Origin of the sequence: Amycolatopsis sp. NPDC004169 (assembly GCF_040610315.1) — a bacterium.
In the GTDB taxonomy this organism is placed as follows: domain Bacteria; phylum Actinomycetota; class Actinomycetes; order Mycobacteriales; family Pseudonocardiaceae; genus Amycolatopsis.
Genome location: NZ_JBEXMD010000012.1, coordinates 1 through 230,686 on the forward strand (window position 1 = coordinate 1; position 230,686 = coordinate 230,686).

Consider the following 230,686-nt stretch of genomic DNA (forward strand, 5'->3'; position numbering starts at 1 on the left):
GGGGTTGTGTTTGCCGGTGGGCTCGTTCAGCTTGTGGGGGTGTTGTGTCGCCCAGCGGGTGTGTGGGGGGGGGTCGGTCCCGGAGACCCCCAACACACCACGTCACCGTAGAACACGTGTTCGACTTACGGCAAGTCGGGTGGGTCGGGCGGCGGCTCGCCGGGCGAGGGGTCCGTCGCCGGCGGCGTGCTGGCCGAGCTTCCGCTCGCCGTGACCGCGGTGACCGTGGCCTCGAACGTGCCGCCGCTCGACGTCACGGTCACCTGGTCTCCGACCGCGAGTACCGGTTCGGCCGGCGGCGGCTCGACGGGCGGCGCGACGTTGGGCGGGCGCCCGGACAGGGGCGACCCGACCAGCGGGCTACTCACCGGCGGCCTCGGCGTCCGGCTCGACGTAGCACCCGGACACGTCGATCGTGGGGTCGTGGTGCGGCTTCGCGGCGCCGAGCACGTTCCCCGCGGCGTCGACGAGCTCGACGCGGGTCTCGGTGTCGGTGGCAACCGGGCGCACGAAGACCTGGACGTCCTCGCCCGTGATCGCGGTCGCGGTGAAGCCGTGGGCCTCGCCGCTCCAGCGGACCACGCCGGCAACAGTCTGGTTCCGGTGGTCGAGCACGGGCTCGGGCACGGTCATAGCGGGCGAACAGGCCGCCCCCGGGCACCAGGGCGGCGACTTCGGGCAGCAGCGCACCGGCGCCCAGGGTGTCGGCGGGCGCCGCGGCGGATGGCGGCTCGGGGTCGAGCCGGGTCGCGGGCTGGGAATCTTCGGGCATGGGGCTCTCCTGTTCAGGCGGCGAGGTCGAGGTCGATCAGGCGGGCTTCCGCGGCGTGGTGCGGTGGGAGGCCAGGCAGGAGCAGCAGCAGCTGCCCGGGGCCGAGGGTCCGCCGGCCGCTTCGGACCGGGCGGTCGAGGGCGAGCGGCGACACCCGCAGGCCGCGGGCTTTCGCCTTGCGGCGTGCGGTAATCCGGCGCTCGGACTCGTAGAGGGTGTGCGCGGCGCGGCAATCCGCGCACTTGCACCCCCACTTCGCGTACCGGCCGCTCGTGCCGTGCACGGGCATCACCGCGGGCGCGGTGTAGCCGAGCTCGGCGGTGACGACCTTGCGGTCCTTCCGGTCGAGGCCACCCCAGATCGCCCACGGCTCCCCGCGCTCAAGCGCATCGGTGGCGCACTGAGCCGGACGGGGCAGGCACGGCAGATGACGCGGCAGGCGTCGGCGGCCGGGCCCTTAGCGTCGATGAAGTCGAGCTCGGGGGAACAGGTCGCAGGCACCAGACTCGTGCCACTCCGGCACGACGCGCGGGAGCCGGGGCAGCTCGTCGCCGACGCCCCCGGGCGAACCTCGATTTCCAGCCAAAGGCGCCGTTCCCCCGCGCCCAGGTGGATCACCGGCATGTGCTTCGTCATGTAGCGCAGGGTGTCGTCCGGGACGAGCTCGAGCCCGACCCAGTCCCGGCGGGGGCGTCGCACGCGGCCTTGAGCGTCGGGTACAGGTTGTCGGCGTCCCGGCGCCGATTGTCGCCCGGCCGGTAGTGCAGGGAGACGACGAGGCACGAGCCGGCCGGGATCTCGGCACGGCGGGCGTCGTCACGGACGCCGAGGCGGAACGCCTGCGTGCGCTGGTTCTCCTGCGTCCAGTGCCAGCGGTCGTTGGCGGAGAGCGGCGGTTCGAGCTGGCCGCCGGTGCGGCGCCGCATCATCGGGACGTCCACCTCGAACGTCTGGACACGCGGGACGCCGGTACTGCAGTTGATCACGCGTCCTCCGTTGATCTTGTTGCAACCGGGCTACGGTCCGCGACTTCTCGGTCATGAGTTGGTGGGACGTGCTGAAAATCGGATTTCCGGCCGTTTTGACGTTCTTCGCCGGACGCGCATCGACGCGCCTCGACCGTCGACACGAGCAGCGGGACGCTGAGGCCGCGAAGGCGCCGGAGTTCACCGTCTGGCCTGACGGCGGCAGCCTCCGCCTCCAGAACACCGGCGACGGGCCTGCGACTGGCATCATGCTCGACTTCGGGGAATACCCGCGGGAACGCGTCCAACGGCTCCCCGACGGGCCGTTCGACCTGGCAGAGGGAGCCTCAATCATCTTCTACATGTCCAGCGGGCTCAACCTGCAGAAGCCGCCGGACGTCGTTGTCCGCTGCGCCGAGCTGGCCTCGCCGCGGCACGTCGCGATTCCGCGTTGAGCAGGGGGCCGAGAAGGCCCTGACCCACGATGGTGACCCGCGGCTCAAGCGACACGTGCTCAACGCCCGCCGCCAGCCGAGCCGCTACGGTGTGCTGATCCGCAAGGAGGCGCGGGACTCGCCGCACAAGATCGATCTCGCGGTGTGTCTGATCGACGCCCGTCACGTTCGCCGCCTCGTGCTCGCCTATCCGGAGTGGACCAAACGCGGACGCAAGCGGACCGGCAGGCTCCGCGCTTTTACATGAATCGTCGCTTCAATACGAATTTGCGAATCGATCTATATCTTTCTTTCTGTCGTTCGAGAAACCAATATTCTTGATCGGAGCCCGTTCTGGGTATCAGCTTCCAGGTAGTACCACTGTTGTCGCGAACGCTAATTCGCTTGATGATCACCTCAAGGTTTGCCACCCTGTCGCCATCCGAATTAACTTTGATGGAGTCGTAATGGCCTTCGATCACCTTGCTCACGCCCTCGATCCTTACCATTTCGCCCGGGGGGATGACAGAGTGACCCAAGCGGCCGTCTACCGAGAGCGGGAAGGGCTCCATCACTGGATTTGTAGGCCCATACTCACTAGCTGATCCCTTGCGGCGCAGCTGTCCGGACAATTCATACTCTCCAGCTACTAGATACACCGGCAGCTTGCTTGCGTTCTTCACGTGCAGCGTAGGGATTATGCGAGTAGAGGGCGTATCTGACGGCGCCGACTTCTCGAATTCAATCTCTCCCCAGAGTCCTACACTATCTATTTGACTACGTTTTTTGTGCGCCCTGTCCCTGATGATTACATATGCGGCCGCCGAGAAGGAAGCCGCCGAGAACCAAGACGGCACATTGCCCCAATCGAGCCCGAGATAGCCCACGTCGCTCCTTCGATTCTCTGCTGCAAGCCGAGTTAGAACGAGTCATCTTACCGGCTCCGCAGGAAGGAGACTGCGCCTTGTCGTTAACGCGCTCTCAAGCTGCTGATATTGCTCACTGGATCGAATCCGTCTGGCCGGACCAAGCTCGCAACAACCGAATTCTCCGCTACGTCCAGGGGATCACGACCTGCCGTTCGCTCCTCGCTCGGCCCGGCGGGCGTACCGCTGGTTGCTGGACCGGTCGCGGACGAACTGGTGTCGCCTGCTTATGCAGCTCTTGGCGCAGAACCTGTTCGTGGACGGCTTCCGCGCGCTCGGCGATGACCAGGCGGACGAGCCGCTGGGCTGGTCGCACTGGAACCTGAACGGCCTGGCGCGTCGCCAGGCGGCGGTGCACCGGGCCACGCCGAAGTACGGCTGGTCCTACACCACCGTCCTGCCCGGCGACACGGTCCGGCCATCCGAGGCGTGTCCCCGCGGAACGTGACCGCCGTCTATGCCGACGACGCCGACCCCTGACCGATCTACGTACTTCAGCGGAAAACGTCCTGACCCCGGACGGGCCGCGCCAGATCTACCGGCTGTTCGACGACCAGGCCGTCTACACCCTCGCCGAGAACGACCCCGGCGAGGGCCCGGCCTACCTCGACCACGCCGAACACAGCCTGGGCGTCTGCCCGATTGTCCGGTTCCTCGACGAAGACGACCTCGACGCCGACAGTCCCGAAGTGGTCGCGCCGGTCCTCGACATTCAAGACCGGCTCAACTACCAGACGTTCCTGCTCATGACGACCGGCGAGCACGGTGCGCACCGGCAGCGCTGGGCCGCCGGGCTGGAGCTAGACGACGAAGAAGAACCGCCGATCGGCCCGGACCGTCTGCCGCACTCCGACTCGCCGGAGACGCGGTTCGGGACGTTCGACTCCACAGACATGTCCGGCTACGTCGCCGTCCTGGAGCAGATCCTGCGGCACCTGGCCGCGATCACCCAGACCCCGCGGCGTGGGCACTGCACGGGTCGCTGTCCAACCTGGCCGCCGACACGATCGACGCCGCCGACGCCGGACTGCAGCGCCGGGTCGGCGAGCGGAAGACGTCCTACAGCGAGTCCTGGCAGCAGACCCTGCGGCTGTCCTGCCTCGCCGCCGGAGATGAGGCCGGCTGGCTAGACACCACGGCGGTCGTGCGCTGGCGCGGCACCTCGACCCGGTCCCACGCGGCCGTGGTCGATGCCTGGGGCAAGGCCGTGCAGATGCTCGACGTTCCTGCGCGAGCGACCTGGGAGCGGCTGCCGGGTGTCACCGATCAGGACGTGCCCCGCTGGGAGCAGATGCCCGCCAACCTCGACGGGCGCGCGCTCCTGGCCGACACCCTGGCCCGCGCCACCACCGACCCGACCGGGCGGTGACCGGTGGCCAGTACCCCGGCCGGGCGTGCGGTCACCGGCGCGTACCGCCTGGCCCAGGGCCGCGTCTCGGCGCGGGTCGTCGCTGACGTCCTCGGAATCTGGCGGCTGCTGGACCCCTTGCGGCTGTCCGATCCCGGCCGGACCGAACAAGTCCTGGCCGCGCTGGCCCGGCACCGCGACGACTCCGCCGAGCTGGCCGCGGACTACTACCGTGACTTCCGCCGCGCCGAGGTTCCCCGCGGCTGCGGCGTTCGCGCCGCGCCCCGCTGCGGCCGGCACCTCCGCGCCGTGGCGACGCCGAGCGCTGACCTCTCTGCGGGTGACCGGCACGCGCACCGTTGCCCGGCTCATCCTTGGCGGCTGGGACCCCGCGCGGGCCCTGGACAAGGCCGGTCCCGGCGTCGCGGCGACCAGCTCACGGCACGCACTCGCGGCCGGGCGTGACGTCGTCGACAACGCGTTGCGCGCCGACCCGGCCGCACGCGGATGGCTGCGCGTCACCGACTCAGACCCGTGCTGGTTCTGCGCGATGCTCGCCAGCCGGGGAGCAGGCGCCGGTACTCGGCCCCGACGTGAACGTAGTCGAGGGTGGCCGCCTGGCACGGCGGGCAGGTGGTCACGGTGGCCCTGCCGACCTCGGTGCCATCGAGGCGCAACTCGATCCGGCCGGCCATCGTCCCGGCGGGCGGCGGATGCGCGACGAGGACGAGCCCGTCACCCGGCGCCGCATCCGCGGCGTGCTGACTCATGACGTCGAGGTGCGCCCACTCCGCGAGGCGCCGGGCCCCGGGTTCGCAGGCTTCGTGGGTGCGGCAAACCTCGCACAGCGTGCTGTGCAGCCGGTAGCGGTGGCTGAAGGGCTTGAGCTGGCCGTAGAGCTCGAGCCGATGACCGCGCAGGCAGACCACGAGCGTGCCGGTCGTCGGCCGGACCGGGATTAGCCCGCCGAACTCACCGCGCGCCCCCGACCGGACGGCACCACCGACCTGGCCGTCGGCCACGGGCTGACTCACGATGGTCTGGGCCGGTTCTGGCGCCACCGTGGCGTCGTGCGGCTCATCCAGCGACCTCCGACAGCCGACCGCCGACAGTTGCCTCCACGGCTCCGATGGCGCCGTCGGAGCCGGGCAGCTGCAGCGCGACATGGCGTGGGCGAGCCGCCGCCCCGCGGCCTCGGCTGGTCGCGACGACCTCACGGGCATCCAGGTGGCCGAAACCATCGTCCGAGAGGCCGCGCCATCGACGCTTCGAGACGCCTAGCTCGAGATCGGCGCCCTGCCACGCGCCCGCGGAGATCAGGACCGCGCCCCGGTTGCGCACGCGTCCGGCCAGCCGACGCGCAAGTTGTGGCTGGATACCGCGGGCAGCGGCCGGGCCGAGCACGACCAGGTCGAAGCCGTCGATCAACGCCGACACGACTGCAACCAGTTCGACCCCGGGGTCCGGCACGAGTGCGAGCCGGTCCAGGTCCACGCCCAGCTCGGCGGCCGCCACCACTCCGAGGGCCGGCATGCCGGTGATCGCCGCCCAGGCTCCTTCCCGCGTCGCTTTGGCCAGCAGTGCCAAGATCAGCGCGGTCGAGCCCCGGACGGCGACGGTGCTGCCGCGCCGCAACCCACCGGGCACCAGCCCGGCGAGGGCCGGCGCTATCGGCAAGGACCCGGCGGACGCTGCCGTATCCAGGCTGGGCTCGCCGAGGTCCGCGGCCGTGCGGACGCCTGGGATCGCCATGAGCCCGGCCACCGCTTCCGGCACCACCACCACGCACCTCCAGCACCACGAACACGCACCGGAGACGCCCACGAGGGGAAGCCGCGAGCGAACCCGAACTCATCGAACACTTGTTCGAATACTGCGAGACGGTGCAACATCTGTCAAGCCGAGCTGGTCAAGGTCACCCTGCGAGGACCGCACCTGCAGCACTGAGCGGTCGTCCTCGTACTGGCTGTCACCGATCAGGGGTTTGACCAGCGCAAACACAGCGAGTGGGCGAAGCCCTGAGGGGCATGTGCGGGCCCGACCGGCTGCCGCAGGCGCGCCGCCCGCCGAGCGCGCTCATGCAGCGCGGCCGGGCCACGGCCACTGACGAGCTGAAGCTGCTCGCCAGCCGGTTCGATACCACAACGCGGCGGTGGAGTTGATCGACTACCGCGAACCGCACGACAACATCCACAGCGACCACCTGGCCGCGTTGGCAGAGGCGCCGAAGCTGTAGACGGTGGTGTCGAACAGCCTCCACTACACGCGCTCATGAAGCGGACACGCCGACGCCTCGATCGACGCGCACCGATCAGTGGAGGAACTGCAGGGCCGGCTGCCCGCCGCGACGACGGTGTGAGGCGGGTCCGTTCGTTCGGGTTGTGGTTGCGCCGGCTTCGACGGGCAGTAAGGTCCTGGTGGGGCACGTTCCGTCACATTGGTGGAACCTGGAGTAGGGGGATGGATGGCTGAGTTCGTGACGCCGTCATGACTGGACCGCGGCGGGATACGCGGCTGATGCAGCAGCAGGCCGGCGAGCTGGACACGAAGCTGGCCGCGGCCCGGTATACCGCACGCTCGGGCGACCAGCTGGTGACGGCCGTCGTCACAGGTCAGGGGAAGCTGCTCGACCTGCGGATCGAAGACCGGGCTCTGCATGGCGCCCATGCGCAGAGGCTCGGGCTGAGCATCGTCGAAGCCGTCCGCGGCGCCCGCGCCGCGGCCAGCGCCTCAGCGCTGCCGCAGCTGAACGCCCTGTTCGGCAAGCCACCGCCACCACCGCCGGTCCCCCTCGCCACGTCCCAGCACCGACCAGCCGAACCGCCGCCCGCCGCTGCCGCGGGTGCGCCGGCCCGGCGTGAGGCTGCGCCGCCGGACGAGGAGAGCTTCGAGGAGCTGGACTTCCTGACCGACGAGCCGGAGCCAGGAGGCGGACGCTGGTGAACACTGAAGAGTCGGTGTACAACCTCGCGAAAGAAATCGACGCACGAGTCGCCGCGGTGGAGCAGGCAGCCAAAACCGGTGAGGCCTTGCCCTTGATGCGCGACATTGCGGCCGGTCTCGGCACAGTGACCGTCGACGGCCTCGGCGGCCTGGTATCGGTAGACCTCGACCGCGGCGCGGTCGCCGGGCAGACCGGCGCCAGCCTCGCCGGGCACGTCCTGTGCGCCATCGCCGGCGCCGAATCGGCCGCCGCTGACCGGCGCAAGGCCATGATCGACGACGCTGCGCGGGAGAACCGATGAACAACGGCAACTTCACCAACCCCTTCGGCAACGCCGCGGCCGGCTCCGGCTTCGAGGTCTACCCCCAAGCCCTACGCGCAGCCACCGACGACGTGTTCGCCGCCCGCGACAAGGTGCTCAAGTTCGGCCAGCAGGACCTGGCGCAGGTGGTCCTGCGCGACGACGACGTGGGCATGCTGGGTGCCCGGGCTGGTGTCGTGGAGATGTTCAACAACGCCATCGCCCACATCCGCGACAAGACCGACAAAGGCGCGATGCAGCTGGGGCAGTTCGGCGAAGCGCTGGATAAGGCCGCCGACTACTACGACACCCAGGACGAGGCGGACTTCAAGCGCCTGCGCGACCTGGAGAAGGGCATGGGCTGACCCGTGAGCGCACCGACTGCCCCTCCGACACCCGCGGCGCCGCAGCCCTATCCCGAAGAATCCGACGGGAAGATCCGCAGGATCGCCGAGCTGCTCGACCGCGGCGACATCATCCAGCTGCTCAACGACGTCCGCAACAAGCTGCTGGGCAACGCGTTCCAGGTGCAGGACATGGCCATGGAGTTCGCGAAGAACCACACCCTCGCCGACGCCGGCGACGACATCGACAACGCCGTCCAAGCGGTGGCCGGCACCTGGAACGGGCGTGCCGCCGCCCAGTTCAACACCTACGCCGACCACGTCGGGAAAGCCCTCGGCGATCAGCAGGACGTCGTCGGCAGCATGTCCGGCATCCTCTCCGGGATCGCCGGCTGCGTGATCGCGACCTACAGCAAAGCCATCGAGTTCATCGGCACCTGCGCCGTCGAGCTCGGCAAGCTCGGCTACAAGACGATCGTCGCGATCGCGACCGCCGCGATTCCCATCGTCGACGTGTTCACCTCCAAGGACGTCATCGACGCGGTCGTGGACGCGTTCGCCAACCTCGTCACCGCCATCAACGGGCTGTTCGCCCAGGCTGTCACCACCCTGGGTGACTTCCGCGCGCAAGCCACCGCCATCGTGCAGGGCGACACCGACTTCCCCGACCTGCCCCCGATGCCCGCCAACTCCGGAATGGACAACGAGAAGCAATGGCGCATCGACCCCTCCGCAGCTCCCGCATGAGGACGCGAGTGCTCGGCTGCGCCGCTCTCGTATCGGTGAGCGTGCTCAGCGGATGCGGCCCGTCGACTCCCGAGCGCGTGCTGACCCAGCCACCCGCCCCCGCGCAGACCGGCGCGCCGCTGCCCCTGGACCAGGTCGACAAGCCCCTCGACCTGGCCAAGTTCGACACCGACCCGTGCAGCCTGCTCACCAAAGACCAGGTAGCCGCCGTCGTCGCCGACCCACCCGGCGACGTGAGCGCGTTCCGGAAGACCACCACGCCCATCTACGGCTGCTCCTGGGCCACACCCCTGGGCACGAACGCCACCGCCTCGAAACCAGCCAAAAACCCGCGCACCCTCACCGAACTGGCGGAGTCACCGGCACGGAAAGCCGACCTGTTCGAGCCGTGGACCGAAACCTCGATCGACGGCCTGCCCGCCATCGTCTACCACCAACGCGGCAGCACCGACGACTGCTCGGTCGCCGTCCAGGTCACCGACCAGCAGATGCTCACCTTCCAGATCACCGGGAAGGACCTGCCCCGCAACTACTGGGCCAACGACCGCTGCGGCGGGGTCGCGAAAATGGCTGAAGCCGTCATCGGCAACCTCCGCCAAAACTAGACAACACCTAGCCACGCGGTGTCGGCGAAAGCCGCGCCGAATCGTGGTCGGGGCTCGTGGACATCTCGCGGGCCGCCGCGATGAGGGGCTCGACGTCGCAGATGCCCTAACGCACTCGCAGACAACGACGCGCTAGCCGCGTCCTCGACTCTACAGGGCGTCCAGCCCGGTCTCGGGGTTCGGGTCCTCAGCGTTGTCCACGCCGGACATCATGTCGCTCATCAGGTGCACTTCCATGATCGGGAGTTACACCGCTCGTTTTACAGTCCCGATGATCGTCAGGACCTGGCAAGTCAGCGAAAGGTGATCCACTATAGGTCGCCGGGGGTTGGCGGCCGGGGTCTAGGTTTCGCTGCCGTCCGGATGACCACAACCCGGTACCGCCGGTACGGGCGTGCCGGTGAGGGTTGCGTGCGGCGTAGCGCGTCGGTAGCGGTCTCGATGACCAGCACAACGTGTGTAGCAGGACACTACCGAGCTGCCCCTGTGACGACGACTGGGGTACGCCTGCACGGCGCCGGGTACTGGTTCCGGACTGCAACGAGGTACGGCTAACTGAAGATCAAGTACGTGATGCCGGGTTGTCTAGGCCCGCGTGAGTCGGTGTCTCGTGCAGGAACTCTCTTGAGAATCCCGACGGTGTCGCGCTGGCAGTGTCCGGATTAAGGAGCGATGTTCCGGATCCGGTGAGGGTGTGGAGGGCGAGATTGTGGTGGCGGATTGTGGTGGTCAGGCCGGCTTCGCGCAGGATGGTGGCGTGTTCGCTGGCACTGGCGGGGGCGATACCGGCGCGTCTGGCGAGTTCGGTTGTGGTGCATCCGGGATGCTCGGCGATGGTGCACAGGACGGTCGCACGGGTCCGTCCGAGTAGGGCGGCCAAGCGGGCGAAAGTGAGGCCTGCCGCTATCGGCGAGTCGCCCTGGATGAGCAGAGGGTACGCGTCGCCATCTCCGGATTGGGCGGGATACGTGAGCAGGGGCTGTGATTCCGGGGAGGCGATGGCGAGCGGATGCGTCTCGGCGCCGAACAGCGAAGGAACGAGCAGCAAGCCGCGGCCGTCCAGGTGGATATCAGTGTAGAGCGGGATCGGTGTCTTCACCTCGAGAACGGGTGGGTTCCAGCGGATGTAGCGCGGGTTGAGCCCGGACAGCACCCGCTCGGCCCCGCCGTCGAGCAAGTCGCGGCCCTTGAGGACCCGGTCGGTGGCAACCGTGGTGCGCACGTGCGGCCAGTAGGGGGCCAGGGCCTGCTCGTACACAAGGGCGAAGGTGTCAAAGAGCTGGCGCCTTAGCTGCCGATCGTCGGCAAGCCGGTGCACCCAGCCAGGAATGGAACGGGACTCCGCGACACACAGAAGCGCGGTGCGGATCTCTCGTGACGAGATTGCCCGCGCCTCGTCCAGCAGCTGGTGCGCTTCGCCGGCCGAGGGTGGGAACAGGAACCCGGGTATCGATCCTGAAGGAGGTGCGAGATCGACGATCATCCGGGCTTGGGCCGGCAGCCGAGCCGTTACCTCCCTGCGCCAAGCCCCGAACCGCACGGGCTGAGCACGAGATTGCAGCTGCCGAAGGGCGGCCAGCAACTCCATCATCGCATACGGCCGGTCGTCCACGCGTGTGCGTGCCAGGTCCTCGACCGTGAAATGAAACCGGAATCCCACCGAAGTCCCCCTGGTTCAAGTCCAACATGACTCGCCCCTATTCTTGACCGATTCGCCCTCTTTCGGCAGAGGCCGAATGGGGGTGACTCCGTCTGAGTCCGCGGGCAGTCTTGGTGCAGGCGCTAACAGAACACCGGCGCCAAATCAACGGATCCAGCCGTTGAGGGGGCGGCTGGATTCGGGAGCGAAGCCCGACTCCTGTCGGATAAGTGAACACCATCAAGAACAGAACCGTCATAGAGAGATGAACCTCAACACAAAACTAACCGTCATGGGAAAGGATCGAAATGATCGGAAAGAAGTTCGCCATCAAGGCCGGGCTCACCACAGCCCTGGCCGCCGTGGCCGCCGTGGCGTCCACCGGGTCCGCCCACGCCGCTGTGGGCGCCGGCTGGGTGGGCTGGGGAGAGACGAACAACTCCCACGCCGTCTGGTGCGTCCAGAAGCTGATCGACGACTCGCCCTCGCCCGGGTACGCCACCACTGACGGCGCGTTCGGCCAGCAGACCTACACCGCCATCCAGAAATTCCAGCGCTGGGCAGGCCTGCCGGCAGACGGCGTCGTCGGCCCCTCGACCGGCGACGCGCTCCTGCTCGACTTCAGCGACTACTACGACAACTACTGCTACCACTACCTGCCCACCACGTACTAGCAGCGTGCCACGCAGCCCTGGCACACGCGACTGGCGTTCCGTGACCTCTACCGGAAGGAACCGGCTCGGCCGGCTTTGATCACGGTCACCCAGATCCGCTACGTCGTAAGCATGCTCCTCTTGGCTCCGCTCGGCGGCCGGCTGAAAAGGGCAAGCCGACCGTCGCCCTGCCGACCATCACCGGATGCCACGGCAGCAGCGGGCACAGCCACCGCGTACCCAATGCTGACCCCGTCGTCGACTATGAAGCCGGCGGAGCCGTCAGCCCGGCGCCGTTCTCCACGCGTTGCCCCTGTCAAGCGGCGGCCAAGATGGCCGACGGCAAGTCGTTGACCAGCGACAGGACAGATAGCCTGACGCGCCCGGCAGACTAACGCGTCAATCTATCTGGCCCTGTTCGGCTAACCCGCCACGCGTTCATGCGGTTGGGCGCCGGAGCCGTCGCCCCTGGGCGGCGGCCGTCTTGCCGCTGCCTCACGCTCGATAGCGAAGCCGACCGGTGATACAGGTTCGACCTGCGTCACAAGAGTCCGGCTTGACGAATGCGTACCCCCTGCCAGGCAGCAGTAGCGGCCCGGGCCCCTCACACGACTGTCTGTGAGTGAGACCGAAAACGCGGCGGGTAGCTGTGATCGTGTTGGGCGTCAGCACCGTCCTTCTTCTGTTGGATGCCGCGCTGAGGCAACTGCCGGACCAGCAATGGTGGCCGGGCTGGGCGGCGATCGGAGCCTGGCTGGGCCGGTGGTGGCCGCTGTTGCTCGCGCTGGTGCTGGCTGCTGCCACCGCCACGCTCATCAGGCACGGTTCCCCACGACCCACCGTCATCCCACCCATGTCGATCCGCTGGGAATCGGAACCGGGCCAGCCAGGTCTGCTGCCACGTGCAACGGTGACACCGGACGTGACGCCGCCGCCGCGGCGATGGAACTGGACAGCGATTACCTCGGTCGTGACCGCAGCCACCGCCCTGGCCGCTCTGGGATTCACTGCGCAGTCGCTGTCCGCGACCCGCACGCAGATCAACTTGTCCGAACAAGGCCAGATCACCGACCGCTACACGAAGGCTGTCGACCAGCTCGGCACCCAGGGGGCAGACCACCTCCAAACCCGCCTCGGCGGCATCTACGCCCTGGAACGCCTGGCCAGAGACTCACCCCGCGATCAAGCCACTATCATCGAGATCCTCAGTGCCTTCATCCGCAGCACGCTCCCGACCGCCACCGGAAAACCCGACGGCACCACCACCTGCGCCAGCAGCACGAACGTCCAGATCGATGTCAGAGCTGCCCTGTCGGTCCTCGGCCGACGCAACCACGACAACGACGCAGACACAATCGCCGACCTCCGCGGGGTCTGCCTCACCGGCGCCGACCTTGCCTACGTGAACTTCGGCGGCGCGAATCTATTTGAAGCCGACTTCACCAACGCCAACCTCATCGGAGCGCAGCTCGAACGCGCGAACCTCTACCGCACGCACTTCGCCGGCGCGCAACTCGACGGCGCGCACCTCGATCACGCGTACCTTGCCAGCGCGAACCTTGCCGGCATGAGGCTCATCGTGACCCAACTTAACGGCGCGAACCTCACCAACGCCAATCTCTCCCACTCAGACCTCGACGGCGCGGGCCTCGCCCACGCCGACCTTTCCTACGCGAACCTCACCGACGCGAGACTGTTCGAGGCGAACCTTTCGGGCGCCTACCTCGCTTACGCCCAGCTCGGCGGCACGACCCTCACCGAGGCCCACCTCAGCCACGCGGACCTCGCCCACGCGATCCTGAACGGGACGCAGGCCACTCGCGCTGACCTCGCCGACGCGAACCTCACGGACGCGAACCTCAGGCACGCGAACCTCACCGACGCGCACCTCACTCACGCGAATCTCTCCCAGGCAGACCTCGACTTGGCTGACCTCACGCGCGCTGACCTGACTGGCGCGCTGCATGACGACCGCACGTTCACACTCGGCGCTACGACGACTGGCACCGTAGGGGCCTGGTTTTGAACCGAAGAACGGGTCGCCATCGCCAAGTGATCGACTCGAACATGTTCGGACGTCGTTCCGGCCCGTGCAGGTGCAGATCCGGGCGTGTGATGGACCTGGGGGTCGCCAGGGACGCCATGTATCCAATTGCGGCCGCCAGCGCTGCCGAACCTGACAGCCCTGCGGGCCCACCTGCGGCGCCGACTGCGCCACGCTCTCCCCTCTGGCCGGCTGTCGCACCGCGGTTGCTCAACCGTGGGGATCGGCCAAGCTACCCACCCCGACGGCTGCTGTGCATGATCACGCTCGGCGCGAGGCCCGCCGAATCTCAAGTCCAATGTCACACGGCCACGGGAGTGACCAGAATGCCTGTCGGATGATCAGCTAGCTTGTCGCTCGACAACTCTCGCCTGCCGGCATGTCTTCCGTCACCACGCGTCCCAAGTCATTCTTTCGGCCTAATGCAGCCACACGTAGTCAGTCATGTTCCAGCGACGTGTGGTGGCGTACGCACAAGGCATTGGCAGCTCGCCAGTCCTACGGCGGGTCATGTCGACCAGGCTCCAGCCGCGCCACTTCCGACTGCGATCGCACCGCCAGAGTTGTGGAGACTCACGCAACCGAGCGCTGTGCCCCGAACACCACTGACGCCGGCGAGCCGCGGTCACTGCCTGCTGCTGAGCCGAACGGGTATCGGGGGCATTTCTCCCCGCCGGCTCGTTACAGCTCCGGGTTCCAGCGCGATACTGTCCCGATCACGGCCGGAAGGGATTGCTGCGTGAGTGTGCTCGGAGTGATCGCGGTCAAGCTCGGCGAGGTCGTCGTCAAGAGCGCTTGCGAGGCCGTGACCAAGAACGAACTCACCGGCGACATGGCTGTCACGGTCACCGCGGTCCTGGGCGGGCAAGCGGTATAAGGCCGCGCTCACCGGAAGCCCCGCCGGCACCTGGAGGAACGTGTGGACCGGGTCGCCGAAAAGGTACTGGAACTCTACGGGCACGAGTTCCGCGGCCTGATCGAAGACCCAGCGTGCCGTCGTAGTCCAGGCCGGCAAGGAGACGTTCGAGCAGGCACCGCCCGGTTCGGGACTGGTGCTCGGCGCCGACTTCGCCTCGCCCGCCGTCGAGCGCGCGATCGGGACAGCCACCGCCGGGTTCCGCCGGAGCTGCGCTTTACGACCTGCTTCTCCGCGAGGCGTGCCACGACCAACAGAATTAGACGCACGGCGCACCCGCTCGCACGCTCGACATCGTGGAGGCAGGTCCACGCGCCAGCGGACATCCAGCCGAAGCGATCTTCACCTCAGTTGATGCCGTTGTGCGAGGCCTCAGCCAGGTTGTCGCAAATCGCCCGAGGAGCCGTCACCGTACTTGACATAGATCCACGCCGGCGCAACAGTCTCCTTGACGCGGACCGTGACCTGCACGTACCGACGTGGCTGGCTGAGTGCACTGTGTCGGATGACCTCTTCGTAGAACCACGCCGACGCTATCAATGCCAGCGGGCCGGGCGATTGCGCAAGCTCCTGTTTGATAGCCGGAGAGTCGAGTAGCCGGAACGCATGAACGATCGCCTGCCCTGTCGCTCCGTATGCGTCATAACTGACCTCACCAGCATGCAGGACCAGCCTTAGACGGATCTGCTCGGTCAGCGAATGATCTTCGTTGTAACCAGCCAATGCCTGGGCCAGAATCGGAACAACCTGCTCGATGAAGATCGCTTTCGGATACGAAGACGGAGCCAGCACGAGGACACCGTCGCCGAGATCAACGTGCTGGCAATCGTCCCAAACAACACCAGAAGCCAGCAGTGCATGGTGGACGACCTCATACAGCCCGGCACGGACGGTAAGACGGTCGGCGTTGGTGCGATGAGGAGACGAGAACTCCTCGACATCGACAGCCACGATCGTCCGATGTACGGCATTCGAGCCGCGCTTCTGCAGCGCACACGTGACAGCTGATGCATCACGCGTCTGCGGCGCGGAATGTGCGTCGTCCATCCACAGCCGTCGCAGCCAGCGCCGCAACGAGCGCTGAGCGGCAGACGTGACTGGCGGCGTGTCCGCCGGCGACCGTGGCGTGTCGTTCGCGGCGCGTTTGGGCTGCTCTCGACGGTAGATGTTGTCTGGCGTGGGCATCTGGGCCACCTCCGCTGGGCCTGTTGTACGAGGCCGATCGTCCAGCTCGGAGGTTGACACTTCGGTTGCCATGAACAGGACAGATCCTTGACAGCCCCGGTAACCAGGGGCAACTACCTTGTTCGCGGGGCTAATGTGCACGTCATCGCGTCCCTGGCCGGCACTCCGCGGGGTGGCACAAGGAGCCCGATGGAGTTGAACATCCTGGGCAGCGTGGAGCTGCGGCTTGACGACCAGACAGTCGACTTCAAGCGTGCGAAGGAACGCTTCCTGCTCGGTGTGCTGGCGATGCGGCACGGCAAGCTCGTGAATGTTCAGACAGTCATCGACGCGCTCTGGGATGACCCACCCCTGCATGCCAGAAAAACTCTCCACGCCTACGTCAGCCGGCTGCGGGCCACTCTTCGCGGAACCGGGGCCGACAGCGAGATCCTCACTCAAGACGGGGGCTACAAGTTCGTCCGAGGGCAGGACTCCCTTGACTACCTCCGGTTTAAGGATCTCGTCCGCGCCGGCCGAGCAGCTCGCGAGACGAACGAGCTCGACACAGCCGCTGAGGCGCTCGACCAGGCAGTCACGCTGTGGCGTGGAGACGTCGTCGCAGGCCTGAATACAAGCTGGATGGAACGCCAGCGTGAAGACCTGGAAGACCGGGAGCTGCTACCCGCCTACCAGGCCTTGTGCACCATCGAGTTGCAGCGGGGCAACCTCCACGAAGTGCTGAAACGGCTTGATGCTGTGCCGGAACGGCACGAGCAGGATGTCACCTTCGCGGCGTTGCGGCTCAGCGCCCTGGATGGACTCGGACGGTTCGAGGATTTCGACGCCTGCTGGAGACAGATCTGGGACAGGTGCGCCGAGTCGTACGGCACCAGCCCACCTCGAGAGTTGCAGGAACACTACAGGAAGCTTCTCCAGGAACGCGAGCTGGTCGAACCTGCTGATCACCGCCGCACCCAAGCTGCGCTACGCGCCATTCCGCCCGCCCAGCTCCCACTCACCGTCAGTGAATTCATCGATCGGCCCGCTCATCTTGCCGAGCTGGAGAAGTTGCTGGTCAAGGCACAGATGAACGGGCCGACGTCAACCCTGGTCATCGTGATCACCGGGCCGGTCGGCGTCGGAAAGACTCAACTCGGGCTGCACTGGGCCCACACGATCCAGGAGCAGTTCCCCTATGGGCAGCTCTACGCCGACCTCTCCGGCTACTCCCCCACCCCCGCGCGCAGCCCGGACGACGTACTGGTTGAGCTGCTCGAATCGCTAGGAGTCGCTGCGCCGGACATTCCGATTTCACCGAGGTTGCGGGGCCACCAGCTGCGGACGAAGCTGGCGGGACGTCGGATTCTGCTGTTCCTGGACAACGCGCTCAACTCCGAACAGGTGATACCGCTCCTGCCGGGCAGCGCCGCCTCCGTGGTGATCGTGACCAGTCGCCACCGCCTGACCGATCTCGTCAACGATCACGGCGCCTACCGGCTGACCGTCGCAAGATTCACACCCGCCGAGACCGCGCAACTGCTGACGGCGCTCGTCCCCGAGCTGCACGCGCCGGCCGGCAACTTCACGGCCGAGGCCGCCAATCACTTGACAGGTGGCCTTCCCCGAGCCATCCGGATTCTCGCCGACGCCCTTACCACCACAACGGCGCCAGCCGACCCGCCTGCCCCTGGCGATCTGCTCCTGGCCGGCGAAACAGACAGCCGGACGCTGCTGGCATCGATCGCGTGGTCCTATGACAGCCTCCCGGCCGGCGCGGCCAGCACGTTCCGGACCCTGAGCATGCACATCGAGCCCACCCTCAGCGTTGCCGCGGCAACGGCGCTGGATGGCACCAGCCCGGATACGACCCGCTCTCACCTCAACGCTCTGTGTGCTCTGCATTTGATCGGCTCACACGGCCACGGCTACACGATGGACACGTTGACCCGGGCGGCCGGCGAGCGGATCGCCATGAAGGTGGACCCCGCCGACAGCCGAGCTCGCGCGCAGGTCCGCCTGCTCGACTGGATCAACGATTTCGCCACCGACATCGCCGAGACACTGGCACCCACGCGCCCCCGGCCGGAGACCGAAAGGCCCGGGTCGGAGGACGAATCCCGCGATTCCCACGCTGACGCGACGACATCGCTCGAGCGCGAACGCGCCAGCATCGCCGCGAACGTACGACGGGGAGCACGAACGCACCTTCCCCAGGTTGTCGCCATCCTCCGCACGCTCCGCCCGCATCTGCTGATCGGCGACAGCCTGCGCGACTGGCTCCACACACATGAGGAAGTTCGCGCTGCGGCGATCGCCGCACAGGACCACGGCAGCGAAGCCGAGGTGCTCGCCGGACTCGCTCAGCTGCACCACCATCTCGGCAACCCCGACGAATCACTGAAGTCGGCCCACGTCGCCGTCACCCTTTTCCGCACAACAGACAACCAACGCGGCGTCGCCGAGGCCCTCCTCTTCGTCGCCTCCCACTACAGCACGATCGGCGCGTACGAACTGGCCATCGCCAGAGCCCGCGAAGCACTGGAGATCCACGCGGACATCGACCAACCCGCTCTGGCAGCCCGCACACACCTTCAACTCGGAACCGACCTGCAACAAGCCAACGACCTCACAGCGGCACTCGGACACCTCACCGCCGCAGCAGACACCTTCCAGCGCCTACCCGACCACCGACAGCACGCAGCAACCCTGCTTCAGCTAGGCAAACTCGCCCGTCTGCAAAACCACCCCGACGAGGCGGCGGTCCACCTGCAGAAAGCCGCGACCCTGCACACTCACCACCCGGTCAACCACAGCCAGACCGTAGCGGTGCTTCTCGAGCTCAGCGAGACCAGCTTCGAACAAGGAGACTTCACCGAGGCGGTGCTACGCGCACGTGAGACCGTGGGTCTCTGTCGTTCTCCCGAAGACCACGTGAGTTCGGTGCGCGCGCACGTCACACTCGTGCGAGCACACGCCGCAACCGGACGGCAGGCTGACGCCTCGACCGAGTCCCGCCGAACGCTGGAGCTGATCGACGAAGTTCAAGACGAGGTGAATGAATATGTCCGAGAAGAATTCACCAAGCTCGGACTATGGCCCTAGTCGTGAGGGCTCTGAATACGTCTGGCGCGTGTTCCGATGTGCGGGAGCCTTCGCCAGTCCGCAACAGGTGCCATTCGCCCGAGGGAGATCGCTGCGGTCCGGCGGCACCGGTGAAGCGCGCTAACGACTCGTCAGGAATCCCGCAGCCAGCAGGCGGCAAGGCCCGTGGGATCGGACGGTGCGCAGTGCGGCTCCACTGCTCGACTGCCGCAGCTGAGGTCAGCGGCGCGAGCCCAACGCAGGCCCTTAGTGAGGTTGACCCCCATGTTGGACATGAATAGTTGCCGCCTCGGAGCGGGACTCAGGGCCGCGCCCGCCGGGCCCTCTCTTGATCACGCCGTCCGCCAAGTCAAAGGATCACCCCGGCAGACGAACGAGTGTTGACAACCACCTAGTCGTCGAGACGCGTATCATTTGCGCAGCAAAATACGACTATCAGAGCATCGACGCACTCCGTCGAAGATCAATAATCCTACAACCCGCGCTTCGGTGGTGGATATGTCTCTAGCGACCGATTTCTTACAAGAATGGATCAACAAGGCGGCTCAGCGCGAGCCCAGCATCACCCGCACGACCGCTCAGCGGTGGCCCCAGATCGGCCCACCGCCACACTTCAAGCCAGGTATCACGAGCTACGGCTGGGGCATCAACGGCACGCTGGTGAAGGATTCCAGCGGGCACGCGATCGGGTTGAAGTTCAGCAGGATCGAGGTGTGGTTCAGTGATCGTGGTCTGAATCTTGACAGCCCTCCACCGGACTCGGGTCAACAATTCTTGGGCACGAATGCCGACCGCGAGGAAATGACTTTCACCATCTCCGGGGACGCAGTAAAGCTGGACGTGAAGTTGACCACTTGGAGCAATAAACCTTTTTCCCGAAGTACCACCGTGTTTGACGAATTCAGCAACCAGCTCGTCTTCTTCAATTACCCTGCAGCTGGACCGGATCCGGTGACCGCGCTGTTAGTTGTCAGTTTCGCCGACACAGGCGCATTCGGTTGGGTGTAGAACAAGGTCGGCAAGCAGGTCGCCGACCGGACGGGTGAGGGCAACGACGAAGCCCGCGGACTACCCGCGTACCGGTGGTCGTCGAAACACATGATGCCTCGGCTTAGCGATGGAAAGTCCGCATCCGTGCGAGCTAACAGAGACGCCGTGGTCGAGGCCAGGCTGTCTGGGCTGATCGGCTCGGCGATGCGCTAGGCATGCTGCTCGGCTACGCCGACACAACCGCGCCCGGGACGCGGTGTACGCAGTCGGCCGTGCCGCCCGGACCATCCGCCGGCCGAACTGGGCGCCGCGCTCCGGCCGGTGCTGGCCGGCAAGAAGGTGACCTCGCGCAAGGAAGCGATCCGGCTGCTCGCCGAGCACCGCGTGCCCGGCGCAGCCGACGAGCTCGCCGCACTGTGGGCGGACCTGCAGCTGCACCGCGACCTCCGCCGCGCCATCGTGTCGGCCGCGCACCGGCTGCTCGACGACGAACGAGCGTGGCAATGGCTCACCGAAGCGACCGGCATGACCGCGGTGGCCACAGCGGTGACCGAAGCCGCCCCGCCGACCATCGCCGAGCACCACCACCGCGCCTGCTACGGCGCGCTGGGGTGCCGCAGGTGGCGCGGTTAGCGAGCTGTTCAGCCCGGCCCGCATGGTGAGAGCGGCCGGTTCGGCACGATCGGCGGCGCTGTCGTCCTCGGCGACCACGGTGCCGTGTTGATGACGATCTCTGAAAGTCCCCACTCTCACTCTTTGAATTTCCCCAGCTGAGGCAATCCTACCCGGCATGTCGTTTGCGCTGGTCAGCGCGCCTGCAGAGACAGTTCGCGGTGTTGGTCATTGTGGACCGTTGCTGGAGGCCGGACGCTTTCGCTGGAGGACGTGGAGGCCCAGGCCCGGTGTGAGCAGGGGTGGTCGATCGGCGCAATCGCGCGCCACCTCGGCCGTGATCGCAAGACCATCCGCCGATATCTGTCTGGTGAGCGGGCGCCTGACCAGGTCCTTCTCACTCCACACTCGCTCAGCCATGGGCCTCCCTTGATCAGGAGCCCAGACTGTCAACAACCTCTGTCAGTTTTAGAAGTTCGATCAACCGCTCGACGGTCGGCGACTCCACAACTGACTTCTTAGTGAACTGCAGCAGCGTTCGCCTCCAGCCGGCTGCGCACCGAAACGATTACGGCACCAGAGCCGGCGTCAGCATGCAGGTCCGTGGACCCGGCACCTGGGCGCCGTCACGCTGAAGTGGCCTTCGTGGCAGACCCAGCAAATCGGGACGCGGTCCGCCCGGAGTAGGTCCGCCACCGCTGCGTCCGGGACGTCGGCCGCACAGATGCCTCGGGTCAGAGCGATGATCCGGCGCGTCGACATACTCCCGGCGTCAGCCGCCACCGCTGCGGGTGGCGTGCCCACGGCGGTCATGCCGGGACCGGGCTTTCCAGCGGGGTGCGGACCAGACGGTCGACCGCCAGCAGGCCCGCGACCGCCGCGCCCGCCGTCGCGCCCAGGACCCAGCGGACGCCCACCAGGTCGGCCAATGCCCCTGCGGCCAGCATCGTGACCAGCAGGATCGCCGCATACAGCGCTCCCGACGTGCCGACGATGCGGCCGCGGCTGGTCTCCGGGACCGTCAGCAGCAGCCACGTCTGCGTGCCCACCCAGGACAGCGTGAACGGCAGGCCAGACAGACCGAACACCACCAACGCCATGGCCGTCGAAGGCCACACCGCCAGCACCACGATCAGCGCGTTCGCGATGGCTGCCCCGGCCACCACCGGGAGCCGGTAGCCGAGGCGGCGGACCGTCACGCCGACGATCGGGCCCGCGATCACCGCCGTGACGGCGAAGGCGCTGTTGGCCGTGCCCATCTCACCCGACGTCGCGCCGATCACCCCCAGCATCAAAACCGGGAACAGCGCCGACAGCGGCCCCTCCTTGAGGGCGTCCAGCAGCTGCAGCAGGACCAGCCCGCGGACGCGGGCGTTGGTGCGCAGCAGCTCGCGCACTCCCCCGCCGGACCCGGTTTCCGCGCGGGCCGTCCGCCTCGCGCGGTCGCCCGGGAGTGCCAGGCTCAGCAGGAACGACACCGCCATCAGCACCGACATGCCCACGACCGTCCAGCGGAACCCGGCCCAGGCGATGACGAAGCCGCCGAGGGCCGGAGCGATCAGCCGGGTCGCGTTGGAGGCGAACGAATTGAGCCCGTTGGCTTCCGACAGTTCCTCGCCGCAGACGTAGGACGCGATGAGCACCTGCTCCGCCGGACCGTAGAACTGCTGGACCGTCGCCTGCAGGAAGACCACGGCCACCAGGCCCGGCCCCGACTCCGCGACGCCGAACAGCGCCACCAGCAACAGCACCCGGATCAGCAGGCCGGAACGGACGATGCGCAGGCGGTCGTGCCGGTCGGCCGTCGATCCCGCCAGTGCGCCGAAGGCGATGCCGGCCACTGTCGAGGTCGCCGCCAGGACGCTGGTCAGCAGCGCCGACTGCGTCAGCAGGTAGACGTGGACCGACAGCGCGATGCCCAGTGACCAGCCGACCATCGACGACACGAGGTTGATCACCCACAGCACCCGGAACCGGGGGTTGACGCGCAGCAGCCTCACAGCCGGCATCCGGCCATCGTCTGCGCGACCTCGCGCATGCTCTCTGCGTTGACGAAGTCGTCCATCCGCAGCTCGTAGCCCAGCCCGCGCAGCCTGCTGATCAGCTCCAGCACGGCCATCGAGGCCAGGCCGAGATCGAAGATGTCCAGGTCCGGCTCATCGAGCGGCCGGCCGGTGACGGCGGTGTACTCCCGTTCCAGGTCAGTGAACGCGCTGTCCACGGTGACTCCCTTCTCCTACGTCGTGGGCCAGGGCCCGGTAGTCGGTCTTGCCGGAGGCGGTCAGCGGCAGGCGGTCCACGGGGACCAGCCGGAACGCGACGTCCTCCATCGCCGAGGTGGCCCGGACGAATTCCCGGATCACGCGGGTGCCGGGCACCGCGCCGGGGTCGCGCGGCCGGCACGCGAGCACCACCCGGGGCGGACCGCCCGGGTCGCCGGTGTCCAGGAACGCGGCGCAGTCCTGGATTCCGGGGTGGGCCCGCACCGCCGCCTCCAGCCCGTCCAGCTCCACGCGCACCCCGTTGAGCTTCACCTGCCGGTCGCTCCGGCCGAGCACGGCGTAGACGCCCGGCTCGACCTCGACCGCGGTGTCCCCGGTCGCGTAGGCCGTGCCGTCCGGGTTGAACCCGCCGGTGCCCGCGGCTGCGCCCAGGTAGCCGCCGGCGACCTGCACGCCGGAGATCACCAGCTCGCCGGAGGGGCGCAGGGTCAGCGCGCAGCCTGCGGCGCCGCGCCCGATCGGAACGGGGTCCCACCGCTCGCGCTCGTCGAACGTCCAGTGGCTGACGTCGATCGCGCACTCGGTCGGCCCGTACATGTTGACGATCCGCGCGGCCGGCGCGAGCCGCTGCAGCGCCGACGCCGTGTCGCGGTCGAGCACCTCGCCGCTGAGGGCGACCATGCGCAGGCTCGGCACCGGGCCGGCCGCCGGGTCGCGCAGCGCGGCCCGCGCGACCGACGGGACGAAGTGGCACACGGTGACGCCCTCCTCGCGCAGCACCCGCCACAGGCCGGACCAACCGCCGTCCGCGCGGATGTCGAGGACGGCGGTGCACGCGCCATGCAGCCGAGGCCACAGGTACTCCCAAACGGACACGTCGAACCCACAGGAGGTCTTGGACAGCACCACGTCAGCGGGCCTGAGCGGGTATACGTCCTGCATCCAGGCGAGCCGGTTGCGCAGCGCCGGCCAGGTCGTCTCAACGCCCTTCGGCGCGCCCGTGGTCCCGCTGGTGTACATCACGTAGACCGGCGGCACCGGCGTCGTGTCGAGGCGTGCGACCGCGGCGCCGAGGTCCGGGACCGTCGCGTCCGGTACGGCCAGCCGGTGCGCCCCCAGCTCGGCGAAGGGCAGCGAGCGGGTGCCCGCCGGCCCGTCGCCCAGGACCAGGGCGACTTCGGCGTCCCCGCAAACGTAGGCGGTCCTTTCCACCGACCACGACACATCGAGCGGAACGTACACACAGGACGCCACGAGGGTGGCGAGGATCGCGACGTGCTGGTCGGTCCCGGGTGCCAGGCGTACTCCGACCCGGGAGCCCGGCGGCACGACCTGCCGCAGCCGCAGGGCGGCGGTGCCCACCACGGTCACGAGTTCGCGGGCGGTCAGGACGCGGGCGCCGTCCCGGATCACGGTCCGGCCGGGCTCGGCCGCCGCAGCGGCGCAGAGGGCCCGCCACAGTGTGGCCCCGCAGCTGGGCTCAGTCATCGCCGAGTCCCCCCACCGCGCGAACGGCGCCCCGGTAGGCGCGCACGGCGTCCGGCTCGCCGGCGAACCGGCCGTCGGAGTAGAGCTGCAGGTCGATCCGCCCGTCGGCCTCTTCGCTGCGGTTGAAGCTCGCCTCGAACGGGAAGTCGGTGCGCGACCAGTCGGCCACCTCCTCGAACGTGTCCACGCCCAGCCGCTGCGCGGCCCCGGCGATGCTGTGGAAGCTGTTGAACACGAACAACGACCGGGGCGCGGCCGCCGGCCCGAGCGTGCGGACCAGGTGGGCCAGCGGCACTCGGCCCCGCGTGGTCGCCGCCAGCAGGCCGGCGCGCACCGCGGCGGGCTCGGGGACGGCCCCGGTCCACGGCAGCGGGACGACGTTGAGGAACATGCCGCGCGCGTCGACGCCGTCCTCGACGGCGAGCCGGGTGTTGACCGTGACGCCGGTCAGCGTTCCCACCGCGCCCGGGAGCTCCCGCAACGCCGTCAGGTGCACGGTCAGCAGGACGGCCTTGAGGCCGGTGCCGGACGTCCGCGCCAGCTCTTCCAGCGCCGCGAACTCGGCACCGGTGATCGACAGTGTGGCGTGCCAGGCCGGTCCGGCGCCCGCCGGGCCCGGCGGCGCGGCGGCCTCGGTCCACGGGCGCAGCCGGTCCCGCCACCACTGGTTGTCCACCGTGGACTCGAGCATGGCGTCCTGCTGCGCGTTGTGGTGTCGCAGCCGGGCGGACGGCGGCGGGGTCGCCGCAGCCTGCCCGGTGCCGAGCGCGGCGACGTAGGTGTCGAAGAACTCGACCAGGTTGAGGTGCGTGCTCCAGCCGTCGGCGATCGCGTGCGGCTCGGTGATGGTGAACGCGATGTCCCGATCGCTCAGAACGTGCAGGGTGAACCGGGTCAGTGGCGCCGCGGTGAGCGACAGCGTCTTGGCGTTCTCGGCCGCGGCGAACCGTTCCAGCTCCGCATCCCGGGCGGCCGCGGGCAAGCCCCGCAGGTCGTGCACGGTCAGCACCGGCTCGGGCGCGTGGGCCAGCACGATCTGCATCGGCCGGGAGAACGTGTCGAGGTCCAGCACCGAACGGAACATCTCGTGCCGGTCCACGAGTGCCTCGGCGCATCCGGCGAACACCGCCGGGTCGACCTTCGGCACGGACATCCGTGACATGGCCACGTTGTGGTACGGCGGCACGTCCGCCGCGCCTTTGCGGCGCCGGGCCGAACCGAGCACCAGCTGAGCGGCCATCGCGGTCTGTTGCGCGGTCATCGGGAACGCGTCGACCGCCCCGGCGGGCACCCGGGCCCGGTCGGCGTCCTCGAGCAGCCCGAACGGGGGCACCCCGGTCCAGTGGTCGTCCGGCAGGTCGGCGGGGTCGGTGGCGACCTCGTGCGCGGTGGCGGTCACGACGCCGCTCGCAGACGGGCGTGCCCGGCAAGCACGTCCAGCCGGTCGTCGGCAAGCATGTCCCGCAGGCTGAGCTGCAGCCCCTCGCCGCGGGCGAGTGCGACGAACCGCACCGACGTGATCGAGTCGCCGCCGACCGCGAAGAACCGGCTGTCCGGGCCCGGCGGGTCGATCCCGAGAATTTCCTGCCAGAGCCGGCCGATGATCTGCTCGACGTCGTCGGCCTTCCGCACGACGAGGTGGTCGCCCAGCACCAAAGCGTCGACGTCGCTGCTCAGGAAGGTGCGCACCGCGTCCGCGGGCGAGCACACGACCGGCTCGCCACGCACGTTGAACGAGGTGTTGAGGACCACCGGGGTACCGGTCAGTTCGCGGAACCCGTCGATGATCCGCCAGTAGAGCTCGTTGTCGGCCCGCCGGACGACCTGGATGCGGGCCGAGCCGTCGACGTGCGTCACGCCGCCGAGCCGCTCCGTCCACTCAGGACGGACGTCGACGGTCTCCACCATCCAGAGGAACTCCGCCGGGTCATCGACGACGAAGCAGTCCTGGGTGTACTCCTCCAGCACGGCCGGAGCCAGCGGTCGGAAGTCTTCGCGGTGCTTGACCATCGCGTTGATGCGGTCGCGCATCTCCGCCGTGGACGGGTCGGCGAGGATGCTGCGGTTGCCCAGCGCCCGCGGCCCGTACTCCATGCGGCCTTGGAAGAGCGCGACCACCCGGCCGTCGGCGAGCAGCCGCGCCACCTCGGCGGCCAGTGCGGCGGGACCGGGCCGGGTCACCGTGGCGTCGATGCCGTTCAGCGCGGCCGTGACCTCGCCCGGGCCGTAGGCCGGCCCGAGGTAGGGCGGGCCCAGCCGCGGCGTTCGGCGGGCCGGGGCGGGCAGCTCGGGCAGCCGGGGGTCGGCGCGGTGCAGCACGGCCAGCGCCGCGCCGAGCGCGGTGCCGTCGTCTCCGGCGGCGGGCTGCACGAACTGGCGGCGGTACCACCCGGTCTCCCGGATCGCCTTGTTGACCACGCAGTTGAGCGCGACCCCGCCGGCAAGGCACAGCGAGTCCGCGCGCGGCCGCTCGACGGCCAGGAACCGCAGGACCGCCTGCTCCGTCGCCTCCTGGATAGCGGCGGCGAGGTCGAGGTGCCGCTGCTGCATCGGCTCCTCGGGCCGCCGGGCCGGGCCCAGCAGCCCGGCCAGGTACTCCAGTGACCGCGCGTAGGTGGCACGCTCCTGCGGCGTCCGGTTCAGGTACGTGAACGGTGTGCTGTAGGTGCCGTCCTCGCGCAGCCGGACGATCTCGGCCACCGCCTCGCGCATCGGCGCCGGGTTGCCGTACGGGGCGAGGCCCATCACCTTGTACTCGTCCATGTTCATCCAGAAGCCCAGGTGCATGGTGACCAGGCCGTAGGCCAGGCCGATCGAGTGCAGCCCGCGGATCTGCGCGGTGGTGCGGATCCCGTCGGCGTCGGCGCGGTAGAGCGACGTGCTCTCGAACTCGCCGATGCCGTCGGCCACGAGGACGTCGGCTTCGGGGTAACCCGAGCAGTAGAACGCGCTGGCGGCGTGCGCGAGGTGGTGGGCGACGGGGACGATCCGCATCGCGGGGTCCCAGGTGTGCTCGGCGTGCAGGTCGCGCGCCACCGCGTCGGCCGAGTACACCTCGTCGTACTCCTCGAGCGTGCCTTCGGTCTCGAAGAACGGCCGGTAGGGGGCGAAGTCGAAGTTGTGCGCGACGAACGCGACGTCCCGCGGCTTGATGCCGGCCTCGGCGAGGACGTAGTCCACGGCTTGGCGGGGGAAGCGGCCGGTGCCCTTGTCGCGGGCGAACCGCTCCTCGGCGGCCGCGGCGACGATGCCGTCCGGGGTCACCAGGGCTGCGGCCGAGTCCGCGCCCTGCGCCAGCCGGTACTGCCGGCGCTCCAAGCCGGGGAATTCCCGGCGCATGCGGGGTTCGCTGCGGTTCAGCCCGCTGATTCCCAACACGTACACGACAGATCTCCTTGCGGTCAGGGGGTGTCCGGGCCGACGAGCGCCCGCAGCACGGCGGCGTGGCGGTCGGTGACGCCGGCGAATTCGCCGGCGAGCCGGTCGAGGGAGGAGTGGTCGCCCGCCGTCGCGGCGGCCAGGACGGCGTAGCAGAGGCTGCGGCAGAAGCGGACCACCGGGCGGTAGGCACGGGTGGCCTCTTCGGCGGCGGTCGGGTCGCCCGCGAGCAGCAGCCGGATCCGGTCCAGCATCAGGCTCGAATGCTCGAATAGCACCCGGGCCGAGCGGTTGTCGTACTCGCGCTCGCCCGCGCGGGCGGCGGCGATCTCGTCCGCGAAGCAGTCCCACACGGCCAGCCCGTACACGCGGTCCCACGGTTCGCGCAACGCCCGCAGCGCGGCGGTCGGGTTTTCCGACCGCAGGTAGGTGCGGATCTCCGCGGCGACGAAGTCCCGGTCGAAGGCGAACGCGCTCTCCGGCAGGTACCGGTACATGACGAACTGACGGCACCCGCTGCCGAGCCCGCGGTGCTCCGCGAACGCCCGGTCCAGCGCGGCGGCCGGGATGGTGACCGAGCGGAAGACGGGGTTCTCGTCGTAGCCCAGGATGTCGACCGTGCCGGCTTCGGCGTCGAACCCGTGCACGAGCAGGTCGTGAGACATCCGCCGGCGCCCGAAGGCGTACCGGCGCGGGATGTGGTGCTCGTCGACGTTGAGGTAGAGGTACCAGCCCTGCGCCAGCTGCCGCGCGGCGAACCCGGACAGCCGCGAGCCGAGCAAATCGTGCATCAGCTCCGCGTCGGTCCGCATCGTTTCCAGGTGCGGGTTCGCCGCGTAGTCGAAGATGTAGAAGCACAGCGGCACCGGCGTGCCCGGCCGCCGGTCGTAGGCCAGGTGGATGAAGTTCGTCAGCGTCCACTCGACCTTCGCCGGGTCGCAGGCCTCGATGATCGACACCGGGAACGCGTAGAACTGGTAGGCGCGGGTGATGACGTCCTCGTTGACCGGCAGCCGGACGCGGGCGGCCGTCCCGGGCGCGGCGACGGCGGTCACGCGGTCCCCCGCACCAGGTCGGTCATGGCGACCGCGACGCTCCGGTCGCCGTCGTAGGGCTCCCGGCCGTGCGCGGCGAGCATGTTGTCCACGAACAGGACGTCGCCCCGCTCGTAGTCGAACCGCGAGGACGCGCGCCGGTAGCAGTCGCGGATGTGCGCGCACACGCTGTCGGGGATGCGCTCGCCGTCGCCGTAGCAGGTGTCGTTGGGCAGGCTGTCGTGCCCGAGCATGTCGGTGAGCACGGCGAGCGCGGCCGGCGGCAGCGTGCTCGGGTGGAAGAACGCGATGTGGTTGAACCACAACGATTCCCCGGTGTCAGGGTGCCGGTGGAAGGCCGCCCGCCGGGCCCGGGTCTGGAGCACGCCGTCGGGACGCCAGGTCGTGGTGATCCCGGCCGCGGCACAGTAGCGGTCGACCTCGGCGCGGTCCTCGGTGCCGAACACCTCCGGCCACGGCAGGCCGAACCCGGGCTGGTAGGTGCGCACGTGCAGCCAGCCGCGTTCGGCGAACTCAGCCCGTACGTCCGCGTCGAGCAGCCGGGTCACCTCGCGGATGTCGGCCAGCGGGGTGGCCCCGCCCCCGGCGGCCGGGACGCTGCAGTGGAAGAACAGCCAGCGCGGCCACGAAGCCTGGTAGGAGTTCTCGTTGTGGAAGAAGATCTCCTTGTCCTTGGCGTACTCGGTGGAGGTGTAGACGCGGCCGCCGAGCGATTTGCGCGGCGTCGAGCGCTCGGTGTACTCCAGCCGCTCGCCGCCAAGGGCGGCCACGACGGCGGCGAAGTCGTCGGTACCGTCGACGCCGAACCCGCGCAACAGCACCGCGCCCGCGTCGGCCAGTTCGGCCCGCACGCGCGCTGCGGCGGCTGCGGGCGGGGTGGTGCGCAGGTCGTGGCCGAGATCGCCGGGCGTCAGCGTGGCCGGGGTGGTGCGCAGGGGCAGGGTGGTCATGACCGGTCCTCGGAGTGGGGGGACGACAGGGCCGTGGCGAGCTTCCCGCGCTCGGTCACGGCGATTTCGGGGCCGACGGCGATCTCCGCGGGCACCGCGTAGACGGGGAAGAACTTGAGTAGGTACCGCCGCACCGACCGGGCGGTGACCGCCGGGCCGCTCGCGGCGACGTGCGCGGTGAGCCCGTCGGGCCCGGCGGCGACCGCGGCGGCGAGCACGCCGGGACAGTCCGCCAGCCGCGACTCGATCGCGGCCAGGTTGACCCGGAAGCCGTTCACCTTGACCTCGCGGCCGATCCGGCCGTGGTAGGTGAACAGGCCGCCCGGCCCGCAGGAGACGTGGTCCCCGCTGGGGTACCGGCGCTGCCCGGCCCGCACGGCGAACGGGGTCAGCACCCCGCGCCCCAGCGCGTCGGGGACCAGGTAACCGGCGGCGACCTGAGCGCCGGTGATGACGAGTTCGCCGTGCTCGCCGCCGGGATCGCGAGGGTACGCGTAGTCCGCGGGCAGCGGCGCCAGCTCCAGTCCGACGCCGGGCGGCGGTGTGCCGATGGGGACGTCGGCGCCGGTGAAGCCGTCAGGGACGGTGTAGCGGCAGCAGCCGACGGCTGCCTCCGACGGGCCGTACTCGTTGACGATCGCCGCCGCGGGGAACCGGTCGCGCCACCGGGCGAGGGCCGGCCCGCGCATCGCTTCGCCGCCCACCACCAGCACCGGGACGCTGGAGCGGGTGCCCGTCTCGGTCATCAGGCGGCAGGCGATGTCGAGCTGGCTGGGCGTGAGCTTGACGAACCCGGCCTCGTCGAAGGGCCGCGGGTCGGTCACGACGGCCAGCGGCCACCGCACCGGGTCGAGCACCGCGACGGTCCGGCCGGACACCAGCGGTCCCAGCAGGCTGGTCACGGTCAGGTCGAAGCCGAGCGAGGTGAACAGCGGCGCGCCGTACCCGCCGCCGTACTCGGCCATCGCCCACCCGAGGTAGGCCAGCACCGCCGACTCGGGCACGACGACTCCCTTCGGAGCGCCGCTCGTGCCGGAGGTGGCGATGACGTACGCGGTCGAGCCGGGCACGGTTCTTCTCGTCCACGGCTCGCGACTGGCATCCGCGACGATTTCGGCGGAGTCCGTCCAGCGCAGGCCGTGCGCGGTGTCCCGCCGGGCGCCGAGCACGACCGAAGCGCCGCAGAGCCGGGCGAAGGCGGCCACGGTCCGGTCCGGGGTGCGCGAGTCGACCGGGGCGTAGGCGGCGCCGGTCAGCAGCACCGCGACGATCTGGGTGATCGTCTCCGTCGTACCGGTGCCCTGCACGGGGACGACGGTCCCGGGCCCGGCGCCGTGCCGGCGCAGCGACGCGGCCAGCGCACCGGCATCGTCGAGCAGCTGCGGGTAGGACGTGCGCCGCCCGCCTTCGATCACCGCGTCCCCGCGCCCGGCGCGGATCGCGGCGACGAGTTCACGCGACACGGCCGGCCTCCGTGTGGCTTGCCGCGCGACCCATGGCGACGAGCAGGCGGCGTTCGCCGGTGAAAGAGTTGCGGGCGTGCGCCCGGCGCAGGTTGTCCAGCAGGACCACCCGGTCCTCGGCCCACGGCACGGTCTCCTCCAGCCGCGCGCACAGGGCGATCAGGGCGTCGACGGCGGTGTCCGGGATCGGCTCGCCGTCCCCGAAGGTGCAGTCCTTCGGGAACTCCTCCGGCGGCATCAGTGCGACCATCGATTCACGTACGTCGGCGTCCATGGCCCGGTGGTGCCAGTGCAGCACCTGCGCCACGAACGAGCGGCGGCCGCCGGGCACCCCGGCAACGGCGGCCCGGCACTGCTGGGTGACCAGTACATCCCCGTCCCAGCGCCACTGCGCGCCTTCGCGGGTGCAGGCGGCTTCGGCCTCGGCGCGGTCTTCGGTGCCGTACAGGGTCCGCCAGTCCAGTCCCAGGTCGCCGCCGAGCCGGCGGGTGTAGGTGACGCCGGCGTCCTCGAACCGCGTGCGCAGCCCGGGATCCATCAGGTCGTACACCGCAGCCATGTCCACGGTGGGGGTGTCCCCGCCGGTGGCGGCGCGGCGGGCGCAGGCGAACGCGATCCGCCGGGGCCACTGCGCGGCGAAGGTGTTTTCGTTGTGCCACAGCAGCTTCCGCGAGCTGGAGAACTCGACCGGCGTGTTGACGGTGCCGGTCGGGTCGTCGGTCACGTGGCGGTGTTCGGGATTGTCGCGTGAGAGCGGGCCGCACGCCCGCCCGGCCAGGTCCTGGAAGACGGCGGTGCCGGCCAGGCCGGGGCCGTCGAGGACGGCCCCGCCGTCGTGGTCCACGGCCGCGTCGACGTCGGGACCGTGGACCGGCCACCAGGCGCCGACCGGGCGGTCGACGGTGAACTGTTTCATGCTTTCTCATCTCCTTGCGGGCCGTCGTGCGCGGCGCGGTCGAGCGCGGCCAGCAGGGCCCGGCCCAGTGCCGCGGGCGCCGGGCCGGGCGCCCCGCGCCGGGCGGTGACGGTCAGGTGAGCCCGCCCGCCCGCCGCGGTCAGGCCGGCGGCCAAGTCGTTGCGGGCGACGGGCAGGGCGGTGTCGATCGGCGTCAGGGCCGCGCCGGGCACGGACCGCTGGTCGCGAACGTAGAACTTGCAGCTGGGACCGGTCGTCTCCGGCTCGGGCGGCAGGCCGGTGGTCAGGGCGAGCGTGGCCAGGGCGCCGATGTCGGCCAGCACCGCGCGGGCGGCGTCGGGCCCGGAGGTGCCGGGGTGGACCACGCTCAGCGCGCGCTGGGTCTGGAAGTAGCCGACGCGCTCGCGGGACGCCGGGTCGAGCACCCGCAGGTCGACGTCGATGTACGGCGTGAGGGCCCCCTCGCCCGCGTCCGCGGCGGCGGCCGCGCAATGCCCGACGAGCCAGCTGAACGGGGTGACGCCGTGGGCCCGTGCCCGCCGCTCGGCCGCGGCTCGGACGCCCGGGGGCACCTCGGCCCGCCACTGCGGGTCCGCCGTCTCCTCCGGCGCCGGCGCCGACGCCGGCGGTGGCGGCCGCAGCGGGCCGTCGGGCCCGGGTTCCGCGAGCTCGCGGGCCAGCGCCGCCCAGAACAGCTCCTCCGACCGGCCGTCCCACACGACGTGGTGCGCAACGCCGATCACCTGCCGCGCCTGGCCTGCGGGGCCGGTCAGGACGCCGAGCCGCAGCACCGGCCCGGTCTCGGCCGACAACGGCTCGGCGCCCAGCGCGGCGGCCGCACCGGCCACGGACCACTCCGGTCCGAAGCGGACGGTGGGCGTGGGGCCCGGCCCCGGGAGCCGGACGAGCGTGCCGTCGGTGTCGGGGCCGAACACCGTCCGGCACTCCGGGTACCGGTCCAGCACCCGGCCGAGCGCCCCGGCGACTCGACCGGGTGGCGCCGGAGTGGCGAGCGCGGCGGCGAAGGCGCACAGCAGCCGCCGGACCGGCGTGCCTGCCTGTTCCTCGTACCAAAGCCCGAACTCCTCGCGGGTCGCCCGGGTGACTACGTCGGACACGACTACTCCTTCGCCCGCTCGACGTGGCCGGCCACCGTGCGGAAGGTCGGGCTACGGAAGATCTCGACCAGCGGCAGCTCGACCCCGAACCGGATCCCCAGCTCGCGCACGAACTGGATGAACACGAACGAGTCGACGTCCAGCTCGAACAGGTTGTCGTCCGCGGCGGGTAGCCGGCCCGCCTCCGGCGCGACCCCGCGCCAGCACTCCTCGACCTCGGCGAGCACCGTGGTTCCCGGCATCAGCCGACCCCCTGTCCGACCAGCGTGCGCTCGACGCTCGGGCGGAGCTCGACGCCGCGCAGGAACTCCGCGGTGCGCTCGATGTCGTCGCTGAGCACGCGGTCTTCGTCCAAGCGCCCGACCAGGCCGCGGTAGGTCGCGTGCAGCGACCGGCAGTGCGCGGAGAGGACGAGGTCCGGTCGCAGGTCGACCGCCTGGCACGCGGTGAGCCACTCGACCGACAGAACCGTCTCGAAGTCGCTGACGACCTGGCGTAGCTTGAGCACCGCCGTGCCGCCCATGCTGACGTGGTCCTCCTGCAGCTGGCAGGTCGGGATGGTGTCCACGCTGGCCGGGTGGCACAGCGTCTTCATCTCGTTGACCAGCGCCGCCGAGGTGTACTGCACGATCATCAGCCCGGAGTTGACGCCCGGGTCGGTGGTGAGGAAGTCCGGCAGGCCGCGCCGCCCGGACAGCAGTTGGTAGGTGCGGCGCTCGGAGATCGAGCCCAGCTCGGTTACCGCGATGGCGAGCAGGTCGGCCGACATGGCCACCGACTCGCCGTGCAGGTTACCGCCGAACAGCGCGATCTCGTCGTCGGGGAAGAACAGCGGGTTGTCCGCGACCGTGTCGACCTCGTTGAGGATGGACGTTTCCGCGTTGTCGATGTGCTCGCGCGCGGCGCCGTGCACCTGCGGGATGCACCGGAACGAGTACGGGTCCTGCATCGACGGGACCGCGCTCGGCAACTTGGCATGGTTGCTGCCACGGGTGTGCTGGCGCAGTGCGCCGGCCACCGCGCCGCGCCAGCGGTTGCCCGACCGGCGGTGGTAACGCTCGTCGAAGAACCGCTCGGCGCAGCTGAACGCCTGCAGGCTCATCGCCGCCACCAGGTCTGCGGTCTCGGCCAGTGCGACGATCCGGCCCAGCTCCACCAGCGCCACCGAGGTGATGTACTGGGTGCCGTTGGTCAGCGCCAGGCCGTCCTTCGCGGTCAGCCGCAGCGGCGGCCAGCCCAGGCGGCGCAGCACGTCCGCCGCGTCGTGAACGCGGCCCTCGTACTCGACCTTGCCGCGGCCCAGCAGCGGCAGGGCCAGGTGCGAAAGCGGGGCGAGGTCGCCACTGGCGCCGACGGTGCCGCGTTCCGGAACGACCGGGTGCACGCCGTGGTTGAGCATGTCGACCAGCCGTTCGGCCACCGCGAGCGACACCCCGGTCTGGCCCGAGCGGAACGTCAGCAGCTTGACCAGCATCATCATCCGCACGACGGCCCGCGGGGACGGGCCGCCGACGCCGCACGCGTGCGAAAGGACGTGCCGCAGCTGCAGCTCGTGCTCGTCGCCGGCACGCACCCGCACGTCGGCCAACGCACCAAAACCGGTGTTGACCCCGTACACCAGGTCGGGGCCCGCCGAAAGCCGCTCCACCCAGTCCGAGGTCCGGGTGATCGCCCGCCGGGTGTCCTCGGAGAGCCGGATCTCGGTGCCCGGTGCGGACGCGGCCAGCAGGCTCGCGAGGGTCCACCGGTCGTCCGGCTGGATCACGAAAGTGGTCACTGGTGCTCCTGTCTCACCGGCGGGCCCGCGGGGCCGGCCGTCACTGTGCGGAGGTGGGTGGCGAAATTCCGGGCGAGGGCCGGATCGACCCGGCCGAGCACCCGGAATTCGAGGTCGTCCCCGGCCGCCGTCACGTAGACGGCGACAGGGTTGCGTGGCGGCGAGCCGGGAACCGCGACCCGATCCGGGACCGTGGTGGCGGGCGGGTGTTCGAGGACGACCACGGCGTCCCCGGGCGGGGCGAGGCCCTGGCCGGGCCGCAGCGCGCCGAAGCCGGGTGCGACCGCCGCGGCGTCGACGGCGTCGAGCAGGTCGGCGGCGATCCGCTTGCGCCGCTCGGCGCGGCCGTCCGGGGCGCCCCGGTCGACGACGACTGGCACGTCGACCACGAAGTTGCCGACCGCACGAGCCTGCTCGGGCGTTCGCAAGGACACCGGAACCTCCACGACGACCGCGTCCGCAGCTGTCGTCCGCAGCAGTGCTTCGGCGACGTGTTCGACGAGGACCACCGAGAGCCGCAGGTTTTCGCCGGCCAGCAACGCGTCCGCAGTGGACTTCGGGACGGCGAAGGGCTCCGGCTCGGCGAGGGCACCCGGCCCCGGGGCGAGGGTGCATGGGATCGTCCGCAGGCGGTCCTTGACCGACTGCCAGTACTGCTCGGCCGCCGGTGCGGGCGGCCCGGTGAGCACCGCGGGCGCCAGCGACGCCGAGCCCGCGTCCCCGCCGGCCAGCAGCCGGTGCAGGTCCGCGAGCAGCGTCGCGAGACCGATGCCGTCGCAGATGATGTGGTGCACCACGAGGAACACGGCCACCTCGGTTGCCGACCGCACGAGCACGACCCGCACGAGCTGGTCGCGGGCGATGTCGAACGGCCGGTACAGCTCCCGGCGCACCTCGGGCCGCGTGCTGTCGCCGGGGTCGCCGGCGACCGTCACCGTGCGGACGTCGACCGGGCGCGGCGGGTGCACCACCCGCTCCGGGCGCCCGGCGGCGGGGTAGCGCAGCCGGAGCTGCGCGGTGGTGCGCACCAGCCGCCCGGCAGCTTCGGTGACCGCGGTTTCCCCGATGGGGAGCTTTGCGCGGAAACCGGCGACCACGTTGGCCGAGCCGTCGGCCGGGAAGAGCTGGCTCCACGACCAGAGCGGCCGTTCCGCCGCCGTCAAGCCGGCGGAATGGTCGTCCGCGCCGGTGACCGGCCGCCCGGCGCGCTTTCTGTCGATCAGGGCCCCGAGGGCACGCGCTTTGGGGTGGCGCAGCACGTCGGCCAGCGTGACGGTGACACCGAACCGGCGGGCGAGGCCCTGGTTCAGGTCCAGGGCCAGCAGGGAATGCCCGCCCAGGGCGAAGAAGTCGGCGTCCGGCGACGCCTCCGGCAGCCCGAGCACGCGGGCGAACTCGGCGGCCACGTCCGCCTCGGTCTCGGTCGCCGAGGCTGCGCCCTCGGTCGTTGCCGCGACAGGACGGGGCAAACCGGCGTAGTCGACTTTCCCGGAATGCAACCGGGGCAGGGCGTCGACCAGGACGATCCGCTCGGGCGCGCTCGCCGCCGCCAGTAACGGCATGACGTCGGCCCGCAGGGCCTCGGCGGTACGGCCGGCCGCCACGGCCCACACCCACACCGCGGCTCCGCCGTTCTCCGCGCGGACGGCGGCGTCGGTGACGTACGGGACGGCACGGAAGGCGCGCTCGACGTCGTCGAGGTCGATCTTGACCCCGCGCCGCTTGATCGTGCGGTCGCGGCGGCCGGTGAGGCGCAGCAGGCCGCGGTCGTCGACGTAGCCGAAGTCGCCGGTCCGGTAGGTCCGCACGCCATCTTCGCCGGCTGGGAAGGCTTCGGCCAGTGCACCCCCGAGGCCGTAGCCGGCGCATAGGTGCGGCGACCGGATGATGATCTCGCCGGGGTCGGCCGCGGACGCGGTGGTCGCGCCGGGCGGCGGGCACACCGTCACCTCGCGGCCGGCGATCGCCCTGCCCACCGGCAGGTCGGGCAGGTCGAGGTCGGCCGGGGTGACTTCGTGCCACGTCGCCAGGACGCATTCGGTGGGGCCGTACTCGTTGGACAGCCGAAGCTTGCCACCCAGCGCGACGACCGCCCGGGCGAGCCCGGGATCGAAACGCTCGCCGCTGCACATGAGGTGGACCAGGTCCGGCGGCAGGCCGCGGGTGGCCGCCGCCGCGACGAGAAGGCGCAGGATCGACGGGGTCGTCTCGAAGTGCGTAATCCGGTGGGCGGTCAGCCAGTCCAGCACGCTGTCACCGCCGCGACGCACCTCGGGCTCGGCGACGACCCCGACCGCACCGGCCGCCAATGCCGAGAAGAGCTGGCTGTGGTGGGCGTCGTAGGTCGGTGCGGCCCAGACGGCGATCCGGGAATCGGGGCCCACGGCGTAGTGCGCGGTGAACTCGGCGACGTACTGGCCGAGGGCCGACCGCGCGAGCTGCACGAGTTTCGGTCGTGCGGTGGTGCCGGACGTCCGCACGGTGTAGGCGTACCGCGCCACCGGCTGTCCGTCCTCAACGGAGGATTTCGGGGCGCAGAACAGGTCCTCCGCGCGGACAACCGGCTCGCGGCGGGCGAAATCCAGGTCGGACACGGCGACGATGGCGTCCGGGTGCAGCGCGTCGAGGTGCGCGCCGAGCACGGCCGGATCCTCGCCCGCGTCGACGACGGCGAACTCGCGGCCTGCCAGGTGGCAGGCGACGAGGACGGCGGCCAGGCGCAGCGACTGCGTGCCGACGACGACGATCCGGGTGGCGGCACGCAGCCGGGGGTGTCCGCGCACGCCGTCGCCGAGCTCCGCCAGCCGGGCGCGGGTCAGCGAGCTGCGGCCGTCGGTGAGCGCCACGGCCTCCCTCGCTTGGCGCAGGTGATGGCGGAAACCGGCACTGACCTGCTCGTCTTCGGCAGCGCACACGGCGACGCCGGTGGGCGTGAATGCAGTAGGCATTGATCCTCAAGATTTCGCGGAGAACAAACCGAAAGGAGACGGGATGCGCGGTCGGACCCCAGATCCGGTGCCGATCCCGGCGTGCTCATCGATTCTTACTGCCGAGCGGCGGCGAAGACCACCACCAGCGCGGTAACCCACTCGAACGGCAGGCACGCTCATCACAACCGGAAGTCACTTCGCACTGCAGCACCCCCGAAAGGTCCAATCAGGCTACTCGTCTCCAGCTGGAAGAACACGCAAAGTTTCCGCGAACCGACAGGACGTCGAACGTCGGTAAATACTGCAACAATCGCAGATCCGGAAGGGGCCAAATGGCGGCTCGCCGTTCGGCCGGGCAGCGCGACACAAAGCCGAAAACGGACACGGTGACACCCCGCTCACCACGTCCAGCCGATGAACTTCACCGGCATTTCACCTGCAAACCAACTTCACGCACACTCGGTGGCAAAGTCACCGATACTGTTGCTAAGCTGCCGAGACGGGGGCTTCAGAGACGATCTTTTTGATCTTTCCACGTCAGATGGAGGACCGAAAATGGCGGCCAAATTACCGTCACGCGCCACCGTCTACCGGGCCACACCACCGCAGCGCCGGTTGATCACAATGCGGCACGCACCCGGCGGCGTGCCGACCCAAATCGTAGCCGTACACCTGCTACTACGAGGTCCGTTGGACATCGATCGCCTTCGTAGCGCACTCACGGAACTCGTCCGCAGGCATCCCATCCTGCGAACCAACTACGCGATGCTCGACGACGAGGAAGTGCTGGCCATCGTGCACGAAAACGAAGGCCCCGACGTGTTCCGAGTAGCGCCACCCAGCGGGCTTTCCGATGAATCAGCCATCCACGAGCACGCGGCTCAGGCATTCGAAGATCTTTCCCGGAATTTTCTCGCCCCGAACCGGCACTCGATTCTTCAAGCGGCCCTGCTCCCCCACCGCGAAAACCTGCACAGTCTGCTCTTCGCGGTCGACCACGTCGCGATCGACGAGCGCTCACGGCTCATCCTCCAGCGCGAACTGGCCGTCTTGTACGCGCAGCGGCCCGAGGAACTCGGCGAGGTGCACCCCTTCGACCCGGATTCCGTGCGCACCTCGTTCCCGAGCATCGACGAGACGCCAGCTCTGCGCCGGCTCCTCACCCCCCTGCCGCCCCGGCTCCTCGCCAATCCGGCGCCGGAAAGCGACCCGGACGCCTTCCGGCCACTGACTGCCGCACAGCCGCTTGCCCGGACGACTTCGAGCCGGCTGGACGACACGGCACGGCGCCTGCGCTGCTCCCGGTTCGTCCTGCACCTGGCTGCAGTGATGTGGGCCCTCAAGCAGTTCACCCGGACCGACGACGTCAGCGTCGTGACGCCGATCGACACCCGGCAGCGAGCCGAAGACTTCCGCACGGTCGGCTACTACCAGAACCTGGCACTCCTGCGCTCCCGAGCACCAAGCGCGGCGGGCCTCGCTCACATGGTCCGCGAGTGCCGCTCGATCATGCGCGACACCTTCCGCCTGCGGGATTACCCCATCGCGTCCCTGGTCACCCACGCCGCAATCCAGCGTGCCGGAAAGCATTATCGAAACCCGCTCTACCAGGTGGTCCTGATCCACTCGACGGAGGACGCTGGGCAAAGCTGGACCCTCGAGGGGCTGGAGGTGAAATCGATGGAGATCGAGCGCACACAAGCCGCCAACGAGCTGCGCATCCACGTCACGGACCATCCGGACGGCGCCGAGTTGCTGCTGGTCGGCGCGGCAGGTGCATTCGAGCAAAGAGGGCTCGACCGGCTGCTCGAACTCTGGCAGGAGGCGGAAAGCGCCCTCACCAGTTAGCTGTATGAGGCCGTGACGTTGGTGACGCCGGCGTGGAGCCGGGACGCTGGCGGCTGGTTTCCGGCGGCTGTAACGCGCGGGCCGATCACACCGACCTATGCGCAAGGTATCCGCCGATGCGAGCAGGTGGAACATGTTCGACGTTCAGTTCATGGTCGGTGAAACGGTTGCCGACACACCGACACCGCTGACGATTATCGGCACACACGGACGCGAAAGAGAATTTCGGCCCGGCACCGCCATCAAGCGCGGCGAGCTGGATACACTGCCGGATGTCGCGAACCGGCTGTGGCCTAACGCCGACATTCCAGCGGGGCTGCTGCAGCACGTCCTCATCGAGGCCCTGCAGTCGGACCTCATCCTCGGCGACAGTCCCGAGAAATACAGCCCGCTGGGTGACGTACGTCCGGACAGCGCGGGCCGGTGGATGGCGGACGGAGACTTGGCGGACGCCGCTGGTCCGCTTTCGGTGCGAGTGCAGACCAGTCAGTTCACCACCGCCGGGTCGCCGGTGCTCGAGTTCGTCGTCGACGATGAGGTCGTGTCCGCGCTCGCCTTCGGGGCCGACGCGGTGGTCATCCCGGTGCGGCCAGGCGTCGATACAGTCGAGCTCATCGAAAGTCTGCCGGGCTTCCTCGACGACGCAGGGGAGGTGCTCCGTGCGACAGTGCCCGGCGCCGACCTCGACGAGCTGATGGTGTGGCGGCTCTACACCGGCGACAACTCGCTTATCCGGGACGCCGTCAGCCGTGCTGCCCGCGGCATCCACCGGCTGACGCTACGCGGGCTCGACCGCGTCGGAATCCTGGTCGGCCGGACCGTCAAAGTAGCCGCCAAGTTGCTCACGAAGGAGCAAGGCGATCCTTTCGCCGCTCGACGACTCCGGAAGGACGAGGCGCAACTGCCCGACGTCACGGAAACTTGCCCACGTCTCGATGAGCTGGCGAAGCAAACGGAAGCCGTCGTAGCCGTGCACGGCACGATGTCGACCGGACTTGTGCTGGCCGCGGCGATCCAGGCATCCAACAAGCCCCTGCCCGTGATCACGCGGTTCGAGCACGACACTTGGCTGCCCATCGGGCGCAACGCGGAGACACTCGCCAATCTCGTTCAAGCTCGTATTTCAAATTCCGTGCTGTTTGTCGCCCATTCGCGGGGCGGGCTGGTCGCGCGGCACGCGGCGGACCTCCTCCGCGGCCGAGCCCCGCGCACGGGCGAAAGCCAGCGCACGATCGAGCTCATCGCGCTGGGGACGCCGTTCCTGGGCACGCCGACCGCCGACGTCGCCACCGTCGGCTTCCGCGGGGTGCAGGCTCTGATGGGCGGGCTGCGCTGGGCGGGCCTGCCCGTGGTAAACCCGCTGACCCGGCTCGCAGGGCTGGCGATCAAGAGCGCTCCGCCGCAGGGCATCACCGACATGGCACCCCGACCAGGGTACCTGTCGGGATTCACGCTGTATCCCCCGACGGCGACACGGACCTTCGCCGGCCGGGTGACCGAGAGGGGCGGGGACCACCACGGCTTCCTGCACGGCTTTTCCCGCGGGCTCATGGGCGAAGTCCCGAACGACCTCGTGGTGCCGGAGGAATCGGCCGCGGGTGGTGTCGAGGACACCACAACCCTTGAATGTGACCATTTTTCATATCTGGAGCAGCGGCAGGTCCAGAACGCCATCTACCAGAGCCTGGGCCGACTGCCCCATATCCACGCCGCGCGTCATCATGAAAGGTTGCAGCAAACGGCGGAGCGGCTTCCGAAGCTCACCCGGAAGCCCCGTCGCGTCACTGACCGCGGCGACTACGAGTGCCAGGACCAGAGCCCTGGGTGATCCGAAAGCGGACTCGGTTGCTATTCATTTCCGCGTTGGCCTGGCTGCAGGCGTTGGCCCGCTGAAGATCTGGCAGGCTCCTTGACGTCGTCGGGCAGCGCGGCCGATCCCGTGGCAACTGAACCGGCTATAGGAGCACCCACCCGGGGACCTTCGCCCAGATCACGCAGCGGACAGTGCGGCCGGGGTGTCAGTCAGCGAGGTTCGCGGGAAGTTCGGCGGGCACGGTTTCCACGATCGCACCTTCAACGGTCAAGCCGTTGGTCCATGCCAGGTGCACGGGATCTTGAGGCGGGCGTCGGTCGCGCAGGTGCGACCAGATCCACGTGTCGCCGTTGTTCACTGCATGGATCGCCGCTTTCTCAGCGTCGTGGTGGCGTCCCATTTCTTCGCGGACCTCGGCCAGATGCGCCCATGCCCAATGGCCTCCGCATTCGACCGCCTGCCGCCATGCGGCTTCAGCGGCAACGAGCTCTCCGGCTGTCCGGCGCAGTTCGGCCAGGCGCGACCAGCCTTCCGGGCTGCCCGCCTCAGCGGCGTGCTGCGCGGCTTCCTCGGCTTCGCGAGGTCGGCCAGTCGCCTCTCTGAGTTCGGCGAGTTTGACCCATCCCCTCGTGCTGCCGGCCTCGGCGGCGTGCGCGGCTGCGTGGTCGGCGGCGTCGTGCCGGCCGGCGCGTTCCCTGACGACGGTGAGCAGGATCCAGCCCTCAACGTCGCCGGCTGATGCGGCGTGTCGTGCCGCCTGCTCGGCGTCGTCCGTCCGGCCCGCTTTCTCCCGCAGCACAACCATTCTGGCCCACGCGTAGGCATCACCTCGAGCTGCCGCCTGCCCGGCGGCGTCCTCAGCGGCATCAAGGCGACCGGCGGCCTCCCGCACCAGTGCGACCCGGACCCACGCGGCTGCACTACCCGCCTCGGCAGCGCGAGTCCAGACCGTCTCCTCGTCGGCGGCAGGTCCGAACCGGTCATTGAGCTTGGCAAGCTCGATCCACGCTGAACCGTCACCGGCTTCCGCCGCGCGCGTCCAAGCGATCTTGGCCTCCTGTTGCCGGCGTGCGTCGCTTCTCGCCCTGGCAAGGGTCCGCCACGCCTGCAGGTACCCACAGGCAGCACCGCGGCGAGCTGCGTCCTCTGCTTCGGCGTGCCGGCCCGTCTTCTCGAACAACCGCGCGAGTTGTTCCCACACCGCGGTGCTGCCTGCCGCCTCAGCGCGTCTCCACGCCTGCTCCGCGGCGCTGTACATGCCCTCGGATTCACGCAGCTTCGCGATGCGGATCCATCCCCCAGCGTCACCCGCTTCCGCGGCTCGGTGAGCGGCGCGATCGGCATCGGCGTGCCGTCCGGCCTTCTCACGCAGTTCCGCAAGCCGGACCCAACCCGCGGAGCTGCCCGCGTCGGCGGCGTGCCGGGCCGCGCGGTCGGCGTCGGCGTGCCGGCCAGCGTCCTCCCGCAGTTCCGCAAGCACGGTCCACACCGAGCGGAATTGCTCAGCGGCCGCGACGGCGGCGACATCTTCGGCGTCGCTGGGCCGGCCCTCCCGCTCCAGCAGCGCGGCCAGCCGGGGCCGGGCTTCGTCGCTGCCTGCTTCGATCGCGGCCGTCCAGGCGCGTTCGGCGGCAGCGTGGTCGCCGGCCAGCTCGCGATGCTCCGCGAGCCGGAACCACGCCGAAACGCTGCCGAGTTCGGCAGCTCGCCGGGCTGCCTTCTCGGCTTCGGTGTGGCGCCCCACTCCGTCCCAGTACGTCGCGAGGTGACTCCAGCCGTCGGGGTCGCCTGTTTCGGCGGCCCGGGTCCACGCGGCCTCGGCGTCCTCGAGCCGTCCCGCGTGCCGCCACAGCTCGGCGAGGTGCAGCCACCCTGACGGGTGACCGGCTTCAGCGGCCCTCCGCCAGGCCACCTCCACATCCGTGGGTCGTCCTCGCCGTTCCCGTGCCGCAGCGAGCTCGACCCAGGCACCGACATATCCGGCCTCCGCCGCTTGGCCCGCAGCACGGTCGGCATCTGCTGATCTGCCCATGTCCTCGCGAAGGTGCAGCAGTCGCCGCCACGCCCTCCGGTCCCCCATCGAGCCCGCCCGGAACCACAGTGCGTCGGCGAGGACGTACCGGAGACGGCGGTGCGCGTACTCGCCGAGCTCGGAGCAGTCCTGCGCCGAGACCGCGTGCTTCAGTGCGGCCACCCAGAACCCCGCCGGAGGCATGAGATGCCCACGGGTCCGCCGTCCGTGCTGATCGAGGTAGTCCTCCAACCGGACGACGTCGCGCTCCGGCGCGCCGGGCAGAACGGGCGGCCGATGCACAGCGCGGGCGGAGGTCGTGGTCGCCGGCGTGGTCAGGACCGTCATCGCAGTGGCGAACCAGCCCGGTGCCGAAAGATGTTCCCGCTGCTCCTCATCGGTGAGGTAGGCCGGTGCAGCGTGGTGCAGGAGCGCGGTGGACAGCCACTCGCCGTGCTGGAGGCGACGGGCATCCATGGCGGCGCTCAGCACCGCCCGCACGGGAGTCGACGCGTTGTCCATCAGATCGAGCAGCGCGGGCACCCCCGCGATGAGCTGGGTGAGGGACACGTCGGTGGCACGCCTGGCACCGGGCCGCGAGTCAGCGGTGCGCAGTGCCTCACGGATAACGCGATCGGTGCTGGCCCGAGCCTGCGCGAGATCCGCGCCGCGGAACGAGTTCGGGACGGGAATGGTGACACCGTCGAGCAGCGCACGCGCATCCGCGAGCCGGTCGGCGGTATCGGCGGCGGGCCGCTGCATGATCCGGTCGCGGTACTGGGGCCACAGCGTGCCCAGAACCAGGATCGGCGCTCGATCCGGATCGGCCAGCAGCTCCCGCAGGCCACCGGCGATTGCCGACGCCGTCTCCTCCTCGGGTTCGATGAGGTAGCGCTGCGCCTCGTTGAGCCAGACCACGGTGTGCGGCGGTAACTCGCCGAGTTCGCGGAGAAACCGGGCCGCGCCGACCGGACAGGCCGGCCAGATCCGCCAGCCCAAATCGGCGAGGCTGCCTCGCGCCGAGGTCGACCGCCACAGAGCCTCGTACAGCGCCCGGGTCTTTCCCGACGTCGAATCGCTGACCAGCACCGCTACCCCAGACATCCCGCTGCCGACCGCTGCGGTGACGACGTCGTCCAGCGCCCGATCGTGCGCCCGAGGGAGATATGCGGGCAGCGCTCCGGCTCGGTCACCACGACCCGCCGTCGCCCGATGCACCTCCAGATCCATCGGGCTCACGTCGCGGACCGGCCGTCCGGGCAGCCGACGCGGATCGACCGCGGGCCGGCGGCCCTGCCACCCGGCGCGCACGTCGGCCTCCAGCCGGTCGTGCCGCATACGCCAGTGATTCAGCTCGCCGAGCTTCCGTATCCGCGGGTCGTCACCAGCGAGCCGGACGCACGCCAGCACGATCGCACGGACCTTCTCCCACTGGGGCGCCCGGACGAAGCTGCCGCGGAGGATCTCATCGACGGTACTGCGAGGCAGCCCGCACTCCTTGGCCAACACAGCGCGCGACGACACGCCCACTGCCACCCGCAGCCGCTCGAGCTCGGCAGCGAACGACACTTGCAGCTCACCCACCGGCACCTCCCGCCGTCACCTCTGTCATACACGTGGCCGGCGCCGTCCGGACTCCGGACACCGGCCACGCGCGTCACCGGCGACTTCCCGCCCACCGTCCGGCTCGGTCCGGGAACGCCAGCTCTCGCAGCCGACCTGCTCCAGCATGGGTTACGGCAGGCCAGCCAAAGCCCAGCCGACCGAACCGAGGGAGAACCAGATGCCCCGCACACAGCACCACCGGCCACACCCGCTCGTCCATACCGTCGTCCATGGCGTCCTGTCCGGACTACTCCGCGGCGTCCTCGCGTGGCTGATCGAACGCCTGCCACTCTGACCGACGCGGTGGTGTCGCACCAGCCAGTGCGACACCACCGCCCGAGCGTCGACCCCGCGTGCACCGACGACGCTGACCTCCACGAGAAGAAACCCTGATCGAAGCCGTCACCGCGCTCGTCGCCCGCTGATGTGACCGCGCCACACGAACCGGTTTACTATGCGGCTGCCGAGATCGCCGCTACCAGTTCCGCACCGTCGGCGGCCTCAACCACACCAAACGGGGTAACTGCGGTACGGCGTTCGAGTGATGACTGTAACTCCGGACGCAGCAACGGCGAGTCTGTCAGTGCGGGATTTTGGAGCGAGCCGGATGCGGTGGTCGAGCCGCTCGCGGTCGAGGGGAAACACCATGATCAGTATCGGGACCTGGAACCTGGAGAATCTGTTCCGACCTGGCGGCGACGGGCCGAAAACATCTGCCGACTACACAGCGAAGATCGAAGCCCTGCGCGCCACCATCGCCGGCATCAACCCCGACGTCCTCGCCGTCCAAGAGGTCGGCGACCCCGAGGCCCTCAACGACCTCGCCGACGCCCTTGGCGAGCCCTGGAAAGCAACTGTCTCCGCGCACCACGACCAACGCGGAATCCGGGTCGGATTCCTCAGCCGACACGCCCTGACCCCCGTCGGCGACGACATCACACTGCCCGACGCCCTGGCCCCCATCCAGGTCGCCGACCCGCCGGCCGACCTCAGCCACGAACTCGGCCGCGGTGCCCTCACCGTCACCGTCGAACCGGCAGCCGGTGTCGTACTCACCCTGATCACCTGCCACTTCAAATCCAAGCTCCTCACCTTCCCCGGCGGCCAATTCGGCACCCACGACGAAGGTCAACGCGCCCGCTACGGCGCCTACGCTCTCTACCGCCGAACCGCCGAGGCCGTCGCCGTCCGCGAGCTCGCCACCGCCGCCCTCGCCGCCGGCCACGACCAGCGAGTCATCGTGCTCGGCGACCTCAACGACGAACCCACCGCCGCCACCACCCAAATCCTGCAAGGCCCCACCGGCTCAGAAATCGGCACCGCAGGATTCGACCACCCCGACCACGGTGACCAGCAGCGACTCTGGAACCTCGCCCCCTGCATCCCCGCCGACCAACGTTACTCCCGCATCTACCGAGGACGACGCGAACTGATCGATCACATCTTCGCCAGTCACGCCCTCCTCTCACCGCTCCCCCAGGTCTGCACCGTCCACAGCGACGTTCTGCCCTCCATCACCGATACCCCCACGACGCACGGCGCCACGTCCGGCTCGGACCACAGCCCCGTCGTCGCCACCTTCAACATCGGATGAGGCCACTGCCTTCACCGGCGTAGTGAATATGAGGTCAGCGCAGTCGCCTCAAGCTCGAGCCGGACCCGAACATCAAGCACACGCGTCGCCACAACGCTACGAAACACGGACAGCCCATCGTCTGCGACAACGCCGATTAGCAACTGCAGGAAGTTGATTCGCGCTGAGCTAGGATCGGCCCAGTTTCAAGATCCCGTTTCGCGATCCGTGGGGTAATACTGTGTCCGAGACTTGAACCCCCGCGCCGCTGTGGACGTCTTCCACGAAGTGTGCGAGCCCGCGCAAGTCTGGTGGCAGATTACCGGCGATCAGCCCGATCGCCTGCGTGACACGTCCGGCCAATTCGTCCAGTTGCCGTTCGAAGTAAAGGTGCCAAGCCAGGAGATTCTCCGCCGACGAACCATACAACGGGCCGTCGCGGACCACGAATGTCGCGCTAGACGGGGTGGCTCGCACCTGCGCCACACCCTTACTGCATTTGCTACCGGGACGCCGCGCGCACGGGAAAGTCCGGACAGCTCGACCGGCAGCACCGGCTTCCGGCTTTCCGGCTTTCCGGCTTTCCGGCTTCTGCAGCGTCGCCGACCGTTGAGTCACCCCGCGATCAGCGGTCGGGCAGGTCAGGCAGTTCATGGGGCTCAGCAGGCCGACCCGGGCCATCGACGCTGAGGAAATGGCCCATTCCTGATAATGATCTTGATGACATCGTCGCGAGACAACTGAGACACCGCAGGTGGCGTAGGTTCTCAGTTTTGGTAATCTTTTCTCAATGATCTTGGTCCTGGGTCGTCCAAACTGAGATTGATCACTCTCCTTACGAATGGCCCGTTTGAGTGGGAGTCGGCGACGCGCCGCCCTGCGGACCGCATCGTCATCAAGCGCCGCCGACACGAATCGGTGGAAACAGAGTTCTGCCACGACGGCGGGATGGTCAACGTCGCCGACGACGGCGATCAATAGCGATGACTGTGGACATGTGGGAGCGGAAGTCTTTCACCGCAACGACGACCAAGTAGCTTGATGACACGAGCGTCGCCTCGGATGGCACGGAGATTGAGTAGCTGCCGCCGCCCCGCCGACCGCACGTTCCACCAGACGCTGCGGAACCTCATCCTGCGCAACTCCGACATGTTTCCACTGTTCGCCAACTCTTCCGCCAGTGCGCGTGCGCCAGTGCCGCGGATCCCAGGATTCAATGACTTCACTAGCTCGCGCAGGCCCGCTTGGCCCGCGCGACGGTGTACCACGTAGTGGAAAGTTAGTTCGTCGCTTGAACTGACGAGCTCACGGCTCCAACTCAACGGAAAACGCCAATCAGCGACCACGTGGCGCGCTCTGATAATACGACGAATCTCGGGTGTTATCCGGCCAGCGCTCGCCTGTAGTAGAACGTCGATCATGGCGGTTAGATAGTCCCAGTATCCGTTAGCTTTGAGGCTTCGCAGCCCTTCCAAGTCACGCCGACGCCTGAATAGACGCATCAGTGCCCAAGTCGCGTCTAGATCGCCGCCACGATGAAGTGTCATCAGCTGATCGACATGCCCGTCCATGGCCAGGCGCTCCATGTCCCTACATCTGCCAACGATGCCGAATTGACCGATCTCAACCAATCCGTCCGATGGACGATAGGTGCTATTCGCTACTCGCTGCTCGGTCACCTCGTGTCCTAATAGCAACGCGGATAGATCAAATTCCGCGCCAGCCCTGCACACCGACGTGTGCCCGCGTTTAGAAAACTCGGTCACAAACCCTCGCAGGAGGCCTTCTTCTCCGAGCTCGTAGGCGAGATGTGAGCGGTACTGGCACTCCAGGAACACCGACCGTCGCATGTACTCATGCACCATGTGCGTGATGCCCGCGCGCTTGGCCGCCATGGCCAGCGAGGTGAGCAACGAGGGCGTTGCGTGGTCGCCGAGGCGCTGCCACAGGTCGGCATGCACGGACTGAAGCGACGGCTGCCCCGCTCGGTCCAGAAGGTAGTCGAACGCTCTAACACGCCCGTCGTCGTGCTCTACCAAGAGCGCGGCGACGCCCGCGACAGGAGCGCACGCTCGCTCAAAAGCTGCCTTGAACGACTCGGACTCGGCTGACGACGCGGAAGGCAGGTAGAGCCGGTGCAAGTCGGCGAGCATCTCTGACGAGAGGCCGTTCGTGTATCCGGCTCGGTAGCAGTCGACTGCAGCATCTACGATCGCGGCGCTCACCGGATAGGTCTCGCGTAGTCGGTCCCACTCCCTGATTAGCCGGGGGCCGGCAGCGATCACCTCGGCGATGCCATAACGGTCTGCGGCGGCATTGACCGCATAGGCCACGACGGGATCGCCGACGCACGCTTTAGCGCTTTCGGTCTCCTGTGGGCTGAACATCCGAGCGACCGGCAGTCGCTCGGCGTGCCGATCGAGCAATCTCCGGCCATGGGAGCCGGTCATCATGCTCTCAGCGTCAAGACGCAGCGTCGCAATCAGCACGAGGCAACGCGCACGCCGGGTCGTGAGCAGTTCGTTTAACAGCTCTCCACTCTCGGGCTGTGCCAGCACGTCCTGGATTTCGTCTAGCCAGACCACGGACCGATCGAGGTCCAGTTCGTGGTCCGTTAAACGCGCCAGCCCGTGAGGGCCCGTCGGCGCGTAGAAGCGCCAATCTGGGAGCTCCGCCCGAATGGCTTCCATCGCTGCTCGTGTCTTTCCAGCTGACGATGGGCCGGTCAGTAAGACGAACCGCTTCGAGTGTGGCGGGGTCTCCCCCTGCATCTCCGCTAGCAGTGGACGCAGTGCGGCGTCGACATCGCGCGGGATGTACGTCGGAAGATCGGTCAAGGCGCCGACCACCTGAATCGGACGATGAACGCCCAACTGGATCCAGTCGGTGTGATCACTGACCAGCGCCGCGTCCTCCAGCCTTCGCCCGACCCCTTTCTCGGGGTGGACGTGGACATCCCCGCGGATTGTGTGGGCTTGGACGACCTGGCCCACCACGTCTCTAGCCTCGTTGCGCGGCATCCCGCTCCGTCGTCGTTGCTGTCCGTCTTGCTGCCAACGAGGAAATGCTACAAGCTGTGAGACTGACCTTGGTGACATCGTCGTAAGACAGCCGCGAAACCCACAGGTTATCCAAGATGGAGATGCCGCCCGCGATGAGACCCCGCAAGCAGATCGCGACGATCGGCACGACCATGGCGGTAATCAGCACCGCGAGGTTCGTCCCACCGTCCGCGAAGGCGGCCACGCCGGCCTCGAACCCGAGCGGGACTCGACCGACGGGGTGGCGGTCCGCGATCGTCGGCGAGCGGGACCGCAGCGGCCCGTATGGCAGCATCGGCGAGCTCACCGAACGCGTCCAGCTCCAACAGCCCGTGGCCGAGGCCCTGGCCACCTCCGGCGCGTTCGCCAGCCTCGGCCCGGACCGCCGCCAAGCCCTGTGAGCCGCCGGGGCGGCCGCGCGGACGGGATGGCCACCTGACCGGGATGGCCACCGGCGTCGACGCGCCCGCGCTGCCGGGCATGACCGCCCTCGATGTCGCGGCCGCGGACGTGTGGGCCACCAGTATCGCCCCCGACCGCCATCCAGTGCAGTTCGTGCGCAAGCACCTCGACGAGCTCGGCGTCGTCCCAGCCGCCCAGGTCCTGGACGTCGCCGACCGCAGCCGGAACCGCGTCGGCGGCGCGGTCACCCACAAGCAGCGCTCGGCGACCGCCGGCGGGCTGGTGGTCGCGGTGGCGCAGCGGCGGGGAGAACACGCGCCGCGGGCACGGGCGTCGGCAATGAGCTGGTGGGTCGTGGTGTCCGCCGCGATCGTAGTCGCCGCGGTGGGGTGGGCGGCGACCTGCTGGCTACTCGGCAAGGCCAACCACGCCGGCGACCCGGACCTCCCGCTGGCTAAGGACCAGGCTCCCGGGAACCGGCGGAACCCGTAGCAGCGTGGGCGGTCAGGTCATGCACCACCCGGAGTCACATGCCCCGTCGCCGTCGTCGAACGGCAGCAGCTGCACGCCGGCGGCGACGACTTGCCGCAGGGGCCGGCCGTAGCGGGTCAGGTAGAACAGATCTTTGCCGAGAGCCGTGCGTCGTTCGATAAGCAGGTCTTCCAGCTGGCACGACTTGTCAGACAGCGCCGGTTCTTCGGCGCGCATCGCTTCCCAGGTGGTCAGGCGATGGAACCGGCCCGGCCTCCATGCCTGATTTGGTGGTCGTCGGGGGCGAAGTTGATGGCGCACCGCTCGCCCTGCCAGCAGCGGTCCGGTCGTGCCGGCCAGGAGGTCTGACAGTCCGGCCCGTCTCAGGATCGCGCGCCAGCGTCGGCGGTGACGGAACCAGCCAGCCCCCAGGCCCCGCCCAGCCGACCGTCGCCATCGCGTGGCAGCGGCGCAGTCAAGACGAGCGAGGCCCAGCGCGAGCCGTCACTGGCAGTGGCCCACCGAACTCTGGTTGCTCACCAGGTTCGCGTTGACGAAGCCGGAAATCGAACCGGCGTAGATGGCGAACCACCGGTTAGTGCCGTTGGACCACGCACCGTCTGCCCAGCACAGCATCACGACGCCGCCAGACACCCAGCCGCGGTAGCCGTTCATCCACTGGTCGGAGTAGACCGAGGCGTAGTTCGTCGAGGCAGCCTCCGCGGGGACCGCGGTCGCCACCATCGACCCCACGGCCAAGATGCCGGCCGCGGCAGCCGCGGCGGCGCGGCGCCCGCCACGGTGCGCGACCCCAGTCTGCGTACCGGAACGAGAGGAGAGTCGTTTGAGCATGCTTTCTTCCTCCATCAGGTAGGTCGTCGAGCAAGCCGCCACTCGCACCGAGACACGCGTCCAGAACAACGAACGTCGCACTTCGCCAACGTCAACTCAATCGCTGTCCTGCTGTTGACCGGAAACTGTCCGTTCATCCGGTCCCCTGGTGGGCTACGACATCGGCGCGCTACGGGCGCCGTGCTCCAGGCCGGCGACCTGGGCCGGTACGCCGCGATCCTGGCCGAGCATGGAACCGCCAACCACTGGAACAGTCGTTCCGCCAGCGGAGGAAGCGTGAGATGAAGCGGCAGCTCAACGAATTCGTCCTATGGGTCAACACCTACTGCGCCCGCGCCGGACGCGCTGACGCCATCATCAACACCGATGGCAGTGTCTTCCGCCTGCGCAGCAGCCAGTTCCGCCGTACCCTTGCGTGGTTCATAGCGCATCGCCCCGGCAGCGTCCGATGTGGACGATCGGGTAGCCGGCGGTGAGCTGCGGCTCGATCGCCGGTGCCATCCAGTACAAGCACCACGGTATTCAGATGTTCGAGGGCTACGCTGGCACCTCGCGCTCGGGCTTCCGCGCCGAGGTCGAAAGCGAACAGGCCCTGCTACGCGGCGAGCACCTAACCGACATCGCAACGACCTACCACCACGATCTGGCCGGCCCGGCCGCCGAGGAAGCACGACGACGCCTCGACATTCTCACCGCGAACCCGGACTTCCCCGAGCTGGTCCTGGCTGACCCGGTCCGAACCCGCCGGTTCCTCGCCCGCCACGAACCCGACGTCTACCCCGGCACCTACGCGACCTGTGTGTTCACAGCAGCCACAGCGCGATGCCTGCCACCGTCCCGAGTCGCCGCGTCCACAGTGCCCGCGCTGGAGCGCTGCCACCCGCTCCAATGCGCCAACGTGACGCTCACACCCGCCAACGCCGCGGCGCTGCAGCGCGAGCACGAACGGCTCGAGAACGCCTTGACGGATCCGGCGTCGCTTCCTCCGCTGCTGGCGCACCGCCTGCGGCGCCGCCAGCACGACATCGCCCGGCTCCTCGCCGACAGATCTACGGAGACCTCATGACCCGCCACACCGGCCTGCCAACCCCTAACGACGTCCAGGCCACCCTCGCCGCCATGATCCGCGACGGCAACCAGGTCAGCGTGCTCGCCCTCGCCCGACGCCTCGGCTTGGCCAACACCACCTTCCGCCGCAACTTCCCCAACGTGGTCGCACAGCTTGCAGAGCAGGCACCTGCGGTATCCGGACCGTCCGCTCAAGCCAGACTTGAAGGAGCCCACGACCTCGCGCACGCTAATGCCGTGCTGCGAAAGCAGAACCACGACCTGTGCCGCCAACTGAACCTAGCGTGTGCTCAGATCCAACGCCTAGCACTCGAAAACGATCAGCTCCGCGAGCTGGCCCACGCCGCGGCACGCGTCACCACCTTGAACACGGGCAGTTCATGAACTGACTACAACTGGAACGACACCGCCAGGCGAGGCCTACTCGTCTTGAGATTCGGGTAGCTGCAGTGACCGCCTGCGCGCAACAGATATAGGCGTAAATGACAACTTGGATCGACCGTCAGAACTCGTTGCAAAACTGAGATTTGCCCGGATCGACTCGGTTAGATCGTCGTCAATTCCAAATACTTTTTCAGCGTCGGCTAGCGCTAGCTTGTACAATCGGATCGCACGATCTGCATCGCCTGTGGCTCCACAGGCGCCAGCTAGGTTACTTCGTGCAATAATCGCATTCTTTTGGTCGCGCCCAAAAACTTGCTCATACCCTGCCAGCGCCGCCTCATACAGCGGGATTGCGCGATGCAAGTCACCGCTTACCCGGTAAGCAAAGGCCAAATTATGCCGCGAGTCCAATGTCTGCGGATGGACTGGTCCCAGCACGCGTTCCCGACTTGTAAGCGTGTTCTCGTATAGTGATATCGCACGCTTAAAATTATCCGCAAGCAGGTAAATGCATGCAAGATCAGCCTGCAGATCAAGAGAGTCCGGATGATCGCCTCCAACAGCCCGACATCGATCCTCTAGCATCGCTCTGTATAGCCGCGCTGCAGGCATTAAGTTTCGCGCTTCTCGATAAGCGTAAGCGAGCTTTTTTCTCGCAATTAAGGTGTCAGGATGACCGGGGCCAAGAATGCGCTCATGTCCTGACATACTTGCCTCAAGCAGCGGGACCGCCCGCTCGAACTCGCCCGCGGACCTATATGCGTCAGCGAGGTTACACCGCGCGATTAACGTTCCTCGATGGTCCGGTCCTAGCGTTTTTTCGCAGCCTTCGAGAGCATCCTTGTAGATTGATATTGCTCGATCTGTTTCGCCTCTCGATCGGTAAGCGCTAGCCAGCCCGTCGCGAGCGATTAGCGAATGTATATGATCTAACCCTATCACCCGCCGTTGAACGCGGTTTGTTTTTTCTAGCAGCGCAACCGCGCGGTCGAGATCCTCAATTGATGCGTACGCCTTGGCCAACTCGGTCTGCACTGTGAGAATGGTCGGATGCTCCGAGCCGAGCGCAGTTGCAAGTCCAATGTGCACCGCTTCCAGGATTGAGATGGCAGCGCTTGCGTCACCAGTATCCGCAAGAGTTGCACCTAGATCAGCTCGCGCAACAAGTGTTCTCTGGTCATCAAACCCCAGCACGCGCTCACAATCGGCTACCACAGCCTGATGCAAAGAGACTGCAAGGTGCAGCTCCCCCGCTGAGCGGTAACCATTGGCCAGATTACCCCGCGCAATGATGGTACTCTCATGGTCGGGCCCTAGTACGCGCTCGTGATCCGACAAACTCGCTTTGAGAAGCGGGATCGCTCGGTCAACGTTGCCAGCAACCCCGCACGCTTCTCCTAGTCCACTCCGTGCCTCCAGCGCGTATAGATCATCGCGACCACAAAGACGTTCAAGACTATCCGAGACGCGGGTGAACAACTGGACCGCAGTTACAGCGTCACCCTGATCGAACACAAATCTTGCGACGATTAGGCCAAGAACACAAGATTCCCTCGTATCGTCATCCGAACTGGTGTGGTCGAGCAATGCCAGTGCATGAGGGATCACCGCTTGAAAAGCAGGCCAATCTGCAGGCCTCTGGTAATCGAGACCTCGGAGAGCTTGGCCCAGGCATTCGACGACGGTCGCGCGGGCTTGAACGATGCCCTCAGGCTGGTGATGCAGGTCAGCCGTGTCTGGATCGCGCGCGATGGCCTGCACCAGCCGGTGAATGCAGATCGTATTCGCGTCGAGGGTGATCATGCTGTAGGCGGCCAGCCGGCCCAGGGCGTCGACCTCGTCCAGGTCTGGAGATGTTCCGATAACCAACGCGCGATAAATGTTGTCTGGGGCGTACCAAGCCAACCTCCGCAGCACCCGTCCCGCAGCTGGAGTGTCAGCTAGTCGGTCGAGTGTGACGTGCCAGACCCGCGCCAACGCCGGCTGCGCGCTCCCACCCTCGGCGGTCTTTGTGAAAGTTCGCGCTGGATAGTCTGCGAGTAGTTCGCGGTAGTGGGCTGGGGTGATGCGGGTCTGGGCGATGTATGCGCCAGCCTGCTCTATCGCCAGCGGCAGGCCGTCAAGTTCGGCACACAAGGCTTCAATGCCGGTGAGGTCAGCGTCGGACCAGTCGGTGCGCACGGTGCGGACGAAAAGCTGCGTGGCATCCTCGGGTGGTAGGATGGTCACCGGCAGTGTGGTGACGCCGCGCCAGCCGGTGCTGCGTCGGCTGGTGACCAGCACCGTGCCAACGTCTCCCAGCCTCTGCAGACGAGGCGGCAGGCCTTCGGGACCGGGAAGGTTGTCGAGCACGAGTAGCCAGCCTTGATGCTCGGCCAGCCATCCGACGGCGGCGGTAGCCCTTTCTTCTTGCGTGCTCGGTACGGTGTCAAGGTCGAGGGCGACCGCCAGCTTGGCGAGGCTGGCATCGAGCGTGGCCGGCGTGTCTGCGGTGATCCACCACACCAGCGTGAACCGCTCGGCATGCGTTTGGACGTAGCGGGCCGCAAGCGTGGTCTTGCCGACTCCACCCAATCCGTACATGGCGGCGACCGGCACCTGGTCCGACCCCGACAACATCTCGTCCAAGCGCGTGAGTTCATCTCTGCGGCCTTCGAACAATGGCGACACCGTCGGCACGCTGGCCAAACCAGCCAAAACGACTCGACGATCCAGGCCGCCAGCGTCGACCCGTGCTCGCGTGGCCAGCCCGCGATCGCGCTGTGATCGGTCGTGCAGGGTGCGCCACTCGTGCTCGTGCTCGTTGTCCAACGTGCGACCCGCCCACTCACTGAGCAGCCGCACGAGAGCGATGACCTCCTCACTGCTGCCTGGACTCGGCAGCACCGGCGTCTTCGGCTGACCTGTCTGGGACTTCACGCTGGTCCAGTCGCTGATGCGCTGGTAGGTCAGGCTCGTGCCGGGTGAATGCTTCAGCGCCTTTTCGATCTCCCGGAGACTGCACTGCTGGCCGTTGCGACGACGGGCGCGCTTCGCGTCTTTTAACAACGCGAGCAGTTCCTCATGGAAGGGCGTCAGTCCCGTCGGCATGTTCTTATTATCGTCGCGATGTCCGGTGTCCGTTTCACCTGCCCCGGACACCTGCTGTGACCAGCACGAACAGCGACTGAGGTTGTCCGCCGTGTCCGCTGTGTCCGTTACCAGCATTTCGAACCGCCTCGCCGGCCAACACTGACTGTCGTCAGCATGATTCGAGGAGGATGACATGGCGAAACCCGCCAACAAGTGGCGCAGACTCAGGCAGATCGCAATCGTGTCTGTGGTGAGAGGCGTATGCACTGCAGCGGGTACAGGGATCGTGACCGCAGCGGTGTTGTGGATGCAGTCGCGATGACACCCAGCGAGAAATAGGGCACCGTCGGTCCGAGCAAACTCCGACTGCCGTTCCTCTTGCGACGCCGAACGGTGGACCGGCAGTTCACGGTCTCGACTCGCTGGATCGCGTCGACCGCGGCATTGGCATCACCCAGTCAGCTGGGCTCCGCCATCAGCTGACTGGGTGATGCCGTCGAAGTCGGCGTTGGTCGTGCTCGGCGGCGTCAGCGGCCGCGCTCCGCCGCCTACCGCGTTCGGACTGCCGACACTTCGCGGCAGCGGCCGCCGATTTGCCGACGCGAGGCACGGCCGTGGGCAACCCCGCGTTGGCTGGGCTGTAGTCCTGGCCCAGCTGGTACCCGGCAGCGATCTCAACGTCTTCATCCACCTCTGCGCTGCCGCCACACCCCGCCTTCGCCGCAACCGAGTCGACGGCGTACGCGCCCCGATCAGTCGCTGACCATCCAGTGTCGCGACGAACAAGTGCTCAAGATCATCTGTTGGCGCATGTGACAGCCGGCACCTTGACCGCCCGCGCCGCCAACATAGTATCGAACACACGTTCCCACGATGGCATCCGGGAACGGAGCGCTGTCTTCCCCGCGGCGACTTAACGCGAGGGACAGGAGAGTGCGGAATGAGCTACGAACGGTCAACGGTCAAGCGCGGACCGTCTCTTCAATTCAACAACCCCGAGCGTGCCCTGGTCGGAAGTCGAGCGCATCGCCTCCGGCCAGGCACCGGTGCTCGGCGACGGTAGCGACTCGCCCGCGTGGTCACGCAAGCGCGAGGGCTACCCGGGCGGACCTGCGCGACCGGCGCGGCCGTGACGACGGCGGCGACCGCCTCCGTGCCCCGTACGCCGAGCTGCACGTCCACTCCAACTCCAGCTTCCTCGACGGCGCCTCCCACCCCGAAGCCCTCGTCGAAGAAGCCGCCCGCTTGGAGCTGGACGCGCTGGTGCTCACCGACCACGACGGCATGTACGGGGCAGTCCGGTTCAACGACGCCGCCCGCGAACTCGGCGTCCGGGTCGGGTTCGGCGCCGAACTGTCCCTCGACCTGCCCGCCCCGCAGGCCGGCGAGCCCGACCCGGCCGGGTCGCACCTGCTGGTGCTGGCCCGGCAGCAGGAGGGGTATCACCGGCTTTGCCGCGTCATCTCCCACGCCCAGATCGCCGGCGGCGAGAAAGGCCGCCCCCTCTACGACCTCGAGGAGGTCGTCGACGAGCTGGCCGGGCACGTCGTCGTCCTCACCGGCTGCCGCAAAGGCCCGGTCCGCGGCGCGCTCGCCGAGCACGGCCCGGCCGCCGCGCGGGCCGAGCTGGATCGGCTGGTCGACTGGTTCGGGCACTCCCACGTCGCCGTCGAGCTGATCAACCACCGCCAGCCCCTCGACGACGCAGCCAACGACCTGCTCGACGAGCTCGCCCGCGACCTGCGGTTGCCGACGGTCGTGTCGAACAACGTCCACTACGCCACCCCCGGCGACGCGCCGGTCGCCGACGCCGTCGCCGCGGTCCGCGCGCGGACGTCGGCGGAGGAGCCCGCAGGGGCGCACATGGATCCGCTGGGCCGGGAAGCTGCTGACCGACCCGCGCAACGCCGCGCATCTCCCGGTGCTCGGCCGCTTCGCCGCGCTGCTGCAGAGCACCGAGCAGCGGATGCGGTTGCGCCGCGGGGAGCTGTTGATCGTCGACCAGCGCCGGGTCGCGCACGGACGTACCGCGTTGGGCCCCCAGGACGGTGTGGCGGTGTCGGCGCGGCGACTGCTATGCCAGGCCAAGGCCCGCTTCGATGTGGACGCTCCGGTGCATCAGGTGCTGCGGAGCGCGGCGTGAGCGGCCGGGACACGGCCGACGTCGCCGTGGTCGGCACCGGAGTGGTCGGGCTGGCGACCGCGCATGAACTGCTCACCCGCGGACTCTCCGTCGCCGTGCTTGGCCCGCCTCCTGCTGCGGCTTGCGGGCAGGCCAGCGCGGCAGCCGGAGCGATGCTGTCGCTGTTCGCCGAGGTCGACGCCACCCAGCCTGCAGAACGGGTCGACCTGGAGGTCGGCCAGCGGCTCAAGGCCTTCGCGCGATACCCGGCGTGGGTGAGCGGGCTCGCCGCCGTATCCGGGCGCCCGCCGGTTCCGCTGATCGCGGGGACCTGGGTCGTCGCCGACGACGACGCACGCAAGGACGTGGCCGCGATCGCGGGGGCGGCGCGAGCCGCGTCGCACCCCGCCGAACTACACCACGGCGCTGACGTCGACGGTCTGCAACCCGACGTCGCGGCGGCCGTCGTGCTGTGGCTGCCGACCGAGCCGAGCCTCGACATCACCCGCCTCCTGACAACCCTCGACGCGGCCGTATTCGCGCACCGCAACGCCCGCTGGTACGACTCGCCGGTCACTGACGTGACACCGGACCAGGCAACAGTCCGGCTGCGTCGCGGGGACGAGGCGGTCGTGACCTGCGGCCAGGTCGTGCTCGCGGCGGGCGCGGGCATCCCAGTGCTGCTGGGCGAGCGCGGCCGCGACCTGGGCGTCCCGCCGGTGCTGGCCGGACGCGGGGTGAGCATGCTGGTCGGGACCCCGCTCGCCGCGCCGCACACCATCCGCACCCCGAACGCGGCGTTCGCGTGTGGCACCCATCTCGTGCCTCGCGCCGGCGGGGTGGCCTACCTCGGCGCGACCAACCGGCTCACCCTCGCCCCGAAGCTCGACGGCGCGGCGACGCTAGACGAGGTCGCCGTGCTGATCGGTGATGCTGCCTGCATCATCGATCACCGGCTCGCCGGCGCCGAGCTGCTGCGCACGCAGGTCGGGTACCGGCCTTACACCCTCGACCACCTGCCGCTGATAGGCCCGACCGCCGACCCGCGAATCCTGCTGGCGACCGCGACCTACCGGTGCGGCGTGCTGCTCGCACCCTTGCTGGCCGAGCTCCTCGCCGACGAGATCACCGATCCCGGCTCCCTGGCCTGCCACCCCTATCGCGCCAACCGCCCGATGCCTGTGCCACAGCTGGGCGACCTACTGAACCCGGCGACGTTGCGCGGCCTCGCCGACCACCTCGCCGGCACGAGCCGGCACCGCGGCCGTAACAGACAACGGCAGCTGGCGGCTGTGCTCGCCGCCTCATTGCCCGCGCTCCTGGCCCGTCATGACCCGATCAGGAAGGCGGCGGCCCGGCTGCTGGCACGCGCCCCGGTCGCCGAAGTCCTGCCGTCCCTGCTCGCCCTCGCCGAACGCCTGGAGGCCCGCCCATGCCCGACCACCTCGCCGATCCCATCGCCACGGTCCTCGACGCCGCTGCGTCCCTCCGACCTCACCGTGCCGGCGACCTGAGTGCAGACCACCGGCTCGACGCCCTCGGCTTCGACTCGCTCGACCGGTTCACCCTTGCCGTCACCATCCAACAGGCTAGCGGGTGGGCCGTTCCGGGTCTGGTGCTCGCTGGCGCCGCCACACTCGGGGACCTCATCGACTACCTGACCGCCGCTGTGAAAGGAATGCCATGACCGCCGACAGCGGCCACCTGCTCGTCGAGCCGAGTGCCCACGTGGCGTCCGGGGCGCGGATCGGCGCCGAGACCCGGGTGTGGCACCACGCGCAGGTCGCCAACGACGTCGAGATCGGCGAGGGCTGCACGCTCGGCATGAGCTGCTACATCGGCGCCGGCTCGCGGATCGGCAACCGCGTCAAAATCGGCAACCACGCCGACGTGTTCGGCGCGCAAATCGAAGACGACGTCATGATCAGCCCGCATGCCGTGCTCACCGAAGACCGCACCCCTCGCGCGACCCGTCCCGACGGGCAGCGCCAAGGCCCAGGTAATTGGGCCTCGACGCCGATCGTCGTGCGCTTCGGGGCGACCGTCGGCGCCAACGCGAGCGTCGCCGGCGGCGTCGAGATCGGGCACTACGCCCTGATCTGCGTCGGCGCCACTGTTCTGCGTGACGTTCCCCCGCACACGAAGGTCCTGGGCAACCCCGCTCGCGCTGTCGGCTTAGTCTGCGCTTGCGCCGAGACCCTCGACAGCGACCTGCGATGCCTGCGCTGCGCCCGGGCCTACGAAATGAAGGCTGACCTGCTAATCGAGCTGCAGCGCAACGCCTAAAGCGACGCCGGTCACGAGCAAGCTCGGCGGTATGGGTAGCGTCGCGGCGCATGACCCAGCGATGGCTGCCGCCCGCCGAGTACTACGCCACGCTGCCCAAGCAGCTCAGCAGCGGCGGAGTCCTCTTCCGCGACACCGGAGGCCGCGTCCTACTCGTCGAGCCGAACTACGGCTCCGAGACATGGGAGATCCCCGGCGGCGGCCTCGAGGAAGGCGAGTCTCCGTGGAGAGCGGCGCGCCGCGAGATCAAGGAAGAACTCGGATTGGACCTGGTCCCCGGCCAGCTGCTGGTCGTGGACTGGGTCCCGCCGCAACCGGACGGACGCCCCGCTCTGGAGAACCACGTGTTCGACGGCGGTGTACTCGACGAGGACCTGATCGCCTCGCTGCGCGTGGACAACCACGAGCTGAAGCGGTTGAAGTTCGCCACCCGCGACGAGACCGCGAGGATGCTCCGGGATCACCTCGCGCGCCGGGTCGCGGCCTGCCTCGACATCGTCGACACCAGCCAGTCCCTGTACCTCGAGAACGGGTTCGATCCGCTCTCGCTCGGTGCCTCCTGACGAAACGACCTGCATCACCCCGTTCGCGCCAGGCTCGGGCGAGAAGCCGCGCCCTGATCGCCCACCTTGCGGGCATGCAAGTAGGACGTGGCGAACCAGGTCAAGTATTGCGCCTTGCCCCGAGCGTGTGTCGTCGAACTCGGACAGAACGCGCTCCAGCACCGGCACCGGCCTCACGCCGCCCCTCACAGTAGCTACCGCGGGCAGTGCCGTCTTTGTCTCAGCGGTCCCGCCAGGCCAGCGGAGACAGCGTCACGGCCGCTTCGGCGACGCGTCGGGCCGTTTCGGTCGCGAGTCCCTTCCGCGCGGAGTCGATCCACCCGGCGACGCGCTCAACACCAGTCTCCCGGTACTCGACGGCTTGAAGCAGCATTTCGAGCTTGTCCGCGTCCTTCGCGCATCGTGCCTCGGGGCTCTGCCGAGTTTCATACTCGTCCACGGCGGTCCTGATCAGCTCGCGGGAGGCGTCCGGCAGGGCGGCAGTCTGGTCGGCGGTGATCTCGCGGGGTTCGGGCTTGCTCATGTATTTGGCCGCGGTGTGCGGGATATCCCCCGTTCGGGACTCCTGTGTGTCGTGCCAAAGCGCGAGAAATGCGGCCCGCTCCGGATTAGCGCCTTCCTCCGCGGCGAGCAGAGCCGCGATCTGAGCGGTCCGCAAGCTGTGTTCGGCGACCGACTCGGGGTCACGGACGCCGACATGCCACCATCCCGCCCGGCGGATGCGCTTGAGCAAGCCGAGTTCGTACCCGAACGCGGCGAGGGCGGTGGGCTCGTCTGGCATGAGGTGTTCTCCCTATCGGTCGGCGAGACGGAGTGCGTAGTGAAGGCCGGCGACCTGGTCGCGCCCGTCGCGAGTCAGGACATCACCGGAGGTGAGTACGTCGAGTGCCCCAGCGAGTGCGTCGCGGTCGGCGGACCGTTTGAGCAGGGTGGGGCGGCTGGCCACGAGCGTGTACATGGTGTGCAAGTTCAGCGGCAGATGCGGCGAGGACGGGGCGAGACGGCTCACCAAGTGGTGGAAGAGGCGGACGCCGGACCAGGCTTTGGTGTCGTCGGCGACCATGAACGCGTCGTCAGTCTGGTCGTCGCTGAGCTCGCCGATCCAGTGTGCCCAGTAGTTGATGTTGGCCAGTTCGGCGCGGGTGTCGATCGTCTGGGCGACGAAGTCGTGTAGGCGGGTCCCGTCGCCAGTGGAGGCGAGTGCGACCGATGCGGAGCGGGCTCCGAGCAAGCTCGTCATGTCGCCGTCGGCAATCGGTCGCCGTCCGGCGCTTTCCCACTCACGGCGCAGCCAATCGGCGATCTGGGCGCGTTGGTCGAATCCGAGCAGGTACACCGCTTGCCGCCGTAGTAGTGCCTCGTCGGGGTGCACGCCGCGTTCAGCGACGGTCAGCAGGTGGTCAAAGAACCGGGTGCGCTCCTCGGCGCTGAGCGTGGGGCCGGACGCGACCGGTCCGCGGCGGGGCACCTTCGACGTGAATGCGGCCAGCTCGGGGGGTAGATCTCCGGTGAACGGCCACGTGATCAGGTTCGTAAGGGTCTTGCGGTGCACGCTCGCGGCGAGCGGGTGTAGGTCGGGGTCGACCCAGTCGCTACCGGCGGTGATCCCGGTCGAGAGGACTAGATCAGCTTCGATGGCTGCGCGAAGGTGCCGACCGGTGGACGGGGGTGCGCCGAGTCGGGGCAGGCGGGCACACAGCCGGACGAAGTCACCCGCGTTCATCGCGGAGAGGGCACGACGTCCCGACTCCCACCCTTGAACGGTGCTCACGTCCACCACAAGTCGTTCCGCGAACCGCTCTTGTGTCAACCCCGCAGCTTGACGGGCCAGCTTGAGTACGTAACCGGAAACGATGCCGGCAGCGCGGGAACCCTGACCACCGGTCAGGGTTGCCGATCTTCTGCCCATGGACACTCCTGGTCAGATCGATTCCGGTCGAACGGCACCCGTACTCGCGGTCCGTTCTGGTTGCTCTCTACTGATCGTAGCGTCATATCTCGGGGCCGCAGAACTGCCCCTGAACAGGAAAAACGGGACGGGAGTGGTCGCGCATGGCGGCGTTGAGAGGGCTGCGAGACGTCGCCTATGCAATTTACGGTGGTGTTTGTATGTCATCTGCCTTTGCCACACTCAGTGACCCTCTTATCGAACCGGTTGCGGCGAAGTTCACCTCTCAACCTCGCCGCAGTGAGCATGCCACCGATGTGAGGAGCACACGATGACAGTGGACTTCGAATCGCTGGCAACGCTGCTGCCGATCACCTTCACCGCCCTGTTCGCCATCGCTTTCACCATCGGCCTGACCCAACAGTGGGCAACCGGTCGAAAGCAGGCAGCACTGAAGGGCAGGCGGAACGCTGCTGCCCGCGGTGCGCAGCTTGACCGCTCGGGACGTGATCAGCGATGACCACGCTCGCTAGGAGTCCGTTCGCGTTCCTCTGGGACGAGCCGGCCATCGAGCTGTTCACCATCCTGCTGAATCGCCGCTGGAAGCTCCTCCCCAAGTTTGACGCCGCCGGCGTTCTCGAGCGGATCACCACCTCGTTCACGTGGCAGGAGGAGGGCTTCGTCGACGCGCTCCGCATCAAAAGCAAAACCGACGCCGCCGCCCTCCGCGTCGACCACGCCGGCGGGAAAGGCTGGGAATCCGACGGCGACGCCCTCGACATCCTCTACCAGCTCGTCGACCTGCCCGTACCCAGTTCCCCGCTCGCGCCCTGCGTCGTGATCGGCTCGGCTCCGCGGATGTGGACGCCGTGAAGTCCCCGTGGGCTCAGCGACGCGCACGACGGCAGCTCGCCATCGTCCGCGCACGGCAAGCGCTGGCCGACCTGCCCGACATCGACTGGCACAACCCGGCCTCCGAGGAGAAGGCTCGCCAGAAGCTCCACGACGTCGCAGCAGCCATCGGCGACGCGCTGAGAGCCGTCCGCGCAAGCTCGGAAGAGGCGCATGCGTTGAAGTACGCGCAAGCCTGGATGACCGCATGGCTGCACGGCTGGGAAGACCCGCACCTCATCCCGTCGACCCACGCAGCCTCGATGTACCAGCGCCTCGTGGACGCCATGCACACCGCCTCTCTCCAGCTGGAACCAGGCGGGCACCCCGATCCGCCGCCTGACCGTGACGAACCGCCAACCCGACGGCTGGACCACACCGATGACTGACGCCCCACAGCGATTACCCGTGCCCGACAAGCCAGGCGCACCGCCGATCACGCTGCTCGCCCTGGTCACCGCCGCCTACACCGACGCGCTGATGCGACTGGCCTACGCCGAGCGGGACCGGCACGACTGGACCGCCTACCGCAAGCTCGGCCACGACCTGGTCGGGGTCGGAGCACGGGTCATCATGCACGCCTACGCCCGTCGCGAACCGTCCACCGACGACCCGCGCGCCTTCGCGGAGGAAGCGGTCCGTGAGTTGCGGACCACGCTGCGCCTCGCCGAGCAGGTGGCGGCCGACCCGGTGAGCGGGGACACGGTGGCCCGGGAAGTCGAAGCGTTCGCCGAAGGCTGCGCACAGACCGCCGCGCAGCTATACCGCATCTCCGCCGGGCTGTCCCCGGCAGCGATCGCCGAGATCACCCCGCTCGGCCACCGCCACGACACCGTCACCGACGCCGCGGACGGCGCTAGGCATCCAGGCGGTGAACCCCGGTGAGCAACGCAGGCAGCGAGCAAGCCCAGCAGCAGCACGCACGTGCCCGACACTCGGCGCCCCTATCCAGCCGGCCGACCGCGACCGTCCTGCGCTCCCCCTCCACCAACCACCCCCGCATCCACGCCCTCCACACCGCCACGTTCGACACCACCGGCGTCTGCGCCCCCGCCTGCGGATCCGCCGACACCCACCGCGACATCGTCGCCGCCGCACAGTCACGCACCCCGCGGTACCGCGCCACCTCCGCCGACGTGACCTGCGGAAGACCCCAATGCAGCCGCCGGGACGCCGGCACCGACACAGGCACCGACGACCCCGAAGGCCGGGAGACGGCATGCCAGTGACCGACGGCGCGAGACCCGAAACCTACTGGTGGACCACCGTCCGCAAGCGGCCACTGCACGACTACCTCGACTCCCACACCCCGACCACCCGGATACGGCACTGGCCGACCCGCGACCCCGACGCACCCCACACCATCCATCCCCTCCAGCACGCCTTGGACGATCTTGATGAGCACGACCGACACCGGCGAACTAGCCCGCGCCGTGGGCGCAGAACTGCAACAACAGCGAGAGAACCGCAGCTGGTCCCGCCCAGCGATCGCCGCCTGGTCCCAAGGCCGGGTCACACCCCGTGCCCTCGCCACCTGGGAGAAAGCCACCCGCTCCATGTCTCTGCGCCAGCTCAGCGACGCCGCCCTGCTCTACCAGCTGCGCCCCTCCGAACTGCTGGCCCACGCTGAACGACGCATCGCCTTCAACCCTGACCTGACCGTGGACATCGCCGCCCTGGCCGCCACCCACCACGACGCGCTCGGTCCCGCAGCCCGCTGGGCCCAGCACCTACTCAACGTCGGCGAACCACCATTTCGCAGCCTCAACCTCAACGACCTCGCAGTCCTGGCCGACCGCTGCCACCTGCCCATCGCGCGCCTGACCATCCTGCTGACCGCCGAAGCACCGGTACACCCATGACACCAACGGACACCACACCACACGCCTCCACCACGTACACACCTGATCAGGCATCGTGGTGGTGGCGGGCGTGCGGCACCGACCGGGACCGGATCAATCTCGCCTACCTCTACGACGCCTTCCGCGAAGCCAGAAACAGCGACAACTATCCCGTCCCGTGCATCAAATTCGCGCACCACAACGAATACGCCGCCGCACGCCGGCTCACCGCCCGGATCCCGAATGCCGGATTCGTGTTCCGGTCCGAGCGGGCGTTCCTCGACCGAGCAGCCACCTACCTCGTTGCCCGGCAAAACGTCAGTGCCATCGTGGTCGCCGGTGCGGGCCTGCCCCACATCGACGACCAGGACGACCTACACTCCATCATCCGCCGCAGTGAAGTCAGCACCCACAACCGCCGACAGAACAGCGCACGCGCGGCCGTGATCTACGTCGAACGCGACCCGCTGACGCTGGCCCACCTGCGCACGGTCGCCGATGTCGACAACGGCGTTCACGCAGTCCAGGGCGAGCCCTGGGATCCCACCGCGATGTGGAACAAGCTCTACAACACGGCCAGCGAAAACCCGGGCCTTGTCTCTGCCAAACACGACCGGGTGGCGCTCCTGCTCGGCCCGATGTTGTCCTACCACGGCGGAAGCCGCACCGATGTCGCCCAGCTGGTGCAAGCCCACCTCGCTCGGCTCCCCGCCGGTGCCTTCCTAGCCCTGACGCACCTGTTCCTGCCCGACCACCCCGACCTCGCCGCCCAAGCCCTCGAGTTCGAAGACGCCCTGCAGTTTCACGGCCCCGGCACCGGGAGTCTCGCCACCCACGAACAAATCGAAGCGATGATCGCCGGCACCGCGCTGCTGCCACCCGGGATCGGCCCGGCGTTCGCCTGGTATCCCGACGGGCCGCCCACAGACCCGCCCGTGTGCGGCAACTTCGCCGCCGCAGTCCTGGCCCAGAAACCCGGTTCGGACAGCAGCCTGCCGGAACCTCCCTGGCGCCCGGACAGAACCTGACTTCCCGACCGTCCGTACCCCCGACTGCGGACGGTCGGGAATCCGGAACCGGTGCCGTCACGAAACACGCCCCCCGCTCGACGGCACCGGGACCGGACGACCGGTCACCCCGGGGGTGGCCAGTCATCTCGTGCAAACGGGAGTCAAGAAACCGGCTCCCAGGTGCGCGGGAGATCCGTGGCGCCTGGCGGCGCACACCCGCACCTCGTGCGCCGCGAGGTATCCACCGTGCACGCGACGTGGGCGCACATCCGCGACCACGTCGAAACCTCAACCGTGAAAGGAACTTCCTGCTCGTGCGTTTCAGAAAAGCCGCCGCCGTAGCGCTGGCGTTGCTGCCGATGCTGGCCGGTGTTTCCGCCGCGACTGCCGCGGCACCGCCGCCGACGGACATCGCCTCGCCGCAGATCGTCGGCGGCGAACTGGCACCAGTCGCCTACGCCGGCGCCGGGTCACTGCAGCTGCTCGCCCACGGCGACCCGGACTGGCACTCCTGCGGCCTCACCCTCCTCGCTGAGGGCTACACCGAGACCGGCGTCCCCGCCTCGGTGGCCCTGACCCAGGCGCACTGCGTCACCAACCAGCCGCCGCCCTCCGTGCAGGCGCGCATGCCTGCCCAGGTCAAGGCCCGGTTCGAGTCCTTCCGTGCCGCCGCGGGCGAGCCGGACATCGACCGCGGCGACCCGGCGATCTACCACGCCCGGTTCGGCTCGACCAACCGCCTCCACGGCGGCCTCGTCCGCCGCGCGGACAAGATCGATGTCCCGCAAGAGTGGAAGTGGGGCTATCCCGACGCCCAGGGCTGGATCTGGGACAAGGCCCTGATCCGCCTCATCGGCCACCTCGACGGCATCCGCCCCGCCCGCATCGCCCCCGCCCAGCTTCACCAGTCCGCACGGTCGATCGGCTGGGGCACCCGCAACGTCGACCCCGCCACCTGGAGCGGCCCGGCCCCGGCCGACCTGGCCCAGCTCGACATCCCGCTGCTGCCCAGCAAGAACTGCGCCGCAGGCGGAATCGGCGCCGACGAGCTCTGCGGCGGTGTCCCGCCCACCGGCGGCGGCGCCTGCTCCGGTGACTCCGGCTCCGGACTGCTGCAGAAGCACGGACCGACCTGGTACCTGATCGGGACCGTCTCCCGCGGCGCCACCCCCTACTGCGGCGCCTCACCCACCATCTACAACGACATCGCCGCCTACGCGCCGTGGATCGGCCGCCACGTCCGCCAGCTGCTGCCCGGCACACCCCAGGCCACCACACACACGGCACCGGCCGCCGCCCCCATCAGCTGACCCCCGGCCCCCGGGGCGGTGTGGCCGCGGCGCACCCCGACGCCGCGGCCACACGGCCCCATCCCGCCGTCCGGGCCACCGCCGACGCGCGGCTAGCCAAAGCGACTGGCTCGACAGTGCCACCACCCACATCGACCAGCCCGAGCCCCGCCCGCCCGCGCCGGCTCCCCCCGACCATCGCGCGGGCCGCGCCAAGAACGCGGTACCGGTGTTGACCCCACCGACGGGCCGGACCACAGCGTCCTCACCCGCCTAATGCCGGCCATGGCTGTCCCCGCCCCATCAGCCACGCTCTCGAAACGACGCCGTCCATGGACTTCCTGCTGACCTTGCTGATCTGCTCGCCCTACCCGGCGGTGGGGCTCCACGTCGCCCGCAGCGAGCTGCGCGCCGCCCGCACCAGACCGGCGTCCGCGCCACTGGCCTACCGCCAACTGCGAACCCGGACGTGGCTCTACGCCGCGGCGATGGTCCCACTGTGGCCGGTCGTCGAACTCCTTCCCACCCCGCGCTCAGCAGGCCACAGCTCACCCAGCTCACGCCCGACACCCCGCTCCGGCGCTCGCTGCGCGCACCCACCACACCGGAGCCTTACCGCATCGCGCCGCGCGTCGACCTGCGGGGACGTCCGGCGGTGGCGCCGGTGAGCATCACCTACGCACACCTGCCCGCACCGATCCAGCAGGTCTACGAACTGATCGCCGACCACCCCGGGCCCGACACCACCGCACTCCCGATCGCCGCCACCCTCGGCATCAGCGAACCCGACGCCACCGCGGCCATGCAGCGCCTGCACGCCGCTCGCCTGCTCGACCATCACTCCCCCGGCGACCGCTACACGCTCGTGCCCTGGGCCCGCCAGCACGCCGCCCACCGGCGCGCCCACGTACCCGGCCCGGCCCGGTCCGCGCAGAACACCCGCCTCATCGACTGGTACTCCGCCACCGCCAGCGCCGCGGCCACGCACGAGACCGTGCCACACGATCACGGCGACGGGCGCCGCGCGCTGCACTGGTACACCTGGGAACACCGCGTTCTGCGCAACACCCTCACCGCCGCTGTGGACCAGGGGCGCCTCGACATCGCCGTCGAGCTCGCCGAAGCCATCTGGCATCTGGCCCGCAGCACCTACCACCACGACGACGTGGCCCACGTCCAGCACGCCGGCCACACCCTCACGCAGCACACCCGGCAGCCGATCGCCGCGGTGTTCCGCGCCCGCGAAGCCTCGGCCCTGGCCGACCTCCGCCACCTTGACGAGGCCGCTGACGCCGCGGCTGCCGCGATCACCCTCACCCAGGACATCGCCGAGCCGAGCATTCGTGCCGTGGTCCACGCCCACAGCGGCCGTGTGCACCTCGCCGCCGGGCACCCTGAGCAGGCACTGCACGAGCTCACCACCGCCCTGCGCCACTACCGCAGCGTCGTCGACGACCACGGCCACGCCCTCACCCAGCGCCGCATCGGCCAAACCCACCTGGCCCTCGGCCATCCCGCCGACGCCATCCGCTTCCTCGACACCGCCGCCGGCGCGCTCACCCGATCGGGGCACCGGGTCAGCGCGGCGCGAGCATTGACCTACCTGGCCGACGCCCTCACCGCCGACCGACAGCCGAGGGCAGCGTTGGCAGCCGTGGGCCGCGCTCATGCCCTGCTGGGCACCACCGCCGCCCCGCGCTACCGGGCCGGCATCGACCTGGCGGCCGCCCGCGCCCGCCTCGCACTCGCCGACACCAGCGTGGCCCGCCGGATCACCGAAGACCTCATCCAGCGGCTCAGCCACGCCGGCCCCGGCGCTGCCGGGGACCTCGCTGCTGCCAACAAACTGCACGACCAACTCTGACCCACCACATCATCTGGAGTCCATTGTGGAATTTACCTGTCAAGCCGATCGCACATCGCGAAGGCAGTCACTGCCAACGACAATTAACGATCAGCCTCGCCGTCGGAACAGACGTCCGACCGGCGCACCGGGTCACATCATGACCACCGAGGTCACCGTGGTCCCGGAAACGCTGTCGGCTGCGCAGCGCGACATGAACACCCGCAACCCCGGACCAGACGCCGAACTAGGGCAGATGATCGAGTTTCACCGGTACAACGCGGAAATGTTCCGGCTGGCCGGTGAACGCCTGCGAGAGCAGGGCCAGACCGAAGAGGACGACTGGACCGGCTGGTGCTTCACACTCCAGACCAACGCGGTGCAGAAGTACACCCGTCTCCTTCGCTCAGGCACCGCCCGAGCAGAGCAGCACTGATGCGTGTGAACGACACCGACCAGCGGCACGCTCCCGGCAGACGGACACTCCGACGCCCTGAGGGTGTGCCGGCCGACGAGGCGGCCGAGCTGAAACGCCGGTACCTCGCCGGCGCCACGCTCAACGCTCTGCTGGCCGACTTCGACGGCAGCTACCGGACACTGCGTACCGTCCTGCAACGACAGGGCGTCATCTTCCGGGCACCGCAACCGATGACACCGTCCGCGCCGCCGGGAATGGTCGAGACCTACCACAGCGGCAAATCGATCCAGGACACCGGGAAAGCCTTCGGACTTGGCCGGGACATCACGAAACGCATGCTGCTCGAAGCCGGCGTCGAGCTGCGTGGTCGGGGCCGGCCTCCAAGGCAACCGCAGTAACGACGTCCACCTCAGTCCCCCTGACCACCTCTTCACACACCGAAAGAAGCTGCCATGCAACCACCGTCGCATTCCCCCGACCCCACGCCCAGCTCTGACCTTGCCCCAGGCGACATCTCCGCAACGATCGCCTCAGCGGCGGACCGAGTACGCGCAGCCGCCCGAGCCGGCACCGTCCCACCAGCCTCCGCAGCTCGACTCGCTCAACTGCTCGACGCAGCCGCGGCCACGCTCAACACGGAGCCCGCTGTGCCTCCAGAGAGCCCATCCGACGAGGCCAGTCGGATGGGGGAACCGCCCAGCTGAGTGCTTCTACTCAACCTGATCTAGGTAGAGGCCCCTGACCTGCCTTCATCGACCTCCCGGGTGACCCCGCGGCGTTGAAGCCGTCCACAAATATCCCGTAGGGTGATTTCGCGACTACGGGGAGGGAACACAGTGGGATTCCGGACGGTGCCTGACGCGCTCCGAGCCGCCGGACGAGCCATTGCCGACGCGCTCAGCCAGCTGCGCAGCGCCGACTGCGCCCAACCCGTCACCGGACTCACCGACGCCCTCCCCGGCGGCCAAGCAGCGCCGGCCGCAGCCTCGTTCGGGGCGAGCTGGAGCATGACGTTCCGCGGCTGGTGCAGCGACGCCGAACGCCATGACAGCGACCTGGGCCTCGCCGCGGACCGCTACGAAGCCGGCGACCAGGGTGCCGCCACCGCGACCACCGACGCCGGCCGACTGCACGGGCCACGCTGATGGTCGCGCTCTCCGACGTCAAACGGTGGAACGCCGCGCAACTCGACGAGATCTTCCAGACCGTGCAGCAACGACTCCACATCCTCACCCATTCAGGTGACGATTTCGGCAAAATCATGCCCGTTGACGGCTGGTCCGGCCCGGCCGCCGACACCGCCGGCTCGGCCCACCACAGCCTCTTTACCCGGATCGACAAGATGGCTGCCGGCGCCAGCGTCGTCGCCAAAGCGATCGGCCAGGCCGCCGACGCCATCACCGGCGTGCAGCACGCCATCACCAACGCCGAAGCCCTCGCCGCCAAGTACGGCTACCGCATCGCCGAGGACGGCACCCTCATCGACACCTTCCCCGCGGGCCACGCGCCACCGGACATCCATCCCGAGGACCGCGCCCGAATCCGCACCCAGGTCGCCGACGCGGTCACCCAGGCGCTGCGCACCGCCGACGACATCGACGCCGACCTCGCCTCCGTCCTGAAGCGGGCCCAGGAAGGCGACTTCGGCACCGGCGACGAAACCACCGTCACCGCCGCGGCCGCCGACGGCGCCCGCGACCCCGGCCTCACCCTGCCCGAACCGCCACCCAACGCCACACCGTCCCAGGCGGCCGCCTGGTGGAACTCGCTGTCACCCGCCGGCCAGGCGATGCTGCTGCACGACCGGCCCGCCGCCCTCGGCGCCATGGACGGCATCCCCGCCGACATCCGCGACAAAGCCAACCGCGTCGTGTTCACCCAGCAGTACGACGACCTCACACGCCAACGCGACGAACTGCAGCACCGGATGGACAGCCTGAACCAAAGCGACCCCACCCAGCAGAACGAGTACTTCGACCTCGAGCGGCAACGCGACCGCCTCAACAGCACACTGACCGGGATGGACCAGATCAACGACCGCCTCACCAACCCCCTGCCCGGCCAACCCCACGCCTACCTGCTCGGCATCAACCCCCAGAACTCCGGCCAGGCCATCATCGCCATCGGCAACCCCGACACCGCCGTCAACGTCGCCACCTACGTCCCCGGCACCACCGCCGGCATCAACGACGGCATGGCCACCGACATCAACCGCTCCGACGCCATGGTCCAAGCCGCCCAACGCGCCGGATCACCCTCGACCTCGGTCATCACCTGGGCCGGCTACGACGCCCCGCAAACCCTCGTCGACGCCGCCAGCACCAGCTACGCCGACCACGCCGAAACCTCACTCCGCCGCTTCCAGGACGGCCTCGGCGCCACCCACCAGCCCGGCGAGGTCAACACGACGATCATCGGGCACAGCTACGGCACCACCGTCGTCGGACAAACCGCCCGAGACCTCGGACTCCCCGCCGACAACCTCGTCATGGTCGCCAGCCCCGGCGTCGGCGTCCAACACGCAGGCGACCTGCGCCTCGACGGCATCCCACCCGACCAAGTCGGCCAGCACCTCTACTCCACCAAAGCACCCACCGACCCGATCCCCGCCCTGACCAACTTCGACAACCCCGCCGCCGACACGATCGATCCCCTCGGCCCCGACCCGACAACAGCCTGGTTCGGCGGACAAACCTTCCAGTCCGAATCGACCAACCCGCTGACCTCACACGGCGACTACTGGCTCCCCCGCTCCGACTCGCTCAGGTCAATGGGCAACGTCATCGCCGGAGGCCGACCATGAACACCAGGATCCGGACAACCATCACGCGCGCCCTCGCAGCCGCAGCAGCAACGGCGCTGCTGTTCACGGTGTCGGCGTGCGGAGAACAAGGGGACATGGAAAAGACCGCCTCACTTGCCGAGGTCCAAGCCAACGCAGACAAGATGGTCAAGGACGCAGCAGGCGCCGTCTTCCCCGGCGGATTCCACCTCACCGACCAGGGACCCCAGCCCCTGCAGTGCAACGACCCCACGGACAGGCCCACCGGCAAAGTCCTGACAAGCGTCAATTACTGGGTCGACGGGATCGACAAAACAGCCAACACCACGTACTTCGACAAGCTGAAGACCTGGTTTGCGGCCAACGGCTGGCACGTGGAAGCCGACAAACGCCCTCACGATCTCTTCCTCAACGCCTCACGAGACGACTACCTCATGAGCCTGGAAGCATCCTCCGCCGGCCGCCTCAACATCGGCGCCAGCACACCATGCGTCTGGCGAGACGGCACGCCCCCCGCCAACCGCTAGCGCCGAAATCGACCTTGGGGGAAAGCTGGCTTCTGCCGTATCGACCCACCACAACAATTCCGCGGCAGCTCCCAGTCTCCAGTGGACGACTTCGTGGGAGCCTGCCCGCGCTGCGTCGAGGCGCGTCGGCCAACGACGCTTCGGACGCCCGCTTCACCACGGAGACCTGTCAGGTGCCATCGACGCCGACGATCCCCGCCGAAGGCCATTATGGGAGACTGCTGGACGATAACCGGAAGTGCAGGCGACCGTTGATGCGCCCACGATACGGAGGCTGAGCGTGAACGACAACGAGATCGGACCTCCTGCGCCGAGACCATGCGTCTCCTGCCCTTACCGGCGTGACGTCCCCTCGGGAGTCTGGCACGTGAGCGAGTACGCAAAGCTCCCTCGCTACGATACGGAAACAGGAACGCAGCCGGGTGGCCTGTTCCAATGTCACCAGAACGACACTGACGACACCCGCCGACGCATCTGCGCCGGCTGGGCCGGCTGCCACGACGGCGACGAACTTCTCGCCCTGCGGCTCGCGGTCATCTCCGGCCGCATCACCCCGGAAACCGCGCAAGCTACGGTGAATTACCAGTCGCCAGTACCCCTTTTCGACAGCGGCGCGGAAGCCGCCGCACACGGCGTACGCAACATGTCCGATCCCGATGCGGAAGCCTTGCGTACGATTGAGAAGATTCGACGAGTCCGCGCCGACCTCGTCGAAGACGACAAACGAAGCCACGCCTGGACAGCGGAAAACACCGCCGCGCAAACACCACACAGCTGAACCGGCTCCCCTGACAATCCTTATCTGCCTGCCGGTCCCTTCCCCTCCCAACCATCACCATCTCGCGGGCCCGGTGCGCCTGGCGGCCAGCGGCGAGTCACATGCGTGCGTGCATGGCGAACACGCCAACCGCGCCGCCTCCCATCATGCTTAGCTCACAACCGCCGTCGGCAATCCGCCGGGACGCGCGGTCGAGGATGTCGGGCGAGCTCTGGAGCGCAAGTACAACGTCGGCCGCCGCACCGTGGTGAAGGCGATCGCCTCCAACGAGTCTTTCGCCGGCTGGACGAAGACCTTCACCGACCCGCGGCTCTGCGCCGCCATCGTCGACCGGCTCACCCTCGGCGGCAACATCATCGAGACCGGCACCGGATCCTACCGCCTAACCCACACCCGACGACCTCAAAGCAGATCTTGACTCAGCTTAGGGCATATCCGCCCGATCTCGGCGAGCGTTACTGTGACCCCCAGGCATCGAATCGAGGTAGACCAGCGCGTCGGTGCGGGCCAGCTTCATGGCGACGTCGAACTCCACCGACGCTCGTTCGCCTGCCGCAATCGCCACTCGGGCGCGGCCAGCCCGGCCGCCAGCACGGAGTGTTCAGAGAGGAAGTTCGCGTTCAAAGCGGTAGCGCCAGAGCGGGCCGTGGTCGTCTGGGCTCGGTTCGGCGCGGCGGTAAAGGAGGCGCCGGCCGGGCGGCAGCGGCGTTGCGGGATCGAGAGCCCGGGCGCTGGGCTCCTGCTGCATCTCGACGGTTTCGCGCGGGTTGAATGGATCGCTGTCGATGACGATGCGGCGTTGGCCCGCGGGACCGTCGACCAACTCGATCTCGACACTCATGATGCCGATTGTCCCCGCCCCGCGTCCTGCCTTGCACGCGACCCCGGCCACGCACGATTCGCGACGGGCGGGGACTAGACACAAGGATCCAGACCGTGGTCACTTCTCACCGACATTGATCAAGCTCCGCGCTGCCGACTGCGGTCACAACCCAGGAACAACCGCGGTCGGTTCCCACCGTCACAACCAGCAATGCGTAGTTCACCGATCCGCCCGCTGCGCGGGCACCGCATGTCCGGGTCGCGAGGTAGGGGCGGAGAAGTTGCCTGGTTCACAACGCTCCGGCGGAAAATCAGGTAGTTCGATCCACGCTCGTTCGGCCAGTTCGACCGCGGTGATGGGAACGCGTGGCGGGATGTGTAGGCCGTTGAGCAGATAGCGGCGGGCCACAGGCAGCGCGGTGTCGTCAGCAAGCACGCGGACCTTGAGCTGGTCGGCGACGTCGACGAGCGCCCGGATGACGACGCGTTCGGCGTCGACGCCGTCGGGATGGCGGTCTTCGAGTTTGGCCAGCACCGCGCGAGGAATGATCGCGAGGTGCCAGCGTCGCCGGGCCAGGACTGCAAGCGGGGTGTGGGTGTCGCCGTAGCCGTTGATGGCCAGCTGGACTCCGATGTCGCTGAGCTGGTGCAGGTGCTCGTCGATCCCCTGAACGGTGGCCAGGGCCGCAGCCGGAATGCCGAGAATCAGCAGCGACGGTGGCACCGGTCCCGCCTGTAAGACCGCAGCCAGCCGGTCCTGCAGGTAGCGCTCCCGCAGCAGCAGCTCTGGAATGTCAAGCAGCACGTGCGGGGTGCTGCGGCGCCGGGCGGCCCGCCACAGCAGCAGGTCGCGGCACAGCGCAGGCAGCGTGTGGTCGAAGACTTCCCGGATGAGCCCGGTGGCATCGGCGATGTCACCGAGTTCGGTGAAGGGATGCTCGGTGCCGTCGGTGTCGATCCACATCGGGATCGCGCGACCGCCGGCGACGCCAGGCTCGCTGACGCTGTGGATGTCGCGGTAGAGGAGCACAAACCGCCCTGCTGCGACGGCCGCGCGGGCCCGCAGCAGCAACCCGGCCCGCTCAGTGAGGTCATCAGGACTCACGTCCACGGCCTTCGTGGGCGCTGTCCAGGTCAGGGGCTCGAGCACAGGCAGCCTAGCCCGGGCGCCCCTCAAGGCCACAGCGGCAGAAAGGTCCGCGTCGGCTGTGAGCGGCACGAGCGCCAGGTGAGCACGGACCGGCGCGTAGCGCCCGCCGACCAGCACCGGCGTGACCAGAGCCTCAGCTAGCTGGGATAGCCGACGCTGAAAGTTCCGATCGATGTGCCGGCCGGGCACCAGGGCAAGCAGATCTGAGCCGTCACCGCTGAGCTGGACCTGGCGCGGATCCCCCAGCGTTGCGGTCACCCGCTTGGCGACCGCCCCGTGCAGCTGCTCGACCTCGGTATCGGTCAGGGGGCCGCCGGCGGTGCAATCCGGAAGCCGGACCACGACGATCAGCGCGCCGCCGGGCTCGGCGCGCGCCGCGTCAGCCAGCGCGAGGAATTCTTCGTCGACGTGGCGTGACTCGCTCGCACCGCCGCAGACGTTGGCGACGCCGGCGGGGTGCAAGGACAGCGGAAGCGCGGCGGGGTCAAAGTGGGAGAGCTGCCCGCCGGCAAGCTCCCGCTGGGCGAGCAGGTGCACGATGTCTCCCTCAGCTAGCGATCTGGTCACCGTCGCTTTCCCGAATGACCCATTCGGCATCGCGGGGGGCTCTCCACCGGGAAGGGCGCGCAGACGGTTTCTCAGCTGCCGCAGTTCTTCCTGGCGTTGGTGCTGGGATGGGTTCATCAGGATGCTCCTCCCCGGCCCGGGTCGAGGCCCGGACCAGTACGTGGCTGCGGGCGGCCGCAACTGCGCCAATCCTCCAGTTTCTTGCGCCCGTCGCTGCGGTAGCGGCGGACCGAGTCCGGCCGAGCCCCGATCTGCTCGGTCACTTCGATCGTGGTGTAGCCCAAAACTTGCAACAGGATCGCCGCGAACTCCCTCGGCGGGAGATTCTCCGCCGCATACTGCAGCGTCTCGCGCAGCTCGAAATGCTGTTCAGCGTCCACTGGAGTCGTCCACAGCGGGACGGTGTCCTCAAGGACCTCGTCGGCGAACTCCCGGGTGCGGCGCCGGAGATCGCGAGCAAGGTTGTTCGCGATCGACAACGCCCACGCCAGTCGCGGCCCCTCTGGTTGCCGCCAAGTCGCCCAGACCCGCACCAGCGCCTCGTCAGCGACCAGCACATGGTCGTGGCCGGGGATCATCCGCCTGACGTGCCAGAGGAGATAGCCGCGGTTGTCGCGGAAGAAATCCCGGTACTCGGCCAGTTCCTCCGGCGTTCGCGCGCAGTCCTGCGGGAGCGGATGGTCATCGGCGTTCACGTCGCCGTCGGCGGCCCACTCGGGGCCGCCGGGCGGCTGCTGACTCGCACGTCGAGCCCGCGACCGCGCACGCGCCACTCGACATCGCCACCGGCGGCGAGCACACGCATGGCGAGCAGAACGATGTGGCGCTGCGCGGCCAGCCGGTACAGCCCGCGGACCACGTCCGCGAGCGTCCACCACAGCCAGCGGCCGGTCAGCGACGTGACCGATGCAGCAAACGCGGTCACCAGGTACGTCACCAGGTGACCCTCCTTCCCAACGGGACCGGGACGCGCGCCGTTTCGCGCGCCCTCCACCTCCACCACGCCGCCCAGGCCATGATCGTGAAGGGGGTTCACCCGAAGGTGTCACGTCAGCAGATCGTCGCCCACTCGAAGCTGGCAACGGCCAGGGCATCTGCTGCACTCCTGACAGACACGACCGACGAAACCACCACTCCACGCCGCCGCTGACGACAACGTCTCCGACACTGACGACGATGGCGATAACGGCACCCCCGGGAACCTCGCGGCGCGTGCCGCGCTCCACGAGTCCGCCGGTCTCACGAAAGCGACAACCGCGAAGTCGGAGTCCCCACGATGTCAGCCACGCTCTCGCGGACCCGCGAATCGCCCTCGTGAGCCCGCGAGTCCAGCGGGGCATCCAGCTCTGCCAGCAACCCCTCGATCCGCAGCGCCTGCCCGATCCATTCCCGGCCGCGGAACAGCTGCGCCGCTCGCAACCACAACGCGCGAGCGTCCTCCACGTTGCCCCGGTCTCGCAGGATCGTCGCCAGTGTGTCCAGCGCCCGCCCACGGCTCGTCGCGTGCCTCGATCGGTCCGCAAGCTCCATAGCCTGGTGAGCGTGACGTAGGGCAGCGCGGTCCTGGCCTTCCGCGTGACGAAGTCGCGCCAACACGGTGTTCAGCTTCGCCGCCGACGGCAGGTAGTGCTTTCTCGCAACTAGCGCGGACGCCTTGCGGCATTGCTCGTCTGCTTCCGTGTGCCGTTCCATCCTGGTCAGCAGATCCCCCAGCGCGATACGGGTCCGGATGCACCCCGGTCCGTCGTCGTTGCGTTCGCGCAGCGCCAGCGCTTCCTGATACAGCTCGAGCGCCTCACCATGGTGCTCGCGCTGTCCCAGCAGCGCGTCCGCGAGGCGGTGCAGCGCCGCCGCGTACCGTTCCGGGTCACCCAGCTCGCGCGCGGCCACCAGCGCCTCCCGTGACATCTCCACCGCTTCTGTGATCCGGCCAGCGTGCAGGTGCCGCCGAGCCATGTTGAGCATCGCTGTCACCCGGCCGATCCCGATACCGTGAGCGTCGGCCAGGCGCAACGCCGCCTCCAGATAGGGCTCAGCTCGCGATTCCTGCCCCATCAGCAGCAGGGTGTGGCCGAGGTCGTTCAGGCTCGACGCCTCCGCGTACACGTCGCCGACCGCCGCGGCCGAGGATGCCGCGACCGTGAACCCCCTGATGATGTCATTGAAATAGCCGTACTGGTCGAACACGTCCGCCGTGAGCGACGGCAGCGTCAATGCGATGTCGTGGAACCCCGCACGCTCGGCGAGCTCGACCGACGAGGTGAGGGCCCTGCGCTCCCGCAGGAACCACTGCCGTGCCCCCGCCGGCGTGGCGAACCGGACGGCGACGACGCCGTCGCTGATCTGTGACATCTCCGGGCGACGACGACGTGGGCGGACGAGCTGGTGCGCCTCGAACGCGGTCAGCAGGTAGAACTCCAGCAGCCGGCGCCGCGCCAGCTCGAAGTCGGGCAGCGTCCTGGCCAGTGACGCCGCGTACAGCTGCAGCAGCGTGTGCACCCGGTAACGGTCCAGGTCGGAAACTCGCTCGATCAGATGCGCGGCGACCAGCACGTCCAGCGACCGGCGCACGTTGGACACCGGACGCCCGTCCGCCGCCGCGATCGCCTCCGGCGTCACCTCCACGCCGGGATGGAGCCCGATCATCGAGAAGGTCCGCTGTTCGGCAGCGCCCAGCCCCTGAACCGACACAGTGAAGGCCGACCGCAGGGTCGAGTCGAGCCCGTCGCCGTGGCTGCCCAGGTCCAGCAGCGTGTCAGCGGCGCGTAGCGTTTCCGCGAGAGTCGTCAACCGTATCCCGGTCCGCGTTACTGCTCGGACGGCCACCAAAGTCAGCGCAAGCGCGTTGCCTCGGCATAGCCGGATCAGTCTGCTCGTGCCGGCCGGATCCTGCCGGGCCGGCGCCCCGATCCGCTGTTCCAGCAGCTCCCGCGCTGCCGCTTCGGATAGCGGGCCCACCGTCACCACGGGGCTTGTCCCAGCAGCCAGCGCCGGCAACCGGTGGCGGGTAACCACGACGACCGTGCATCCCGCGAGGACGCCCAGCAGGGGCTTAACCTGCTCTGTGCGGGCCACGTTGTCCAAGATCACCAGCATCCGTCGTTGCACCAGCAGCTGGCTCAGACGAGCGACCCGGACGGCTGGCGAGACGATCTGATGGACCTGGACATCCAATAGTTCTAAGAGCAGCTCGACGACGTCCGCGGCAGTGCGCCCAGCAGCCTGGCCGTCACCGCGCAGGTCGAGCATGACCACGCCGTCCGGATAGCGCCCCGCGGCACGGTGGGCACACCGCAGCGCGACCGTCGTCTTGCCCACGCCCGGTCCGCCGGTGAGCACCACCATCTCGGCACGCGGCAGGCCAGCCGAATCCGTAGTGAACGCGTCGAGCTCATCAAGCACACCGTCGCGCCCGACAACTTCACCGACGTCAGGCGGCACGTGCCACACCGCCGGCGTCGCCTGCGGGTCCGCATGTGGTGGCTTCATCGCCCGTGGAACTGGCTTCATTGAGCTCGGTTTCATCTGCGGCTCGGTGGTCCGCGACGCCGGCGCGGGGACGTCCGACGACACGGCTGAATCACCGGTCGACCTGTCCGAGGGATCCTCGACAGCCGCGGGGAGGTCGTGGTCGGCCGTCTGCGGGCCGCGAACGGCCAGTTCGAACGGTTCGGCCAGCTCATCGCGCCGTCGCAACCACTGCCGGACGTCGCCGGGCTCGGTCACCCCGCAGGTCTGCAGCAACTTCGCGAGCGCCTCACGCGGCGGGATCACCCGCCCGTAGAGGTAGTCGCCGATGGTCGACTTCGGCACTCCGCTGCGCTCGGCCAGCACTCGCACGGAGACGCCCGCCTGCTGTCGCAGGCGCCGCAGATCGTCGGCGAGAATCGCAAGCGCCCGTCGGTGCGGTGCCGTAGGCGCCCCCAGACTGTGTTCGCTGCGGCTCACCACAACCGCGGCCTCCAGCGAAGTAGTCCGCTGCCGCAAGCCGCGAGCCTCAAGGGTGCCGAGGGTGGTCGTCTCTAACTGCGCCTGGAACTCCAGCAACCTCCGCCGTGCAGCCTCTACCTGGGCGAGGTCCGTCGTCCCAGAGCCGCCGTCGGCGGGGAGCGCGCCCAGCTCCCGCATCGCAGCGTCCCGCGCGGGGGTGGGCGCGAGCATCTGCAGGTGTGCGAGGTATTCGAGGATGGCACTGCGCTCGGCCACGAAGGATTCGTTCTCAGAGGGTTCGTTCTCGGAGCTGGTGCTCATGACGTCCTCCGGTTGGCCTGCCGGCGCTGGAGTTCGATGCGGTAACGATAGAGCCGCTGCTTCACGGCTTCCGCGCTGAGGCCGACCTCACTACCGACTTCGGCATAGCTCTTGCCCTGCAGCACCACCGCCGCGACCACATACACAGTCGCGGCAGGCTGCTCCCGCAGCAGATGCAGGTGGTTCAGCACCAAGGCTCGGCCGCACGCGACGTCGGCCGGGTCTTCGTCGAACCCGCGATCCAGGGATTGTCTGCGGTCCTTGAGCTGCTCACCAGCCGAATCCGGCAGCCCGTAGCGCTGAACGGGCTGCCAGCGCTTGTACTCACGGACCCAACTGCGAAAAACGTTTGGGAAGGCCAGCAGGCAGGCACCGATGAAGTAGGTTCCCAGCGCTGCGCCCTTCTCCGGAGACCACTGCCCGCCCAGCAGCGCACGTTCCCGGAACATCTTCAACGCTATCGCCACCGTCTCCAGCGCCAATTCCACTCGGTCGTCCTGTCCGGCACGGCCGGCCAGGTACTCGCGGACCTCGTCCGGCGCGAGAGCCTTCATCCCTCGGCCGTGGGCGGCACACAGATCGTAGATCAGCCGCCGGGTGATCCAGGAACGGATCACCGGGATCCCGTAGCTGACCAGCATCCTCTGGAACAAGTCGAACCGCGGGCCTGTGAAGCCGTCGGCGCGCAGCTGCTCGACGAGATCCCGGTCGGCTTCGAGGCGCTGCAGATTCTCCGCCGCATGCTGCTCCTCCTCATGGTGTGACCCGGGCAAAGCGGCGCTGTCGATGATCGCCTGCTCGATCGGCGCCAGAGATAGCTCGAGCTCGTCGTCATCACCACCGGCGGGCCGCGGGTGCTGCTCTGCCGGTTGTAGGTGCGCAGCCGAAGGTGACGGCTGCGCTGCGGCCTGCTCGCTCACATCCGTCTCCTCCGCCCGAGCCGCATTGTCGGAAGCCCCACTTCCCGGGGCTCATCCACGTGGTCACCTTCCTCTGTCCCGGCGCTGCGCTCCGGCGTCACTTACGTACACGCCCTCGTATGTCGGGCTCGGCCGCGTCGGTAACGGAAATTCCCACCATCCTGACCGTGACCTGCGTCACATCAAGAGGGTGTTACCTGAATTGCAGTTTGCGCTCTATAGACCGGCAAGAGACCCGGCCTGGACACCAACACGACGACACGACGGAGCCCAATGATGACAGGTCGCGACAACCCAAAACACGCACTGCCACCCGACGACGACACTTCCTGTTTCCGGTCGGCACACCCTCGCCGGCGTCAGCGGGTTCACCAGGTGCCGCGCAGTCACGGCGTTTCGTCCGCCGGAACCCCAGCGTCGGCCAGGAGACTGGCAGTTTCCCGTCGGATGGTCACGCCACGGTGAGCGACCGCAACAACCGAGCCCGCAAGACCAACGTCGCCGGCAGACGGGCGGTCACAGCCCGGCCCCAGCATCCCCATCGGAGGCGGCGCCCACGAGCGGTTCCGGCGAAGCCGTGGAGCAACGTCGTTGACGACTGCATTCGCAACGACAAGGTCCGCCGCGACATGCTGATCGCGCTAGCGATGGTGCTGATCGTCGTCGTGGTCGTGGCCTGCTTAGTCTCCGGCGCTGTGAGCCCGCTGATCCGCGAGGCCGCCAGCAACGGCGTCGCCCGCACTGTGGCTGGATCCTTGTTCGGCGGCGGACTCGCCTATAGCGGCCTGCGCCTGTACCGGCGCCGCACTCCCCGTGCCGCGCCCGCCACCAGAAAAATTGAATATTCAGCTTCTCCGCAACAAGTACGCCGTCGATGAACAACAGCTAGAGTCAATGCATTCCGCCTTTCGGGTCCTGACTGCCGTCCGCCCCTGCTCGAAGCCAGCGACGCCTCGAACTTCGCCATCTCGTCACACCTGACCGGTTCCGCTGGCATTGCGCCGGTCCCCGCAATTCCGGCATCGACCAGAACGACGCTTCATCGGGCGCGAGCACCGGTGCGTCCGCGTTCTGCTCGCCGATGTCCTTCTGGGCGGATACCACGTCGGCGGCCGGTGAGCGTTCGGCTGCCTGCACCGGCGCCGCGGCGACCACCATTGCAACTCGCGAGCGCTCCGAACGTCAGCAGCGACGCCGCAATCCACTTCGCGTACGAGGACTTGCCATCATATCGACACTTCCTTCATCGATGGCGCGCTTAACGGCCGCCTGATCGGAGTGCTCGTTCGAACGCGAGGGCAACTATACGTCGAAGCGCGCAAGGAAAGTGGACCTTCGTGTCGTGCCTTCTGATCACATCAGCCTGAGGCATGACCGCTGCTGGAGCCAGCCAGGCGACGTCGGCCATGAAGATTTTGGCTCGGGAGGAGCGCCCTCCCCAGTGCCTCCTCCCGAGCCGGGAATCCCTCTACCACCGGGGGTTTGGCAGCGGACCGGATCCCCAGAAGGGTCCACTGTGGTCGCTCCCTGTGGACCACCGTTGATCACCTTCTGAAACCAGAGTGCCCCACAAACCAGTAATTCGCCACAAGTGTGGCGGATTTTCTGGTAATAACTTTGGGTGTCAGGTCATGCGCGATGCGCAGCACCCGACGCAACCTCCCCGGTCGACCCCGACTGGCCGTGGCTGCAGCGCAGTGCAGCAGACCCGCGGTCCGGGGCAAGCCCACCGTCCACGGCGGACACCGCCTCTCGCCTGCCGCCGCCTTGCCCCGGATCCGCGGGGCCCGCTGGCGAAGGCCGCGTCCACCGCCCACCCGGGCGGAGCCACCGAGGAGGAACCCGTGCTCAAGTACTTCGTCTCCACCGACCGCACCCAAGGCGAGCGGGACAACGATTCCAACAGCGTTCCCGGCGTCGAACTCGTCGACCTCGCCAGCACATGCCACGACAATCCCGACAGCGCCATCTGCGGATGCGCACGCAGCTTCGTCGGTTTCGACACCCGCCAGGCCACCACGACGGCCGAGATCGTCGAATCCGACATGACCCCGACGGAGTACGTCGACCGCTTCTACGCCATGCTCCTCGCCCTCCGCTTCCAGGACACCCCGAAACTGCGCACTGACGCCACCAACGACGCGATGGAGATGCTCCGGATCGCGGCGCAGTGGCCCGTCGGCACCGTCGTCGAGCGTCGCAGCGACGAAATCCGCGTCCGCCGCTTCCCCGACGACACCTGAGCGCCCTCACCCTCTCCCCCTCCAGCACACTGCCTGAAGGAGTCTCATGTCCGAATCCGCCGACGCGCGGCACGCCCGCGCGTTCCTCCAGCACGCCGCCGAACCCACCACCCCGGTCATCGCCCACTACATCGCCGACATCGGGCCCGTCGACGCCGCCCACCACATAGCCGAACGCACCGCCCCCACCGAGATCCTGCACAAGTGCCGTCCCCACGTGAGCTGGCGTTCCGTCGACACCAGTCTCCAGACCGCCGCCGATCTCGGTGGCCGGTTCGTGATCCCCGAGGATGACGGGTGGCCGGCCGACGTCTTCGCCGGACTCAGCACTCTGGACGCCGACGGCGGCGCCCTGGGCGGGCCACCACTGGGCCTGTGGGTTCAGGGCGACGTACGGCTGGACGAGCTGGCGGCCGCGCCCTCGATCGCGATCGTGGGATCCCGGGCCGCCACCGCCTACGGCGAACACCACGCTGCCGACCTCGCCTACGGGCTGGCCGCACGAGGCGTGCCGGTGGTCTCCGGCGCCGCTTACGGCATCGACGGCGCCGCGCACCGCGGCGCCCTCTCCGCCGACGGCGTGACCGTCGCTGTGCTGGGCTGCGCGATCGACGTCGGCTACCCGGCCGGACACATCAGCCTGCTGAACCGGATCGTCAGCAACCGCGGCGCCCTCGTCAGCGAATACCCGCCCGGCACCCCGCCGGCGCGCCACCGCTTCCTCGCCCGCAACCGGCTCACCGCCGCCCTCACCACGGCCACCCTGATCGTCGAGGCCGGCCGGCGCAGCGGCGCCCACCACACCGCCCGCCTCGCCGGCACGCTCGGCCGGCCCGTCCTCGCCTTCCCGGGCCCGGTGTCCTCATCGACATCGGCAGGGTGCCATCAGCTGATCCAGGACGGCACCGCGCGCCTGGTCACCTCCGCCGTTGACGTCATCGCCGTCGTCAAGGAGGACAGCGGCGCCGGCACGGAACCGGAGACGGCCCACCCTGCGGATGAGGCCGGGCGACGCTAGCGCACGCTCCGGCGACGGCCCCCGGCTGACGAGGCCCTGGTGACGCCAGGGAGTGTCACGGGCCGCCGCCGGGACGCGCGCTCAGGCGGTGGCGGCTCACACCTGCGTGGGCCGCCACCGCCTCCCCGGCCTGCTCGCCGGAGAGGCCGATCTCCAGGAGCGCCGACCGTGACCTTGTACCTGACCCCCGGTGAACTGATCGGTTCCCTGCCGGACACCTGCGTCGACACCCTGCACGTCATCGCCCTGCCACCCCACACCCGCACCCGCCTCACCAGTCGAGGGCGCCTCACCACACCGACCGGCGCGGCGTTCCCCGTCACCCAGGTGCGCGGCATGACCACCCACGAGATCGCCGGGCACGTGCAGGCCGTAATCCCGGCCGAAGGCGACACCGACCTGGTCGTCGTCGTGATCACCGAGGAGCACGCCAGGGGCCGGCTTCCGCTGCGCGCCGCGATCGCCGCACTCGAGGCCGACCTGCACCCCGCCGGGCACACCATCCTCGGCCGCTACTGCGCCCCGAACACCCGCCCCGGCGCCCCGTGGCGCGACTACCGCCGCCCCACCCACCTCGGCACCGTCATCGCCCCGCGCACCGCCCTCGACTACGCCGCGCCCCTCCACCTCCTCGGAGACGCCCCAACCCCGACCTGGGGCCTGCCCTTCGCCCAACCCGGCGAGACCCTGCCCGCCCGCGTCAACCGCTTCACCCGCCGGGTCATGCCGCTGATGGTGCGCCGCGCAGACGAAGCCCACTGGCTCGTCGCCCACGCCACCACCCAGGCCGGCCGCGGCGAATTCATCGACACCATCGCAGCGTTCGCCGTCACCACCGCGCTGGCCGACAACACCGTCTACGGGCCCCTATTCCAGCCGCCGGCCGATCGGGACCCCCAGCGGGTCGAGCAGCTGTGGATGGCCCTCCACCGCGGCAGCACCGATCCCAGCGCTCGTGCCCGGCTGGCCACCCTGATCGCCGCCAGCGCCCTCCGCCGCGGCGACCGCCACCTCACCGCCCGGGCCCTGGTCCACGCCCACGGCGCACCAGGCGCAGCCACTATCGGACTGCTGTTCCAGCAACACGCCCGCGCCGACGTCGTCGAACACGAGCTGGACCTGGTCGCCGGCCGGATCGCCGCGACCCGCTGGTAGGACTAACGATCCCCACGCTGCTCGCCGCTCAGTGATGAACGTCCTTCCGCGCGTGATCTCATTCCAGCGCCGCAGGGCCGTCATCACCCTCAATATCTGTCCGCTTCAGCGCTTCAAGAATCCGGTGGGGTGCACACGCAAGCTCAGGATGATGGTTAAGTAGGAATTGCTGCGCCGGCGTCAGCTGCGAGACCGAGACAGCATCTTCCGTCTTGACAATTAGCACATTCCCGAGACGAATAACGGCGCTCTCGATCGACCCTAGGGACGCGATGACCGGTCCAATGCTCTGCAGCAGTTTTGAGGTGACGTCTGCATCAGGGGCAAGGACGAGACGCGTTTCGGCGGCGTGGGCTGCGACCAACATCGCCTCACGACCTGAGGGAGTGCGCAAATTATCTGCTACACCTGCCCACATCCGACGAAACCACGATCCCAAGATCGGGTCGTCACGGTCCTCAACATGCAGCCCCGCAGCCGCTAGAGCACGTTCGACGGCATCCTCGACCCGCTCATGGTCTCCCTCGTCCGACAGATAGATCGTGATCTCGAGCTTTGAGGCGGCCGCTCGATCAGGCACAGAATTCCTCGCGCGACCGGGCGAACCCAGCACCGTCCGACCTGCCCCTGTTGGATCAGAGGCGAATTGCCACCGGTTAGACGTCCTTGTTTCAAGAGAGGGATATTGACGATCCAGAACGCTCGCACCACCCCCATCCGGAGCGCGCATAGCTTCAACAAGAGACTCTTTATCGAAAGTGCCCGACCGACCATTTAGATAGATAGTCCGACTACCAGCGGTGATTCGAAGATTAGTGTCGTCGCGCACACGCATGAAGTCAAGAATGGCGGCGGCAAGGACCCTGAGCCTTCCAGCACCAAGCATCACGACAAGCGTAACCGCCGTCTGCTCTCCCCTATGCCCAATACCCGAGGGCCCCTGATCGACACTCACCCACAGTTCGGAATAAGAGCTTAGCCACTCCAACAACTGACGCCCCTTTCGATCAGCGTCATCGTCGTCAGCAATATCGATTCGCACACTCGTCGCTATACCCATCGTTCCACCCTCTGCCGTTGCCGACCCATTCGCCGCCTCGAGACTATGGTCGCGCTTACCGGGCGGGGCGTTACACCGGCTCAACCTATGCGCAACGCTACTATTCGTACGGAACAACAATCGACACGGATGGACTTGCCGAAAACCGGATGCCTGCCTAACGAGGAATGTCCCCTAGTTTCGCAACGAAGGAGAACCAATCTCCCCATGATCATCCAGACCGATTCAATCCGCACGATGCATACCCAAGGAACCGAAATGGCGCGCTCTAACGCGCTTTCCGACCATCCGTCGGCGGTTACGTGTTTGTCGTTCGGGCATCGCGGCGCGACCGGGCCGAGGGAACCAGGCCGACGCCGGCGGTGCACGGCCGCCGCTTCACGCCGCGGGCTCGTTCTGCAGTTCCGGGCCTGTGCACCGCCGGCGCTTGGCCTGGTGAGCCGTGGCCGTCCACCCGCGAGCCCGCCGCCCCGGCAGCGGTCCAGCGCCACAGTGAGAGGGCGATTCGTCGTGTCGAAGGAAACCAGTAAGTGGCTCAACAGCAACGTCCTCATCGGATTCACCGACAAACGCGGCCACGCCTGGCACTACCGCGCCGAAGACCAAGGCATCGAACCAAACCACTATCCCGGGCCGGTCCCCATCGCCGACGTCAAACGGCGCCTGTTCGACTGGACCGCCGAGCCGGCCCGGGTCCTCGTCGAAGACCGATTCGGGCTCCGCCTCGCCGAGCACCACCTGGGCGTCACCGCCTCCGACACCGGCGACATCCTCGCCATCCACACCGACGAATACGAGATCCACCAGTACAGCACCTGGCTGCTGGACAACGTCGCCGCCCTGCTCGACGACGGCCTCACCATCGGCTCCGCCGGCCTGCTACGCGCACGCCGGCAAGCCTGGGTCAGCGTCGAAATCCCGGACAACATCGTCACCCCCGAAGGAGTGGAGTTCCGGCCCAACCTGCTCGCCTGCTCCAGCCACGACGCCAGCCTCAAAACCCGCTACAAGCGCGTCGTCACCAACGTCGTCTGCGACAACACCATGGCCGCCGGGCTGCGCGAAGACGGCCAGGAACACGCCATCATCCACAAACGCAACAGCACCCTGCAGCTCCTCACCGCCCGCGAGGCACTGCAGATCATACACACCATCAGCGACGACTTCGCCGCCGAAGTCAAAAAACTCTGCCAGACCACCGTCACCGACCGAGCCTGGAAAGCATTCCTCGACGCCCACACCCCGATCCCCGCCGAACCGGGCCGGGGACGCACCAACGCCACCAACAAGCGCTCCGCACTGACCCGGCTGTGGACCAGCGACAGCCGGGTCAGCCCGTGGAGGAACACCGGCTGGGGCGTCGTGCAGGCAGTCAACACCCACCTGCACCACGAAGCCGTCATCCGCGGAGCCACCCGCGCCGAACGCAACATGACCCGGGTCATGCGCGGCGAGCTGGCCAAACACGACCGAAGCATCACTGCCACCCTGCGCAAGGTTCTCGCCGCGGTCTGAGCGCTCTCCCGGTCCCCGCCTTCGCTCGCCATTGCGCCACACAAGAGAACGGCTACGACTCCGTCCACGCCGCAGCCGACGCCCTCATCGGACCAACAGCCGATCACCCACTCTCGACCGACGCCGCGGTTCCCGACCACACGTGGCCTCGCGGGGTGGCGCGCGGCCTCGCCCACGCGACCAGGCCCCGCGACACCGGTCAAGGCCCACCCCACGATCACACCGTGCGCCGCCGAGACCGGGCCTTGACCGGTGCCACCGCAGGCCTGGGTGTCCCGAAGTCGTCCACGCACCACCCACGTAAGGCCACCTGAATGAACCGGGATCCCTGAGTTCGGCACGCCCTGCGCCGGGCACGCCGAACCCCGGTTCGGGTTGGCCGGGTCAGCGCACGCGCCGCGCTGACCCGGCCGGCCCCCTTTCGCCGCCCACCTTGTCCTCGGAGGTCCGACCATGCCGCGCACAACCGAACTGACGCCCACCGAACGGGAAGTCCTCCTCGACCTCGCGCGGGGTCTGAGCAACATCCAGATCGGACTGAAGCAGTTCCGGTCACCCGAGACCATCCGCACCCACGTGAAGAACATCCTCGCGAAATTGAAAGCCCGCAACCGCGCGCACGCCGTCGCCATCGCCTACGAGACCGGCATCCTCCGATGCCCGGTACCCCATCTGCCGCTGACGCAGGCGACACCACGCCGGTCCTGCGCGCCGCTGCCCGCACCACATCGGCACATCAACCCCGCAACCCGAGCGATCAGCCGGCCCGAAAGGCGCGCGCAGCCATCGGAGGGACGCCGATGACCGAGGACCGTCGCCCCACCGCCGCACCGACCTACCTCGACGACCCCGATCTGCAGCTCGTCGTCGACGACGCGGATGCCGACGCCGATGCCGATGCCATAATCGGCGAACTTCTCGAGCGGGATCCCGCCGACGCGCACGCCGTCGTGCGGGGCGCGGCGATGTTATTCGCGGCCAAAGCGGGCACGGCCGCCGAGTGCTTGGCCACATCGTTGACCTGGCTCTACGGCTAATCCGCTCGCCGTGCCCCACGCCGAGCTGACCATGGGCGGCGCGCCTACGTGCTGACCGACCACGCCCGACTCAGGTAGTACGTAGGTCACCGAGAGTGACCGCCTGCGTCGGGGCGGGGTGTGGAGGAGGCACGGCGGACGGATGAGTGAGCTGGGCAGCCGGATGCGGGCGGCGCAGGACGCCGCCGGTGTCAGCCTGTCATCCATGGCGGCCCGCACCCCCTACAGCAAGACCTACCTGTAGCAGCTGGAAGCCGGTGAACGCGTCGTCAAACCCGAGCACGTGACCGCCTACGCCACCGCTCTGGGCATTGCAGTCGACGCACTCTACGGCTCACCGCTGGAGCCGCTGTAGACCCTCTGGACCGCCCGTGACGACCTCCCGGGCGAGGCCGAGCGGCACCGGGTCACCGCGCTGTTGAACCGTCCTCGGTCTGACGACCGGGTCGCGCTCGGCACCCTGGCCGACGTTCTCGCCGTAGTACGCCTGATCGAAGACGACGCCGGCGCCGAGCACGTCATCCCGCTGGTCAATGCTCAAGTGCAGCTGGTCGAGCGGTTCACGACGAAGCACGCTCCGGCGTCCGGTCGGTAGCCGTCGGGCTCCGGATCCGGGCGCGCTGCGGCCCGCGGTGGAGCAGGCCGACCTGGCCGGGGTCGATGCGGTGATGGCGCCGCTGGACCGGGCGGCCATGGCGTTGCCGGACCCTCATCCCGACCACTGGTGGACACCGTCCACCCGCAACTGAGCGCTTACGCCGACCGGATCCTGCACCAGGAGCCCGGGGACGACTGGCTGCGCAACGTCACGGTGCTCGCCCGCCGGCACCGGGCCGCCAAGCTCGCGGCCCGGTGGCAGCACGCAGGTCGAGCGGCGCAACTGGGACGGCTACCTGGAACGGGAGACCGTCCTGTGGCACCTCATGCAGCCCGCGCTGCACGCGGTGCTGATCGAGCACGCCGGCGGCCACGCCTCCGGCGCGCTGGTCGAGCTCAACGGGCAGCCGATGCGCGTAGCCACCGGGATCTGGGGCCCCTCCGGACCGCCGACCGGCTACCACTTGGTCCCGCCGGCCTCCTCCGGCGGGATCCTCAACCGGGTCCGGGTCGACGCCGACCAAATCGCCCCGGCGCCGACCTGGCCGTCGAGCCGGACTTGCCGCCCGAGGAGCGAACCCCGGAGCTGTGGGTCATCTTCCGAGACGATCACCACGACCTTGAAGGCAAGAACCACCAGCTTGCAGCGATGATCGGGCGCCTCCTGGCGACACGAAGATCGACGGGTACGGCGTGAACTCGTTGGCCTGGGCGCTGACCGGTGTGCCGCCGGAGGGGAGCACGCTGACCCAGGAGCTCGACAGGCTCGGCGTCACGCTGCACGAACAGTGGCCGGCCACCTGGCGGTAGCCGGTTGACCTGATGCCGCGGCGAAGGGCGCTTCTCACTACCAGGGTGTCCAGTCGAGCCAGGTGAGTACGCCTACGACCGTGCCGCCAATGGTGGCCATCCCGACGATGAGTGCGCCGGGCTTGCGCCAGCGTCGCCAGAGGCCACGTGTCTTCCCGTCGTCATCCGTAGCAGGCGCCCCGATGGTCACCGAGTTCGAGCCCCCGCCGCTGGCACGCTGCGGCGTGTAGTTGATCGTCGCGCGGTCTCCGGTGACCACGAACTGCACGGCCTGGTCTGCAGCGGCCTTGTCCGGTACCGCCTGTCCGTCGGGGGTCATGGACTCCAGTTCTGCGACGAGTTCCGCGAGCGCAGTGCGGACTCGGACGAGCAGCCCCTGAAGCGACGCCCGCGGCACTTCCCAGAAGATCGCGGCCACGCGGGAGTTACGGCCCGCATTGATGTGGTTGAGGAGGGAGACGAGATTTCCCGACCAGCCGGGGCTGAAGTGGAGCATCTCGTCATCGCGGGCGACGTAGGCCTCCAGCTCACCGATGCCGCTGTTCATCGTCGCGATTTCCCACTCGGTCGTGTCCCGGATGGGGTCGGGAATGTCACTGGCGTACAGGCGCTGGCGCATCGGGTTGTAGCCGGCGTCGTTGGTGATCTGCGCGAGCAGCGGCGCCGGAAGCTTGCGATAGTCCGGCAGATCGTCTTCGCCGGCGTAGCCGTTGAGCTCGCGTCGGGCCCAGTCCCGCATCTTCTCGGAGCCGGCTTGTCCGCCGAGGACGATACTTGTGCAGCAGCGAGGCCAGTGAGACCGTCTCGTCGACCACGCCCGCCTGGATGTCGGCGAGCAGCCTGTCACGCTTGTTTGGCATGGCCCATTCTCGCACCCGGGTGTCCGGTTCCCCCGGCATGGGCGACGTCCGCGTCGACCAGCCCGTGTCGGCGTTGCGGCCAGTCAGTCAGGTCGTCCGCGACACCGGGCAGCTCGTGATCCAGTCCTGCGCGGCTACTGCTCGGCGTGGGTGGCGCGACACCCACCTCGTGACACTTCGACTGCTGTGACACGTGCCGGACACGCGCGACATCGACAACGTCGGAAACCTCACCCAAGATGGTTTCCAGGAGTGCTGGCCGCTGTTTCACCTGATTCGGGGCGTCACACGCTCCCTACGGCCTCATATCAGCGACAGCTGTTCGGCGTCGGGGAAGTCGAAGGAGACCACTTGTTCGGCGGAGACCTGACCTGTGCCGACGAGCAGAGCGGCTTCGCGGGCGTTCAGCGCGAATACGACGACGCCGCGAGGCAGCCGGTGCAGCGACGGTGGGCTGGGCCGAAGCACCCCGAAGAGCCGGTTGCGCACGTAGACCGCCGTGCCGAACGCGTACTCGGCTTCCGGGCCGGCCGCGACGAAGAAGATCGTTCGGGTCCGTTCCCGCAGCCACACGTATTCGGTGACCTTGTCGCGTAGTTCGTGCTGCCGGGTCTCGGAGATCTCGGCGTGCCACCCGAGGCTGGCGTCCGCTTCGATCCGCTCCTGGCGTAGGCGCTCTCGCTCGGCAACCTGCTCTGCGGCCTGCCGCCGGCGTTCTTCCTCCTCTCTGCGCCGCCGTTCGCGCTCGGCTTGAATCGCCCACTGCCGCTGCTGCTCGGCGCGCTGCTCCTGCAGCCGGGCCCGTTCAGCCTCGCGTTCGATCTCACGCTGCTGTTCCTCGGCCTTCCGGCGCGCCTCGGCTTTCTCCTGCTGCTGTTGCTTCCATGCCTCCTGGCGCCGCCGCATCCCCTCGTGGCGCGCTTCGGCGTCGATACTCGCGTGGCTGGCCCAGATCGCCCGCCGCCGTGAGGAGCTGGTGGCGCTGACCCGGATCCGCCGGTACCGGGGCAGGACCTCGTGGAACACCACCGTCTCGTCCTGGACCCGGCGGATGAATTCGACCAAGGCCAGGCGCCGGGTCATGCCCCATGAGCCGATCTTGAAGTAGAAGTCCGCCGTGCTGTCGATGACAGCGACCTCGCCGGCGTCCTCGGTCACCCGGATCGACGGCACGATCCCGATCCATGGCGGCCAGGACGGGCTGACCCAGCACACCTCGACGTCGTCGGCCTCGTAGCGGCGGGTGCGGTAGCGGATGTCGTCGTCCGTGATCGGCGAGACCTGCGCTTCCCAGGCGATCCGGCGGCTGCCGTCCGGCGAGGTGGCCAGCACATCGGCGCGCCAGGCGCCGTCGGGGCCCGTGACCTCGAGCTCGGCTTTCCAGCCGGTCTCACGCACCGCGGTGGCCAGCGCGAGTTTCAGCTGATGGTGCTCCAGAGACTCGCTCAGCCAGGCGCAGTCGGCCGGGCGGCCGGGGTCGTGAGCGAAGTAGCGCAGGCCCCGGGGCGAGACCTTGGCGTGCACGCCGTGCCCGCACTCCCGGCAGCGCAGCGCGATCCGTGGCCGCACCTTGTGCACCAGGTCCCAGGCCAGCCCGCAGCCGAGATCGGACAGCGTCGCATCGACGCGGCCGGCATCGGGGTGGAGGGCGGAGAACGCCATCAGCGGTCCCGGGGCGGGCTGCCGTCGGGATGCTGGTTGGCCCAGGACAGCGCGCCGAGGTCGAGCTGGTGCTGGGCGCGGGTGACCGCGACGTAGGCCAGGCGGGACTCCATCTTCTCGGCCTCGGCCGCGATGGCCTTGTTGAACGCGATGTAGCGGCCCTGCCAGCAGGTGGCCTTGCCCAGCATCGTCAACGTAGTCGTCTTCCCGGTCCCGGCGCCGGCCTGCAGCACCAGGTGATCACCATCGCGGAACGCCGCAACCGCGGCGTCCTGCTCCGGTGTAGGACGTCGAGCCGACATCGCACTCCCTCCCCTGAAACGATGGGCGAGCACACGATCACACACGGGTACGACATTTTTCGACGCCGGCGACTTGGACCGGATCCGCTCCGGTGTCTACCAGTGATCCGGCGGTGGCCGTCCATTCGCGCTCGATCGCATCCGTGACGCCCGCAGCGTGCTGACGGTCGTGTGGTTCAGCGGGGTGTTCGTGGTCCGGGGGTGTCGGGGAGGCGGAAGGCGGAGGGGACGAGGTCGGGGGCGGTGCCGCCCATGGCGGCGATGGTGTTGGTGAGGCGGGCGACGTCGTCGAGGATGGCCGGTGGGAGGGCGTTGAGTGATTGGGGATGCCGGTGCAGTAGCTCGAGCAGGCGGGTGAGGGCGGAGAATTGCCGGTTGACGTCTTCGCTGCGGGCGGCGGCCCGCACGGCGCGCAGGTGCGGCTCGAAGAGGCCGGTGAGCAGGTCGGCGGCGATTCCGCGGTCGGGGTCGGGAAGCTGGTCCCAGGAGGCGGGCACGTGCGCGGGGGGAGGCTCGAGCGCGTCGGCGTAGACGATGTCTTCCAGCGCCTCCGGCAGTGCGTGGGCGAGGCGGCTGATCAGCGGCGTGGCATCGGCAAGCTGGGCGGCGAAGCGGTGGTGCCGGCGCCGGTGCTGGCGTGCTGCTTGAGGGTCCCGTTCGCTGCTGCCGGAGGCGTGCACGGCTTGCAGCCGCAGGAAGCGTTGCTCGGCGGCCTGGCGGCTGCCGAGGGACAGCTGCCCGGCGATGTCGCTCCAGCTCAGCCCGGCGCGCCGGGCGCCGGTGAGCAGGCCGAGTTCGATTTCGTCGAGCTGATGGCGGGCCAGCGGGATGAGGCTGAGCGCGGCGCTGAGTTCTGGTGCGTGCACCGCATCGGCGATGCTGGAGTGCGGTTCGGCGACCTGGTGCAGCAGCTGGGTGAGCTTGCCGGGCCGGTTCGCGAACCGGCGGCCGCCGATCGCGCGCGCGAGGTCCGCCGCCCGGCGTAGCAGGGCGTCAAGGTCCAGACCAGTGTTTCCCATGTCCGCCACCTCAGTTCGATCAACGATCCGTTGACGTTTGGCGTCAACATTATGTTGACATACTACACGTTTGGCCTAAGTACCTTCGCGGTATCGTTGATGCCACATACTGAGCGCCCGCATACCGCGTAAGCCGTTACTCAGCGCCGACACGCGGCCCGTTCGCGTCGGACGGCGCGTAACGGTTACAGAACCTTCAGCATGCAACTGTGATGTGACCTAAGACACGTCGCGAGGTTGTAGTACAACTGTCACCCTTGCCGGGTAACAGCTATGCCCCCATTCGGGTGATTACCCCGGATGGCAGATCGACCGAAGAACAAAGAGAAACGCCCGCCGGCCTCACACTGGCTTGCGTGAACCCGACGGGCGCTTCGTCCGTGAAGCAGGTAGTACCTAGCGGCGGCGCCTCGAACGCCATAGTGCCGCTAGACCCAGCAGTGCACGCGAGACCCTGGCGATCCACGTCAGGGTCTCGCTATGCGAGGCCTCTGCGCACAGTTCCACCGCAGTCGCGGCAGCCTGAGCAACGCGGATCGCGCTGAGCACGCGGTCCTGTTTCCGATCTTCCTGTCCCTCGCCACTACTGGCTGGAGCGGGGGACGGGTCCGGCGGCTCACCCATCGAGCGAACGCCCTCCTTTCCGGGTGGAAACGTGAACAGATGTTCACGCCGCGGCGGAGAACATCCCCACCCGGAAATCGAGGCGGCGCACGCGTAGTGTTCCGCTGTCCGAGAACAGTACCTGGCCGTGGTGACACACGGCACGCAGCGGCGCCCCGTTCGTGCTCACGAAGCGATATCCGGTGGCCATCCTGCGCCGAGTGGGAGGTGGGTCCGACTACCGCATCGCGACAACACGCGTTCTCGTCGAAACTCACCCTGGCCAGCAGAAAGAACACGACCAGCGCGGCCGGTGACATCGGTGTCATCCAGCTCAGCTGTGGTCAATCGGGAGATCCTTCACGGGAGTCACAACTACTCTTCGTAGCGGATTACGTGGTTGTCAAGCACCCCGACAGCCCCATCCGGCGTATTTGCGGTAGCAATTCGTAGCGATCAAGAGATCACCACAACCGTCGGTTATGCACGTGCATTCGCTCATGCACGACCATTCTGTGTCGATTTCCGACCGAACGTCACCGTGGGAAATAAGTTCCGTCCGCGGGATACGGCGCGGTCAATGCACGTCCTGCCGCGGTCAACGGTCGGATCGCGGCCTTGGCGAGGTTGTACCGGAGCCCGGGCCAGCGTAGTTCGCTGCTGCACCCGGCCTGCGCAGTAACGTCGGCGACTCGCCTCCCGGGCCTTCGAGTACACGACCAGCCGCGACCGCAGCAGCCACGTAGAACGGCCTGGGCTGCAGCAATAGCGGGCTGGCCTGCGTGGCGGCTGGTGACCGTCCGCACCCCCGGCCGTGGTGCCGGCTCATCGGCCAGATCGAGCGGAACTTCAAGAACGAGCCGATCAAGCCGTACGTGGCGCTCCTTCACGGCGGGCAGAGCCGGCACCACCTCGGCCAGGAGATCATGCCGACGCCACTGTGGCTGTTCTGACCACCGGGTATAGAACCTCGGCTTGGTGCAGAGCAGTCGTCGGCGAGGCCTTCGCGGGCTCGTCGCACCCCGATGAGTGCGACCCGGGGCACTCGCTGATCAGCTCACGCGGCGGCACCAGGCTCGCGCCGCGCAGCACCGAACAGGCGCCACATGACCTTGACCGGGTGGCTTACCCGGAACCCGGGATTCCAGGTTCCGGGGTTGACCAGGAAAAAGCTACGGTTCGATGCCCGCGATCAGGCCCTCCACCAGTCGGCGAGCAGGTCGCGCTCGGGTGCAGGTGTGCGCCTGCGGGCGAATCTGTGAGCGAAGACCGCCGCGGTCGCGATGCCGAGCACGAACAGCATCACCGACACCGTCGCGATCACCGAGCCGGGCGTGTCGTAGCGGAACGCGTCGAGCAGCCAGAAGATGCTGGCAGAGTTGATGATCGCCGCGATGATGGCGACCACCTGGATCCAGGCGAACGCGGCCTGCAACCCGCGACGCCTACCGAACCGACGTCGGCCTCGACACCCGGGCTCGACGGCCGCCGGAGGCTCATCGGCTGGTGGGGGTTCGGTGGGCGTGGAGGGCTGATCCTTGAGGTCGTCGTGGAAGGCGGGGGTGAGCGGCAGCTCGGGGCCGACGTCGGGGCGCATCGTGACTGCCTCGGCGCGGTCCCGGTCGAGCTGGTCCCACTGGCGCAGGACGAACTCGGTCTGCGGCTCGCTGAGCGCGCACGTCCGCAGCAGCACGTAGAGCTGGTCGCGGTTGCGTGGGAGTGCGTGCCGCTCGGCGTCGATGAGGTTGTAAAGCTGTGACCGGCTGATGCCGGCCTGGCACGCCAGGCGCAGCTTCGGGATGCCGGACTTCTCCACCAGGTAGCGCAGCACGTTGGCCAGCTCGACGCAGGTGGTGATCCGCAGCTCGAAGTCGGAGACGTCCAGCTCCTCGGGCCGCCACACCGGTAAGCCCAAGACGTCGTCGCTGTCCTCGGCGACCGCCATCATCGCGACCATCTTGTCGACGATCGCCTCCGGCACCCCGCACGCACGCAGCAGCCGCCCGAGCGCGAAAGACTCGATCATCACCCGCGTGCCGGCGAACCTCTGCAGGACCTCGACCGGAAACCCGGCGCGGCGGGCGGCCGAGGCCGGAGTGAACCCGGCCTCGGCCAATGCCTTGATCGTCTCGTGATGCGTCTGCAGCCAGATCTCGCGCACACGCGCCGGCTGGGCCCTGACCGCCCGGAACTTGACGGTGCCCTCGGCGGGCTGAGTCAGCTTCGAGGCGGCGATCAACGACCTCGCCTGCTGCGCCCGCACGGCCATCTCCCGCTGCCGCTGGTGCAGCTTCTCCAGCCGCTGGTGTTGCTGCACCACCACCAGCTCGTGCTCCTGCATGAACTGCCTGAATGACGCCACGTCGGTGAGCCGGGTCGGCAGCTCTCGCACGTTCCGAAGCGAGGCCCTCACCGCGGTGGTCACTGCTGCCCCAGCAGGCGGATGAGCTTGCCGAGCCCGTTGGGCAGGTAGATGACTCCGCCGAGCACCGCGGTGCTGCACGCCGCGAAGATCAGGGCGTCGCGCGGCGGGAAGCCGGTCTGCATCAGGTACGCGAGGTAGCCGAAGACGACCAGCGTCATGAAGACCAGCGGGTAGGTGACGGGCGCCTTGCCGGGCCGCGGGTCCCCGCCGGCCCCGAGGGGGGACGTGTTCGTCCAAAACATGCGGTACTCCTTCGAACTGCTGTAAGGCCCTGGACCGGCGGGTGCGCGACAGCCCAGGGCGTTGTACTTCTGCCTGGCCGGAGGCTTGAAGGTCTCCGTCCCCCAGACGCCGGCTTGCCGGCCGGTGCCCGGGTCCGGCAGCCTCGCACCAGGTGCTGCCGGTCGAAAATCATCCTCCCACGTCACCCCGACAACGTGGCAAACCGCGTGGGCGGCAATTGCCGCCGGAAGTGTCCAAGTCACATCGTGAACTGACCAACTTCAGGGATGTCTCGTCGAGGTAACTCGGCTAGTAAACCCCTGTTCGAGGGGTGTAATAGATGCATTCCCGCAGGTAGGCAGCGGGGGGCGACTGTCCAACTCGACTTGAGCTAGGTGTGCGCGCTATGCGACGCTAGGCGAGGCGTCGGCCGGAAAATACGTTCGGCCGACACTCCCTGAATTGCTGTGACTATGCCTGGCCGGAGCATCAGGGCACCCGGTGCCTCGCCGTTGCCGCGGCGACCACCACACGCGAACCCCGGCGAGCACACGCTCGCCGGGGTTTCGCATGATGATCCACCAGCCTTACCCCCCGGCAGCCCATTGCCGATCGCCGACCTCGATCATCTCCCGCAGCTTCGCCAGCGCCCGGTACTCCTGCCCCCGCACCCGCCCTGGCGAGATGCCCAAGGCCTCCGCGGTCTCGGCGAGAGAAAGGCCGACGACCACGCGCAGGCTCACGATCTCCTGCTGGTTCCGCGGCAGCCGGCTCATCAGCCGCTCCAGGCGCGCCCCGAGGTCGAGGGCCACGGCGTTTCCCTCGGGTCCGACGCCCGCAGCCGCTTCCTCCGGCAGGTCGGGGACGGGCTTGGACTTGTCCTTGGAGACCGCGTTGAACGCGTCGGCGACCTTGTTGGCCGCGATCGCCCGGACCAGGTAGAGAAACGAGCCGCCGCGGTCCTCATAGCTGGGCAAGATCTTGAGCACGGCCAGACAGACCTCCTGGGCGACGTCGTCGGCCGACAGGTAGGACAGGTCGCGGCCGCCCATGCGCGCGCGGCAGTAGCGCACGACGACCGGCGCGATCACTCCCAGCAGCTCATGCACTGCGACCGGGTCCCCCGAGTGCGCTCGGTGGACCAGCGGGTCGAGGCTTTCCTTAGTGAGCCGGCCACCGGTCGTGGGCCGGCGTCCGCCCGGTCCGCGGCTGCCGCCGTCGGCCGCGGGCCGGAAGCCCGCGGCAGGTCGCTCAGCGTCCACAAGCACTCGCAACTCCCCTCGCGGAACCGCCCGCTCCACCAGCCGACGACGGCACCGCGGAGTCGTCCCCGGTGGCCATCAGGCCACGACCCCGGCCGTGGCTACCCGCCCGGCCCGCAGGTTCGCCGACCGCACCAGCGCCATCGCCGTGCCCAGGACGTCATAGCGGCTGGTCAGCCGCTCGATCTCGCCGTCGCGCAGGTTGATGACGCGCAGGAACACGTCCATCTGCTCCGACCTCGGCAGCGTGGTGCCGGCCAGCAGCCGGCTCAGCGTGGCCCGCGACATCGCCTTCGCAGTGTCGCCTTCAGCGGCACACAAACGGGCCATCCGGCGCAGCACGTCCGTCGGCCCGAGATCGTTTTTGAGCATGGCCTTGCGCAAGTCCAGCGCGAACTCGCCGAGCGGGTCACCCGACCGGGACGGGTTGTTCTTCGTGAACTCCTCAAGCGCGGCCGCCCACCACAGCTCGTGGGCGTGACCTTGCGGAGCCCCGATACCGCTGGCGATGCTGCGGACCAGCCGCAACCGGGGCAGCTCGGTCCCGCCGAGCGCGCTCGACACCGCGCTGACGGAATACATCGACGCAGCGGCAACCCGCTCGAGCGGGATGTCACCGACGTGCTGGCGCAGCCATTTCTTCAACGCGGTGATCGCCGGCCCGGCATCTGCCGGCAAGGCCGATTTCCTGCGACCCGCACGCACACGGGACGCAGACATGGATCTGCCAGAGTGGATAGGCAACAGACCTCCAATGGTCAAACGTTCAGGCGAGGAAGTCCCATGCCGAGAGATCTCTGGGTTGCCGCCCAGGGTGCAGACCCACTCGACAGGGGCCAAGTTGCCGAAGATCCTCGCCTATATGCGTGATCACCAGCAACCGTCTGTCACAATCTCCGGAATAGCCTTTACCGAAACGCAATTTCCACGGCACGTCTCACGCGCGTGTCGATCTGGCGGTTATGTTCCACTTGGTTGTGGTGATCGTGTGCGCCTAGGTTCATTTTCCTGCCAATGTCTCACAGGCGAGGCGCAGGACAGCCGTTTAGCCTGGTCAGCGCTCCATTTTCCCCGTTTGCCTCAGAAGAAGCAGAAAGCCAAACAGTACGGGGATTACCGCTTCGTATGGCTAAGAACCTCCGTCACCCGTTCAGGCGAGGCTCAACGCCCGAGAGGCACTGTTGCCGCAGTCCTCTCACCACTTCCACGGGTCGCCCGGGTCATACCCGACCCGGGCGACCGGAAGCTGCCCGGCACGGTGGCGCCTCGCGTGTGGCGCCGGGGCTTTCGAACGTCCTCACGGTAGAATCGGTTTTCGATTTACCGCGCGGCGCTCATCTCGGTCACTGGCGTCACCGGCTGGTGAAAACGGAGGTTCGTTCGGTGCCGTTGTGCACCTGGAACACCCCGTCGCGGATTTCCCTGGACCGGGCCAGGATCCGGCTTCTCAGGCCGGGCGGCCAGATCGTGTCCTCCGTCCACACCACGCCCGCCACCGCGTTGAGATCGTGGATCTTCAGATGGGACAGGTCCGCTCCAGAGGCATCGATCTCACCGCCAGGCGAGCAGAGTTGGCGAGCGCGGGAACGTGCATGGGAGAGTTCGGAAGCGACCCAGCTGCAGATATAGCTGATGTCCTCCAGGGCATAAGGGTGCACCGCGGCAAGAGACAGGTCGTTGGCGCGGTCCTGGGCGCGGGTAAGCACCGCGATGAGGGCTTCCTCGACGTCGACGTCGAGGACACGGCGGAAAGCCCGGTCCAGGTTCGGGCCGTGGCCGTGGACGAGGTCGCGTGCGAACACGAAGGCAGCCTCGACCTGGCGGACGAGCTCCCTGATCTCGACGTCGAGGGCATGGAGGAAGCCAGGATTGTCCTTGAATTCGCATTCGGATTTGATTTCGGCAGCGAGGTTGTGCGCGAAGTCGATGTCGCGGAGGAGACGATGCGCCCCGACACGCCAGGCAATCATCTCGGCCGGCCGGTCGAGCGGATTGCTCGCGCCGCGCTTGTGCTGTTCGGGGGGCGGCATGAGGCCTTCGGCCGCCGTGCCGGTCATGACCGCAAGCAGGGTGGTGGTGGAATCGACTTTTCCCTGGATGTGCTGCAGGAGTTCGCTGTCCGCGGCGGCCAGCAGCGCGTTGAGCTGGTCGTCGGTGAGGTCGTGCTGGTGGTCAGCGTCGCCGAGGTTCATCGTGTGCTCCTCCCTCCACGGTGGCGGCTGCGGCGAGATGGCGTTTGAGCTTCGCTCGCGCGGAGCGGGCGACGTCCCGTATTTTCTGCTCGGTCAGGTCGACGAGACCGGGGATGTCGACCGGCCGGAACCCATCGGTCAGGTAGGCCATCACCTCCCGCTCGAGCGGATTCAGGCAGCCGAAGGCGTCGAGCACGGTGTGGACCTGGACAGTGAGCTCGCCCGGCTCCACACCGGCAGCGGGCCGGTCCGGCATCGCGACGCCCGGCTCGACGAGGGGACGGCAGCGCGGCCCGGGCGGCCGGCGGAACCGGCGCAGCGCCACGGTGCGGATCCACCCGCGCTGGTTGACCCGTGCCCACTCCTCGGGCCGCGTGACCATCTCCCGCCACGACTCGACGAACGCCTCCTGCGCCGCGTCGCGGGCGTCCTCCAGACCGGCCGGTCCGGCCTTCATGACGAACCGGATCACCAGCGCCCACTCGGCGTCGTAGAGGTCGATCCACTGGGTGCGCATCGCCTCCATCCTGGCGGCCCCGCCTTGCCTGGGGTAACCCGGTCGCACCGGAGCGCCGGTCGGGTCCGGCTGGTGCTCATCGCCGGCCATCGGCAGTCAGGCTTTCCGCGGGCGTGCTGCCGCCGACCTCGATGGCCAGCCCGCGGGCACCAAGATCAATCAGCCGGCTCCCCGGCGGGAGGTGACGTACGTGGTCGGCACGGGCGCGCTCCCGAGCTTGCTGCCAGCTGACCCGGCTGCGTGCCCAGGCCGTGACGACCGTCCCGATCAAGCTCGTGGCCGCGGCCACCGCCGTCGCGAGAAAGACGGGTTCCACCAGCTACCTCCTCTACTCCCGCCTGGTGCGGGTGCTCGATGGGTAGGTGGCGGAAAACCATCAAGATCGGGGAACCACGGGCCAAGATCTTTTCGGCAGTTCCCCGGCCCGCAGGTATCGAGGAGACGCCGTCCGAGAAATCGGATGCTGGTATTCCGGTCGGGCCGACGCACTCTAGCGGGGCCTGGCGTCGGCAGAAGCCCGCCCGATCACGATCACTGCGCCCGGTCGTGCGGTCGGGGCGGGCTTGCCGCCGACACGGGCGGCCCCGCTGGGGCGAGTGCGTCCCGACCGGGACACCCGCACTCCGATTCTTCTCACACCGCAACGCGGTGATGGAGAAGCGAGCGGTGCGGGGTTCGTGGCCGGTCACCGGATCCGTTTCCGGTGACCGGCCGGTCCGTGTGAAGGAGCACCTTCGTGACCAGCACGATGAATCTGCCGACCCAGCGCGACACCGGCCACCCGACGGGAACACCGGACGCCGACTTGATTACGACCGACCTTCCCGCCTCCGATCTGGACGGCGCCCCCGCCGACACGGTCCCCGACGGCGACACGTCCTCGTCCGACGTCGAGGAGACCCCGCTCGACGAGCTGTCCGACGAGGACCGCGCGGCGCTGCACGCGCTGTGGGACGCCGAGATTGACACCATCGTCCGGGCCGACCCGCACACCGTGCTGCTCGCGGAGAACGTGCGGACCACCGACGCTGAGGCCGACGAGGACACCACGGCGAACTTCAAGACCCACGGCGTCAAGACCGCGGTCAACGGCTACCGCGACTACGACACCGGCGCCATCGTTGTCACCGAAGGGCAGCGCCGCGTCCTCAACGCCCGCGAAGCCGGCTGCACGGTGCCGGTTTGGATGAAGACCCCGCCGCCGGCCGACGAGCGCAAGGCCACCATCGAGCGGATCGTCAACCAGTTCATCGAGAACGACCCCGCTCTGCGCCGGTCCCTGACTCTGGCCGACACCGCCCGCGCGCTGCAGCAGCTCGCCGCGTTCAACCTCAAGCCCGCCGGGATCGCCCGCAAGCTCGCGCTGGGCAGGCAGGGCAAAACCTACGTCGAGAACGTCCTGCGGGCCGGGCAGAGCGAGCTGGCGCTCAAGGCCAGCGAACGCTACGACCTCGATCTGCTGCAGGCCGCGGTCATCGCCGAATTCGACGAAGCCGGCGACACCGACACGGCCAAGGAACTCATCCTCACCGCGCGTACGGCGCCGAACAACTTCGCCCAGCTCGCCGAGCGCAAGCGCACCGAACGCGCGGACAAGCAGCGGCTCGCGGCCCTGACCGAGGACCTCACCGAGGAACTGACCGCCGCGGGCGTCACGATCTTCGACCAGACCCTGCCCGACGACGGGGACGCGCGCTCGCTGGACCGGCTGCGCCCCACCCCCGAGGACGAACCCCGCACCGAGCTGAGCGCCGAGGACCACGCGTCCTGCCCGGGACACGGCGCCTGGATCGAGACCGACCACCACGACGAGCAGGGCAACCAGATCCCGGTGGCCGTCTACGGCTGCGCCGACTTCCTCGCCCACGGTCACGCCCTCAGCTACGCCCCGGCCGGCCGCGCAGACTTCACCCCCGTCCCCACCAGTACCGGCACGTCCGTCGACGACGAATCGTCCGAGGACGAGCAGGCCGATGAGGTCGCGGTCGCGCGCGCCGCCCACGCCGCCGCCGAGCTGGAGCGTCAGAAGGCGCGGATCATCCGCAAGTGGGTGATCCAGAACAACAAGGACTGGGACGCCTCCGCAGCGCCGCGCCGGAAATGGCTCGTCGGGCTGCTGCAGCGCAAGACCGCGCCGCAGGGCGCACAGCTGTTCCTCGCCCTGCAGAAGGCCCACGGCGGCTACGCGCTGCGGCGCGCGTTCGAGCGCAACCACCCACTGGCCATGACGCTGCTCTACCTGCCGGACGGGGCCACGCTCGCCGACCTGACCAGCAAGGTCGCCAAGGCCCCCACGGCGGGGAAGGCCACCCTCTATGACCTGTTCCTCACCCTCTGCGCGATCGAGGCGGATCTCTCCCGCAACAGCTGGCGCAGCCCGTGGGACTCCGCGCAGGCGTACATGGCCGCGATCATCGGCTGGGGATACCCCGCCTCCGACGTCGAGCGGAAGGTGATCGACCCGGAAACCGAGCAAGAGGTCATCGCCGCGCAGCTCGGCGACCTCGCCGCCGACCCGACGATCGACGGCGGCACGACCGCCGAGGGTGATGAGTCCGGCGGGGCCGAGATCGATAACCCCACCGCCGTGGTCGACGACGTCGACGACGCGGGCGCGGACGAACAGACCGGCGCGCAGACCGACCACGCCGATGGCGACGCCGCCGACGGCACCGATCCGGAGGCGGTCGAGCAGGACACCGCGGCCGAGGCGGAACTGATCGGCGCCGCGATCTAGCCCGGACCGTCGGCCGCACTCGGTTCCTCGCCCTGGGCGGGCCCGCGCACCGCGCTGCCGGGCCCGCCCGGGGCCTCCTGCCCGTCCCGTCGTCCTCGCCTCCCGCCGGGCTCGCGGCGAGCCCCGCGCGTGAACGGAGTCCCTTCGATGCATCCGCACCTTCCGCCGGTCTTCGACACCATCCACCGCACCAGCACCTACGCCGCCGGGCACCACCCCGTCTGGCCGTATGCCCCGCTGACGCCCGGCCCAGCCTGGACCCACGCCACCTGCCGCTGCGGTTGGGCGGAGACCGCCGAATCCCACCGCGACGCCCGTGTCCTGGCCCGCCACCACCGCCGCTACGCCGCCGAGCACCCCAGCTACCTGCCCGGCACGGCGCGACGCATCGGCGAGCGCGTCCACCAGGCCGACGCCACCGGCACCCACATGTCCATCACCGGAACCCGCCACGGCTGGGCCTTGGCCGACGGCATCGGCGACACCCCCGCAGCCGCCTACGCCGCCGGCAGCACAGCGGCGCTCGCCAGCTGCGTCGCCTCCGACCGCGGCGCGATCGCCGGCCTGCTCGCCGCTACCGGCCTCCTCGCCGGCGACCTCACCGCCGACACCGTCATGGTCGTCGCCACCCCACTCCCGCCCGCGCACGGCGATGGCTGGGACATCGCGTGGGTCGGGGACTGCCGGGCCTACGAATACGATCCCGACACCGACGTCCTCACCCAGCTGACGGTCGACCACACCTACGGCCAGCAGCTGCGCGACACCCTCGCCGAGCGCTACCGCGACCGGCCACAGGTCCTCGAGGACATGGCCGCCGCGCAGGACCACGTCGTCACCAGCTCCGTCGCCACCGCCACCCCCGCCGACATCGGCCACGTCACCACCACCGGCCCGCGCCGCCGGTTGCTGCTGACCAGCGACGGCGTCCACCAGTACGTGCCCCACGCCTCCCTTGTCCGCGCGTGCCGCACGTTCAGTCACCCGGGCGCGTGCGCGAACCGGCTGACACTCGCCGCGCGGTACTTCGGCGGCACCGACAATGCCGCCGCCATGGTCATCGATCCCGTCCCGGCCCCGGTCGCGGCCGAGCTGGTGCCATGATCACCACGACAGCGCCGACGTCGGCCGTTATCCCCGCCACCGGCAGCCTGCTGGCCGCCGCGTTAAGCGCCGCCAGGCGCGGGTGGCCGGTGTTCCCGCTCGCCCCGCGCAGCAAGCGCCCCGCCATTCCCGACTGGCAGCAGCGCGCCACCTGCGATCCCGACCGCATCCGCCGCTGGTGGCGCCGCCACCCGAGCCACAACATCGGCGTCGCCTGCGGCCCAGCGGGGCTGCTCGTGCTCGACCTCGACGCCGCCCACGGACCCATCCCCCTCCCCTGGGCCCGCCTTGGCGTCACCCACGGCCGCGACGTCCTCACCCTGCTCGCCCACCAGGTCGGCGAACCCGACCCGGTGGACACGTTCACCGTCGCGACCCCGCGCGGCGGCGAACACCGGTTCTTCTCCCGGCCGGCCGGGTCGCGGCTGCGCAGCACCGTCGGCGCCCGCGGGCGCGGGCTCGGCTGGCACGTCGACACCCGCGGCCCCGGCTCGCTCATCGCCGCACCAGGCTCCCTCGCCGTCGTCCACGGCGTGCCGGTGCCCTACGCCGTCACCTGGGACCTCCCGGTCGCGGTCCTGCCCGGCTGGCTCGTCTGCGCCCTCACCCCGCCACCGGCGCCGCCGCCGGCTGCGTATCCGCCGCCACCGCTGCCGGCGACCAGCCGCCGGGTGAGCGCCTACGTCCAGGCCGCCGTCGCCGCGGAGTGCCGCAACGTCGCCACCGCCATCGAAGGCCATCGCCATATCACCGTCTACGCCGCCGCAGCGGCCCTCGGCGAACTGCACGGCAACGGCTGGATCAGCGCCGCTGCGATCACCCACCACCTCACCGACGCCGCCCGCCGGCACCTCGGCGTCGCCGATTTCGACGCCCGCGAACTGGCCACCACGATCCGCGACGGCATCGCCGCCGGCCGCGAACACCCCCGCATCCTCACCGACCGCCCGGCACCGCGACCGCGACTCGCCATCCGCTGAGAAGGAGCTTTGCCATGCCCGAAACCACGTCATCGGATCCCGCCGCCACGCCCGGCACACAGGAGCTGGTATGGCTCTGGCAGCGGCAACCGGACAGCACCGACCTGGAAAAGGCTCTCATCCCCGCCCACCTGATCCCGGCGGGATGGCTGCCGATGCTTCAGCACCGCTACACCGAAGGCGACCGCGTCACATTCACCTGGGACGGCGAGCAGCAGCCGGGCACGGTCGTGCAAGACCAGGGCATGTGCGTGGCCATCGCCGGACAGCGTCCCGGCTCCGGGTTCACCATCCACAAAACCGACGTCCGCCCGCGCGACGGCGAACCCGCCGCGCCAGCCGACCCGGTCATCGTCTCGGCCATCGCACCGCATCCCCACCCTGTCATCCGCCGGGAAGGCCACACCGCCACCGCGTACTGGAACCTCGGCCGCCCAGCCTCCCACGGCTGGCTACCCTGGGCGCGCCTGCACATCGCCTTCCAGGCCGACATCGGCTTCACCGCAACGCTGTCCAGCGTCGAAGAACGCGACCAGCCCGGCGAGCACCACGAGCGCCAGCGGCCTCTCGACCCGGTCGTCGTCCATCACCACCCGGCGCGCCGTCCCAGCCACCACGCCGTCCGCACCTGCCTGCGCGACGCCATCGGCATCGTGATTTCCCAGGCGCGGCAACGGCAACCGGTGGTCTGCGCCCACTTCGTGCCGATCCTGGACGCCCCGCACGAGAAGTAGCCAGGCGCCGACCTCGCCGGGACGCCGCGCGGCGTCCCGGTCACCAGAAAAGCACGGCGCGGCCCGGACCTCGCCACGGAGCCCGACCTCCCCTCTGGCGGTCCTCGGCCCGGGCCGCGCCGTGCACGCGAGGCCCGTTCACCACCGGCGGCCCCGCCCGCCGGTAACCGACCGTTCACGGAGGTGCAGATGACGGAGCCGACGATCCACGTTCCTGAGGGATACCGCCAAACCCACCTGCGCGGCCTGTGGGCTCTCGCCAGCTGCCGCGACTGCGGCGGCACCGGCGAATTCCTGGTCAGCGATCGCGACGACCCCATCGAGCCGTCGGATGGCGACGAGCCCGAACCGTGGTACCCGCAGCGCTGCGACTGTCTCTGGGCACCGCCGCCGCACGAGCTACGCGCCTTCGACGCTGCGCAGACCCGTCTGTGGCGTCACCGCGAGCGAATGCGCGAAGTCTTCGACGCGATCGGCCCGCGCCACGTCGGCGGCACCTATTGGGACGGGTACTGGCATGGCCGGTACCTCGTCGAAACCGTCACCATCCGCTTCCGCGACGGCGACCTGACCGAACCGGACTGGTCGACCACCATCCGCTGGGACAACGCCCAGCGCAACACCCACCGCACACCGTGGAACCCACGCTACGACAGCACAACCCCACCAACGCGGTCGCCCGGTGCAGCTCCCGTACCGCCAGAACTGCGCTACCTCGCCGCGGCCTCCTGCCGGCGGTGCCGTTCCCGGTTCGCGCTCGTCCGCGCCATCCACCACACCTTCTGCGCCCACTGAGAGGAAGTCCCGATGTCCGCGACCTCTCTGCCCGGCGTTCTCGGCCGCGCCGCCGGGCCCGCTTCTTCTTGCCGGCCCGCGGACGCTACAGCCGACGGCGGACTTGGTGTCCTGCGCCGCCGCGGCGAACCGGTCCGCTGGCACGGACGCGACGAGACGGCCCGCGAGTACATCCACCCGGGCCGCACCGTCATCGACGTGCCGAACCGGCCCTGGCCGATCGGGCGCCCGGAGGACTGCGACGACCAGCACTCCACCGGGCTCTGGTTCGACGCCACCGGCACCCCCCAGCTCGACCCTGACGACCGCGCCGCGCCTAAGGGTGTCGCGCTGCTGTGCCGCCGATGCGGTCTGGACTGCACCTGACGCCCGCGACACCGATCCCCGACCGTCCAGTTCAGACTCAGGCAGGTGACCCGATGCCCGACAACACCCCGCCGCACGGCCTCCCCGCCGACGTACTCCGCGTCGACGAAGGACTGGTATGCGGCGACGACCAGCCCTACTTCCCCGCTCAGCTGGGCGAGCCGACGTTCGCGGCCGACGATGAAGACGGCCGCCGCTACTACACCGTGACACCGCGGTTTCGTCGTGTCGTCACCGAGTGGATCGCCATCACCGTCGAAGCCACCTCAGACCATCTGCGCTTCCGCTGGGACGGCGACGACCTGATCGTCACCGACGACGACGCACTCCACGACAACACCGATCCGACAAGCGGACCCGCCCTCGAGCGCCTCCGGCCCGACGCTGACAACCGGTACGCCTTCCCGACCTGGCTGTGGCACGAACACGACGCCACCACCGAACACCTCGACGACACCGCGCACGCCGCGCTGGTCGTCTTGGCGACCGACGATCCGGCCGACAACGACACCGTGATCCGTTACCTGACCGAAAACACCTATCCCACGCCCGATCCGCAGACGCTCCGGAACATCCGCGCCCAGCACCGGACGCTCACGGCTACGCCCACAACACCCGCCGACACCACAGAGCCCGAGGAGACCCGCGATGAGTAGCGACTACGCCGGTATGCCCGCAGGATGCGACGTCACGCTGGCACGCCCGGGCGACGAGGCCGGCCTCCAACTGCTCGCCGACGGCGACTTCGCCCTCGTCCTGACCGATCACCGCAACGACACGGTGATCACCGTCGAGGGCACCCGGGCCGAACTGCTCGACTTCGTCCGCCGAACCCAGCAGGCGCTGAAAGACGAGGGGGACCTCACCTCCCCGCCGTCCGACGGCTGACCGTAGCCCGCGATCAGGCACTCCGGCCGGTGCAGACGACCGCCGCCAGCACAGCACACCCGAGCCCTCGGGCGCCAGCTTCTCCCTCAACATAGCGCAAGTAGGTAGGCGCCCGAGGACCACGGGCGTGCTCCGAAAGGCCGGGTTCACCCGCACCCGACCCGAAGGCACGCCATGACCGCAACCACTGTCCACAGCGCACCGCACGACGACACCGAATCCGCCTACGCCCGGGCGTGCCGGCTGATCGAGACCGAACTCGGCGGCCGCCGGCTCCCTCCGGAACCCCGAACCTCGCTCGACGACCTCGCCCGCACCCGGCGGCACAAGACCGCTTTCATCACCGCAGTCTGGAACACCTGCTTCCCCGCCGGCGTCGTGGAAGCCTGCCGGGTCGTCGAAGCCGTCTACCCCTACCTCGATCCCGACGGGCTCTGCACCGACGCCGCGCTCACCGCCGCCTGGAACATTCTCGAACCCGAGGCACACACCTGGCCCGAACAACTGCAGGACCAGAGGCGCCGCTTCACCGACAAGTGCCTGACCCGCGCGCTCGCCGAGGCGAACACCGCGGTGGCCGACCATGCCTGAAAACCGGTTGTGGCTCACCGCCCACGACTGGAGCCGCTCCTACCTTCTGCCCGAGTCAGTCACCTGCAACATCCCCCACCGCGGCAGCCTCGACGGCTACGGCGCCTGGAACCTCGCGCGCGGCGTCCTCGTCGAGCTGTGCCGCGCACTGCCCGCGACGCCGGTCTCGCTGCTCTACGACGAGCCCGTACAGCGCCGCAACCACATGCGCGTCGCGATCCGGATCACCGCGCACGCCCGCCGCGCCGACGGGCACGACGTGCGCGTCATCTACCGCAGCGAACGCACCGACACCGAACCCTGGCCGGACTTCTGGAGCATCGCGGTCAACGGATTCATCCCCGCCTCCGGCCACGACGTCCGACGGCCCTCACCGCCGTGGATCGCCCACACCGCCGCGCACACCCTGCGCGCCGAACTCGGCCTGTGATCACCAAACCGGTCCCGCCGACGGTCCCACTTCGCTCGTCATCGAAAGGACGTAGACCGATGTCCCTCACCCGCGCCAGCATCACCTCCGTCGTCGCCAGCATCCCGGCGCTGCTTGGGTTCGTGCCTCACGACTCCCTCGTGCTGCTCTCCGCGCTCACCCACGAGCAGGGAAAGGTTTCCACCGGCCCGATCGCGCGAATCGACCTCGCCCACATCACCCACGACCCCGGCGACGCCGTCAAGCAGTTCAACCGGCTGTGCGGCGACTTGCCCGTCCTCTGCGTCACGGGCATCCTCGTCCGCACCGTCGACGACAACGCCGCGACCGACGACTCGCTGCCGCTGCGCGCCGAGGTCGACACCGTCGTCGCTCGGCTGGCCGAGCATGGATTCATCGACGTCGACGTCGTCCACGTGCCAGCTATCGCGGAAGGCGCGCGGTGGCGCTCCTACCTCGACGCCGACCGCACCGGTGTCCTGCCCGACTCCGCGACCACCCCAGCCGCGGTCGCCGCTGTCGCCGCGGGACGGACTATCGCCGCCTCCCGCGACGAACTCGCGGCGCGTTTCACCCCAGCGCCCGAACACGTTCGCGAACGTCTCCAGCCCCGCGTCACCGACGCCGTCGAACTCGCCGTCATCGACCAGCACCGGCTCGTCGCCGCACGCGTCCGTCTGGCCCGGGCCGACGCCGCGATCCGCGCCGCCGGCCACGGCGAGCTGCCCGCCGATGAAGCAGCCATCGTCGATCTCGCCGCGACCTTCGCCACGCCGCCGTTCCGGGACGCCCTGCTCGCCGTCCCCGACGACACCGCGCGCCTGGCGGCCGAGAACCTGGTCCTGCACCTGTGGCGTCACACCTGTGACCCCACCGCCGGCCAGCTGGCCACCGTCGCCGCGGTGCACGCCTACGTGCGTGGCGACGGAACCGGCGCGCGGATCGCGCTCGAGAACGCCGACCCCGAACAGCCCCTGACGGGTCTGCTGTCACGACTGCTCGGCCACGCTGTCCCGCCCTCAAAGCTCGACGACCTCATCCAGAACATCAGCGTCGATGCCCGCCGCACGCTGCTCAGCGAGCCCGCAGTCGACCAGGCGTAACGGTCGCACCGCCAGACCGTTCGCACCGGTCGCCGAGCTGCTCGGCGAGAAGGCACAAGCCCGCATACCGAACGCTCGGCGCGCGTCTTGGGATCGTCCTGAGAGGTGCCCGCGGCGAGAGGGTGTCACCGGCGGTGGCCTCGCCCGGCTCGCCGGGTCGTGGATCGCCCGAAGGTAAGCACACCCCGGCCGGGGGGCGGTGCGTCCCCGAAGCCCGGCCCGATCCGCCCGGGTGAACCAGCCCCCTCACCCTGCCGAGCTCCGACGCCGGTCGGGCGGGGGCTGGTTCACGCGCGGGCGGATGAGCCGGGCCGGGGACGTCGCCTGCCGGCGACCCCCGGCCGCCGCGTGCTGAGGCTGCGCCGCGTTCCACACCCCAACGAACACCAGGGAGACACACCATGGCCGGCGACACCACCATCACCATCATCGGCAACCTCACCGCCGACCCCGAACTCCGCTTCACCGAGGCCGGGACCCCGGTCGCGAACTTCACCGTCGCCTCCACCCCACGCGCCTTCAACCGCGCGACCAGCGAATGGGAGGACGGCGAGGCACTGTTCCTGCGCTGCACCATCTGGCAGCAGGCCGCCGAAAACGTCGCCGAGTCCCTGACCCGCGGCGCCCGCGTCGTCGTCCAGGGCCGCCTCAAGCAGCGCTCGTTCGAGACCCAGGAAGGCGAGAAGCGCACCGTGCTGGAGCTGACCGTCGACGAGATCGGCCCGTCGCTGCGCTACGCCACCACCACGGTGACCAAGAACGCGAAGAACTCTACCGCGAACGCCAACTCGGACCGCGGCTCCAGCACCCGCGCCGGCGCGGCCCCGGCCGACGACCCGTGGAGCGCCGACGCCGGGCGCGACCTGGTCGGCGCGACCCCGGGCGGCGGGTTCAGCGACGAGCCGCCCTTCTGATGAGACCCGGTGTCCGGCCGGACCTTCCCCTCCGGCCGGGCACCACCCCAAGGGCCGGGGCCAGTCTGACGGCTGGCCCCGGCCTTCTCTCATGCCACACCACCGCACCCCGGAGGCCACCATGCCCGCCGCCCCCAACACCACGCCGTCCACCCGATCCGATGCGCCGACGAACAGCCATGTCGCGCCCGAGCGGCTACTCCGCGCCCTGGCCCGGAAATCACCCTTTGGGGTAGGAGAATCGCTTTACGCTCGGAACATGAGCATTCGTTACGGCGTCACGATCCCCGGGCTCGTCCTCGCCGGAGGCACCGGCCTCTACCTCGGCATCCAGCCCTTCGGCTACATCGGACTCCTCGTCACACCCTTCACCGACCCCGCCGGCCTGCTCGCCCTCCCCGGCGCCCTGCTCTTCGGCGCGCTCCTCGGCTGCGTCGTCGCCTACCTCAGCCGCAACCGCATCACGCCGAAACTCGCCCACCGCTACCGCCACGGCGCTATCCTCGGCGCCCTCACCCTTCCCGGCTACCTCTTCATCGGGCACTTCCCCGGCGCAACCGAAAGCGGCACCGCCAGCCAGTGGGCCTTCGGAATCGCATTCTGCTGCGGCATCGCCGCGATGATCGTCCACTACCAGCGCCGCAAGCGCGCCACCTTAGCCCGCCGAGCCCGGCGTCTCGCCCAGCAGCAGGCCGACCAGCCGACCGCGACGCGCTGACCTACCGGCACCACACGAAGGGCGCTGGCATCTGACGGTGCGGGTGCCTCTCTTCTCGTGCCCAGCGGCTCCGACCGAATCAGTCAGCCGGAACATCCACCCCTGAATCTCGTTCGGACGGCGCGACCTGCTCATCCACAGGTGCCTCCATAGCCCGCTCATCACCCGAGGTCGCCGCGTCCACAGTTTCCGCGCGCACGGAGTCCGCGTCACTCCGCTGGCCGCCGACCTCCGACACTGCCGCCGCACTACGCGATAACGCGGTCACCGCCTTCGCCGAGATCCCCAGCAACACCGCCGTCTCCGCCGCGCCGACATCCGCCGCACGAATCTCGGCCACCGCGGTCGCCATCACCGAACGCCACTCGCCGATCTCCATCTCCGCATCCGCGCGGACCTGCTCAGCCGACCGCTCGAACTCGGCGACCTTCGCGGCGCGCTGCCGATCCAGCTCGGCCAGCTTCCGATCGAGCTGCGCGCCCAGCGCACCGATCCGGTCCTCAAGCCGGCGCTCCACCGCCTCGATCGCCGTCACTGCCTCCGCGAACGGTCCCAGCGCCGCATCAACGCGCCGTTCGTTCTCCCGCTCACGCTCCAGCTGTTCGACGCGGCGGCGCCGCGACGCCTCCAGCCGCGCCAGTGTCGCCGACGACCGACGTTTCCGCCTCGTCGTCTTACTTTGACGTTCAACCATGAAGCACCTTCCGCACAGGGGAGGGCGTCACCCGAGGCTACCCGTCGCGCGACTCGCACATCGCCGTCGCGCCGAGCCGGGCCCGCTATCGTCAATCCCGGTCACGCCCCACCCGGTGCGGCGTGACCGCCGTCGCAACAGACAGGACGCCGCCGTGACCGCCGAACCACACCGGACGCAGCCGTGCCGCCAATGCCCTGGCGCCGCGACGCCGACCTCACGGCCTTCAGCGAGGCCGACATGGCCAAACTCGCCAACGCCAACGCCAACGGCTCGACCGGCGCCGAAGCCTGCACCAGCGCTCCCGCCATGTCCTGTCACCTCGACCAGCCCGACACCGCGCACCCGATGCGACTGTGCGCCGGCTGGCTGGCCGTCGTCGGCCGCCATCACCTCGCAATCCGGATGGCGATGCTCGCCGGCAAACTCCCGCCTGAGGCTGTCACCCGTCACCCGTCACTCGTCAGCCGACTGGCCGCCCCTGCACCCCAGCCTCGAGGAACTGCTCGACGAACGAGCCCGCCGGCACGCCGGGCAAACGCCTCCGCGCGTCACGCGGTGACAGCACCACCGGCCGCTGTATCGACTCCATTACCCTGTAGCTCGCACACCAGCAAGGGAGCGCCGACCGTGCCTGACCCGACCGACGACGCCACGCCGACCGGCGCCGAAGTCCTCGCCGTCCACGACGGAGCCGACGGCTGGGGCGTCATCACCGCCGCCGCACCCGCCGGCGCCTACCAAGCCAGCCCATGCGCCCGCTGCCCCTGGTTGCGCGACTCCCCCGTCGGCGCGTTCCCGCCCGAGGTGTTCCGCCACTCCGCACGCACCACCTACGACCTGGCCACCCACAAGTTCGGCTGCCACGCCAGCACCCCCGAGCAGCCCAAGACCTACGCCGGGTTCCTCCTGCGCGGCGCCGCCCACAACCTGTCGGTCCGCGTCCACGGGCCCGACGTCACCACCGCCGTCTCCTGCGACCGGGCCCTCTACGACAACTACCGCGAGATGGCCATCGCCAACGGCGTGCACCCAGACGACCCCAGCATCGCATCTTGTCGTGACAGCCGCACTTACCTCGACAACGCCACGGCGTCCAGCGACGTCACGCCCGATCCACCGGTGGAGCTCGCGATGGCGCGGGCCAGCCGCATCATCCGTGATTTCATCGTCGCCAGCGTCGGCGCCGACCACGGCGACGAGATGACCAGCCAAGCGCAGCTGCTCGCCGGGCGGCTCGCCGCCCACGGCCTCCTCGCCGCCACGGCAGGCCCCAGGGTTTCCGCCGTAGCCACGACGCCCACAGCCGTCGTACGAGCATTCATCGTCGAGTCGGTCGGCGAAGACACCGGCGAGGACATGACCGAGCACGCAGAGAAGCTGTGCCAGCAGCTCGCCTCGGCCGGGCTACTCGCCGACGGCGCCTATGAACCGGTCCCGTTCACTCCGTAGGGCCGCCTCCACGACCACCCCACCGGATGCGGGTCCAGGCGCCGCGCAGCTGTGAACACCGGTCTGTCCGTCGCAGAAGATGGGCGCGGTACCGCCGCAGCAGCCCCGAAGGGCCACGCCACCGCAGTGGCGAGCGGCAAAACTCGCGGCGGCCCGCTGACGCTCCGACTCAGGGACACGTAGGCCCGCGGAACGCTACGACGAGCATACCCGCAGGCCGTCGCACCCGTGGCTGGCCACAGGGGAAGCCGTTTCCGCTGGTCAGCCGCCTAGGTCCAGAGCACCGCCAGGGACGGACCCGTGAGATGGATCGGTTGCGTCCGCGGGTGGTGGGTGGCCCCAAAATTGTATCGGTCGTCCCCCCAAATGCAAGGGCACCCCAAAATATTTTTGACCGAAAAGCGTGGCCAAAAATATTTCGAGGCCCCACCCTTGCATTCGGGGCCCCTACTCCCTAGGTCAGGCATTAAGGGCAGGCCGGGGGCCTGCCCTGGTTGCTTCGGGGCCACCCACCACCCACTCAGCACGTGGTCAACCTTACTGCGCCGACCAGCAGCGCCACAGCGCCATTCAAGCGCCGTCAGCACGCGCGTGACCACCCGAAGGCGACCCGGATAGGAAATCAAACAAGGCACATCAACTAGTCGCCTCGAATCTCCCGAAATAGTCACATTAGAACCCTATTTTGAGTGGAATAGACCGCAGTCAGACGGTAATATTGACATCGCAAGGTAATCGGGACGGCAAACCCGAGAGCCGAACTCATTCAACACGTAAGGACCAACTCTCATGGTTGCGACCATTCACCGTAAGCATCTCCCCAGCATCACCCGCGCCGTGCAGGCGTTGCAGGCGCAGCCGCCGCGCGTCCGGACCGCCCTCACCGAGCTACGGGCCGTCTTCACCGACAGCGGGGAAAACCCGCCCGCGGTCCTCGCCGCGTGCGCCACCCTGCTCAACACCGACGCCGCGCTCAGTGGCGACGTCCTCGCCGCCGTGCGCACCGCCCACGCCGAGTGGGACAGCTACGGTGAGACCGAGCGCGAGTTGATCAACCTGTGCGTTTACAGCAGCGAGAGCCGCCGGGCCGTCGCCGTGACCGAGGTCAACGACGTGACGGTGATGCTGCGCGAGACTCCGCCGCGTATCGCCGACGCGCTCAACGGGTTGCGGTGGCTCAACGCCGCCACCGGCGGCAGCCAGCAGCACGCATTCACCACGTGCGCCACGCTGCTCAAGAACCCCAGCGCCACCCACCCCGCCATCGTCGAAGCCATCCAGACCGCACACCAGTTGTGGCCCGGCCTCGCCGATGACCTGCGCACGCTCGTCCTGGCGTGCGTATACGCCAGCAAGGCCCGCGCCGCCCACGCGCGCGCCCGCGCCGCCGCCCGGCAGCAGACCACCGAAGCCGAGTCCGCCGACGTGCACCGGTGCGGCAACTGTGACGGCAACCTCGCCGGGCTCCCCGAGATGCGGTACTGCTCCGATGCCTGCCGCCGGGAAGCCGAGTCCGCGCAGCGCCCCGTGCCCGGGGAGCACACCGCCACCGGAGAACCGGCCGAGCCAGCCGCAGCGGCTGAGGGCACCGCGCCGGTGACCACGCCCGCCGCCGAGGAGAAGCCGAAGACCAAGGCCACGAGCACGGCGAAGGCCGGACGCGAGCCGATCGAGAAGCAGGCGGAGAGCCGTTACGTCGTCGGGGAGGTGGAAGCCCAGTATGACGAGCAGTGGCGGCAGATTCAGCAGGCGATCCCGACCGCCGGTTTCGTCCGCAAGGACGAGCGCGCGGTGGACCTCTACGAGCAAGAGCGGCAGCGTCACGCCGACCTCGACGACAGCAGCGACGCCACCACCGACCTGACCGGCTACGCCCTCTCCGACGAGGATTACGACCGGCTTGCCTTGCTCCCGGTCGCGCCGGGCGGACTGTGCACGGCGTGCAACCTCGAACGCACCCCCACCGAGCAGCGCACCCACGGCACGGACAGCCGGTGCGAGATGTGCCGGGACCGCGACATGCCGCCGCTGCGCACGTTCGCGCCGTCGCGCGAACTCGCCGCCGTCGCCTGACCACCCGCCACACGCGGGGGCACCCGACCGGGTGCCCCCGCCCCACCTCGAACCAGGAGCCGCCACCGTGCGCACCTTTCACGACATCCTCGCCGACATCGACCGCGAGCTAGCCGCCGCCGACCTGATACCGACCCATGAACCCGCCGCCGTCGCCGCGTTCCTGCGCGCACTACTCGCCCGCGACGCCCGGCCCCTCACGACCGCGAAGGGCGACACGGCCGACGTCGTGCCTGCCGCCGCCATCCGCCGCGAACTAGACCACCTCACGCAGCACGGCCAGCCCTGACGACCATCCGCACACGACAGCGGCCGCCGATCCCCGGATCGGCGGCCGCCGTGCTGTGTCGGCACAGCGCGGAGACCGCGCCGGCGCCGGCAGACGGCGCCAGGGGCGCCTTAATGCAGGCGCCGGCGCTCGACCCGAAAATCGGTCACCACCCCCACGCCCTACCAACCCCACCCCGCCTACCGCACCCCGCCCACCACCACACCCCAGCCCCACACCACCCCGCCACCCACTCACCCCGCCGACCACGCCACCGCCACCACCTCACCCCTGCCTGCCCCAACCCGCACACAGCACGTCTTGCAGAGGGTCTATCCCGTGATCGGTGTTTCCGGCGTTGTTGATCAGTAGGTTTCGGCTCCCGGCCAGCGGTCACCGAACGTGATGGCGAACGCGTTGATCACGGGCTTCCAACGCATCGTCCATCGGGCGCGACCTGTCCCGGTCGGATCCAGGCTGCGGGTCACAAGATACAGGCACTTCATCGCAGCCTGCTCGGTCGGGAAATGCCCCCGCGCGCGAATCGCCCGCCGGTAACGGGCGTTCAGCGACTCGATCGCGTTCGTGGAGCAGATCATCGTCCGGATCTCGACGTCGTAGGCGAGGAACGGCGTAAACTCATTCCAGGCGTTGCGCCACAAACGAATCACCGCCGCGTGCTTCGCGCCCCATTTCTCCTCAAATTCGTCGAGAGCGGCCACGGCGGCGTCCAGGTTCGGTGCAGTGTAGATGGGTTTGATATCGCGTTTCACCGCCTCCCAGTCCCGGCGGGACACCAGCCGGAAGGTGTTGCGAATCAAGTGAACAATACAAGTCTGAACAATAGTTCGCGGCCACACGTTCGCCACGACCTCAGGCAGGCCCTTGAGTCCGTCGCAGACGAGGAAGAACACGTCCCGGACCCCGCGGTTCTTCAGGTCGATCAGCACACTCATCCAGAACTTCGCGCCCTCACCACCGGTGCCCATCCACAGGCCCAGGACGTCCTTGTGACCGTCCACGGTCACGCCGATGGCGGCGTAGACGGGCCGGTTGGCGACCTGCCCGTCACGGACCTTAACGTGGATAGCGTCGATGAACACCGCCACGTACACCGCATCGAGAGGACGGTTGGTCCAGTCGTTCATTTCCGCGACGACCTTGTCGGTGATCCGCGAGATCGTTTCCTTGCTGACCGAGGACCCGTAGATCTCGGCGAAATGCGCCGAGATATCCCCGGTCGTCATTCCCTTCGCATACAACGACAGCACGATCTCATCCACTTCGGCGAGCCGGCGCTGCCGCTTCTTCACGATCTGCGGCTCGAACGTGCTCTCCCGATCCCGTGGCACGTTGATTCCGACTTCGCCTGCGGCGTCCGAGACCACGGTTTTCGGGCGGGTGCCGTTGCGCACATTCGTCGACTCGCGGTCCGGATCAGCCTGGTTCTTCTCGTGGCCGAGGTGCTCGGTCATTTCCTCGTTCAGGGCGGTTTCCAGCACGTTCTTGGTGAACAGCTTCAGCAACCCGTCTGGGCCGGTCAGCGCCAGCCCGCGGGCCTTCGCCTCGGCCACCATCGCCGCCGCGGCGGCCTGCTCCGGCGACAGTTCCCGCGCCGGCTTGGACTCACTCTTGCGTGGACTCACAAGGTCCGATGTCATCACTCACAGTGCCCATCCCGCCGGACCTCAGCCCGGCGTGTCGGGCCGGAAACACCGATCTTGGAACAGTCCCCTTGCAGACGTTCTGAACCAGGTGGGCGCCGCCGGGTTTTCGGCGTAGTCTGATGTGGACATGATGGGCTTGCGGAAGCTGAGCCCTGGTGGTCATGAGTATCTCACGAACACGGTAGCGTGCGCCGATCGCAGCCGTGAGCTCGCACCCGGCGAGCTGTTAAGTGACTACTACCTCTCCCGTGGTTACCCGGCAGGCCAATGGTTCGGCGCCGGAGCAGAGCACTTCGGACTCTCCGGCGCAGTCACCGCTGCCCAGATGAACGCCCTCTTCGGCGAAGGCCGCAACCCGCACGCCGACGCCATCGAAGCCGAGATGATCGCCGGCGGCGCCACCGCCGAGGAAGCGCTGAAAGCGACCCGGTTGGGGCGGCGGTTCCCGCAGTACTCGGCGCTGGATCACCTGCGCTCCCAGGTATCGCAGGCGTACAAGGACCACAACCGGCTGCACGGCCGTCCGATCGGCGCGCCGATCTCCGCGGCCAAGCGCGCCGAGCTGCGCCGCGGCGTGCAGTTAGAGGCCTACCGCAAAGCCCACAAGAGCAGCGGTCCCGTCAGCGACACGGAACTGAACAAGTGGCTCGCGGAACAGAAACGCAATCTCAAGTCGGCGGTGTCCGGCTTCGAGGCCGTGTTTGCTCCGGACAAGACCGTCTCCATCGCGTGGGCGATGGCATCACCGGCCGGACGGAAGGGCATTGTCGGCATGACCCGCCAAGCGGCCCTGGACACTGTGTCCTACATGGAGCGCAACGTCGCGTTCGCCCGCCGCGGGAACATGGGCGAGGCCCAGGTCGATGTCAACGGGATCACCGCCGCGTTGTTCGAGCACTGGGATTCCCGCGCTTCTGACCCGCACCTGCACTTCCACGTGCTGATCTCGTCGAAGGTGCAGCGCAGCGACGACGGCGAGTGGACCGCGCTCGACGGGCGCACCGTGCTGGCCGCGACGGTCACTGCGTCGGAGTACTTCGACAACCGCCTGCGCGACCTGTTCCGCGAACACGGTGCGTCCTGGGTGCAGCGGGGCGCCGAAGGCGTGGACATGAAACGCCCGGTGTGGCAGCTCCAAGGTGTCCAGGTCGAGCTGGTGAAGCTATTCTCCCTACGCCACCGCCAGTTCGAAGCCGCCCGCGCGAAACGCATCGTCGAGTTCCGGGCCAAGCACGGGAAGGAGCCGACACCGAAGGACATCTTCGCCATCGACCGCGCCGCCCAGTACGACAACCGCCCCGGCAAACAACCTCCAAAAACACTGCCGGAACACCTCAGGGCGTGGCGTGAACACGCGTTGACCCTCGTGCCGGCCAAGGTCCTGGACACCCTCGCCGACCGCGTATTCCTCAGCGCACGCGCCGAACCCGACGCCTTCGACATTGCCAATCTCGCCCTGGCTACCCGGGATGTGGTGTCGGACAACTACAGCCACTTCTCCTGGTGGAACCTCGCCGCCGAAGCACACCGCCAGACCGCGCACCTGAAGGTGCCCGTCGACAAGCGCGAACAGCTCGTCGACGACGTCGTCGACACCATCCTCGCCCAGTCCGACACCCTCGCCCTCGTCGGCCCGACCGCAGTCAACGAGCCGGCCTCGTTGCGTCGCCGCGACGGCGAGTCGGTCTTCGTCGAGCACCGCTCGACCCGCTACACCACCACCACGACCCTCGCGGCCGAGGGCGATCTGGTCGCGTGGGCCCGCCGCGGCGGCGGGCACCGGCTACGCATCGACACTGTCGAGAAGGCGCTTGCCGGTCAAGGGTTGAACGCCGGCCAGACGGAGATGGTGCGCCAGTTCGCCCGGTCCGGACGGCGTCTGCAGCTTGCGTTGGCGCCGGCCGGGGCGGGGAAGACCTCGGCGATGAAAGTGCTGGCGACTGCGTGGCGGCGCTCGAGACACCGCGTCTACGCCTTCGGCCCCTCCGCCCGGGCGGCCCAGGAGCTCGGCGCGTCGATCGGCGCGAAGCCGCTCACGCTGCACCAGCTGACCACCGCGCTACAGTTCCGGTTCGCTCACCGCGCGTTCCCGATGGAGGCCGGTGACCTGGTAATCGTCGACGAGGCGGCGATGGCCGGCACCCACACCTTGCACAAGGTCGTCACATACGCGCTCAACAACGGCGCCGAAGTCCGGTTGATCGGGGACGACGCGCAGCTGGCCGCGGTCGAAGCCGGTGGCGCGATCCGCCTGATCGCCCACGACGTCGGCGCGGTCCGGTTCCGGGAGATCGTGCGGTTCCGCGGCGACGACCGGGAAGAGCAGGCCGCGGCGTCGTTGCAGATTCGGGCGGCGAATCCGAACGGGCTCGAGTACTACGTCGAGTCCGGCCGGGTGTCCGACGGGTCGCTGGAGACGATGCGCGACGCCGCCCGCTCGCGCTGGCAGGCCGATCTCGACGCCGGCGTGCAGTCGCTGCTGATCGTGCCGACCAACGAAGACACCGTCGCCCTGAACATCGACGCTCGCGAACGGCGCCTCAACCGAGGCCTAGTCGACCGCGGCAGGGAGGTGGAATTACACGACGCGACTACCGCGGCGGTCGGGGACTGGGTTGTTACCCGGCACAACCAGCGCCTGCTGTCGCTGTTCGGGGGAAAAGACTTCGTCAAGAACGGCGACGTCTGGACCGTCACCGCTGTCCACGCCAGCGGCAAGATCACCGTCCAGCACCGCGTCCACAAAGCCTCCATCACGCTGCCGGCCGGGTACGTCCAAGCCCACGTCGAGCTCGCCTACGCCACCACCATCAACCGAGTCCAGGGCATGACCAGCACCGGCAACGCCCACCTGCTGGTCCCGCCGACGATGACCCGCGAGCAGTTCTACCCCGGCATCACCCGCGCCATGCTCGGCAACTACCTCTACGTCGTCACCCACCACCACGTCATCGACCAGCACCGCGAAACCCCAGAACCGGTGTCCCCGGAGTCGGTACTCACCGGAGTGCTCAATCACTCCGGCGCCGAGGTCTCTGCAACCGAGACGACGCGGGAGGCGCAGGACGCGGCGGTGTCGATGTGCACGCTGGTGCTGCGCTACAACTACACCGCGACCTACCGCGACGAGGAGCGCTACCGCGCCATCCTCGCCCGCCATGCCCCCTCCACGCAGGACCTGGACAGCGAGCCGGCGCTGATCCAGACGCTGCGCAACGCTCACGACCTCGGTTGGGAGCCCGACCCGCTCGTCGCCGCCGTGATGCGCTGGAGCCAGTCCCTGGACGAGGCCGACAACCCCGGGGCGGCGCTGCTGGCCCGGATTACCACCCACCTCGGGCGCCGCCAGTCACCCTCGGCGACCGGGCCGCCCCGGCCGGCCGACGTGACGCGCTGGCGCAGCGTCGTCGATGCGATCGCCCCGCACGTCGCCGTCGAAGACCCCGATTGGGAGAAGATCTGGGTCCGCGCGGCCGGTGCGCTGGCGCTCGGGTTCGACGCCGACGCCGCGCTGACCGTCGTCGCCCATCAGCTCGCCGCCCGCCCAACGGTGCCCGACCCGATGCCGGACGACCGCTACGCCGACGCTGCTCTGGCCGCCGAGCTGGAGCGCCGACGTGACCGCGGTGAGGCCCACGTGCGCGCTGTTCCGTGGCTGGCCCGCCCTGACTTCGCCCACGTGCATCACCATCCCGGGCATGCCCAGTACCTGCACGAGATGAACCTCGCGATCGCCGACCGTGTCAAGCACCTGCGCGCCGCAGTGATTCGCGACCAGCCGGAATGGGTCTCGGGCCTTGGGCCGCGGCCGGGCAATCCGATCGCGGCCGAGGAGTGGGATGACCTGGTCGGCTTGGTCGCTGCGTACCGCGAGACGTTCCGCATCGACGGTGAGGCGCCGCTGGGCGACAAGCCTGACAGCCGCGGGGCGCGGGCACACGCTTGGCGCACCCTCACCGAGCGCTGGGAGTCCTTCGGCCAGGAGCGCGAGCCAGCCTCAGCCGTACCCGCGCAGCCTCGCCCTGCGGCTCGACGGACCGAGTTGGACGAGGTGTTCGCCGAGTTCGATCACGTCGAGGAACGTGTCGTCCTCGAGCCCCTGAACGTGCTCCTTCGCCGCTACGAGCTGCTGGCCCGTGACGGTGACGAGGACCGCTACCTCGATGCGCTGGCACGCTACGTCCCCGACGCGGTCAACGCCGGTGCCGAACCTGCCGCGCTGGCGGCGCTGGCCCGCGCGCAGGACCGCGGGTGGCAGGCCGAACGCATCGTCCGCGACCTGGTCGACGACCACGGGTTCAGCTGGGCCCAGGACCCGGCCGCAGTCCTCGCCAAACGGATCAACGCCCACGTCCGGACCCACGATGCGCCCGCCAGGATCGCCCCCGCCACCGACGAGCAGATCGCCCGCTGGCAGCAGATCGTCGCCGCGCACCTGCCCGGCGCCACGGTAACCGAGGAAAAATGGAGCATCGTGTGGCGCCACGCCGCCGGCGGCGCCACCCGCGGACTCGACACAGACACCGCGCTCACCGACGCCGCCCGCCAGGTCGCCGCGACATCAACCGGCGCCGGACACGCAGATCCCCGCAAGTCCGGCGTAGCGCTCGTCAGCGCGCTCGTACGCCAGCATGACGCCGGTGCCGGGCACCACTCCGCCCTGTCATGGCAGGCCCAACCCGATCTCGCGCACGCGCCTAACCATCACGGTTCCCTGGAGCGGCTGGCAACCATGAACGCGGAGATCACCGCGCGGATCGACCAGCTGCGAGACCAGGCGGTACGGGAGCAACCGACGTGGCTCGCACGCCTCGGGGCCCGCCCCGACGACGCTGCCCTCGCGCGGCAGTGGGATCACCTCGTCGGGCTCGCTGCAGCGTACCGTGAAACCTACGGCATCACGACCACCGATGCTGCCTCCCCGATCGGCAACCAACCGCCCGGCAACGACCTTCACGCCGACGCCTGGCGGGACATCACCCGGCAATGGAGGCGCCTGATGACCACACCTGACCGCGAGGACATCGCATCGGACGACATGCTGACCCGGGAGTCACTGCACGACGCCGCCGACGACTACGCCGCGAGTTTCTTCGCCGGACTCGCCGCCGAAAAGGCTCAGGAAGAAGAAGCCGAGGCGGACACTGCCGCGACCGCACGGCGCACCGAACTGGAAGAAGAACTGGTCGATGGCCACGAGCACGGCTACGACGAAAGCTCTCACCGCGGTCTCAGCTACTGAAGCGGTGGAGGACGACGTCCGGCGAAGGCAGCCATGAATCATGCACGTGGCCGTCGTCGCTGGACGTCGTCCGACCCTCTTCTCCAGGCGCGCCAGGCCACGTAGTGCGCCGCCGGTCGGCGGGACGTTCTGGGCTATGTCCAGCGCCGCCACAAGAAGGTGAGGTTCCGCTTTCCTGGTGTTCGGAGAGCAGGGTGCGGGCGACCGCGCATCGGATCGGCGAATTGAAGATCTCGTGCTTCAACGCACTTCCTCACGCTGTCCGAGCGCAGCACGCCTTCACCGAGCCGCCGATCTCGAGCCCGCCGAGTGCGCTGGTCACGTTCATCTCGAGAAGCTGGAAGGCTTTGCCGTCGTGGTAGAGATCCGCGCGGCCGATCGGGCGGCGCCGTCCGGCTGCCGCGCTCGCCGAAATCAGCTCGGCACGGGCGTCACCGAATCCGACAGCGCGCGCCATCGCGGCGACGTCGCCGTCGTACCGGCGGTGCGGAAGCGAGCTGGCCACGTCGTAATAGGTGCGAAGGTCACCAGTAAGCTTCTGGAGTTCGGCAGCACCCAGGCAAGCCGGTGCCCCGAGCAGCTCGCCTTGGGGAAGGCGTCTCGGAGGACGGGGTCACGCACGAGGTCGCCGGGCCTCACGAAGGATTCATCGAGGAACCGGTCGCTCATCGCAAGAACTCCTAAGGGCGTGCATCGACATCGGAAAGCGGCGGCGTGGGCGGAGCTCATGGTTCGCTGGCCTGCTCGGGGCTGTGCGCCGGAATGGTGGTGATCACCGAATTCACGGTTCTCCGCAGCCGTCGAGTGCGCACCAGAACCGCGTAGCCGATGGCTGCCACCGTGCCGAGCCCCCCGCAACCCAGCCAGATCGCGTCGGCCCCGACGTGATCGAACAGCCAGCCACCCGTAGCAGGACCGAGCAGTGCCGGCACGGAGGAGGACAGCGAATACACGCCGAGGTAGCGGCCGCGAGCCCCCACGGGCGCCAGAGTGGTCGCGACGTCCATGGCAGCCGGCGCGAGGATGCTCTCGCCGACAGTCCACACCGCGACGGTGAACGCGTAGAACCAGATGGTGCTGGCGAAGACCAGCAAGCCGAAACCCCACCCCGACAACAACGCCGCGACGACCAGCAGAGGCCCACGGCGGTGGATGCCGACCATCCGGGTCACCGGAATCTGGAGGACGACGATCAGGAGCCCGTTGACGCCGATGACGAGACCGAATGCCGCCGGGCTCAGACCTTCACGAGCCATGCTCACGGGCAGCGTCGTGCTGGCCTGCTGGTAGGTCAGGCACACCAGCGCGGTGAGCCCGGTCAGCGCCAAGAACGGCCGGTCGAGCCACACCACGTTGCCACGTGGCGACTGTCCCGCCGTCTCCTGCTGCGCGTCTGCTGCCGGGCGCGTCTCCGGAATCCGCAGGTACACGACGAAGGCGCACACGAGCGTGGCCGCTGCTTCTCCGATGAACAAGGGGAGGAAGCCTTCTTCGGCGACGAGGCCGGCGACCGCGGCGGCGGCACCGAACCCGATGTTGACCGCCCAGAAGTTCAGCGAGAACGCTCTTGTGCGGTCGCGTTCGGGCACGACGTCGGCCATGATCGCCATGACGGCGGGCCGTGAGGCGTTGCTGGTGAAGCCGACGAGCACCGCGACGACCGCGATGGCGGCTCTGCCATCGGTAAGGCCGAGCAGCAACGTGGACACGGCCGTCGCCAGTTGCGCCGCCATCAGCACGGGACGCCGCCCGATCCGGTCGGCCAGCAAACCGCCGACCACGTTGGCCGCCGTGCCGCCGACCGCGTACAGCGTGACCACGAGGCCCGCATAGGCGGCGGAATACCCTCGCCCGACCGTCAGGTAGAGCGCCAAGAAGGTGGCGACGAAACCGCCAAGGCGGTTGACGAGTGTGGTCGTCCACAACCACCAGAACGCGGACGGCAGGCCTCCCACTGTCTGAGCCAGCGCCCGTCGCATTCCAGCAGGTTTTGCGCGCATGGCACGATTTCTCCAAAGTCCGGGGTTCGGTGTGGTCCGAAGTGCCGCTATCCGGCTACCACGGTTCGACACCCAAGAGCTTCCGGCCCAGCGGGCTCATCGCGGCGAGCTGCAGATCATTGAAGCTGCGGTCAGCCGGCCCATCCCCAGGGCGCTCACCGACACGGTACGGCTGGTCGACACGACCATAACGGAAGAACTGCGCCAATCGTGTGCGCGACCGCCGGTTATGCGACGCCGCGTGCGGCATCAGGTGATGCATCAACACGAAATCACCCGCCGCGGCGGTCACTTCGACGGTCTCAGGAAACAGGTGCGCGAACTTCCGCCAGCGGTCGTAGCGTTGCCTGCCGCGGGGAACCGCACGCGACTGCTCCTCCACCACGCGGTGGCCGCCCGGCACCACATGGATGCCTCCGCCTCCGGGCTCGACGTCCGTGAAGTAGTAACAACCGCCGATTTCCAACTCCTCGGGTGTGAAGAGGAACTCATCGACGTAGCCGGGCACGGCCGGGTCGAGGTGCAGAGCTTGGCTGAGCTCGCTTTCGTGCACAGCGTCGTTGCGCAGCGTGATCGCCACCGAGCCGTCCCGGACAAGGAGGTTCGGCGAACCGAGCAGCTGGGACATGATCTGGTAGAGCCGCTCGTTCTGGTAGAGCGGTATGAAGTCGGGACCGTCGAACGTCTGGTTGCCCGGAGTGTAGAACGGCTTGATCCTGCCGTCGTGGGCCTGCCAGTGGTCGGGGATGTCGAGTCCGCGCGGTAGCAGGTCGCGGATCAGCCCGCCGAAGTGTTCTGCTTCCGTCTTGGTGAGTACACCACGAACGACCAGGTGCCCTTCGCTCCAGAAGGTCTCGATTTCTTCTGCGGCAAGGCCAGAACCGGCATCAACGGCCGTCACGATAGCTCCCCCGTCACATCTATCCATTAATAAGAATGGCAGTGCTGGCAATGTTAATCGTTCACGTGATACTTGTCAAAGTGTTTCACTGTGGGTGGAAGATCCACCGCGACGCGCTCGCTGAACACAGCAGATGGAGAACTTGATCTACGTTACTCGTCCACCTGGGTAACGCCTGCAGGCGCTTCACATAGTGGGAACGGTAGCTATCCGTGTGGCTAGTTGGTATAGTTGACACCGTTTGAGAGATCGGGGATCTGTGCGCTGGGTATTACGCGCAACCCGGGGTGGGGGAACGTCGGAATTTGGTCGGCTGTGCGACGAGTTCGCATGCTTGAATCACCCTGAACCGGTGTCGGCGCCGTGCCAGCGCACTTGCTGAGGGGCGGATGAGTGTGGAGCAGGAAGCAGAATGCGCTGGAGCGCCGGCCCCGTCGCTGGGACCGGTTGTGATGGTGGCGATCGCGGATCTAGTACTCAGCGGACACGTCCGCCTGAACGGTGAGGATGAGCAGCACGTCCGCCGGCTGGCGAAGCTGGGGCGGTCGGTGCCGCCCATTATCGTCCGCCGCGGAACCATGCGGGTCATTGATGGCTGGCACCGGGTCAAGGCCGCTGTCCTCAACGACGAGGTCGACATCGCAGCGAGGTACTTCGACGGCTCCGAGAGCGACCAGCTGCAGCTTGCCGTCCGCGTGAACTCCGCGCACGGTCTGCCGTTGACCTCCGCAGACCGTCGTGCGGTGGCCACGCATATCATCACGATTCACCCCGAGTGGTCGGATCGAGCCGTCGCTGAAGTCGCGGGGATCACCGGCAAGACCGTCGGGGCGCTTCGTCGGCGTTCGACTGAAGATCTTCCGCAGTCGAACGCCCGGATCGGGCGCGACGGCCGTACCCGCCCCGTCGATGCCGCCGAAGGCCGGCGCATCGCGGGGGAGATCCTCACGCGACAGCCGCGCTTGTCGCTGCGGAAGGTCGCCGCACGCGCCGGGATCGCGGTCAGCACCGCGCGAGACGTCCGGGACCGGTTACGCCGTGGCGACGGGCCACTGCCGCCCAAGTTCCGTGCCTCGGGCGATGCCGGCAACGTGGAACACCCCGAGTCTCGCGACCCTGTTCCCTCCGGCCTCACCGCGACCGGGCGACAACACATCGACAAGGCCGCTGTCCTGGACGTTCTGATGAGTGATCCGGCGCTCCGGTTCACCGACGTCGGCCGTTCCCTGCTGCGGTGGCTCGCCACGCGGGTGATCGACGCCGACGACTACCAGACGCTGATCGACTCGGTGCCGCCGCACTGCGTATCCGTCATCGCCGACTTGGCGGACATCTCCGCAGAGGCGTGGCGCACCTTCGCTGAGGAGCTCAACCGGCGAGCCGGTAGTGCCGGCGAGGGCTCCGGTCAACCCTGATCCACGGCGATGAAGCGGAGCTCGCAGGTGTAGCGGTTATCCTCCCCGTCGCGGAGCCAGAGCTCGTCGAGATCAGGCAGCATTTCACCGAGCGTGAACGTCAGAGACGGTCCCGCCTCGGCGGTCCGGCGGAGCGCCTTGGCGAAGACGTTCACGAGCGGCAAGCTGCGGAAGTCGACCGAGCACGGTTTCTTCTCGGTCGGCACCTTGAAGAACAGCCGCTCCGGTAGTTCGTTCCGTCGCCGCCACCGGCGGGCTTCCGCATAGCGGTCACGCTCATCCGGGATGAAGGCCCACGGCGCCTCGGCGGCCCGGAACGTCCACGACTCGCGGCACAAGACGAACCGGTCGATGCTGATGCGGGGGCGGTGGGGTGCCGGAGGCAGCGGCTTGAACGCGTTGACCACCGCTTCGCTGAGCAGTTCGCCGATCACCTCGAGAAAGTCAAAGGTGTCCCCAGTCGTGCGGGAACGGACGACGAGTTCGGCACCGCGGCGATCGACGACCAGGTCCGCCGCCGGTAACACCGCGGCCGGTGGCTCCACGGAGTCGGGCGATGCCGACCACGACCAGTAGGTGTACTCGGGCGACAGCAGCGCGGACGGCGGAGCGACACGGGAAGTGACGAAGGGCGAATCCCTTGGCTCGATGCCGTAGATCCGCCTGCCACCGTGATCTGCTGCGACCCCCGTGAACACGCGCGCTCGGTCCGGGTGCTGTTCGACGAACAAGCGGCTCTCGATAGTGTTGCAGGCCAGGTGGATCTCCCCGAGCACCACGACGAAGTCGCCCCGGCTCACAGCGTCCACGCCATCGCCCGCGATCATCACGTCGGGTGAGTGGTTGCGGGCGGCGCTCCACAATGCCGGCCCGCACGCGAACTGCTCAGCGACCTCTTGTTCGACGTCCTCGAGCCGGACCGAATGCCGGCGCACGCCGTCGGGAACACGGAGAACCTGCTGCCAGCGTCGCTGGAATTCGGCGACCACTGGAGCGACCGTGGGCTGCATCGCCCTCGACACGGACGTCACATCGGGAAAGAGTTCTCCGACGAGTTCGATCAGGGGCATGTCGTCTCCGCTGTGCAGAGCCAGGAACTGCTGCCGATAGCGCTCTCCGGCCGTGCGGGCCAGCCATCGGCCGCCGGTCAGTACCGCGGACATCGGTCCGGCCATCGCGTCGAGCACCACGCGTCCCACCCGCACGTCGATGTCTCGGACGGTGTCCAGGTACAGGAGCGTGCGCCCGGCGTACGTGCGGCCGTGCTCGCGGGTGCTCGCCTGGCCGGTGAACCGCTGGAACGTCTCCTCGAGGGAGGTTGTGGCCAGCATGACGCCGTCGGCGTCCCCGACTGCGGTGGCCAGCTTGTCCCGGGCGGCCATCAGCTCGGCCAGCGGCTCGAGAGCCCGTTCGCGCACCACTGGGTCACCGATGCGGGCCAGACGGCGGCGCAGGTCCTCTTCGGGGTACGCCTGGATCGGCAGGTCCAGATCGACCGTGACAGCACCCAGGTCGCACAGCCGGCGGACGACCTGCTCGACGTCCGGGCGGGTTGCTTCGGCACCACGGGCGCCGAGGTCGGACACCGTCCGGCGGCCGTCGCACAGCTCCAAGATCGCGATCTCGCGCGGGGCCAGGGCCAGTGGCTCGCGGCCGGGACGGTGCAAGAGGTTGCCGATGACCACGTTCGCCGGATTCGTGCGCGGCGAGAGCCACACGAACACATCCGGATCCTGCGTCACGGCTCTCGCCAGTTCGTTGATCGCCCAGACTTCGAAGTAGACCGAGGCTTCCTTGACCAGCGTGCGTCCCGTAACGAGTTCGAGCCGGTCCGAGTCAGGCGTCACCGACGCCCAGCCGACCGGTCCGAAGAAGCCGATGGTGTCGTTCTTGAGGCAGTAGCGCTGCAGGTACGTCGCGATGGCCAGTTCGTGCCCCCGCCGGCGGGCGTTCCGCCGGCCTTCCCACTTCTCGCGGTCGAGAAGAGTCCTGACCAGATCGGGGTTCTGCCAGGCCAGCGCCTCACGGAAGCGCGGGCCGGCGGTCGTGTCCTTGAGCGCGGCCGCGAGCCTGGCCAGCGCCTCGTCGAACACGGTCGCGTACCGCACGTCGTCGTCGGCGGCGTCGGCCAGCTCGTCGTCCCGGAGCGCGAGTACCTGCTCAGCGGGAAATCCGGCGCTGCGCAGAGCCACGTCGCGCCACAACGCCCAGCCGCTACCTCCCAGCGGAACCAGGTGGTCAGGTTCGTCAGGTGCGCTCACCGGCGTGCTCCTCCCGGTTCGGCTGCGGTCAAGTTGGGGAGATCGTCCTCGACGCTCCCCCCGAGAGCCATCCGCCGAAGCCGGCCGAGAACTTCAGCGCGAACTTCGAGCATTCCTGCGGCCAGCGCTGCTTCGGCGGCGGCCCGGGACCGGTCACCAGGTGCGTGCGGCTGCGCGGGGCCGTCCGGGACGGCTGGGGCGGCGGCGATGTGTTCGCTGAGCCGCCGGACACCGCTCGCCACGGCGTCGACGGAGACGCCGAACGCCGTCGGATCGAGCGCGATGACGAGGAAGCCTAGGTCGAGCTGCGAGGTCTGGTCCGGCCCGAGCGCCGCGCCCGCGAGCGCGCCACTGATCACCTCGATGGCGAAGGCCAACGCGAATCCCTTCCCGCCTCCCGCGGCGAGTACGCCGGCGGCGAGCGCGGGGTCGGTCGTGGCCCGGCCGTCGGCGTCGACGAAACCCGGCGGCAGGCTCGTCTCGTCGAGCACCGCCTGACGGACGTTCCCCCAAGCCCGTTCGGAGGTGGCGAAGTCGAACGAGCAGATGGCTCCGGCCCGCGGAAAACCGAAAGCGATCGGGTTTGTGCCGAGCACTGGCCGCCTCGCGTGCGGCGGCGGTACGAGCGGCGGTGCACCCCCGCAGTTCACGGCCACCCCGATCAGTCCCTGCGCCGCGACCAAATCGGTGTAGACCTTCAACCGGGAGAACCGGGTGAAGCTGCGGGCCGCGACCGCACCGAGTCCGTAGGACTTCGCCTTAGCCACGGCGAGCGTCGTGGCCTCCCGACACACGAGCTGGCCGATGCCGCGGTTGCCGTCGACGACGCTGACCGCGTGGTGGTCCTCGACGACGGCCGGGCGCCCGGCCGCCGGATCGAGGTACCGGTCGATCACGACGAACCGGCCGATCCCGTGGGTTCGCCTGCCCTCGAGCTCGGCGCCAAGGTAGTCGGCCGCGATGAACGCGGCGTCATCGGGTGGGAACCCGCGCGCTTGGAGAGCCTCCGTCATCAACGCGGTCAACTCTTCAACGGGAATCAGCAACGCTCAACCCTTCGTCCACGTCCGCTGGATGGTCATGCGGCGACGACGATCGCGCGCTCACGAGGCCCGGAGATCGGCCTCTCGTACACGAACGCAGACGACGAAACTTCGTCGAAGCCGGCTCGTTTCGCCTCCGCCTCGAGCAGGCCGTTCGACAGCCAGTGGAAACCGGGCACGCCAGGTGCCGGCTCCGCGTCGAGTCCGCACTTCGGAGCGTCGTTCGACACGACCAGGGTTCCGCGCGGCCCGGCGAGCCAGGACCGGACGCGGGTCAGGATCGGCTGGAGCCCTGCCTCCGCGTCGTAGAGGTGTCCCAGCAGGCCGTCCGCGTAGACGACGTCCCATCGCCGGCCGGGCTCCCAGGTCGCGACGTCCGCCTTGACGGCGCGCAGGCCCTTCCCCTCCGCCAACCTGACGGCTTCATCGAGCGCGTCGACCGCGAGCACCTCGTACCCGGCGCGCGCAAGCTCGGCTTCGACGACGGCGTTGCCGCAGCCGATGCTCAGCAACGACGCCGACCCCGGTGCGCCGAGACGGTCACGCAGGACGGCGCCGATGTGCGCGCGGTAGGAGTCCGAGAACGTGGAAGGCGTGATCGAGTCGCCTCGTGCACCACCCCGCTCCCAGACATCGAAAATGCTCTCGCCCACGGCACTGTCGTAGAAGGCCCGCAAACCTTCGATGTCCGACAATGCTTCACCCCCCTTGGTTGTTTCTCCGGTGTCACCACTGTGGTCGCGGCCTGAATCGGAAACAAGGCCCCGTGATCCGCACTCGCACGCAATGGACTTTCGTTGATTCCTCGATCAGACTCCGGACATGGATTCGCAGCCGTCCGACAGTCCCCTTGCCGACGTGATCGAAGAACTTTGGCTTTCACGGGCGAGCCTTTCGGTCGTGGACGAGGAGGCACGTGCGTACGTGACCGCCGCCATCGACCTGCTCGATCGAGGTAAAGCCCGCGTCGCATGGGTCGACGAGGCGACGGACCAGGTCGTGGTCGACGAGCGCGCGAAACGTGCCATCCTCCTTTCCTTCAAACTGTTTCCGATGAAGGAATCGGAAGTCGGCGAATTCCGGCACAACGATCGCCTGCCGTTGAAACGACGCTTTGACGAGGTTCGCGTCGTGCCCGGCGCGATCGCCCGGTGGGGCAGCCATCTCGCACCCGGCGTCGTGCTCATGCCGTCCTTCGTCAACATCGGGGGCTACGTCGGCGCGGGTACGATGATCGACACGTGGGCGACGGTGGGCTCGTGCGCCCAGCTCGGCCGGAACGTGCACGTCGCCGGTGGCGCCGGGATCGGCGGCGTTCTCGAGCCCGAAAGTGCGGCTCCCGTGGTCGTCGAAGACGACGCCTTCATCGGCTCGCGGTGTGCCGTCGTGGAAGGAGCTCGGATCCGCCGGGGGGCCAAGCTCGGCGCCGGCACGGTTCTGACGGCTTCGACACGCGTGTTCGACGCGACAACCGGAGAGGAGCTGGCACGCGGGGAGCTGCCAGCCTGGTCGGTCGGCGTCGGGTCGGCGCGAGTGACCACTACCGCCGCCGGCGACTTCGCGATGCCGTGCGTCCTCGTGGTCCGGCACCTGGAGGAAGGTCAAACGCACGAGAAGCTCCAGCTCAACGAGATCTTCCGCGAGCACGGCACGGTGGTCGGCCGGTGAAGCCCGCCGTTCTCGACCTGAGCGCCGACGTGGTAGCGCTCACCGCCCAGCTGGTCGACATCCCTTCCGTGAGTGGCCAGGAAGCCCAACTGGCCGACGTCGTTGAACAGGCACTACGGGCTATTCCCTGGCTGGAGGTGCATCGCGACGGTGACTCGCTCGTCGCGAGCACCGCATTCGGCCGGGCCGAACGAGTCGTACTGGCCGGCCACCTCGACACCGTCCCGGTCACGGACAACCTGCCGGCGCGAACCGTGGCCGGTCGCCTGTTCGGACGAGGCACCACCGACATGAAGGCCGGTTTGGCGGTGCAGCTGCGCCTCGCCACGACGCTCACCGCTCCGAACCGCGATCTGACCTTCGTCTTCTACGACAACGAAGAGGTCACCGACACCGCCAGTGGTCTCGAGCGGATCGCCCACCGGGACCCCGCTCGGGTCGCGGGCGATCTCGCGATCCTGCTCGAGCCCACCGGCCTCGTGGCAGAGGCTGGTTGCCAAGGCGCCCTGTGGGTCGACGTGACGGCTTCGGGACGCGCCGCGCATTCGGCGAGATCGTGGTTGGGTGCGAACGCGATCCACGCCATCGAGCCACTTCTCGCTCGCTTGAACGCCCACGGCGACCAAATCGTCGAAGTCGACGGCCTCGAGTACCGCGAGGGCCTGCTCGCCGTCCGGGTCGACGGTGGTTCAGCCGGCAACGTCGTGCCCGATTCATGCGTAGTCAGAGTGAACTACCGCTTCGCGCCCGACAAAACGCCGGATGAGGCGGTGACCCGGGTACGGGAGATCTTCGACGGGTTCGCCATCACGCCGGTCCGCGTGGTGCCGGGGGCGCCCCCCTCGCTGAGCACAGCGGCAGTCCGGGAGCTGGTGAACGCGCTCGGCGTTCCCGTACGTCCGAAGTACGGCTGGACCGACGTCGCCCGCTTCGCGGCCTTGGGCATCCCGGCGATCAACTTCGGTCCCGGGGATCCCGATTTGGCCCACACCCGTGACGAGTCCGTGGCTCTCGCGTCGATCAGCACCTGCGAAGAGCTGCTCCGCTCCTGGTTGCTTGCCTGACCACCCTCCGATCCGAAGGATTCCCGATGTCCGACAGCCAGCCAGTCCTCCTTCTCATCGGCGGAGACCCGTACGCGATCCGTGGAGCGCTCCGGCACGGCTTGAACCCGGTCGTGGTCCACAGCCCGTTCACCGGTGACTGGGGCCCGCTGGTCAGCGACTGGAGCCGGATGCCGATTCCGGAAGGCGCACACGCGGTGTTCAGCGAAGACGCGACGAGCATCGAGCGCGTGCTCTTCAGCTTGCACCGGCAAGGCGTCGTCGATCGCGAAATCGTCGGCATCCAGACGTCGAGCGAGGAGGCTCTGGTCACCGCGGCGGCGCTCGGGCGCGTTCTCGGCGTGCCCGCCATCGACGCCGGGACCGCCGTGCGCTTCCGCGACAAGTCGGTGCAGAAGCGTCTCGTCTCGGCGGCCGGGGTTGCAGCCGCCGCGTCGCAGATCATCGAGGACGTCCACGAGCCCGATCTCAGCGGTATCGACGACTTCGGGGTGGCGGTGTTGAAACCGGTCGCGGGCGGCGGCACCCGGAACACCTCGATCGTCCGGAGCCGTGCCGAGCTGGCCGCCCGCTGCGCCGAATACCGCCGCCTGCGGATCCCGCAACGCGCCTTCGTCCTCGAGGAGTTCATCGACGGTGACGAGTGGGTCGTGGAGGGTGTCGTTTTCGACGGGCAGATCCAGTTCTTCTGCGTCGGCAGCTACTCGGAGCCCTGCCTGGCCATCGTGGAGTCCAACGGCGTTATGCGCGGCGAACGGTTCGATCCGTCCGCCGACGCGGACGTGTACGAAATGGTCCGGCCGATGGCGGAGACCACCGTCAAGGCACTCGGCCTGGAATCAGGCGTGTTCCATCTCGAACTGTTCCGGGAGCGGGGGACGGGCCGCCTCGTTTTCGGGGAATGCGCCGCACGTCGCGGTGGCGGCCTCACCCACGAAGTGGTCGAATGCAAGTTCGGCGTCGACCTCGGCGCGGCTTCGGTGCTCTGCGCCGCCGGAATCGATCCACGCATCGAGCCGTCGATCCGGCCCGGTACGGTCGGCTCGACATTCCTGCCCGGTCGCGCCGGGGTTGTGGCGAGTTACCCTTCACCGGTGGCTGTGGCGGCTCGCCCAGGGGTCGAGCACGTCCGTCTCGAGCAGCCCTATGGAACCAGGCTGGCCGGCGCCGCGAACACGATCGCGGGCGTGGGGCAGGTCGTCGTGAGCGGACGATCGCGCGAGGAGTTCAGCCTGCACTGTGACCTGCTCACCCAATGGTTCGACGAGCAGCTGGTCGTCATCCCCGATGATGCGTCCAATCAGGACCGAAGGGACTGGCAGGCGGCGCATTGGCCGGATACCGCGTCGTTCTTCCCCACCTACTCGAAGGATTGACCCACGATGGCCTTTTCCGGAAGCAGGTGCCCGTCGTGATACTCACCGGTCCCGAGATCGTCGACTCCACAAGGGACGGGAAGATCTGCATTTCGCCGTTCAGCCGTGATCAGGTCAATCCCAACAGCTACAACGTCTGCCTCGGCGAGACCCTGATGACTTACACGGGTGAGGTGATCGACGCCTACCGTCCCAATCCCACCGAAACGATCAAAATAGACTCCACGGGTTTCGTCCTCCAGCCGGACGAGCTCTACCTGGGTCACACCGTCGAGGAAGTGGGTTCGGACTGTTACGTGCCGCTACTCTTCGGCCGGTCATCGGTCGGCAGGCTCGGGCTCTTCGTCGAGATCACCGCCCCGATCGGGGACATCGGGTTCCACGGCCAATGGACCCTCATGCTTTCGCCGGTACGACCGTTGCGCGTGTATCCCGGCATGAAGATCGGGCAGATCATGTTCTTCGACACCCTCGGTGACATCGACCTCTACTCCGGGAAGTACCAGGGCGCGGTCGGTCCCCAGGAATCCCGCTACTGGCGCGACAAGCCGGGGCAGCGGTGATTCTTACTGGCCCCCAGATCGCCCGGGGTGTCGAGTCGGGCGACATCACCATCGAACCGTTCGAGGCGGACCGGCTCTCACCGAACGCCTACGACTGGCGGCTCGGCGACACGATCCGCACCTGCGACACCGCACTCGATGCCGCGACCCCGGCCGAGTTCACCGAGCACGTCATTCCGCCGGACGGCATGGTCCTGCGGCCGGGCTGCCTGTACCTGGGGGTAACGCACGAGCACACGCACTCGGAGCAGTACGCCCAAATGATCAACGGAGACCGCACGGTGGGAGCCATGGGCGTTTGGGTGCACGTCTCCGCCCCGCTGGGGCACGTGGGCCACGCGATTCGGTGGACCCTCGAGATCCGAGCGGTCCGGCCAGTCCGCGTCTACGCCGGGATGACATTCGGGAAGATCATTTTCCTGCGCACCCGCGGGGCCCCGGCCAGCTATCAGGACATGGGTAGGAAGTACACCCGCACCGACGGCATCGACGTCTCGCGCCTGCACGAGGAGTTCACGTGAATGTCCTGACCGGGATCGACCTGCCTCATCCGAGCCCGGGCGGCAGCGTCGAACTCCTGCGTGACCTGTACCTCGGTCGCGATGCGCCAATACCCGCGGACGTCTTCATGCTGGGGACAGATACCGGGAGCCGCATCCGGCCGAGTCAGCTCGCGCTGCTCGATGTACGGGACAAGGCCGTTTCCGGGCCTGCCTTCTGGACCTTCGTGGACAGGCTGGCCGACGAGATCAGGGCACGGTTCGCTGGGACGGAACCTCGGGTTCTCCACTTTCAGCACCTGACATTCGGAGCTACTCCGGCGCTGCGCAAAGCGTTTCCCGATCAGCCGTCGATCGCATTGGTGCACGGCACCGACCTGCTGTTCGCCGAGTCCAATCCGACCCAGGCCGAGGTGCTTCGCCAAACAGTCGGGTCGACTGACGTGATCGTGGTGCCGGCACGCGCCATGGCCGCACGGTTGCGTGATTTCGCCGCGGTCGCGCCGGAGCGCATCGCTCATGTTCCGTGGGGCGTACCGGACCGGCTCCTCGCCGAACCACCGGAACGAGTGGCACGTGCCTCCGATCGACTGCGGATCCTCTACGCCGGTCGGCTGACTTCGGAGAAAGCCACTGCCGGTGTCTTCACGAGATTGGCGGAACAAGAGGACATCGAACTCAGCGTCGCCGCTCCTCCTGCGGAATACGACTGTCTCGCCGGGCAGAACGGCCTGCCACGGGTGCGTTACTCGGGCTGGCTCGCCCGCGAAGAGCTGTGGAGGGAGTTCGCCCGGCATGATCTGCTGATCGTGCCCTCTCTCAAGCTGGAGGCGTTCGGTCTGGTTGCCATCGAAGCGCAGGCCTGCGGCCTTCCCGTCGCCTACCAGCCGGTCCCCGGGCTGACCGAGGTGCTCGGCGAGTCCGCGCTCGCCGTCGACTTCGGTGATCACGAGAGCGTTGTGGCAACGATGAAGGACCTCGCTCGCTCACCGGCACGCCTTGACGAGCTGCGATCCAGCGGGTTAGCCAACAGCGCGCGTCTCCCGCTGTCCGGCACGTCGGACGCGCTGCTGGATCTGACCGCTGCGGTCGCTCGGTGACGAGCGACGGTTGCGTGTTCTGCGCCATCGTCGCCGGGCGCATGCCGGCGGCGATCGTTTACGAAGACCTTCGAACTCTCGCGTTCCTCGACATCACGGCCGTGATGGAGGGGCACACCCTGGTGATTCCCAAAGCGCACGTGACGGATCTCTGGCAGATCACCGCAGCAGACGCCGCGGCGGTCATGCGCACGGCTCACCGCCTCGCACGGCGCATCCGGGAGGTTCTGCGGCCGGACGGGATGACCTTGTTCCAAGCCAACGGTGAGGCGGGTTGGCAAGACGTATTCCACTTCCACTTGCACGTCGTTCCCCGGTTGACGGGCGACCATTTGCACCGGCCGTGGCAGGCGCAGCCTCGCCCGCTGGCCGATCTGGAAAAAACACGAGTGCGGTTGTCGGAGACCGGATGATGCCGTTGAACAGAGAGGAAGTGCAGCTTGTGAACGAGGCTGAAACAAACAGCCCGCGCCAGTCGACTCGGGAGATCTTCACACGGATCTATGCCAGCGAAGAATGGACTCTGGTCGAGGAACCCGTAGCCGGGTACGACGATCACCAGACTTCCCGCTCCGGTCTCGGGTCGAACCTCGCCCAGACCGAGGCTCTGCGTGCCGGACTGCCGCCGCTGATCGCCGAACTCGGCGTTCGCAGCGTCCTCGATCTTCCGTGCGGAGACTTCTTCTGGATGTCGCGTGTCGAGTTGGGAGTTCAACGGTACATCGGTGCGGATATCGTGCCCGAGGTGGTCGAACGAAACCGTCGGCTTTTCGCGCGGGCCGACCGCGATTTCGAGGTTCTCGATCTCGCCCGCGATCAGCTACCGTTGGTGGATCTGATTTTTTCACGCGACTGTTTGGTGCATCTGAGCGATGCGGAAGCGCTCGCCGCCCTGGAGAACGTCCGGCGAAGCGGGGCGACGTACTTCGCGGCCACCACATTCACCGACCGTACCGAGATGAATGACATACGGACCGGTGGTTGGCGGCCACTCAACCTGTGTCGCGCGCCTTTCAACCTGCCGGATCCGCTCCGCATCCTCAACGAGCAGTGCACTGAGGTCTATACGGCAATTATCGACGGTGCTGAGGTCGAATTGCATTTTTCTGACAAATCAATCGGCGTCTGGACTGTTGCTGATCTGTGACCGAAGCGTGGCCAAGGTGCGATCACAAGTCGCCAAACATGGCCCCGTCGCTCTCGGACTGGGAGTCGGCGGCCACCGCCGCGTGCAGGCCCCCGGCTGCTGCCGCGGGAAGGTCATGATCACTTCGGCGACGGCGTGGCCGGTTTCGCCGCGTGGCTTGGACACGATGTCCTCCCAGGCCACTTCGCCCCCGGAAGTCGGGAGCCGCGCGAGGTCGGCCACAATGCCGATGCGGACGACCTTTACAGGCCAGGAAGGAGGATTGTTTGACACGGTCATCGCGGGCCGCCAGTGAGATCCGTAGTCGGGCGTGGCGTTGCACCCAGTCACGAACCACGAGCACGCTGCCGCCACGTACGCCGCGGCTGCAGCGTGCAAGCCGAGCCCGACGCCGACATGCTTGGCCAGCCAGTTCGCGCCGACGACGCACGCGACATACAGCGCGATCACCGGCACACGCACAAACCGGCTACCCGCTTGGCGCCTCCGCGACCGGCGACGCGAGTAGGTGATCATGGCCGGCTGGGCATGGCTTGCCGGTCGTCGGCGCCGGCTTCTGCCGCTACCCGTGCTTGCCGTTGGCGGTGTTCCAAGGTGAACCGGTCGGGCCGAGCCGGTGCGCCGGCGGTCTTGTGGCCGTCGGATCGGCAGCGTTGATGAACCCACTCGGTGACCATGCGCTCGGCGAAGCCGGGCCGCCAGTGGTCGTGCCAGTACTGGGCGTCGCGGGCGGTGGCTGTCTTGCCCAGGTGGGCTTCGCGCCAGGTGTAGGTGAGGGTGGCCAGCTCGGCGACCAGGCCGGGATGCTCCAGCCAGCAGTCGGGGATGGCGACCGCGCGAGTCCCGGGATTGCCGACGTAGGTCTCGTTGTAGTACTGCACGAAGTGCGCGATCGTGAACAGCGGTGTTTCTCCGCGGTGCTGCTGGTCTTCGGCCGCGTCCGGCGGCGGGAACATCAGCCACCGCGCCAGCCGTGGGTCGCTCTCCGGCTCTTCGGTCAGCTCCGCGAGCTTCTTCGACACCTGCTCGATCTGCCGGCCCAGGACCTCGGCCACGGTTTCCAGTCCTGCGACCACCTCGTTGAGCTCGTCCAGCGACCGCGGCTCGAGTTCCTCTTCACCGCCTGTTCCCCGCTCGTCGCCGTCGCCGTCGCCGTCGGCATCGTGCGGGCGTTCGGCGATGTCTTCGTCGTTCATCGCAGATCACCGCCACCGGCCAGGAGCAGCGGGTAGCCGTCGGGGGTGATCGCGGCCCGCCCGGAGCGGATCGCGGCGACGTCGGCCCGTAGCTGGGGCCAGTCCGGGCGTTGTTCGACGTCGACGGTCCGGCCGAGGATCGGGCGGAGGTTGCCGTGCAGCATCAGCACCCGGCCGCGGTCGAGGGTGCGGATGTCCCCCGCGCGCAGCGTCGGGACGGTCTCCTCGCCGCTGGCGCCGCGCCCGACACTGAACAGTCCGTCGCTGTGGTGCTGATGAGTGCGGCGGCGGTGCTGCCCGGACAGCGTGGACAGCCACTCCAGCGTCTTGTCGTCCTTCAGCCCCGGGAACGCGGTCAGGGTGAGGGTGTTGTCGATCAGCTGCAGCCGGCCGGGTTCGCCGTAGAGCTCGTCCAGCTGGGAGCGGGATTGCGCGGACCAGTGGATCAGCACGCCGCGGCCGGCGGAGTCGGCGATGATCGCCGGCAGCCGCGGCACCGGTGTTCCGGCGAACAGCTCGTCCAGGATCGCGGTGGTCGGTGGTTCCAGCCGGCGGCGTTCGTGGCGTAGTGCGGTGTCCTGGGCGGTGGTGAGGATCTGCTCGACCAGCGCGGTCAGCACCGGCCGGGCCTGCGGGGCCTGGTGTTCCCCGGCGATGATGAACAGGCTGCCGCGGCGGCGCAGGAACTCGTCGATGTCCAGTTCCTCGGCCGGGCTCGGGGTGGCGAAGTAGCAGATCGCTGGGTTCATGAACGGTTCGATCGCGCGCCGGACGCTCATCCAGACTGCGTCGGAGGTCTCGGCGACCATCCCGATCTCCGACTCCAGGTTCTGCGCCAGCTGCGGATACTGCTGCTCCAGCAGCTCGGCGGGTTCCCGGTCGGCGGGTTTGGCGATTGACCACCGCACCAGGTGATCGACGGTCCGGTGATGGGTGGCGGCGGCGAGCAGGTAGGCCTGCATGACGATCGTGGCCCGGCCGCGGAACACCGCGTCGTTGCCGCCGACGTCCTGGAGCCCGAGCGAGGACGCTTCGATCAGCGTCTCCGCCCGCCGCAGCGCGACCGCGGGGTCGGCGCAGCCGGTGACCGGGGACCAGCGGGCGTGGGCCGGCCAGGACAGCGTGCCGGTGGCGTCGATCACCAGCACCGGCCCGGCGCCCGGGCGGCGGGTGCGGGCCAGCAGGCACCACTCGGCGAGGTCGTTCTTCGTCGTCGACGCCACCACAGCTCCGGGTGCGGCGAGGACCTTGTGCACCAGGTCGGTGCGGCTCTTGCCCGAGCGGGTCGGCGCGATCGTCCCCGTCGGGGTCTCCAGGGAGGTGACCAGCTGCTGGCGGCGGGGCCCTTGGTGCAGCGGGACCGCGATTTCCTCGACGGGCGCGATGCGGCGTTGCTCGTCAGTGAGGTCACCGCGGGTCCACGTCGCGGTCTTGCGTGCGGCGTCGATCGACAGGGTCTTGCCCATCTCGCGGCGGGTGGCGTGGCCGGCATCGGTCGGCGCGACGCGTCGCCAGACCGGGATCGCGGCGCCCACAGTGAGACCGGCGGCGAGCGTCGTGATGGTGGTGAACCAGATGTAGAACGCCAGCTGGTGCTCGCTGACCGCGCCCGACCACGGGAACGGCAAACGTGGCCCCGGGTCAGCGGCGTGGAAGACGACCGTGAGCGCGAAGCCCGCCCATGCGGTGATCGGCGGCCAGGTCCACGTGCCGGAGAAGAATCCGGTCACCAGAACGGCCGCGGCGACGACGATCGCGCCGAGCGCGCACAGGATTGCCAGGGCGGCGACTGCGAGGCCCATCAGGGCGACGTCGCGGTCGAGGTTGAGGGTGTCGGTGCGTGTGCGCGGCATCGGCCGCTCCTCCCGGACAGCGGGAGAGCGGCACCACGTGGTTCATCGGAGTGGGCTCCCTCCCGGTGGCGGGGAGGGCAAATCTGGGTCGGCTATCCGGCGGATCGCGACGATCTTCGACGTCCAGGCGGAGAGGGGTTCGAGGATGACGCCGGTGTCGGTGTCGTAGGCGTCGACGATCAGGCCGTGCCCGGCGTACATCCCGACGTGCCGCGGTACCTGCGCAGTCCCCAGCGAGCCGGGAATGAACAGCAGATCGCCCGGCTGTACCTGCTCCAGTGACGAGACGGCGTGCCCGGCGTGGACCTGGCTGATCGTGCCGGCGGGGATTCCGATCCCGGCGGCGGCCCAGGAGGCGAGCATCAGCCCGGAGCAGTCGTAGGCGTCCGGGCCCTTCGCTCCCCACACGTAGGGCTTGCCGAGCTGGTTGAGGGCGAAGCCGACTGCGGCGCGCTGGCGAGCATCGTCCGGCAGTGCGAACCCCGGCGGCAGCTTGGTCGGGTCGACCTGGCCCGGTTCGCGGGGGATGTCGGATCCGCCTTGGTCCGGGCACAGCGTCTTCGCCTGCACGGCCTCCGTCCCGCCACCGGGCGGGGTGGCCAGCACGGGGTTGTCCGCCCCGGTCCAGAACCGATCCACGATCGCGGCGGCGGCCGGTTCGCGCGGGGCGTAGCGGTCCGGGAAGCCACTGTGCTGCACCGCTTGCTCCGCCTGCCCTGGGGCCATGGTGTCCCAGCCGGGCAGGGCGATGAGGGCGTCGAGGAACTTTCCGGTGGCGTAGACGGGGTTGAGGATCTGCGCGCGGGTGCCCCAGCCTTGGCTCGGGCGTTGCTGGAACACCCCGAGTGAGTCGCGGTCGCCGTAGTCGAGGTTGCGCAGCCCGGACTCGACCATCGCGGTGGCGATCGCGAGAACTGCGGCCCGCCGTGGCAGACGGCGCTGCTGGACGACGTCGACGATGGTGCGGGCAATATCCATCTCGTCGGCGCCCAGCTGCTGCCGGTCGACGACGATCGACCCGCCGCCCGGACCGCCCTGCTCGCAGCCGCTCAGCTGCACGACCGTTGCAGTCGCGGCCGGGACAGCGACGAGCGCCAGCGCGAGGATCGGCAGCATCACCAGCCCGACCAGCGCACCCGTGACGCCCGCTAGGAATCCGGTTTCCTTCACGGCGACACCGCCGGCGACTGACCGTCGGGCAGCCGATGTGGTTTCCGGACCAGCTGGGTGTTGGTGTCGAAGATCTGCCGCTCGATCCGGCTGAGCACCGTCTGTACCTTGAGGCCGGTTCGGTTCTCGATCTTCCACAGCGCTCGGCCCTGGCGGTCGTTTGCCCATCCGGTTGTGGCCTCGTGCTCTTTCTCCGAGAGAGCAAGGACATCGGCCAATTCGCTCGCGACGCGCGTGGACTGTCCAAGAAGGATTCGGATCGAGCAGAGGGCGAGCAGGTCGCGGGCGATGGCGACTTCTTGGGAGCCGGTGGCGCCGACGGAGAGGAAGTCGCCCGGTTTGTGGCTGACCAGCACCTGGATCTTGCGTTCCGCGCGCGAGAGCCGCAGTTCGCTGTCGACGGCCTGCACTGCGCGCAGCCCGAGCCGGAGTTGGCGCCAGATCTCGTCGCGGACGACGATCCGCAGCTCCCCGTCCTCCTGCAGATCCGTGGCCAGCGACGACCACGACCCCAGGCAGGTCAACGCGACGGCGATGGCTTGGTCGCCGCGGGTGCGTAACCGCGAGAGGTCCAGGCTCTGGATCGGGGCGTCCCAGTCGACGGTGAAATTCGTGGCCGCATCGAATAAGCCGGCCAGCGGTCCGCTGATCAGGTTGGCCAGCGCGTCGGTGATCGAGCGAAGATGGTCGAGGAACTGGCGGCGGCCGGCGAAGCGCAGGCTCTGCCACAGCTGCTCATCCGGATCGGACAGCGCCCGATGGACGTCAGGGATGGTGATCGGCGTGAGCCGGGTGTAGCCGTCGTGGACGCCGAGCAGCTGCCGCAGTACCGCCGAGAGCGCGGCTTCGTCGGTGACGGTGGGCCGGTAGCCCTGGGCTTCGGCCAGCGCCACCAGCAGCTGCACCCACCGGCCAAGCACCCCGTCCAGCTCGTCGCGTTGCCGCTCGGTCGACCAGGCGTCCCAGCGGGCGGCCAGGGGCCCGAGGTCGAGGGCGTTGAGGCGGGCGCTGCTGCCGCGGCCGAGCATGATCGGCGTCACCCCGAGCGCGTGCAGCAGCGGGGTGTATTCGCCTTTGACGTCGCCGGAGATCAGGGTGCGGACGCCGGTGAGCATCATCCGCAGCAGGAACGCCACCACCGTGGAGCTCTTGCCGCGGCCGGGTTCGCCGAACAGGACCATGTTCGGGTTGGTGCAGATCGAGCGGAGAACGAACTCGACCGGGTGCAGGTAGAACGCGCCGCCGGAGTGGACGTCGTAGCCCATCCGCGCCCCGACCGCCGGCAGCGGGCTCGCCGCCAGCAACGGGAACAACCCGCCCAGCACGTGGGTGCCGGCCTGATAGACCTGCAGCGGCGCCGCCACCGGCGACCAGCCGTACCCGGGGCGGGCGAACCCGCGCTGCGGTGCTGCACGCCGGTTCACGCGGGCGGTCCGGCCGTCCCGGCGTTGGTGCCCCGTCGGTCGCGTGCCGAGTGCGGGCCCGAAGGTGGCGAGCAGTTCCGCGGCGGTCCGCTCGTCGGTGCGGCGGCTCATGACGCACCGCCGCGCAGCCGGGGCAGGCCGACACCGACGGGCAGGACCGCGGCGACGAACCCGGCGTCCTGGGCCAGTTCCATCCGCAGCAGCTGGAAGCGGCCGGCGATGTCGTTCTCCAGCTTGGCCGCGTGGTCCTCGACATTCCACGTATCCGGGATCGTAACCGCCGCGGCGACGGCGAAGCGGACGATCCCGTGCCCGGCCGCGACCGCGTGCTCTTGTGCCCGCGCTCCCCCGGCTTCGCGGTCTTCGGCGGCGCCGGAGTTGAACCCCTTCGAGGACTTCCAGTCCCGCACCACCCCGGTGCGGAACCGCAGCCGACGCACCGCCTTGCAGGACCGGTGCTGCGACAGGGTCTCGTAGTGGACGGCGAGGCTGCGGCGCTCGCCGGCGGTCTTGACCGCCAGCAGCCCACCCAGCGACCCGAACACCGTCCCGGCCTCCGGCATCAGCACCGAGTAGGACACCGTCGCGAAGCCGTCGTGGTAGTACGCCCGCGCCGACGGCGAAGGTGCGTGTACTGGCCCGGCGGTCGCCCAGCGGACGCCCACCTCGGTGCCCGCGCGATGGCGGCGCGCGGCGAGGCCGGCGGCGCTGGCCGGGTTGAACCCGGTGCGGATCACCAACGCCAGCTCCGGACCCGACAGCCACTTGACCGCGGTGGCACCGAGGGACTTGAGCTTGTCCTCGAGGCCGTCCAGCACGCGGTAGAGGACGGCGGCCCGGCCGGCGACCCCTCCGCCGGCCGCGGCGGCCGGGCGGCGGAGGGCGTCTTCGGCGCCGGAGAGGGTGACGAACACCTCGTGCCGGACCGACACCGCCCCGACCAGCCGTTCCAGTTCCTCGGCCGCCTGGCGCGCGAGCGCGGGTGCATCTGGGACGTCGTGCTCGGCGCGCCAGGCCTGGTAGTCGGCGCCGTCGTCAGGCACAGTCCGCACCAGCAGCGTCATCCGGTCGATGACCTCACGGTGCCCGATCGACAGCAGCAAGTTGCCCAGCCGGTTGGCCAGCCGCTCACACTGGGCGTCCGAGAGCATCCCGACCCCGGCGTGGGTCAGCCGCGCGGTGGCACCCCACCGCCCGTCGCCGGTGTCGTGGATCAAACAGACCCGGCCAAGGTCCCGTAGCGGCGGCCCGTCAGGGAACCGCAGCCGGGCCAGCACCCCGGGCAGATCCGGCTCATCCAGGTCCGTGGTCTGCCCGGTGACCGCGCGAGACTGCCACCGCGACCAGCCCCGGACGATGCCGGCTCGGTAGAGCAGCAGGTGGCCGAGCCACCGCAGCGCGGGACGTCCGCGGACCGGCACCACGACCAGCGTCGCCGCCGTGCCGCACACCGCGCCCAGCATCAATGCCCGGCCGAACTGCCCGGCCGCCAGTGCGAGGATCACCGGCACGGCCAATCCGACGCACACGAACGCCTGCACTGGCGTCAAGCCGATAATCCAGCCCGCGTGTTCCTTGCGGGAGAGCCCCTTATAGATGCGTGTCGCGGTACTCACAGCAGCACCGCCGCGTCCTCGGCCTCACCGGCCGCGGCGCCGCCGCCCTCGTCCGGCGGCGGACCGCCCGGCGGCTTGGGGGCCGGCGGGGTCGGCGGGGTCGGCGGACCCGCATCGCCCGGCGGGTCCGCAGGTGGCGGCTGCCCGTCATCATCGCTACCGCCGTCGACAGCACCAGTCACGTTCGCGCCGCCGGCACCGTCAGCGCCCGCGGCAGGTACCTCTGCCCCCTCAGACTCCTCTGCCGTCCGGCCGGCTCCCGCTCTTTCTGTGCCAGCGCCCGAGGTGCCTGCATGGGGCGCACGGCCGCCGGAGGTGGCGGCGGCGCTCGCGTCCGCAGGGGCATTCTCTTCGCCGGGCGTGCCGCCGCTCGTATCCTCATCGGCGACGGCATGATCGAAGCGGTCGACGTTGGCTTGCTCCTGGCCATCGCCGCCGTCATCCCCGCCGCTGTTCTCTTCATTGCCGAACTCGTTGCCGACTTTGTTCCGGAACGCGCGAGCCATGCGCCCGGCGATGCTGTTGGCGCCGTAGGAATCCAGGCCCGCGTCCGAGAGCTTGTCCCGGAACACGCCTTGCGGGTCGGCGTCGGGGTCGACGAAGGCGAACAGCTTGAACAGCACCAGCGGGACACACAGCGCGAGGAACAGCACCCCGATACCGGTCAGCAGCCCGGACAGCCCCTGCGCGCCACCGACGATCGCCACGGCCAGCACCACAACGAATGCCAGGGCCGGTTTCATCGCCACCGCCACCACGCACCAGCGGACGGCTTTCCAGTACCACCGCCCTGTTCCGTCGGCTACCAATCCCGCTGCGGCGATAGGAATTGCGCCGACCAGTACATAGATTGCGGCTTCGCGGAACACGGCCTCGAACGCGAACCCCAGTCCGGCGGGGATGACCCCGAAGGCGCCGGCCAAGCCGAGCACGACGTTCTTGACTTCATCGGAGAGGGCGTCGGTGAAGCCGGTCATGTTCAGCGCGTCGCGGAAGTTGCCCACCCGCAGTCCCGTGGACAGGATCGCCTCGGTCAGGCCGTCAGCGGCGGCGAGGAACGCCGCAACCACCCCGACCGTCACCGCGAGAGCGATCCCGTACTGGACCGGGCCGGTGATCAGACGGACGAAGCCGCGGCCGCCGCGGGCGACGGTGATGATGATCTGCCAGAAGAACATCCCCAGCGCGATGGCTCCGGAGATCCACAGTGTCATCGGCCACAGGATCGACACCGGCCCGTCCGTGGTGGACACGGTGAAGATGGAGAACTGGTCGACCAATTGGAACGCGGTGCGCAGAATGAACAAGGCCGCAGACCAGGTCGCCGCCATGAGCGGCTCGAGAACCCCGGCGGCAGTCGCTGTGACCCCTGCACCGGCTAGCCTGCCCAGCGCCTTCAGCAACTCCAGCTCCGCGGGCGTCATCGGACGCCCTCCCGGTTCAGGGGCCGGTAGCCGGCCGCGACCGATTCGGCGCTGCCCGGCCACGCCGACGCCGTGTAAGCGGCGCGAGCGCCGGGGGCGATCCGCCAGGCGGTGCCGGTCCAGCGCAGGGCCTGGCAGTCGCCGATGCCCATGCGGGTGGACTGGCCTTGGTAGTCGAAGCTCAGCTGTCCGAGCGTGCACACCACCGCGAACCGGCCGCCGTCGGCGGTGCCCTTGATCAAGCCCTGGGACACCTCGTAGGTCACCGTCAGGCCGGGCTTGAGCTCGCCGGGACGGATGCCGGCTTCGTCGCGGAAGGAGGTCAGCAGCGCGAGCGGGCCGCTGCCCTGCGGGGACGGGGCGTGCGGGAGCGCGGCTTCGCTGTAGGCCCGCACGTAAGTGGCTGGGTCGCCGCCGCGCATCGCGGACTCGTTGAACGCGGTCAGCCAACCGAGTGCGCCTTCGGCGTTGGCCGGGAAGCTGTCGGAGATAACGCGGTTCGCGATCGGCGCCGGTCGCGGGACGGTGATCGGCGGGCCGGCCATGGCGGTGGTGAGTTCATGCGGCAAGGCCGCTTCCGGCGGCAGGGTCAGCATGGAACGGGTGGCCAGCGCAGTCGCCTCGTCAACCGGCGCCGTGGGTGTCGGCGAGGGTGCGCCGCCGGGCGGAGTCGCGCCCGGCGGGGACGACGGTGGTGCCGTTGCCTGCCGGGCAACCAGCACCGCGGCGACCGCGACGACAGGCAGGACGACGACGATGATCAGGCGGCGGGTTCGCGGACGAGGGCGCGGCGATTCTGTGGAGGTGAACATGGCTCAGCCGCCCGCGAAGCTGTCGATCAGCGACCAGCCGATGCCGTAGAGGATTGCGCCGGCGACGGCGCAGAGCATCATGACGACGCCGACTTTCCCGGCACGGTGATGGTCGACCCAGCGGCCGCCGACCCAGACGATCAGCCCGACGAAGAAGCCCAGGATGAGCGCGACGGCCGCGCCCCACTTGACGTTGTTGAGCAGCCCCAGGATCTTGTCGCCGCCGACATCGGGTTTGACCGGTGTCGGATTCGGGATCTGGCCGAGCCAGTCGATGACAATGTGCGCGGACATCGCGCCCTCCACGTCGCACCGCCCGACGTGACGTCAGGCGGGTCAGGTGGGAGGGCGTTGAAGTTCTTCTCAGCTGAGCGGCGGGAGGCGCTCAGCTAGTGTCGCGGTCGGCGAGGGGACTGCCGTTGCCGGGGCCGATTCGCGGCCATCTCGAGGACAGGCGGAGTGTCCGTGGTGGCAGCACATGCCAGGAACGGAGCAGCTGCTCGGCGGGCGCGCGCAGCGATGACGGAGTCATCTCTTCGGTGACTCCGTGCTCGGCGACGTCGCGGTCATGGGGAAAGAACACCGTGTCCGGTAACAGGATGCTGGTGCGGCGACCCGCGGCGCCGGCCACGCCTTTCGGCCATCGGCGCGCGCCCACGACAAGCAGTTGCGTGGGTGGAGTCACCGCAGCGGTCCGCACCCACGGCTCCAACCGGGCCAAGACCTGCTCGGCGTGCGCGAGTCCCGGCACGGTAGGCCGCACCACCAGCGCAGGGATCGGTGACGGACTCCCCGTGCGCAGCCACTGGCCCGGTCCGAGGACGGGATCGGTCGCCAGCCGCCACGGGTCGTGGCCGATGTCGACCACAGTCACGTCGACCTTCCGACCGCCGGGATGCCAGTACGGCGGGGCCGGGAAGAGCACCGGCTCCGCGGCGAGGTCGGCCACGTCTAGGCGCGCCAGGATCGCGTGGGCGCGCCGGGAGAACCGAATCCCGGCTGAGGAGCCGGGTCCATCTCGACGTGGCCCGTCGGCTCGCGCGGCACGTCCGAGTCCGGATCGGACGGGATCGCCGGCGTCGACGAGCAGTACCGATCGGCCCGCCAGCTGGAGCGCATCGGCGATCGCGACGGCGGCAGCAGTGGCGCCGGCCCCAGGAGAAGCGGCCAAAATTGGCAGCACGCGGCCGAACGGTGACCAGTCGACCAGTTCGACAGCGTCGCCCGTCGACGTGGTCTGGTGCGGTTTGGTGGTCGGCGAGTCCACGGTGGAGCGAACATCCGCAGGTAAGTTCTCGGATGTGACCATGACGGGCCTCCCCTCAGCGGTGGTGCGCCGGTGAAGGGTGCGGCGGTCACAGCGGGACCGTGCTCCAACCCCCTGGTCGGGGTGGCGTGGGTTGCTTTCTCTCGACGTTCCGAAGATACTCGCAACAAGCGTGGTGCTTACTTCGATGGTAGACACAACGTGCGGTATGTCAAATGCCTGCCAATGCTGGCTCGACGCTCCGCGCTTATTGATATCGACACGCTACGGGGGCGAACCATGGCACGAGCAGCCGACGACGGATCAGGTCCACAGGATCACGACCCGCCCGTGACGCCGTCGACCGAGCTGCATTCTCCGATCCCGCGTCGCCGGGCAGCCGACCAGGAGAAGCTCACTGTCGCGCTGCTGAACCTGGACACCTTCGGCGAGCGGTTGACCTACCTGTTCGACCACGCTTCGACCTACTACGTTTTGCGTGGGGACCCGCTTGTCGATCCCGACGTGATCGATCGGCTCACCGCCGAGGGCGACCCGGCGTTACTGACCTTCACCGCGCGCCCGCCGTTGGTCGCTCAGTGGGTGCGGGACCGGACGGGGCTGCCGCTGGCCGAGCAGGCAATACGCAACTTCAGGGCGGGTATTCGCCAGAACAGCCGTCCGGCGATCACCAAGGCGTTGGCCCAGTTCTGGCGCATCCACCCGGACCTGCTCGACCCGACCGTCCCGGCCAGTGACTTCGCACCATCCGATGACGAGGTAGCGCGCAAGACCCATGAACTGGTGACCGAGCTCGGCTTCGTCGGGTTCAACGCGCGCGACATCGCCAGCTCGATCGGCGATGTCTCCGACGCCGGCCGCGAACAGCTGCTGCAGCTGGTGGAAGGAATCGCGCGGGCGCGCCGTGCCGCTCGCGACGATCCCGCCTCCTGACCTCGTCGATCTACCGGTTCGCCGATTCCGCTTCTCGGAGCCTGCGGTGTGTCGCGCTGATTCTCGTGGCCATGCGCTGGACTCGGCGGTGGGTCAGAGCGTCGCCGACATCGGCCAGCCACCGGATCCTCGCGGCGTCGTCGACGTGCAGGCGTTCGGTCTCCAGCCACCACGCTGGGGAGTCGGCGTTGTCGCAACCGCTGCCGGGCAGGTGGCCTGCGGACGGGTGGGACAGGTGCGCGACGATCGTGGCGAGCGCGATTTCGATGTCGACGGCCCTCGCCGTGCCCGCCGGGACATAGACGTAGAGCGCCAGGGTCTGCAGCTCGTTGCGTATCGCGCGGCGGATCCGTTCGTCGACCAGTTGCTCGACGATCAGCAGGGCGTCTTCGATCTCGACCAGTTTCTGGATGAACGACAACGGGGGCGGGCGACGGTGGGCCAGCAGCACCCGCACCCGCTTCCACAGGCGTTCGATCGCGGCGTCCCGGCGCTGGGTGCGGCGGCGGTCGAGCCAGTCGAACAGCCGCCGGGTTGCCGCGGCGAACAGCGACCCGGCGACGAAGAGCATCAGGCCGGCGCCGTCGGTGAAGACCCCGAAGTGCGTCCCGCGGGGCGGATGGTGCGGGTCGACCAGCAATCGGATCGCGACACCGAGCCGCCAGGACAGCCCGACCAGGGACACCGCCACCCCCAGCTGCGCCAGGGCGACGCCGCCGCACACTCCTGCTACTTCGCCGCGGGCCACCACGGTCAGGCCCAGCAGGAGCATCGCCAGCCAGCCGACGAGGTAGCCCAGGTAGATGGCGGAGTACAGCTGGGAGGGCCAGGTCGGGTTCCGGGGCGAGGCGAAGAAGGACGTGTGCGCCCCGGCCAGCGTGTACAGGGTGACCATCGCCGCAGCGCACACGACGAAGATCGTGATCACCGCCGGCATGGGCAGGCGCAGCTGTCCCAGGGTGTGCAGGAACCCGGCGGTGAAGACCATTGCCAGCATCGCCAGCACGTTCTGCGCCACGACCGCGGTGTTGTGCAGGCCCGTCAGCTCGTCGACCCAGTCCAGGGTCACCGGTGCCCCCGCGGCCAGCGACAACGCCATGCAGGCGATGCCGGCGGTCAGGAAGTGCCGGCTCAGCGCGTACCCGCTACCGCGGTTGACCAGTGCCTTGCGGACCGCCTCGATCACGCCCGCGGCCGCGGCGCCGAGCCAGAGCAGCGAGACGGCGTCAGGCATCGGCGCACAGGTGCCGTCGCGACCCGAACGCCGCCCGCAGAGCCGTCCGGCCCGGAAGCCGATCGCGATGGCGCGCCGCGCCCGCGTTCACGTGTTCGCGCAGCAGGCACGCGAACTGCTCGGCTTCGAGCTCCCACCGGTCGTCGGGGTGTGTGCGGCGGCCGCAGGCGTAGGTGCCGGGATGGCCGAGGATCCAGTGCCCGATCTCGTGGAAGGCGATGTGCGCGGCGTGCGCCGGGGCGGCTTTCGCGACGACCGTCAGCCAGCACTCCTCACGCGTGCGCGCCAGCAGGCCGCTGGCTCCGCCGCGCCGTAGTGGCATCCGGCCCAGGATCACGGGCATGCCTTGTTGCCGGCCCAGTGCGTCGAGGAAGGCTCGCAGTTCGAATGGATGACGGATCGGCAGGGCGCTGATGATGGTTTCGCAGCGCCGGATGAACTCGTGATTCCTGTGGTCGGTAGTGCCCACTTTTGCCCCTGTGCGTTCGATATCCAGCCGGCCCCCGCCGGCACCCCTGTGTGATCCCCCGTCAGCCTTGACGATCTTCATCGCGGCTGTTCAGGGCGTTGGATTCATAGTGACGGACACGCTCCGCAACCACCGCCGCTTGTTGCCACAATCGGTCCACATGTCGGCGATGTGGAGTCCACATTCTTTTCCACAATGTCCCGCTAGGGCCCTTGACCTGCGTCATTCACGGCCAGTAGCCAGGTGGGTATGGTTCTGGAAGCGGGGGGCGCTGCGGCGCAGGTGTCAAGGACCGATCCGGCGGATGTGGCGTGGTCGTTCAGCCACCTCGATCCGGCCGTCGCCGAGACCGCCTACGACACGCTGGGGGCGATCCGGCGCGGATGTCCGGTGGCGCGCAGCGGCGAGCTGGACGGGTTCGTGCTGGTCACCGGGTATGCCGAGATCCGGGAGGCCGCGCGCGCCTCGGACCGGTTCAGCGCCTACGTCGACGGGCTGGGTGCAGCGGCGGTGGTCACCGAGATGCGCGACGCCGTCGCGCCGATGTTCGAGACCGACGCCGACCACCACCACCAGTGGCGGCGCCTGCTGCAGACGTTCTTCACCCCGGCCATCGCAGCCGCGCAAGCCCAGTACGTGCGGGCGGTCTGCCGCGAGGTCCTGCAGGAGCTGATCCCACACGGCGCTGCTGAACTCGTCGGGGCCTACACCCGTCAGGTGCCGCCGCTGGTGATCGGACGGGTGCTCGGTCTCGCCGAGTTGGAACGCGTGTGGCTGTCCGAGCACGTCCGTGCCCTCTACAGCGCCGAGACGCTCACCGAGGCCCAGCAGGCCGGCCGGACCTACGCAGATTTTCTCCTCGGGCAGATCCAGCAACGCCGCGCCCATCCCGGCCGTGATCTGCTCTCGGCGATGGTGAACGCGCAGGTGGATGGCCACTCCGCCGACGATGACGAGCTAGTCAAGATGACCATGCTGATGGTCGCGGCCGGACACCTGACCACCGCCGACGCCTGCGCCACCGCGCTCCTGCAGCTGATGGAAGACCCGCCGCTGCGGGAGCGCATCACCGCCGAGCCATCAGCCTTGGAGGCGTTCGTGGAGGAGCTGGTCCGCTACGAGCCGGCGGTCGCGGCGACCGGACGCACCGTGATCAGCGAGACGCATCTCGGCGGAATGCCGCTGTTTCCGGGCGACCGGCTGCTGCTGGCGTGGGGTAGTGCCAACCGCGACGAACGGGTCTTCGACGACGGCGACGTCTTCCGCCTCGACCGCGACCGCGACGCTCCGCAGCACCTCGGGTGGGGTGCCGGCGAGCACCGCTGCCTCGGCCGGCACCTCGCCCGCGTCGAACTACGCGTCATGCTCACCGAGCTGCTGCGCGCACTCCCCGGACTCCGCCTGCAGCCGGGCACCACGGTGCGGCGCACGTTCGGGGTCATCCGCGGCGTCGCGGCCCTACCGGTGCAGTGGGAACACCAGTAGGCGCCGACCGGGCCCGGTACCACTCCGCTAGCTCCCGACGTCCCGCCACACCCAGCAGGCCATAGATCGTCGTCAGCTCGGTCTCGACCGTGCGCACGGAGAACCGCACAGTCTTCGCGATCTGCTGATTCTTCAGCCCCTGGGCGACCAGCCGGACTATTGCCCACTGCCGCTCATTCAGCGTCGGCTCCGCCGCAGGGTCGGTGTCGCCGAATGCCAGGGCGACGATCTGCTCATCGGTCAGCAGGCTGCCCTCGAGGTAGGCCGCCGTCGACTCCACCGGCCCGAGCACCAAGGCGATCTCGGCTTTCGCTCGTCCGCGGTGGGGTTTGAAGCTGGCCAGGCCGTTGTAGTGGACGCCGTGGCGGGCTTGCAGGCTGTCCGACCCGCCGATCGCCCGGGCCGCGCCGACGTAGTCTCCGTCCTTGGCCAGCTCCCAGGCTTTCCGCTCGACCCACCAGCCAGGCCCCCACAGGTCGCCGAGGGCGATCTGCCGCCGCAGCGGCTCGGGATTGTCGGTGACGGGCTCGGAACACGCGGGCAAGCCGCGCGTCCACTCCGCCCACGTCACGGCCCATTCGGCGCCGCGGCGGCGGGCTTCGGACAGGCAGCGTTGCGACATCCGGTCCGCCTCCTCAGCCGGCCCGAGCAGCCCGGCGGTCATGGCGTGGAACAGGTCTGCCATGAAGGCGGGACCGTCGGCACCCGCGGCGCGGAAACCGGCGCTGGCAGCGGCCAGTTTCGCGAACCCGCTGCGTTGCCCGAGGGCGAGTGCCTCGTAGGTACCTTCCACGAGCTGGACTGCCGGAGCGTCGTCCTTGCCCGCTTCGCACGCCAGGCGCACGCATTCGTCCAGGAGCGTCTTCCCACGGGATTGCTCGCCGAGGGCGATCCACACCCAGCCGGCCATCGCCAGTGCCGAGATCCGCACCTCCGACGCCACCACCGGGCCCTCGCGCAGCTGCTCCTCGACCCGGCGGCACACCTGCACCTCGGTGGCGAAGAAGAACGGCGCCCGCGTCAGCAGGACGTCCACCATGATCGCCAAGCCGCGCTCGTTCAGGCCCTTGTCGGAGCACCATGCCACGGCTGCGGCGATGTTGCGGGATTCGGCGTTGACCAGGTCCAGCCAGCGGACCTCCTCCGGTCCGAACCACTGCTCGGCCGCCTGCCGGGCCAGCCCGGCAATCCATCGGCAGTGCCGTTCGCTGACGTCATTGAGTTCGCCGGCTTTGCTCAGGCTGCGCCGGCCGTACTCACGCAGAAAGGTGTGCTGACGGTAGCGCCCATCAGGGGAGGCACCTTCGATGATCGAGTGCCGCACCAGATGATCCAACGTCTCCAGGATCTCGCCACGATCGATCAGCTCATCCGCGCACACCTCTTCAGCGGCGTCGAGAGTGAACCCGCCGGAAAAGACGGTCAGCCGCGCCCAGACCCGTTGCTGCTGCGGCGAACACAGGTCCCAGGACTCGGTGATCGCGATGTCGAGCGCGAGGTGATGCTTAGGGATCCCGCGCGCGCCGGGACCGTACTTCAGCGACGCGCCGCCTTGCAGGCGATCGAGGACGACCGCCGGTGCCCGTCCCCGGCCGAACTGGGCCGCGATGAGTTCGAGCACCAGCGGAATACCTGAGGACCAACGGACCAGGTCGACAATGGCCTGCCAGTCGTCCTGCTCGGTCAGTGGCCGTCCGACCGCGGCGGCGCGGTCGGCCAGCAGCTGTACCGCGTCACTGCGCTCAGCCGCCGCGCGATCGGCGCCCTCGGCGGGGGTCGACAAGGGGCCCAGGTGCACCCGGTGTTCGCCCTGGACGTCGAGGTAGGGGCGACTGGTGGCGATCACCTGCACCATGACGGTCTCGGTGATAATCCGGTTGACCAGCTCGGCAACTGCGTCCAGAACTTGCTCGCAGTTGTCCAGCACGATCAGCACGCGCCGGTCACGGACGTGCTCGATCAGCACGTCGGTGGGGTCGGCGTTCGGCTGATGGTGCGAGATACGCAAGGCTGCAATGAGCAAGTTGCAGATTCGCTGCTCGGCATCCACCATGTCGGCGTGCACGCCGAGTTCGGCGAGACGAATGAACACCGACGCCTCGTAATGCTCATTCATATGCACGAGCAGTTCGCTCGCTAATCGCGTCTTCCCGACGCCGGGCGATCCGGTCAGCGTCACCACCCTGTCACCGGCGTTCAGCCGTTGGCACACCTCGACCAGTTCGCGGGATCGCCCGAAGAATGTCGTCAGCTGAACGCCAGCGAGCGACTGTTCAGCCGGTCTGCGAATGCGCTTATCCACCGCAATGGACGCAGTGACGCCAGTCGACGCCGACTGCGGGTTTTGCCCGGCTCATGATGTCCTGCACTGTCCCCTCCTCAGGCCGGCACACCTTGCCCGCCCGATCGGCGGACGGTGCTCGCCCGGCTCGTGACACCCTCCGTGGCAGATGTCGTACCACCTGTGGCCTGCGACGATCGACCACTTCACAACCAAACACCCGATCGGGTTAATCGTCAACACACTGTCCGCGCCGGACTAACGCCAGACCGTCGACACCACTTTCAGTCAACCGACAGAAACCGGACCGCGCTCGCGCCGACGAGGACGACGCCGGTGGCGAGCCAGCGCCAGCGCACTTCTGACAGTAGGAGTCCGTTTGACTACTTCTCGCGACGGTTCGCAGCACGAGCGGCATATGAGAAGCAGTTTCACAGCAAGACCGCCACAAGTGTTTGCACTTTCCTGTGATGGCGGTTATCGTTCCTCTCAGCAAGGTAGACCTGTGCTCCACCCTGGGGAGGCGTGGAATCCGGTACGGTCTGCCCGACAGCAGGGGGCATTCTCGTGTTTCCATCCTCTACACCACGCCGGACGCAGGTTGCCCGCGGACCGCCGATAGCGCATCCTCGACAGTAACGCACTTTACGCGTCCGATACTGCATCGGACTTCTCGGTCAGCGAACTCCACGACCGGCCGCACACGGCCGGGCTCGTGGTCCCTTGACGTCTCCGCTCAGCCCCTTTACGCGCATCTCTGGCTGCGGCACGAGGCACGCCCTTCAGCACGCCCGTCGATAACACGACCCGCACTGAACGGCTTTCCCTTTTCATACAAGGAGAAACCTCGATGCACAGCCGTCTTTGGCATGCCCTGGCCGCGACCGCGGCCCTACTCGCCTCCACCGTGGCCACCGCCGTCGCGGCGCCCACCGCCCCCGCCGGTGACACCGGCGACCGCGCGCCGATCGCTGGGAACACCCCGGCGTGGGCCACCCCGCACACGGAAGTCGCCCGCAGCAACGGAAACACTGTCCGCCACATCCAGGTCGCCCTCGCGCTGCGCGACCAGGCCGGCGCCGAACGCCTCGCCGCGCAACTGGCCATCCCGGGCAGCGCCGAGCTCGGAAAGTTCCTGTCCTCGAAGGAATTCCTCGACCGATTCGCCCCCACCCAGGACGCCGTGGACCAAGTGTCGCAGTGGCTGGGCGCGCAGGGTCTTCACGTTACTGGGGTCAGCGCCAACCGGCACTTCGTCGACGCCGAAGCCCCGACCGCCGCGCTGGAGTCGGCGTTCGGAACGAGGATCGCCGCATTCCGAGCCCTGATCGATGGCACTACCCGCACGCTCACGGCTCCGGCGTCGCCGGTGACCGTGCCGGCCTCGCTGCGTGCCTCGATCACCGCTGTGCTCGGGCTCGACGACAGCGCCGCTCTTCTCAAGCCGCAGCACACCCGCCCGGCAGCCGCGGCGGCGGAGCAGCACTGCGCGCGGTGGTGGGGCGAGCAGAACAACATCGACGTGCCGCAGAAGTACCCGTCCGGATCCCAGTCGAACTCGCTGTGCGGCTACACCGGCACCCAGGTCCGCGCGATGTACAAGCTGAGCAACGGAAACACCGGTGCCGGTACGACGATCGGTGTGGTCGGCGCCTACAACTCCGCCACCGTCGTCGCCGACACCAACCAGGCCGCCTCACAGCTCGGTGTGCCGCCGCTCGCGGCCGGGCAGTACAGCGCGGTGCTGCCGCAGGGCGGGTTCACCGACGCGACCGAGTGCGGTGCCGACGGCTGGGCCGCCGAGCAGACCCTCGATGTCCAGGCCTCCCACACCATCGCCCCGAGTGCGAAGATCCGTTACTACGCCGGGAAAACCTGCAAGGGCACCGGACTCTACGACGCGTTCAACCAGGCCGTCACCGACAACGCCGTCGACGTGATCAGCAACAGCTACGGCAACGCCGACGGCGAAACCAGCTTGCCGCAGGCCGCGCGGGACCAGTTCAACAGCATGGCGCTGCAGGCGGCGATCCAGGGCCAGACCATCACCGTGTCCACCGGCGACGCCGGCAACAACTCCGGCCCCGTCGGCCACCCGACCGCCAGCTTCCCGTCCTCGAGCCCCTGGGTCGTCGCCGTCGGGGGCACCAGCGTCGGCCTGGACCAGAACAATCAGCCGAAGGTGCTGACCGGGTGGGAGAACAGCGGCAACACCCAGTCCGGCATCACCTGGACGCCGCAGCGGGACGCGGACGGTCCGTTTGCCTCCGGTGCCGGCGGTGGCACCTCCGCGCTGTATGACGCGCCGGACTGGCAGGCCGGCGTCGTCCCCGGCGCGGGTGGGAAGCGCGCAGTGCCGGACATCGCGGCGCTGGCCGACTCCTACACCGGGATGCTGGTCGGTCAGACCATCAAGGGCCAGTTCGGGATCGGGTCCTACGGCGGTACCTCGCTGGCCTCGCCGCTGATCGCGGGGCTCGTCGCCGACGCCCAGCAGGCCCGCTCCGGCACCGCCCGCGCCGGGCTGCTCACCCCCATCCTCTACAGCCTCCGCGGCAGCAGCGCGATCGCGGATGTCGTGCCGCAGAAGGCCGGGGTGTGGACGCCGATGATGCACGCCTTCGGCGGCGTCGCCGTCCCGGGCGGGCAGGGCAGCTACCTGATCGACTTCGACGCCCGCCCGCAGAGCCTGCAGAGCGGTCCCGGTTGGGACAACGTCACCGGCCTCGGCACCCCCGACAGCGGCTTCATCTCCGCGCTTTCGCAGTAACCACAACCTCTTTTCGCGGTAGGCCCGCTCGTCAGCGGGCGGGCCTGCCGCGGTCTCCGTCGACTTTGAGGAAGGACTTGTCATGTCCGAGATGCCACCGCCGGCACCGAACCGGTGGCGGGTGCTCGCGCTCTGGCTGGTCGGGATCGCGCTCGTCGGCACCGTCGGCGTCCTGCTCGCGCCGTCGCCATCCGTGCCGGGCACCGCGCGGGGTACCGAGCCAGTCGAGCTGGGAGTCGAACTGGACGCCCCGGTCGTCGCGGCCCGGGTCGTCCCGAACCTCGCTGGGTTACCCGAGGCCAGCACCTTCAACACCATTGCGGGCGCCCCAGAAGACGCGACAGCGGAGGAGATTCCGGACGGGCAGCTAGTGCACCCGACCAGCCCGGTGCCGGTGTTCGACCAGCCCGGCGGTGCGGCCATCGCGGTCCTGCCGATCACCCAGCTGGGATCCGACACGTGGGTGCCAGTGATCGCGGACGAGCCGGGCTGGGTGCAGGTGCTGCTGCCTTCGCGGCCGAACGGCTCCACCGGCTGGCTGTCCACCCAGGACAGCACGCTCGCGATTCGGTCGACGACCGACCGGATCGTCATCGACCGGGCGGCTTTCCGGCTCACGCTCTACCGCGACCACCAGCAGATCGGCACCTGGAGCGTCGGCGTCGGCACTCCGGCCGCGCCGACCCCAGCCGGGCGAACATTCGTGCTCGCTTCGATGACCGACGCGAAACAGAAGTTCAGCCCGGTGATCTTCCCGCTCGGGATCCACTCGGCGACCTTCTCTACCTACGGCGGTGGGCCTGGGACCACGGGCATCCACGGCTGGCCCAGCACCGACGTGTTCGGCCGCCCGTCCAGCGACGGATGCATCCGCGTCCCCGCCGACGCACTCGCCACGTTCACCAACCCCGCCGACCCGGTGCCCATCGGCACTCCGGTCCTCATCCGCTAACCCAGCCACACCAACACTTCTGGAGAGACCAGCCATGAACACCACCCGCACCGCCCTCGCCGCCGCCGGAGCCGGCGCACTCCTCATCGGCACCCTCACCACCCTCGCCTCCAGCTGCACCCCGGCAACCGCGGCGCCGCCCGCCCTCGCGGCCGCCGCGGCAACGTCGACCGCGACCGGAATCTCCGTCTCCGGCGGCGAGCACCTCAGCGCGCGGCCGAGCGTGTCCAGCAGCGGCGCGATCAAGACCGCCGGCGGCTCGGTATCCAGTCCCAGCGGCGCCGTGGTGGCCAGTGGCATCAGTCTGCGGGCCGGCGCCGGCTTCGCCGAAGCCCGGGTCGCGTCGGTGCGGGTCGGCGGGACCACGGTCGGGCCGTTCACCGCGACCTGCCGCAACGGCGCCCTCACCACCAGCGCCCCCAAGGGCGGCAGCGGCAACCTCAAGGTCACCGGTGGCGGGCACGGCACCGCCGGGGTCATCACCGTCACCACCAGCACCGCCCCCACCCGCACCACCGGGTCCGGCGGACCGACGTCGGCCAAGCCCACGGCGGGCACGGCGATCACGGTGACGGTGGCGACGGTCAGCTGCGGCGCCGGAACCCCGCCACCGCCGACGGGCAACCCGCCGACCGGCACTCGCCCGGCCCCGACGCACAAGCCCGGAGCTCCCGGGACGTCCCAGCCGGGCAAGCCGGGCCAGCGGCACCAGCAGGGCGACAACCCGGGTGACCGGACCGCGCCCAAGCCGCAGCCGAAGCCCGGTCACGTCGCCGTCACCGGCTGATCACCACCAGACCGCGCGGGCCCGCGCCCCCGCCTCAACCCTCCAACGCGGGCCCGCGCACCCCGTCCGCTCCCACGTCCCCGCCGGGCGCCCCCTCCCCACGCCCGCACAACCCATCCGACTCACCCACCAGGGGAGATCTCCATGTCCACACTCGTTTTCAGCCACGCCAGCACCGACTACCCCGACACCGCCACGCCCTCCGAAGACGACCGGGCGGTGCACTTCGTCGGCTCGCTGCCCGCCGTCCTGACCGGCGACCACGCCGCGACGATGCAGTGGTTCCTCGACCACAGCACCGACACGTCGCTGACCGGGCTGCCCTGTGATCCGGACCCGCGGTGGATCATCGATTGGCTCGACGGCCTCGCCGCCGTCGACGCCCTCGAGCCCGTCCGCGCCGGCCACTCCGCCGACTACGACGACATGCCGACCTACCGCCTCAAGCGCGGCCACTGGCTCGAATCCGACGACCTGTCCCTCGGCCGCGCCGACCACACCAACGCCGTCATGGCCGCCCGCGCCCAGCTACACGACGACCGCGACTTTCCACCGCATCAGGTGTCGATCCCGAACCCCTACGACCTGGCGTTGTTCACCTTCGGCAGCCCCGGTGCCGCGGTCACACACCTGCCGGTGTTCCGCCAGGCCGTGCTCGACGACGTCCACACCATCCACCGCCAGCACGGCGGCCAGGTCGTCTTTCAGCTCGAAACCCCCGCAGTCCTAGCGACGCTCGATCGCACCCCGCGGCCACTGTGGCCGGCGGCGGTGCGGGCGCTGGCCAAGCAGGTCGCCCGGGTCTTCGCCGACGGCCCCCGCGACGCGGCGTGGCGGATTCACCTCTGCCACGGCGACCTCGGCCACCAACCGCTGTTCGCGCTCTCCGACCTCGTGCCTGCGGTGCAGTTCCTCAACGCGCTGCACAAGCAGCTGCGGCGGCTGCGGATCCCGATGCCCGCCGTACACATCCCGATCTGCACCGGCGCCCAAGCCCCGCCGACGGATCCGCGGTTCTACCGGGCGCTGCGGCACCTGCGCCGCGACATCGACGTCATCGCCGGGCTCGTCGACGAAACCCACCCCAAGGACTCCCGCGCCGCGCTGGAACTGGTCGAGACCGAACTGGACCGGCCGGCGCTCGCGGTCGCCGCGGCCTGCGGCCACGGCCGTCGGCTGGTTCCCGCGGCGGTCGCCAACGCCGCGCTCGCGTGCGAACTCGCTCATCACACCACCGACACCCCGGCCCGCTGACCCCACGGAGAGGACTGCCGAGATGGACACCACGACCACGCCGATACCGTCCGCCGCCGGGAATCTGGCCGGCGAAAACGAGGCGCTCACGCCGATCCTGCGCGCCGGGATCGCGCCCACCCGCGCGCTCTCCGGTGGCCGGATGCACCTGCCCGGCGCCACCACCCTCGCTCCGCAACGGCACGACACCACCGAGACCGCGATCGCGATCATCAGCGGCCACGTCGCCGTCCTCTCCGGCAACGCCATGGCCCCCTTCCACCCGCAGGCCGGGGACATGATCTACATCCCGCCGACGCTGCCGTACGCGGTGGTCAACCTGAGCAACAACGCCTCCGTCCTCGCCTTGGTCTTTCGGACCGACCCCGGCTTCGACACCGACGTCCACCGCATGCCCGAGCTCGACCGCGCCGCCCGCGACCAGATCCCCGGCCTGCGCCGCGCCCACCACCAGGCGCTGCTCACCCGGCGCAGCGGCCGCGCCCGCCGCAACTGACCTCTGCCTCTCGCTCCGTCCAGCACCACGCCACCCGCCGACCAGACCCGTTCGGCGCCTCCCCGTCACCTGGCGTGCCACACCTACCGGCTCGATCAGGAAGACGTCATGCAGATCTGGATTACCGACACCGCTCGCGATCTACTCAACGACCCACCACCCGGCGGACCGGTCACGCTCGACGAGATCGCCGCCTGCGCGGGCATCACGACCCGTCAGCTGCGGGCCTACTACAGCTCGGTCGAGGTCATCGTCGCCGCCTGCGCCGACCTCCCGGCACATTCGACTCGGGTTGGGCGGTGCTGACGATGCGCTGGAAGAACCTGCACCTGCGCGGCGTCGGCGCCGCGCTCGGCGACCTCGTCGCCGTCGACAACCTCGAGACCGGGCTTACGCTGCGCGGGGCGACCAGCCAGCGCGCCGTGTCGATCGCCTCAGGTAGCACCGGCATGGATCTGGCTGTCCGCGCCGGGCGCAACGCACTCGCCAGCATGGCCATCGCCAGCACCGGCCCACTCCCGGTGCCCGACTTGCACTTCCACGCCGCGATCTGGCGCGGCAGCCGCGGCATCGACTTCTGGTCCCGCGCCGCCTACGTCCGCTCCCGCCTCGGCCTGCCCGCCGGCCGCGGAATCGCCACCGAGCTCAACGCCATGAGCAACAGCCTCGTCGGCGGCATCGACATCTCCGCGCGCGTCCTGGCCGGCAGCCCCGACCTCGACACCGTCCTGCTCACCGGCGGCGAAACCTTCGGCCCACCCGCCTTCGACCACCTCACCGCCGACCACGGCATCGCCTACGGCGACGGCGGCTCCGCCCTCATCCTCGGCCGCCACCCCGGCCTCGCCCGCATCCTCGCCACCAGCTCGTATACCGACCCCACCCTCGAACAACTCCACCGCGGCAACCACCGCTTCCTCCCCGCCGGCACCACCGAGCCCGGTATCGAGCGCATCCGCGAACGCAAACGCCAGTACACCGATGTCGTCGGCGCTGACTCGGTTACGCGTCGCAACCACGAGGGTGTCCGCGCCGTCATGGACGAGGCCCTCCGCGACGCCGGTCTGCAGCTCGACCAGCTGCGCTGGATCCTGCTGCCGCACTACGGACGGCACCTGCTCGACACCCACTGCCTGCAACCGCTCGGCATCACCGCCGAGCGCACCCTCTGCCACGCCGGCGACCAATGGGGCCACATCGGCCCCAACGACCAGATCGTCGGCCTGACCCACCTGATCACGCGCGGCGCGGTGGTCCCTGGCGACCACGTCACGTTGCTCGGCATCGGAATCGGCATGACCTGGACCGCCGCGATCCTCCGCATCGACGCAGTGCCGCCCGGCCTGTGTGCCCTTGCTCCGCCCTTGCGCTGGCCCTGGCGCGCGCCGGCAGACGCGCAGCGTTGACCAGCGCTGGCCCGTCACGCCGAGCTCCCGAGGACTCCCATGCCAGACACCTACCTGCCGTCGCGCCTCGACCAGGCAATCTTCGACGCGCCGTTCATCGTCATCGACGCCGACAACCACGCACACACGATCACCCACCGCCTCGACGACGCCGCCACCATCCTCAACACCGACGACCCGGCCCGAGCCATCGTCGGCACCCTCCGCCAGCCCCTCCTCGCCATCGACATCGACCCCGAAGACACCGGCGTCGACGCCGACGCAGGCGAAGTCGTCGCCGAACAGCTCCTCCTCTGGGCCGACCGATACGGCCTGCCCTACCTCCAGCGAGCCTCCGGCCGACCGGGGCACACCCACCTCATCATCAAAACTCCGCCATGCCTGCGCGAAGAACTACAGCACGTCGTCCGCACGATCGCGACCCGGCACAACGTCTCCGCCACCGTCCGCTCGACCCTCCGGCTCACCTCCTCACCACACCGACACGAGCTGCCCAGCCCGATCCTCAGCTGCACGTTGACCACGAGCGACGTGCCGGATCTCGGCACCTCCAGGGCCCCGCGGGCTATACGACCGGCGCGTCGCCGCGGGGCCTCGAACGTCAGCAGGTCCGAACGCGAGTACGGCCACGCCCTCGCGCTCGCCCGCGCAGGCCACGCCACGGCGCACGCCTGGGCCTTCGCCAACCTCGCCGGCACCAAAGCCCGCGAGAACGGACAGCAAGCCTGGCGGCGCTGGTTCTGGGCACCCGCCACCACGATCGTCGCCGCCGAACACGGCGTCACCGAGCAGCAGGCATGGGACCTCTTCCGCCGAGCGTCCCCAACACAGGCCGCCCACGTCGGGAGAGACGGCTGGCGCCGCACCCGCTGGCTACCCGCACTTCGCGAGGCGGACGAAAGTAGGCCGCGACGACGATGCCTCGGACCACCTCAAGCCGGAGACCACCAGAACGAACCGTCACCCCGTCAGCTCCGACACATCCGTTCCGCGCTCCAGGCAGCCGTGGACAGGCGACTGGCGCGCGGAGCCAGTACGGAGGCACGCACCGGCACGATCGCCGGCGTACGGATTAGTAGCTTACGCGCAGCTCTCGACGCATTCGCTCACGCCGTCCTCACGACACGCGGATCTATCTCGATTCGGCACTGGGCCGAGCTCGCCACTCTCGATCCTAAGACCGTCCGGCGCGCACGAGATGCTGCCCTCAAACTGGGCATCCTCAAGCGCGTACACCAGTACACCGGAGGGGAGACAGACTGCGACGCATTCATTCTGATTGAAGACGCAGCGGCAAATCACAACACAGAATTAACTTCCCCCACTCCGTACACCCCCAGCCTCGGCCAAGCGGACCCTCTCAGGCTGCGATCACAGCATCAGCGCGACAGACGCCAATTCGCTATCAGGCACAGCCTGAGGGCCAAGACCGCCGAAGGCGACTTTGAGCAGACCGCTGGCGAGCTTTTACCTACTACCAGCGTCGACGCCGTTCCTCATCGGCAACGTGAACTCAATGGAATCGACCGCTCGCACTTCCGAGACGGCAACTTCCTCCATCGCATCGATCGCCTTGGCAGGGATCGAGATACGACCTCGCGTTCGAACCGCCGGAAAGCCACCTTCATCCACGGCGCGATAGACTGCCATCGCAGAAACGCCGAGCAACTTTGCAGCTTGGCCGACCGTGAGGAAACGCGGCACACTCACATCAGACTTGGACATCGCGGACCTCCGTACACTACGTGGTGAGGGGAGGCCGGCACCAACGGTCCAAGTGACCGCCCACTTCGGCACCATCAACTTCAGCATCCGCCAGAAGCATCAACTCGTCAACCCGGTACCGATGCAACTAACTCAGCCCTCGCCGAGACCGCCCCCATCTCTTAACCATCTTGCCTCTATGAAGTACCGGGCCGGCTCGTCTGCTCCACGGCTCTCACCTCCGGGGTCGCAGTTGCGGGGCTCTCCCAGACGACGACACGTGGGCGTCAAACAAGATCACGAGCCACTGCGCAAGTTCGTCGACCGGCAACGCGCGAGTTGCCCACAAGCAACAACGCCGTGAGGTCCTCGCTCAGCGCAGAACCAGAGCCGGACCGGCTGGCCGACGTCGACTACACCGGAGACCCCCAGAGGACTCCGGCAGGGAACTGACCGCGCTACAGCAGGGCTTCCGCGACCGAGCACACCGGCGACGATTATGCGTCTTCCGATGCGCTAGCTAGACGGCGCATCATGCGAGTCCCCGCCCGGTCGACTGGGGGAGCTGTCTTGAACAGAGCTGATTCCGCGTTCGGCAGCAGGTCGTCGGTTTTCATCTCATGCCTAATCGCTATCTGCAGCTCGTCCTCGATGGCCCCGACCCGGACTCGCATAGCAATCCGGTCGCCTTCGCCTGGCTGCGACCCGATCGGCCTTCCCCAGAAGTCCTCGGCTGGGATGCGGTTGAACAACGCCGTGACCGTCCGACTCCCGTACATCGTGGCGCGAACACCCAACCGAGCACGCTCCAGAGGTGGCAATCGGAGATACGTGTAGTGGCTTCCAAACCCCTTTCACGCTTCCTGGTCTGCCATGTCCATCTCAAGCCATCGTTGCTCGGCATACGACTCCGTCAGGAGGTCCACATACAGCTCTGCGCTGCTCCCGCAGCCACCGGCTGTGATCTTGACGGAGCGCGAGCCTGAACGACACCAATGGCACGACGACGGCGATGATCGCCGGGATAAGCGCTGGCACGAGTACGAGAGCTGGTGAAGTTGCCATGACCTGGAGGTCCGCACGGCAAACCGCGAGCGGCTCGGAGACGCTTCGGAGACCTTCGGAAAGCGCCCGACTCTTAACCGGAACACCCTCAATGCCAACGGCGTCCTCGGTGGCACCGCCGATGCTGCCGTACATTTGCGGGTGTCGACACGCACGTAACGGCCTGCAGGTCGTGCCGTGGCTAGCAATGGCCGACGTGATAGCACGATGGATGACCTACCGGCCCTCGGCGAGCCGCGCGCACCGCGTCGGCGGCGAGGGTCTCAGGGGCCGGGTAGAGATTGCGTCCATCGCCGCGTCTCCCACCCCAGGTCCGGCAGGCAGCTGACCCATACCGCGATCCATACTGGCCAGGCGATCCCTTCCGGCGGCGCCGGGGTGGCGCTGGCTTGACAACGTTCCTAGACCACGGCTTGATTGCCGCGTTGGTCAACTCGAGGATGACGAGCGCACGACCGACCCAAGACGCTGCGGACGGCGACACTGAAAGGCGTCCGTCACCGGAGCGGCCGAGAGAAGATCTCCGCGAAGTTGTCGCGGTAGCGATCCAGGACGCTGAGCCGGCGCGGCAACGTCCGCCAGCCATAACCTTACCTCCGGGTCGTGTTCGTGCGCGCCCGGGTCCACGGCCGAGGTGAGCCGCAAGCCGGTTACATCGGCGTTCTCAACACGGTCGCCACCGGCCCCGCCGTCACATGCAGCACCCCCGGCCGTCCCCGTGGCTGTAGAACAGAAGTGATCAAACGGAACGTGGTCAGCAGGCTGGCGCCGAGCAGGTTGCGAAAACCGGCACAAATAGCGAGATGATAGAAGTCAAGAATCTACTCAATCAAAAATATACTAACACGGCGGGCATCCCGGGTCATTCACCCTAGCATCCCGCCGTGCTGCATCTGCTCACGCATTCGACGCCGCTATAGAAGCCCAAAGCTCTGACAAGGCCCGTATATGTTGCGCACTACCCCACCACCAGAACCGACAATTAAAACCTTTTATTCGATCAGCGCGGTTGTCGACTACGGTAGCTGTTCATCGCGTCAACATTGTCGAAGAATAGCCAGTTGCGCATATCCTCAAGTGACGCCAAATGCTGCAAAGCGGGAAACCGAGGACCTTCGGCGAGGAGCTCGACCAAATATACCTCTGACGTAACTTTTGCCACGACACAGCCCTGCCAGCCCCCCGTAAATCCTGCGAATCGACTACCGTCAGTTCGACCATCGCTGCCATTGTCGCAAAAGTAAGAGCCGACCAACGACTCCGGACTCAGCGGCGCCCTCGTGACATCATCGCGCCGCCCCGCGCGCGACCCTGCTTCATCATGCAAACTATTCATAGGTTCACCCTCATACGGCCTCAGATGTCAGAAGATAACACCAGTTGCCCCGGGAGGTCCAGCGCGGGCGCGACCGACTAGTGTCACCTTGGCGGCGTGATGCCCAGCCATGCGAGGTCGCAGTCCATACCGACAGTCTGCCGCGGACTAAACATATACTGCTTGTTGTTGGAGCAAGTGAGATAACCCCAATAGTTCCCAGAGTATGCGCCTTTAACATGATAGAATGGAAGGTTGATCGCACCGACGCTGCCGCCGTAACATTTCTCCCCTCCCGCAGTTGGATAGACCGCAATCAAGCCGGGAATGTTGCATTTTTCCTCAAAGGGGCCACCGTGACCAGTGGCGCCAGCAGTTGCATTCCCAGCCAGAAAGATCAAAACTGACAGGACTGTAAAAATTAGAAGACGGCCGAATTTCACACAAACCCCTCACTAGATTGACAGCGCAAGTAGACGTCTTTCACTACTTGCCCCTAAAAATTTATCTCCACGTTTTAAAGCTTGCGCCAGCAATCCCGACAATCAACAGCCCAGAAGTCATCGACAAGTGGTTTGAATGTGGAGATTAACTTTCACTGAAACAACCATATACAACAGTCGAACACGGCAAACAGTGCATCATCTCACTGCGTGCTCGTGAAATTTTCACGGACGGGTTCGGGGCTGTTCAGTGCCCATCTGCTAATCGAATAGCACGAAGGTGGACACCTGGCAGCGACTGAACGAACGTTGGATTCCCGCAGATAGATCCAGTTCCAGCCGTACGTGGCGAGCGGTTTCAGTTTCGACAAGGCGACATAACCGGGTCGTAAGGTGCCCACCGTCGGCGACGCGGCCAGGCTGGTCGACGCCCGCCTACCGGCGCCGCAACCTCGTTTGCTACCAGCGCCGCCTGCACGAGTGAGGCCCAGCAGACCAGCGAACGCGGCACGACGGAGCCCCGGCACTGTGGGTGCCGGGGCTCCGTCGTGCGGATTCAGACGAACAGCCAGTTGGCGAACACGTCCCTTGCGGGATAACTGCGCTCGAATCAGGAAGTCGCATGCCTCACCGATCCTGGCAGCCGCCTGCTGAACATCGGCGCCGTCAGTGGTAATCCACAGTGTCCCGCCTGGTCCTGTCATGAGCAGCGCCGGAACTTCCGCCGCATCGGGCCTGTCGTACCGTCTTGTTGCCGCATCAGCCGGGACGACCGGCGGAGCCGATGTACACGCCGCTGCGGATCGATGATCACCGCGACGGTGACAGGTCACCGAACACCGCAGCGCCCCAGGCCGCCAGCTGCGGCGAAGGGTCGTCGATGACGACGGTGAGAGCGTTGGCAGTACTCACTTCCGGCGGCAGGTCGATGACCCGCGTCTGGTCGCGCGCACACGACAGCATCATCAGCGTCGTCGCTACGTGCAGTGTCAGGTCGCCTTGGCCGTGACAGGCCACGCTGGCTTTGAGCGGCGCATGTCCGCGGAAACCGGTGAGGGTCATCGCCCCCTTCTCGTTGGCTTGACCGGAACCGCTGGTAAGCGGGGCGACCGGCGCCGGTGCGAGTGCGGTGGATGCCAGGCGTCGCGCGACGTTCTCAAGCTGGCTGATTACCGGATCAGGGGACGCCGGCCCGGACGGCTTCGGGTCGTTCAACGTCGTCCCGGTACAGCCGGTCATGCCACCCGCGAGCACCACACCGGTCGCCACCGCGAACAGCATGCGGCGGCGAACGCTCGACCTGGGCTGACACTCGGACAATTCGAAGATCATGGACTCCCCACGTGTAGCGCCTCAGGTGATCAGCCCAAACCTATCGCAATGTTGTTATTGCTCGATCTGGCACTGGATTCCGGTCGGCAGGAACGCGGTTCCCTTCGCTCCGTTGGCTTCGAAGAACACGAAATCACCGCTGGGGTAGGCACGCAAGTATTGCCGCGGAGCTAGGTTGTTGGAGCAGGAGATCTGCGTGGTGAGCGTTTTGGAGTAGCTGTTGCCTAGTTGCGCGTTGACCATCTCGAAGGACACCCCCACTGTGGAGCTGACGGTGGCCTGCAGTGCCACACTCTGCGAAATCGTGCAGTTGCCGCCCTGCGCCTGGTAACACTCGGCGATCTTATTCGGGTTCCGCTTGCCCTTCTGCACCTCGGTGATCACCACGTTCTGCGCGGTCCTCGCCGTCGCCTCGGCGAACGGAGCCGCGGTGGCGAAGTGTCGGGCCACCGCGTCGCCCGCGGAGGCAGCTTCAGCCGATGCCGCGCCCGCTTCCGCGGTCAGGATCACCATGACAGCGACACCGGTCAGCAGCAAACTCTTGATGCGCACTACAATCCCTCCTTACTAAAAAGCTGAATTTTCTTGCTAGGAAATCGACACATTCACGTTGTACGCAAGCAGAACTCGGCTCCACAAGAACCCCTCTACGAAGCCATTCACTACCTGCATCTGCGCAAAACTATATTCTAGAATATAGGTGTCCTTGGGCCACTGGTCTTCGGCAGATGGCCGCACACTTTCTGCGGCTTGGCCGCAACCCGGTTCGACGTCGAGCCGGGCGGCCGCCGGTAGACAGGCAGTGTCACCCGCGACAGTACCGACCAGACCGAGCTTCAGTTTAACCCTTGAGTGGCCGGGTAAGACCCTGGTTGATCATGAGTGAAGCCCTTGGTCGATCATTCCTTCCTGCAACAGATGAAAGATCGAACCAAGGGCTTCAGTTGATCAACGTGCATCATACCGGGGACGTCGGTGTGGCCTGGGAGCTCTCGGAGTTGCGGCAGGAGTTCTACCGCTGTCTGACCCGGCGAGTCAGCGATCATCCAGCCAGTCGCCACGACCCCGAACTGACGGTCGTGCGAAGTCCACTTTCAGGGAACTGGCGCGAACGGGACAGCAACCTCTGCCGACGGGACCGGAGCAGGGTGGTTCCACAGTCCTCGACGCTGCAACAACGGCAGCACGCCTTCACCGAACCAGTATGCCTCTTCCAGGTGCGGATGTCCGGACAGAACGAACTCGGTAATGCCCGCAGCGTGGAATTCAGTAATACGTTCGGCGACCTCTCTGTGGCTGCCGACGAGAGCGGTGCCCGCCCCACCTCGGACAAGTCCCACCCCTGCCCACAGGTTGGGGGACACTTCCAGGGAGTCCGTCGTGCCTTCGTGTAGCGCTCGCATGCGCCGCTGGCCTTCGGAACCGCTGCGGATGAGCCCGTCCTGGACGCGGGCGATGACGGCCGGGTCGAGTGCGTCGAGGAGCCGTTGCGCTTCGGCCCATGCCTGCTCGGACCTGTCGCGGCTGATGACGTGCAGCCGAATGCCGAAGCGTAGTTGCCGTCCGTACCGGACGGCGGCCTCGCGCACGGCGGCGATCTTCTCGGCTACCTGGCCGGGGGGCTCACCCCAAGTCAGGTAGGTGTCGGCGTGTTCGGCCGCCACCCTGATCGCTGCCGGTGAGGAGCCGCCGAAGTAGACTTCGGGCACCAGGTCGGGGGTGCGGGCGAGCGCGGCGCCGCTGACCGCCAGGTGCTCGCCTGCGTGGTCGACCTGCTCGCCCTGCCACAGGGCCCGCACGATAGACAGGAACTCGCCGGTGCGCCGGTAGCGGGCTTCCTTGTCGAGGAAGTCGCCGTAGGCTCGTTGTTCGTGATCCTCACCTCCGGTGACGATGTTGAGCAGCAGGCGCCCCGCCGAGTGTCGCTGGAATGTGGCGGCCATCTGCGCCGCGAGGGTCGGGCTGACCAGTCCGGGCCGGAACGCCACGAGAAACTTCAGCCGTTCGGTGTTGGCCACGAGCATCGCGGTGGTCAGCCATGCGTCTTCGCACCACGCGCCAGTCGGGGTGAGCGCCGCTTCAAAGCCGAGTTGCTCTGCACTGCGGGCTATCTGTCCGAGGTAGGCGAGAGTCGCGGGGCGGTCGCCTCCGGCGGAGGTGGTTGCGACACCGTGGCCACCACCGACCAGATAGCGGCTGTCGCCGTAGGTCGGCAGGAACCAGTGGAACTTGAGAGACATCGGAACCTCGTTGGAGATCGGGAGAGATGCTTACGGAACGTGCCTGAGGTGGATCAGATCAGGCCGTGCCGTGGAGGGGCCGTCCCGTTAAGCGCGTACTGGCCTATGTGCTGCACCTTCCATCGCACCGGGTCATGCAGGGTGTGGGTGCGGGCGTTGCGCCAGTGCCTGTGCAGGTTCAGGCCCTCGGCGGCTGCGCGGGTACCCGATAGCTCGAACACGGCACTGCCGGCTGCCAAGGCGGTGGGTTCGGCGAACGCCTTGGCCGTGGCAACGGCGATGGAGGCCGCCGCGGCGCTGCTGTCGGTGAGCTCGCCCGCGGCGTCGTCCAGCGCCGTTCCGGCTGTGCGCAGCAGCGACTCCGCCGCACGGACCTGGACTTCCAGCTCGCCGAAGCGCTGGATGGTGAGCGGGTCGTCGGTGGCGCGTTCGACGCGAGCCTCGGCCCAGGGCCTGCTGTGCCGCCGGACGAACTCGGCAGTCTCATCGAGTGCCGCGCGGGCGATACCCACGTCGATCGCTGCGTGGATCGCCTGCGCCCGTGCGCCGTGTAGTTGTGGCCCGGTGAAGGTCAGGTGATGGGGCACGACGTGCTCGGGCGGAACCATGACTCCGGTCAGTTCGACCGTGCCGCTGGCTGTCGTGCGCTGTCCCATGCCGTCCCAGTCGTCGAGGACCCGCAGTCCGGGCGCGTCGCTGGGGATGAAGGCGACCACGAGGCGGTCGTCCTCGTCTTTGGCAAGTACGGGAATCCAGTGCGCGAACAACGCGCCGGTCGCGTAGTGCTTGACACCGTCGAGAACGAACCAGCCGCCGTCGCGCCGTAGCCGGGTTTGGTAGTCCTGGGCGTGACGGGTCCCCCGCTCCGACTGGGCGTTGCCGAAACGTCTGCCCGCCAGCACTTCCGCGAAGAAGAACTTCCGCTGGTCGGCGTCACCTCGATCACGTAGAACGTTGACGTAGGCGAAGTGGTTCTGCGGGATATGTGCGATGTTCGAGTCACCGGCGGCCAGTAGGCGGAACACCTCCAGCACGGCGGTCCACGGCAGGTCAGCGCCACCGTGCTCGGCCGGCACGGTGATCGCGAGCAGGCCCGAGGCAGTCAGTGCGTCCAGTTCGGCGCGGGGAAGCTGCCGACGGGCGTCGCGCTCTGCAGCTCCCTCGGCGAAGTGAGCGGACAGCGCGGCGGCTGTCCGGATCGCCTCGTCGGCGCTGGAGATCGTGGCTACCACGTGACCTCCGGAATCTCACCGAGCAGCGCATAACGGCCGATGTCCACGCGCCTTGCTGCGATCGGCTCAAGCAGGCTGTGCGTGCGGATGTTGCGCCAGTAGATGTCGAGACCGATCGTGTTCGCGCTCGCACGCGCGCCGGTCAGCTCGAACACGCGTGCGCCGATCTCCAGGCCGGTGTCGACGGCGCGCTGGTGGGCTGCAGCGATGACAACAGCCACCTCGCCACGTTCCTCGGCTGTGACGGCCTCTGGTTGGTCGTTGGACCGCTCGATGGCTTCGGCGGCTCGGACAGCGAGAGCCTCGGCCGCCCACAGCTTGGCTTGGAGTTCTCCGTACCCTTCGACTATGTGCGACGCTACGCCTGCCGGGTCCTCGACGTCCCCGCAGCATGGCGCGGTGCGCATCTTGTCGCGGGTGTGGGCAGCGGCAGTGGCGAGAGCGCCTTTAGCGACACCGAGGTAGAAGTTCGTGAACACCAGTTGGAGCAGCCTGTAGTCGGCGCGAAGCTTTGCGTCGACGGAGTGCCTCACGGTTTGCGCCCGGGGCACCCGCACGTTGCGGATCTCAACGCTGCGGCTCTCGCCTGGTCGATGGCCCCAGCTGTCCCAATCTTCGCCGAAGACGATTCCGGGTCGCAGAGTAGGGACGACCGCGAAGATGTGCTCGCCACTTCCCTGCAACACTCCCGCGAGCACTGTCACATCACAGGCTTTACTGCCGAGGGAGAACAACTTCCACCCGTTGAAGACAATCTTATCTCCCTCCTCGGTGATGACGAGGGTGTCGTCCTGCGGGTTCACGGCGCCACCGAACAACCACCGCTCGCGGGTTGCCTGTTCCTCGACGGCGGCGATCTGGTCGGGCGTGCCGGCCGTGCGGGCGGCCCAGAACCACAGGAAGTGATACCCGATGAGCTGGCCGATGCAGCCATCGCCAGCGGCGATCTCCCGGATAACCTGATACGCGGCCGTCCAGTTCTGACCGCCGCCGCCGTGCTCGGTGGAGCCGAGCAGCGTGACCAGTCCGGAGTCCCTCAGCAGCGCGATCTCAGAACACGGAGACGCACTCGCGCGGTCTCGTGCCACGGCGTCGGAAGCGAGTACGGTGGCAACCTCCCGGGCGCGGGCGAGCCAGCCGCCGGTGTCAGTGGGGGTGGCGGCTAAGTACCGCAAGGTGGTCACGATCGGCTTCCGATCGGCTCAGGGGTGGCCGCTGAGGAATCCGCCTCTGCCTCGAGCTGACGCACGATCGGCAGTACGTGCTCGCCGAAGTAGGCGACTTCTTCGTGGTAGTGCAGAAAGCCCAGCAGCAGGAGGTCGACGCCGCGTCGCTTGTACTCGAGGATGCGGTGGGCGATCTGCTCTGGTGTACCGATGAGCCGGGACCGGAACCCGTCGTTGTACTGGACGAGGTCTTCGAAGGACGAGTCCGACCACATGCCCTTCCGGTCGGCGGTGGAACCGCCCGCCTGGCGGACTGCGTCACGGAAGCCGCGTACGGCGTCGATATCAGCTTTGGCGACGATCTCCCGTAGCGTCTCCCTCGCCTCTGCTTCGGTGTCGCGGGCGATCAGGAAGCCGTTGAGACCGAATCGGACGGTGCGACCGTGCCGCGCCGCTCCAGCGCTCACCTCAGCGATCTGCTCGCTGATTCCGTCGAAGTCTTTGCCGTTGCTGAAGTACCAGTCCGATACGCGGCCGGCCATCTCCCTGGCGGCAGTCGAGTTGCCTCCCTGGAAAATCTCCGGGTGCGGCCTGCGGGGAGAGGAAAGTGGCTTGGGTTTGAGGTCGTATCCCCTCAGTCGGTAGAAATCGCCGGCGAACTCTGCGGCTTCCTCGGTCCAGCTGGCTCGCAACACACGGATGAACTCTTCCGCGCGCCGGTAGCGTTCGTCGTGTTCGAGCCATGGCTCTCCGAGGGCTGTGAACTCGTCCTTGAACCAGCCGCTGACCACGTTGACCGCGGCCCGCCCGCCGGAGAGGTGGTCAGCCGTGGCCATGAATTTGGCAAGCACAGCGGGGTGCCACAGCCCGGGGAGTACTGCCGCGATCACCTTCAGCCGTTCGGTAGCGAGCAGCAGGGCGAGGCTGAAGCTGGTGGATTCGTGCTGATAAGAGGCGCCGTAGCTCGCTAGGTAGCGAACCTGGCTGAGGGCGTAGTCGAAACCGTTGTTCTCGGCGAGCACGGCGAGCTCGCGGTTGTACTCGTAAGACCACTCGGTCCGTTGCTCGATATTGCTGACAACCAGACCGCCGCTGACGTTCGGAACCCAATAGGCGAACTTCAACGGCTTCTCGTTTTCAGGCACAGTGATGCTCCGTAGTCGTGGAAGACGGCGTCTGCGAAGACAGGAAGAGAGGCCGAATCGGGATGACGGCTCTACACTCGGAAACGTCCGAGATCGATGAGCCGAGGACGGGTATGACCAACCCTCGGATCGCACGCCTTGCCGCCACTCATGAGTCGATCATGGCAGTGGCGCATCAGCGAGGAAAGGTAGTCCAGATCGCGAGAACGACTCAACTGTCAACTCCGCAGGCACCATGTAAGCAAGGGTTATCTCGCCGTCAAATAACCTCCGCTGTGGATGATTTGAAGCAAGACGAAGCAGCTCCGGCGTACCGTAGTCAGTGAATCTGGCAGGTCACCACCTGACCGAATCTCCTGCTGGGCTAGCCACTTGGCTGATCTGATCCACATCAGATCGAGCACCGCCGATCGTGTCTAGGGCCCAAAGTCCTCACCTTGACGCCCTATAAGACCCGACGCGCCCTGTGGGAGCCGCAGCAGATGGGACCCATTGGGCCCTAGCGAAACCGCCCGCGGATCGACCAGTCTGGCGCGCGCACGATTCGTACGTCAGGAGCACCCGGTGAACACGATGATCCCCGTCCCCATTGCCTTGCCGAAGAAGCGGCAGCAGGTTAAAGGCTCGGTGCTGTTGCGGTTGTTCCGCACAACCGATCACAAGCAGATCGGGATCATGTACCTGGTCACCACCTTCGCCTTCTTCCTCATCGGCGGCGCGATGGCCATGCTGATCCGCTCGGAGCTCGCCCGGCCCGGCCTGCAGTTCCTCTCCCAGGAGCAGTACAACCAGCTGTTCACCATGCACGGCACCGTCATGCTGCTGCTCTACGCCACCCCGAGCGTTTTCGGGTTCGCCAACTTCGTCCTGCCCCTGCAGATCGGCTCACCCGACGTCGCGTTCCCCCGGCTGAACGCCTTCTCCTTCTGGCTCTTCCTCTTCGGTGGCCTGCTCATGCTGAGCGGGTTCCTCACCCCCGGCGGCGCCGCCGACTTCGGCTGGTTCGCCTACACCCCACTGTCCAACGCCATCCACTCACCCGGCGTCGGCGCCAACCTCTGGATCGTCGGCGTCGCCGTCGGCGGCCTGGGCACCATCCTCGGCGCCGTCAACATGGTCACCACCATCGTCTGCCTGCGCGCACCCGGCATGACGATGTGGCGGATGCCGGTCTTCACCTGGAACATCCTCGTCACCAGCATCCTGGTGCTCATCGTGTTCCCCATCCTCACCGCAGCCGGCTTCGGCCTGCTCGCCGACCGGCTCATCGGAGCCCACGTCTTCGACCCGGCCAACGGCGGCACCGTGCTCTGGCAGCACCTGTTCTGGTTCTTCGGCCACCCCGAGGTCTACATCCTCGCCCTGCCCTTCTTCGGCGTCGTCTCCGAAATCCTCCCGGTGTTCTCCCGCAAACCCCTCTTCGGCTACCGCAGCCTGGTCTGGGCGACCCTGTCGATCGCGGCCCTGTCGGTCGCGGTCTGGGCACACCACATGTACGCCACCGGCGCCGTTCTCCTGCCGTTCTTCTCCTTCATGACGTTCCTGGTCGCTGTGCCCACCGGGGTCAAGTTCTTCAACTGGATCGGCACCATGTGGAAGGGGCAGCTGACGTTCGAGTCCCCGATGCTGTTCTCCGCCGGCTTCCTGGTCACCTTCCTCTTCGGCGGCCTGTCCGGGGTGCTGCTGGCCGCCCCTGCGCTGGACTTCCACGTGTCCGACACTTACTTCGTCGTCGCGCACTTCCACTACGTGCTCTACGGCACGATCGTGTTCGCGACCTTCGCCGGGATCTACTTCTGGTTCCCGAAGATCACCGGCCGGATGATGGACGAACGCCTCGCCCGCTGGCACTTCTGGACTACCTTCCTCGGCTTCCACGGCACGTTCCTGGTCCAGCACTGGCTGGGCAACGAAGGCATGCCCCGCCGCTACGCCGACTACCTGAGCACCGACGGGTTCACCACGCTCAACACCATCTCCACCGTCGGTGCCTACCTGCTCGGTGCGTCGGTGCTGCCGTTCCTGTGGAACGTGGTCAAGAGCTACCGCTACGGCGAGCTCGTCACCGTCGACGACCCGTGGGGCTACGGCAACTCCCTCGAATGGGCAACCTCCTGCCCACCACCGCGGCACAACTTCACCGAACTACCCCGCATCCGCTCCGAACGCCCCGCCTTCGAGCTCCACTACCCGCACATGATCGAACGCCTCCGCGCCGAGGGCGAGATCACCTTCACCGGCAAACCCCGGCAAAGGTGAGCGTGCGGTAGAAATCGGGAGATCGCGGCCCGTGCTCGGCGATCATGCCGTGGTGCAGACTTTCCCGCCGACACCGGCTCCCCCGCGTGAAACGTTCGTGCTGAGGGTCGTGCGCCGACGTGACCTCCTCCGGCTGGCGCGCTCCGGGCCGCCGCCGACCCACGCCGACGGCCGTGACCCGCGCTACCCGTCCCCGCGAGCGCTGCGTGAGCTGCTGGGCGCGCTGCTCGAATTCGTGGTCCACGCCGCGCTCGCGGTGGCCGCCGCCGTGGTCGTCCAGCGAACCTCCGCCGCGACGCCCACGGCCGTCACCGTCACCGTCGCGGGCACGTTCCTGGCCGTGTCGTTCCTCGACCGCGTTCTCGTGCAGCGCGTCTTCGCCGCCTCCCTGGGCAAGGCGCTGCTGGGCCTGCGGGTGATCCGGTACGACACCGGTGGCGGGCCGACCCTGTGGCCGCTGGTCAAGCAGTGGCTGTTCGGCTTCGCCGTGGTGTTCAGCCTGTTCGGCTGACGCCGAGGTCAGTGGAGGAATGCAGGCAGCGCTTCGATCCCGTAAGCCAGGGAAAGCTTTCGGAACGCAGGCTCGCACGCGGGACCGGCCAGGCGCATGGCCGAGAACCGACGCAGCAGCGCTGGATACGCGGTATGCAGCTCCCGGCGGGCGAGTTCGGCTCCGAGGCAGCGATGGGCGTCGGTGCTCGCGGACCAGGCGCCCCCACGGCCAGGTCGACAGGGGATCCAGTGACCGCCATGTGGTCGAGTAGTTGGGCGACGATGGCCTCGATTCGCGCGGTGAACACGTCTAGGCGCAGGACCATGAACTCCGGCGCAAGCCTGCGCCGGAGCCGGATGTGGTCCCGGCGTCGATGCCGGCCGCCCCAGGTGGGCGGAGCCGTTGCTGAACGCGGTCAGATCGGCGAGGCAGTGACCAGCCAGACCGGGACGCCGATCGGCAGCGGCAGCCCGGCTCACCGGTGCCCGCCGCGGTAGCAGGCGGAGATGGGAAAACCTACGACACCTGGCTCGGCATGACCGGACCTCACCTCCCGCGACGACCGTCCCAGGTGTACCGGCGGCCGAATCCACCCGGCAGGAGCCGAAAGTCACCAGCTGGCCGGCGAGCGTGCGCAACGGACTTTTGGCCGCTGCCGACAGCGGGGAGCGGCCCCGAAACTGGACCCGCAAGCGCACCGACACCGGAAGGATGGTGGATGACCAACCAGGAAATCGCGGTGCTGACGTCCGGCGGCGTGCTCGCCAAAGCACGGGAGCAGGTGCATCGCCAGATCACCGCGTTCACGCGCCGCGCCGGGCAGGGCGTCGAAGCGGTCCGCGTCCGGCTCACGGTGTACCGGCAGACGAAGGCTTCCCGGCCCGCGCTGACGCAGGTCAACCTGGTCGTCAACGGCCGTGCGGTGCGCGTCCAGCTCGCCGCCGGGTTCTTCGCGGAGGCGACCACCCTGCTGCGAACCCGACTCCAGCAGCAACTCGGCCGGTTGGCCGCGCCCGCGGCGCCCCGGTCGTGGCCGGACGCGTTCGACCGGTACCGGCGCCCGGTGCTGGCCACGCTGCCGCCGGCGCAGCGCCGCGTCACCCGCCGCACGTCCCTACCCGCTCGTCCGCTGCGGTCCGGACGAAGCCACGCTGACGATGGACCTGATGGACCACGACTTCGTCCTCTTCGTCGACGACGAAACGGGACAGGGCAGCCTGGTCCACCGCGTCGGCCTGCCCGGCTAGCGGCTGACCCGGCTCGCCGGCCTGGTGCCACCCGGGCAAGCGGCGAGCATGCCCTGGACGATCGGCGTCGACGCCGTACCCCGGATCGGCGTCGAGGCGGCCGTCGACCGGCTGAACGCCACCGACCTGCCGTATCGCTTCTTCGAAGACGCCACGACCGGCCGCGGCAGTGTGCTCCACCTGCGCTATGAGGGCCACTACGGCTTGCTCACCACTGCCGGGAGCACCTCGTGACGCCAGCCGAAGAGCACCGGCAGCACCTGACCGGCGAAGACTCGGGACTGGCGCTGGTACTGGCGGCCGGACGGCGGTCGGCCTCGCCCGCGTTTGCCTGCGTGCTCGGCGCGTTCCTCGTCGCTGGCGCGGGCGGGCTGCTGCTGTTCGCGCTCGGCGCCGAACTGCGGGCGCCGGTGCTGACGCTCGCCAGCGGACTGATCGTCGTCGCCGTCCCGGTGCTGCGTACCGCCTTGAGCCGGAGGAACTCCTGACGTGCCGGCGATGACTCCTTCCTCGGACGTGCTCGTGATCGGCGGCGGGATCGCCGGGCTCGCCGGCGCCGAACGCCTGTCCGGCGCCGGTGTGCGGGTGACCCTGCTCGAAGCGTCCAGCCGGCTGGGCGGCAAGCTGTGCATCGGTGCTGTCGCCGACGTTCTGATTTTGGAGTGATGCCTGACGAAACGGACGATGTAGTGCGCCGGCCTCCGCTTTCTTGGTTGGAGTCCTCAGGTGAGCAGCACCGGTAACGCGTCGATCCCGTAAACCAGCGATATCTTCCGGAATTCAAGTTCCTCCGTTGGCACCGCCAGGCGCAGATCTGGGAACCGGCGCAGCAACGCCGGATAAGCGACACGCAGTTCCCGGCGCGCAAGCTCGGCCCCGAGGCACCGATGCACGCCATATCCAAAGGCCAGGTGTGGTTGCGGATCTCGCCCCGGGTCGAACCGGTCGAGGTCGGCTCCGACGGTCGGATCACGGTCGGCTGCGCTCAGCGAGCAGAGAACGATGTCGCCACGGCAGATCCGAGTACCGGCAAGTTCGATGTCCGCGCGCGCGAACCGGGGGAACGCGACTTGGACCACAGTCAGGTAACGCAAGAGTTCTTCGACCACCGGGGCGACCGCTGTGTCGTCGTCACGCAGTCTCGCCGCCGCGACCGGGTCCCGCAGCAACACCAGCGAGCCGAGCGCCAGCATGCTGGCCGTCGTTTCGAAGCCACCGGTCAGCAGACCGTCGGCCAGGCCGGCCAGCTCGTCGTCGCCGATGTCGTCTCCGTGCTCGCGCACCAGTCGGCCCAGCAGTCCGTCCGAGGGCGACCGGCGCTGCCGAGCCACGAGATCCCGCAGGTAGGCCAGCGATTCGGTGAGTGCAGACAGCGGTGCACCCGCGCCTTCGACGACGTTGAATCGGGCCGCGCTCAGCCGCTGGAAATCGGCACGGTCGGCATAGGGGACACCGAGTAGTTCGCAGATCAGCAGTGACGGGACGGGCAACGCGAACTCACGGACCAGATCGACCCGCGGGCCGGCGGCCGCCATCCCGTCGAGGCGGTCGGCGACGATCTCCTCGATCCGTGCGGTGAGCGCGTTCAGTCTCCGAACGGTGAACTCCGGAGCCAGCAGCCGGCGTAGCCGGGTGTGAGCCGGTGCGTCACTGAAACCGAGACCTCCCGGGTCGAGCCCGGCATCGATGCCGGCCGCGTCGAGGTGAGCAAAGTCGTTGCTGAACGCGTCGGTGTCGCTGAGGACGGACTTCGCGAGCGCATGTCCGGTGACCAGCCACACCGGAACCCCCAGCCGCAACGGCAGCCGGGTGATCGGTCCCCGCTCACCCAACCGCAGCAGCTCCGGGACTGGATCGAGACCGTCTCGCCGCAACGGCACCAACGCCGACTCCGGCAGCAAGCGCAGGTCAGTGAAGTCGAAGTTGCGCTCTCGCAGCTTGCGCAGGTATCGGCGTCCCAACCAGGTCCGGACCTGGGCCACCGGACTCGGCATGACCGGTACCTCCTTCTCTCAGTGACAACCGTCCCAGATGTACTGGCGTAGCGATCCGCCCGATAGGGCCGAAAGTCACCGACTGACACATGGCAGAAGAAAGGGACTTTCGGCCCTGTCTACTGTGGAACATCGCATTGAGACTGAAGACCACATGAGCACGAATCCTGAAAGGACGTTGGATGGTCGACCCCGGTATCGCTCCGCCGGAGCCATCGACAAACCGTGATCTCGCGGCCTGTGTCGACATCGCCGGCAGCCGAGCGAACCTCTCCGCCGTCACGGCCGGAACCACCTCGTGACCCCCGCCGAACGGCGTCGGCTGAACGAGATCCGGCAGCAGCTGGCCGACGAAGACCCAGGCTTGTCGCGGTTGCTGGCGACTGGACGGCGATCGGCCTCTCCAGCGTTCGCCGGCGCGCTCGGCGCGTTCCTCATCGCCGTCACAGGCAGCCTTCTGCTCGGGACGCTCGGTGCAGAACTGCACTCCCCATCACTGGCGCTCGTCGGCGGACTGTTCGTCATCTCAGTTCCTGCGCTGTTGGCTGCTTTGAGCCGGAGGCGCTCGTGATATGCCCGAGGAAGCACCGTCCCCGGACGTCATCGTGATCAGTGGCAGAATAGCCGCGCTAGCCACTACGGAACATCTGTCTGATGAAGGCGTCCGGACGACGCCGCTCGAAGCGTCCGGCCGCCTCGTCGGCAAGCTACGGACCGGACGCGTGGCAAGCTGGCGAGCCAGCTTGCCCCAGTACACTACCTGGTCCACCAACCGGGCCGCGCATACGCGGACGGACGCCGACAGGCTTCGCTGCTTGTGGTTGTTTGGTGCCCCTACGACGGGGCTGGGGTGAACCCGTGTATCGCGAGCGGCCGACAGGCCGCGAATCAGGCTCTGAAGTTCACCTCGGAGTAGCCGTGACCGAGCCGCTGCGTGTCTTCCTGCTCGACGACCACGAAGTGGTCCGCCGCGGGATCCGTGACCTGCTCGAAGGGGAACCCGATATCGTCGTAGCCGGCGAGGCGGCCACCGCCAGCGAAGCGCTGACGCGGGTCCCGACCGTCCGGCCGCACGTGGCCATACTCGACGTGCGCCTCGGCGAATCCACCAACGCACATGGCGACCGCGGCGGGGTGGAGGTGTGCCGACAGCTGCGGTCTCGCATGCCTGAGCTTGCATGCCTGATGCTCACCTCGTTCGACGACGACGAAGCTCAGTTCGACGCCGTCATGGCCGGCGCCGCAGGGTACGTCCTTAAGCAGGTGCGCGGTGCGGACCTGGTTTCGGCGGTCCGCACCGTGGCTTCCGGGCGCTCGCTGTTCGCTCCGCGGAAGGTGTCGCAGGTGAGGACACGGCCGCCCGGCCCACCACCTTCGGGCACGCACGATGGCTCCCCGCTCGATGTGCTCTCCCCGCGAGAGCTGGAGATCCTCGGGCTGATCAGCGAAGGCCTGACCAACCGGCAGATCGCCAAGCGGCTGTTCCTCTCGGAGAAGACTGTCAAGAACCGGGTCTCCTCAATTCTCAACAAGCTCGGGGTGCGCCGGCGAGTGCAAGCGGCGCTGCTCACCTGCCGGCTGCACCAGACGGGCACCGAGTAGCGGAGCCGGTCGGTCGTCGGGTAGCGGCTCACCCGCCCAGCCCCGGAGCCGGTGCGGCTCCCAACCACGGACTCGACGGTGAGGATGCGCCGGCTTCATGTCCGCACGGTACGAGGACCCGGCGCTCCTGCAATCCCGATAGGGGATCCTCTGGGGGACCTTCGAGAACAGTGGCGCCCGGCGCGCTGACGACAGAGGACAGAGGACAGGAGGATCGACGGCTTCGGTGGACGGGCTTGCGCCGACCGTGGAACTGCCTGGCTCAGACCAGACCAACTTCCTTGAGCCTCAGGACGGCCTCGGCTTTTGTTGCGTGCGCCGGGGGTGCTTAGCATTCGGGCACTCGGCTGCACACCATGCCAGCGACGCACCGGCGGCGGCGCTCGACGTTGGTATCGAGATCACCAAGGCACACGCCGTCGCGGGTTTGCGCCGGGCGAGTTGTCGGTGCGCCATCGACGTTCTCGCTGCGCAGGTTGTCGACGACCTGCACACCGAGTACACCACCACACTGTTTCAGGAGTACCTGAGCGACGCGATCATCCCCAGCTTCCCGGACTGGCCGGCGTATCCACAGCGCGTCCTGGGCGAGATCTGCGAGGATCGTGCGCGTCCAACCGACGCCCACTCAGTAAGCGATCAATGCAGACTGAGCTGGCGTGTCAGCTTCTCTCCATCTGCGCGCGCTCCGGGGATCATACCGGGCCGAGGCCGTCGACCGGTGCAAGCTCGGCTCCAAGCACTACCTGAATACCGACGCGCACGGCACTCCGCTGGCTGCCAGCCTGACCGGCGGGCACCGCTGGCGACGTCCCCAACTGATCCCGCTGCTCTACGCCGTTTCGCCCATTCGAAGCGTGGTCGGCAAGCGCACGGGCGGTCTACGCCGACCGCGGCTATGACCACGACAAGTACCGGCGCCTCGCCCGCACCCGGGTGCGATATCGGACATGTTTCCGGTCTGGGCAAGATCGGCCTGGCGCCAGTCGAAGGCATCTTCCCTGGCTCAACGGCTTCCGCAGGCTACGCATCCGAACCGAACGACGAGCTGACATCCATCAATCCATCCTCAGCCTCACCTGCTCGATCATCTACCTACGCGAACACATTGTGAACTGATCTCTTAGGTCGACATGGACGTCACCTCTGCGCCCTCGCTGCCGCTCAGGTTCGCGGCTCGCGCCTGCGCCAGCACTTGACGGGAATCTGTATAACGGAGTCCGGCCACGACGACGGGGCCAGTCGACAATGAGACTGGCCCCGTCAGCGGGTCCTGCTTACGCGCGGCTGCGGCGTCGGTTGATCAGCAGCATCAGTGCGCCGCCGCCGCCGAGCAGCAGACCGCCAATGGTGAACGGAACCGCGGCGTCGACACCAGTGTTGGCCAGGCCACCGCCACCGGACTGCGCACCACCCGGAGTGCTCGGCGCCGGAGTCCTCGGCGCCACACTGGTGGCTGGGTCGCCAGCCTCGGTCCAGGTCACGGCTGCCTTCGCCGTCACTCGAGTCTTCTCCGAGGCAGCGACGATCAGTGACTGCGCTGGCAGGCTTGCGTAGTTGTTGGCGACGAACAGGCGGCCAGTATCCAGCTCGCCGGTCACTTTGAGCGAAAACGAGCCGTTACCCGGCTGGGTGCCGGCCGGGACGTCGACGAACAGCTTGCTGCCGTCCTTGACGTCCGCGGTCTTCAGCTCCTTACCCTCGGCGTCGGTGACTTTGACCCCGTTGGGCAGTTCGGTGGTCAAGGACGTGATGTCGCCCGACGTCGCGACGCTGAACGGGCCGATCTTGGTGCCTGCAGCGCCCTCGGTTTTCTCCGCGGCGATGTTCAGGGTCGGCTTCGGCTGCTGCGCGATGCCCTGGTTCTCGTCACCGGTCAGGTAGCCGTAGAGCGCGGCGACGTCGGCGCCGGCGTCAGCTGTGCCGTACTCGGCCAGCGGCTTTGTGAGGTTCAGGTTGACGCCGTCGCTGAAATGCCACACGGCGGCCTGCGTCGCGGCGATCGCTTCGCGCTCGGAGATGCCGTCGTGGACCTTGACGCCAGATTTCGCCAGCGCGCTGCCCAGCACGTCGAGCGCGACACCCGGGTAGCCGTGGTGCAGCACCCAGTTGATCTTCGCGCTGTTCCTCTCGAAAGGCGAGTTCGCCGCAGGATACTTACTCCACGGGCGCTCGACCATGTCGACGTCGGTGCGCATGCCGACGGTGATCTGCACGCAGTAGAGCCTCAGCGTGCTGCCGTCGGACAGTTTCAATGAGAACAGCTTGGTGATGTGATCACCGCCGCTGTCCAGGTTGAGCTGGTAGCCGACGGTGCCGACATTATCGCCAACCCGGCCGTGCACTGCGCCGTCGCTCGCGAGAGCCGTCGGGGCGCCCAGCATGACTACGGCAGCGGCGGCGAGCACCGCGACTGCACTGCGCGCGAGAGTGGATTTTACCTGCATAAAACTCCTATTCGAGTCCGAACCGTGATGCAGAGAACCGCGCCGATGAGCTGCGCCAGTAACATCAATCACAAACTCAACTTGTAGCTTATCACGGTTCTTCCGAGCGTACTCATAGCAAAACAGACGCCGACATGGTGACCCGCGGGTCGACAACGAATTTGGGTCGAATTAATGAACGATGACACGCGCATCAACAGTTGCGCTCCGCCGTTTACCGCAGCGATCTAACCAAAGTCAGCGATTTTAACGTACCACAATCTCACGGCGACGATTCATCTACCTCATCAACACCAGAAAGACTCCTTGCCACGACATGACTGAGGATTTCAATGAATCCTCGATCCAGGCTGTAAGGATTCTGCAAGTCGCGCCATGTGGCACAGAAGACCTTGACCACTCGCCGCTCAGCTTCCGCCTGACTACCAACATGTGCACGGATGACGAGGTAAACGAGCCTATGATAGCGCTCAGCCAGCACCGCGAACGCCTCGACATCGCCGAGCCGAGCCAGTCGATCTAGGTCTTCGTCACGATCACCGGCGCCGTAGTTGACCGCAGCTTCACGCCACGGCCGAATCACAGTCTTGAACTCCAGCTGCACGAAATCTGCACCTGCTTTCCAGCGATTGCAAGCAACGTCCCCGTCAGAGCGAAGCAAGACGCAAAGGGCAAGATCTACGCCCGTTCCAGCAGGAATACACCGAGATCGACTCGATCCTGACGTCAGCTTGGTCCACGACAGCCGTCATATCATTATGACGGCAGCCCAATTGAATATCAGCCACTGCCGCCAATCTCTGGTTCGCGCGCCCTGCGGACTTCCACCTCAGTTGCGTCGGGTACCTGGGTCAGGAAAGTCGCCCGCAGCCTGGCGCCACCGCCGGCGCAGTTGCTGACGGTAAGATCGCCGCCGTAAGCCGAACTCCACCAGCGCATGCTCTCCAGGCCGTACCCGGCGTTCGCAGGGGCACGTGGTCTCAGTAGTCCGCGACCGTCATCGGTGACGGTGATCGTGAGCTGGTGCCGATCGCACACCATCTGCACCTGCACGGTCGTCGCCGCGGCGTGCTTCACCACGTTCGTGAGCGCTTCCTGAACGACTCGGTAAGCCACTGTTTCGATCTCGGGGTCAAGCGCGGCAACTGCCGTGTCAACGATTTCCACGTCGATGACCAGTCCGTTGGCGGCGGCCACGTGCCGAGCCAACTCACGGGTTCCTGCCACCAGCCCGACGTGCCGCAGCGAGACCGGATGCAGCGTCCCGACGATGCTGCGCAGAACAGCCGCCTGGTCGTTGAGCGTCTCCACCGCCGCGCGTGACGTCGCGATCAGTTGCTCTGCGTCTCCTCCTCGAGCGGCCGAGTCAAGCCGCCGGCTGGTCATGGCCAGAGCCTGCAGGACTTCGTCGTGCAGTTCGTCGGCGATCCGCGCGGCGTGGTAGTTCTGAAATCGGATCACCGACCGCGCCTTGGTCTGGTTTAGCAGCCGCCCCAGTTCCGGCCACCCCGGCACCGCACACAGCAACGCCAACACCAGGAACACCAGCGCCGCGATGCGGACCGACAAGCACAGCGGTCCACCTATGAGGTACCCCGCCCCCACGATCAGCGCCCCGACGGCAATCAGCACGGATCCCCTGCGCAGCCACCGCATTCCCGACAGCCACACAGCCAGCACACCGGCGCTGAGCGCGACCGACAACGCCGCGATCGGATCCGCGGGCATCGGAATCGGCGACACCGTGTCGACGAGGACAGTCAGCATGCCGAAGCCGATACCGGCCACGCACACAGACCTCACCACAGCGCCGCGCATCGTCAGTGCCCGGTCCTGCCCGCCGTGCGCGCGTACGCGACCAGATCGGCTCGATCCACCAAGCCCAGCCGGTTCCGCAAACTGGCGCGAACGCTCTCCACCGTCCGTACGCTGATCGACAGCACCCCAGCCACCTGCTGGTTGGTGAGCCCGGCAGCCAGCAACTCCAGGACCTGTCGTTCTCGGGAACTCATCGGCCTCCTGGCCGGCCCGATCGCAAGATCGGCAGCCAGCGCCGGATCCAGATAACGACGCCCCGCCGCGACGGCGCGTACCGCCGCCACTAGGACACCGACCGGCGCGGTCTTCGCCACGAAACCCAGCGCACCGCGGGACAAAGCCTCCGAGGCCAAGTCCGAGTGCACGGTGTGAACCAGCACACTGCTCGCCGTGGCGAACTCCGGCACTGCTCCCATCCCGGACTCCCGTCCCAACCCCAGATCCAGAAGTACAACGTTCGGGCGCGATGTGACCAACGCCTGCCGCGCATCCGCGAGCGAATCCGCTTCCGCCACGACCTCGATGTAGTTCTCGTTCAGGATGGAGCGGATCCCCGCCCGCACGGTGGGATGGTCATCAACGAGCAGGACTTGAACGGTTTTCGACACCCGACTTCCTCTCGACAGGCAGCGTCTCCGCCCATGAAAACACCTGTCTCCGCATCCCCTGACGACGATGCGCAATCTTGAGATGCTAATTACATGGAGAGCTCGGCGATCGATTGCGACGGCACTACTGGCAACCCCGGCACTGGGCTCGATGAAAGAGGTGGATCAGAGACTAAGTCGCCGGATGGGGCGACCCGTTGACGACCTCGAAGCACCCGCCGATCATGCCGCCCGTCACACCCCCGCCCGCGCCGACGATCGCAGCGATCGGTCCTCCGGCCAATGCACCTGTCACAGCTCCTGCAGTACCGTCGATCACCACGTCATAGGGGACATCTTTGCACTCCCGCGTCCGTGCCGATGAACCGTTCACGACGCAGGCAACTATCGCCGAGTAGGCGAACCAGGCCACGCACACGGTCCAGCGGAGGTATGCGCGCCTGAAATCCTTGACCAGGCGCCGCGGGCGGGCCACTCCATCTTGCACTTGTGCTCCTTCGCCAGCCCTGCTGGATGTCGGGATGACTTCAGCTTGTACCGACGTTGTCAGCGGCGTCTTCGGTAGAACTCCGCACGAACCAGGCGGACTTCCCACAATTCCCAGGCGAACGGCTATGCGCGGCCCGATTGACACCTCGCATTTGTAATGACCGGCACCCCCGTTCGGCACTGCCAAAGCACACCGCGCCCCCTGGCCGTTGGAGGCCACACGACCCTGCGCCGGATTCTGTTGCGGTAAACCCGCAAGACGCATGCGGCAATACACCGAAGACAAGCGGTCTGCGGGCAGACTATCTCTCTCAGTCGGAGGTTTCTACGGGTGACGAGTGTCTGTTTGGCAAGGTTTCTTGAGGTCGAGCTGCGGGCCGGCGGTAGCACCGTGGCGGACGAAGGTCATGTCGGCGTCGCCCGTGCGGCAGCTTCGCGGCCACGATCACATGTGCTGCGTCACGACGGATGAGAGGTTGTGACGCATCGGCAGCGAGCAAGAACCCTTGGATCCGTAAGTGGGCACTCGTGTGCCACAGTTGCCACCGGCGGTGACCACCTCCGGCGTGATCTGGTGGAAATGTGATCTTTCGTAAAGCGGAACTCGACACCGCAGCGAGTACAGGACTAAGGAGCCACAAAGGCGTCTTGCCTGCCGACGGTGGGCAGCTGCACCACGCGCGTGCTGTCCGTAAGCTGAGCGTGACTGTTCTGGCAACGTCATCGATGGGCTCGGTACTGATCTTCGGTGCGAGCATGTATCTCAGCTCGGCGGACAACGCGGCATTCCTGAGCTTCTGGGGGGTGCTAATGGGAGTGAGCAGCGCCCTCTCACCTGTCGAACAGGAAATTTCGAGACAGGCGGCTGCGGCAGCAACACGGGAACGAAAGCCCGGTCCAAACTCGGTCCGGGCTTTTGCGGTGTCACAGACGGTCGCAGTCACGGTTGCGGCGCTGCTCGCGGTGCCGCTGGTGAATGCGCAATTGTTCGGCCAACATAGGGGGCTGACTATAGTCGCCGAGATTGGAATCGTGGCGATCCCTGCGCTGTATGCGATGCGAGGCATGTTCGTCGGATCAGGCAAAATCGGCCGATACTCGACGATCCTGCTCGCCGAAGCCGGTACGCGTTTGGCACTGTTCACCGGGTTTATCATTGCCGGGCTCCGAGGACCGAGCTGGCTGGGGTTCGCAGTTGCCGGCGGTTCGTGCGCGTGGCTTCCCTTCACATTATGCATTCGTGAATCGGTTGACAATAGTGCACCAAGTGAGCCGTGGGCCGCATTGTGGCGGCGTATGCTGGGCTTGATCCTCGGCTCGGCGTTGACGGCGAGTGTCTTGACCGGGTACCCGGCATTGGTGAAACTCGTCGCACCGCGCGGAAGCGAAGAAGCCCTGAGCGGATTGTTCCTGGCGGTCTCCCTGATACGGTCGCCTTTGCTGCTTGTCCTGAGTCCGATCCAGACGTTGGCGGTGCCCACGATCGTGCGAGTACTGCAGCAGACCGAGGGACAGCGCCGGATCAAGCAGTACGCGGTCGCAGGCGCAGGCGGAACACTGATAGTCGGACTGATCACCAGCACCGTGGCATTCCTTGTAGGCCCGTGGATGTTCCATCTGCTGTACCGCGACAAGTTCGTAGTGTCGGCATCGACGATGGCCGCCTTGGGTTGGTCGGGAACCGCACTTGCGGCGACGATGCTAACGTCAACGGTTCTGGTGGCGAGAAAACAGGCGGGCCGAGTGGCCGCAGTCTGGGCCGCCGTGGCCGCGGTGACTTTGCTGTTACTAGCCTCGACTTACACCATTGACGTGCGTGCGGTGCTCGGCGCAGTCGTCGGCCCGACCGTCGGCTTGGCTGTCGCGCTGGTGATGGTGATCAGCGGCCGCGATCCGGAAGCCGGGACAGGCCCCGAGAACGCCACGGTTCCGCAGTCGACGTAATAGCCGAACTGAAGACCAGACGATGTGAATGGTATCTGCCGCAAAGCTCCCGCTTTCAGGACCAGGGGTGCGATCCGCCAGAAAGCGCGGGACCGAGATCAGCGCAGTTAAAGCCAGCCGGGCGACGACAATGTTCAGGCCAAGGTCATGTCAAGGAGAATTGAGTGCGGTTGGTCCAGCGTTATGTACGCCTCACTGGGGCCACGATCGCTGTCACGGCAACAAGCCTGGCGATCCTCGCCCCACAGGTCGCCGCCCCCCACTCCATCACACCTGATCCACCGACGGCGTCGGTTTGGGCTCTTGTGGCGGCAGCCACTGGTATCACGGTGATCAGCGTGGTCTACCGGCTCCGTGCCGGTTTACCCTCTTTTCGCGTGTCGCTCGTAATAATGCTGGTCCAGTGCGGGGTCACCGTTACAGCGATCGTGATCCTCGGCCCGGGGACTTCTGTCGAACTCTTGACCCCAGCGACGGCCCTGTTCATCCTCGCGGACCCGTGGTCCTGGATCGGCTTCATTGGCCTCCAAACTGTCGAATTAGGTTTCTTCCACGATTATCCGTCGCTCTTGGCTCTACTCTGCACGGTGGCGCACTCGCTGGTCACCGGGTTTGCCCTCTACGCGCTGGTCAAGGTCACCGAACACGCGGTCACTCTCCGGCGGGCACAGGTCCGGATGGTCGACCTGGCCATAGCGAACGAACGGCTACGTATCTCGCGTGACCTGCACGACACGCTCGGACAGGAGCTGACCGCAATCGGGCTGCGCGCCGAGCTGGCCGAGAAAATTCTCAGTACCGCGCCCCAGCGGGCCGCCGAGCATCTTCGTGGGATCCAGCACACCACCGAGCGAACCTTGACCGAGGTCCGAGGTGTCGCACGCGGCGACTGGAACCCCGCGTTCGACGACGCGGTCGCGTCCGCGTCGATATTGCTAGAGACCGCGGGTGTCCGTTGCAACCTCGATATAGGTACACGCCCGCAGGGGCTGGCCGAGCATGTTGCAAGCTGGGCGGTGCGGGAAGCGACCACCAACGTGTTGAACCACAGCATCGCGCGTTTCTGCACCATCACCACCAGGAACCGGGATGACTTGTTCCTTCTCACTGTAGACAACGACGGTGTCCAGACGCCCGGGCTCAAGTGCGGAGCGGGGCTGGCAGGTCTCGACGATAGGGTCACCCGCATCGGCGGTGTGATGCGCGCGGGTCGTCGAGGCAGAACCGGCTACCGGCTCACCGTCGAAATTCCCGAAACCAGGGGGGCGCTGTGAGTGCGGCTCCGATTCGCATCGCCATCGCCGAAGACATGACAGTCCTACGGGAAGCTCTCGTCGCACTCTTGAGTCTCGAAGACGACCTCGAGGTCGTTGCCGAATCCAGTCGCGGCGATGACGCCCTGGCCAAGATCGCCGCCCTCCGACCGGACATCGTCCTGCTCGATCTCGACCTACCGGTGGTGGACGGCCTAGTCATCGCAGAACGACTGCAGGGCCTGGGGGACGTCACCAAGATCGTTGTACTCACTGCCCTCGACAAGCCCGCAGTGGTACGTACTGCGCTGATCAACAACGTGCGGGCGTTCTTGCCGAAAGGCGTGTCGATCAATACCCTCGTTGACGCGGTGCGCACAGTGCATCGCGGCGGCACCGTGATCGGTGCCGATCTGATCTCAGCCGCTCTGTGCAGCAGGCCGAACCCACTGACCGATCGCGAGCGGGACGTACTGACCCTGATGGCCGCCGGCGACACAGCCAAAGAAGCGAGCCGCAAGCTACACATCGCGGTAGGCACTGTGTCCAACACAATGAGCCGAATACTTCAGAAGCTCCGAGCCCGCAATAAAGTCGACGCAATCAGAATCGCGACAGAGAATAACTGGATTTAGCGTTTTGCCAACACCGGCGACGTTGGCACCAACTTCAGCCAAGCCGCCCGCGCCGATCTGCTCACCGAGCTTCACCCTTCGAAACGCCGCACGCATCCCTTCGTCGCCACGCCGCCGCGTCCCCGGCGGTAAAGGAGAGCTGTTGACAGCGTTGCACGACTCGACTGCGCTCCAGTGATGGCCGGTCGTTAGCCAAGAAGTCGGTGGCGGCAGCGCCGGCGGTGATGACGTCGGTCACGACATAGCAGAGTCTCCACTCGCCCGAGCGGAGACGACCATGTCTTCACTGTCACCACCCGCCACGACACACGATACCGGGCCACGCTGCCGCCGTTCGCTGCTGGGCCATCGCGGGAGGTCACCGTTGGCGATGATGACCGCAGGGCCCCGCAGGTACGTCGTCGTCGCATCCAGAACAACCATCAGCGATCCACCTGCCACCTGGATTGCCCACTCGCCACTGTCCTCACCTTGGGCTCGTGCAGCTGCAACGGCCGAGGCCACCACACCGGTTCCACAAGACCATGTCTCGGCGAAGCCCCGTTCGTAGACGCGCACCTCGACGTCACGAGGTCCAAGCAGGCGAACAACCTCGACGTTGACACCGTCGGGGAATCGTAACGCGCTGTTCGGCAGGACCTTCGCGACACCGGGGGCAACACGCATCAACGGCAAATCGACCTCGAGCGGTACACCCACCGTCACAGCCGCCACGAGGTGGTAGTTCGTCAGCGCCCACCCGATCGCCGCTCCGAACACACCGCCCAGCGCGCAGGCCAGCAGACAGCCCGCCAAGCCCACCAGCATGCCTGCGTCCTGGGAGAAACCCGTCCCGTCACGCCAGAGGATGACCGACGTGAGCCCGCCCCACGTGCACACACCGACAACACCGGCCGCCAGACCGCGGGCCGCTCCGGCTGTCAGCTTCGCCATGTACGTCTCGGGTTTGCGCTGGACCAGAGAAATCCGCCGTATCGAGCGGTAGTAGTAGTCGCGTGTCACGACATAACCACCGACATAAGCTGCCGCGATCGGACACAAGCCGACGAGCCCGAGCAAGGTCTTGGTCGCCGTCTCTGCGTCCATGCCATCGGTGTTCAGCTCCGACCGGGTGACCAGCCAGGCATCCAGTGGCAGCAGCACCGCCATCGCGAGCACGCACAACATCCAATAGCCGCTGCGGGCCTTGAGCAGCTCCGCACGGATCGCGTTAACCACGCAAGGTTCTTTTCTCTCCGGTTAAGGCGAAGTAAATGTCTTCTAAGTCGAACTTGCCGCATTCGGTGAGTTCGGCGAGCGTTCCGGTGAAGACGGTAGTGCGGTTGAGGATCACGACGTCGTCAACAGTCTGGGCGAGTTCGGCGAGCTGGTGACTGGAGACCAGGACGGCGCCACCCCGCTCGGCGAAGGCCCGCAGGAACCGTCGCAACCAGCGGATGCCCTGCGGATCGAGACCATTAGCGGGCTCGTCGAGCACCAGCAGCTCCGGTGAGGCGAGCAGGGCTGTCGCGAGTCCAAGCCGCTGTTTCCTCCCCGTGGAGTACCTGCCCAGCCGCTATCCGGCGACGGCGGACAACCCCACCTCCTCCAGTACGGCCCCGACCACGCTGCGGGGCACGCCGATGGCGGTCGCGCAGATCTCCAGGTGCAGTCGGCCGGTCATGCCGGTCTCGAAGCCGGCTCCGTCCAGGTGGACACCGACTCGGCGTGCCGGGTCGGTCAGCTTGCCGTAGGGAATGCCGAACACGGTCGCCGTTCCCGCGTCCGGCTGGATCAGGCCGAGCAACCCGTGCAGTGAGGTACTCTTCCCGGCTCCGTTGGGCCCGATCAGCCCGACGACACGGCCGGCGGCGACAGTGAAGCCCAGTCCGTCGACGACGTTGGCGCCGCCGTAGCACTTGGTGAAACGCCGGAACTCGACCGGGTGAGGTGACGACGTCATCGGATTGCGTTCTCCTGTCGGAAGAGTTCGTTCAGGGCCGGGAGCAGATAGCTGCGCACGAGCCATTGGCCGGCCGACACCGGGGCGCCTTCGATGTAGGCGCCGCCGGCTCGGCCGAGGACACGCGGGTCGAGACCGGACAGCGGCAGCACCGGCACGTGAACGAGGACGTCGGACCGGACCGGCAGAACCGCGCCGAGCGGCACGTACGACGACCGAGCTTCTCCCGCGGCCAGCTGCGCGACGCCCAGATCGGTGTGTGTCAGCACACCGTGCCGTCGCAGGACGACCCGTGTGCCGCGACCCCGCCGAGGTCAGCGCGAGCTCACGTCAGCTCGGCCTGCCAGGGATCACCTTCGTCACCCGCGAACTGCGCCTCCACTCACCGGATACCAGCTGGTTCGCCTGGCCGAACTGGTCCTGCGCCCTCCGGACGAACTACGAGCAAATCCACCGAACCTCGGATTCAGTGCAACGGCGAGCCCGTAGCATGACCTCCAAATGAAATATTTTCTGCAAGTGCAGCTTTATTGGAGCAACAAGTTCAATGAGTCAGATTGTGCGATTCATCCTAGAATTGATCAGAATTTTTTGTCCACGTGAGGAAGCGATACTGTAGCCCGGTCGATGAATATTGCCATTCTCCAACCGAGTCTAGTTCGGACCCGATTTCAGGCGCGTACGTGTCACCTTCGAACGTTTGCCGAATCTCCGTAACGACGATCCGGTCCGCGAGGGAGAGCGCAGCCTCCCAGACGGTTCGCCCGCCAAGCACCCAGACATCCTCGCTTGTCGCAGCGAGGGCCGCAGGCAAGCTCGGGAAGGTTTCGACACCATGCTGAGGCCGGCTCGCGAGGACGATGTTGCGCCGCCCCGGCAGTGGCCGAAACCTGACAGGAAGGGATTCCCAAGTACGGCGCCCCATCAGCACCGTCGAGCTCGCGGTAAGCGAGCGAAAATGCTCGAGGTCCTCCGGCAAGTGCCACGGCAGAGCGCCGTCCCGGCCGACGACGCCGTTGGAGGCTTGCGCCCAGATCAGGCCGATCACGAAACTGCCGCGATTCCGGTCGAAACCATCCTGTGCAATAATACGCACTTTCCTTCGATCGCTAACATAGGGCATACAATATCGTGTCGTGTCCGTCGGTGGGTCACGTAGTCAATTCCGAGGAGGCGCCTGGAGCCGGGCTAACTGGTACCGTCACGCACATTCGGCCACCAGCTAAGGTGCCAACCACCCATGACCGATCGGGGGCGAGCCGCATATCGACATCACCTCGCACCATGGTCTGTCAGCGAACCATGGGAAGCAAGTGGGGGCACGTGTAAGTTCGGAACTCTATAGACCAGGACCAGATGAGAGCGGTCCAAGCTCGAAGATTCCGAGCTTGGACCGCCTCATCCGGCGGGATGCGCCCCCCTCGAACACATCCCGCCGGAGCTCACCGGGCCACCACAGCGCTACCGTGTCGGACTCGCGGCTCATCAGTTCCGGAAGCGTGGGCCTAAATTCGGCAAACCCGCGCACCCAGTTGCAGTATTGCACCATTAACTGGACTGTCGTCTATTCAAATTTTCCGGATCGGCTCACGAACTCGAGGATGGCTCCTTGGCCTGCTTCTCGCCCTTCGGAGTACTGTTTAACCAGTACAGGCTCAACTGAGGGAGCCAATCGACGGCCCGACAATCATGCACGACACGTTCGACCGTATCTTCGATCGTTGATGTCCAGGGTTCAAACCCGGTTTTTCCTAGGTCGCCGACAACCATCAGACCGTCGCGAAGCAGAAAATCCAGAACAGCCCTGAAGACTTCAACGAAGCGGTCATCGGAGAGTGGAACAACCTCGCGCGTATTCCAGATCAACGAGTCCAGTGAGACGTAGTCATCGACGCCATCCCAAAGTGTCTCGGCTACAATCCGCTCAATCTCGCCCGGTGGGCGTGCTTTCGATTCAGCCATAGGGGAGATGCACCTTCCGATCCTTGTCGGCTCCACTGGCAATGTCGATCGTTTCACCACCCGACTTTGAGTCTATCCGCCACTGTATCGTCGTGCCGTCTTCCAGTTTGTATACCTCGGGGATGTTATCTCCTCGTCCCGGCAACTTCTGCGCCCCGGCCTTCCAGTGGTCGAACAGGCTGCGCAACTCGGCGACGGCGTTGACTTCCTTGACTGTCTTCTGCTTACCCGGGGGCAACGCATCCCACGCTGCGCGCCAGTCCTTACCTCCGTTCTTCGCGGCGATCTCGATCGCGCGTGCGATCTTCGCCGCTTTCTCGACCGCGGTGAGCTTCTTGAGTACACCACCCGCGCCGGGGACCGCGGCCATGCCGTAGATGGCGCGCTCGAACCCGTCGAGCTCCTCCTGGGTGAACGCGTCCTTCCCGGCGATCGCCTCGACCGCGTTCTTGACGCTGCCCACCCCAGGGATGAAGTCCGCCACGATCGACAGCAGCGCTGACACCTCAGGGTTCATCGACCCGTTATGGGTCGGGTGACCGAAGGCTTCGTCGAAGTCGAACTTGATGTTCTTCAGTGACACTGACCCCACCGGCGCCCACGGCGTGGTCTTGAACGCGTCCAGGGTCTTGTTCGCCGCCGCGAGGGTTCTGTTCGCCGCGTCCAGATCACGCTTCGCGCCGGCGAAGTCGCGGCTGGCGCCGGCCACGTCGGCGCGGATCCGAGGCGCGCCCTCGTTCAGTACAGCCGAGGCCTGCTCAATGCCGGCCACAGTGGCATCCAGCGCACGGTTGTTGGCTTCCAGCGCCGCAACATCAATGTGGATGTCCAGGGCCGGGATCGCGTTGATCATCGCCACGAACTCTTTCGCGATCGAGACCAGCTTGGGCAGCGACTTCGCCACGACCGCCGTCGCGACCGCAGCGTTGTGCAACTGCTCGCGCGACGCATCGAGCTGATCCAGAACCCGCTGCGCCTGGTCGACGTCACCGGAGTCAAGCGCTTTGCTGAGCTGAGCGGCGATCTGAGCAGCCTGGCTGAGCCCGTGCTCGGCGACGTCGAGGCCCCCTTGGCGCAACTGACCGAGAACCAGCGTGCCGAGCTCAGTTCGAGCAGCGTCACGCAGCAAACTCTGGACCGCGGTCGTGTTCTGCTTAATCTCATCGGCGACCTTGCACACCGACAATTCGGGATGCCGGTCACAGAGACCAGCCGCCCGAGCCTGCGCAGGCGACGCAAGCGCCGTCACAACAATCGTGGCAATGAGGCCGACGATCGCCACCCGCCGGGCAGGGCGAAACCGGGAACGCATGCGCAAATCCCTCCTGTTAGCCAGTTACACGACAACGGATGCTACATCATGAAAGTAAATTAACGGCAACTCCTTTGTTTGATTTTGTGTCAACACTCACAGTGCGCACACGCTTTTGGGTCACGACAGCAGAAACTACGGTAAACCCGCGACTATTTTGCGGTCTTATACTGATCCTCGAACATCCAACTTCAGATATAGTTCGATCGTCAGCAAGCTGTTTTGAATGAGTTGAAGTGAAAGAAGAAATAGTGCTTTTATGGCACACTGAAGGTAAGCCCGCGATTGCGCACTCCGACAACACGATGCTTGTGACCTTATTCGCCGGCTCCACGCTCATCAGCACTCCGGCGGAACACGCAGGCGACTGCCAGCACTCACCCCGGGCTGCAGAAGCAGGTGCTGTAACATGTAGCCCGATCGGAATAGTCCTCGGCGCAGGCATAGGCGCACTCGGCACTGCGATAGACGCGCCTACCGGATCAGTCAATTAAGTATCACAACCTAATCGTCGACCGAGACTCGGAAAGGCTGCGCCGCGCACCCTTTAGCAATAGGCACGGGCAGGTTCGAACCCTCATCGGACTCCTCGCTTACCACGCAGGTGCCGAAGTGGCTGCGGCGAGGAAGCGGACGCAAGCCGGCTGAACAGCCCTGCCATCGCGCCTTAACCTTGACGCTGGCCGATATCCCGGGCATGCGCGTTCGACACGAGCCCAACCGTGTGACGAGTGCGGCACGCACTCGGCGAACCCCCCGGAGGCTCACCTAGAACGACTGCAGGCATCGATCCGCCCTTGAGCACGGCCCAGACAACCAAGCATCAACGCCTCGCGTGTCGCCGTGCGTGGGCGACCACGTGCAGCGTCGCCCCCGCGAGGCGCGAGCTCGCCGACGCAGCGCGGATCACTCCGATGATCCTTATACCTCCACATCGCGGGTCGGGGTGACCATCTCGGTGACGCCGAGTCTTCGCTTTTGATCAGCACAGGGCGCGCGAGTCCGCCGACACGCCGACCGCCTTGTGTCTTGCGCCACAGCTGGGGGCGTCTCGCGTGACCCATTTCGTGACCCGAAACCGTGTCTAACCGTGTGACTTCTGGGGTCACAAGAGGCAACCTTGCAGATATAGTTGCTGGTAGAGGCTTTAGACGGCATCGTCGCCCACTCTCCTAAAGCGGGTTACCCGACCTCGAATGCCAAGCCGGGACCCGCCGACAGCAGCGTAGAGAGCAACCCCTATCGGCGGGGTCAACGACGTTCGCCATGACCAGCGCGCTCTGGCCGTAGGACTTGCCGACTGACCTGCGACTCTGCTACGTATCTTCCATCCCTCGCTTCAATCGCCAGGCCGTGTACAAGACGTCCTGGTCAAGGTCAAAGTCGATCTCGGCGAGCCGCAGCGCAGAGGAGATCACGAACTCGCGACAGAACTCGTAGTGCTCGCTGGTGTAGGTCAGCCATTCGGGCGCGTAGACCTCCCACGGACCGTGACCGCGGCGAGTCACCTCGGGCGTGACCAGCACGAACCGGGCATACCGGCGGTAATCCAGGCCCAGTGCTATAACCTGCATGTTTCGCTGCATCTCGTACGCGGCCTCGGTCAGCCGGTCGTAGTGATCAGCGAACTCGCGGCCGAGGATCTCAGTCAGGTGTTGCTTCGCGAACGGGAGCGTGCTTTCTACCGCGTCCACGTGCGGGCCGAAGTCGTAGACGCTGCGCCGGTGATCGATCCGCTTGCGTTTGGTGTAGTCATCGAGCAGCCGCACGAACGCTTCCGCGAGCTCGCCCAGCCCCGTTTTGTAGTCGCCTCGCTGGGCGCTGACACCTGCGTCCCTCAGCTTGTCGTGAACCTCGCGCTGGGTGACCAGATCGGTCAGGTCAAGGCCGGCGAACTCGACATCTGGGCCGAACACCAACGGGGTGTTGTCGACGAAGAACGCTTCGACTTCTGTGCGTGCCTGTTCCACGGCGTGCGCGCCTGGCAATGTGCCGGCGTGTTTGAGTCCGTTGCGTAACCGGTTGAGGCGGTCCATCGCGGTCTTGCCTGACAGCGGGACCCCGTTGGGGATGCCGTTCTTGTTCGTCGGGGACAGCGGCGCGAGGCGAGGCCAGTAGTCCAGGAAAGTCGTGTGGTTCGGCAGCTGCGCGCCCAGATACTCTGCGGCGAGCACCAAGAACAGCTCGACCGAGTCGTGAAATGACAGGACGCTGGTCATCGACAGCGGCCCCGGCTGCTGAGCCTGCGAAATCCCCTGCTGGAAGATCAGGCGGATGAACACCAACCGGCGCATCGTCGAGAGATCGAGCATGGCCATCGGCTCCTCTGCGCTGCTTCCTGCATCGTCGTCGTGAGGGCGGTTCTCGCCCGGTTAGTCGTTGCACCACACATACAAGGGAGCGTTGGCGGTGGTACGCACGTAGGTCTCGGTCGCGGCCAGCAGGTCCAGCTGGGCGTCGCTGGCTTTCGCTGCGGACAGGCCCGGCTGGATGATCGTCATCTCCAGGCGCGGCTTGAGCACTCGCGCCAGTTCCCTCAGCCTGTAGAGGTCAGCAATGTTGCCCACCTCGAACGGATTGACATCAGTCCGCTTGAACTTGTTCTTCGCTCGCCGCTCAAGGTTCTTGAACAGCGGGACTATATCGGCCCGACTGCGCCAGACGACGCTCTTCTGCGCCTGCCCGCACAACTCGTACAGGTCCGACACCCGCGCACCGGAGACACCATCGATGGCATACTTGCAGTGGAAGAAGTGGATCAGCAACTCATCACCATCGGCTTTGAGCGCGACAACGTCGGCGATCTCGCCCTTGCCGTCATCGTCGATGACCACATCCCAGGTCTGATCCGCGGTCAGTTGCCGGATCGTGAAAGCCTGGATCGAGTCCGCGCGCTTGGTTGAACCTTGGGATTCCGCGCGTAGATCCACCTGAGACCAGTCCAGCACCCTCAGCTGGTCGCGCGGGAACGGCTCGAGGCGCTGTTTCGGATCGTAGAGCTTGTCGTTGTGGATGACGCGATCCTGGTCGAGCAGGAACGTCAACCCGTGCCGCTCGGTCAGCCACTGACTCAAGCCGACCGCGTCGGCTCGGCGCGTGCCCACCTCGATCTCGTCCTGCTCCGTGCAGCGGTAAACCAGACGCCCTTCGGCGAAATCTGCCTCGTAGCCGACGGTCCACGCGTCGGTGCTGACCCAGAACGTCAACGGGCCGGTCTCGTCCTCACCGCGGGGCCGCAGTTCGACGTCGATCATCGGATAGGCCCGCTTGTCGTAGGTCAGAGTGAGTTGTTCGCTGGTGGACGCGAGGATCTCCCAGGGCCACTCGACTGCCAGCAGCACAGACTCCGGCCGGGACTCCAGGTCTTCGGGCACGATGAAGTGCCGGATCACGTCGTCGATGCTGATGGTGTCGTCGAGCAGCTTGTCGCCGATGCCGTCGCACCAGTCTCGCCAGTGTTTGACGGTCGCTGCTTTGCTGTGGCTCCAGATGCGGCCTTTGATCGAGGCGCTGATGTTGACGCGCTCACCCTGGCGGTAGCCGGAACCGGAGATGTTGGTCTGAGTCTTCGTCTTCTGCTCGGCGGTGGGGAAGCTTTCGGCCACGTCCGCGCCGACGTGCATGGAGAACCGGCGGAAGTGGTTGCGCACATCCAGGACGCCGACAGTAGTGGGGACAAGCCGGGTGATGTCGCCCATGACGCGGTAGACCTTCGAGCCGGTAAACCGGGTCGAAGGACCTGCCACGTGCTCGGCGAGTTCGGGGAACAGGCCGCTGTTGGCGGAGTTGTTGATGTAGAGCAGCCTGCGTCTACGGTCGAAGTACAGCACGAACAGCTCGTAGGTGACCTCTTCGACCGTTTTCAGGTCACCCCAGGGAACTTGGGTGCGGTTGGTGACGACGGACCACGCGACACCCTCGGCCGGGTTCAATCCGATCGGCAGGGTGAGCAGGTCCTCTTCGCCGAAGAAGTCGACCATGGCTTCGGGGGTCCACTCGTCTGACTGTGTCTGGTAGACGACTGTGCTCATCTTGGGCTCGAGGTTCCGGAGCATGACCTCGTCCGGGGTGCTGGTGAATCCGGCTTCGAATTCACTGATCGCGCGTTGCTCGCCCAGCGCGGCCTCGGACAGGTCACGGAGAACGTCGTTCCAGTCGGCGTTCTCGGCGTACAGTGCGCGCAGCCGGTCGTCGACGTGGTACTCGGTGCGCGCCACGAAGACCGATGCGTCTCCCAGCGACGAGTCAGACGAGGTCCGGGCTAGCCGACCCACGAACTGCAGGGTCACGCCGAGGCTCTTCTGCGGATCATGCACGGCGGCGATCTTGAGTGCCGGGAGGTCGAATCCTTCTCCCAGCATGTTGACGCACACGATGATCCGTGACTCTCCGGCGCGGATCGCCGCCAGCGCTCGTTTCTTCGCGGTCGCCGACATGCTGTAGTACACGGCCACCGGTTCGAATTCGGGCGCGAGTTCGCGGTAGAGCGGTAGCAGGTCGTCGACCCGTTTGGTGGTCTTGGCCCGGACCAGGAGTAGGTGATCAAGTCCGGCTTCCCGATCCCGGCGCAGCTGGTCCACGGCTTGCCGTGCCAGCTCGCGGTCGGTGTTGACGAAGTCGATCACCGAGGTGTAGTTGATTGACGCGAAGAAGCCGTGGCGCTGCGCTTCTGACAGTGGGAAGTCGTAGACGATCTGACCGTCGACGTGCCGGCCGTCCTCGCGGAACGGTGTCGCGGTGAATTGCACGACTGGACGGTCAGCGAATGCTTCGCGTGTGTCGGACCACGTCCGCGCTTCGACGTGATGGGCTTCGTCGACAAATAGGTGCGAGCACAGCGCGCGCAGCGCCGAGCGCGCGTCCGGGTCGCAGGCAGTCAACGCCTGCGGGGTGGCGACGATGACGTTGCACGCCTCGGCGAACGCTTCGGCCTGTTCGACGGACTTCAGGCCGCTGGTGAGCTGACCGACCACCGGGCGCATCGCGTCCGGATTCGCGATCCCGAGTTTGTGCAGCACGCCGAGCTTGATGAACGTGCCTGAGATCTGGGTGCGTAGCACCTCCGAGGGCACCACGACCAGCAGGCGGTGCAGTTTCGCCGCCAGCAGCAACGCGACCATTGTCTCGGTCTTTCCCGTGCCCGTCGGCATCACGACTGTTACGGGAGCGACGCGACCGGTCGTCCAGTATCCCAGCACCGCGTGCAACGCGCCGAGCTGCGGGCGGCGCAAACCGTTCCGGTATCCAGTGCTCTCTTGAAAGCTCAGGGCATCCTCATACGTGGCGAGCACCGTCTCCGGGGTCCATAGACTTCGAGAACCGATCCAGTCGCCCTTGAGCACCGGGTCGCCCGGTTCGCTTCCCAGACCGGCCCTCAGCTCCAGGGTTGACGTGGTACCGGCTGCCCCGGCTATCGATGCCGGCCAGGTTCCAAACTCGTTCCGCGCTACCAACGCCGATGGGTCATTGCCGACGGCAAGGACGAAGCCCGCGGATGCGGGCACAAGGAGCTGACGGACGACATTGCCGTCGAACGTCTCCACTGTCGCCCAAACATCCGGCGACCGCCATACGGCTGCCATTCGGTTACCCCTTTCGGCGGAGCACACCATGCTAACTCGCCGGCCTGCACGCGCACCCGAACGACACAACCCTCAGGAGCTACCGCTCTTGAGCTCGACACCAGCGGTCGGCTCTGAAGTTTCGCGGGCATGCTGCCTCGACGCCGTCGTCACTCATCCGGGCTCTCCCGTGTTGACTGGTGCCTCGACTACTACCTGGGTTCGCTACATCCCCAAACGAAACGCCCACTTCGAGCATCAACGGCGGGGCACCAGCACGGCAGGTGAGGTCTTGCAGCGAGCGGCGAGCTGCAAATTCACAGCAAAGGCGGAGCAACGCCCGCGGGCTATCCCGGGGCCCCGCCGGCAAGCGGCGGTTCCGGGTGTCACGACCTCGGTGGTCTACCTCCCGTGGCAGCATCGGCATTGACTTGCCGACCAGCGAGCGCGACACGCCCGACCTCCGCAGCGGATTCCCGCGACATCAGGCGTGAGGCGAAACGGTGTCGGACGGTGGGGCTCCAGCGCCCAGCCGCGACATTCAAGAGGACAAAGATGCTGCTAGAGGTCATGGTCACCCCTGCCGACCACCCGCCAGAGGCAGGTGTCGAAGGTTCGAATCTTCCGGCTACAGGGCTTTAGTCGGGTCGCCGATGCGCGCGTGCGTCGTTCCGGCGCTCAATGCGAAGAATTGAACATTCAGGGACTAAACTCGATCACGTTCAGCTCCGCGCTGTGACACCGTCGGACGCTGCTTCGCCTCGCCCTCCCACGCGACATCTGGGACAGTCATGTCACACGATCGGGAACGTCGAGCTGGCGAAGACCCAATGCCTGTCGCCGCTCGCGCGGCCAAGGCGGTTCCGTGCTCGACATCGGAGGGAACGGGCAACAGGATCGTCGCGTCGCTGCTCTTGCCCGAGCGGAGGTGCAGCGCCGAACCTGTGATTCCCTTGCCTGTTGCCGATCTGGGCCCGGTGGTGGACCGTGGGTCGGTCGCGTTCAGCCTGGTCCGGGTCGGCATGAACGGCGTGGTGGCGGCGCGGGTCCCGCTGGAGCGGTTGAGTTGGGTTCCGGGCCTGCCGCTGCGGCTCTCGGCGTCCTCGGGTCTGCTCGTGGTAGCGCCGAGCGAGAAGCCGTCGGGTGCGTCAGTTCCGCCGAGGATGAATTTGACCTTGCCGGCCCGGCTGCGGGCGCGGTGCCGCATCCGGGCTGAGGATCAGGTGCTTCTCGCTGCCGTGCTGGAGCACGACCTGCTGGTCGTCTATCCGCAGCACGTGTTCTACACGATGGTCAGCGCCTTCCACGACAACCTCGTCAACATCCCGGACAGGACCGCTCACAGCGAGTGAGGCGGGCGCGGTCTGCACGACCGCGCCCGCCTTCGATCACTCTGTCGTGGTCCGCGGCGTGCGAACCGGGGCCAAGGGGTGGGGTTCCCCGGTGAGCGCGGCCAGCGCTTCGGCGACCTCGGTGATGTCGGCCTTGACGTAGGTGGTGGTTGTCAGGTCGCTGCCGGACTCGGCGTGTCCGGCGTAGGCGCGAGCGACGCCGATGCCGAAGTTGCGCTCGACCCAGGTCAGCGTGGTGTGGCGCAGCCAGTGGGCGCTGACCTGCAGTGACCTTGCCCAGTCCAGTTCCTTCTGGACACGGCCGAAGATGTAGTCGTAGCGACGCTTGGTGATCGGGTTGCCGTTGGCGTAGCGCAGCAGCTGGCTTTCGGGGTCGCCGTCGCCGCGTTCGTCGAAGTGGGCGACGAGGTGCCGCATCAGGGTCGGCGAGACCGGTTGCCAGCGTTCGGTTTCACCCTTCTCCCGCAGCAGGATCGTGCATTGAGTCTGGTCCAGGTCGCGGCGACGCAACGCGAGTGCACCACCACGCCGGCAGGCGCTCTCCTCATGCAGCCGGCAGACCAAAGCGTCCAGCTCCGGGTCGTCGCCGGTGGTGGAAACGATGTCGTTGAGCTCGTTGACCCGGTCGGACGCGAGGGCCCGGCGGGTGGAGGCGTTGCGCCGTGGCTTGGTGACCCGCATGGCCGGGTTGGCGCGCTCGTCGAGGCGTCCGTCGTTGACCAGGTGCTTGTAGAGGCAGCGCATGGCGGCGACGAAGTTCTCCGCCGCGTTGCGCCCGCCGCGGGAGTTGCGGCGGACACGCGCAGTGCTGCGGACGTGCTCGGCCATTGCCTTGATCTCGGTGGCCGTGATCGTGTCCATGGGCCGCTCGCCCCACCGGGCGTCGGCCTTCTTCCAGTACGACCCGTAGGAACTGGCCGTGCTCTGCGACACGAGGCCCGCGACGACCGGGATCCATTCGCCCAGCGTCGGCATCGGCGGGCGTTCACCCCCGGTGTTGCCGGTGGGTGCGTCGCCGATGAGATCGGCGGGGTCCACGCCGAGGCGTGACAGCAGTAGCCGCGCCGCTTCGAGGTCTTCGGTGGTGGCGGTCATGAGGCCTCCTCCTCGGGGGCAGAAAGGGAGGTGTGGAAGGTGCGCAGCATCGCCTGCACGGCGGCTTCCGGGTGGACGATGAGCACGTCGTGGACGGGATCGGCGACCAGCAGCAGGCGGCTGCCCGCGAGGGCTCCGCAGCCGCGGCGCACCGGAGCTGGAAGGGCGACGTAGGGCTTGCGGGGCATGACGAACACCCCGTCCGGACGCCGGCGGATCACCACCGAGGTCCGGACGATAGTGATCAACAGCCGGTCACCCTGACTCCAGCCGAGGGCTGCGACGGCGCCGCGGTCCTGCAGCCGCCCGCCCCCGTCCATCAGCGCAATCGACAGCCGCGGACCATCCGCAGCATGGAGATCACGCAACGGCGGCAACCCCATCGGCACAGGCAAGGAAGCCACGCGTTCCGGATCCGGCGTCGCGATCCGGCCGGGTAAGGCCAAGGAGGGGACGCGGGTCATGCGACACCTCCCCGACGTGTTGCGCGAAGGGAGGGCGCGGTCAAGATCAGCGTAACCGAGATCGACGGGCGCTGAACGCGACAAAGACCCGCCGTAGCGGGCCAGTCACTCTGTGGTTTGGGAGATCTCCCACGAATATGTGTCCGAGGGGGGACTTGAACCCCCACGCCCGTTAAGGGCACTAGCACCTCAAGCTAGCGCGTCTGCCATTCCGCCACTCGGACCTGCTGAAGAAAGAGTATACGGCGCCTCCAGCACCCCGTTCAGGGGGGTCCGGATCGCTCCCTCGGCGGCCTCTGGCATGATCGGCCGGTTTCGCACTTGCTGCATCGATTCAGCGAACAATCGCACCGGCTCCTGGTAGGCGTACGCCTCCGGCCCCGCGGCCTCAAGCAAGTGCGCGTCCACCAGGGATTCCAGGAGGATCGTCGTGTCCTGGGCCGGAAGGTCCAGCGCCGCCGATGCCGTTGCCGTCGAGAACCTGGGGAACGGCGACAGCCTCTCGAACGCGTGCCTCTGCCAGGGCGTCAGCTCGGCCACCGCCGACTCGTACGGCTTCTCTATCGCCTGGCACTCCGGGGGCCTTGCCGGTGCTCCCGGGGCTGGGCGGCCCACCCTCTTCAGGGCCTCCGTCATCGTCCACTCCGGGCGGGATGCCAGCCTCTCGCCGATCGCGCGGATGACCTGGGGGAGCCCCGCTGTCCGCGAAGCCAGCGCCTGCGTTTCCCCGGGAAAAGCCGCCACCCGGTCCTGGCCCACCACCTGCGTCAGCAGGGTCACCGACTCCTGGACGCTCAAGCCGCCCAGCTTTGTCCAGTGGGCGTGCGGTACGTCGTACAAGCGACGGCGGGCCGTGATCAGCACCGCCGGACCTCCCGCGCCCGGCAGCAGCACTCGGATGTCGTCCTCCGGGCGGGCGTTGTCCAGGACCACCAGCACCCTGCGGCCCGACGTGCGGGTTCGCCACAACGCCGCCCGCTCGCTCGCCGACGCCGGGAGGTCGCGCACGCCGATTCCGTGCAGCAGCTCGGACAGCGGGTCCGGTGACTCCGCCAGGTCCAGGAACAGCCGGCCGTCCGGGAAGTCGACCGTGTGGGCGATGTGGACCGCCAGCGCTGTCTTGCCGATCGCCGCCAGGCCCTCGATGCCCAGCACCGGGACCGACGCCGTGGGCCTGGTCAGTGCCTCGGACAGCGCGGACGTCAATGACACGCGGCCGACGAACTCCGGGAGGTCCGGGGGCAGCTGGGACGGGGCGGACACCGGCGGCGCCAGCGATGGGTCCGCCGCCAGGATGCGGCGTTGCATCTCGCGCAGCTCCGGGCCCGGGTCGAGACCCAGCTCGGACTCCAGCAGGCGCTGCGTCGCCGTGAACAGCTCCAGCGCCTCCGCCTGGCGGCCCGCGCGGTACAACGCCAGCATCTGCAGCTCACGCGGGCGCTCGCGCAACGGCTGTTCGACGATCAGGTCCGTCAGGTCGACGTGGCGGCCCGCCTCGATGTCCGCCGCCGCCAGGTCCTCGCGGGCCTTGAAGTGCAGCTGGACCAGGCGCTCGCGGGCCGCCTCCGCGTAGTCGCCGTTCACCCCGGACAGCGGCGTGCCGTGCCACAACTCCAGCGCCTCCCGCAACGAAGGCGGTGAAGACAAAAGGCGCTCGAACTCCGTGACGTCCAGAGAACCGGCGCGGATCGCGTAGCCGCCGCCGACCGACTCGATCGGGACGCCGGCGTGGCGCAGGCGGGACACGTACGACCGCACCATGCCGACCGCCGCCCGTGGCTCCGCCCCGCCCCACAACGCCGTGACCAGCTGGGCCGGCGACAGTGGTGTGCCCTCCTGCAGGAGCAGCACCGCCAGCGCCGCCCGCTGCCGGGGTGGCCCCAGCTCGAGCTCGGCGTCGCCGCGCCACGCCCGGACCGGGCCGAGGACTTCGAACCGCACCGCATCGGTCACGCAGAGCGCAACCGGCGGCCGCGGAACGGTATTCCGTCACAGCCCCTCGAACGCCTCGCGCCGCGACGCGAGCCAGGTCGCGAAGTCCTGCAGCCGCGGGTTCAGCTTCCGCACCGCCTCCGGGTCGCGCGCGCCGGCGAACGCGTCTTCGTGCTCGGCGTAGTAGAAGAACATGTTCGACAGGTCGTCCGCGCCCGGGAAGCCCGCGGCCCGCAGGTCCTCGACGCTCATCGGCCGGTAGGCGACCACCGTGTCGAGCTCCTTGGCGAACGCCGCGGCGTACTGCTCGCCGGTCAGGTTCTCCCCCGAGATGCTGATCGTCTCGCCGGCCAGCGACGGGCCCTGCGCGAACACGCCGAACGCCGTGCGGCCGATGTCCTCCGCCGCGATGCCCGGCAGCGTCTTGTCGGCCATCGGCAGGTGCAGCGCGATGACGCCGTCGTCGTCGCGGACCGGGCGGAAGAAGTCGAGGAAGGCCTCGAAGTAGAACGTTGTCGAAAGGAACGTCGTCGGCACGCCCGCCTCGACGAAGAACGCCTCCGCTTCGGCCTTGCTGTCGAAGTGCGGGACCTTGTACCGCTCGTGCAGCGTCGGGACGCGGTCGTCGCGCAGGTGCAGGCGGGTGTCGGGCAGGGTCGACCAGATCACGTGGCGCAGTCCGGTGGCCTTCGCCGCCGCGGCCATCGCGCGGGCCTGCTGCTGCTCGCGCTCGACGGAGTTGTACTCCCAGAACGCCGTGACAAGGTAGGCGCCGTACGCGCCTTCGAAAGCCTTCGTCAGGCTCGACTCGTCGTCCAGGTCGGCGGCGACGACTTCGGCGCCGCGAGCGGCCAGCGCCCGCGCGGCCGGGGAGTCCGGGTTGCGAGTGATCGCCCGCAGCGCGAACCGCCGCTCCGAATCGTCGAGGATCGCGCGGGCCAGGCCGCCGCCCTGCTGGCCGGTGGCGCCGACGACGGCGATGATCTTCGGGTCGGACATCGGGAAACCTCCTGGGTCGGGCCGGCGGGTTCCGGCCACCGCCCCAGGGAACCGCCCGGACATCAGCGTCTCGTGCACGGCGGGTGCACGCCGCGTGCACACGGTTTACAAGGTCGCCGCCGCTTCCTAGGATTCGCCGGTCGGGCCGCAGAACGGGAGGTTTTCCATGGGTCGGCGGCGGGACGACGACGAAATCTCCGTCGCCGAGCTGCTCCGGGAGACGGGGGCGACGCCGCGCTCGCTCGGCGGGCCGCCCGCGGCCACACCGTCGCGCGAGGAGGACACCGGCGACGGCTACCGAGAACGGCTCGAGCAGCGCGCCCGCGAAGCCGCGGCCGTCCAGCAGCGGGCCGGGCGGCGGATCCGGTGGATCTCCGCGTTCGCCGGCGCCGTCGTGGTGCTCGGCAGCCTCGTGCTCATCGCGGTGACGTCCGGCAGCGCGCAGCCGCGGCAGGCCACGCCGCAGGCCCCGCTCGCGCCGGCGACGACTCCGCATCCGGCCACTCCCACGCTCAGCCGGCCCGGTCCGACGCCGATCCCGACCGTGCTGCGGCAAACCGCAACGCCGACGACGACGCCGGTGCCGACCTCGGCCGCACCCCAGCCCCCGCCGGCCGCAGCCGCGTCGTGCGTCGTGCGCTTTTCCGTGACCGACCAGTGGAACGACGGCTTCACCGCGGGCGTCGCCATCACCAACAAGAGCAGCGAAACGCTGGAACCGTGGACGCTGACCTGGACGTTCACCGCCGGGCAGCGGGTCACCCACGGCTGGGACGGCAAGTACAGCCAGAGCGCCAGCCGGGTGACCGTCACCGCCGAGTCCTACAACGCCACCCTCGCACCGGGCGCGACCGTCAGCACGGGGCTGAACGGGGCCTTCGACCACGGGAACCCGGCCCCCACGGCGTTCACCCTCAACGGCGCCCGCTGCGACGCGGGCTGACCACCCGCACGTCGGCCAGCTCGAGCAGGCCGTCGAGCTCCACGCGCGCGCGGGTGCGCCGCGGGTCGGGCACCAGGCCTTCGGCGCGGACGACGTCGAGCAGGCGGCTCGCCAGGGGCAGCACCAGGTGCCGGCCCCAGCAGCGCTCGCTGACGTGCCCGAACGGCAGGTAACCGGGGTGGCGGTCGGCGTCGAGGGCGGCCCAGCGCCGCGGGCGCCACTCGTCCGGCGCTTCCCACAGCTTCGGTGAGCGGTGGCTCAGCAGCGGCAGCAGCAGGACGTCGTCGCCGGGGGTGATGCGGGCGTCCACCTCGGCGAACTCCGGCGAGCGCACGCGCAGGATGTTCCACGACGGCGGCAGCAGCCGCAGTGCTTCGTCGAGGACGTGTTCGTTCGGGACGTCGTCGTCGAACGGCGCGCCCAGCCACACCGCGTTGGTCACCAGCGCGGCGACGGTGAAGCAGATCGGCGCGGCGACCCGGCGGTAGAGGTACATCCGGAAACGCCGTTCGGCCAGCGTGTCGGCGGCAAGGACCTGCCGGGCGAGCGTCGACAGCTCGGCGTCCGGCGCCGGCCGCCGGGCCAGCGCGGCCCCGGCGGCGACGGCCGACCAGGTCAGCTTCGGCGTCAGCTCCAGGCGGCGGTCGACGAGCACGCGGAACCGGCGCGTCTCGGGCCCGAAGACGAATCGGCGCAGGTAGTCGTGCGGTACGGCCGGCCACGCACCGGTGAGGTCGGGGACGTCGGCAGGTCGCTTCAGCGCGGCCCGGACGTCGGCGCCGAGCGCTTGCATCAGGCTCGCCGATTCGGCGCGGGTCACCGCGCGGCCCAGCACCGGCTTGAACGTCGGGCGCTCCTCGGCGTTCGCCGGGCGGGCGCGCAGCACGGCGTCCATCAGGTCCGGGTCGGCGATCCCGACGGTGTCGGGCTCGAGGCGGAAGAGCCCGCCGTCCCGGTGCTCGCGCAGCAGTTCCGCCAGGCGGGGCGCGAAGACGACTTCGCGGCGGGCGGGAGCGATGACCACGTTCGGCACTCCTCGAAAGGGGAACGGGGGCCGGTCCCGGTGACCGGGACCGGCCGCGCGATCAGATCCAGCCGTACCAGGCGTAAGCCTTCAAGCTCCTCTTGGGAAGCGCTTTCTTCACCAGGCGGACGAGCTTCACCGGATTCCTCCCTAGCTCGGGTTTCAGGATCATGTTCGACCCTAGGCAGGGCGGGATCGGCTCAGCACCAAGGACTACACGTTCGGCCCAGACCTTTCGGCGGGAAATGGGCATCAGGAAAAATGCGTGTTAATTCAACTGAGCACTTCGCGCATGAATGTCACAAGCCAATGTTGCGCGGGGCTGCGCGCGTGCGTGTGGCGCGTGTACACCGAAACCTGCGCCGGCTCCACGTCCATCGGCAGCTCGAACAGCCGGACGCGGTGCTGCGCCGCGAACATCCCGGCCACCAGGCGCGGCACCATCGCCACCAGCTCGCCGTCCTGCACCAGGTACGGCAGCGCCGCGAAGCGGGTCACCTCGAGCACCACGCGATCGAGGAGGCCGCACGCCTCCAGCGCCCGGCGCGGGCCGTCGTGGCCCGTCGGGCCGAACACCGTCACGTGGCGCTCGGCCGCCAGCTGCTCGAACGAGACGGCCTCCGGAAGACGCGGGTGGTCCGAAGCCACCATCCCCAGGTAGCCCTCGGTGAACAGCGGGATCCGGGCGACGCGCTGGGAGCTGATCAGCGGGGACGCGATGAACGCGTCGACCTCGCCGCGGCCGAGCTGGTCGGCCGCGCGGTCGACGTCCAGCGGCCGGACGGTCAGCGTCACCCCCGGCGCCCGCGCCGGCAGCGCCGCCATCAGGCGCGGCAGCAGCGACATCTCCCCCAGGTCCGACAGGCACAGCGTGAACTCCGCCCGGGCCGCCGACGGCGAGAACGACTTCGCGCCGCTCACCGCCGTCTCGATCTCCGACAGCGCGCTGTGCAGGGGCTCGTAGAGCGCGCGGGCGGTCGTCGTCGGCTCCAGGCCGCCGCCGGTGCGGCGGAACAGCTCGTCGGAGAACCGGCGCCGCAGCTTCTGCAGGCTGTAGCTGATCGTCGGCTGCGTGACGTGCAGGGACTCCGCCGTCGCGGTCACGCTGCGGGTCTCGTAGAGCAGCACGAACGTGCGCACCAGGTTCAGGTCGAAGTCCGGCATATCGATCCCATCGATGAAGCAGCGAGCCAACATCTATTGGAACACAGCCGCGCGGCTCCATAGGGTCGGTCCGACTTCGAGGAGGCACCGATGCCCACCGCCCGCCGGCTCGCCCACGAGTTCCTGGACCGCCGAGGCCTGACGACCGTCTTCGGCAACCCCGGCTCCAACGAGCTGCCGTTCCTCGCCGGGCTGCCGGAGCACTTCCGGTACGTCCTCGGCCTGCACGAAGGCGCCGTCGTCGGGATGGCCGACGGCTACGCCCAGGTGACCGGCCGCCCGGTGCTGGTCAACCTGCACGCCGCCGCGGGCTCCGGCAACGCGATGGGCGCGCTCACCAACGCCGTCTACTCGCGCTCTCCCCTGGTGCTCACCGCGGGCCAGCAGGTCCGGACGGCGATCGGGCTGGAGGCGATGCTCGCCAACGTCGACGCGACGCAGCTGATGCGGCCGCTGGTCGCCTGGTCCGGGGAGCCGAGCTGCGCCGAAGACGTCCCGAGGTCGCTCGCGCAGGCCGTCTTCGAGGCCGAGCTGAACCGGCGCCCCACCTACCTTTCGGTGCCCTACGACGACTGGGCCGCCGAGCTCCCGGCGAGCCCCACGCTCGACCGGCAGGTCCACAAAGGCCTCGAACCCGGCGAAGCCCAGCTCGAGGCTCTCGTCGCGAGCGTGGCCGCGGCGAAGAACCCGGCGCTGGTCCTCGGCGGCGACATCGACGCCACCGGGCTCTTCGACCGCGCCGTCACCCTGGCCGAGCACCTCGGGCTGCCGACGTGGGTGGCGCCGTCGCCGCACCGGCTGCCCTTCCCCAACCGGCACCCGCTCTTCCGGGGCGTGCTGCCCGCCGGCATCGCGCCGGTGTCGGCCGCGCTGACCGGGCACGACCTCGTGCTCGTGCTCGGCGCGCCGGTCTTCCGCTACCACCAGCACGTGCCCGGCGCGTACCTGCCCGAGGGCACCCGGCTCATCCAGGTCACCGACGACTTCGGCGCCGCGGCCCGCGCGCCGATGGGTGACGCGCTGGTCGCCGACCCCGCGCCGGTGATCGAGGCGCTGCTGACGAAAATCCCGGCACGCGGAACAGCAGGCGAACACGTCGGAATCCCGGCGGCCAGGACCGGCGGGAAGGCGCTGCACCCGGAGCAGGTGTTCGCCGCCCTGCGCGACACCCAGAGCGCCGACACGCGCTACGTCGTCGAGTCGACGTCGACGAATTCGGCCTGGTGGCGCCAGATGGACCTGCGCCGCGAAGGCTCGTACTTCTTCCCGGCCGCCGGCGGGCTCGGCTTCGGCCTGCCCGCCGCGGTCGGCGTCGCGATGGGCAGCCCGGACCGCCCGGTCGTCGGCGTGATCGGCGACGGCTCGGCCAACTACGGCATCACGGCGTTGTGGACCGCCGCGCACTACCGCGTGCCGGTCACCTTCGTGATCCTGCGCAACGGCGTCTACGGCGCCCTGCAGTGGTTCGGCGAGCTGCTCGGGACGCCGGACGTGCCCGGCACGGAGATCCCCGGCATGGACTTCACCGCGATCGCGGCCGGCTACGGCGTCGAAGCCACCGCCGTCCGCGACGAAGACGACTTGCGCGCCCAGCTCAAGGCGACCCCGGACGGCCCCCGGCTGATCCAGGTCGACACCGAACCGACCACACCGGAGTGATCATGACCTTGCTGGAGAACGAATTCCGCGACGGCAGCGGCGGGACGCACCCGGTCGTCGAGCCGGCCACCGGGAACGTGCTGGGCAGCGTGGGCATCGCGACACCGGGCGACGTCGGGGAAGCCGCCGCGGCCGCCGCGAAGGCGCAGCGGGACTGGGCTCGGCGCAAGCCCGCCGAACGCGCCGCCGTGCTGCGCCGCGCCGGCGAGCTGTGGGAGAAGCACGCCGCCGAGGTGCAGGACTGGATCGTCCGTGAAGCCGGTTCGACGCGGCCCAAGGCCGGCATCGAAACCGAGATGGCGGCCGGGATCTGCTTCGAGGCCGCGGCCCTGCCCACCCACCCGCTCGGCGAAGTGCTCAGCACCGGCGAACCCCGCTGGTCGCTGGCGCGGCGGGGGCCGGCCGGCGTGGTTTCGGTGATCTCGCCGTTCAACTTCCCGCTGATCCTGGCCATCCGCTCGGTCGCCCCCGCGCTCGCGCTGGGCAACGCCGTCCTGCTCAAGCCCGACCTGCGCACGGCGGTGTGCGGCGGGGTGAGCATCCTGCGCGTCTTCGAAGAGGCCGGGCTGCCCGAGGGCCTGCTGCACCTGCTGCCCGGCGACGCGGCCGTGGGCGCCGCGGTGGTCGACGCGCCCGAGGTGGCGGTGGTGTCGTTCACCGGCTCGACCGCGGCCGGGCGGAAGGTCGGCGAAGCCGCCGCGCGCTCGCTCAAGCGCGTGCACCTGGAGCTGGGCGGCAACAACGCGCTCGTCGTGCTGCCGGGCGCCGACGTCGCGAAGGCGGCCTCCGCCGGCGCGTTCGGCTCGTTCCTGCACCAGGGCCAGATCTGCATGACCACCGGCCGCCACCTGGTGCACGAATCCCAAGTGGACGAGTACGTCGAGGCGCTCGCCGAGAAGGCGCGCCGGCTGCCGGTCGGGAACCCGGCCGATGGCGACGTCGCGCTCGGCCCGATCATCGACGACCGCCAGCTCGCGCACGTCACCGACGTCGTCGACCGGAGCGTGGCGGCGGGCGCGCGGGTGCTCGCCGGCGGCAAGCCGGACGCGCCGTACTACCCGCCGACCGTCCTCTTCGGACTCGACGACGCGAGCCCGGCTTGGCGCGAGGAGATCTTCGGCCCGGTGGCGCCGGTGCGCGCCTACCGCGACCTCGACGACGCCGCGCGGCTGGTCAACGACTCCGAGTACGGCCTGTCGGTCGGCATCCTCGGCGACGTCGGCACCGCGATGCAGCTGGCCGACGAGGTCCGCTCGGGCAAGGTGCACATCAACGAGCAGACCGTCGGCGACGAGCCGACCGCGCCCTTCGGCGGCGTCGGCGACTCCGGCAACGGCTCCCGCTTCGGCGGCGCGAAGGCCAACATCGAGGCCTTCACCGAGACGCAGTGGCTCACCGTCCGCGCGGACATCGCGAACTACCCGTTCTGAGGAGGACGACGATGACAACGACGTCTCGTGGCACCTGGACGGCGGTCCTCTGCTGGCTGACCGTCCTGCTCGAGGGGTACGACCTGGTCGCGCTCGGCGCCACCATCCCGACCCTGCTCAAGAGCGGGTACCTCGGCTTCACCGCGGCCGGCGCGACCGCGGTCGCCACGGTGTCGCTGATCGGCGTGGCCGTCGGCGCCGCCTGCCTCGGCCCGCTCACCGACCGGTTCGGCCGCCGCGTGCTGCTGATCGGCTCGGTCGCGCTGTTCTCGCTGTTCACCCTGCTGACGCCGCTCGCGCCGAACGTCGCCACGTTCGGCGTCTTCCGGTTCGTGGCCGGGCTCGGCCTCGGCGCGTGCATGCCGGTGGCGCTCACCGTGATGTCGGAGAACCTACCGGCCCGGCGGCGCGCCAGCGCGAGCACGTTCACCATGACCGGCTACCACGTCGGCGCGGTGCTGACGTCGGTACTGGCGCTGTCGGCCAAGGAGGACTGGCATCTGCTGTTCTACGGCGGCGGGGTCATCGGCCTGCTGGCCGTGCCGCTGATGTGGTGGAAGCTGCCGGAGTCCGCGGCCTACCTCGCCGCGCGCGAGACGTCCGAGCGCGTCGGGCTCAAGGACCTGCTGGGCACCCGGTTCCGGCGGATCAGCATCGCCGTCTGGACCGGTTCGTTCATGGGCCTGCTGCTGGTCTACGGGCTCAACACCTGGCTGCCGCAGCTGATGCGCACGGCGGGCTACCCGATCTCGACGTCGATCACGCTGCTGCTGGTGCTCAACATCGGCGCGGTGCTCGGGCTGGTGCTGGCCGGCACGATCGCCGACCGGTTCGGCATCCGCCCGATCGCGCGGATCTGGTTCGGTGCCGGGGCGGTCCTGCTGGCGGCGCTGAGCCTGAAGATCGGCAACGCGCTCGTGCTCAACGCGGTCGTGCTGCTGACCGGCGTGTTCGTGTTCTCCGCGCAGGTGCTCATCTACGGCTATGTGGCGCAGGCGTTCCCGGCGTCGGCCCGCGGCACCGCGCTCGGGCTGACGTCGGCGGTCGGCAGGCTGGGTTCGATCCTCGGCCCGTTCGTCACCGGGGCGCTGGTGACGGCCGGGATCGCCTATCCGTGGGGTTTCTGGTTCTTCGCCGTCGTGGCCGCGCTGGGCCTGGTCGCGGTGCTGCTGCTGCGCGGCGGGACACCGGCCGAGGAGCGGTTGACACCGGTGTCCGCCGGGTAGCCGCGAAGGACCGGCCACCCGAGGAGGAACGATGTCGCAGCCGCACGACGAAACCGGCGAAGTGGACTCCAGCGGGAATCCCGTCGAAGAGCCGCCTCGCCGCGATGAGCCCGACGGGCCCGACGGGCCGCTGGAAGACGAAGACGCGAAGGCGCGGCCGGGTCACCCGGCCACGCAGGAGAACTTCCGCGGCAACGCCTAGACCGAGCCCGCACGGACGGCGGCGCCCGTGCGGGCTCGCAGTAGCTCGGAGATCACCGCACGGTGAAGTCGACGGAGGCGCTGCCGCTCTGTCCTGCTTCGGTGACGATGTCCACCTGGAGCTTGTAGCTGCCCGGCGTGTCGAGGGAGTCGCCGAAGTTGAACATCGTGATGCCGCCGGACGTGCATCTGCCGTTTCGTACCTTGTGAACCTCGGCTCCAGCACGCAAAAGCGTCCACGAGGGATAGCATCCCGAACTGAGCTGACCGACGTCGTCGAACACGTCGACATTCGCGCCAGGGTTGGAGCCTGCGCGGTACTCCGATGGGCCGATCTTGCCCCCCGTGCCCATTTTGATGTTGACCACGAGCGCTCCGGCTCGGGTCGGCCTGACCGCCGCCGTTAGCGGTGCGGGCGGTGGCTTCGTCGTCTCGCGAGAAGGCGGGGCGGACACCGTGTCGGGGAGTTCTTCGCGAGGCGCAGGCGTGGACGAGATCGACGGTAGAATGTTTTCCGTGGTCCGCTGTTCCGTCGGCGGATGAGGTGTGGCGCCGGAAATCTCGGTCGTGCCGGTGAAGCGTTCGACAAAGGAGAGCGCCCCGTCCAAGTTCGCTGCGACGACCACCGCGGTCGAGACGACTCCGACCACCGCGCTCCACCTGCCGAACCTGGCCCAACGGTCGCTTTTGGTCGTCATTGATTCCGAGCCTCCCGGACGTAGGTGGTGCCACCTACGTCCGGGAGCCCGAAAAGTTTCCCTGGAAGTCGCGGAAAGCCGTCGCTCAGGCGGCCGGCTGTTCCGCGGCAACGCCTAGACCGTGTCCTCCGGACGGCGGCGCCCCAGCGTCGCCTCCGGGTGCTCGGTGCGGCGGTCCGAGTCGCGCAGGACCTCGCGGGCCTGGGCCTCGGGGTCCTCGCTCTCCACAGCCTGTTCCTCGGGCAGCAGTTCGGCGCGGGTTTCGATCCGGTCCGGGGTCTCGTCCATGCTTCGCGGGTACCCGATCCGTCACACCCGCAACCAGCCGACGGCCAGCGAGAGCACCAACCCCGCCACCATCAGCACGAGCACGCCGGTGAGCACCAGCCACAGCACCGGCATCGCCTTGGACGGCATCGGCTGCGGGTGCGACAGGCCCGATGTCTGCGCGGAGTCCGGCGGCGTGCTGCCCGGGGGCACGCCGCCGCCGGGTTCCAGGTCCGGGGTCCGGCGGGGATCCGGGTCCGGGGGTTCGGCGGTCATGGCGGCACCGTCCTTCCGTCGCTTCCGCGGCGGGTGCCCGGCACGCGGCCGGGCAAACACCCTCAGCTCCGGGCGCGGCGGACGGCGGCGTCGCGGCGCAGCCGGTCGGTGTGCGCCGAGATCTCGCCGAGCTGCTCGGCCAGTGCGCCGGTCACGTGCGGCCGTGCGGCGTCCAGCGGCGGGAGGAGCGTCGCCGGGTCGTCGTCCCCGAGGGCCGCGCCGAGGCGGTCGGCGCTCTCCTGGGCCGCGGGCCCGAGCCCGTCGAGGGCGCTGACCCGGCCGGCCAGCTGGCGCAGGATCGCGGAGTTGCGGCGGGCCCAGTCGGCGACGGCCCGGTCGCCCGCGCGCCGGTCGCGTTCGGCGTCCACGCGCGCCTCGCCGGTCTTCTCGCCGGTGTGCGACGGCTGCAGCCGCAGGTACCGCCGTTCCGCGGCCTGGCGGCTGGCGACGCCGAGCGCGGGCGCGAGCGCCACCCAGCTGACGCCCGCGGCCCTGGCCGCGGTGATCAGCTCCGGCTCCCAGCCCGCCAGCTCCTCCCGCAGCTGCCGCAGCCCGGACAACGCGGCCAGCACCCGGTCCTGGTCCGCGGCCCCGGCCCGGGTGGCCGCGACCACCTCCTGGATCCCGCGCAGCGCCCCGGCGGGGTCGGTTCCGTCCATTGCGTCATCCTTTCGACGACCCACCTGTTGTCATCGTTTCGACGACATGCTAGAACAGAGGTGCGTGTTGACACCAGAACTGTCCGAGTCCAGGAGGTGGAACCCCGATGTTGATGCGCACTGACCCGTTCCGCGACTTCGACCGCTTCACCCAGCAGGTCTTCGGCGCCGGCACGTGGTCGAAGCCGGCTGCGATGCCGATGGACGCCTACCGCGAGGGCGACGAGTTCGTGGTGTGCTTCGACCTGCCCGGCGTCGACCCCGGCGCCGTCGAGCTGGACGTCGAGCGCAACGTCCTCACGGTCAAGGCCGAGCGACGGCCCCTGCCGACCGGCGACAACGTCCGGATGCACGTCTCGGAGCGGCAGCTCGGCGTGTTCTCCCGCCAGCTGTTCCTCGGCGACACGCTGGACACCGACCGCATCACCGCCGGCTACGAGGCCGGCGTGCTGACCATCCGCATCCCGGTCGCGGAGAAGGCGAAGCCGCGCCGCATCGAGATCGACAACACCCGCGGCGGCGACCGCAAGCAGCTGAACGCCTGATTTCCCGGTCGAAGCGGGGCCGGGCGCGTGCCCGGCCCCGCCGGCTCAAAGCCGTTCGACGCGGAACACCGCGATCCGCTCCGCCGCGGCCGCCACACCGTCCGGCGTCGGCGCGTCCGCCAGGCCGGTCGTCACGAATCTCTTGCCCACACTCGCCGGGCTCGTCTCGACGAGCCGGCGCAGCACGGGCCGCCGCTCTTCCACCGGCAGCTCGAGCAGCCGCGCGGCCGACGAGCGGCGGCCACGGGTGAGCGTGACCTCGCCCGCCGCCCGGACGTTCGCCACCCAGGCCGCCTTCGGGTAGGCCTGGAAGATGTAGCTCGCGCCGTCGAGGGGCAGGACCGCCACGGGGGACGTGCGCGGGACACCGGTCCGCCGGCCCGGCACGGTGAGCAGCTGCATCGGCCCGAAGGCGACGCCGAGCCGCTGCAGCCCCACGACGATCTTGTTGCCGGCGTTGACCATCCGGCGGTAGCTCTGCGCTGTTGTCATGCCTTGACCGTACACGAAATCATACGAAACTCGTATGATCTGAGTTTCGTAGCTACTTGCGCTCGGGTCCGGGCTCCGATTCCGGCGGCAGCGGATCCGGTACGGGCACTCCGCCGGGCTCCGGGACCAGGGGCTCCGGTGGCGGGTCGGTGTCCGGGACCACCGGTTCGGGCGGTAACGGGGGTGCGGTCGACATGGGTGTTCCCTCCGCCGCTGCGCCGCCCGCGGTTCGGGCGGCGATCACGTCCGGGTTACCCGCCGCCGTTGACTCTGACACCGTGTCAGGCGCTATCCGGTACCCATGACGCCTTTCCGCACCGCGACCGACGTGGCCGCTCGCCTCCGCCGCGGCGAGCTCTCGGCCCGTGAGCTGACCGAAGAGCTCTTCGCCCGCATCGACGCCTCCCCCGTCAACGCCGTCATCGCGACCTGCCGCGACGCCGCCCTCGAGGCCGCCGCGGAAGCCGACCGGGCCGTGGCGCGCGGCGACGGCGTCGGGCCGCTGCACGGCGTCCCGATGACGGTCAAGGACGCCTTCGCCGTGCGGGGCCTGCCCACGACGTGGGGCGAGCCGGCGTTCGCGGACTGCGTCGCGGACGAGGACGCGGCGGTCGTGGCGCGGCTGCGCGCGGCGGGCGCCGTCATCGTGGGCAAGTCGAACGTCCACCACCTGCTCGCGGACTTCGGCCGGACCGAAAACCCGCTCCACGGGCGGACGCTCAACCCGCGCGACCACACCCGGACGCCGGGCGGCTCGAGCGGCGGCGCCGCGGCCGCGCTCGCCGACGGCCTGACGTACCTCGAATACGGCTCCGACCTGGCCGGATCGATCCGGATCCCGGCCGCGCACTGCGGTGTCCACGGCCTCAAGCCGACGCCGGGAACCGTGCCGCTGCGCGGGTTCCAGCCGCCTGGGCCGCCGGCCACCCTCGCCCGGGAATTCCCTTCGGCGGCCGGCCCGCTGGCCCGCTCGGCGGCCGACCTCCGGCTCGCCCTGCGCGTCACCGGCGGCCCGCTGCGGCCCGCGCGGCACTCCCGGCTCGCGGACTTCCGCGTCGGCGTCGTGCTCGACGACCCGGCCTGCCCGGTGACCGGCGAGGTCGGCGCGGCGCTGTCGGACGCCGTCGACGCGTTGGCCCGCGCCGGGGTGCGGGTCCGCGAGGGCTGGCCGCCGGACGTCGACCCGGCGGCCCAGGCGGAAGCGTTCGGCTTCCAGGTGGAGCTGTTCTTCACCGGCCAGGAGGGACGCGAGCCGGCCGGGACCGCCGAGCAGGAACGGCGGCGGGCGGCCTCGGCCGTCGCGTGGGGCCGGTACCTGACCGGCGTCGACGTCTTCCTCTGCCCGACGGTGTTCACCACGGCGCTGCCCCACGACAGTCGGGACCGCTACGACGACCAGGTGTTCTGGATCGCGCAGGCGTCGCTGCCCGGGTTGCCGGCGCTCAGCGCCCCGCTCGGCGGGACGCGGCCGGCCGGGCTGCAGGTGGTCGGGCCCGCGCACGAGGACGACACCGCGATCACGTTCGCGGAGCTCGCCGAAGACGTCATCGGCGGGTTCGTCCCGCCTGGGGCAGGATCGGGCCGTGTTCTCGATCGGTGACTTCGCCCGCCACGGCCGGGTGTCGGTCCGGATGCTGCGCCACTACGACGCGCTCGGGCTGCTGCGCCCGGCGCGCGTCGACCCCGCGACCGGCTACCGCAGCTACACGGCGGCCCAGCTCGCGCGGCTGAACCGGATCGTCGCGCTGAAGGACCTCGGGTTCACGCTGGAGCAGGTGGCCACGCTGCTGGCGGAGGAGGTCCCGGTCGAGCAGGTGCGCGGCATGCTGGCCCTGCGCCGCGCGGAGCTGGAGGCCGCACTGGCCGACGGCGCGGCCCGGCTGGCCCGGGTCGAAGCCCGGCTGCGGACGATCGAGCAGGACGGACGGCCACCCGCGCACGACATCGTCGTGAAGGAGCTGCCCGCCGTGCGCGTGGTGGAGCTGACCGGCATCGCGGCGGGGTTCGCGCCCGAGGCGATCGGCCCGGTCGTCCACCCGCTGTGCGCGGAGCTCGGCCGCCGCCTCCCCGACGCGGACGTCACCCCCACCGGACGGCTGACCTGCTACTACGAGCAGCGCGCGGAGGACGAGGTGGTGGTGCACGCCGCAGTCCCGGCGTCGCCGGGCGACGGCGACCTCAACGGGCTGGAGGTGGCGGACCTGCCGGCCACCCGCGCGGCCACCCTGGTCCACCCCGGCCCGATCGACGGAGTCCTGCCGAGCTGGCAGGCGGTGGTGCGCTGGCTCGACGACCACGGCCACCGGTCGGCCGGGCCGCAGCGGGAGGTCTACCTGGACTGCCCGGAGGACCCGGCAGGCTGGGTGACGGAGCTGCAGGAGCCGATCAGCTAGACCGCGGGTGGTGGGCGTGCTCGCCCGGCTGGATGTCGCGGTCCACGTGGTCCGCGTGGTGCAGCGCCTGGGCCAGCAGGCGGCGGACGTGGTCGTCCGCCGCCGAGTAGTACACGAACGTGCCCTCGCGGCGGCCCTTCACCAAGCCCGCCAGGCGCAGCTTCGCCAGGTGCTGGCTGACCGCCGTCGGGGCCGCGCCCGCCAGTTCCGCCAAGCAGGCCACCGAGGATTCGCCCTGCAGCAGGGCCCAGAGCACCTTGATCCGGGTGGGATCGGCCAGCAGGCGGAACGACTCCGCGGCCAGGTGGACCTGCTCTTCGGTCGGCATGTCGAACTCCGGCAGCGACGCGTGCATGACGTTACCTTACTACTTGCGTATCTGCGTGCCTGCGCAGATAGACTGATCCCATGCCGGGACACGGACACGGGCATCGCCACGCGAAGTGGCGGCCGCACACCCACGACAGCGCCGACCGCGTCGACCACGCCCTCGAAACCAGCCGGCGCGGCCTGCGCGCGCTCGGGTGGTCCTTCGCCGCGCTGGCGGTCACCGCCGTCGCGCAGCTGGTGCTCGTGCTGGTCACCGGGTCCGTGGCGCTGCTGGGCGACACCATCCACAACTTCGCCGACGCGCTGACCGCCGTCCCGCTCGGGGTGGCCTTCCTGCTCGGCAGGCGGGCCGCGACCCGCCGGTACACCTACGGGCTCGGGCGCGCCGAGGACCTCGCCGGCGTGGTCGTCGTGCTCGTCGTCGCGGCTTCGGCGGCGGTGGCCGGGTACGAATCGGTCGTGCGGCTGCTCGACCCGCACCCGGTCACGCACCCGTGGGTGGTCGCCGTGGCCGGGGTGATCGGCTTCGCCGGCAACGAACTCGTCGCGCGGTACCGGATCGAGGTCGGCCGTGAGATCGGCTCGGCCGCGCTGGTCGCCGACGGCGTGCACGCCCGCACGGACGGCTTCACGTCACTGGCGGTCGTCGCCGGTGCGGCCGGCGTCTTCTTCGGCTTCCCGGCGGCCGACCCGATGGTCGGGCTCGGCATCACCGTCGCGATCCTGTTCGTCCTGCGCGACACGGCGAAAGAGGTCTTCCGGCGGCTGCTGGACGCGGTGGACCCGGCGTCGGTCGAGCTGGCCGAGCGGACGGCCCGTGACGTCGACGGGGTGCTCGGCGCCCGCGACCTCCGAATGCGCTGGATCGGGCACCACCTGCGCGCCGAGCTGGCCGTGACCGTGGCGGCGGAGCTGACCGTCGAGGCCGCGCACGCGCTGGCGCACGAGGTGGAACACCGGCTGGTGCACACGATCCCGCGGCTGACCGCGGTGGTCGTGCACACCGAGCCGGCCACCGGGGCGGAGCGGGCGCACGAGACCGTCGCCCACCACCGCTAGCACCCGACGGGCTGCTCCACCGGTTCCGGCTTCGGGCTCAGCACCCGGGCGAACACCGCCGCGAGCACGCACAGCACCACCGGCACCGCGAAGGTCACGTTCAGCGGCATCCACCGGGTCAGCCCGCCGATCAGCGCCGGACCCGCCAGCAGCCCGACGTAACCGAGACCGACCACCCGGGCCATCAACGCCCCCGACGCGCGCGTGTCCAGGTTGCCCGCCGCGGTGAACAGCTGGGGGACGCCGCCCGACAGGCCGAGGCCGAACAGCGCCCAGCCCACCAGGGACACCGGGACCCAGGGTGCCGCCGCGGCCGTCGTCAGGCCCACCGCCGCCAGGATCGCCCCGTAGCGGACGATCGCCGCCGGGCCGGCCCAGGCCGCGACGCGGTCGGTCAGGAAGCGGCCGGTCGTCATCGCCACCGCGAACGCGCCGTACGCCAGCGCCGCGGTGGACGCCGAAGTGCCGAGCACCTTCTCCATGTGCAGCGCGGCCCAGTCGTTCGCGACGCCCTCCGACAGCATCAGCGCGAGCGCCAGCAGGCCGAGCAGCCAGACCGTGCGGCCAGGGGGCCGCCGCGAGACGGCGGGCTCGGACGTGGACGGCTCCTCCGGAGCAGGCGCGGCGGACGGCTCCATCAGGAACCGCGCGGACAGCAGGGAAAGCAGCACGCACAGCAGGCCCGTGCCGGTGAGGGTGACGCCGGTGGGCACGCCCGCGCCGAGCGTCGCCGCGCCGATGACCGCGGCGATCGCGCCGCCGATCGACCACATCGCGTGGAACGCCGCCATGATCGGGCGCGGGTAGGCCCGCTCCACCACCACCGCGTGCGCGTTCATCCCGACGTCGATCGCGCCGTTGCCCAAGCCGAAGAAGGCCAGCGCCAGGCCCAGTGCCCACCACGAGTTCGCGAACCCGGGCCCGCACACCGCGAGCCCGAGCAGGACCCCGGCGGCCGGCACGAGCCGCCGGTGCCCGAGCCGGTCGACGAGCGGGCCCGCCACCTGCATGCCGACGAACGCGGCGCCGCCGAGCACGAGCAGCAGCGCGCCCAGCGTGCTGTGCGAGATGCCGGTCGCGCGCTCGACGTTCGGGATGTGCACCACCCACATGCCCATCGCGAACCCGTTGAGGCCGAAGAACATGAAGGTCGCGAACCGGGCGGCGCGCGGGCGGGGCGGGGCGGTCATCGGCTCTCCAGTGCGGGGACGGCGACGTGCACGAGCACGCCGCGCTCGGTCAGCGCGGCGCGCTGGTCTTCGGGGGCGCCGGGGTCGGTGATCACCACGTCGGCGCGGTCGGCGGGACAGACGCAGGCGAGTGCGGGCCTGCCCCACTTGGCGCCGTCGGCGAGCACGATCGCCCGCGCCGCGACGTCGAGGGCGGTCCGCTTGACCTCGGCGTCGTCCAGGTCGAAGGCGGTGAGCCCGGAGTCGGCACCGATCCCGCAGGGGCTGAGCACGGCGACGTCGAACCGCAGGGCCCGCAGCGACGCCAGCGTCAGCGGGCCGGCCAGGGCCTGCTCCCCCGGCCGCGCTTCGCCACCCGGCAGCAGCAGCCGGACGCCGGGTGCCTCGGCCAGTTCGCGGGCCGCGTGCAGGGACAGCGGCATCACGGTGACCGGACGCCCGCGCAGCAGCCGCGCGAGCTCCAGCGCCGTCGTGCCGCTGTCGAGGACGACCGTCTCGCCGTCGCGGATCAACTCGGCGGCCGCCGCGGCGATGGCCCGCTTCGCCGCGATCCCGGCCGTCGCGCGGGCCGCGAACGGCGCTTCGACCCCGGTCGGCGACGCCGGGACCGCACCACCGTGCACCCGGCGGAGCACACCACGGGCCGCCAGGAGGTCGAGGTCGCGGCGGACCGTCATCTCGGACGCGCCGGTCGCTTCGGCCAGCTCGGCGACGCCCACCTGATCGGCGTCGCGCAGCCGCTCCACGATGACCCGCTGCCGCTCCGCGCTCTTCACGCCGTGATGTTCGCAATTCTCGCGCGTTCGCACAACCGGTTTGTTCATTCGCTCACGCGACTTGTGCGAGCGAGCACTGCGGCATGATGGTCGGATGCACGCCGAGACCACCGCGACCCCGTGACCGGGGGCTACCTGAAGGGCCGGATCCGCCGCGAGGACATCATCACCGCGGCGGCCGCGGCCTACGGCGAACTCGGCTACCACGGCTCGTCGCTGCGCGAGATCGCCAAGCGCGTCGGGATCTCCCACGCCGGCCTCCTCTACTACTTCCCCACCAAGGAAGCCCTGCTCGCCGCCGTGCTCGAACGCCGGGACGCCGACGACTCCGAGCGCGAGCAGCTGACCGTGCCGCCCGGCCTCGAAGTCCTCCGCCACTTCGTCGCGCTCGCCGAGCACAACGTCCGCCACCCCGGGATCGTCGACCTCTACTCGCGGCTGGCCGCCGAAGCGGTCGCCCCGGACCACCCGGCGCACGAGTACTTCGTGCGCCACTACCGGGCCGCGCGCGCCGGCGTGCACGAGTCGTTCGCCGCCCTCGCCGCCCGCGGCGAGCTGCGCGAAGGTGTCGAGCCGACGATGGCCGCGCTGACGTTCATCGCGCTGATGGACGGCCTGCAGGTGCAGTGGCTGACCGTCCCCGGCGACGTCGACCTGATCGGTTCGCTGCGCTTCTACCTGCAGAACCTGCTCACCGTCCCGCTCTAGAGGGTCTTCGCGTACGGGTCCCAGCCCGCGGGCAGCAGCGGCGGGACGTCGGTGGTGCTCGCGACCTCCACGCTCTGCCCGCGCGTCATGGATTCCTCGATGGCCAGCATCGCGTCGAGCACGTGGTAGGCCAGCTCGCCGGACGCGCGTTCCGGCACGCCGGCCCGGATGGCCCGCGCCAGTTCCAGCACCCCGGTGCCGCGCGAGGCCGGATGCCCCTGTGCGGCCAGCTCTTCCGGTTCGTCCCGGTCGAGCAGGTGCAGCCGGGTCGGCTCGTCGAAGCGGTTGGGGTCCGGCAGCACGGCGGTGCCGAGCGTGCCGGTCAGTTCGGCCAGCGCGGGCCGCGCGAGCGCCGAGTCGAAGCTCAGCACGAGCTGCGCGGAAGCGCTTGCGAACTCGACGAGCGCGGTGACCGTCGTCGTCACCGACACCGGGAACTCCGTGCCCGCCCGCGGCCCGGAGCCGACGACCCGGGTGTCGCGCGCCCGCCCGCCGGCCCCGGTGACGCGCCGGATCGGGCCGAGCAGGTGGACCAGCGCGGTCAGGTAGTACGGACCCATGTCGAGCAGCGGCCCGCCGCCGGGCTGGTAGTAGAACTCCGGCGCCGGGTGCCAGCGTTCCGGGCCCGGCACCTGGAACAGCGCCAGCGCGGTCAGGGGACGGCCGATCCGGCCCGCGTCGACGGCCCGCCGCGCGGTCTGCAGCGCGGCGCCGAGCACGGTGTCGGGCGCGCTCGCCAGGCGCAGGTTCTTCTCCCGGGCGCGGTCGAGCAGCTTGCGACCGGTCTGGCGGTCCAGGGCGAGCGGCTTCTCGGTCCACACGTGCTTGCCCGCTTCGAGGGCGGCCAGCCCGACTTCGACGTGCGCGGCCGGGACGGTCAGGTTCACGACGAGCTCGACGTCCGGGTCGGCCAGCAGCTCGGCGACCGTGCCCGAGTGCGCCACGCCGTACTCGGCCGCCCGCGCCGCCGCGCGCTCGCCGTCGAGGTCGGCGACCCGCACCACCCGGACGTCCGGGAACGCGGTCAGGTTCTGCAGGTAGGTGCCGCTGATGACGCCGGTGCCGATGATGCCGACGCCGACCGGCCCGCCGGTCATCGGTCCGCGCCGGTCAGGAAGGCGTGGCTGGCGGCGAGGGCCTCGAAGAGGTCGCCGTCGAACGCGTCGAACTCGACCACGCGCAGCGCGTCCGGCGCGGCGGCGAGCACTTCGGCGACCGGCACCCGGCCCTGGCCGGCCGGGACCTGGCCGGTGGCGTCGGTGGCGAGCCCGCCGTCCTTGACGTGGACGGCCCGCACCCGGTCGCCGAGCCGCCGCAGCAGCGCGGGCGCGTCCTCGCCGCCCGCGGTGGCCCAGTAGGTGTCGACCTCCAGCGCGACTTCGGGGTCGAGCTGGTCGGCGAACACCTCCAGCGCGCTGCGGCCGTCGATCCGGGACTGCAGTTCCCACCAGTGGTTGTGGTAGCCGGCGCGGACGCCGTGCTCGGCCGCGAGCTTGGCGGCCGCGTTGAGCGCCTCCGCCGTGGCCGCGATGTCGGCCGGGTCCTGCCACCGCTCGGCCGGCACGTACGGGTCGATCACCAGCCCGATGCCCAGCTCGGCCGCGGCGGCGAAGACCGCTCCCTGGTCGGCGCCGAGCAGCTGCGCGTGCGCGGTCGGGGCGGTCAGGCCGTTGGCGGGCAGACCGGCACGCAGCGCCTCGGCGTTCTCGAGGACGCCGTACGGCTCGACCTGCGTGAAGCCGATCGCGGCCAGCCGCCGCAGGGTGTCGGCGGGATCGGCCGCGAAGGCGTCGCGGACCGAATACAGCTGCACGGAAGGCACGCTCATCACCGGCTCCTCCACTTCCCCGTGGCGGCCGTCCGCCGCGGCTCCCCCAATTTCTACCACCTGGTCAAAATTGTCACCAAGGGCTTTTCCGGAAGGTCAACCGGACGGCCGCAGGCCACCGGCGTGCCACGGCTCACGCCGGACGGGGTTTTGGCAAGCACCCGATGGGGCAGTAACGCGGTGAGCAGGGGGCCGAAGCCGATCCGGGAGGTGCCGGCAAGTGGACAGGGCAGGGGACGAAAGGGACACCGCGGCCGCCGTCGGGCGTGCGGGATCCCGTCGCGACCTGACGGATCTGTCCGAGGCCGCGCGCGACCTCGACCGGCGGATCGACCAGCACCTCGAGCGGCTGCGCCGCGAACGCGACCTGGGCGCCGGCGACATCCCGGACCAGCGGCTCCGCCCGAGCGGCTGACGGGCCACCTCGGGTTCACCCCGCGGACCCGAGCTACTACGCTGGGTGGCCCACAGTCTCGTTCGCCGAAGTCCTGCGAGGTCGTCATGTCCGACACCCCGTCCGCGCTGTCCCCGAGCCAGACGCCGGTGGGGGTCGACCCCACCCGGCCGAGCATCGCGCGGATCTACGACGGGTTCCTCGGCGGCAACAACTTCTACGAAGTCGACCGCGTGGTGATGGAGAAGATCCGCACGGCGGTCCCGGAAGCGGTCGACATCGCCCGCGGCAACCGCGGCTTCCACAACCGCGCGCTGCGGATGCTGGCGAACCAGACGAAGATCAGCCAGTACCTCGACTGCGGCTCCGGGCTGCCGACGGCCGAGAACACCCACCAGATCGTGCAGCGCATCGACAAGGACAACACCGTCGTCTACGTCGACAACGACCCGGTGGTCCTGGCGCACGGCCGCGCGCTGCTCGTCGAGAACGACTTCACGCACATGGTCGAGGCGGACATCTTCAAGCCGCAGGACGTCCTGGGGAACCCCGAAGTGGTGACGCACGTCGACTTCACCGCGCCGGTCGCGCTGCTGCAGGTCGGCACCATGCACCATTACGAGGGCGACGGCGTCTTCGACATCATGCGCGAGTACATCGACGCGCTGCCGTCCGGCTCCTATGTGGTGCTCTCGCACTTCTTCGACCCCGAGGTGCCGGAGCTGACCGCGATCGCCAAGCGCATCGAGCAGATCCTGGTCTCCGGCCCGCTCGGCGCCGGCCGGTTCCGCACCCGCGCCGAGATCGAGGCCATGATGGACGGCCTCGAAATCGTCCAGCCCAACGCGACCTCGGAACCCGGCATGGCCGTCTGCGACGAGTGGTGGCCGGACGGGCCCCGGCTGACGCCGCTCAGCGACTCGGCCCGGTGCGTCGCCGGGATCGTCGGCTACAAGCCGTAAAACCTCACCCTTCGGGCTCTTCGGCCGCTTCCCCGGCCGGGGCAGCACCCCCGTCGCGCAGCCACTTGAGCTTGACCTCGAACTGACCCTGCAGGCCGGTCCGCGCGATCACCGCGCCGGCCTGGGCGTCGAGCTTGACGCCGAACTTGAGCTCGACCTCGTCCGGGCCCAGGTCGCGGAACTGCGCCAGCGCGGCGGACGCGGCCGCGCGGACCTCGCTCAGTGCGTGCTCGAAGGTCGTGGTCGCCTTGCGGAGCACCCCCGACGGCACCGACGCCTGTTCCAAGCCCGGTTCCCCTTCGACCTCGACGACCACCGAGCCGCCGTCGGCCAGCGGGAACCGCACGAACTCCTGCACCGGATCTCCTTCTCTGCCAAGGTTTCGCCGTCAGCACG

Annotated in this window: 219 protein-coding genes, 1 tRNA gene and 4 pseudogenes (1 of these 224 cut by a window edge); 113 read left to right on the top strand and 111 right to left on the bottom strand. The window is 68.5% G+C overall.

The features are described 5' to 3' along the window. Positions 1-125 precede the first annotated feature (125 nt). The 4 genes from ABZX11_RS18095 to ABZX11_RS18110 form a co-directional block, all read right to left on the bottom strand. Complete coding sequence (locus ABZX11_RS18095; RefSeq protein WP_354914149.1) at positions 126-368, bottom strand: hypothetical protein; 243 nt, start codon at positions 366-368, stop codon at positions 126-128. Continuing rightward, positions 361-627 carry a hypothetical protein gene (locus ABZX11_RS18100; protein WP_354914151.1) on the bottom strand — a complete coding sequence of 89 codons (267 nt, stop codon included), beginning with the start codon at positions 625-627 and terminating at the stop codon, positions 361-363. The genes ABZX11_RS18095 and ABZX11_RS18100 overlap by 8 nt, the downstream gene beginning before the upstream one ends. 158 nt (positions 628-785) lie before the next feature. Then, on the bottom strand, positions 786-1,055 hold the full coding sequence (locus ABZX11_RS18105; RefSeq protein WP_354914153.1) for a hypothetical protein: 270 nt from the start codon (positions 1,053-1,055) through the stop codon (positions 786-788). A gap of 349 nt (positions 1,056-1,404) precedes the next feature. After that, positions 1,405-1,758 carry a hypothetical protein gene (locus ABZX11_RS18110; protein WP_354914155.1) on the bottom strand — a complete coding sequence of 118 codons (354 nt, stop codon included), beginning with the start codon at positions 1,756-1,758 and terminating at the stop codon, positions 1,405-1,407. 53 nt (positions 1,759-1,811) lie between these two features. Between ABZX11_RS18110 and ABZX11_RS18115 the strand changes: the two genes are divergently transcribed. Both ABZX11_RS18115 and ABZX11_RS18120 read left to right on the top strand, forming a co-directional pair. Continuing rightward, complete coding sequence (locus ABZX11_RS18115) at positions 1,812-2,192, top strand: hypothetical protein (protein WP_354914157.1); 381 nt, start codon at positions 1,812-1,814, stop codon at positions 2,190-2,192. 55 nt (positions 2,193-2,247) lie between these two features. After that, positions 2,248-2,439 (top strand): hypothetical protein, encoded by a 192-nt coding sequence (locus ABZX11_RS18120; RefSeq protein WP_354914159.1) that lies wholly within the window; start codon positions 2,248-2,250, stop codon positions 2,437-2,439. On the opposite strand, the gene ABZX11_RS18125 is transcribed toward ABZX11_RS18120, so the two are convergent. Next, positions 2,432-3,058 (bottom strand): hypothetical protein, encoded by a 627-nt coding sequence (locus ABZX11_RS18125; RefSeq protein WP_354914161.1) that lies wholly within the window; start codon positions 3,056-3,058, stop codon positions 2,432-2,434. The genes ABZX11_RS18120 and ABZX11_RS18125 overlap by 8 nt on opposite strands. A 268-nt stretch (positions 3,059-3,326) precedes the next feature. Between ABZX11_RS18125 and ABZX11_RS18130 the strand changes: the two genes are divergently transcribed. Then, entirely contained in the window at positions 3,327-3,545 is a 219-nt protein-coding gene (locus tag ABZX11_RS18130) for a hypothetical protein (RefSeq protein WP_354914163.1), read from the top strand. Between the two features lie 46 nt (positions 3,546-3,591). Here ABZX11_RS18130 and ABZX11_RS18135 read toward each other — a convergent pair whose 3' ends face one another. Continuing rightward, positions 3,592-3,870 (bottom strand): hypothetical protein, encoded by a 279-nt coding sequence (locus ABZX11_RS18135; protein WP_354914165.1) that lies wholly within the window; start codon positions 3,868-3,870, stop codon positions 3,592-3,594. 371 nt (positions 3,871-4,241) lie between these two features. Between ABZX11_RS18135 and ABZX11_RS18140 the strand changes: the two genes are divergently transcribed. Further along, a complete protein-coding gene (locus ABZX11_RS18140) occupies positions 4,242-4,466 on the top strand; it encodes a hypothetical protein (protein WP_354914167.1) in 225 nt (74 codons plus the stop codon). Between the two features lie 3 nt (positions 4,467-4,469). After that, positions 4,470-4,910, top strand: coding sequence for a hypothetical protein (locus tag ABZX11_RS18145; protein WP_354914169.1), 441 nt, complete (start codon positions 4,470-4,472; stop codon positions 4,908-4,910). 53 nt (positions 4,911-4,963) lie between these two features. Here the strand turns inward: ABZX11_RS18145 and ABZX11_RS18150 are convergent, their stop codons facing one another. Both ABZX11_RS18150 and ABZX11_RS18155 read right to left on the bottom strand, forming a co-directional pair. Beyond that, on the bottom strand, positions 4,964-5,467 hold the full coding sequence (locus tag ABZX11_RS18150; protein ID WP_354914171.1) for a GNAT family N-acetyltransferase: 504 nt from the start codon (positions 5,465-5,467) through the stop codon (positions 4,964-4,966). Positions 5,468-5,522: 55 nt separating this feature from the next. Beyond that, positions 5,523-6,227, bottom strand: coding sequence for a hypothetical protein (locus ABZX11_RS18155; protein ID WP_354914173.1), 705 nt, complete (start codon positions 6,225-6,227; stop codon positions 5,523-5,525). Positions 6,228-6,962: 735 nt separating this feature from the next. On the opposite strand from ABZX11_RS18155, the gene ABZX11_RS18160 reads away from it, so the two are divergent. From ABZX11_RS18160 to ABZX11_RS18180, 5 genes are read left to right on the top strand one after another with little or no spacing between them, the layout of a single operon-like run. Further along, positions 6,963-7,388, top strand: a complete 426-nt coding sequence (locus ABZX11_RS18160) for a YbaB/EbfC family nucleoid-associated protein (protein ID WP_354914175.1) — start codon at positions 6,963-6,965, stop codon at positions 7,386-7,388. Then, positions 7,385-7,690: a hypothetical protein gene (locus ABZX11_RS18165; RefSeq protein ID WP_354914177.1), complete on the top strand. Its 306-nt coding sequence runs from the start codon at positions 7,385-7,387 to the stop codon at positions 7,688-7,690. The genes ABZX11_RS18160 and ABZX11_RS18165 overlap by 4 nt, the downstream gene beginning before the upstream one ends. Further along, the gene (locus ABZX11_RS18170) at positions 7,687-8,055 is read left to right on the top strand and encodes a hypothetical protein (protein WP_354914179.1); all 369 of its coding nucleotides are present in this window, start codon (positions 7,687-7,689) and stop codon (positions 8,053-8,055) included. Before ABZX11_RS18165 ends, ABZX11_RS18170 begins: the two co-directional genes overlap by 4 nt. 3 nt (positions 8,056-8,058) lie before the next feature. After that, positions 8,059-8,781: a hypothetical protein gene (locus tag ABZX11_RS18175; protein ID WP_354914181.1), complete on the top strand. Its 723-nt coding sequence runs from the start codon at positions 8,059-8,061 to the stop codon at positions 8,779-8,781. After that, a complete protein-coding gene (locus tag ABZX11_RS18180) occupies positions 8,778-9,386 on the top strand; it encodes a DUF3558 domain-containing protein (protein ID WP_354914183.1) in 609 nt (202 codons plus the stop codon). The genes ABZX11_RS18175 and ABZX11_RS18180 overlap by 4 nt, the downstream gene beginning before the upstream one ends. Before the next feature lie 562 nt (positions 9,387-9,948). On the opposite strand, the gene ABZX11_RS18185 is transcribed toward ABZX11_RS18180, so the two are convergent. Next, on the bottom strand, positions 9,949-11,046 hold the full coding sequence (locus ABZX11_RS18185; protein WP_354914185.1) for a winged helix-turn-helix domain-containing protein: 1,098 nt from the start codon (positions 11,044-11,046) through the stop codon (positions 9,949-9,951). 287 nt (positions 11,047-11,333) lie between these two features. Here ABZX11_RS18185 and ABZX11_RS18190 point away from each other — a divergent pair, with 287 nt between their 5' ends. The 3 genes from ABZX11_RS18190 (at position 11,334) to ABZX11_RS18200 (ending at position 14,599) form a co-directional block, all read left to right on the top strand. Further along, positions 11,334-11,699: a peptidoglycan-binding domain-containing protein gene (locus ABZX11_RS18190; protein ID WP_176170970.1), complete on the top strand. Its 366-nt coding sequence runs from the start codon at positions 11,334-11,336 to the stop codon at positions 11,697-11,699. A 628-nt stretch (positions 11,700-12,327) separates the two neighbouring features. Then, positions 12,328-13,704 carry a pentapeptide repeat-containing protein gene (locus ABZX11_RS18195; RefSeq protein ID WP_354914187.1) on the top strand — a complete coding sequence of 459 codons (1,377 nt, stop codon included), beginning with the start codon at positions 12,328-12,330 and terminating at the stop codon, positions 13,702-13,704. A gap of 757 nt (positions 13,705-14,461) precedes the next feature. Further along, the gene (locus tag ABZX11_RS18200) at positions 14,462-14,599 is read left to right on the top strand and encodes a hypothetical protein (protein ID WP_354914189.1); all 138 of its coding nucleotides are present in this window, start codon (positions 14,462-14,464) and stop codon (positions 14,597-14,599) included. Positions 14,600-15,010: 411 nt separating this feature from the next. On the opposite strand, the gene ABZX11_RS18205 is transcribed toward ABZX11_RS18200, so the two are convergent. Then, positions 15,011-15,823, bottom strand: a complete 813-nt coding sequence (locus tag ABZX11_RS18205; RefSeq protein WP_354914191.1) for a hypothetical protein — start codon at positions 15,821-15,823, stop codon at positions 15,011-15,013. Positions 15,824-16,012: 189 nt separating this feature from the next. On the opposite strand from ABZX11_RS18205, the gene ABZX11_RS18210 reads away from it, so the two are divergent. The 4 genes from ABZX11_RS18210 (at position 16,013) to ABZX11_RS18225 (ending at position 21,031) form a co-directional block, all read left to right on the top strand. Further along, positions 16,013-18,907 carry a BTAD domain-containing putative transcriptional regulator gene (locus tag ABZX11_RS18210; protein WP_354914192.1) on the top strand — a complete coding sequence of 965 codons (2,895 nt, stop codon included), beginning with the start codon at positions 16,013-16,015 and terminating at the stop codon, positions 18,905-18,907. 498 nt (positions 18,908-19,405) lie between these two features. Beyond that, a complete protein-coding gene (locus ABZX11_RS18215) occupies positions 19,406-19,915 on the top strand; it encodes a hypothetical protein (RefSeq protein ID WP_354914194.1) in 510 nt (169 codons plus the stop codon). 303 nt (positions 19,916-20,218) lie between these two features. Next, complete coding sequence (locus ABZX11_RS18220; RefSeq protein ID WP_354914196.1) at positions 20,219-20,530, top strand: hypothetical protein; 312 nt, start codon at positions 20,219-20,221, stop codon at positions 20,528-20,530. A 210-nt stretch (positions 20,531-20,740) separates the two neighbouring features. After that, positions 20,741-21,031 carry a helix-turn-helix domain-containing protein gene (locus ABZX11_RS18225; RefSeq protein ID WP_303246959.1) on the top strand — a complete coding sequence of 97 codons (291 nt, stop codon included), beginning with the start codon at positions 20,741-20,743 and terminating at the stop codon, positions 21,029-21,031. Positions 21,032-21,318: 287 nt separating this feature from the next. Here ABZX11_RS18225 and ABZX11_RS18230 read toward each other — a convergent pair whose 3' ends face one another. The 13 genes from ABZX11_RS18230 to ABZX11_RS18290 are packed head-to-tail and all read right to left on the bottom strand — an operon-like array spanning position 21,319 to position 37,824. Further along, complete coding sequence (locus ABZX11_RS18230; protein ID WP_354914198.1) at positions 21,319-22,518, bottom strand: MFS transporter; 1,200 nt, start codon at positions 22,516-22,518, stop codon at positions 21,319-21,321. Beyond that, positions 22,506-22,730, bottom strand: coding sequence for an acyl carrier protein (locus ABZX11_RS18235; protein ID WP_354914200.1), 225 nt, complete (start codon positions 22,728-22,730; stop codon positions 22,506-22,508). The genes ABZX11_RS18230 and ABZX11_RS18235 overlap by 13 nt, the downstream gene beginning before the upstream one ends. Continuing rightward, entirely contained in the window at positions 22,711-24,219 is a 1,509-nt protein-coding gene (locus ABZX11_RS18240) for an AMP-binding protein (protein WP_354914202.1), read from the bottom strand. Before ABZX11_RS18240 ends, ABZX11_RS18235 begins: the two co-directional genes overlap by 20 nt. Further along, positions 24,212-25,618 carry a condensation domain-containing protein gene (locus ABZX11_RS18245; protein WP_354914204.1) on the bottom strand — a complete coding sequence of 469 codons (1,407 nt, stop codon included), beginning with the start codon at positions 25,616-25,618 and terminating at the stop codon, positions 24,212-24,214. Before ABZX11_RS18245 ends, ABZX11_RS18240 begins: the two co-directional genes overlap by 8 nt. Continuing rightward, complete coding sequence (locus ABZX11_RS18250; RefSeq protein WP_354914206.1) at positions 25,615-27,603, bottom strand: carbamoyltransferase C-terminal domain-containing protein; 1,989 nt, start codon at positions 27,601-27,603, stop codon at positions 25,615-25,617. The genes ABZX11_RS18245 and ABZX11_RS18250 overlap by 4 nt, the downstream gene beginning before the upstream one ends. 17 nt (positions 27,604-27,620) lie before the next feature. Beyond that, positions 27,621-28,652 carry a hypothetical protein gene (locus ABZX11_RS18255; RefSeq protein WP_354914208.1) on the bottom strand — a complete coding sequence of 344 codons (1,032 nt, stop codon included), beginning with the start codon at positions 28,650-28,652 and terminating at the stop codon, positions 27,621-27,623. Next, the gene (locus ABZX11_RS18260; RefSeq protein ID WP_354914210.1) at positions 28,649-29,602 is read right to left on the bottom strand and encodes a TauD/TfdA family dioxygenase; all 954 of its coding nucleotides are present in this window, start codon (positions 29,600-29,602) and stop codon (positions 28,649-28,651) included. The genes ABZX11_RS18255 and ABZX11_RS18260 overlap by 4 nt, the downstream gene beginning before the upstream one ends. After that, positions 29,599-31,065, bottom strand: coding sequence for an AMP-binding protein (locus ABZX11_RS18265; protein ID WP_354914212.1), 1,467 nt, complete (start codon positions 31,063-31,065; stop codon positions 29,599-29,601). The genes ABZX11_RS18260 and ABZX11_RS18265 overlap by 4 nt, the downstream gene beginning before the upstream one ends. Continuing rightward, positions 31,055-31,981: a TauD/TfdA family dioxygenase gene (locus ABZX11_RS18270; RefSeq protein ID WP_354914214.1), complete on the bottom strand. Its 927-nt coding sequence runs from the start codon at positions 31,979-31,981 to the stop codon at positions 31,055-31,057. The genes ABZX11_RS18265 and ABZX11_RS18270 overlap by 11 nt, the downstream gene beginning before the upstream one ends. Next, complete coding sequence (locus ABZX11_RS18275) at positions 31,978-33,099, bottom strand: hypothetical protein (protein ID WP_354914216.1); 1,122 nt, start codon at positions 33,097-33,099, stop codon at positions 31,978-31,980. Before ABZX11_RS18275 ends, ABZX11_RS18270 begins: the two co-directional genes overlap by 4 nt. A gap of 2 nt (positions 33,100-33,101) precedes the next feature. Then, entirely contained in the window at positions 33,102-33,341 is a 240-nt protein-coding gene (locus tag ABZX11_RS18280; RefSeq protein WP_354914218.1) for an acyl carrier protein, read from the bottom strand. After that, a complete protein-coding gene (gene hutH / locus ABZX11_RS18285) occupies positions 33,341-34,876 on the bottom strand; it encodes a histidine ammonia-lyase (protein WP_354914220.1) in 1,536 nt (511 codons plus the stop codon). Before hutH ends, ABZX11_RS18280 begins: the two co-directional genes overlap by 1 nt. Continuing rightward, the gene (locus tag ABZX11_RS18290; RefSeq protein ID WP_354914222.1) at positions 34,873-37,824 is read right to left on the bottom strand and encodes an AMP-binding protein; all 2,952 of its coding nucleotides are present in this window, start codon (positions 37,822-37,824) and stop codon (positions 34,873-34,875) included. The genes hutH and ABZX11_RS18290 overlap by 4 nt, the downstream gene beginning before the upstream one ends. A 537-nt stretch (positions 37,825-38,361) precedes the next feature. Between ABZX11_RS18290 and ABZX11_RS18295 the strand changes: the two genes are divergently transcribed. Beyond that, entirely contained in the window at positions 38,362-39,654 is a 1,293-nt protein-coding gene (locus tag ABZX11_RS18295; RefSeq protein WP_354914224.1) for a condensation domain-containing protein, read from the top strand. Between the two features lie 133 nt (positions 39,655-39,787). Next, positions 39,788-41,482 carry a hypothetical protein gene (locus ABZX11_RS18300; protein ID WP_354914226.1) on the top strand — a complete coding sequence of 565 codons (1,695 nt, stop codon included), beginning with the start codon at positions 39,788-39,790 and terminating at the stop codon, positions 41,480-41,482. 190 nt (positions 41,483-41,672) lie between these two features. Here the strand turns inward: ABZX11_RS18300 and ABZX11_RS18305 are convergent, their stop codons facing one another. Next, positions 41,673-45,062: a hypothetical protein gene (locus ABZX11_RS18305; RefSeq protein ID WP_354914228.1), complete on the bottom strand. Its 3,390-nt coding sequence runs from the start codon at positions 45,060-45,062 to the stop codon at positions 41,673-41,675. 667 nt (positions 45,063-45,729) lie between these two features. Between ABZX11_RS18305 and ABZX11_RS18310 the strand changes: the two genes are divergently transcribed. Next, the gene (locus ABZX11_RS18310; protein ID WP_354914230.1) at positions 45,730-46,677 is read left to right on the top strand and encodes an endonuclease/exonuclease/phosphatase family protein; all 948 of its coding nucleotides are present in this window, start codon (positions 45,730-45,732) and stop codon (positions 46,675-46,677) included. Positions 46,678-46,845: 168 nt separating this feature from the next. Here the strand turns inward: ABZX11_RS18310 and ABZX11_RS18315 are convergent, their stop codons facing one another. Together ABZX11_RS18315 and ABZX11_RS18320 are read right to left on the bottom strand one after the other, a co-directional pair. After that, complete coding sequence (locus ABZX11_RS18315; protein WP_354914232.1) at positions 46,846-47,634, bottom strand: hypothetical protein; 789 nt, start codon at positions 47,632-47,634, stop codon at positions 46,846-46,848. Continuing rightward, the gene (locus tag ABZX11_RS18320) at positions 47,631-49,676 is read right to left on the bottom strand and encodes a hypothetical protein (RefSeq protein WP_354914234.1); all 2,046 of its coding nucleotides are present in this window, start codon (positions 49,674-49,676) and stop codon (positions 47,631-47,633) included. Before ABZX11_RS18320 ends, ABZX11_RS18315 begins: the two co-directional genes overlap by 4 nt. Before the next feature lie 116 nt (positions 49,677-49,792). Between ABZX11_RS18320 and ABZX11_RS18325 the strand changes: the two genes are divergently transcribed. Then, entirely contained in the window at positions 49,793-50,098 is a 306-nt protein-coding gene (locus ABZX11_RS18325; RefSeq protein WP_354914236.1) for a hypothetical protein, read from the top strand. Between the two features lie 43 nt (positions 50,099-50,141). After that, a complete protein-coding gene (locus tag ABZX11_RS18330; protein ID WP_354914238.1) occupies positions 50,142-50,591 on the top strand; it encodes a hypothetical protein in 450 nt (149 codons plus the stop codon). Positions 50,592-50,603: 12 nt separating this feature from the next. Here the strand turns inward: ABZX11_RS18330 and ABZX11_RS18335 are convergent, their stop codons facing one another. Both ABZX11_RS18335 and ABZX11_RS18340 read right to left on the bottom strand, forming a co-directional pair. Beyond that, positions 50,604-50,807: a hypothetical protein gene (locus ABZX11_RS18335; protein ID WP_354914240.1), complete on the bottom strand. Its 204-nt coding sequence runs from the start codon at positions 50,805-50,807 to the stop codon at positions 50,604-50,606. 267 nt (positions 50,808-51,074) lie between these two features. Beyond that, positions 51,075-51,503 (bottom strand): hypothetical protein, encoded by a 429-nt coding sequence (locus ABZX11_RS18340; protein WP_354914242.1) that lies wholly within the window; start codon positions 51,501-51,503, stop codon positions 51,075-51,077. A gap of 445 nt (positions 51,504-51,948) precedes the next feature. On the opposite strand from ABZX11_RS18340, the gene ABZX11_RS18345 reads away from it, so the two are divergent. Continuing rightward, on the top strand, positions 51,949-52,488 hold the full coding sequence (locus ABZX11_RS18345) for a hypothetical protein (RefSeq protein ID WP_354914244.1): 540 nt from the start codon (positions 51,949-51,951) through the stop codon (positions 52,486-52,488). Further along, on the top strand, positions 52,485-52,874 hold the full coding sequence (locus ABZX11_RS18350; RefSeq protein ID WP_354914246.1) for a hypothetical protein: 390 nt from the start codon (positions 52,485-52,487) through the stop codon (positions 52,872-52,874). Before ABZX11_RS18345 ends, ABZX11_RS18350 begins: the two co-directional genes overlap by 4 nt. Positions 52,875-52,910: 36 nt before the next feature. On the opposite strand, the gene fxsT is transcribed toward ABZX11_RS18350, so the two are convergent. After that, positions 52,911-55,964, bottom strand: a complete 3,054-nt coding sequence (gene fxsT / locus ABZX11_RS18355; RefSeq protein ID WP_354914248.1) for an FxSxx-COOH system tetratricopeptide repeat protein — start codon at positions 55,962-55,964, stop codon at positions 52,911-52,913. Between the two features lie 983 nt (positions 55,965-56,947). Between fxsT and ABZX11_RS18360 the strand changes: the two are divergent. From ABZX11_RS18360 to ABZX11_RS18380, 5 genes and pseudogenes are all read left to right on the top strand, one after another. Continuing rightward, positions 56,948-57,794, top strand: a pseudogene (locus tag ABZX11_RS18360) (PHP domain-containing protein); the annotation flags it as partial. Positions 57,795-57,809: 15 nt separating this feature from the next. Continuing rightward, the gene (locus ABZX11_RS18365) at positions 57,810-59,582 is read left to right on the top strand and encodes an FAD-dependent oxidoreductase (RefSeq protein WP_354914587.1); all 1,773 of its coding nucleotides are present in this window, start codon (positions 57,810-57,812) and stop codon (positions 59,580-59,582) included. Continuing rightward, a complete protein-coding gene (locus ABZX11_RS18370) occupies positions 59,501-59,755 on the top strand; it encodes an acyl carrier protein (protein ID WP_354914250.1) in 255 nt (84 codons plus the stop codon). Before ABZX11_RS18365 ends, ABZX11_RS18370 begins: the two co-directional genes overlap by 82 nt. Beyond that, on the top strand, positions 59,752-60,354 hold the full coding sequence (locus ABZX11_RS18375) for an acyltransferase (RefSeq protein ID WP_354914252.1): 603 nt from the start codon (positions 59,752-59,754) through the stop codon (positions 60,352-60,354). The genes ABZX11_RS18370 and ABZX11_RS18375 overlap by 4 nt, the downstream gene beginning before the upstream one ends. 50 nt (positions 60,355-60,404) lie before the next feature. Beyond that, positions 60,405-60,917, top strand: a complete 513-nt coding sequence (locus tag ABZX11_RS18380; protein WP_354914254.1) for an NUDIX hydrolase — start codon at positions 60,405-60,407, stop codon at positions 60,915-60,917. Between the two features lie 220 nt (positions 60,918-61,137). Here the strand turns inward: ABZX11_RS18380 and ABZX11_RS18385 are convergent, their stop codons facing one another. Further along, on the bottom strand, positions 61,138-61,698 hold the full coding sequence (locus ABZX11_RS18385) for an HD domain-containing protein (protein WP_354914256.1): 561 nt from the start codon (positions 61,696-61,698) through the stop codon (positions 61,138-61,140). A 12-nt stretch (positions 61,699-61,710) separates the two neighbouring features. Then, on the bottom strand, positions 61,711-62,826 hold the full coding sequence (locus tag ABZX11_RS18390) for a helix-turn-helix transcriptional regulator (RefSeq protein ID WP_354914258.1): 1,116 nt from the start codon (positions 62,824-62,826) through the stop codon (positions 61,711-61,713). A 310-nt stretch (positions 62,827-63,136) separates the two neighbouring features. Between ABZX11_RS18390 and ABZX11_RS18395 the strand changes: the two genes are divergently transcribed. The 15 genes from ABZX11_RS18395 to ABZX11_RS18465 all read left to right on the top strand — a co-directional run bounded on the left by ABZX11_RS18395 (position 63,137) and on the right by ABZX11_RS18465 (position 74,602). Continuing rightward, a complete protein-coding gene (locus ABZX11_RS18395; protein WP_354914260.1) occupies positions 63,137-63,325 on the top strand; it encodes a hypothetical protein in 189 nt (62 codons plus the stop codon). Next, on the top strand, positions 63,322-63,678 hold the full coding sequence (locus ABZX11_RS18400) for a hypothetical protein (protein ID WP_354914262.1): 357 nt from the start codon (positions 63,322-63,324) through the stop codon (positions 63,676-63,678). Before ABZX11_RS18395 ends, ABZX11_RS18400 begins: the two co-directional genes overlap by 4 nt. Further along, entirely contained in the window at positions 63,675-64,085 is a 411-nt protein-coding gene (locus ABZX11_RS18405) for a hypothetical protein (protein ID WP_354914263.1), read from the top strand. Before ABZX11_RS18400 ends, ABZX11_RS18405 begins: the two co-directional genes overlap by 4 nt. A 19-nt stretch (positions 64,086-64,104) precedes the next feature. Further along, the gene (locus tag ABZX11_RS18410) at positions 64,105-64,581 is read left to right on the top strand and encodes a hypothetical protein (protein ID WP_354914265.1); all 477 of its coding nucleotides are present in this window, start codon (positions 64,105-64,107) and stop codon (positions 64,579-64,581) included. 512 nt (positions 64,582-65,093) lie between these two features. Further along, positions 65,094-65,558: a hypothetical protein gene (locus tag ABZX11_RS18415; protein ID WP_354914267.1), complete on the top strand. Its 465-nt coding sequence runs from the start codon at positions 65,094-65,096 to the stop codon at positions 65,556-65,558. Next, a complete protein-coding gene (locus ABZX11_RS18420) occupies positions 65,555-66,565 on the top strand; it encodes an SAM-dependent methyltransferase (RefSeq protein WP_354914269.1) in 1,011 nt (336 codons plus the stop codon). The genes ABZX11_RS18415 and ABZX11_RS18420 overlap by 4 nt, the downstream gene beginning before the upstream one ends. Positions 66,566-66,861: 296 nt before the next feature. Beyond that, on the top strand, positions 66,862-67,857 hold the full coding sequence (locus ABZX11_RS18425) for a trypsin-like serine protease (protein ID WP_354914271.1): 996 nt from the start codon (positions 66,862-66,864) through the stop codon (positions 67,855-67,857). Positions 67,858-68,500: 643 nt separating this feature from the next. After that, a complete protein-coding gene (locus ABZX11_RS18430; RefSeq protein ID WP_354914273.1) occupies positions 68,501-69,700 on the top strand; it encodes a hypothetical protein in 1,200 nt (399 codons plus the stop codon). A gap of 139 nt (positions 69,701-69,839) precedes the next feature. Continuing rightward, entirely contained in the window at positions 69,840-70,115 is a 276-nt protein-coding gene (locus ABZX11_RS18435) for a hypothetical protein (protein WP_354914275.1), read from the top strand. 65 nt (positions 70,116-70,180) lie between these two features. Beyond that, entirely contained in the window at positions 70,181-70,495 is a 315-nt protein-coding gene (locus ABZX11_RS18440) for a hypothetical protein (protein WP_354914277.1), read from the top strand. Positions 70,496-70,948: 453 nt separating this feature from the next. Next, on the top strand, positions 70,949-71,242 hold the full coding sequence (locus tag ABZX11_RS18445; protein WP_354914279.1) for a hypothetical protein: 294 nt from the start codon (positions 70,949-70,951) through the stop codon (positions 71,240-71,242). Continuing rightward, a complete protein-coding gene (locus ABZX11_RS18450; protein ID WP_354914281.1) occupies positions 71,242-72,900 on the top strand; it encodes an alpha/beta hydrolase in 1,659 nt (552 codons plus the stop codon). The genes ABZX11_RS18445 and ABZX11_RS18450 overlap by 1 nt, the downstream gene beginning before the upstream one ends. Beyond that, positions 72,897-73,406 (top strand): hypothetical protein, encoded by a 510-nt coding sequence (locus ABZX11_RS18455; RefSeq protein ID WP_354914283.1) that lies wholly within the window; start codon positions 72,897-72,899, stop codon positions 73,404-73,406. Before ABZX11_RS18450 ends, ABZX11_RS18455 begins: the two co-directional genes overlap by 4 nt. 280 nt (positions 73,407-73,686) lie before the next feature. Further along, the gene (locus ABZX11_RS18460) at positions 73,687-74,184 is read left to right on the top strand and encodes a DUF6283 family protein (RefSeq protein ID WP_354914285.1); all 498 of its coding nucleotides are present in this window, start codon (positions 73,687-73,689) and stop codon (positions 74,182-74,184) included. A gap of 211 nt (positions 74,185-74,395) precedes the next feature. Next, on the top strand, positions 74,396-74,602 hold the full coding sequence (locus tag ABZX11_RS18465) for an ATP-binding protein (RefSeq protein WP_354914589.1): 207 nt from the start codon (positions 74,396-74,398) through the stop codon (positions 74,600-74,602). A gap of 183 nt (positions 74,603-74,785) precedes the next feature. On the opposite strand, the gene ABZX11_RS18470 is transcribed toward ABZX11_RS18465, so the two are convergent. The 6 genes from ABZX11_RS18470 to ABZX11_RS18495 all read right to left on the bottom strand — a co-directional run bounded on the left by ABZX11_RS18470 (position 74,786) and on the right by ABZX11_RS18495 (position 81,894). Then, positions 74,786-75,025, bottom strand: a complete 240-nt coding sequence (locus ABZX11_RS18470; protein WP_354914287.1) for a hypothetical protein — start codon at positions 75,023-75,025, stop codon at positions 74,786-74,788. Between the two features lie 201 nt (positions 75,026-75,226). Beyond that, positions 75,227-76,693, bottom strand: a complete 1,467-nt coding sequence (locus ABZX11_RS18475) for an EAL domain-containing protein (RefSeq protein WP_354914289.1) — start codon at positions 76,691-76,693, stop codon at positions 75,227-75,229. Between the two features lie 146 nt (positions 76,694-76,839). Beyond that, complete coding sequence (locus ABZX11_RS18480; RefSeq protein WP_354914291.1) at positions 76,840-77,418, bottom strand: sigma-70 family RNA polymerase sigma factor; 579 nt, start codon at positions 77,416-77,418, stop codon at positions 76,840-76,842. Beyond that, positions 77,415-77,660 carry a hypothetical protein gene (locus ABZX11_RS18485; RefSeq protein WP_354914293.1) on the bottom strand — a complete coding sequence of 82 codons (246 nt, stop codon included), beginning with the start codon at positions 77,658-77,660 and terminating at the stop codon, positions 77,415-77,417. Before ABZX11_RS18485 ends, ABZX11_RS18480 begins: the two co-directional genes overlap by 4 nt. 302 nt (positions 77,661-77,962) lie before the next feature. Then, positions 77,963-80,974 carry a tetratricopeptide repeat protein gene (locus ABZX11_RS18490; RefSeq protein ID WP_354914295.1) on the bottom strand — a complete coding sequence of 1,004 codons (3,012 nt, stop codon included), beginning with the start codon at positions 80,972-80,974 and terminating at the stop codon, positions 77,963-77,965. Continuing rightward, on the bottom strand, positions 80,971-81,894 hold the full coding sequence (locus ABZX11_RS18495; RefSeq protein ID WP_354914297.1) for a hypothetical protein: 924 nt from the start codon (positions 81,892-81,894) through the stop codon (positions 80,971-80,973). Before ABZX11_RS18495 ends, ABZX11_RS18490 begins: the two co-directional genes overlap by 4 nt. Before the next feature lie 461 nt (positions 81,895-82,355). Here ABZX11_RS18495 and ABZX11_RS18500 point away from each other — a divergent pair, with 461 nt between their 5' ends. The 4 genes from ABZX11_RS18500 to ABZX11_RS18515 all read left to right on the top strand — a co-directional run bounded on the left by ABZX11_RS18500 (position 82,356) and on the right by ABZX11_RS18515 (position 86,310). Next, positions 82,356-82,772: a hypothetical protein gene (locus ABZX11_RS18500; protein ID WP_354914299.1), complete on the top strand. Its 417-nt coding sequence runs from the start codon at positions 82,356-82,358 to the stop codon at positions 82,770-82,772. 966 nt (positions 82,773-83,738) lie between these two features. Then, positions 83,739-84,137, top strand: coding sequence for a hypothetical protein (locus tag ABZX11_RS18505; protein WP_354914301.1), 399 nt, complete (start codon positions 83,739-83,741; stop codon positions 84,135-84,137). Between the two features lie 46 nt (positions 84,138-84,183). Further along, the gene (gene dprA, locus ABZX11_RS18510) at positions 84,184-85,155 is read left to right on the top strand and encodes a DNA-processing protein DprA (protein WP_354914303.1); all 972 of its coding nucleotides are present in this window, start codon (positions 84,184-84,186) and stop codon (positions 85,153-85,155) included. 168 nt (positions 85,156-85,323) lie between these two features. Next, positions 85,324-86,310, top strand: coding sequence for a DUF4192 family protein (locus ABZX11_RS18515; RefSeq protein ID WP_354914305.1), 987 nt, complete (start codon positions 85,324-85,326; stop codon positions 86,308-86,310). 58 nt (positions 86,311-86,368) lie between these two features. Here ABZX11_RS18515 and ABZX11_RS18520 read toward each other — a convergent pair whose 3' ends face one another. Then, the gene (locus ABZX11_RS18520) at positions 86,369-87,370 is read right to left on the bottom strand and encodes a hypothetical protein (RefSeq protein WP_354914307.1); all 1,002 of its coding nucleotides are present in this window, start codon (positions 87,368-87,370) and stop codon (positions 86,369-86,371) included. Positions 87,371-87,577: 207 nt separating this feature from the next. On the opposite strand from ABZX11_RS18520, the gene ABZX11_RS18525 reads away from it, so the two are divergent. From ABZX11_RS18525 to ABZX11_RS18535, 3 genes are all read left to right on the top strand, one after another. Continuing rightward, positions 87,578-88,885, top strand: coding sequence for a DUF932 domain-containing protein (locus ABZX11_RS18525; protein WP_354914309.1), 1,308 nt, complete (start codon positions 87,578-87,580; stop codon positions 88,883-88,885). Positions 88,886-89,338: 453 nt separating this feature from the next. Beyond that, complete coding sequence (locus tag ABZX11_RS18530) at positions 89,339-89,689, top strand: LuxR C-terminal-related transcriptional regulator (protein ID WP_354914311.1); 351 nt, start codon at positions 89,339-89,341, stop codon at positions 89,687-89,689. After that, complete coding sequence (locus tag ABZX11_RS18535) at positions 89,686-89,922, top strand: hypothetical protein (protein ID WP_354914313.1); 237 nt, start codon at positions 89,686-89,688, stop codon at positions 89,920-89,922. The genes ABZX11_RS18530 and ABZX11_RS18535 overlap by 4 nt, the downstream gene beginning before the upstream one ends. 334 nt (positions 89,923-90,256) lie before the next feature. On the opposite strand, the gene ABZX11_RS18540 is transcribed toward ABZX11_RS18535, so the two are convergent. The 5 genes from ABZX11_RS18540 to ABZX11_RS18560 form a co-directional block, all read right to left on the bottom strand. Continuing rightward, complete coding sequence (locus ABZX11_RS18540; RefSeq protein ID WP_354914315.1) at positions 90,257-90,496, bottom strand: hypothetical protein; 240 nt, start codon at positions 90,494-90,496, stop codon at positions 90,257-90,259. Between the two features lie 870 nt (positions 90,497-91,366). After that, positions 91,367-92,176: a hypothetical protein gene (locus ABZX11_RS18545; protein WP_354914317.1), complete on the bottom strand. Its 810-nt coding sequence runs from the start codon at positions 92,174-92,176 to the stop codon at positions 91,367-91,369. A 316-nt stretch (positions 92,177-92,492) separates the two neighbouring features. Then, positions 92,493-93,851, bottom strand: a complete 1,359-nt coding sequence (locus ABZX11_RS18550) for a competence protein CoiA family protein (RefSeq protein ID WP_354914319.1) — start codon at positions 93,849-93,851, stop codon at positions 92,493-92,495. After that, positions 93,851-94,153, bottom strand: a complete 303-nt coding sequence (locus tag ABZX11_RS18555) for an AAA family ATPase (RefSeq protein WP_354914321.1) — start codon at positions 94,151-94,153, stop codon at positions 93,851-93,853. Before ABZX11_RS18555 ends, ABZX11_RS18550 begins: the two co-directional genes overlap by 1 nt. 176 nt (positions 94,154-94,329) lie before the next feature. Next, entirely contained in the window at positions 94,330-95,172 is an 843-nt protein-coding gene (locus ABZX11_RS18560; protein WP_354914323.1) for a hypothetical protein, read from the bottom strand. 1,385 nt (positions 95,173-96,557) lie between these two features. On the opposite strand from ABZX11_RS18560, the gene ABZX11_RS18565 reads away from it, so the two are divergent. Next, positions 96,558-96,728, top strand: coding sequence for a hypothetical protein (locus ABZX11_RS18565; RefSeq protein WP_354914325.1), 171 nt, complete (start codon positions 96,558-96,560; stop codon positions 96,726-96,728). A gap of 239 nt (positions 96,729-96,967) precedes the next feature. Here the strand turns inward: ABZX11_RS18565 and ABZX11_RS18570 are convergent, their stop codons facing one another. The 7 genes from ABZX11_RS18570 to ABZX11_RS18600 form a co-directional block, all read right to left on the bottom strand. Beyond that, complete coding sequence (locus ABZX11_RS18570) at positions 96,968-98,167, bottom strand: hypothetical protein (protein ID WP_354914327.1); 1,200 nt, start codon at positions 98,165-98,167, stop codon at positions 96,968-96,970. Positions 98,168-98,196: 29 nt separating this feature from the next. Then, entirely contained in the window at positions 98,197-98,442 is a 246-nt protein-coding gene (locus ABZX11_RS18575) for a hypothetical protein (protein WP_354914329.1), read from the bottom strand. A gap of 567 nt (positions 98,443-99,009) precedes the next feature. Further along, the gene (locus ABZX11_RS18580; RefSeq protein ID WP_354914591.1) at positions 99,010-99,567 is read right to left on the bottom strand and encodes a sigma-70 family RNA polymerase sigma factor; all 558 of its coding nucleotides are present in this window, start codon (positions 99,565-99,567) and stop codon (positions 99,010-99,012) included. Between the two features lie 195 nt (positions 99,568-99,762). Further along, positions 99,763-100,404, bottom strand: a complete 642-nt coding sequence (locus ABZX11_RS18585) for a hypothetical protein (RefSeq protein WP_354914331.1) — start codon at positions 100,402-100,404, stop codon at positions 99,763-99,765. A 632-nt stretch (positions 100,405-101,036) separates the two neighbouring features. Further along, the gene (locus tag ABZX11_RS18590) at positions 101,037-101,876 is read right to left on the bottom strand and encodes a hypothetical protein (RefSeq protein ID WP_354914333.1); all 840 of its coding nucleotides are present in this window, start codon (positions 101,874-101,876) and stop codon (positions 101,037-101,039) included. After that, positions 101,857-102,393 (bottom strand): hypothetical protein, encoded by a 537-nt coding sequence (locus ABZX11_RS18595; protein WP_354914335.1) that lies wholly within the window; start codon positions 102,391-102,393, stop codon positions 101,857-101,859. The genes ABZX11_RS18590 and ABZX11_RS18595 overlap by 20 nt, the downstream gene beginning before the upstream one ends. A 76-nt stretch (positions 102,394-102,469) precedes the next feature. After that, positions 102,470-102,709, bottom strand: coding sequence for a hypothetical protein (locus ABZX11_RS18600; protein WP_354914337.1), 240 nt, complete (start codon positions 102,707-102,709; stop codon positions 102,470-102,472). Between the two features lie 420 nt (positions 102,710-103,129). On the opposite strand from ABZX11_RS18600, the gene ABZX11_RS18605 reads away from it, so the two are divergent. The 13 genes from ABZX11_RS18605 (at position 103,130) to ABZX11_RS18665 (ending at position 113,753) form a co-directional block, all read left to right on the top strand. Further along, on the top strand, positions 103,130-105,130 hold the full coding sequence (locus ABZX11_RS18605; RefSeq protein ID WP_354914339.1) for a hypothetical protein: 2,001 nt from the start codon (positions 103,130-103,132) through the stop codon (positions 105,128-105,130). A gap of 147 nt (positions 105,131-105,277) precedes the next feature. Further along, the gene (locus ABZX11_RS18610) at positions 105,278-106,234 is read left to right on the top strand and encodes a hypothetical protein (RefSeq protein ID WP_354914341.1); all 957 of its coding nucleotides are present in this window, start codon (positions 105,278-105,280) and stop codon (positions 106,232-106,234) included. Continuing rightward, positions 106,231-107,214, top strand: coding sequence for a bifunctional DNA primase/polymerase (locus tag ABZX11_RS18615; protein WP_354914343.1), 984 nt, complete (start codon positions 106,231-106,233; stop codon positions 107,212-107,214). Before ABZX11_RS18610 ends, ABZX11_RS18615 begins: the two co-directional genes overlap by 4 nt. A gap of 14 nt (positions 107,215-107,228) precedes the next feature. After that, positions 107,229-107,948 carry a hypothetical protein gene (locus ABZX11_RS18620; RefSeq protein WP_354914345.1) on the top strand — a complete coding sequence of 240 codons (720 nt, stop codon included), beginning with the start codon at positions 107,229-107,231 and terminating at the stop codon, positions 107,946-107,948. A gap of 189 nt (positions 107,949-108,137) precedes the next feature. Then, entirely contained in the window at positions 108,138-108,743 is a 606-nt protein-coding gene (locus ABZX11_RS18625) for a hypothetical protein (protein ID WP_354914347.1), read from the top strand. 12 nt (positions 108,744-108,755) lie between these two features. Further along, positions 108,756-109,109 carry a hypothetical protein gene (locus tag ABZX11_RS18630; protein WP_354914349.1) on the top strand — a complete coding sequence of 118 codons (354 nt, stop codon included), beginning with the start codon at positions 108,756-108,758 and terminating at the stop codon, positions 109,107-109,109. Between the two features lie 53 nt (positions 109,110-109,162). Then, the gene (locus ABZX11_RS18635) at positions 109,163-109,765 is read left to right on the top strand and encodes a hypothetical protein (RefSeq protein WP_354914351.1); all 603 of its coding nucleotides are present in this window, start codon (positions 109,163-109,165) and stop codon (positions 109,763-109,765) included. Continuing rightward, positions 109,758-109,997 (top strand): hypothetical protein, encoded by a 240-nt coding sequence (locus ABZX11_RS18640; RefSeq protein ID WP_354914353.1) that lies wholly within the window; start codon positions 109,758-109,760, stop codon positions 109,995-109,997. Before ABZX11_RS18635 ends, ABZX11_RS18640 begins: the two co-directional genes overlap by 8 nt. Positions 109,998-110,171: 174 nt before the next feature. Continuing rightward, positions 110,172-110,588 carry a hypothetical protein gene (locus tag ABZX11_RS18645; RefSeq protein ID WP_354914355.1) on the top strand — a complete coding sequence of 139 codons (417 nt, stop codon included), beginning with the start codon at positions 110,172-110,174 and terminating at the stop codon, positions 110,586-110,588. Next, positions 110,581-111,018 (top strand): hypothetical protein, encoded by a 438-nt coding sequence (locus ABZX11_RS18650; protein WP_354914357.1) that lies wholly within the window; start codon positions 110,581-110,583, stop codon positions 111,016-111,018. Before ABZX11_RS18645 ends, ABZX11_RS18650 begins: the two co-directional genes overlap by 8 nt. After that, positions 111,015-112,121 (top strand): DUF4192 domain-containing protein, encoded by a 1,107-nt coding sequence (locus ABZX11_RS18655; RefSeq protein ID WP_354914359.1) that lies wholly within the window; start codon positions 111,015-111,017, stop codon positions 112,119-112,121. Before ABZX11_RS18650 ends, ABZX11_RS18655 begins: the two co-directional genes overlap by 4 nt. 401 nt (positions 112,122-112,522) lie before the next feature. After that, positions 112,523-113,035 (top strand): single-stranded DNA-binding protein, encoded by a 513-nt coding sequence (locus ABZX11_RS18660; RefSeq protein ID WP_354914361.1) that lies wholly within the window; start codon positions 112,523-112,525, stop codon positions 113,033-113,035. Between the two features lie 259 nt (positions 113,036-113,294). Beyond that, positions 113,295-113,753 (top strand): hypothetical protein, encoded by a 459-nt coding sequence (locus ABZX11_RS18665; RefSeq protein ID WP_354914363.1) that lies wholly within the window; start codon positions 113,295-113,297, stop codon positions 113,751-113,753. A 79-nt stretch (positions 113,754-113,832) separates the two neighbouring features. On the opposite strand, the gene ABZX11_RS18670 is transcribed toward ABZX11_RS18665, so the two are convergent. Further along, complete coding sequence (locus ABZX11_RS18670; RefSeq protein WP_354914365.1) at positions 113,833-114,447, bottom strand: hypothetical protein; 615 nt, start codon at positions 114,445-114,447, stop codon at positions 113,833-113,835. Between the two features lie 192 nt (positions 114,448-114,639). Here ABZX11_RS18670 and ABZX11_RS18675 point away from each other — a divergent pair. The 4 genes and pseudogenes from ABZX11_RS18675 to ABZX11_RS18690 form a co-directional block, all read left to right on the top strand. Then, positions 114,640-114,882, top strand: a pseudogene (locus ABZX11_RS18675) (DUF6283 family protein); the annotation flags it as partial. Positions 114,883-115,077: 195 nt separating this feature from the next. Further along, positions 115,078-115,899 carry a DUF6283 family protein gene (locus ABZX11_RS18680; protein WP_354914593.1) on the top strand — a complete coding sequence of 274 codons (822 nt, stop codon included), beginning with the start codon at positions 115,078-115,080 and terminating at the stop codon, positions 115,897-115,899. Between the two features lie 789 nt (positions 115,900-116,688). Next, on the top strand, positions 116,689-117,972 hold the full coding sequence (locus ABZX11_RS18685) for a hypothetical protein (RefSeq protein WP_354914367.1): 1,284 nt from the start codon (positions 116,689-116,691) through the stop codon (positions 117,970-117,972). 67 nt (positions 117,973-118,039) lie between these two features. Further along, positions 118,040-118,261: a hypothetical protein gene (locus ABZX11_RS18690; protein WP_354914369.1), complete on the top strand. Its 222-nt coding sequence runs from the start codon at positions 118,040-118,042 to the stop codon at positions 118,259-118,261. A 344-nt stretch (positions 118,262-118,605) separates the two neighbouring features. On the opposite strand, the gene ABZX11_RS18695 is transcribed toward ABZX11_RS18690, so the two are convergent. Further along, on the bottom strand, positions 118,606-119,886 hold the full coding sequence (locus tag ABZX11_RS18695; RefSeq protein ID WP_354914371.1) for an IS256 family transposase: 1,281 nt from the start codon (positions 119,884-119,886) through the stop codon (positions 118,606-118,608). Positions 119,887-120,037: 151 nt separating this feature from the next. Between ABZX11_RS18695 and mobF the strand changes: the two genes are divergently transcribed. After that, a complete protein-coding gene (gene mobF, locus ABZX11_RS18700) occupies positions 120,038-125,149 on the top strand; it encodes a MobF family relaxase (RefSeq protein ID WP_354914595.1) in 5,112 nt (1,703 codons plus the stop codon). A 253-nt stretch (positions 125,150-125,402) separates the two neighbouring features. On the opposite strand, the gene ABZX11_RS18705 is transcribed toward mobF, so the two are convergent. The 3 genes from ABZX11_RS18705 to ABZX11_RS18715 form a co-directional block, all read right to left on the bottom strand. Beyond that, positions 125,403-125,654 carry a hypothetical protein gene (locus tag ABZX11_RS18705; protein WP_354914373.1) on the bottom strand — a complete coding sequence of 84 codons (252 nt, stop codon included), beginning with the start codon at positions 125,652-125,654 and terminating at the stop codon, positions 125,403-125,405. 220 nt (positions 125,655-125,874) lie between these two features. After that, positions 125,875-127,128 carry an MFS transporter gene (locus tag ABZX11_RS18710; protein ID WP_354914375.1) on the bottom strand — a complete coding sequence of 418 codons (1,254 nt, stop codon included), beginning with the start codon at positions 127,126-127,128 and terminating at the stop codon, positions 125,875-125,877. Positions 127,129-127,204: 76 nt separating this feature from the next. Next, positions 127,205-128,050, bottom strand: a complete 846-nt coding sequence (locus ABZX11_RS18715) for a phytanoyl-CoA dioxygenase family protein (protein ID WP_354914377.1) — start codon at positions 128,048-128,050, stop codon at positions 127,205-127,207. Positions 128,051-128,439: 389 nt separating this feature from the next. Between ABZX11_RS18715 and ABZX11_RS18720 the strand changes: the two genes are divergently transcribed. Further along, positions 128,440-129,465, top strand: coding sequence for a streptomycin biosynthesis protein (locus ABZX11_RS18720; RefSeq protein ID WP_354914379.1), 1,026 nt, complete (start codon positions 128,440-128,442; stop codon positions 129,463-129,465). On the opposite strand, the gene ABZX11_RS18725 is transcribed toward ABZX11_RS18720, so the two are convergent. From ABZX11_RS18725 to ABZX11_RS18735, 3 genes are read right to left on the bottom strand one after another with little or no spacing between them, the layout of a single operon-like run. Further along, complete coding sequence (locus ABZX11_RS18725; RefSeq protein ID WP_354914381.1) at positions 129,456-131,726, bottom strand: lantibiotic dehydratase; 2,271 nt, start codon at positions 131,724-131,726, stop codon at positions 129,456-129,458. The genes ABZX11_RS18720 and ABZX11_RS18725 overlap by 10 nt on opposite strands. Next, entirely contained in the window at positions 131,723-132,772 is a 1,050-nt protein-coding gene (locus ABZX11_RS18730) for an Ldh family oxidoreductase (RefSeq protein ID WP_354914383.1), read from the bottom strand. Before ABZX11_RS18730 ends, ABZX11_RS18725 begins: the two co-directional genes overlap by 4 nt. 32 nt (positions 132,773-132,804) lie before the next feature. Next, complete coding sequence (locus tag ABZX11_RS18735; RefSeq protein ID WP_354914385.1) at positions 132,805-133,464, bottom strand: methyltransferase domain-containing protein; 660 nt, start codon at positions 133,462-133,464, stop codon at positions 132,805-132,807. Positions 133,465-133,591: 127 nt separating this feature from the next. Here ABZX11_RS18735 and ABZX11_RS18740 point away from each other — a divergent pair, with 127 nt between their 5' ends. The 8 genes from ABZX11_RS18740 to ABZX11_RS18775 are packed head-to-tail and all read left to right on the top strand — an operon-like array spanning position 133,592 to position 140,187. Continuing rightward, positions 133,592-134,437, top strand: coding sequence for a 2,3,4,5-tetrahydropyridine-2,6-dicarboxylate N-succinyltransferase (locus tag ABZX11_RS18740; RefSeq protein ID WP_354914387.1), 846 nt, complete (start codon positions 133,592-133,594; stop codon positions 134,435-134,437). Beyond that, on the top strand, positions 134,434-135,501 hold the full coding sequence (gene dapE / locus ABZX11_RS18745; RefSeq protein WP_354914389.1) for a succinyl-diaminopimelate desuccinylase: 1,068 nt from the start codon (positions 134,434-134,436) through the stop codon (positions 135,499-135,501). The genes ABZX11_RS18740 and dapE overlap by 4 nt, the downstream gene beginning before the upstream one ends. A gap of 26 nt (positions 135,502-135,527) precedes the next feature. Beyond that, positions 135,528-136,877: a hypothetical protein gene (locus tag ABZX11_RS18750; protein ID WP_354914391.1), complete on the top strand. Its 1,350-nt coding sequence runs from the start codon at positions 135,528-135,530 to the stop codon at positions 136,875-136,877. After that, complete coding sequence (gene dcd, locus ABZX11_RS18755) at positions 136,874-137,440, top strand: dCTP deaminase (RefSeq protein ID WP_354914393.1); 567 nt, start codon at positions 136,874-136,876, stop codon at positions 137,438-137,440. The genes ABZX11_RS18750 and dcd overlap by 4 nt, the downstream gene beginning before the upstream one ends. Continuing rightward, on the top strand, positions 137,437-137,961 hold the full coding sequence (locus ABZX11_RS18760; protein WP_354914395.1) for a deoxycytidine triphosphate deaminase: 525 nt from the start codon (positions 137,437-137,439) through the stop codon (positions 137,959-137,961). Before dcd ends, ABZX11_RS18760 begins: the two co-directional genes overlap by 4 nt. Further along, on the top strand, positions 137,958-139,040 hold the full coding sequence (locus ABZX11_RS18765; protein ID WP_354914397.1) for a glycosyltransferase family 4 protein: 1,083 nt from the start codon (positions 137,958-137,960) through the stop codon (positions 139,038-139,040). The genes ABZX11_RS18760 and ABZX11_RS18765 overlap by 4 nt, the downstream gene beginning before the upstream one ends. Continuing rightward, a complete protein-coding gene (locus ABZX11_RS18770; protein WP_354914399.1) occupies positions 139,037-139,453 on the top strand; it encodes an HIT domain-containing protein in 417 nt (138 codons plus the stop codon). Before ABZX11_RS18765 ends, ABZX11_RS18770 begins: the two co-directional genes overlap by 4 nt. Then, complete coding sequence (locus tag ABZX11_RS18775; protein WP_354914401.1) at positions 139,450-140,187, top strand: class I SAM-dependent methyltransferase; 738 nt, start codon at positions 139,450-139,452, stop codon at positions 140,185-140,187. The genes ABZX11_RS18770 and ABZX11_RS18775 overlap by 4 nt, the downstream gene beginning before the upstream one ends. A gap of 512 nt (positions 140,188-140,699) precedes the next feature. Here ABZX11_RS18775 and ABZX11_RS18780 read toward each other — a convergent pair. The 9 genes from ABZX11_RS18780 to ABZX11_RS18820 form a co-directional block, all read right to left on the bottom strand. After that, complete coding sequence (locus tag ABZX11_RS18780; protein ID WP_354914403.1) at positions 140,700-141,383, bottom strand: hypothetical protein; 684 nt, start codon at positions 141,381-141,383, stop codon at positions 140,700-140,702. Beyond that, complete coding sequence (locus ABZX11_RS18785; protein WP_354914405.1) at positions 141,380-143,236, bottom strand: TraM recognition domain-containing protein; 1,857 nt, start codon at positions 143,234-143,236, stop codon at positions 141,380-141,382. The genes ABZX11_RS18780 and ABZX11_RS18785 overlap by 4 nt, the downstream gene beginning before the upstream one ends. Before the next feature lie 42 nt (positions 143,237-143,278). Beyond that, positions 143,279-144,406: a C40 family peptidase gene (locus ABZX11_RS18790; RefSeq protein ID WP_354914407.1), complete on the bottom strand. Its 1,128-nt coding sequence runs from the start codon at positions 144,404-144,406 to the stop codon at positions 143,279-143,281. After that, positions 144,403-145,941 carry an ATP-binding protein gene (locus ABZX11_RS18795; protein ID WP_354914409.1) on the bottom strand — a complete coding sequence of 513 codons (1,539 nt, stop codon included), beginning with the start codon at positions 145,939-145,941 and terminating at the stop codon, positions 144,403-144,405. Before ABZX11_RS18795 ends, ABZX11_RS18790 begins: the two co-directional genes overlap by 4 nt. Next, entirely contained in the window at positions 145,938-147,446 is a 1,509-nt protein-coding gene (locus tag ABZX11_RS18800) for an SCO6880 family protein (protein WP_354914411.1), read from the bottom strand. The genes ABZX11_RS18795 and ABZX11_RS18800 overlap by 4 nt, the downstream gene beginning before the upstream one ends. Then, a complete protein-coding gene (locus ABZX11_RS18805; RefSeq protein ID WP_354914413.1) occupies positions 147,443-148,870 on the bottom strand; it encodes a hypothetical protein in 1,428 nt (475 codons plus the stop codon). Before ABZX11_RS18805 ends, ABZX11_RS18800 begins: the two co-directional genes overlap by 4 nt. Beyond that, positions 148,867-149,439, bottom strand: coding sequence for a hypothetical protein (locus ABZX11_RS18810; RefSeq protein ID WP_354914415.1), 573 nt, complete (start codon positions 149,437-149,439; stop codon positions 148,867-148,869). The genes ABZX11_RS18805 and ABZX11_RS18810 overlap by 4 nt, the downstream gene beginning before the upstream one ends. A gap of 246 nt (positions 149,440-149,685) precedes the next feature. Further along, on the bottom strand, positions 149,686-149,988 hold the full coding sequence (locus ABZX11_RS18815) for a hypothetical protein (protein WP_354914417.1): 303 nt from the start codon (positions 149,986-149,988) through the stop codon (positions 149,686-149,688). A 79-nt stretch (positions 149,989-150,067) separates the two neighbouring features. Continuing rightward, positions 150,068-150,991, bottom strand: coding sequence for a hypothetical protein (locus ABZX11_RS18820; protein ID WP_354914419.1), 924 nt, complete (start codon positions 150,989-150,991; stop codon positions 150,068-150,070). Between the two features lie 288 nt (positions 150,992-151,279). Between ABZX11_RS18820 and ABZX11_RS18825 the strand changes: the two genes are divergently transcribed. Further along, entirely contained in the window at positions 151,280-151,882 is a 603-nt protein-coding gene (locus ABZX11_RS18825) for a hypothetical protein (RefSeq protein WP_354914421.1), read from the top strand. Between the two features lie 10 nt (positions 151,883-151,892). Here ABZX11_RS18825 and ABZX11_RS18830 read toward each other — a convergent pair whose 3' ends face one another. Together ABZX11_RS18830 and ABZX11_RS18835 are read right to left on the bottom strand one after the other, a co-directional pair. Beyond that, positions 151,893-153,116: a hypothetical protein gene (locus tag ABZX11_RS18830; RefSeq protein WP_354914423.1), complete on the bottom strand. Its 1,224-nt coding sequence runs from the start codon at positions 153,114-153,116 to the stop codon at positions 151,893-151,895. Then, positions 153,109-153,666 carry a hypothetical protein gene (locus tag ABZX11_RS18835; RefSeq protein WP_354914425.1) on the bottom strand — a complete coding sequence of 186 codons (558 nt, stop codon included), beginning with the start codon at positions 153,664-153,666 and terminating at the stop codon, positions 153,109-153,111. Before ABZX11_RS18835 ends, ABZX11_RS18830 begins: the two co-directional genes overlap by 8 nt. Positions 153,667-153,891: 225 nt before the next feature. On the opposite strand from ABZX11_RS18835, the gene ABZX11_RS18840 reads away from it, so the two are divergent. Further along, positions 153,892-155,070 (top strand): cytochrome P450, encoded by a 1,179-nt coding sequence (locus ABZX11_RS18840; RefSeq protein ID WP_354914427.1) that lies wholly within the window; start codon positions 153,892-153,894, stop codon positions 155,068-155,070. Here the strand turns inward: ABZX11_RS18840 and ABZX11_RS18845 are convergent. Beyond that, positions 155,024-157,372: a LuxR C-terminal-related transcriptional regulator gene (locus ABZX11_RS18845; RefSeq protein ID WP_354914429.1), complete on the bottom strand. Its 2,349-nt coding sequence runs from the start codon at positions 157,370-157,372 to the stop codon at positions 155,024-155,026. The two genes, ABZX11_RS18840 and ABZX11_RS18845, sit on opposite strands and share 47 nt — an antisense overlap. Before the next feature lie 829 nt (positions 157,373-158,201). On the opposite strand from ABZX11_RS18845, the gene ABZX11_RS18850 reads away from it, so the two are divergent. The 7 genes from ABZX11_RS18850 to ABZX11_RS18880 all read left to right on the top strand — a co-directional run bounded on the left by ABZX11_RS18850 (position 158,202) and on the right by ABZX11_RS18880 (position 165,016). Continuing rightward, entirely contained in the window at positions 158,202-160,121 is a 1,920-nt protein-coding gene (locus ABZX11_RS18850) for a S53 family peptidase (protein ID WP_354914431.1), read from the top strand. Between the two features lie 82 nt (positions 160,122-160,203). After that, positions 160,204-161,073: a L,D-transpeptidase gene (locus ABZX11_RS18855; protein WP_354914433.1), complete on the top strand. Its 870-nt coding sequence runs from the start codon at positions 160,204-160,206 to the stop codon at positions 161,071-161,073. Positions 161,074-161,107: 34 nt separating this feature from the next. Next, on the top strand, positions 161,108-161,860 hold the full coding sequence (locus tag ABZX11_RS18860) for a hypothetical protein (RefSeq protein WP_354914435.1): 753 nt from the start codon (positions 161,108-161,110) through the stop codon (positions 161,858-161,860). Between the two features lie 144 nt (positions 161,861-162,004). After that, on the top strand, positions 162,005-163,114 hold the full coding sequence (locus tag ABZX11_RS18865) for a hypothetical protein (RefSeq protein WP_354914437.1): 1,110 nt from the start codon (positions 162,005-162,007) through the stop codon (positions 163,112-163,114). Positions 163,115-163,136: 22 nt separating this feature from the next. After that, positions 163,137-163,610, top strand: a complete 474-nt coding sequence (locus ABZX11_RS18870; protein WP_354914439.1) for a hypothetical protein — start codon at positions 163,137-163,139, stop codon at positions 163,608-163,610. 108 nt (positions 163,611-163,718) lie between these two features. Further along, positions 163,719-163,916, top strand: a complete 198-nt coding sequence (locus tag ABZX11_RS18875) for a hypothetical protein (RefSeq protein ID WP_354914441.1) — start codon at positions 163,719-163,721, stop codon at positions 163,914-163,916. Positions 163,917-163,918: 2 nt separating this feature from the next. Next, positions 163,919-165,016, top strand: a complete 1,098-nt coding sequence (locus ABZX11_RS18880; RefSeq protein ID WP_354914597.1) for a 3-oxoacyl-[acyl-carrier-protein] synthase III C-terminal domain-containing protein — start codon at positions 163,919-163,921, stop codon at positions 165,014-165,016. Between the two features lie 1,467 nt (positions 165,017-166,483). Here ABZX11_RS18880 and ABZX11_RS18885 read toward each other — a convergent pair. The 7 genes from ABZX11_RS18885 to sfnG form a co-directional block, all read right to left on the bottom strand. Beyond that, the gene (locus ABZX11_RS18885) at positions 166,484-166,828 is read right to left on the bottom strand and encodes an excisionase family DNA-binding protein (RefSeq protein WP_354914443.1); all 345 of its coding nucleotides are present in this window, start codon (positions 166,826-166,828) and stop codon (positions 166,484-166,486) included. Between the two features lie 3,525 nt (positions 166,829-170,353). Then, positions 170,354-170,875: a hypothetical protein gene (locus ABZX11_RS18890; RefSeq protein ID WP_354914445.1), complete on the bottom strand. Its 522-nt coding sequence runs from the start codon at positions 170,873-170,875 to the stop codon at positions 170,354-170,356. 54 nt (positions 170,876-170,929) lie between these two features. After that, complete coding sequence (locus ABZX11_RS18895) at positions 170,930-171,427, bottom strand: hypothetical protein (protein WP_354914447.1); 498 nt, start codon at positions 171,425-171,427, stop codon at positions 170,930-170,932. Between the two features lie 542 nt (positions 171,428-171,969). Beyond that, positions 171,970-173,115: an LLM class flavin-dependent oxidoreductase gene (locus ABZX11_RS18900; protein ID WP_354914449.1), complete on the bottom strand. Its 1,146-nt coding sequence runs from the start codon at positions 173,113-173,115 to the stop codon at positions 171,970-171,972. Positions 173,116-173,168: 53 nt separating this feature from the next. Beyond that, positions 173,169-174,347 (bottom strand): SfnB family sulfur acquisition oxidoreductase, encoded by a 1,179-nt coding sequence (locus ABZX11_RS18905; protein WP_354914451.1) that lies wholly within the window; start codon positions 174,345-174,347, stop codon positions 173,169-173,171. Further along, on the bottom strand, positions 174,341-175,531 hold the full coding sequence (locus tag ABZX11_RS18910; protein ID WP_354914453.1) for an acyl-CoA dehydrogenase family protein: 1,191 nt from the start codon (positions 175,529-175,531) through the stop codon (positions 174,341-174,343). Before ABZX11_RS18910 ends, ABZX11_RS18905 begins: the two co-directional genes overlap by 7 nt. After that, positions 175,528-176,658, bottom strand: coding sequence for a dimethylsulfone monooxygenase SfnG (gene sfnG, locus ABZX11_RS18915; RefSeq protein ID WP_354914455.1), 1,131 nt, complete (start codon positions 176,656-176,658; stop codon positions 175,528-175,530). The genes ABZX11_RS18910 and sfnG overlap by 4 nt, the downstream gene beginning before the upstream one ends. 573 nt (positions 176,659-177,231) lie before the next feature. On the opposite strand from sfnG, the gene ctaD reads away from it, so the two are divergent. Together ctaD and ABZX11_RS18925 are read left to right on the top strand one after the other, a co-directional pair. After that, the gene (gene ctaD / locus ABZX11_RS18920) at positions 177,232-178,917 is read left to right on the top strand and encodes a cytochrome c oxidase subunit I (RefSeq protein WP_354914599.1); all 1,686 of its coding nucleotides are present in this window, start codon (positions 177,232-177,234) and stop codon (positions 178,915-178,917) included. Positions 178,918-179,026: 109 nt separating this feature from the next. Beyond that, on the top strand, positions 179,027-179,428 hold the full coding sequence (locus tag ABZX11_RS18925) for an RDD family protein (RefSeq protein ID WP_354914457.1): 402 nt from the start codon (positions 179,027-179,029) through the stop codon (positions 179,426-179,428). Positions 179,429-179,436: 8 nt separating this feature from the next. On the opposite strand, the pseudogene ABZX11_RS18930 reads toward ABZX11_RS18925, so the two are convergent. Beyond that, positions 179,437-179,604: pseudogene (locus tag ABZX11_RS18930) on the bottom strand (cytochrome P450); the annotation flags it as partial. A 963-nt stretch (positions 179,605-180,567) separates the two neighbouring features. On the opposite strand from ABZX11_RS18930, the gene ABZX11_RS18935 reads away from it, so the two are divergent. From ABZX11_RS18935 to ABZX11_RS18950, 4 genes are read left to right on the top strand one after another with little or no spacing between them, the layout of a single operon-like run. After that, entirely contained in the window at positions 180,568-180,657 is a 90-nt protein-coding gene (locus ABZX11_RS18935; protein ID WP_354914459.1) for a sigma 54 modulation/S30EA ribosomal C-terminal domain-containing protein, read from the top strand. A 48-nt stretch (positions 180,658-180,705) separates the two neighbouring features. Next, complete coding sequence (locus ABZX11_RS18940; protein ID WP_354914461.1) at positions 180,706-180,891, top strand: hypothetical protein; 186 nt, start codon at positions 180,706-180,708, stop codon at positions 180,889-180,891. Further along, on the top strand, positions 180,888-181,145 hold the full coding sequence (locus ABZX11_RS18945; RefSeq protein WP_354914463.1) for a hypothetical protein: 258 nt from the start codon (positions 180,888-180,890) through the stop codon (positions 181,143-181,145). The genes ABZX11_RS18940 and ABZX11_RS18945 overlap by 4 nt, the downstream gene beginning before the upstream one ends. Positions 181,146-181,155: 10 nt before the next feature. Then, a complete protein-coding gene (locus ABZX11_RS18950) occupies positions 181,156-181,323 on the top strand; it encodes an FAD-dependent oxidoreductase (protein ID WP_354914465.1) in 168 nt (55 codons plus the stop codon). Between the two features lie 56 nt (positions 181,324-181,379). Here ABZX11_RS18950 and ABZX11_RS18955 read toward each other — a convergent pair whose 3' ends face one another. Beyond that, positions 181,380-182,651, bottom strand: coding sequence for a cytochrome P450 (locus ABZX11_RS18955; RefSeq protein ID WP_354914467.1), 1,272 nt, complete (start codon positions 182,649-182,651; stop codon positions 181,380-181,382). A gap of 298 nt (positions 182,652-182,949) precedes the next feature. On the opposite strand from ABZX11_RS18955, the gene ABZX11_RS18960 reads away from it, so the two are divergent. From ABZX11_RS18960 to ABZX11_RS18970, 3 genes are all read left to right on the top strand, one after another. Beyond that, complete coding sequence (locus tag ABZX11_RS18960; RefSeq protein ID WP_354914469.1) at positions 182,950-183,222, top strand: DUF3040 domain-containing protein; 273 nt, start codon at positions 182,950-182,952, stop codon at positions 183,220-183,222. A gap of 347 nt (positions 183,223-183,569) precedes the next feature. After that, positions 183,570-184,253, top strand: a complete 684-nt coding sequence (locus tag ABZX11_RS18965) for a response regulator transcription factor (protein WP_354914471.1) — start codon at positions 183,570-183,572, stop codon at positions 184,251-184,253. 659 nt (positions 184,254-184,912) lie between these two features. Beyond that, on the top strand, positions 184,913-185,155 hold the full coding sequence (locus tag ABZX11_RS18970) for a hypothetical protein (protein WP_354914473.1): 243 nt from the start codon (positions 184,913-184,915) through the stop codon (positions 185,153-185,155). Between the two features lie 375 nt (positions 185,156-185,530). Here the strand turns inward: ABZX11_RS18970 and ABZX11_RS18975 are convergent, their stop codons facing one another. The 4 genes from ABZX11_RS18975 to ABZX11_RS18990 all read right to left on the bottom strand — a co-directional run bounded on the left by ABZX11_RS18975 (position 185,531) and on the right by ABZX11_RS18990 (position 189,126). Next, complete coding sequence (locus ABZX11_RS18975) at positions 185,531-186,700, bottom strand: thioester domain-containing protein (RefSeq protein WP_354914475.1); 1,170 nt, start codon at positions 186,698-186,700, stop codon at positions 185,531-185,533. 262 nt (positions 186,701-186,962) lie between these two features. Continuing rightward, a complete protein-coding gene (locus ABZX11_RS18980; RefSeq protein WP_354914477.1) occupies positions 186,963-187,304 on the bottom strand; it encodes a hypothetical protein in 342 nt (113 codons plus the stop codon). Between the two features lie 176 nt (positions 187,305-187,480). Beyond that, a complete protein-coding gene (locus ABZX11_RS18985) occupies positions 187,481-188,488 on the bottom strand; it encodes an ATP-binding protein (RefSeq protein WP_354914479.1) in 1,008 nt (335 codons plus the stop codon). Positions 188,489-188,520: 32 nt separating this feature from the next. Continuing rightward, the gene (locus ABZX11_RS18990) at positions 188,521-189,126 is read right to left on the bottom strand and encodes a response regulator transcription factor (RefSeq protein ID WP_354914481.1); all 606 of its coding nucleotides are present in this window, start codon (positions 189,124-189,126) and stop codon (positions 188,521-188,523) included. 1,191 nt (positions 189,127-190,317) lie between these two features. Here ABZX11_RS18990 and ABZX11_RS18995 point away from each other — a divergent pair. From ABZX11_RS18995 to ABZX11_RS19005, 3 genes are all read left to right on the top strand, one after another. Further along, positions 190,318-191,559 carry a hypothetical protein gene (locus tag ABZX11_RS18995; protein WP_354914483.1) on the top strand — a complete coding sequence of 414 codons (1,242 nt, stop codon included), beginning with the start codon at positions 190,318-190,320 and terminating at the stop codon, positions 191,557-191,559. A gap of 164 nt (positions 191,560-191,723) precedes the next feature. Continuing rightward, a complete protein-coding gene (locus ABZX11_RS19000) occupies positions 191,724-192,833 on the top strand; it encodes a histidine kinase (RefSeq protein ID WP_354914485.1) in 1,110 nt (369 codons plus the stop codon). Beyond that, the gene (locus ABZX11_RS19005; RefSeq protein ID WP_354914487.1) at positions 192,830-193,447 is read left to right on the top strand and encodes a response regulator transcription factor; all 618 of its coding nucleotides are present in this window, start codon (positions 192,830-192,832) and stop codon (positions 193,445-193,447) included. The genes ABZX11_RS19000 and ABZX11_RS19005 overlap by 4 nt, the downstream gene beginning before the upstream one ends. A gap of 234 nt (positions 193,448-193,681) precedes the next feature. Here the strand turns inward: ABZX11_RS19005 and ABZX11_RS19010 are convergent, their stop codons facing one another. From ABZX11_RS19010 to ABZX11_RS19045, 8 genes and pseudogenes are all read right to left on the bottom strand, one after another. Further along, a complete protein-coding gene (locus tag ABZX11_RS19010; protein ID WP_354914489.1) occupies positions 193,682-194,665 on the bottom strand; it encodes a hypothetical protein in 984 nt (327 codons plus the stop codon). Continuing rightward, positions 194,658-195,455: pseudogene (locus ABZX11_RS19015) on the bottom strand (ATP-binding cassette domain-containing protein). Before ABZX11_RS19015 ends, ABZX11_RS19010 begins: the two are co-directional and overlap by 8 nt. Continuing rightward, positions 195,386-195,658, bottom strand: coding sequence for a hypothetical protein (locus tag ABZX11_RS19020; protein ID WP_354914491.1), 273 nt, complete (start codon positions 195,656-195,658; stop codon positions 195,386-195,388). The pseudogene ABZX11_RS19015 and the gene ABZX11_RS19020 overlap by 70 nt, the downstream one beginning before the upstream one ends. A gap of 302 nt (positions 195,659-195,960) precedes the next feature. Continuing rightward, entirely contained in the window at positions 195,961-196,485 is a 525-nt protein-coding gene (locus ABZX11_RS19025; protein WP_354914493.1) for a dihydrofolate reductase, read from the bottom strand. 491 nt (positions 196,486-196,976) lie between these two features. Next, complete coding sequence (locus tag ABZX11_RS19030) at positions 196,977-197,351, bottom strand: hypothetical protein (protein WP_354914495.1); 375 nt, start codon at positions 197,349-197,351, stop codon at positions 196,977-196,979. Beyond that, positions 197,344-198,663, bottom strand: coding sequence for a pre-toxin TG domain-containing protein (locus tag ABZX11_RS19035; protein ID WP_354914497.1), 1,320 nt, complete (start codon positions 198,661-198,663; stop codon positions 197,344-197,346). The genes ABZX11_RS19030 and ABZX11_RS19035 overlap by 8 nt, the downstream gene beginning before the upstream one ends. A gap of 1,316 nt (positions 198,664-199,979) precedes the next feature. Continuing rightward, complete coding sequence (locus tag ABZX11_RS19040) at positions 199,980-200,981, bottom strand: hypothetical protein (protein ID WP_354914499.1); 1,002 nt, start codon at positions 200,979-200,981, stop codon at positions 199,980-199,982. A gap of 54 nt (positions 200,982-201,035) precedes the next feature. Further along, positions 201,036-204,206 carry a DEAD/DEAH box helicase family protein gene (locus ABZX11_RS19045; protein ID WP_354914501.1) on the bottom strand — a complete coding sequence of 1,057 codons (3,171 nt, stop codon included), beginning with the start codon at positions 204,204-204,206 and terminating at the stop codon, positions 201,036-201,038. A gap of 848 nt (positions 204,207-205,054) precedes the next feature. On the opposite strand from ABZX11_RS19045, the gene ABZX11_RS19050 reads away from it, so the two are divergent. Then, positions 205,055-205,576, top strand: coding sequence for a hypothetical protein (locus ABZX11_RS19050; protein WP_354914503.1), 522 nt, complete (start codon positions 205,055-205,057; stop codon positions 205,574-205,576). Between the two features lie 36 nt (positions 205,577-205,612). On the opposite strand, the gene ABZX11_RS19055 is transcribed toward ABZX11_RS19050, so the two are convergent. The 5 genes from ABZX11_RS19055 to ABZX11_RS19075 all read right to left on the bottom strand — a co-directional run bounded on the left by ABZX11_RS19055 (position 205,613) and on the right by ABZX11_RS19075 (position 210,066). Beyond that, positions 205,613-206,671 (bottom strand): site-specific integrase, encoded by a 1,059-nt coding sequence (locus tag ABZX11_RS19055; RefSeq protein WP_354914505.1) that lies wholly within the window; start codon positions 206,669-206,671, stop codon positions 205,613-205,615. After that, positions 206,668-207,135 carry a hypothetical protein gene (locus ABZX11_RS19060; RefSeq protein ID WP_354914507.1) on the bottom strand — a complete coding sequence of 156 codons (468 nt, stop codon included), beginning with the start codon at positions 207,133-207,135 and terminating at the stop codon, positions 206,668-206,670. Before ABZX11_RS19060 ends, ABZX11_RS19055 begins: the two co-directional genes overlap by 4 nt. Positions 207,136-207,275: 140 nt before the next feature. Beyond that, positions 207,276-207,359: transfer RNA gene (locus tag ABZX11_RS19065), tRNA-Leu, on the bottom strand. After that, positions 207,325-209,088, bottom strand: coding sequence for an AfsR/SARP family transcriptional regulator (locus tag ABZX11_RS19070; RefSeq protein ID WP_354914509.1), 1,764 nt, complete (start codon positions 209,086-209,088; stop codon positions 207,325-207,327). The genes ABZX11_RS19065 and ABZX11_RS19070 overlap by 35 nt, the downstream gene beginning before the upstream one ends. Positions 209,089-209,124: 36 nt before the next feature. After that, the gene (locus tag ABZX11_RS19075; RefSeq protein ID WP_354914511.1) at positions 209,125-210,066 is read right to left on the bottom strand and encodes an NmrA/HSCARG family protein; all 942 of its coding nucleotides are present in this window, start codon (positions 210,064-210,066) and stop codon (positions 209,125-209,127) included. A gap of 166 nt (positions 210,067-210,232) precedes the next feature. On the opposite strand from ABZX11_RS19075, the gene ABZX11_RS19080 reads away from it, so the two are divergent. Further along, positions 210,233-211,009: a cellulose-binding domain-containing protein gene (locus ABZX11_RS19080; protein WP_354914512.1), complete on the top strand. Its 777-nt coding sequence runs from the start codon at positions 210,233-210,235 to the stop codon at positions 211,007-211,009. Here ABZX11_RS19080 and ABZX11_RS19085 read toward each other — a convergent pair. The 3 genes from ABZX11_RS19085 to ABZX11_RS19095 all read right to left on the bottom strand — a co-directional run bounded on the left by ABZX11_RS19085 (position 210,981) and on the right by ABZX11_RS19095 (position 213,197). After that, positions 210,981-212,033 carry a cytochrome P450 gene (locus ABZX11_RS19085; RefSeq protein ID WP_354914514.1) on the bottom strand — a complete coding sequence of 351 codons (1,053 nt, stop codon included), beginning with the start codon at positions 212,031-212,033 and terminating at the stop codon, positions 210,981-210,983. The genes ABZX11_RS19080 and ABZX11_RS19085 overlap by 29 nt on opposite strands. A gap of 61 nt (positions 212,034-212,094) precedes the next feature. Then, positions 212,095-212,286 carry a tryptorubin family RiPP precursor gene (locus ABZX11_RS19090; RefSeq protein WP_354914516.1) on the bottom strand — a complete coding sequence of 64 codons (192 nt, stop codon included), beginning with the start codon at positions 212,284-212,286 and terminating at the stop codon, positions 212,095-212,097. 20 nt (positions 212,287-212,306) lie between these two features. Beyond that, positions 212,307-213,197 (bottom strand): LysR family transcriptional regulator, encoded by an 891-nt coding sequence (locus ABZX11_RS19095; protein ID WP_354914518.1) that lies wholly within the window; start codon positions 213,195-213,197, stop codon positions 212,307-212,309. 90 nt (positions 213,198-213,287) lie between these two features. Between ABZX11_RS19095 and mdlC the strand changes: the two genes are divergently transcribed. The 4 genes from mdlC to ABZX11_RS19115 are packed head-to-tail and all read left to right on the top strand — an operon-like array spanning position 213,288 to position 217,714. Then, on the top strand, positions 213,288-214,856 hold the full coding sequence (gene mdlC, locus ABZX11_RS19100; protein ID WP_354914520.1) for a benzoylformate decarboxylase: 1,569 nt from the start codon (positions 213,288-213,290) through the stop codon (positions 214,854-214,856). Between the two features lie 2 nt (positions 214,857-214,858). Beyond that, positions 214,859-216,286 (top strand): benzaldehyde dehydrogenase, encoded by a 1,428-nt coding sequence (locus ABZX11_RS19105; RefSeq protein WP_354914522.1) that lies wholly within the window; start codon positions 214,859-214,861, stop codon positions 216,284-216,286. An 11-nt stretch (positions 216,287-216,297) separates the two neighbouring features. Further along, complete coding sequence (locus tag ABZX11_RS19110) at positions 216,298-217,512, top strand: aromatic acid/H+ symport family MFS transporter (protein WP_354914524.1); 1,215 nt, start codon at positions 216,298-216,300, stop codon at positions 217,510-217,512. 31 nt (positions 217,513-217,543) lie between these two features. After that, positions 217,544-217,714, top strand: coding sequence for a hypothetical protein (locus ABZX11_RS19115; protein WP_176171114.1), 171 nt, complete (start codon positions 217,544-217,546; stop codon positions 217,712-217,714). A 52-nt stretch (positions 217,715-217,766) separates the two neighbouring features. Here ABZX11_RS19115 and ABZX11_RS19120 read toward each other — a convergent pair whose 3' ends face one another. The 4 genes from ABZX11_RS19120 to ABZX11_RS19135 all read right to left on the bottom strand — a co-directional run bounded on the left by ABZX11_RS19120 (position 217,767) and on the right by ABZX11_RS19135 (position 219,613). Further along, on the bottom strand, positions 217,767-218,363 hold the full coding sequence (locus tag ABZX11_RS19120; protein ID WP_354914526.1) for a hypothetical protein: 597 nt from the start codon (positions 218,361-218,363) through the stop codon (positions 217,767-217,769). A 162-nt stretch (positions 218,364-218,525) separates the two neighbouring features. After that, positions 218,526-218,699, bottom strand: coding sequence for a hypothetical protein (locus ABZX11_RS19125; protein ID WP_176171115.1), 174 nt, complete (start codon positions 218,697-218,699; stop codon positions 218,526-218,528). Between the two features lie 21 nt (positions 218,700-218,720). Beyond that, positions 218,721-218,954, bottom strand: a complete 234-nt coding sequence (locus ABZX11_RS19130) for a DUF6480 family protein (protein ID WP_176171116.1) — start codon at positions 218,952-218,954, stop codon at positions 218,721-218,723. 62 nt (positions 218,955-219,016) lie between these two features. Then, a complete protein-coding gene (locus tag ABZX11_RS19135) occupies positions 219,017-219,613 on the bottom strand; it encodes an HSP18 transcriptional regulator (RefSeq protein WP_354914529.1) in 597 nt (198 codons plus the stop codon). Between the two features lie 107 nt (positions 219,614-219,720). Here ABZX11_RS19135 and ABZX11_RS19140 point away from each other — a divergent pair, with 107 nt between their 5' ends. Further along, positions 219,721-220,158: an Hsp20/alpha crystallin family protein gene (locus ABZX11_RS19140; protein ID WP_176171118.1), complete on the top strand. Its 438-nt coding sequence runs from the start codon at positions 219,721-219,723 to the stop codon at positions 220,156-220,158. A gap of 45 nt (positions 220,159-220,203) precedes the next feature. Here the strand turns inward: ABZX11_RS19140 and ABZX11_RS19145 are convergent, their stop codons facing one another. Next, positions 220,204-220,650 carry a nitroreductase family deazaflavin-dependent oxidoreductase gene (locus ABZX11_RS19145; protein WP_354914531.1) on the bottom strand — a complete coding sequence of 149 codons (447 nt, stop codon included), beginning with the start codon at positions 220,648-220,650 and terminating at the stop codon, positions 220,204-220,206. Between the two features lie 301 nt (positions 220,651-220,951). On the opposite strand from ABZX11_RS19145, the gene ABZX11_RS19150 reads away from it, so the two are divergent. Then, complete coding sequence (locus ABZX11_RS19150; RefSeq protein ID WP_354914533.1) at positions 220,952-222,250, top strand: amidase family protein; 1,299 nt, start codon at positions 220,952-220,954, stop codon at positions 222,248-222,250. Next, a complete protein-coding gene (locus tag ABZX11_RS19155; RefSeq protein WP_354914535.1) occupies positions 222,234-223,043 on the top strand; it encodes a MerR family transcriptional regulator in 810 nt (269 codons plus the stop codon). The genes ABZX11_RS19150 and ABZX11_RS19155 overlap by 17 nt, the downstream gene beginning before the upstream one ends. Here the strand turns inward: ABZX11_RS19155 and ABZX11_RS19160 are convergent. Further along, positions 223,036-223,398, bottom strand: a complete 363-nt coding sequence (locus ABZX11_RS19160; RefSeq protein ID WP_354914537.1) for a metalloregulator ArsR/SmtB family transcription factor — start codon at positions 223,396-223,398, stop codon at positions 223,036-223,038. The two genes, ABZX11_RS19155 and ABZX11_RS19160, sit on opposite strands and share 8 nt — an antisense overlap. A gap of 53 nt (positions 223,399-223,451) precedes the next feature. Between ABZX11_RS19160 and ABZX11_RS19165 the strand changes: the two genes are divergently transcribed. Further along, on the top strand, positions 223,452-224,432 hold the full coding sequence (locus tag ABZX11_RS19165) for a cation diffusion facilitator family transporter (protein ID WP_354914539.1): 981 nt from the start codon (positions 223,452-223,454) through the stop codon (positions 224,430-224,432). Here the strand turns inward: ABZX11_RS19165 and ABZX11_RS19170 are convergent. Beyond that, complete coding sequence (locus tag ABZX11_RS19170) at positions 224,429-225,622, bottom strand: MFS transporter (protein ID WP_354914541.1); 1,194 nt, start codon at positions 225,620-225,622, stop codon at positions 224,429-224,431. The genes ABZX11_RS19165 and ABZX11_RS19170 overlap by 4 nt on opposite strands. Next, entirely contained in the window at positions 225,619-226,398 is a 780-nt protein-coding gene (locus ABZX11_RS19175) for a DeoR/GlpR family DNA-binding transcription regulator (RefSeq protein ID WP_176171124.1), read from the bottom strand. The genes ABZX11_RS19170 and ABZX11_RS19175 overlap by 4 nt, the downstream gene beginning before the upstream one ends. Positions 226,399-226,518: 120 nt before the next feature. On the opposite strand from ABZX11_RS19175, the gene ABZX11_RS19180 reads away from it, so the two are divergent. Beyond that, positions 226,519-227,106: a TetR/AcrR family transcriptional regulator gene (locus ABZX11_RS19180; RefSeq protein ID WP_176171125.1), complete on the top strand. Its 588-nt coding sequence runs from the start codon at positions 226,519-226,521 to the stop codon at positions 227,104-227,106. Here the strand turns inward: ABZX11_RS19180 and ABZX11_RS19185 are convergent. After that, the gene (locus ABZX11_RS19185; RefSeq protein ID WP_176171126.1) at positions 227,103-228,203 is read right to left on the bottom strand and encodes a Gfo/Idh/MocA family oxidoreductase; all 1,101 of its coding nucleotides are present in this window, start codon (positions 228,201-228,203) and stop codon (positions 227,103-227,105) included. The genes ABZX11_RS19180 and ABZX11_RS19185 overlap by 4 nt on opposite strands. Continuing rightward, the gene (locus ABZX11_RS19190) at positions 228,200-228,934 is read right to left on the bottom strand and encodes a TIM barrel protein (RefSeq protein WP_176171127.1); all 735 of its coding nucleotides are present in this window, start codon (positions 228,932-228,934) and stop codon (positions 228,200-228,202) included. Before ABZX11_RS19190 ends, ABZX11_RS19185 begins: the two co-directional genes overlap by 4 nt. 220 nt (positions 228,935-229,154) lie before the next feature. Here ABZX11_RS19190 and ABZX11_RS19195 point away from each other — a divergent pair, with 220 nt between their 5' ends. Next, a complete protein-coding gene (locus ABZX11_RS19195; protein WP_176171128.1) occupies positions 229,155-229,349 on the top strand; it encodes a hypothetical protein in 195 nt (64 codons plus the stop codon). Positions 229,350-229,435: 86 nt separating this feature from the next. Beyond that, complete coding sequence (locus ABZX11_RS19200) at positions 229,436-230,290, top strand: SAM-dependent methyltransferase (RefSeq protein WP_354914545.1); 855 nt, start codon at positions 229,436-229,438, stop codon at positions 230,288-230,290. Positions 230,291-230,294: 4 nt separating this feature from the next. Here ABZX11_RS19200 and ABZX11_RS19205 read toward each other — a convergent pair whose 3' ends face one another. Both ABZX11_RS19205 and ABZX11_RS19210 read right to left on the bottom strand, forming a co-directional pair. Continuing rightward, entirely contained in the window at positions 230,295-230,648 is a 354-nt protein-coding gene (locus tag ABZX11_RS19205; protein WP_354914547.1) for a CU044_2847 family protein, read from the bottom strand. Between the two features lie 30 nt (positions 230,649-230,678). Next, positions 230,679-230,686, bottom strand: partial view of an extracellular solute-binding protein gene (locus ABZX11_RS19210; RefSeq protein WP_354914549.1) — the final stretch only. It continues 1,282 nt past the right edge of the window; only the last 8 of its 1,290 coding nucleotides appear in the window; its start codon lies beyond the right edge, outside the window — the gene reads right to left on this strand; the stop codon is at positions 230,679-230,681.

What these genes read in the sequence shown, in the direction of transcription:
- ABZX11_RS19050 (WP_354914503.1), top strand. Translation starts at nt 205,055, where the DNA reads ATGCCTGTCGCCGCTCGCGCGGCCAAGGCGGTTCCGTGCTCGACATCG.
- ABZX11_RS18615 (WP_354914343.1), top strand. Translation starts at nt 106,231, where the DNA reads ATGATCACCACGACAGCGCCGACGTCGGCCGTTATCCCCGCCACCGGC.
- ABZX11_RS19135 (WP_354914529.1), bottom strand. Translation starts at nt 219,613, where the DNA reads ATGGACGGAACCGACCCCGCCGGGGCGCTGCGCGGGATCCAGGAGGTG.
- ABZX11_RS18470 (WP_354914287.1), bottom strand. Translation starts at nt 75,025, where the DNA reads ATGAGTGTCGAGATCGAGTTGGTCGACGGTCCCGCGGGCCAACGCCGC.
- mobF (WP_354914595.1), top strand. Translation starts at nt 120,038, where the DNA reads ATGGGCTTGCGGAAGCTGAGCCCTGGTGGTCATGAGTATCTCACGAAC.
- ABZX11_RS18785 (WP_354914405.1), bottom strand. Translation starts at nt 143,236, where the DNA reads ATGCCGCGCACACGCACCGACACCCTCAACCTCGACCGCGACGTCGCC.
- ABZX11_RS18290 (WP_354914222.1), bottom strand. Translation starts at nt 37,824, where the DNA reads ATGCCTACTGCATTCACGCCCACCGGCGTCGCCGTGTGCGCTGCCGAA.
- ABZX11_RS19060 (WP_354914507.1), bottom strand. Translation starts at nt 207,135, where the DNA reads ATGACCCGCGTCCCCTCCTTGGCCTTACCCGGCCGGATCGCGACGCCG.
- ABZX11_RS18645 (WP_354914355.1), top strand. Translation starts at nt 110,172, where the DNA reads ATGACCGCAACCACTGTCCACAGCGCACCGCACGACGACACCGAATCC.
- ABZX11_RS18415 (WP_354914267.1), top strand. Translation starts at nt 65,094, where the DNA reads ATGAGCACGACCGACACCGGCGAACTAGCCCGCGCCGTGGGCGCAGAA.
- ABZX11_RS18295 (WP_354914224.1), top strand. Translation starts at nt 38,362, where the DNA reads ATGGCGGCCAAATTACCGTCACGCGCCACCGTCTACCGGGCCACACCA.
- ABZX11_RS18530 (WP_354914311.1), top strand. Translation starts at nt 89,339, where the DNA reads ATGCCGCGCACAACCGAACTGACGCCCACCGAACGGGAAGTCCTCCTC.
- ABZX11_RS18900 (WP_354914449.1), bottom strand. Translation starts at nt 173,115, where the DNA reads ATGTCTCTCAAGTTCCACTGGTTCCTGCCGACCTACGGCGACAGCCGC.
- ABZX11_RS18345 (WP_354914244.1), top strand. Translation starts at nt 51,949, where the DNA reads ATGTTCGAGGGCTACGCTGGCACCTCGCGCTCGGGCTTCCGCGCCGAG.
- ABZX11_RS19105 (WP_354914522.1), top strand. Translation starts at nt 214,859, where the DNA reads ATGACCTTGCTGGAGAACGAATTCCGCGACGGCAGCGGCGGGACGCAC.
- ABZX11_RS18875 (WP_354914441.1), top strand. Translation starts at nt 163,719, where the DNA reads ATGCAGATCTGGATTACCGACACCGCTCGCGATCTACTCAACGACCCA.
- ABZX11_RS18865 (WP_354914437.1), top strand. Translation starts at nt 162,005, where the DNA reads ATGTCCACACTCGTTTTCAGCCACGCCAGCACCGACTACCCCGACACC.
- ABZX11_RS18215 (WP_354914194.1), top strand. Translation starts at nt 19,406, where the DNA reads ATGTCTCTAGCGACCGATTTCTTACAAGAATGGATCAACAAGGCGGCT.
- ABZX11_RS18720 (WP_354914379.1), top strand. Translation starts at nt 128,440, where the DNA reads ATGAGTGTGGAGCAGGAAGCAGAATGCGCTGGAGCGCCGGCCCCGTCG.
- ABZX11_RS18590 (WP_354914333.1), bottom strand. Translation starts at nt 101,876, where the DNA reads ATGAACCTCGGCGACGCTGACCACCAGCACGACCTCACCGACGACCAG.
- ABZX11_RS18660 (WP_354914361.1), top strand. Translation starts at nt 112,523, where the DNA reads ATGGCCGGCGACACCACCATCACCATCATCGGCAACCTCACCGCCGAC.
- ABZX11_RS18435 (WP_354914275.1), top strand. Translation starts at nt 69,840, where the DNA reads ATGACCACCGAGGTCACCGTGGTCCCGGAAACGCTGTCGGCTGCGCAG.
- ABZX11_RS18890 (WP_354914445.1), bottom strand. Translation starts at nt 170,875, where the DNA reads ATGATCTTCGAATTGTCCGAGTGTCAGCCCAGGTCGAGCGTTCGCCGC.
- ABZX11_RS18640 (WP_354914353.1), top strand. Translation starts at nt 109,758, where the DNA reads ATGAGTAGCGACTACGCCGGTATGCCCGCAGGATGCGACGTCACGCTG.
- ABZX11_RS18685 (WP_354914367.1), top strand. Translation starts at nt 116,689, where the DNA reads ATGGTTGCGACCATTCACCGTAAGCATCTCCCCAGCATCACCCGCGCC.
- ABZX11_RS19080 (WP_354914512.1), top strand. Translation starts at nt 210,233, where the DNA reads ATGGGTCGGCGGCGGGACGACGACGAAATCTCCGTCGCCGAGCTGCTC.
- ABZX11_RS18210 (WP_354914192.1), top strand. Translation starts at nt 16,013, where the DNA reads ATGGAGTTGAACATCCTGGGCAGCGTGGAGCTGCGGCTTGACGACCAG.
- ABZX11_RS18740 (WP_354914387.1), top strand. Translation starts at nt 133,592, where the DNA reads ATGGATTCGCAGCCGTCCGACAGTCCCCTTGCCGACGTGATCGAAGAA.
- ABZX11_RS19075 (WP_354914511.1), bottom strand. Translation starts at nt 210,066, where the DNA reads ATGTCCGACCCGAAGATCATCGCCGTCGTCGGCGCCACCGGCCAGCAG.
- ABZX11_RS18780 (WP_354914403.1), bottom strand. Translation starts at nt 141,383, where the DNA reads ATGAACGACGAAGACATCGCCGAACGCCCGCACGATGCCGACGGCGAC.
- ABZX11_RS18205 (WP_354914191.1), bottom strand. Translation starts at nt 15,823, where the DNA reads ATGCCCACGCCAGACAACATCTACCGTCGAGAGCAGCCCAAACGCGCC.
- ABZX11_RS18835 (WP_354914425.1), bottom strand. Translation starts at nt 153,666, where the DNA reads ATGAAGATCGTCAAGGCTGACGGGGGATCACACAGGGGTGCCGGCGGG.
- ABZX11_RS18885 (WP_354914443.1), bottom strand. Translation starts at nt 166,828, where the DNA reads ATGCTGAAGTTGATGGTGCCGAAGTGGGCGGTCACTTGGACCGTTGGT.
- ABZX11_RS19125 (WP_176171115.1), bottom strand. Translation starts at nt 218,699, where the DNA reads ATGGACGAGACCCCGGACCGGATCGAAACCCGCGCCGAACTGCTGCCC.
- ABZX11_RS18160 (WP_354914175.1), top strand. Translation starts at nt 6,963, where the DNA reads ATGCAGCAGCAGGCCGGCGAGCTGGACACGAAGCTGGCCGCGGCCCGG.
- ABZX11_RS18670 (WP_354914365.1), bottom strand. Translation starts at nt 114,447, where the DNA reads ATGGTTGAACGTCAAAGTAAGACGACGAGGCGGAAACGTCGGTCGTCG.
- ABZX11_RS18550 (WP_354914319.1), bottom strand. Translation starts at nt 93,851, where the DNA reads ATGGCGTTCTCCGCCCTCCACCCCGATGCCGGCCGCGTCGATGCGACG.
- ABZX11_RS19190 (WP_176171127.1), bottom strand. Translation starts at nt 228,934, where the DNA reads ATGAGCGTGCCTTCCGTGCAGCTGTATTCGGTCCGCGACGCCTTCGCG.
- ABZX11_RS18330 (WP_354914238.1), top strand. Translation starts at nt 50,142, where the DNA reads ATGGCCACCGGCGTCGACGCGCCCGCGCTGCCGGGCATGACCGCCCTC.
- ABZX11_RS18230 (WP_354914198.1), bottom strand. Translation starts at nt 22,518, where the DNA reads ATGCCGGCTGTGAGGCTGCTGCGCGTCAACCCCCGGTTCCGGGTGCTG.
- ABZX11_RS18595 (WP_354914335.1), bottom strand. Translation starts at nt 102,393, where the DNA reads ATGCGCACCCAGTGGATCGACCTCTACGACGCCGAGTGGGCGCTGGTG.
- ABZX11_RS18190 (WP_176170970.1), top strand. Translation starts at nt 11,334, where the DNA reads ATGATCGGAAAGAAGTTCGCCATCAAGGCCGGGCTCACCACAGCCCTG.
- ABZX11_RS19145 (WP_354914531.1), bottom strand. Translation starts at nt 220,650, where the DNA reads ATGACAACAGCGCAGAGCTACCGCCGGATGGTCAACGCCGGCAACAAG.
- ABZX11_RS18635 (WP_354914351.1), top strand. Translation starts at nt 109,163, where the DNA reads ATGCCCGACAACACCCCGCCGCACGGCCTCCCCGCCGACGTACTCCGC.
- ABZX11_RS19055 (WP_354914505.1), bottom strand. Translation starts at nt 206,671, where the DNA reads ATGACCGCCACCACCGAAGACCTCGAAGCGGCGCGGCTACTGCTGTCA.
- ABZX11_RS19165 (WP_354914539.1), top strand. Translation starts at nt 223,452, where the DNA reads ATGCCGGGACACGGACACGGGCATCGCCACGCGAAGTGGCGGCCGCAC.
- ABZX11_RS18940 (WP_354914461.1), top strand. Translation starts at nt 180,706, where the DNA reads ATGCCCTGGACGATCGGCGTCGACGCCGTACCCCGGATCGGCGTCGAG.
- ABZX11_RS18395 (WP_354914260.1), top strand. Translation starts at nt 63,137, where the DNA reads ATGACAGTGGACTTCGAATCGCTGGCAACGCTGCTGCCGATCACCTTC.
- ABZX11_RS19150 (WP_354914533.1), top strand. Translation starts at nt 220,952, where the DNA reads ATGACGCCTTTCCGCACCGCGACCGACGTGGCCGCTCGCCTCCGCCGC.
- ABZX11_RS18455 (WP_354914283.1), top strand. Translation starts at nt 72,897, where the DNA reads ATGAACACCAGGATCCGGACAACCATCACGCGCGCCCTCGCAGCCGCA.
- ABZX11_RS18860 (WP_354914435.1), top strand. Translation starts at nt 161,108, where the DNA reads ATGAACACCACCCGCACCGCCCTCGCCGCCGCCGGAGCCGGCGCACTC.
- ABZX11_RS19035 (WP_354914497.1), bottom strand. Translation starts at nt 198,663, where the DNA reads ATGCGTTCCCGGTTTCGCCCTGCCCGGCGGGTGGCGATCGTCGGCCTC.
- ABZX11_RS18955 (WP_354914467.1), bottom strand. Translation starts at nt 182,651, where the DNA reads ATGCCGAGTCCGGTGGCCCAGGTCCGGACCTGGTTGGGACGCCGATAC.
- ABZX11_RS18560 (WP_354914323.1), bottom strand. Translation starts at nt 95,172, where the DNA reads ATGGGAAACACTGGTCTGGACCTTGACGCCCTGCTACGCCGGGCGGCG.
- ABZX11_RS18535 (WP_354914313.1), top strand. Translation starts at nt 89,686, where the DNA reads ATGACCGAGGACCGTCGCCCCACCGCCGCACCGACCTACCTCGACGAC.
- ABZX11_RS18310 (WP_354914230.1), top strand. Translation starts at nt 45,730, where the DNA reads ATGATCAGTATCGGGACCTGGAACCTGGAGAATCTGTTCCGACCTGGC.
- ABZX11_RS18300 (WP_354914226.1), top strand. Translation starts at nt 39,788, where the DNA reads ATGTTCGACGTTCAGTTCATGGTCGGTGAAACGGTTGCCGACACACCG.
- ABZX11_RS19130 (WP_176171116.1), bottom strand. Translation starts at nt 218,954, where the DNA reads ATGACCGCCGAACCCCCGGACCCGGATCCCCGCCGGACCCCGGACCTG.
- ABZX11_RS18325 (WP_354914236.1), top strand. Translation starts at nt 49,793, where the DNA reads ATGGAGATGCCGCCCGCGATGAGACCCCGCAAGCAGATCGCGACGATC.
- ABZX11_RS18365 (WP_354914587.1), top strand. Translation starts at nt 57,810, where the DNA reads ATGGATCCGCTGGGCCGGGAAGCTGCTGACCGACCCGCGCAACGCCGC.
- ABZX11_RS18385 (WP_354914256.1), bottom strand. Translation starts at nt 61,698, where the DNA reads ATGCCAGACGAGCCCACCGCCCTCGCCGCGTTCGGGTACGAACTCGGC.
- ABZX11_RS18490 (WP_354914295.1), bottom strand. Translation starts at nt 80,974, where the DNA reads ATGAGCACCAGCTCCGAGAACGAACCCTCTGAGAACGAATCCTTCGTG.
- ABZX11_RS18115 (WP_354914157.1), top strand. Translation starts at nt 1,812, where the DNA reads ATGAGTTGGTGGGACGTGCTGAAAATCGGATTTCCGGCCGTTTTGACG.
- fxsT (WP_354914248.1), bottom strand. Translation starts at nt 55,964, where the DNA reads ATGCCGACGGGACTGACGCCCTTCCATGAGGAACTGCTCGCGTTGTTA.
- ABZX11_RS19115 (WP_176171114.1), top strand. Translation starts at nt 217,544, where the DNA reads ATGTCGCAGCCGCACGACGAAACCGGCGAAGTGGACTCCAGCGGGAAT.
- ABZX11_RS18130 (WP_354914163.1), top strand. Translation starts at nt 3,327, where the DNA reads ATGCAGCTCTTGGCGCAGAACCTGTTCGTGGACGGCTTCCGCGCGCTC.
- ABZX11_RS18630 (WP_354914349.1), top strand. Translation starts at nt 108,756, where the DNA reads ATGTCCGCGACCTCTCTGCCCGGCGTTCTCGGCCGCGCCGCCGGGCCC.
- ABZX11_RS18400 (WP_354914262.1), top strand. Translation starts at nt 63,322, where the DNA reads ATGACCACGCTCGCTAGGAGTCCGTTCGCGTTCCTCTGGGACGAGCCG.
- ABZX11_RS18880 (WP_354914597.1), top strand. Translation starts at nt 163,919, where the DNA reads ATGCGCTGGAAGAACCTGCACCTGCGCGGCGTCGGCGCCGCGCTCGGC.
- ABZX11_RS18575 (WP_354914329.1), bottom strand. Translation starts at nt 98,442, where the DNA reads ATGTTTTGGACGAACACGTCCCCCCTCGGGGCCGGCGGGGACCCGCGG.
- ABZX11_RS18350 (WP_354914246.1), top strand. Translation starts at nt 52,485, where the DNA reads ATGACCCGCCACACCGGCCTGCCAACCCCTAACGACGTCCAGGCCACC.
- ABZX11_RS18620 (WP_354914345.1), top strand. Translation starts at nt 107,229, where the DNA reads ATGCCCGAAACCACGTCATCGGATCCCGCCGCCACGCCCGGCACACAG.
- ABZX11_RS18370 (WP_354914250.1), top strand. Translation starts at nt 59,501, where the DNA reads ATGCCCGACCACCTCGCCGATCCCATCGCCACGGTCCTCGACGCCGCT.
- ABZX11_RS19040 (WP_354914499.1), bottom strand. Translation starts at nt 200,981, where the DNA reads ATGGCCATGCTCGATCTCTCGACGATGCGCCGGTTGGTGTTCATCCGC.
- ABZX11_RS18665 (WP_354914363.1), top strand. Translation starts at nt 113,295, where the DNA reads ATGAGCATTCGTTACGGCGTCACGATCCCCGGGCTCGTCCTCGCCGGA.
- ABZX11_RS18525 (WP_354914309.1), top strand. Translation starts at nt 87,578, where the DNA reads ATGATCATCCAGACCGATTCAATCCGCACGATGCATACCCAAGGAACC.
- ABZX11_RS18855 (WP_354914433.1), top strand. Translation starts at nt 160,204, where the DNA reads ATGTCCGAGATGCCACCGCCGGCACCGAACCGGTGGCGGGTGCTCGCG.
- ABZX11_RS18280 (WP_354914218.1), bottom strand. Translation starts at nt 33,341, where the DNA reads ATGCCGGGAACCACGGTGCTCGCCGAGGTCGAGGAGTGCTGGCGCGGG.
- ABZX11_RS19095 (WP_354914518.1), bottom strand. Translation starts at nt 213,197, where the DNA reads ATGCCGGACTTCGACCTGAACCTGGTGCGCACGTTCGTGCTGCTCTAC.
- ABZX11_RS18420 (WP_354914269.1), top strand. Translation starts at nt 65,555, where the DNA reads ATGACACCAACGGACACCACACCACACGCCTCCACCACGTACACACCT.
- ABZX11_RS18320 (WP_354914234.1), bottom strand. Translation starts at nt 49,676, where the DNA reads ATGCCGCGCAACGAGGCTAGAGACGTGGTGGGCCAGGTCGTCCAAGCC.
- ABZX11_RS19090 (WP_354914516.1), bottom strand. Translation starts at nt 212,286, where the DNA reads ATGCCCATTTCCCGCCGAAAGGTCTGGGCCGAACGTGTAGTCCTTGGT.
- ABZX11_RS19170 (WP_354914541.1), bottom strand. Translation starts at nt 225,622, where the DNA reads ATGACCGCCCCGCCCCGCCCGCGCGCCGCCCGGTTCGCGACCTTCATG.
- ABZX11_RS18180 (WP_354914183.1), top strand. Translation starts at nt 8,778, where the DNA reads ATGAGGACGCGAGTGCTCGGCTGCGCCGCTCTCGTATCGGTGAGCGTG.
- ABZX11_RS18270 (WP_354914214.1), bottom strand. Translation starts at nt 31,981, where the DNA reads ATGAAACAGTTCACCGTCGACCGCCCGGTCGGCGCCTGGTGGCCGGTC.
- ABZX11_RS18820 (WP_354914419.1), bottom strand. Translation starts at nt 150,991, where the DNA reads ATGGTCACATCCGAGAACTTACCTGCGGATGTTCGCTCCACCGTGGAC.
- ABZX11_RS19185 (WP_176171126.1), bottom strand. Translation starts at nt 228,203, where the DNA reads ATGACCGGCGGGCCGGTCGGCGTCGGCATCATCGGCACCGGCGTCATC.
- ABZX11_RS19140 (WP_176171118.1), top strand. Translation starts at nt 219,721, where the DNA reads ATGTTGATGCGCACTGACCCGTTCCGCGACTTCGACCGCTTCACCCAG.
- ABZX11_RS18795 (WP_354914409.1), bottom strand. Translation starts at nt 145,941, where the DNA reads ATGAGCCGCCGCACCGACGAGCGGACCGCCGCGGAACTGCTCGCCACC.
- ABZX11_RS18775 (WP_354914401.1), top strand. Translation starts at nt 139,450, where the DNA reads ATGATGCCGTTGAACAGAGAGGAAGTGCAGCTTGTGAACGAGGCTGAA.
- ctaD (WP_354914599.1), top strand. Translation starts at nt 177,232, where the DNA reads ATGATCCCCGTCCCCATTGCCTTGCCGAAGAAGCGGCAGCAGGTTAAA.
- ABZX11_RS18260 (WP_354914210.1), bottom strand. Translation starts at nt 29,602, where the DNA reads ATGACCACCCTGCCCCTGCGCACCACCCCGGCCACGCTGACGCCCGGC.
- ABZX11_RS18625 (WP_354914347.1), top strand. Translation starts at nt 108,138, where the DNA reads ATGACGGAGCCGACGATCCACGTTCCTGAGGGATACCGCCAAACCCAC.
- mdlC (WP_354914520.1), top strand. Translation starts at nt 213,288, where the DNA reads ATGCCCACCGCCCGCCGGCTCGCCCACGAGTTCCTGGACCGCCGAGGC.
- dprA (WP_354914303.1), top strand. Translation starts at nt 84,184, where the DNA reads ATGTCCGAATCCGCCGACGCGCGGCACGCCCGCGCGTTCCTCCAGCAC.
- ABZX11_RS19160 (WP_354914537.1), bottom strand. Translation starts at nt 223,398, where the DNA reads ATGCACGCGTCGCTGCCGGAGTTCGACATGCCGACCGAAGAGCAGGTC.
- ABZX11_RS18710 (WP_354914375.1), bottom strand. Translation starts at nt 127,128, where the DNA reads ATGCGACGGGCGCTGGCTCAGACAGTGGGAGGCCTGCCGTCCGCGTTC.
- ABZX11_RS18610 (WP_354914341.1), top strand. Translation starts at nt 105,278, where the DNA reads ATGCATCCGCACCTTCCGCCGGTCTTCGACACCATCCACCGCACCAGC.
- ABZX11_RS18850 (WP_354914431.1), top strand. Translation starts at nt 158,202, where the DNA reads ATGCACAGCCGTCTTTGGCATGCCCTGGCCGCGACCGCGGCCCTACTC.
- ABZX11_RS18750 (WP_354914391.1), top strand. Translation starts at nt 135,528, where the DNA reads ATGTCCGACAGCCAGCCAGTCCTCCTTCTCATCGGCGGAGACCCGTAC.
- ABZX11_RS18650 (WP_354914357.1), top strand. Translation starts at nt 110,581, where the DNA reads ATGCCTGAAAACCGGTTGTGGCTCACCGCCCACGACTGGAGCCGCTCC.
- ABZX11_RS18390 (WP_354914258.1), bottom strand. Translation starts at nt 62,826, where the DNA reads ATGGGCAGAAGATCGGCAACCCTGACCGGTGGTCAGGGTTCCCGCGCT.
- ABZX11_RS18375 (WP_354914252.1), top strand. Translation starts at nt 59,752, where the DNA reads ATGACCGCCGACAGCGGCCACCTGCTCGTCGAGCCGAGTGCCCACGTG.
- ABZX11_RS18585 (WP_354914331.1), bottom strand. Translation starts at nt 100,404, where the DNA reads ATGTCTGCGTCCCGTGTGCGTGCGGGTCGCAGGAAATCGGCCTTGCCG.
- ABZX11_RS18870 (WP_354914439.1), top strand. Translation starts at nt 163,137, where the DNA reads ATGGACACCACGACCACGCCGATACCGTCCGCCGCCGGGAATCTGGCC.
- ABZX11_RS18170 (WP_354914179.1), top strand. Translation starts at nt 7,687, where the DNA reads ATGAACAACGGCAACTTCACCAACCCCTTCGGCAACGCCGCGGCCGGC.
- ABZX11_RS18805 (WP_354914413.1), bottom strand. Translation starts at nt 148,870, where the DNA reads ATGACGCCCGCGGAGCTGGAGTTGCTGAAGGCGCTGGGCAGGCTAGCC.
- ABZX11_RS19200 (WP_354914545.1), top strand. Translation starts at nt 229,436, where the DNA reads ATGTCCGACACCCCGTCCGCGCTGTCCCCGAGCCAGACGCCGGTGGGG.
- ABZX11_RS18380 (WP_354914254.1), top strand. Translation starts at nt 60,405, where the DNA reads ATGACCCAGCGATGGCTGCCGCCCGCCGAGTACTACGCCACGCTGCCC.
- ABZX11_RS18450 (WP_354914281.1), top strand. Translation starts at nt 71,242, where the DNA reads ATGGTCGCGCTCTCCGACGTCAAACGGTGGAACGCCGCGCAACTCGAC.
- ABZX11_RS18520 (WP_354914307.1), bottom strand. Translation starts at nt 87,370, where the DNA reads ATGGGTATAGCGACGAGTGTGCGAATCGATATTGCTGACGACGATGAC.
- ABZX11_RS18935 (WP_354914459.1), top strand. Translation starts at nt 180,568, where the DNA reads ATGGACCTGATGGACCACGACTTCGTCCTCTTCGTCGACGACGAAACG.
- ABZX11_RS19110 (WP_354914524.1), top strand. Translation starts at nt 216,298, where the DNA reads ATGACAACGACGTCTCGTGGCACCTGGACGGCGGTCCTCTGCTGGCTG.
- ABZX11_RS18555 (WP_354914321.1), bottom strand. Translation starts at nt 94,153, where the DNA reads ATGTCGGCTCGACGTCCTACACCGGAGCAGGACGCCGCGGTTGCGGCG.
- ABZX11_RS18335 (WP_354914240.1), bottom strand. Translation starts at nt 50,807, where the DNA reads ATGCGCGCCGAAGAACCGGCGCTGTCTGACAAGTCGTGCCAGCTGGAA.
- ABZX11_RS18830 (WP_354914423.1), bottom strand. Translation starts at nt 153,116, where the DNA reads ATGCCTGACGCCGTCTCGCTGCTCTGGCTCGGCGCCGCGGCCGCGGGC.
- ABZX11_RS19030 (WP_354914495.1), bottom strand. Translation starts at nt 197,351, where the DNA reads ATGGCTGAATCGAAAGCACGCCCACCGGGCGAGATTGAGCGGATTGTA.
- ABZX11_RS18975 (WP_354914475.1), bottom strand. Translation starts at nt 186,700, where the DNA reads ATGCAGGTAAAATCCACTCTCGCGCGCAGTGCAGTCGCGGTGCTCGCC.
- ABZX11_RS18240 (WP_354914202.1), bottom strand. Translation starts at nt 24,219, where the DNA reads ATGACTGAGCCCAGCTGCGGGGCCACACTGTGGCGGGCCCTCTGCGCC.
- ABZX11_RS18950 (WP_354914465.1), top strand. Translation starts at nt 181,156, where the DNA reads ATGACTCCTTCCTCGGACGTGCTCGTGATCGGCGGCGGGATCGCCGGG.